206 protein-coding genes, 4 tRNA genes and 1 pseudogene are annotated in these 186,993 nt (G+C 36.7%); 61 read left to right on the top strand and 150 right to left on the bottom strand.

From position 1 onward, the window contains the following. Positions 1 to 11 precede the first annotated feature (11 nt). From H3T57_RS08190 to terL, 22 genes are all read right to left on the bottom strand, one after another. Positions 12 to 1,409: a hypothetical protein gene (locus H3T57_RS08190; protein ID WP_198193970.1), complete on the bottom strand. Its 1,398-nt coding sequence runs from the start codon at positions 1,407 to 1,409 to the stop codon at positions 12 to 14. A 28-nt stretch (positions 1,410 to 1,437) separates the two neighbouring features. Then, positions 1,438 to 2,127: a DUF2612 domain-containing protein gene (locus H3T57_RS08185; RefSeq protein ID WP_198193968.1), complete on the bottom strand. Its 690-nt coding sequence runs from the start codon at positions 2,125 to 2,127 to the stop codon at positions 1,438 to 1,440. After that, positions 2,120 to 3,493, bottom strand: a complete 1,374-nt coding sequence (locus H3T57_RS08180) for a baseplate J/gp47 family protein (protein ID WP_198193966.1) — start codon at positions 3,491 to 3,493, stop codon at positions 2,120 to 2,122. The genes H3T57_RS08185 and H3T57_RS08180 overlap by 8 nt, the downstream gene beginning before the upstream one ends. After that, a complete protein-coding gene (locus H3T57_RS08175; RefSeq protein WP_110439490.1) occupies positions 3,480 to 3,830 on the bottom strand; it encodes a hypothetical protein in 351 nt (116 codons plus the stop codon). The genes H3T57_RS08180 and H3T57_RS08175 overlap by 14 nt, the downstream gene beginning before the upstream one ends. 135 nt (positions 3,831 to 3,965) lie before the next feature. Next, positions 3,966 to 4,742 (bottom strand): Gp138 family membrane-puncturing spike protein, encoded by a 777-nt coding sequence (locus tag H3T57_RS08170; RefSeq protein WP_122123187.1) that lies wholly within the window; start codon positions 4,740 to 4,742, stop codon positions 3,966 to 3,968. Continuing rightward, positions 4,742 to 5,815, bottom strand: coding sequence for a hypothetical protein (locus H3T57_RS08165; protein WP_198185517.1), 1,074 nt, complete (start codon positions 5,813 to 5,815; stop codon positions 4,742 to 4,744). The genes H3T57_RS08170 and H3T57_RS08165 overlap by 1 nt, the downstream gene beginning before the upstream one ends. Then, entirely contained in the window at positions 5,815 to 6,132 is a 318-nt protein-coding gene (locus H3T57_RS08160; protein ID WP_110439487.1) for a phage baseplate plug protein, read from the bottom strand. The genes H3T57_RS08165 and H3T57_RS08160 overlap by 1 nt, the downstream gene beginning before the upstream one ends. A gap of 25 nt (positions 6,133 to 6,157) precedes the next feature. Continuing rightward, positions 6,158 to 6,820 carry a phage baseplate protein gene (locus tag H3T57_RS08155; protein ID WP_122123183.1) on the bottom strand — a complete coding sequence of 221 codons (663 nt, stop codon included), beginning with the start codon at positions 6,818 to 6,820 and terminating at the stop codon, positions 6,158 to 6,160. 145 nt (positions 6,821 to 6,965) lie between these two features. Then, positions 6,966 to 9,041, bottom strand: coding sequence for a hypothetical protein (locus tag H3T57_RS08150; RefSeq protein WP_198193963.1), 2,076 nt, complete (start codon positions 9,039 to 9,041; stop codon positions 6,966 to 6,968). Positions 9,042 to 9,225: 184 nt separating this feature from the next. Then, positions 9,226 to 9,825, bottom strand: a complete 600-nt coding sequence (locus H3T57_RS08145; protein ID WP_122123179.1) for a hypothetical protein — start codon at positions 9,823 to 9,825, stop codon at positions 9,226 to 9,228. Between the two features lie 4 nt (positions 9,826 to 9,829). Continuing rightward, positions 9,830 to 10,348 carry a phage tail fiber protein gene (locus H3T57_RS08140; RefSeq protein ID WP_110439483.1) on the bottom strand — a complete coding sequence of 173 codons (519 nt, stop codon included), beginning with the start codon at positions 10,346 to 10,348 and terminating at the stop codon, positions 9,830 to 9,832. 1 nt (position 10,349) lies between these two features. Beyond that, positions 10,350 to 11,831, bottom strand: coding sequence for a DUF3383 family protein (locus tag H3T57_RS08135; protein ID WP_198193961.1), 1,482 nt, complete (start codon positions 11,829 to 11,831; stop codon positions 10,350 to 10,352). Between the two features lie 230 nt (positions 11,832 to 12,061). Then, positions 12,062 to 12,415, bottom strand: a complete 354-nt coding sequence (locus tag H3T57_RS08130; RefSeq protein ID WP_198193959.1) for a hypothetical protein — start codon at positions 12,413 to 12,415, stop codon at positions 12,062 to 12,064. A 265-nt stretch (positions 12,416 to 12,680) separates the two neighbouring features. Continuing rightward, the gene (locus H3T57_RS08125; RefSeq protein ID WP_155565061.1) at positions 12,681 to 13,097 is read right to left on the bottom strand and encodes a hypothetical protein; all 417 of its coding nucleotides are present in this window, start codon (positions 13,095 to 13,097) and stop codon (positions 12,681 to 12,683) included. A 159-nt stretch (positions 13,098 to 13,256) separates the two neighbouring features. Continuing rightward, entirely contained in the window at positions 13,257 to 13,793 is a 537-nt protein-coding gene (locus H3T57_RS08120; RefSeq protein WP_198193957.1) for a hypothetical protein, read from the bottom strand. A 9-nt stretch (positions 13,794 to 13,802) separates the two neighbouring features. Beyond that, a complete protein-coding gene (locus tag H3T57_RS08115) occupies positions 13,803 to 14,249 on the bottom strand; it encodes a DUF4054 domain-containing protein (RefSeq protein ID WP_110439478.1) in 447 nt (148 codons plus the stop codon). After that, positions 14,246 to 14,602, bottom strand: coding sequence for a hypothetical protein (locus H3T57_RS08110; RefSeq protein ID WP_110439477.1), 357 nt, complete (start codon positions 14,600 to 14,602; stop codon positions 14,246 to 14,248). Before H3T57_RS08110 ends, H3T57_RS08115 begins: the two co-directional genes overlap by 4 nt. A 1-nt stretch (position 14,603) precedes the next feature. Beyond that, positions 14,604 to 15,647, bottom strand: a complete 1,044-nt coding sequence (locus H3T57_RS08105; RefSeq protein ID WP_196424473.1) for a major capsid family protein — start codon at positions 15,645 to 15,647, stop codon at positions 14,604 to 14,606. 11 nt (positions 15,648 to 15,658) lie between these two features. Beyond that, a complete protein-coding gene (locus H3T57_RS08100) occupies positions 15,659 to 16,138 on the bottom strand; it encodes a hypothetical protein (RefSeq protein ID WP_155565058.1) in 480 nt (159 codons plus the stop codon). 2 nt (positions 16,139 to 16,140) lie between these two features. Further along, positions 16,141 to 17,409: a DUF2213 domain-containing protein gene (locus H3T57_RS08095; RefSeq protein ID WP_198193955.1), complete on the bottom strand. Its 1,269-nt coding sequence runs from the start codon at positions 17,407 to 17,409 to the stop codon at positions 16,141 to 16,143. A 128-nt stretch (positions 17,410 to 17,537) separates the two neighbouring features. After that, positions 17,538 to 18,938 carry a DUF1073 domain-containing protein gene (locus tag H3T57_RS08090; protein WP_198193952.1) on the bottom strand — a complete coding sequence of 467 codons (1,401 nt, stop codon included), beginning with the start codon at positions 18,936 to 18,938 and terminating at the stop codon, positions 17,538 to 17,540. A gap of 368 nt (positions 18,939 to 19,306) precedes the next feature. Continuing rightward, entirely contained in the window at positions 19,307 to 20,740 is a 1,434-nt protein-coding gene (terL, locus tag H3T57_RS08085; RefSeq protein ID WP_198193950.1) for a phage terminase large subunit, read from the bottom strand. Between the two features lie 146 nt (positions 20,741 to 20,886). On the opposite strand from terL, the gene H3T57_RS08080 reads away from it, so the two are divergent. Then, complete coding sequence (locus H3T57_RS08080; protein WP_155568931.1) at positions 20,887 to 21,156, top strand: hypothetical protein; 270 nt, start codon at positions 20,887 to 20,889, stop codon at positions 21,154 to 21,156. A 77-nt stretch (positions 21,157 to 21,233) separates the two neighbouring features. Here the strand turns inward: H3T57_RS08080 and H3T57_RS08075 are convergent, their stop codons facing one another. Beyond that, a complete protein-coding gene (locus H3T57_RS08075; protein WP_122123154.1) occupies positions 21,234 to 21,488 on the bottom strand; it encodes a hypothetical protein in 255 nt (84 codons plus the stop codon). A 423-nt stretch (positions 21,489 to 21,911) separates the two neighbouring features. Then, complete coding sequence (locus H3T57_RS08070; RefSeq protein ID WP_198193948.1) at positions 21,912 to 22,883, bottom strand: GlxA family transcriptional regulator; 972 nt, start codon at positions 22,881 to 22,883, stop codon at positions 21,912 to 21,914. Between the two features lie 425 nt (positions 22,884 to 23,308). Between H3T57_RS08070 and H3T57_RS08065 the strand changes: the two genes are divergently transcribed. From H3T57_RS08065 to H3T57_RS08050, 4 genes are all read left to right on the top strand, one after another. Beyond that, a complete protein-coding gene (locus H3T57_RS08065; RefSeq protein ID WP_198193945.1) occupies positions 23,309 to 24,097 on the top strand; it encodes a phosphatase PAP2 family protein in 789 nt (262 codons plus the stop codon). A 152-nt stretch (positions 24,098 to 24,249) separates the two neighbouring features. Continuing rightward, entirely contained in the window at positions 24,250 to 24,609 is a 360-nt protein-coding gene (locus H3T57_RS08060) for a hypothetical protein (RefSeq protein WP_198193943.1), read from the top strand. A 210-nt stretch (positions 24,610 to 24,819) separates the two neighbouring features. Further along, positions 24,820 to 26,130 (top strand): HlyD family efflux transporter periplasmic adaptor subunit, encoded by a 1,311-nt coding sequence (locus tag H3T57_RS08055; protein WP_198193941.1) that lies wholly within the window; start codon positions 24,820 to 24,822, stop codon positions 26,128 to 26,130. After that, on the top strand, positions 26,127 to 28,322 hold the full coding sequence (locus H3T57_RS08050) for a peptidase domain-containing ABC transporter (RefSeq protein ID WP_198193939.1): 2,196 nt from the start codon (positions 26,127 to 26,129) through the stop codon (positions 28,320 to 28,322). The genes H3T57_RS08055 and H3T57_RS08050 overlap by 4 nt, the downstream gene beginning before the upstream one ends. A gap of 240 nt (positions 28,323 to 28,562) precedes the next feature. On the opposite strand, the gene H3T57_RS08045 is transcribed toward H3T57_RS08050, so the two are convergent. Together H3T57_RS08045 and H3T57_RS08040 are read right to left on the bottom strand one after the other, a co-directional pair. After that, complete coding sequence (locus tag H3T57_RS08045; protein WP_198193938.1) at positions 28,563 to 29,084, bottom strand: hypothetical protein; 522 nt, start codon at positions 29,082 to 29,084, stop codon at positions 28,563 to 28,565. 99 nt (positions 29,085 to 29,183) lie between these two features. After that, complete coding sequence (locus tag H3T57_RS08040; protein ID WP_198193983.1) at positions 29,184 to 30,506, bottom strand: ammonium transporter; 1,323 nt, start codon at positions 30,504 to 30,506, stop codon at positions 29,184 to 29,186. A 388-nt stretch (positions 30,507 to 30,894) separates the two neighbouring features. Between H3T57_RS08040 and cysE the strand changes: the two genes are divergently transcribed. Further along, entirely contained in the window at positions 30,895 to 31,731 is an 837-nt protein-coding gene (cysE, locus tag H3T57_RS08035) for a serine O-acetyltransferase (RefSeq protein ID WP_110439502.1), read from the top strand. On the opposite strand, the gene H3T57_RS08030 is transcribed toward cysE, so the two are convergent. Together H3T57_RS08030 and rlmB are read right to left on the bottom strand one after the other, a co-directional pair. Continuing rightward, positions 31,724 to 32,860: a DUF563 domain-containing protein gene (locus tag H3T57_RS08030; RefSeq protein ID WP_232349807.1), complete on the bottom strand. Its 1,137-nt coding sequence runs from the start codon at positions 32,858 to 32,860 to the stop codon at positions 31,724 to 31,726. The genes cysE and H3T57_RS08030 overlap by 8 nt on opposite strands. A gap of 71 nt (positions 32,861 to 32,931) precedes the next feature. After that, on the bottom strand, positions 32,932 to 33,684 hold the full coding sequence (gene rlmB / locus H3T57_RS08025; RefSeq protein ID WP_155580097.1) for a 23S rRNA (guanosine(2251)-2'-O)-methyltransferase RlmB: 753 nt from the start codon (positions 33,682 to 33,684) through the stop codon (positions 32,932 to 32,934). Between the two features lie 133 nt (positions 33,685 to 33,817). Between rlmB and H3T57_RS08020 the strand changes: the two genes are divergently transcribed. Both H3T57_RS08020 and H3T57_RS08015 read left to right on the top strand, forming a co-directional pair. Next, a tRNA-Tyr gene (locus tag H3T57_RS08020) sits at positions 33,818 to 33,903 on the top strand. Positions 33,904 to 34,171: 268 nt separating this feature from the next. Further along, a complete protein-coding gene (locus H3T57_RS08015; protein ID WP_198193936.1) occupies positions 34,172 to 34,507 on the top strand; it encodes a VOC family protein in 336 nt (111 codons plus the stop codon). 52 nt (positions 34,508 to 34,559) lie between these two features. On the opposite strand, the gene H3T57_RS08010 is transcribed toward H3T57_RS08015, so the two are convergent. Next, entirely contained in the window at positions 34,560 to 35,840 is a 1,281-nt protein-coding gene (locus H3T57_RS08010) for an O-acetylhomoserine aminocarboxypropyltransferase (RefSeq protein ID WP_155571679.1), read from the bottom strand. Between the two features lie 482 nt (positions 35,841 to 36,322). On the opposite strand from H3T57_RS08010, the gene H3T57_RS08005 reads away from it, so the two are divergent. Next, on the top strand, positions 36,323 to 37,867 hold the full coding sequence (locus tag H3T57_RS08005; RefSeq protein ID WP_198193935.1) for a phosphoenolpyruvate carboxykinase: 1,545 nt from the start codon (positions 36,323 to 36,325) through the stop codon (positions 37,865 to 37,867). 89 nt (positions 37,868 to 37,956) lie between these two features. Here H3T57_RS08005 and H3T57_RS08000 read toward each other — a convergent pair whose 3' ends face one another. The 3 genes from H3T57_RS08000 to ssb (H3T57_RS07990) form a co-directional block, all read right to left on the bottom strand. Continuing rightward, complete coding sequence (locus H3T57_RS08000) at positions 37,957 to 39,396, bottom strand: glycoside hydrolase family 32 protein (protein WP_198193934.1); 1,440 nt, start codon at positions 39,394 to 39,396, stop codon at positions 37,957 to 37,959. A 611-nt stretch (positions 39,397 to 40,007) separates the two neighbouring features. Beyond that, a complete protein-coding gene (locus tag H3T57_RS07995; protein ID WP_155567767.1) occupies positions 40,008 to 40,544 on the bottom strand; it encodes a hypothetical protein in 537 nt (178 codons plus the stop codon). Positions 40,545 to 40,560: 16 nt separating this feature from the next. Next, on the bottom strand, positions 40,561 to 40,956 hold the full coding sequence (ssb, locus tag H3T57_RS07990; RefSeq protein ID WP_110439458.1) for a single-stranded DNA-binding protein: 396 nt from the start codon (positions 40,954 to 40,956) through the stop codon (positions 40,561 to 40,563). A gap of 510 nt (positions 40,957 to 41,466) precedes the next feature. On the opposite strand from ssb (H3T57_RS07990), the gene H3T57_RS07985 reads away from it, so the two are divergent. From H3T57_RS07985 to H3T57_RS07975, 3 genes are all read left to right on the top strand, one after another. After that, entirely contained in the window at positions 41,467 to 41,985 is a 519-nt protein-coding gene (locus H3T57_RS07985; protein ID WP_198193932.1) for a flavin reductase, read from the top strand. A gap of 254 nt (positions 41,986 to 42,239) precedes the next feature. Continuing rightward, positions 42,240 to 42,980: a LexA family transcriptional regulator gene (locus H3T57_RS07980; RefSeq protein ID WP_198193930.1), complete on the top strand. Its 741-nt coding sequence runs from the start codon at positions 42,240 to 42,242 to the stop codon at positions 42,978 to 42,980. A 174-nt stretch (positions 42,981 to 43,154) separates the two neighbouring features. Further along, positions 43,155 to 43,466, top strand: a complete 312-nt coding sequence (locus H3T57_RS07975; RefSeq protein WP_110439455.1) for a MarR family winged helix-turn-helix transcriptional regulator — start codon at positions 43,155 to 43,157, stop codon at positions 43,464 to 43,466. A gap of 359 nt (positions 43,467 to 43,825) precedes the next feature. Here H3T57_RS07975 and H3T57_RS07970 read toward each other — a convergent pair whose 3' ends face one another. From H3T57_RS07970 to H3T57_RS07950, 5 genes are read right to left on the bottom strand one after another with little or no spacing between them, the layout of a single operon-like run. After that, positions 43,826 to 44,791, bottom strand: a complete 966-nt coding sequence (locus H3T57_RS07970) for a HesA/MoeB/ThiF family protein (protein WP_198193928.1) — start codon at positions 44,789 to 44,791, stop codon at positions 43,826 to 43,828. Then, positions 44,791 to 45,393: a thiamine phosphate synthase gene (locus H3T57_RS07965; RefSeq protein WP_232349806.1), complete on the bottom strand. Its 603-nt coding sequence runs from the start codon at positions 45,391 to 45,393 to the stop codon at positions 44,791 to 44,793. The genes H3T57_RS07970 and H3T57_RS07965 overlap by 1 nt, the downstream gene beginning before the upstream one ends. Further along, positions 45,393 to 46,157, bottom strand: coding sequence for a thiazole synthase (locus tag H3T57_RS07960; RefSeq protein WP_198193926.1), 765 nt, complete (start codon positions 46,155 to 46,157; stop codon positions 45,393 to 45,395). The genes H3T57_RS07965 and H3T57_RS07960 overlap by 1 nt, the downstream gene beginning before the upstream one ends. A gap of 2 nt (positions 46,158 to 46,159) precedes the next feature. Further along, complete coding sequence (thiS, locus tag H3T57_RS07955; RefSeq protein WP_155565035.1) at positions 46,160 to 46,357, bottom strand: sulfur carrier protein ThiS; 198 nt, start codon at positions 46,355 to 46,357, stop codon at positions 46,160 to 46,162. 5 nt (positions 46,358 to 46,362) lie between these two features. Continuing rightward, positions 46,363 to 47,280: an FAD-dependent oxidoreductase gene (locus tag H3T57_RS07950; RefSeq protein ID WP_155565034.1), complete on the bottom strand. Its 918-nt coding sequence runs from the start codon at positions 47,278 to 47,280 to the stop codon at positions 46,363 to 46,365. Between the two features lie 328 nt (positions 47,281 to 47,608). On the opposite strand from H3T57_RS07950, the gene cynS reads away from it, so the two are divergent. Beyond that, positions 47,609 to 48,052, top strand: coding sequence for a cyanase (gene cynS / locus H3T57_RS07945; RefSeq protein ID WP_110439450.1), 444 nt, complete (start codon positions 47,609 to 47,611; stop codon positions 48,050 to 48,052). Between the two features lie 77 nt (positions 48,053 to 48,129). On the opposite strand, the gene nrdG is transcribed toward cynS, so the two are convergent. The 3 genes and pseudogenes from nrdG to H3T57_RS07930 all read right to left on the bottom strand — a co-directional run. Then, positions 48,130 to 48,636, bottom strand: a complete 507-nt coding sequence (gene nrdG, locus H3T57_RS07940) for an anaerobic ribonucleoside-triphosphate reductase activating protein (protein WP_198193923.1) — start codon at positions 48,634 to 48,636, stop codon at positions 48,130 to 48,132. Further along, positions 48,623 to 48,790, bottom strand: coding sequence for an anaerobic ribonucleoside-triphosphate reductase (gene nrdD / locus H3T57_RS07935; RefSeq protein ID WP_232349805.1), 168 nt, complete (start codon positions 48,788 to 48,790; stop codon positions 48,623 to 48,625). The genes nrdG and nrdD overlap by 14 nt, the downstream gene beginning before the upstream one ends. A 27-nt stretch (positions 48,791 to 48,817) precedes the next feature. Then, positions 48,818 to 50,872, bottom strand: a pseudogene (locus H3T57_RS07930) (anaerobic ribonucleoside triphosphate reductase); the annotation flags it as partial. A gap of 448 nt (positions 50,873 to 51,320) precedes the next feature. Here H3T57_RS07930 and H3T57_RS07925 point away from each other — a divergent pair. From H3T57_RS07925 to H3T57_RS09180, 3 genes are all read left to right on the top strand, one after another. Next, positions 51,321 to 51,938 (top strand): LysE/ArgO family amino acid transporter, encoded by a 618-nt coding sequence (locus tag H3T57_RS07925; RefSeq protein ID WP_198193917.1) that lies wholly within the window; start codon positions 51,321 to 51,323, stop codon positions 51,936 to 51,938. 125 nt (positions 51,939 to 52,063) lie between these two features. Then, the gene (locus H3T57_RS07920; protein ID WP_155566442.1) at positions 52,064 to 52,213 is read left to right on the top strand and encodes a hypothetical protein; all 150 of its coding nucleotides are present in this window, start codon (positions 52,064 to 52,066) and stop codon (positions 52,211 to 52,213) included. Between the two features lie 37 nt (positions 52,214 to 52,250). Further along, a complete protein-coding gene (locus tag H3T57_RS09180; RefSeq protein WP_255487657.1) occupies positions 52,251 to 52,385 on the top strand; it encodes a hypothetical protein in 135 nt (44 codons plus the stop codon). A 115-nt stretch (positions 52,386 to 52,500) separates the two neighbouring features. On the opposite strand, the gene H3T57_RS07915 is transcribed toward H3T57_RS09180, so the two are convergent. Next, a complete protein-coding gene (locus H3T57_RS07915; protein WP_198193915.1) occupies positions 52,501 to 52,785 on the bottom strand; it encodes a hypothetical protein in 285 nt (94 codons plus the stop codon). A 209-nt stretch (positions 52,786 to 52,994) separates the two neighbouring features. On the opposite strand from H3T57_RS07915, the gene H3T57_RS07910 reads away from it, so the two are divergent. The 3 genes from H3T57_RS07910 to H3T57_RS09175 all read left to right on the top strand — a co-directional run bounded on the left by H3T57_RS07910 (position 52,995) and on the right by H3T57_RS09175 (position 54,349). Beyond that, positions 52,995 to 53,387, top strand: a complete 393-nt coding sequence (locus H3T57_RS07910; RefSeq protein WP_198193913.1) for a helix-turn-helix transcriptional regulator — start codon at positions 52,995 to 52,997, stop codon at positions 53,385 to 53,387. Between the two features lie 175 nt (positions 53,388 to 53,562). Beyond that, complete coding sequence (locus H3T57_RS07905; RefSeq protein WP_198193910.1) at positions 53,563 to 53,955, top strand: ImmA/IrrE family metallo-endopeptidase; 393 nt, start codon at positions 53,563 to 53,565, stop codon at positions 53,953 to 53,955. A 259-nt stretch (positions 53,956 to 54,214) separates the two neighbouring features. Then, positions 54,215 to 54,349, top strand: a complete 135-nt coding sequence (locus H3T57_RS09175) for a hypothetical protein (RefSeq protein ID WP_255549918.1) — start codon at positions 54,215 to 54,217, stop codon at positions 54,347 to 54,349. 489 nt (positions 54,350 to 54,838) lie between these two features. Here H3T57_RS09175 and H3T57_RS07900 read toward each other — a convergent pair whose 3' ends face one another. The 9 genes from H3T57_RS07900 to H3T57_RS07860 all read right to left on the bottom strand — a co-directional run bounded on the left by H3T57_RS07900 (position 54,839) and on the right by H3T57_RS07860 (position 60,477). After that, positions 54,839 to 55,000, bottom strand: coding sequence for a hypothetical protein (locus H3T57_RS07900; protein ID WP_196424541.1), 162 nt, complete (start codon positions 54,998 to 55,000; stop codon positions 54,839 to 54,841). Next, complete coding sequence (locus tag H3T57_RS07895) at positions 54,997 to 55,350, bottom strand: hypothetical protein (RefSeq protein WP_198193908.1); 354 nt, start codon at positions 55,348 to 55,350, stop codon at positions 54,997 to 54,999. The genes H3T57_RS07900 and H3T57_RS07895 overlap by 4 nt, the downstream gene beginning before the upstream one ends. A gap of 18 nt (positions 55,351 to 55,368) precedes the next feature. Beyond that, on the bottom strand, positions 55,369 to 55,641 hold the full coding sequence (locus H3T57_RS07890) for a hypothetical protein (RefSeq protein ID WP_198193907.1): 273 nt from the start codon (positions 55,639 to 55,641) through the stop codon (positions 55,369 to 55,371). A 279-nt stretch (positions 55,642 to 55,920) separates the two neighbouring features. Further along, positions 55,921 to 56,175, bottom strand: coding sequence for a hypothetical protein (locus H3T57_RS07885; RefSeq protein ID WP_198193906.1), 255 nt, complete (start codon positions 56,173 to 56,175; stop codon positions 55,921 to 55,923). Between the two features lie 62 nt (positions 56,176 to 56,237). Beyond that, positions 56,238 to 57,608: a CotH kinase family protein gene (locus tag H3T57_RS07880; protein ID WP_198193905.1), complete on the bottom strand. Its 1,371-nt coding sequence runs from the start codon at positions 57,606 to 57,608 to the stop codon at positions 56,238 to 56,240. After that, on the bottom strand, positions 57,601 to 57,816 hold the full coding sequence (locus H3T57_RS07875; protein ID WP_122123107.1) for a hypothetical protein: 216 nt from the start codon (positions 57,814 to 57,816) through the stop codon (positions 57,601 to 57,603). The genes H3T57_RS07880 and H3T57_RS07875 overlap by 8 nt, the downstream gene beginning before the upstream one ends. Before the next feature lie 101 nt (positions 57,817 to 57,917). Then, entirely contained in the window at positions 57,918 to 58,934 is a 1,017-nt protein-coding gene (locus tag H3T57_RS07870) for a tail fiber domain-containing protein (protein ID WP_198193904.1), read from the bottom strand. A gap of 600 nt (positions 58,935 to 59,534) precedes the next feature. Next, positions 59,535 to 59,639, bottom strand: a complete 105-nt coding sequence (locus H3T57_RS07865; protein WP_122123103.1) for an Arm DNA-binding domain-containing protein — start codon at positions 59,637 to 59,639, stop codon at positions 59,535 to 59,537. Positions 59,640 to 59,958: 319 nt separating this feature from the next. Continuing rightward, positions 59,959 to 60,477 (bottom strand): hypothetical protein, encoded by a 519-nt coding sequence (locus tag H3T57_RS07860; protein WP_198193903.1) that lies wholly within the window; start codon positions 60,475 to 60,477, stop codon positions 59,959 to 59,961. Between the two features lie 735 nt (positions 60,478 to 61,212). Here H3T57_RS07860 and H3T57_RS07855 point away from each other — a divergent pair. From H3T57_RS07855 to H3T57_RS07840, 4 genes are read left to right on the top strand one after another with little or no spacing between them, the layout of a single operon-like run. After that, the gene (locus H3T57_RS07855; protein ID WP_198193901.1) at positions 61,213 to 61,635 is read left to right on the top strand and encodes a transposase; all 423 of its coding nucleotides are present in this window, start codon (positions 61,213 to 61,215) and stop codon (positions 61,633 to 61,635) included. Between the two features lie 11 nt (positions 61,636 to 61,646). Then, entirely contained in the window at positions 61,647 to 62,924 is a 1,278-nt protein-coding gene (gene dinD, locus H3T57_RS07850) for a DNA damage-inducible protein D (protein WP_198193899.1), read from the top strand. After that, positions 62,924 to 64,015: a hypothetical protein gene (locus H3T57_RS07845; RefSeq protein ID WP_198193897.1), complete on the top strand. Its 1,092-nt coding sequence runs from the start codon at positions 62,924 to 62,926 to the stop codon at positions 64,013 to 64,015. Before dinD ends, H3T57_RS07845 begins: the two co-directional genes overlap by 1 nt. Beyond that, a complete protein-coding gene (locus tag H3T57_RS07840) occupies positions 63,993 to 64,880 on the top strand; it encodes an S-4TM family putative pore-forming effector (RefSeq protein ID WP_198193895.1) in 888 nt (295 codons plus the stop codon). Before H3T57_RS07845 ends, H3T57_RS07840 begins: the two co-directional genes overlap by 23 nt. A 2-nt stretch (positions 64,881 to 64,882) precedes the next feature. On the opposite strand, the gene H3T57_RS07835 is transcribed toward H3T57_RS07840, so the two are convergent. From H3T57_RS07835 to H3T57_RS07815, 5 genes are all read right to left on the bottom strand, one after another. After that, on the bottom strand, positions 64,883 to 65,044 hold the full coding sequence (locus tag H3T57_RS07835) for a hypothetical protein (protein ID WP_196424541.1): 162 nt from the start codon (positions 65,042 to 65,044) through the stop codon (positions 64,883 to 64,885). Beyond that, positions 65,041 to 65,394: a hypothetical protein gene (locus H3T57_RS07830; RefSeq protein WP_198193893.1), complete on the bottom strand. Its 354-nt coding sequence runs from the start codon at positions 65,392 to 65,394 to the stop codon at positions 65,041 to 65,043. The genes H3T57_RS07835 and H3T57_RS07830 overlap by 4 nt, the downstream gene beginning before the upstream one ends. Positions 65,395 to 65,412: 18 nt before the next feature. After that, a complete protein-coding gene (locus tag H3T57_RS07825; protein ID WP_198193891.1) occupies positions 65,413 to 65,685 on the bottom strand; it encodes a hypothetical protein in 273 nt (90 codons plus the stop codon). Between the two features lie 78 nt (positions 65,686 to 65,763). After that, positions 65,764 to 67,794, bottom strand: coding sequence for a hypothetical protein (locus H3T57_RS07820; protein ID WP_198193889.1), 2,031 nt, complete (start codon positions 67,792 to 67,794; stop codon positions 65,764 to 65,766). Between the two features lie 353 nt (positions 67,795 to 68,147). Further along, positions 68,148 to 68,402: a hypothetical protein gene (locus H3T57_RS07815; RefSeq protein ID WP_198193887.1), complete on the bottom strand. Its 255-nt coding sequence runs from the start codon at positions 68,400 to 68,402 to the stop codon at positions 68,148 to 68,150. A gap of 487 nt (positions 68,403 to 68,889) precedes the next feature. Between H3T57_RS07815 and H3T57_RS07810 the strand changes: the two genes are divergently transcribed. Next, the gene (locus H3T57_RS07810) at positions 68,890 to 69,051 is read left to right on the top strand and encodes a hypothetical protein (RefSeq protein WP_198193885.1); all 162 of its coding nucleotides are present in this window, start codon (positions 68,890 to 68,892) and stop codon (positions 69,049 to 69,051) included. A gap of 70 nt (positions 69,052 to 69,121) precedes the next feature. Here the strand turns inward: H3T57_RS07810 and H3T57_RS07805 are convergent, their stop codons facing one another. Both H3T57_RS07805 and H3T57_RS07800 read right to left on the bottom strand, forming a co-directional pair. After that, positions 69,122 to 70,492 (bottom strand): CotH kinase family protein, encoded by a 1,371-nt coding sequence (locus H3T57_RS07805; RefSeq protein WP_198193883.1) that lies wholly within the window; start codon positions 70,490 to 70,492, stop codon positions 69,122 to 69,124. Then, complete coding sequence (locus H3T57_RS07800; RefSeq protein WP_198193875.1) at positions 70,485 to 70,658, bottom strand: hypothetical protein; 174 nt, start codon at positions 70,656 to 70,658, stop codon at positions 70,485 to 70,487. Before H3T57_RS07800 ends, H3T57_RS07805 begins: the two co-directional genes overlap by 8 nt. Before the next feature lie 103 nt (positions 70,659 to 70,761). Here H3T57_RS07800 and H3T57_RS07795 point away from each other — a divergent pair, with 103 nt between their 5' ends. Beyond that, on the top strand, positions 70,762 to 70,938 hold the full coding sequence (locus H3T57_RS07795) for a hypothetical protein (RefSeq protein WP_198193873.1): 177 nt from the start codon (positions 70,762 to 70,764) through the stop codon (positions 70,936 to 70,938). Here the strand turns inward: H3T57_RS07795 and H3T57_RS07790 are convergent. The 8 genes from H3T57_RS07790 to H3T57_RS07755 are packed head-to-tail and all read right to left on the bottom strand — an operon-like array spanning position 70,889 to position 77,988. Next, the gene (locus tag H3T57_RS07790) at positions 70,889 to 71,929 is read right to left on the bottom strand and encodes a tail fiber domain-containing protein (protein ID WP_198193871.1); all 1,041 of its coding nucleotides are present in this window, start codon (positions 71,927 to 71,929) and stop codon (positions 70,889 to 70,891) included. The two genes, H3T57_RS07795 and H3T57_RS07790, sit on opposite strands and share 50 nt — an antisense overlap. A gap of 45 nt (positions 71,930 to 71,974) precedes the next feature. Further along, entirely contained in the window at positions 71,975 to 72,814 is an 840-nt protein-coding gene (locus tag H3T57_RS07785; protein ID WP_198193868.1) for a hypothetical protein, read from the bottom strand. 22 nt (positions 72,815 to 72,836) lie between these two features. Next, entirely contained in the window at positions 72,837 to 73,739 is a 903-nt protein-coding gene (locus H3T57_RS07780; protein WP_198193866.1) for a glycine-rich domain-containing protein, read from the bottom strand. An 11-nt stretch (positions 73,740 to 73,750) separates the two neighbouring features. Then, positions 73,751 to 75,316, bottom strand: a complete 1,566-nt coding sequence (locus H3T57_RS07775; RefSeq protein ID WP_198193864.1) for a hypothetical protein — start codon at positions 75,314 to 75,316, stop codon at positions 73,751 to 73,753. Next, positions 75,309 to 75,965: a hypothetical protein gene (locus H3T57_RS07770; RefSeq protein WP_232349804.1), complete on the bottom strand. Its 657-nt coding sequence runs from the start codon at positions 75,963 to 75,965 to the stop codon at positions 75,309 to 75,311. Before H3T57_RS07770 ends, H3T57_RS07775 begins: the two co-directional genes overlap by 8 nt. Beyond that, complete coding sequence (locus H3T57_RS07765; RefSeq protein ID WP_198193859.1) at positions 75,931 to 77,349, bottom strand: baseplate J/gp47 family protein; 1,419 nt, start codon at positions 77,347 to 77,349, stop codon at positions 75,931 to 75,933. The genes H3T57_RS07770 and H3T57_RS07765 overlap by 35 nt, the downstream gene beginning before the upstream one ends. Then, the gene (locus H3T57_RS07760) at positions 77,342 to 77,695 is read right to left on the bottom strand and encodes a hypothetical protein (RefSeq protein WP_198193857.1); all 354 of its coding nucleotides are present in this window, start codon (positions 77,693 to 77,695) and stop codon (positions 77,342 to 77,344) included. The genes H3T57_RS07765 and H3T57_RS07760 overlap by 8 nt, the downstream gene beginning before the upstream one ends. After that, the gene (locus tag H3T57_RS07755; RefSeq protein WP_198193855.1) at positions 77,692 to 77,988 is read right to left on the bottom strand and encodes a hypothetical protein; all 297 of its coding nucleotides are present in this window, start codon (positions 77,986 to 77,988) and stop codon (positions 77,692 to 77,694) included. Before H3T57_RS07755 ends, H3T57_RS07760 begins: the two co-directional genes overlap by 4 nt. On the opposite strand from H3T57_RS07755, the gene H3T57_RS07750 reads away from it, so the two are divergent. Next, entirely contained in the window at positions 77,987 to 78,151 is a 165-nt protein-coding gene (locus H3T57_RS07750) for a hypothetical protein (RefSeq protein ID WP_198193853.1), read from the top strand. The genes H3T57_RS07755 and H3T57_RS07750 overlap by 2 nt on opposite strands. Before the next feature lie 168 nt (positions 78,152 to 78,319). Here the strand turns inward: H3T57_RS07750 and H3T57_RS07745 are convergent, their stop codons facing one another. After that, a complete protein-coding gene (locus H3T57_RS07745) occupies positions 78,320 to 78,946 on the bottom strand; it encodes a hypothetical protein (RefSeq protein WP_198193851.1) in 627 nt (208 codons plus the stop codon). 252 nt (positions 78,947 to 79,198) lie between these two features. Between H3T57_RS07745 and H3T57_RS07740 the strand changes: the two genes are divergently transcribed. Beyond that, complete coding sequence (locus tag H3T57_RS07740; RefSeq protein WP_198193849.1) at positions 79,199 to 79,411, top strand: hypothetical protein; 213 nt, start codon at positions 79,199 to 79,201, stop codon at positions 79,409 to 79,411. Here H3T57_RS07740 and H3T57_RS07735 read toward each other — a convergent pair. The 7 genes from H3T57_RS07735 to H3T57_RS07705 all read right to left on the bottom strand — a co-directional run bounded on the left by H3T57_RS07735 (position 79,387) and on the right by H3T57_RS07705 (position 85,104). Continuing rightward, positions 79,387 to 79,665: a phage baseplate plug protein gene (locus H3T57_RS07735; protein WP_198193848.1), complete on the bottom strand. Its 279-nt coding sequence runs from the start codon at positions 79,663 to 79,665 to the stop codon at positions 79,387 to 79,389. The two genes, H3T57_RS07740 and H3T57_RS07735, sit on opposite strands and share 25 nt — an antisense overlap. Beyond that, positions 79,662 to 80,204, bottom strand: coding sequence for a hypothetical protein (locus tag H3T57_RS07730; RefSeq protein ID WP_198193847.1), 543 nt, complete (start codon positions 80,202 to 80,204; stop codon positions 79,662 to 79,664). The genes H3T57_RS07735 and H3T57_RS07730 overlap by 4 nt, the downstream gene beginning before the upstream one ends. A 110-nt stretch (positions 80,205 to 80,314) precedes the next feature. Beyond that, on the bottom strand, positions 80,315 to 82,459 hold the full coding sequence (locus H3T57_RS09240) for a lytic transglycosylase domain-containing protein (protein ID WP_198193846.1): 2,145 nt from the start codon (positions 82,457 to 82,459) through the stop codon (positions 80,315 to 80,317). 133 nt (positions 82,460 to 82,592) lie between these two features. Next, on the bottom strand, positions 82,593 to 82,847 hold the full coding sequence (locus H3T57_RS07720; RefSeq protein ID WP_198193845.1) for a hypothetical protein: 255 nt from the start codon (positions 82,845 to 82,847) through the stop codon (positions 82,593 to 82,595). Positions 82,848 to 83,239: 392 nt separating this feature from the next. Continuing rightward, positions 83,240 to 84,019, bottom strand: coding sequence for a phage antirepressor KilAC domain-containing protein (locus tag H3T57_RS09120; protein WP_232349803.1), 780 nt, complete (start codon positions 84,017 to 84,019; stop codon positions 83,240 to 83,242). 54 nt (positions 84,020 to 84,073) lie between these two features. Next, positions 84,074 to 84,910, bottom strand: coding sequence for an antA/AntB antirepressor family protein (locus tag H3T57_RS07710; RefSeq protein ID WP_198185643.1), 837 nt, complete (start codon positions 84,908 to 84,910; stop codon positions 84,074 to 84,076). Continuing rightward, positions 84,907 to 85,104 (bottom strand): Arc family DNA-binding protein, encoded by a 198-nt coding sequence (locus H3T57_RS07705; RefSeq protein WP_198185645.1) that lies wholly within the window; start codon positions 85,102 to 85,104, stop codon positions 84,907 to 84,909. The genes H3T57_RS07710 and H3T57_RS07705 overlap by 4 nt, the downstream gene beginning before the upstream one ends. Positions 85,105 to 85,231: 127 nt before the next feature. Here H3T57_RS07705 and H3T57_RS07700 point away from each other — a divergent pair, with 127 nt between their 5' ends. Next, positions 85,232 to 85,501 carry an Arc family DNA-binding protein gene (locus H3T57_RS07700; protein WP_198185647.1) on the top strand — a complete coding sequence of 90 codons (270 nt, stop codon included), beginning with the start codon at positions 85,232 to 85,234 and terminating at the stop codon, positions 85,499 to 85,501. Positions 85,502 to 86,301: 800 nt separating this feature from the next. Continuing rightward, positions 86,302 to 87,039: a hypothetical protein gene (locus H3T57_RS07695; protein ID WP_198193844.1), complete on the top strand. Its 738-nt coding sequence runs from the start codon at positions 86,302 to 86,304 to the stop codon at positions 87,037 to 87,039. A 46-nt stretch (positions 87,040 to 87,085) separates the two neighbouring features. Here H3T57_RS07695 and H3T57_RS09165 read toward each other — a convergent pair whose 3' ends face one another. Then, positions 87,086 to 87,220, bottom strand: a complete 135-nt coding sequence (locus H3T57_RS09165; protein ID WP_255549917.1) for a hypothetical protein — start codon at positions 87,218 to 87,220, stop codon at positions 87,086 to 87,088. 214 nt (positions 87,221 to 87,434) lie between these two features. Here H3T57_RS09165 and H3T57_RS07690 point away from each other — a divergent pair, with 214 nt between their 5' ends. Both H3T57_RS07690 and H3T57_RS07685 read left to right on the top strand, forming a co-directional pair. Further along, positions 87,435 to 87,824: a hypothetical protein gene (locus H3T57_RS07690; RefSeq protein ID WP_198193843.1), complete on the top strand. Its 390-nt coding sequence runs from the start codon at positions 87,435 to 87,437 to the stop codon at positions 87,822 to 87,824. A 38-nt stretch (positions 87,825 to 87,862) separates the two neighbouring features. Beyond that, positions 87,863 to 88,024 carry a hypothetical protein gene (locus tag H3T57_RS07685; RefSeq protein ID WP_198193842.1) on the top strand — a complete coding sequence of 54 codons (162 nt, stop codon included), beginning with the start codon at positions 87,863 to 87,865 and terminating at the stop codon, positions 88,022 to 88,024. Positions 88,025 to 88,222: 198 nt separating this feature from the next. On the opposite strand, the gene H3T57_RS07680 is transcribed toward H3T57_RS07685, so the two are convergent. The 28 genes from H3T57_RS07680 to H3T57_RS07545 form a co-directional block, all read right to left on the bottom strand. After that, complete coding sequence (locus tag H3T57_RS07680) at positions 88,223 to 88,762, bottom strand: hypothetical protein (protein WP_198193841.1); 540 nt, start codon at positions 88,760 to 88,762, stop codon at positions 88,223 to 88,225. Beyond that, on the bottom strand, positions 88,762 to 89,205 hold the full coding sequence (locus tag H3T57_RS07675) for a hypothetical protein (RefSeq protein WP_155567032.1): 444 nt from the start codon (positions 89,203 to 89,205) through the stop codon (positions 88,762 to 88,764). The genes H3T57_RS07680 and H3T57_RS07675 overlap by 1 nt, the downstream gene beginning before the upstream one ends. Positions 89,206 to 89,216: 11 nt before the next feature. Beyond that, positions 89,217 to 90,332: a hypothetical protein gene (locus H3T57_RS07670; RefSeq protein WP_198193839.1), complete on the bottom strand. Its 1,116-nt coding sequence runs from the start codon at positions 90,330 to 90,332 to the stop codon at positions 89,217 to 89,219. After that, positions 90,310 to 91,263 (bottom strand): hypothetical protein, encoded by a 954-nt coding sequence (locus H3T57_RS07665; RefSeq protein WP_198193831.1) that lies wholly within the window; start codon positions 91,261 to 91,263, stop codon positions 90,310 to 90,312. Before H3T57_RS07665 ends, H3T57_RS07670 begins: the two co-directional genes overlap by 23 nt. After that, the gene (locus tag H3T57_RS07660) at positions 91,263 to 91,715 is read right to left on the bottom strand and encodes a hypothetical protein (RefSeq protein WP_198193829.1); all 453 of its coding nucleotides are present in this window, start codon (positions 91,713 to 91,715) and stop codon (positions 91,263 to 91,265) included. Before H3T57_RS07660 ends, H3T57_RS07665 begins: the two co-directional genes overlap by 1 nt. A gap of 1 nt (position 91,716) precedes the next feature. After that, on the bottom strand, positions 91,717 to 92,178 hold the full coding sequence (locus tag H3T57_RS07655) for a hypothetical protein (RefSeq protein ID WP_198193827.1): 462 nt from the start codon (positions 92,176 to 92,178) through the stop codon (positions 91,717 to 91,719). After that, entirely contained in the window at positions 92,178 to 92,684 is a 507-nt protein-coding gene (locus H3T57_RS07650) for a hypothetical protein (protein ID WP_155567037.1), read from the bottom strand. Before H3T57_RS07650 ends, H3T57_RS07655 begins: the two co-directional genes overlap by 1 nt. 13 nt (positions 92,685 to 92,697) lie before the next feature. Next, positions 92,698 to 93,879 (bottom strand): hypothetical protein, encoded by a 1,182-nt coding sequence (locus tag H3T57_RS07645; protein WP_198193825.1) that lies wholly within the window; start codon positions 93,877 to 93,879, stop codon positions 92,698 to 92,700. 14 nt (positions 93,880 to 93,893) lie between these two features. Next, positions 93,894 to 94,484, bottom strand: coding sequence for a hypothetical protein (locus H3T57_RS07640; RefSeq protein ID WP_198193823.1), 591 nt, complete (start codon positions 94,482 to 94,484; stop codon positions 93,894 to 93,896). A gap of 12 nt (positions 94,485 to 94,496) precedes the next feature. Then, positions 94,497 to 96,470, bottom strand: coding sequence for an NUDIX hydrolase (locus tag H3T57_RS07635; protein WP_198193820.1), 1,974 nt, complete (start codon positions 96,468 to 96,470; stop codon positions 94,497 to 94,499). Further along, on the bottom strand, positions 96,463 to 97,275 hold the full coding sequence (locus tag H3T57_RS07630; protein WP_198193819.1) for a hypothetical protein: 813 nt from the start codon (positions 97,273 to 97,275) through the stop codon (positions 96,463 to 96,465). Before H3T57_RS07630 ends, H3T57_RS07635 begins: the two co-directional genes overlap by 8 nt. Next, positions 97,262 to 98,740, bottom strand: coding sequence for an anti-CBASS protein Acb1 family protein (locus H3T57_RS07625; protein ID WP_155567042.1), 1,479 nt, complete (start codon positions 98,738 to 98,740; stop codon positions 97,262 to 97,264). The genes H3T57_RS07630 and H3T57_RS07625 overlap by 14 nt, the downstream gene beginning before the upstream one ends. Then, positions 98,733 to 100,022, bottom strand: coding sequence for a PBSX family phage terminase large subunit (locus H3T57_RS07620; RefSeq protein WP_232349802.1), 1,290 nt, complete (start codon positions 100,020 to 100,022; stop codon positions 98,733 to 98,735). Before H3T57_RS07620 ends, H3T57_RS07625 begins: the two co-directional genes overlap by 8 nt. Then, the gene (locus H3T57_RS07615) at positions 100,012 to 100,431 is read right to left on the bottom strand and encodes a hypothetical protein (RefSeq protein WP_198193817.1); all 420 of its coding nucleotides are present in this window, start codon (positions 100,429 to 100,431) and stop codon (positions 100,012 to 100,014) included. The genes H3T57_RS07620 and H3T57_RS07615 overlap by 11 nt, the downstream gene beginning before the upstream one ends. Before the next feature lie 69 nt (positions 100,432 to 100,500). Next, on the bottom strand, positions 100,501 to 101,049 hold the full coding sequence (locus H3T57_RS07610) for a hypothetical protein (protein WP_198193815.1): 549 nt from the start codon (positions 101,047 to 101,049) through the stop codon (positions 100,501 to 100,503). A gap of 296 nt (positions 101,050 to 101,345) precedes the next feature. Next, on the bottom strand, positions 101,346 to 102,140 hold the full coding sequence (locus H3T57_RS07605; protein WP_198193813.1) for a hypothetical protein: 795 nt from the start codon (positions 102,138 to 102,140) through the stop codon (positions 101,346 to 101,348). Positions 102,141 to 102,150: 10 nt separating this feature from the next. Next, the gene (locus tag H3T57_RS07600) at positions 102,151 to 103,059 is read right to left on the bottom strand and encodes a DUF488 family protein (protein WP_198193811.1); all 909 of its coding nucleotides are present in this window, start codon (positions 103,057 to 103,059) and stop codon (positions 102,151 to 102,153) included. A gap of 17 nt (positions 103,060 to 103,076) precedes the next feature. Further along, entirely contained in the window at positions 103,077 to 103,631 is a 555-nt protein-coding gene (locus H3T57_RS07595) for a hypothetical protein (protein ID WP_198193809.1), read from the bottom strand. Between the two features lie 24 nt (positions 103,632 to 103,655). Then, complete coding sequence (locus H3T57_RS07590) at positions 103,656 to 104,219, bottom strand: hypothetical protein (protein WP_198193807.1); 564 nt, start codon at positions 104,217 to 104,219, stop codon at positions 103,656 to 103,658. A 9-nt stretch (positions 104,220 to 104,228) separates the two neighbouring features. Further along, positions 104,229 to 104,642 carry a single-stranded DNA-binding protein gene (ssb, locus tag H3T57_RS07585; RefSeq protein ID WP_198193804.1) on the bottom strand — a complete coding sequence of 138 codons (414 nt, stop codon included), beginning with the start codon at positions 104,640 to 104,642 and terminating at the stop codon, positions 104,229 to 104,231. 1 nt (position 104,643) lies between these two features. Beyond that, positions 104,644 to 104,961 (bottom strand): hypothetical protein, encoded by a 318-nt coding sequence (locus H3T57_RS07580; protein WP_198193802.1) that lies wholly within the window; start codon positions 104,959 to 104,961, stop codon positions 104,644 to 104,646. Continuing rightward, positions 104,958 to 105,809, bottom strand: coding sequence for a hypothetical protein (locus H3T57_RS07575; RefSeq protein ID WP_198193800.1), 852 nt, complete (start codon positions 105,807 to 105,809; stop codon positions 104,958 to 104,960). Before H3T57_RS07575 ends, H3T57_RS07580 begins: the two co-directional genes overlap by 4 nt. Beyond that, positions 105,809 to 106,657 (bottom strand): hypothetical protein, encoded by an 849-nt coding sequence (locus H3T57_RS07570; protein ID WP_198193798.1) that lies wholly within the window; start codon positions 106,655 to 106,657, stop codon positions 105,809 to 105,811. Before H3T57_RS07570 ends, H3T57_RS07575 begins: the two co-directional genes overlap by 1 nt. A gap of 234 nt (positions 106,658 to 106,891) precedes the next feature. Then, positions 106,892 to 107,152, bottom strand: a complete 261-nt coding sequence (locus tag H3T57_RS07565; protein WP_198193796.1) for a DUF2312 domain-containing protein — start codon at positions 107,150 to 107,152, stop codon at positions 106,892 to 106,894. After that, complete coding sequence (locus H3T57_RS07560) at positions 107,149 to 107,397, bottom strand: GapR family DNA-binding domain-containing protein (RefSeq protein WP_155569407.1); 249 nt, start codon at positions 107,395 to 107,397, stop codon at positions 107,149 to 107,151. Before H3T57_RS07560 ends, H3T57_RS07565 begins: the two co-directional genes overlap by 4 nt. 39 nt (positions 107,398 to 107,436) lie before the next feature. After that, positions 107,437 to 107,643, bottom strand: a complete 207-nt coding sequence (locus H3T57_RS07555; protein WP_198193795.1) for a hypothetical protein — start codon at positions 107,641 to 107,643, stop codon at positions 107,437 to 107,439. After that, on the bottom strand, positions 107,625 to 107,876 hold the full coding sequence (locus H3T57_RS07550) for a hypothetical protein (RefSeq protein WP_122124236.1): 252 nt from the start codon (positions 107,874 to 107,876) through the stop codon (positions 107,625 to 107,627). The genes H3T57_RS07555 and H3T57_RS07550 overlap by 19 nt, the downstream gene beginning before the upstream one ends. Positions 107,877 to 107,988: 112 nt before the next feature. Beyond that, positions 107,989 to 108,183, bottom strand: a complete 195-nt coding sequence (locus H3T57_RS07545; RefSeq protein ID WP_155569410.1) for a Cro/CI family transcriptional regulator — start codon at positions 108,181 to 108,183, stop codon at positions 107,989 to 107,991. Positions 108,184 to 108,274: 91 nt separating this feature from the next. Here H3T57_RS07545 and H3T57_RS07540 point away from each other — a divergent pair, with 91 nt between their 5' ends. Beyond that, complete coding sequence (locus tag H3T57_RS07540; RefSeq protein WP_198193792.1) at positions 108,275 to 108,616, top strand: helix-turn-helix domain-containing protein; 342 nt, start codon at positions 108,275 to 108,277, stop codon at positions 108,614 to 108,616. 35 nt (positions 108,617 to 108,651) lie between these two features. Continuing rightward, complete coding sequence (locus H3T57_RS07535) at positions 108,652 to 108,798, top strand: hypothetical protein (RefSeq protein WP_198193790.1); 147 nt, start codon at positions 108,652 to 108,654, stop codon at positions 108,796 to 108,798. Positions 108,799 to 108,807: 9 nt separating this feature from the next. Here H3T57_RS07535 and H3T57_RS07530 read toward each other — a convergent pair whose 3' ends face one another. Then, complete coding sequence (locus H3T57_RS07530) at positions 108,808 to 109,332, bottom strand: hypothetical protein (RefSeq protein WP_198193788.1); 525 nt, start codon at positions 109,330 to 109,332, stop codon at positions 108,808 to 108,810. A gap of 234 nt (positions 109,333 to 109,566) precedes the next feature. Between H3T57_RS07530 and H3T57_RS07525 the strand changes: the two genes are divergently transcribed. The 8 genes from H3T57_RS07525 to H3T57_RS07490 all read left to right on the top strand — a co-directional run bounded on the left by H3T57_RS07525 (position 109,567) and on the right by H3T57_RS07490 (position 113,196). After that, complete coding sequence (locus tag H3T57_RS07525; RefSeq protein ID WP_198193785.1) at positions 109,567 to 109,821, top strand: hypothetical protein; 255 nt, start codon at positions 109,567 to 109,569, stop codon at positions 109,819 to 109,821. Positions 109,822 to 109,943: 122 nt separating this feature from the next. Then, complete coding sequence (locus tag H3T57_RS07520) at positions 109,944 to 110,246, top strand: helix-turn-helix transcriptional regulator (RefSeq protein ID WP_155572405.1); 303 nt, start codon at positions 109,944 to 109,946, stop codon at positions 110,244 to 110,246. Between the two features lie 166 nt (positions 110,247 to 110,412). Beyond that, positions 110,413 to 110,760, top strand: a complete 348-nt coding sequence (locus H3T57_RS07515; protein ID WP_198193783.1) for a hypothetical protein — start codon at positions 110,413 to 110,415, stop codon at positions 110,758 to 110,760. After that, positions 110,747 to 111,241, top strand: a complete 495-nt coding sequence (locus H3T57_RS07510) for a siphovirus Gp157 family protein (RefSeq protein ID WP_198193781.1) — start codon at positions 110,747 to 110,749, stop codon at positions 111,239 to 111,241. The genes H3T57_RS07515 and H3T57_RS07510 overlap by 14 nt, the downstream gene beginning before the upstream one ends. Then, on the top strand, positions 111,231 to 112,151 hold the full coding sequence (locus H3T57_RS07505; RefSeq protein WP_198193779.1) for a hypothetical protein: 921 nt from the start codon (positions 111,231 to 111,233) through the stop codon (positions 112,149 to 112,151). The genes H3T57_RS07510 and H3T57_RS07505 overlap by 11 nt, the downstream gene beginning before the upstream one ends. A gap of 20 nt (positions 112,152 to 112,171) precedes the next feature. Next, positions 112,172 to 112,474: a hypothetical protein gene (locus tag H3T57_RS07500; RefSeq protein ID WP_198193777.1), complete on the top strand. Its 303-nt coding sequence runs from the start codon at positions 112,172 to 112,174 to the stop codon at positions 112,472 to 112,474. 132 nt (positions 112,475 to 112,606) lie between these two features. Further along, positions 112,607 to 112,876: a hypothetical protein gene (locus H3T57_RS07495; RefSeq protein WP_198193775.1), complete on the top strand. Its 270-nt coding sequence runs from the start codon at positions 112,607 to 112,609 to the stop codon at positions 112,874 to 112,876. Positions 112,877 to 112,938: 62 nt separating this feature from the next. Then, positions 112,939 to 113,196, top strand: coding sequence for a hypothetical protein (locus H3T57_RS07490; RefSeq protein WP_198193773.1), 258 nt, complete (start codon positions 112,939 to 112,941; stop codon positions 113,194 to 113,196). Between the two features lie 7 nt (positions 113,197 to 113,203). Here H3T57_RS07490 and H3T57_RS07485 read toward each other — a convergent pair whose 3' ends face one another. The 6 genes from H3T57_RS07485 to H3T57_RS07460 all read right to left on the bottom strand — a co-directional run bounded on the left by H3T57_RS07485 (position 113,204) and on the right by H3T57_RS07460 (position 119,033). Next, positions 113,204 to 114,430, bottom strand: a complete 1,227-nt coding sequence (locus H3T57_RS07485; RefSeq protein ID WP_198193771.1) for a phage integrase central domain-containing protein — start codon at positions 114,428 to 114,430, stop codon at positions 113,204 to 113,206. 157 nt (positions 114,431 to 114,587) lie between these two features. Next, a tRNA-Ser gene (locus tag H3T57_RS07480) sits at positions 114,588 to 114,679 on the bottom strand. A gap of 89 nt (positions 114,680 to 114,768) precedes the next feature. Then, positions 114,769 to 116,220 carry an Asp-tRNA(Asn)/Glu-tRNA(Gln) amidotransferase subunit GatB gene (gatB, locus tag H3T57_RS07475; protein ID WP_198193769.1) on the bottom strand — a complete coding sequence of 484 codons (1,452 nt, stop codon included), beginning with the start codon at positions 116,218 to 116,220 and terminating at the stop codon, positions 114,769 to 114,771. Next, entirely contained in the window at positions 116,217 to 117,698 is a 1,482-nt protein-coding gene (gatA, locus tag H3T57_RS07470; RefSeq protein WP_198193767.1) for an Asp-tRNA(Asn)/Glu-tRNA(Gln) amidotransferase subunit GatA, read from the bottom strand. Before gatA ends, gatB begins: the two co-directional genes overlap by 4 nt. Then, positions 117,698 to 117,973: an Asp-tRNA(Asn)/Glu-tRNA(Gln) amidotransferase subunit GatC gene (gene gatC, locus H3T57_RS07465; RefSeq protein ID WP_198193974.1), complete on the bottom strand. Its 276-nt coding sequence runs from the start codon at positions 117,971 to 117,973 to the stop codon at positions 117,698 to 117,700. The genes gatA and gatC overlap by 1 nt, the downstream gene beginning before the upstream one ends. A 748-nt stretch (positions 117,974 to 118,721) precedes the next feature. Then, positions 118,722 to 119,033, bottom strand: a complete 312-nt coding sequence (locus tag H3T57_RS07460) for a DUF3892 domain-containing protein (protein WP_196424089.1) — start codon at positions 119,031 to 119,033, stop codon at positions 118,722 to 118,724. A gap of 389 nt (positions 119,034 to 119,422) precedes the next feature. Between H3T57_RS07460 and H3T57_RS07455 the strand changes: the two genes are divergently transcribed. Further along, positions 119,423 to 119,569 (top strand): hypothetical protein, encoded by a 147-nt coding sequence (locus H3T57_RS07455; protein ID WP_155580078.1) that lies wholly within the window; start codon positions 119,423 to 119,425, stop codon positions 119,567 to 119,569. 856 nt (positions 119,570 to 120,425) lie between these two features. Here H3T57_RS07455 and H3T57_RS07450 read toward each other — a convergent pair. The 3 genes from H3T57_RS07450 to H3T57_RS07440 form a co-directional block, all read right to left on the bottom strand. Further along, positions 120,426 to 120,749, bottom strand: coding sequence for a YnfA family protein (locus H3T57_RS07450; protein WP_110439434.1), 324 nt, complete (start codon positions 120,747 to 120,749; stop codon positions 120,426 to 120,428). Positions 120,750 to 120,758: 9 nt separating this feature from the next. Further along, the gene (locus tag H3T57_RS07445) at positions 120,759 to 121,271 is read right to left on the bottom strand and encodes a GNAT family N-acetyltransferase (protein WP_155567707.1); all 513 of its coding nucleotides are present in this window, start codon (positions 121,269 to 121,271) and stop codon (positions 120,759 to 120,761) included. A 169-nt stretch (positions 121,272 to 121,440) separates the two neighbouring features. Continuing rightward, positions 121,441 to 123,066: an NAD(P)/FAD-dependent oxidoreductase gene (locus tag H3T57_RS07440; RefSeq protein WP_198193765.1), complete on the bottom strand. Its 1,626-nt coding sequence runs from the start codon at positions 123,064 to 123,066 to the stop codon at positions 121,441 to 121,443. Between the two features lie 2,418 nt (positions 123,067 to 125,484). On the opposite strand from H3T57_RS07440, the gene H3T57_RS07435 reads away from it, so the two are divergent. The 3 genes from H3T57_RS07435 (at position 125,485) to H3T57_RS07425 (ending at position 127,741) form a co-directional block, all read left to right on the top strand. Next, positions 125,485 to 125,670, top strand: coding sequence for a hypothetical protein (locus H3T57_RS07435; RefSeq protein ID WP_198193763.1), 186 nt, complete (start codon positions 125,485 to 125,487; stop codon positions 125,668 to 125,670). Between the two features lie 196 nt (positions 125,671 to 125,866). Continuing rightward, positions 125,867 to 126,847, top strand: a complete 981-nt coding sequence (locus tag H3T57_RS07430; protein WP_230873390.1) for a cation diffusion facilitator family transporter — start codon at positions 125,867 to 125,869, stop codon at positions 126,845 to 126,847. A gap of 21 nt (positions 126,848 to 126,868) precedes the next feature. Then, complete coding sequence (locus H3T57_RS07425; protein WP_155566390.1) at positions 126,869 to 127,741, top strand: cation diffusion facilitator family transporter; 873 nt, start codon at positions 126,869 to 126,871, stop codon at positions 127,739 to 127,741. A gap of 102 nt (positions 127,742 to 127,843) precedes the next feature. Here H3T57_RS07425 and H3T57_RS07420 read toward each other — a convergent pair whose 3' ends face one another. The 8 genes from H3T57_RS07420 to H3T57_RS07385 form a co-directional block, all read right to left on the bottom strand. Further along, positions 127,844 to 128,908, bottom strand: a complete 1,065-nt coding sequence (locus H3T57_RS07420; protein ID WP_198193761.1) for a WD40 repeat domain-containing protein — start codon at positions 128,906 to 128,908, stop codon at positions 127,844 to 127,846. Between the two features lie 25 nt (positions 128,909 to 128,933). Continuing rightward, positions 128,934 to 129,998 carry a GTP-binding protein gene (locus H3T57_RS07415; protein WP_198193759.1) on the bottom strand — a complete coding sequence of 355 codons (1,065 nt, stop codon included), beginning with the start codon at positions 129,996 to 129,998 and terminating at the stop codon, positions 128,934 to 128,936. Next, the gene (locus H3T57_RS07410; RefSeq protein ID WP_198193756.1) at positions 129,982 to 131,307 is read right to left on the bottom strand and encodes an O-antigen ligase; all 1,326 of its coding nucleotides are present in this window, start codon (positions 131,305 to 131,307) and stop codon (positions 129,982 to 129,984) included. Before H3T57_RS07410 ends, H3T57_RS07415 begins: the two co-directional genes overlap by 17 nt. Before the next feature lie 315 nt (positions 131,308 to 131,622). Beyond that, on the bottom strand, positions 131,623 to 132,639 hold the full coding sequence (locus H3T57_RS07405; RefSeq protein WP_155566386.1) for an ABC transporter substrate-binding protein: 1,017 nt from the start codon (positions 132,637 to 132,639) through the stop codon (positions 131,623 to 131,625). A gap of 118 nt (positions 132,640 to 132,757) precedes the next feature. Further along, positions 132,758 to 133,819 carry a tRNA 2-thiouridine(34) synthase MnmA gene (gene mnmA, locus H3T57_RS07400; RefSeq protein ID WP_155568874.1) on the bottom strand — a complete coding sequence of 354 codons (1,062 nt, stop codon included), beginning with the start codon at positions 133,817 to 133,819 and terminating at the stop codon, positions 132,758 to 132,760. Positions 133,820 to 133,823: 4 nt separating this feature from the next. After that, complete coding sequence (locus H3T57_RS07395) at positions 133,824 to 134,138, bottom strand: ferredoxin family 2Fe-2S iron-sulfur cluster binding protein (protein ID WP_110439424.1); 315 nt, start codon at positions 134,136 to 134,138, stop codon at positions 133,824 to 133,826. Positions 134,139 to 134,185: 47 nt separating this feature from the next. Further along, positions 134,186 to 135,337, bottom strand: a complete 1,152-nt coding sequence (locus H3T57_RS07390) for a cysteine desulfurase family protein (RefSeq protein ID WP_370552883.1) — start codon at positions 135,335 to 135,337, stop codon at positions 134,186 to 134,188. 46 nt (positions 135,338 to 135,383) lie between these two features. Then, positions 135,384 to 136,505, bottom strand: a complete 1,122-nt coding sequence (locus H3T57_RS07385; protein ID WP_110439422.1) for a cysteine desulfurase family protein — start codon at positions 136,503 to 136,505, stop codon at positions 135,384 to 135,386. 383 nt (positions 136,506 to 136,888) lie between these two features. Between H3T57_RS07385 and H3T57_RS07380 the strand changes: the two genes are divergently transcribed. From H3T57_RS07380 to H3T57_RS07360, 5 genes are all read left to right on the top strand, one after another. Then, positions 136,889 to 137,545, top strand: a complete 657-nt coding sequence (locus tag H3T57_RS07380) for an alpha/beta hydrolase (RefSeq protein WP_110439421.1) — start codon at positions 136,889 to 136,891, stop codon at positions 137,543 to 137,545. A gap of 138 nt (positions 137,546 to 137,683) precedes the next feature. Continuing rightward, positions 137,684 to 139,192 carry an APC family permease gene (locus H3T57_RS07375; RefSeq protein ID WP_232349801.1) on the top strand — a complete coding sequence of 503 codons (1,509 nt, stop codon included), beginning with the start codon at positions 137,684 to 137,686 and terminating at the stop codon, positions 139,190 to 139,192. A gap of 37 nt (positions 139,193 to 139,229) precedes the next feature. Then, positions 139,230 to 140,051, top strand: coding sequence for a glycosyltransferase family 2 protein (locus tag H3T57_RS07370; protein ID WP_198193754.1), 822 nt, complete (start codon positions 139,230 to 139,232; stop codon positions 140,049 to 140,051). Between the two features lie 22 nt (positions 140,052 to 140,073). Then, positions 140,074 to 140,844, top strand: a complete 771-nt coding sequence (locus H3T57_RS07365) for a TSUP family transporter (protein WP_198193752.1) — start codon at positions 140,074 to 140,076, stop codon at positions 140,842 to 140,844. 45 nt (positions 140,845 to 140,889) lie between these two features. Then, positions 140,890 to 141,276: a DUF4186 domain-containing protein gene (locus H3T57_RS07360; RefSeq protein WP_155566380.1), complete on the top strand. Its 387-nt coding sequence runs from the start codon at positions 140,890 to 140,892 to the stop codon at positions 141,274 to 141,276. Here the strand turns inward: H3T57_RS07360 and H3T57_RS07355 are convergent. The 4 genes from H3T57_RS07355 to H3T57_RS07340 form a co-directional block, all read right to left on the bottom strand. Beyond that, a complete protein-coding gene (locus H3T57_RS07355) occupies positions 141,218 to 142,387 on the bottom strand; it encodes a glycosyltransferase family 4 protein (RefSeq protein WP_198193750.1) in 1,170 nt (389 codons plus the stop codon). The two genes, H3T57_RS07360 and H3T57_RS07355, sit on opposite strands and share 59 nt — an antisense overlap. An 8-nt stretch (positions 142,388 to 142,395) precedes the next feature. Next, positions 142,396 to 144,300 (bottom strand): heparinase II/III family protein, encoded by a 1,905-nt coding sequence (locus H3T57_RS07350; protein ID WP_198193748.1) that lies wholly within the window; start codon positions 144,298 to 144,300, stop codon positions 142,396 to 142,398. A 66-nt stretch (positions 144,301 to 144,366) separates the two neighbouring features. Continuing rightward, positions 144,367 to 145,032 (bottom strand): ribulose-phosphate 3-epimerase, encoded by a 666-nt coding sequence (rpe, locus tag H3T57_RS07345; RefSeq protein WP_110439414.1) that lies wholly within the window; start codon positions 145,030 to 145,032, stop codon positions 144,367 to 144,369. Positions 145,033 to 145,179: 147 nt separating this feature from the next. After that, positions 145,180 to 146,502, bottom strand: a complete 1,323-nt coding sequence (locus H3T57_RS07340) for an RsmB/NOP family class I SAM-dependent RNA methyltransferase (RefSeq protein ID WP_230873016.1) — start codon at positions 146,500 to 146,502, stop codon at positions 145,180 to 145,182. Positions 146,503 to 146,793: 291 nt separating this feature from the next. Between H3T57_RS07340 and H3T57_RS07335 the strand changes: the two genes are divergently transcribed. From H3T57_RS07335 to H3T57_RS07315, 5 genes are all read left to right on the top strand, one after another. Further along, positions 146,794 to 147,573: a glycosyltransferase family A protein gene (locus H3T57_RS07335; RefSeq protein WP_198193746.1), complete on the top strand. Its 780-nt coding sequence runs from the start codon at positions 146,794 to 146,796 to the stop codon at positions 147,571 to 147,573. A 111-nt stretch (positions 147,574 to 147,684) separates the two neighbouring features. Further along, positions 147,685 to 148,392: a YggS family pyridoxal phosphate-dependent enzyme gene (locus H3T57_RS07330; protein WP_198193744.1), complete on the top strand. Its 708-nt coding sequence runs from the start codon at positions 147,685 to 147,687 to the stop codon at positions 148,390 to 148,392. A gap of 57 nt (positions 148,393 to 148,449) precedes the next feature. Then, the gene (locus H3T57_RS07325; protein WP_198193742.1) at positions 148,450 to 150,558 is read left to right on the top strand and encodes a potassium transporter Kup; all 2,109 of its coding nucleotides are present in this window, start codon (positions 148,450 to 148,452) and stop codon (positions 150,556 to 150,558) included. Continuing rightward, on the top strand, positions 150,558 to 151,757 hold the full coding sequence (gene hemW / locus H3T57_RS07320) for a radical SAM family heme chaperone HemW (RefSeq protein ID WP_198193740.1): 1,200 nt from the start codon (positions 150,558 to 150,560) through the stop codon (positions 151,755 to 151,757). The genes H3T57_RS07325 and hemW overlap by 1 nt, the downstream gene beginning before the upstream one ends. Positions 151,758 to 151,776: 19 nt before the next feature. Continuing rightward, entirely contained in the window at positions 151,777 to 152,202 is a 426-nt protein-coding gene (locus H3T57_RS07315; RefSeq protein WP_198193738.1) for a DUF1489 family protein, read from the top strand. Between the two features lie 54 nt (positions 152,203 to 152,256). On the opposite strand, the gene H3T57_RS07310 is transcribed toward H3T57_RS07315, so the two are convergent. After that, entirely contained in the window at positions 152,257 to 152,463 is a 207-nt protein-coding gene (locus tag H3T57_RS07310; RefSeq protein WP_110439407.1) for a hypothetical protein, read from the bottom strand. Positions 152,464 to 152,645: 182 nt separating this feature from the next. Further along, positions 152,646 to 154,943 (bottom strand): 5-methyltetrahydropteroyltriglutamate--homocysteine S-methyltransferase, encoded by a 2,298-nt coding sequence (metE, locus tag H3T57_RS07305; protein WP_198193736.1) that lies wholly within the window; start codon positions 154,941 to 154,943, stop codon positions 152,646 to 152,648. Between the two features lie 131 nt (positions 154,944 to 155,074). Between metE and H3T57_RS07300 the strand changes: the two genes are divergently transcribed. Both H3T57_RS07300 and H3T57_RS07295 read left to right on the top strand, forming a co-directional pair. Further along, positions 155,075 to 155,974 carry a LysR family transcriptional regulator gene (locus H3T57_RS07300; RefSeq protein ID WP_198193734.1) on the top strand — a complete coding sequence of 300 codons (900 nt, stop codon included), beginning with the start codon at positions 155,075 to 155,077 and terminating at the stop codon, positions 155,972 to 155,974. Between the two features lie 136 nt (positions 155,975 to 156,110). Then, a complete protein-coding gene (locus H3T57_RS07295; protein WP_198193732.1) occupies positions 156,111 to 157,319 on the top strand; it encodes a lytic transglycosylase domain-containing protein in 1,209 nt (402 codons plus the stop codon). A gap of 82 nt (positions 157,320 to 157,401) precedes the next feature. Here H3T57_RS07295 and H3T57_RS07290 read toward each other — a convergent pair whose 3' ends face one another. From H3T57_RS07290 to H3T57_RS07260, 7 genes are all read right to left on the bottom strand, one after another. Further along, entirely contained in the window at positions 157,402 to 157,968 is a 567-nt protein-coding gene (locus tag H3T57_RS07290; RefSeq protein ID WP_198193730.1) for a DapH/DapD/GlmU-related protein, read from the bottom strand. A 46-nt stretch (positions 157,969 to 158,014) separates the two neighbouring features. After that, positions 158,015 to 158,866, bottom strand: coding sequence for a carboxylating nicotinate-nucleotide diphosphorylase (nadC, locus tag H3T57_RS07285; RefSeq protein ID WP_198193728.1), 852 nt, complete (start codon positions 158,864 to 158,866; stop codon positions 158,015 to 158,017). A gap of 57 nt (positions 158,867 to 158,923) precedes the next feature. Beyond that, on the bottom strand, positions 158,924 to 160,444 hold the full coding sequence (locus tag H3T57_RS07280) for an L-aspartate oxidase (RefSeq protein WP_198193727.1): 1,521 nt from the start codon (positions 160,442 to 160,444) through the stop codon (positions 158,924 to 158,926). Continuing rightward, positions 160,441 to 161,409, bottom strand: coding sequence for a quinolinate synthase NadA (gene nadA / locus H3T57_RS07275; protein ID WP_198193726.1), 969 nt, complete (start codon positions 161,407 to 161,409; stop codon positions 160,441 to 160,443). Before nadA ends, H3T57_RS07280 begins: the two co-directional genes overlap by 4 nt. Positions 161,410 to 161,475: 66 nt before the next feature. Continuing rightward, positions 161,476 to 162,387 (bottom strand): NrtR DNA-binding winged helix domain-containing protein, encoded by a 912-nt coding sequence (locus H3T57_RS07270; RefSeq protein ID WP_122123065.1) that lies wholly within the window; start codon positions 162,385 to 162,387, stop codon positions 161,476 to 161,478. Positions 162,388 to 162,468: 81 nt separating this feature from the next. Continuing rightward, positions 162,469 to 164,199, bottom strand: coding sequence for a ShlB/FhaC/HecB family hemolysin secretion/activation protein (locus tag H3T57_RS07265; RefSeq protein WP_198193725.1), 1,731 nt, complete (start codon positions 164,197 to 164,199; stop codon positions 162,469 to 162,471). A 333-nt stretch (positions 164,200 to 164,532) separates the two neighbouring features. Next, the gene (locus H3T57_RS07260; protein ID WP_110439398.1) at positions 164,533 to 164,802 is read right to left on the bottom strand and encodes a hypothetical protein; all 270 of its coding nucleotides are present in this window, start codon (positions 164,800 to 164,802) and stop codon (positions 164,533 to 164,535) included. Between the two features lie 164 nt (positions 164,803 to 164,966). Here H3T57_RS07260 and H3T57_RS07255 point away from each other — a divergent pair, with 164 nt between their 5' ends. Beyond that, a complete protein-coding gene (locus tag H3T57_RS07255; RefSeq protein WP_198193724.1) occupies positions 164,967 to 165,716 on the top strand; it encodes a helix-turn-helix transcriptional regulator in 750 nt (249 codons plus the stop codon). Positions 165,717 to 165,789: 73 nt separating this feature from the next. Here the strand turns inward: H3T57_RS07255 and H3T57_RS07250 are convergent, their stop codons facing one another. The 11 genes from H3T57_RS07250 to H3T57_RS07205 form a co-directional block, all read right to left on the bottom strand. After that, entirely contained in the window at positions 165,790 to 166,239 is a 450-nt protein-coding gene (locus H3T57_RS07250) for a YdcF family protein (RefSeq protein ID WP_198193723.1), read from the bottom strand. Between the two features lie 461 nt (positions 166,240 to 166,700). Beyond that, positions 166,701 to 166,880 carry a hypothetical protein gene (locus H3T57_RS07245; RefSeq protein ID WP_155564986.1) on the bottom strand — a complete coding sequence of 60 codons (180 nt, stop codon included), beginning with the start codon at positions 166,878 to 166,880 and terminating at the stop codon, positions 166,701 to 166,703. Positions 166,881 to 167,041: 161 nt separating this feature from the next. Next, a complete protein-coding gene (holA, locus tag H3T57_RS07240) occupies positions 167,042 to 168,106 on the bottom strand; it encodes a DNA polymerase III subunit delta (RefSeq protein ID WP_198193721.1) in 1,065 nt (354 codons plus the stop codon). A gap of 34 nt (positions 168,107 to 168,140) precedes the next feature. Continuing rightward, entirely contained in the window at positions 168,141 to 168,857 is a 717-nt protein-coding gene (locus H3T57_RS07235) for a hypothetical protein (protein ID WP_155566358.1), read from the bottom strand. Then, positions 168,857 to 171,469 (bottom strand): leucine--tRNA ligase, encoded by a 2,613-nt coding sequence (leuS, locus tag H3T57_RS07230; RefSeq protein ID WP_198193718.1) that lies wholly within the window; start codon positions 171,467 to 171,469, stop codon positions 168,857 to 168,859. The genes H3T57_RS07235 and leuS overlap by 1 nt, the downstream gene beginning before the upstream one ends. Before the next feature lie 24 nt (positions 171,470 to 171,493). Next, the gene (locus H3T57_RS07225; protein WP_110439391.1) at positions 171,494 to 171,988 is read right to left on the bottom strand and encodes a DUF3576 domain-containing protein; all 495 of its coding nucleotides are present in this window, start codon (positions 171,986 to 171,988) and stop codon (positions 171,494 to 171,496) included. Positions 171,989 to 172,141: 153 nt separating this feature from the next. Then, positions 172,142 to 173,386 (bottom strand): LarC family nickel insertion protein, encoded by a 1,245-nt coding sequence (locus H3T57_RS07220; RefSeq protein WP_198193710.1) that lies wholly within the window; start codon positions 173,384 to 173,386, stop codon positions 172,142 to 172,144. 156 nt (positions 173,387 to 173,542) lie between these two features. After that, positions 173,543 to 174,298, bottom strand: coding sequence for an aspartyl/asparaginyl beta-hydroxylase domain-containing protein (locus H3T57_RS07215; RefSeq protein WP_198193708.1), 756 nt, complete (start codon positions 174,296 to 174,298; stop codon positions 173,543 to 173,545). A 255-nt stretch (positions 174,299 to 174,553) separates the two neighbouring features. Beyond that, a tRNA-Glu gene (locus tag H3T57_RS07210) sits at positions 174,554 to 174,629 on the bottom strand. A gap of 188 nt (positions 174,630 to 174,817) precedes the next feature. Beyond that, positions 174,818 to 174,952 (bottom strand): hypothetical protein, encoded by a 135-nt coding sequence (locus H3T57_RS09160; RefSeq protein ID WP_255412382.1) that lies wholly within the window; start codon positions 174,950 to 174,952, stop codon positions 174,818 to 174,820. Between the two features lie 223 nt (positions 174,953 to 175,175). Next, the gene (locus H3T57_RS07205) at positions 175,176 to 175,547 is read right to left on the bottom strand and encodes a hypothetical protein (RefSeq protein ID WP_155566354.1); all 372 of its coding nucleotides are present in this window, start codon (positions 175,545 to 175,547) and stop codon (positions 175,176 to 175,178) included. Between the two features lie 21 nt (positions 175,548 to 175,568). Between H3T57_RS07205 and H3T57_RS07200 the strand changes: the two genes are divergently transcribed. Together H3T57_RS07200 and rpoH are read left to right on the top strand one after the other, a co-directional pair. Further along, positions 175,569 to 176,558 carry an RluA family pseudouridine synthase gene (locus H3T57_RS07200; RefSeq protein WP_155567670.1) on the top strand — a complete coding sequence of 330 codons (990 nt, stop codon included), beginning with the start codon at positions 175,569 to 175,571 and terminating at the stop codon, positions 176,556 to 176,558. Positions 176,559 to 176,931: 373 nt separating this feature from the next. After that, on the top strand, positions 176,932 to 177,840 hold the full coding sequence (gene rpoH, locus H3T57_RS07195; RefSeq protein WP_122122994.1) for an RNA polymerase sigma factor RpoH: 909 nt from the start codon (positions 176,932 to 176,934) through the stop codon (positions 177,838 to 177,840). A 35-nt stretch (positions 177,841 to 177,875) separates the two neighbouring features. On the opposite strand, the gene H3T57_RS07190 is transcribed toward rpoH, so the two are convergent. From H3T57_RS07190 to H3T57_RS07165, 6 genes are all read right to left on the bottom strand, one after another. Continuing rightward, positions 177,876 to 178,184: an AzlD family protein gene (locus tag H3T57_RS07190; RefSeq protein WP_198193706.1), complete on the bottom strand. Its 309-nt coding sequence runs from the start codon at positions 178,182 to 178,184 to the stop codon at positions 177,876 to 177,878. After that, entirely contained in the window at positions 178,177 to 178,971 is a 795-nt protein-coding gene (locus tag H3T57_RS07185; RefSeq protein ID WP_198193703.1) for an AzlC family ABC transporter permease, read from the bottom strand. The genes H3T57_RS07190 and H3T57_RS07185 overlap by 8 nt, the downstream gene beginning before the upstream one ends. A gap of 472 nt (positions 178,972 to 179,443) precedes the next feature. Further along, positions 179,444 to 180,733 (bottom strand): adenylosuccinate synthase, encoded by a 1,290-nt coding sequence (locus tag H3T57_RS07180; protein ID WP_155567668.1) that lies wholly within the window; start codon positions 180,731 to 180,733, stop codon positions 179,444 to 179,446. Positions 180,734 to 180,806: 73 nt separating this feature from the next. Further along, positions 180,807 to 181,952 carry an ATP phosphoribosyltransferase regulatory subunit gene (locus tag H3T57_RS07175; RefSeq protein WP_155566349.1) on the bottom strand — a complete coding sequence of 382 codons (1,146 nt, stop codon included), beginning with the start codon at positions 181,950 to 181,952 and terminating at the stop codon, positions 180,807 to 180,809. 42 nt (positions 181,953 to 181,994) lie between these two features. Next, positions 181,995 to 183,167 (bottom strand): phosphoserine transaminase, encoded by a 1,173-nt coding sequence (locus H3T57_RS07170; RefSeq protein WP_198193701.1) that lies wholly within the window; start codon positions 183,165 to 183,167, stop codon positions 181,995 to 181,997. A gap of 44 nt (positions 183,168 to 183,211) precedes the next feature. Continuing rightward, positions 183,212 to 183,295 (bottom strand) — tRNA-Leu (locus H3T57_RS07165). Between the two features lie 481 nt (positions 183,296 to 183,776). Here H3T57_RS07165 and H3T57_RS07160 point away from each other — a divergent pair. Next, a partial coding sequence (locus H3T57_RS07160) for a Hint domain-containing protein (protein ID WP_198193699.1) occupies positions 183,777 to 186,993 on the top strand: 3,217 nt, incomplete at its 3' end.

Genomic DNA, 186,993 nt, shown 5'->3' with positions numbered 1-186,993 from the left:
TAAATGCATCGCTAACCATCCATGTCTATCTGAAAATTCGTCGTCAAATTCTTATAAGAGGGAGCAGGATTATTGATGATTTCAATTGTATCATTAAAAACGCTATTTCTACCTAAACAAGTCATAACATTATCTTTTATAATACGATAAGGAGAGTTTTTAAAAGGAAACGGTTGTTCATTACCAGGTTCAGAAGCGGAAATATTCCATTTTGAGGGTGTAGAAAAGAAACGTACTCCTTTTCGATTATCTAAAAAAAGATTTCTATATTTAAATAAATAAACTGCATCAACTGGTTGTCCTCCACCTGCTATCCATTTACCTTTAACATTGGGTAAATTATTGAAAATACACCCTTGAAATAATATATTTGTACCAGGTGCTATAAAACCACCCCATGTACCTGAAGGTACATTACTGTAACCATCCACATCATCTATATCGAAAACCATACCAAAAAAATTTAATTTATAAGCTGTATCTGTTCCTGCTAAACCATAAATAAATGCCCCATTTAATACTCTTTGTCCATTTTCATTAACAGTAGTCTTTACGTTCCATAATAAAATTATTTTTGGTCTATTAATATTAGTGACACAAACTGCCCATTGCCAATCTCCAGTGGTTTCATCCATATATCTTGATGCCTTATCTAACTCTGGATCATCATATGCTCTAAAATCAATAAAACGATTTGAAACGTAATAATTCGTTGGCCCATCTTTTATAACCGAATCTATTTTACCATTAGGAGATAAATAAAAAGAATCACCTGCTTTTAGATATATAGTTACACCTCCAGAAGGTGGAGTAACTGAAATAGCCTTAACAATAGAAAAAAAGGGTTTTTTATATGATCCATTTCCTGTTTCATCATTTCCTATAGAAGAAGAAACGTAAACATTGGTAATAACCGTAGGTGATGCAATCAGCATTTTACCATCATCATTATAATATAAAGTATTACCCTCTCGTTCTGAAATCACAGGATATCGTATCCAACCGTTTTGAGGGTTGATTATGTTAACTTTATTCTGGTTGGGATTAAATCTGTTATTATCCTCCAAACATTGCCATAAAACCCAAGGCCTGTTTGGATCATCCCCCTGCACGATGGTTCCTTTTGAATAACCATTGTTTTTATTACAAAAATCCTGGTTGAAACTTGGCAGACCTCCCGCCTGCATCCACTGTATAGCCTCTGTAATCTGGTATAAAATCCCGTTATGATCCTGTCCCCAGGGTGGAACACCACCTTTCAGGGCAGAAATCATAGTTTGTTTTGGAAAACCTTTTTCAATATCCGCACGTCCATTTTGATAATCAGCCCCAGTATCTTCGATATTAAAGCGATCACCATATTCTGCCCATTTAGAGGAGAAAAGCTTTCCAGGTCTTTGAATAGACATTTTTTGTCCTTTAATATTTATTTGTTAATTATTTAGGCTGAATATTAACCTTCAACGAGACCCCAGCTGGTTTGAACAATAAACCTGCATTCATGATAATAGCCACTTCATCAGTACTAGGCAGCCAATTTAAAATAAGAGTTATCGACATATCAAAATTATCTCGAACATATATTTCATGATTATTTTTTTCCCCATTTTCATTATATCCAAAAATATACATCAAAATAAAATTGAGATCTGATGTATTGTAATTACTCACGTTCGCATGAGCCTTTGCGAAAATTAACTTTTTAAAGTTTTTATCTGTAAATGTGATTTCACCCTCCAGCTCTTGGTAATCACGAAACATACCCCAAGCCGTACGACGATCTTCTATTGAAGATAAGGAGTCATTAAAACCTGTTAAATCGTGATACGGACGTGCCAATAATAAAGTTTCCTCATTAAATCCCCAAAAGAAACCCGTAAGAGTTTTTACAGTACGATTAACACCAACCACCTGCCCCCAAATATCTAGTCCTTTACCTGTGGCAGTATTCAAATCCCAAATATTTTCATAAAAATCACTAAAAAAAACACAGATTTTCATCGCCTCACTAAATGATCTTATTAATGCAAGTAAACGGGGTGAATTAGCATATTGCGCAATAACTGTTTCATGATAATCAAGACATAAAGGGGGTTTATTTTCATCAAAAAATACCGATTCATCCATTAAACACTACCTCTACATCATCTTTATTCAATGTAGGCATTTCATCAATATTCATTTGAACCAACGAAAAACTGGCAATTTCTCTTCCAATAAATAAGGTTATGATGCTGATCCAACTCCCCAATCTCTGCACAGGTGCATAAAAACTGGATGCTAGAATTTCACTTCCAATTCTAGGTTTTTTCGATCCATCATTACCAGTAAAAGCTTTTATAATTGCCGTTTTTATTTGATCAACCGCATTTTTTGGTAAGAACTGTGGTCTTGCTAAAGTAATTTTTAACCTGATCGGAATTCTTTTTGCATTAGCGTAACAAATAGTATATGTCGGAGGTGTTGAATATAACCCACTCTGGTCCTGAATGACGACTATTTGATCACCATTCATATCACAACCCGGTGGTTTTTTCTTCCATATAGTTTGTGCAATTAATTGTTTACTCCAATCATCATCTGGTGCAGAGACACAAACAAAAAGACTATGCGGTTTTAAAAAAACACCGTTTTTATTCACACCTCCTCCCGAATCATTATCAACAACGTAAACATCTTCACAAACACTGCTACCATTGCCATCTTTTAAATTCAGTAAAGCTGACATAATACTATCCACACTATTTACAGAATTTAAGGCGACAGACTGTCGCCGCCTTTGTTCAAACTGTGCTTGGCTTTCAACATTATTACCAATGATACCTTCTGTAGGATTATCAACATTATCCCACCCAGGAATAAGCTGATACATTTGTAAACTATGCGCTGGACAATTGATTGGACCTTTTTGCAAACAAACAAAATTTACAGCTACTGTGCCATCTTCACCAATTATATAATTTTGATCCGCTTCATATAAATTTCCATCACCATCCTGCACTTTAGTTCCTGCCGAAATCATAACATCTTTTTGACCTCGACAGATCCCGGTAACAGTAGTCGCTTTGGCTTTTATACGTTCAATAAAATAAATCCGACCAATACCATCTTGCATTCGACCCGTAGCATAAGATGGATCAACCTGATTTACATAATATGCCAATAAACGGTTACGATCTGAAATTATCGCGGCCATAGAGGTTGCAAGTTGGCCCTGTGGGGTTGATAATAAAAATTCATTTTGATTATTGAAAAACTTTAATTGATTATTAAAGGCATTCTGAAAATCTTCAATAACGCCTGCAAGAATATCCTGCTCTTCAGGCAATATGATACCTGTATTACCCCATTCTTTGTCATGGTCTGATGTGGATTGTCCCCCCCATTTTAATGAAGGGATGTTCGTGTCGACATCTTTAACAACCGGTAAATTTCTCAGCTGAACTGGTGAGATATTTCTTGCATTAATATTGTCATCGTCAGAAAACGACATTTAATTGTTCCCCGCTCTTTGTATCAATGATTAAATAAATGTTTCCGTGCAAGGCCCTTTGTTTATCAACATACAAATCCATGTCAGCACGGATAACACCATCAACATTTTCAGCACGATCCAATAAAATATTCTTAATTAATCCCCAATTTGGATTAACTCCCAATATTTTAGCAAAATATGGTGTTCCCTGGTTCACATCATACCATCCCTCACCCTCTTCCAATTTTATTTCGTTAGCAACCTGTTGAGCAATGGCAAACCCATCATTTACAGTTGCTATATTTCCATTTCTATCAACCAGCAAATCCCAATCCTCAGTTAATAATAATTCCATTTTCACCCTCAAAAAAACCACTCAAAAGAGTGGTTAATAAAATTATTGATATTTCAAATTAATTTTTTAATCGAATATGATTTATGATAATTAATAATAAAAAATAGTCTTTTGAATATTTTAAAAATCTTAAATCTAATTTTTAGGTTGGGTAGTATCTTGGCCCTTATTACCATTTCCATGAACATGTTCAAGAAAAGAAATTCCATCAATAACAGTATCTCCTGTCGTTTGAGCGGCACCTGTAATTAAAGTGTTCCCTATAATTGAAGTCTCACCAATAATGGATGTTTCTCCCAAAATATTGACCTGACCATTTATATTGACATTACCTTCTATATTAATATCCGAAGCTTTGATATGAAGTTTATCATCTTTTATTTTTACATCGGTACCATTAGATAAAAATATTTCTACGTCCTGATCCCTTATATTCACGAAAGTAGTGGGGGATTGTTTTGACGCAGGCGCAATGGCCATCTCCAGATTACCATCAGTGATTTTTAACCATGTTCTTGGTTCTTCATTTAAAAGGGATCCTATATAAATGGCATCTGATATAGAATGTTTACGATAACTTGCCGGGATATGTTTTTTACGACTAGAAACAACATTTGAAATATCCCTAGCAGCAAAAACAACAATGCCCTTATCACCTATTTGAGGATCAATAATGATTCCATAATCTCCAGCCTGTTGTCTTGCATAGGGAATATTACTGATTTGCGCATGATCTACTGCCTTTCCTTCATTATCCAACATTGCGAGCATCGGAATTACATCAAGAAGCCGTTTTTCGGTATCAACAGATAATACTTGTACCGGCATAGCAGTAAAAACACGACTGATTGCATTATCCATCATAGTCCATAACGTATTAAGAACGCTATTTCCTTTGTTAGGATTCATCATTAGCCAATATGTCCTTTTTTATCTTTTTTAGAAAAGTCTTTTTGCAATTCAATATTTGTAAACCATGGCCCATCAGGTGTATAACAGGATAATTCATGTTTTAATGAAACCATATATCGCCATACTCCATTAACATTTTTAATATATTCTGATTTAAGAGCTATTTCCTCTCCAAATCGAATTGAATGATTAAAAATACTTCGAACAGTGATACCTCTATCTGAATAGGCAGGATAACCGATCATTCCATTATAGACAGAAATATTCCTGGAAGAAATTTCTACAGCTTCTATCTTATCATTATTACTATCATTAGTTTCTAGTCTACGTTCATAATCATTTAATGTCATATTTTCAGGAAAGATTTTGCAAATCTGATCCTGAAATGTAAAACGGGTTTTCGTATCTCTTGTACATAATCGAATTTGTTCAATTAAATCATCATGATAATTGGGATTGTTTAAAACGGCATTAACACCATAATTTTTAAAACTCAATCTTCCTATCCCATTAGAATAGGGTAGAGATGCATTATATTTATCAATAATTGTTTGCACAACAGTTGCGACAGGTGTTTTATTTTTGAATGAAATGGATTTAGCTGGAGTCAGATTTAATCCTGCTGCAACCATTGCATTCACATGGAAAGCAAGATCAGGTGCACTGCCATAATCTGCATAAGCAACTGTTATACCGCCTTCAAATATTTTATTATATATAATTTTTTTATCGGAACTGTTTTCCAGACTTGCATATATGATCAAATAATTGCCAAACCCATTTGACTCTTTTTTATATTGACCCAATGTTGATAATTGATTGATCCAATGCTCATCCATATTATAAATCGTGCATTGACATTCTGGAAGACTCTCCCCTCCCTGATAATTAATAGAAACTTGCGCTTTAAGATGTTCGACCGAAAGAATTAATTTTCCATCTGCAAACGTTTTTTGTCGTTTATTTTCATCCACTCCCATTACAAATTCAAATTTTAAATAACGTTTATGAAAGGTAGTAAAAGTAGGACGATGACCAATAACAGTAATTTTCTCTTCATAGGATGATAGCATTATATACCTATCCCATCATCAATTCCACTTTCGAGATAATAAAGCAAATAACGATTACCAAAATCTTTATAAGATGGATGATTAAATCCTTGCTGATCAACAAACATTAAATCTCCAGGAAATTCAAGATAAGCAGAACGGATTAATCGAACCCGATCCAGACATAAAATTCCTGTTAATAATGGTACTGCACCATAATAAACATCAAGGAACACACCAACATTTCCTCTATCCAACAGGCGAAAACGATAATCCATTCCCTCAAGAGTAAGAATAAACTGCTGAGCCTCAATAGGTGAAATCTGTATAAGTTGCATTTCGTATTATTACCTATCAATCTTACTAATAAGGTTTTTGGCTTTTGTTAGCCGCTTGTTTCTGATTACCATTTAAAGCATGAGGTTGAGTTGTTCCCTGACTTACACTGTCGTTAGAATAGGCTAGCGCATTTTTAATGGTAATATTCTTTGGTGTGGATATAATTTCCTGAAAATCAATTAAGTATCGTACAAGTTGAAAACCTTTTGATGAATTTCGTTCAACAGAATGAGCAGTTATTTTAACATTGTTAATCAAACGTTCCGCTGTATGCAAAATATATACATTTGTGGAATTTTCAGCATGTTCCAAAGCATCCTCAAATAATTTCCGTTGTTTTTGAGTTCCTGTTGAAACATAAGTGACTTGTCCCGTTCTGGGTTGCTCTACCAGATTATATGCGACAACTTTTCCACCTTCGACAGGTGCAGTTGAAGTTTTATATTCTTTTTTATACTTTAAATAAATAACCCCTGCCTCGGCTACATTATTGCCCATAGAAAAACTTAATGTTTTATTTAAGATTTTTATTTCATTTTTTTTTAATCCAGTTTCATAAAATGGATTTCCATTTTTATCGAAAAAACCGAATTTGGAATCTGTATTAACCAATTGATTTAATAGCTTCCACCCAGCACTCTGGGCATAAGAGGACAAAATATTATCAGCCCCTATTTTTATAGCCATAACATCCTCCAATATCGAGGCCCTTTTAAATTAGAACCAACAAATAAATTATTTAAATTTAAAAGAATATTTATAAATATTATAAAATTATCTTAAATAAATAAAAATTAAGATTATATTTTTTCGTTTTTTAATAAGTAAATTTTCAACAATTGATAGCTTTGTAAGATTGTACCGCGTTAGAAAATGGAAAACTAAGGCTCAATTGCTGTTTTACCTGTTGTGCTATCATCATGGGATCAGCACTTGAGGGTTGTACAATAATATTAATTCGATATTGCTGATTATTATTAGTCATGCAATTCATTATCTTATTAAAAGAAGGATTAACCTTATTTATTTGTCCATCATTTGCCAGTAGTTTACTCATTTGAACATTATCATTACCTGATGATAAAGAATGTTTTTGTGAATTACCAATCGTACCTTGATAGGCTTTATATGCTTCGATTCCAACAGCTGTACCACCCACACCCACCGCGATGGTATTGCCTGACTGATTAACCTTAGAAGAAGCGAGTATTGGTTTTTTCAAAGAAGGAGATGCAGCCTTACTATTTTTACTTGTCATGTAGTTATACAAACTATACAAATCATAACCTAATGACACCGCATCAAAAGCCCACCCAGCAGGCCCAGCAAATAAACCTGCTATTTTAGGTAATATATGACGTGCACCAAAAGCTGCAACTTTTCCCATCATGCGACCAGCATTACCAAAATGAGGAATCTTAGTTACAACATGCTCTAACTCATCCCCAACAGCTTTTACTCCTCCAGTTAATCCGAATATTCCCGGAATTTTCAAAGCTGTATGACCAATACTCCCTATAACGGAACCAGTTCCCTTTTTGAAAGCACTTATACCAGAAACTTTATTCCATATTTTACCTAATCCACTAGCTTTTTTACCTATCGCACCAATTTCAGGTATTTTAGAAATAAATTTATCAGCTTTACTACCATTCTTCAGTAAGGATTTGGCAATATTTGCCAATCCTGAACCACCCTTTCCTAAAACTCCTTTAAATGTCGCAATTGTTGCTACAAAACTTATAACCGCGGTAAAAACAGTTTTTAATAGATCAATCTTATCATTAACATCATTTGTAATAGCTATCTTTGATTTTGCAGAAGCGATTGTATCTCCATGCCTTTTTAATAAATCACTTTCCAAATTCGATTTATTTATAACGTAACCGGCGGATTTTTCAGCTGCTAATAAGTTATTTTGATTTTTAATATTATCTAATTTTGCACTAGCGTTTGACGCTTCTGATAAAATTTGATTGGTTTCGTTATTTCCTTCTAAATTAGAATTTTTTTGTTCTTCTAAAAATATATTTTGATATCCATGGGTTTGAACTCTTTTTGATTTGGCATCAATAATATCATGTTCAGGCGCAGTCAATTGATCATAAATATGAACATTGTCATGAGCCAATTTTCTAGCAATAATATTTGCACGATCCGGATTAACTTTTTGTAAAGTGGCTAAAGCCTTACGAATATTTTCCAAGCGCTCAAGTGCAGTAAAATTATGCCCCTTGTCATCACCCCTTTGTAAAACTCGCTGACTGGGAGCTACCTTATCTAATTCTTGTAATTCTGGATAATTAAGTAAACTATTTGTTTTATTGGTGGAAATGGCAGAATTTATATTCGCCATTTCTTTATAAAACATCAAACTTTCAGATTTATTCGCCCCATAACGATTACCAACATTCACAGCTTGATAAACATCCGATACAGATGAATTTGTCATGCTAGCCATTTGTTGCATTGCACTATTATCATCTGTAATATTACTTATGTCCCTTATCGTTAAGAAACGATCTGCCAGTTCGGAAATTGCCCCCTTAAAACTATCAAAAGAATTTTCTAATTTGCTTACCGCAGCAAGAAATGATTCTCCCTTTCCATCATGATCGGACTTTTCATATAATGAATTTTTCAAAATATCTAAATCATCAAGTTTATCTAGCTTTCCTAATTTAGACAAATTATTCAACTGATTTAAGTTATCAAGTTTTTCATTCGCAGAATTTTGATTATCAATTATGATTTGTAAATTTGTTGAAAGGATTGATGAAGATTCCGGATTATCTGATGAATGTGTAGAAAAAGCTAAAGAAAATTTTTCTAATGCCTGATCCATCTTTGCAACTGAATCCAACAAGGATTGTTGTATCTGATTATCTGGTTGATTAGAATTATCCATACCTATTTTTCCTTAAATTATAGCAATGGCTATAGAACTTCATCAAGTTCACTCTTCCGTTTAATATATTCGGAAGCTATCATTTCATTATATTGATTAATTAAAATTATTTCTAAAAATTGGTACAAATCTCGCACGCTATAAACAGATTGTAATTCTTTTAGCGTAGCAAAACCTGAAGTAATCACCTCTCCGATTGATTGAGGGATGTTTGAGTAGTATCGATATCCTTTTTGCTCTGTAATTGCTCCATCGAAACTATGAAAAGGTCTAAGTACCGCTTGGCGTCTCTCGTAAAAAAATCCGTATGTAACTTAAATGCCTCCCGTTTTAAAGCGATAATAGTAGAAACTTCTTCAATATAATGATTAGGATTATTCAAAATTGGCTCTACCAAATCATTTTGACCAGGATTCAAATAAATACTACAGCAATCAAACAAGGGTTTAACTACAATCTTTAAATCATCATAAGGCAAACTGAAAAACAATGAAGACAAATATACAGCTAATTTTTCAGTAGCTTGTTGAATTTTTACCATTCCTTCATCATTTTTCTCCATTAACTCTTCATAACTTGATTCTATTGTTGCTTCTTGCACATAAGTGTAAACTAAAGGTATTAAAAACGATATATCCTCTTTATTAGCATTTCTTAAAATCGCATTAATCGAGCGTTCAGCCCATTCTTCTGTATCAAAAGCAGACATTTCGGTGATTTTAAATAATTTACCTTGATCTCGACCAGGTTCTTGGATTTTTAATTCAACTGAGCGACGTGCCATAAACTTAGACCTCTACAGTTTCATCAACAGATTCAAAAATAAATTTACAAGGAACGGCACTTAATGTTTTTTGATGGTTGGGTATAGCCTGCCACTGAGTCAGATAGCCATTATTCAAATTATAATTTTTACCTAAAGAAGGAATAATCATTGTTCCATTAAATTTCAAGGCTTCCCTTTGAACCTGCATTACTTTTGCCAGTGATTGCAAAATTGCCAAAGAACTGGAAGCTGCGACAAAATTAATTTCCAGCTCAACTTGATGCGCATCAGGCAAATAACCTCCATAAACAGTACCTTCAAAAGATGTTACTGTTTCAACTAAACTTTTCGAGGAAAATTTGAACGGTGAATCTGACGTCAACCCTTCCAAGCTTAATGGTACGCCTATCAAGGGTGAAACAAAACCTGATGCTGTTGATCCCAAACCAACTTTATCCGCTATATTATTATTTACCCATGGATTACTTGCAATGAGCGTTAATTTTGTATTGATTGATGTAATTGTTCTATTTATTGCCATTTTATTGTAACTCTATGCTGTTCATGTTGATTTGTTGAACGGATTGACCATCGGTATACCAAAAATTAATGGGAGGCGAACCACGACGAACGCGGGTTTGTGGTGTTACATTACCCATATCAATTTTCAGATAATAACCCACAGCCGTTATATTATTGATTTGAGATAAATTAAGACCAGCCTGTTTAAGACTTTGTGTTTGATCTTCAGATAAATAAATACCAGAACGTATTGCACCAAACTTAATAAAATCATCAATTGCGGGTTTGATTGCCGCACTTAAAATTCCCTTACCTTCATTATTATATGGAATCTGTCCTTTGGCTAATAGGGTTTTTATAAAACAATTTTGAAAATAACGACGCATCCATACCTGACAATACCAGCTATCCAACCATAAATACTGTCCTGAAATTTTACCTTCCATCATAAAGACAAAATCATTTGACGCTGATGCCCACACGCCATAGAAATTATAACCATTCGCTTTAAGTGCCAAGGCAATGTCTTCATTCGTTACATTGGCTTTTAATAAGCTGCTACGACGAAAAGCGGCATTATATCGTCCATCGGTTTTTTCAAGATCCCATGCCGCAGGATAACCTGCGATAAAAGCACAAAGTTCAAGACTGTTATAAACACATACAACACCCTCGTAATTTGCTGAGTATACCTTTTCGGCAAATGAAGTTCCGGTATTGGCCGTTATCGCTTTATTTGAACTATCAGAAAGAATGACACATACATCATCCTTCATAGAATCAGCCCATTTTGCAAAAGTTAGAGCTTCTGCCTCATCAGGTTCCCAAGTCAGAAAAACGGAACAAAAAGTTAGGTTTTCTTTTCTCAAAGTATTAATAACACTTGATGGTGTGGGAGATTCAATTGCGGGTGATAAACTGGCCCCTTGATTTTCTGAAAGTCTCAATAGATCAGCCAATTGCCCTGTTGCAAAACTTACATAAGAATTGTGTCCGGTTAATCCGGATGTGATAATAAAGGATTGATTTCCAGATGAATAAACAACAGAAACTCCCAACAAATTTTCCAAAATTGTTGCCGCTTCACTAAAGCTATTGATAAAGCTAAAATCTGGATCAGCTATATTTTTTTCATTATTATCAACCACGATCTGTAAATCACCCTTAAAAGATCTTAACTCTTCCAAAGTGACAGCCGACATTGTTGCGCCAATCAAACCAGCGCTTGTATTGTTTTCAGCGTATAAAGCCATATAAAGCTGAGTTGCAACACGATCAGAATCTGTAAATCCAGCAAAATAAACTGTTGCCAGGTTATATTCCATTGAATCATAACCAAATAATTTTCCAATTTCTTCAGCATTTTCAAATATGGATGTAATCCCCGCAGGAATAACATTCTCTTTTCTTGTAAGCATCAAACCAAATAGGTCATTTCCCTTGTTACCTACGGATAAAACCTTTGGATTAATTCTTACAATATTATTTAATGGTATAGACATTAATTTGTAATCCTTATCATAGTGGATTGGTTTATAAAATTATCGAACACCAATTTTAGTATTCCCTGTTTCAGGCAATTTAGGCTTGGTTCAAGCATGCCTGGACTTCGAATGTTTGAATGATTTATGAGAAATAATTAATTTTTAATTTGGAATGTGTTTAAGAATAAAAAACCACCCAAAAAGGTGGTTCAATTGTTTGCATGAAGATTGGAAAACTTGTTATTATTTTAAGATTTTCCTTCTTTTTTTGCCGCACTTCTTACATCAAGATAATAAACGAAAGATGCAAGCATCAAGGCAACAGAAGGAATTAAGGCAAACAAATAGGCATAAATCATCATCATTTGTTGTGTCGTTACACTATTATCTGCCGGCAGGGAGATAAATCCCAAATAAATAAATATCCAACCTCCCAATAAAATAACAGTAAACATTAAAAAAGCCGGTAATTTTCTTACATGCTTAGGCATTGTAATAGATTGTTTCGTAATCGCCGAGACCACAGATAAAACAGCACCGACAGCTATCATAAAACTAAAAAAACCGACCATAACCGCTTTAAATAATGCAATTACATCCATGTTATTGCCCCTTGCTTAAATTGTTTTATAATCAAGGTTATTAAACTTTATTTTAGAAAGCAATTATAAGTATATGATATTGAAAAAATAAATTTTATTCAGAATAAAATATTATTGATGATACAAGGGCAAATACTTCTTATAAATTTTAGTAGAACAAATATATCTTACAATTAAAGTCAATTTAATTTCCAATAAATTACCCTAGACAAACTTTTTTATTACAAATAATTTATGACATGATAACAATAAAATGTATTAAGTTTTATTCATCAGCATAGATAACCAGTTCTCCTTGATCGTTTTCAGGTTGATCAAGTTGAGCTACGACCAAAACCTTACACCAGCCAGACATTTCCCACTCTTCTAATCTTTGAACAACCAACCAGCGTCGCCCCAGAAATTCCAAAAGATCACCACCGACACCTCTTACACGATCTATGCCGTAAAGTTGTCCATTAGCATAAACCACACGTTTTTCATTTTGTTCACTGGCATAATGACCATGAATCAGCTTATCGCCTTTTAAAGATTGAACTTGCAATTCAATAGGTTCAGGATCTTCATAAACAGCCTCTTGTCGAGTTCCTTTTAGAATATAACCTTTTGAACGAAATAACGATCCTGTAATAGAAGGATTTACAATTCCAATCATACTTCGCACCATATCATGAAGCTTCATAGAATCCTATTCCTTTAAATTTATATAGACTAATGTTGATGATTTAAAAATTATATACTTATTAAATTATAGATTTTATCTATAAATAATTATATTTTTATGTAAAATTGATAATCAATCTTAATTTTATTGCAAAATACAATTAAAATTACTTAGAAACTATGCATCTGAACAATCATCCTGATAACTGGCAATAAAAACAGACCCATTTACTAATGGAGACCATTTAGAATGACATTTTAAAAATTCATTCCATAAATCCCTTGGCAAACGTGTAAAGCCAATATTTCCAAAAAAACGTCTGCTATCTTTACCTGGCATATCCCGAATACCTCGTAACAGGATGTTTTGACCATCAACCTTAATAACTAAACCGTTGGGTATTCTACAGCCAATAATAATATAATCTAGATTATGTTCTTTAGTATTATCATAAACGAATATAGATTGAGCATTAATATCTATGGCATCGTCCAAGAATTTATCCATATAATCATCAGCAGCATTGCAATCATTGAATTTAAATTTGCTTAAATCTATCGATTCATCAATTTCAGCATTGTCTTGATCTAGAGAATAAAATTGAAGATTTTCCTTTTCATATTCTGAATGATTAAAGTCTAATGATGGCAAATAATATTTTAAACTGGATTTTATTTCCTTGTTATCAAAATTGTTATTTTTAGCCCTTGTCATAATTCCCTCTTATGGAAAGATACGCAGACGAGGATCAGGAATGGGTTTAGTATAAAAAGTACTACGATATTTTTTTGTTAAAGCCCAAAATTCATATCCATAACGTGTTTGTGCCAACCAAGGATCAATTTTATTTTTTGCATGAGATTTGGTATCTACATGAAGAGAAACACTTCCTTCTGTCACCGATGAAATTGATCCTATAAGCTGATCCCCATTTTCAGTTTTTTTTTGCAAACAGACCAGATGAGAAACCAGCAAATTCATTAAAATACGCTTTTCCTTTAAACAACAAACCACGCTATATTTTCCTGGATTGAAATAAATGGCAGCTCGTTCAGCGATTTTATAAATGGTTTCAGGGCGAAAAAAACTCTCCAATTCCGGAAAACTTGCCGCCCAATCTGACCAATCAAACACACATTCCTGATGTTTCAGATCAGATTGTAAATTCATATTGCCTGTCCTGCTTTCACCTGTTCCAGCGACTTTGGCATTTTAGCAGAATCAATCGGTTCAAGACCATGCATCAATGTTTCTTTTTCTTTGGCTTCATCTAAAACTTTTTTCTTTTTATCTGCAGCAAATATGAAGCCTTTTTGGTAGGGCGCAAAATTTTCATGTTGTTTGACCCATGCCTCCCAGAAATCTCTTGAAACTTTTGTTAACCCTACAATTTGGGATGCCATATAAAAAGGAGTCTGTGGACGCCCCAAGTGCATGCTGCCTTTTAACTCAACTTTTTCTTTTCCTACTTCTAAAATAATCCCATGAGGTAATTTACAGGCTACTATGACTGTTTCCGCCATTTTAAACCCCAATCATTTGCGCAATCAGGATAGGACGTGTTATGATTGCCCCCCATGAACCCTGTGTCAATTTTTCTTCCATAGAAGAAGTTTTACGAACAATACCATGACTTCTTAATTTTTCAGAAAAAGCACAGGTTATAGTGTCAATACCTTGATAATTCTCTACAAAAAGCTGAATCAATTCACCACCTTCTAACGATAATTGAGGTGCACTGACTTGTGTAAGATTAGGGAAATTTTTCTTCAACAAATCCATAACCCCTACCCCATGTTCATTTGTTTTTAACAGATAGGGTTGAATCTCATTAGATACGACCAATTTTAATGGACTATCCATATTAACGGCATTGTCCAGATTAATCATCCCTTTTGTTTGCGCCTGTAATTGTCTGTACAGCTTCTGAATATCTTCATAAATTTCATTAGCTGAAGCCTTCTCCCAAACCGTACCGCCAGAACCTTTTATTGTGGGCGCAATCGGAGGTAGTAAAGCGGGATCATTCAAGGCACCATAATTTTGCAGGTTGGAAACTCCAAAAAAATAAGACTGATTCTGCCAATGATTTAATAATAAAGCGGCCGCCATTCTTTTACGTGATGCAATATCAATATTAGATAAAGCAGCCCGACCTTCTTCACGATCTCCCCATTCTGCAAAAGTTTGGACCAGAAATTGTTGACGCTGGGGAAATGAGGTATTAAGGACACTATATCCTGCTTGGTTAAAATCTCCATAAGCGGCAACATCACCAGCTGGTTCAACGACTGTAAACATCATTGTATCATGTAGCCAATCCCCCTTTTTCGCTTCCCCGTATATAGAAGCTGCCTTACATGGGGCCGTTAAGACATCAATAATATTTGGATCTATATAAGTCGTAAATTGACCCGGAATGGAATTATTTGCCTTTGTTACAGGTGAAGTCGAACTATCCCCTACTCTTATATTGTCTGTATAATCAACAACATTTGGTAAGTGAATTCCAAATTGGTTTTCCAAAATTGCTCGATCACGTACCCATGATTTCGTTTGAATGGTCATAATTGTTCCTCTTAAATCCATGCAGAGATTTTGACAATATCCCCGCCCTTTGCATTTTCAGCATATTTATAATTTGTTGCGACAGCATTTTTGTCATCTGATACAACAATTTTACCTGTTTCCTTTGACGCATAGACCATTTCACCTTGTTGAACCTGGGACATCATTTCAGATAATTCAATAATAAATTCCCCCTTACTGAAAACAGTTACCATTGTTCCCGGAGAAATTTCCATATTTCCTTCTCGTGCATCTGGAAGATTGATTCCTGCCCATTCGCGTCCGACAAAACCAATTGGACTTGCATTTCCTTTATTGCTAATCAATCCTTCCCGTTCATCAGTCCATACAAAGGAACCAGCCTCAATTGCTGTTGCTCCAACCTGAAAGGCCCCATCTTTACCCAATAAACTGACCCGTGGATTTACAGACGCAAAATCACCATGCCAACCTTGGGCAGGGTTCAAGTTAACTTTATTTTGAAAAGACATAATTAAATACTCCGTAATCGTGTAACACCAAAACGATGCTGTTCTTTGGAACGAATATATCCAGCATCATTGGCCCTGATTTGTTGTTTATGTGCAAGCATCATATCAACAGTATATTTTAACTGGTCGTATCCCATGTTTTCTGGAGGATTTTTTCCTGTAACTTCACTTAACACCGTTCGTAGAATTACCTCCCCGCTATCTTCTGTACCAGCCCATTCACCAACCAAGGGTTTTACCAGAATTCTGGCTTCTTGGGCCTGTTTAGTTTTTGTCATGATCCGACGTTCTATTAATCGTTCTAGGGAAACTGCATCATAAGCTTGGGTTTTAAGTCCTGTTTTTTTAATTAAGCTATCCTCAACATCAAAACCACCTGATGCATTCATATCATCATCTGAGGTCGATATAGTATCAATTGAATCATCATCATTTACCGATGAATTCTGATCATTTTCAGATAATATCTTATGAACAAGACCAACAACTTTTTCTGCCTGTTGCCCATCTTTACAATCTTTTGCCATAGAACAATCAGAAAGGACCGCTCTCAATAACTTTCCAATATATTTGCGACGTGCACCACTAACAGAGGCAACCGCATCTGTAATTTGTGTATAATTGGCTTTATCAGATTTTGACTGATTTAAAAAATCAGCAAGGACTAAAGCTAATTTCTGCCCTAAATTATTAAGTTTTGACATTTGTATGTTCAACCTTTCATCTGCAACTCTAACATCATGTCCTGCACGACCTTGTTCAACCAAAGCAATATGATCCACATTAATATCCGTCATCATTCCGTCATAAGGCTCATTTTCAAACATTCCGGTCTCCATTACAGGTGTAAAAGCGTAGGAAGCAGATAATTCAGCCTGTGTATTGTTTTTAATTGCCTGTATATAATCCCCGTCCCAAATCGTAATTGAAGCCTGAATATAAGGATAAGAAAAAGACGGGTCTGAACCCGTCGTTCCAATGACTTTTGAATTATCAAGCTGATCCGCATCTGCAGCTTTATGCACGTAAAGAATGGGACGTTCTTTAAAAGAAAAGACCGCTTTTTTTAAAGCATCTGGTGATCGAAGAAAACGATATTTACGTTCTGGTTCCAAACCATATTTCATATGATTTTTTATCTCGAATCCATAATACTCACATATATTAGCCTTGGTTAAATTTGTTTTTTTTACACGTAAATGTCCGTTCCAGTCCTCAAAACGCATTGTTTTTGCATCAAAAGCCAAGGTTCGGTTCCATAAATTACCCATAATTTTACCTATATATTTGATATCAAAAGGTTTTTTTGGTTAAAAACTTATAAAATAAAAAATGTAGATTTATACAACTTTTGATATTCATGAACATTTTACTGCACCTAATATTTTTTATATAAAACCTATTTTTTAAAATTTATAAAAGAAAATAGAGCTGATTGATCTTCATTTTCTAATAAGTCTTTTATTTGAGAAAGGCTTAAAATATTATTGGAAACATAATCACACATCGTTTTTGCTATGTTCATATTAACTTGAGATTGCTGCAATTCGTCCAATTGCCACAAGGAATTAAAATCAAAAGTGATATCTGGATCTATTTTTCCAAATAAATGCAGTTGAACAATTTCAAGAATTTTCTGCAATGGTTGACGTAAAACCGTTTCCTGAAAAGCGGCAATTCTATCGTAAAAACAACGTATTTCTCCATCGGAAGATGCATTCAAACCTGATGGTGTTATACCTAATAATTTTACCAAAGGAATACCTGAAATTGCGGCCATGTGTTCCTGAGCCTGAGCTTGTAATTGTGCCAATCCAGTCAAGGGTGTAGCAACATTTGTAAGTTCTTCTGTTTCTTTATCTACAATCTGCAAACCACGATTGTCACGGTAAGCCGCCATTAAGGCAGCTCTTTGCGTCAATTCTTCGCAACTAGGACTTAATAACTGAGATAAATCCGTTTTCAAAACCATAGTTGAAAAAGACTTGATTAAATCCGATACTGATTGTCGCGTCCTTAACCAGTTATCAACATAAGGTTTGGCCATAAAAGCAAATGGAACCCCACCAAAATTATAAGCTGGTTTCAAAATATCAGGAACTGGTTGAGAAATGATTGTAATCAACCTGCTGGCATGAATTTGTTTTCCCAATACCCACCACATCGAAGGCTTATAAAAATCTTCTGTAAAAGGATCTATTGTATCATATGAAACAGGGGTTACCCAAGTCGGGTCAATAAGCTTGAACCCACGCAGCTCACCTTTTTTAATTTTTTTTGAAGTTAGGTATAAAGGAACCTGTTTTTCCTCATCATCATGATTAGCCGTTTCTAAATCAATATAAAGATGTACCAGCCCAAAATAACCTTCCGTACATAATGATTTTTTAATTAAATCTTGAATATTTAAACGCTTAAATTCCGCTTTTATTTTATTTATAATGGATGAATTATACCCTTCCTTTTTAATATGTTTAAACCTTATCCATTCTCTTGTAGCCTCTTCTGCTCTCGTTTCAATAATTATTCTATATTCACCACGTAAGGATAATTGTGCCAGATATGGATATCCGGGAAATCCAATTCCCTCTTCAAATAATGTCGTCGTCGGACAATTTCCAACATTGAAATTATGAAATTGATTAAAAAACAAGCTGTCGCTAACAGTTACAGAATTATAAGAATCGCCAACCACTCCCTCTGGAGCTTGATATGGTATGTATATATCCTGTTTGTTTCCAAAAAATTCTGGATTTTGTCTAGGAATATTAATATTCCTTAATTTGGTTTTTTTCACCATAACCGAATTTATCTTTCATTATTAAATATCTCGATTGAAAGTTTAATACGCTGTTCAACTATCGGTTTTGTTGTTTTTAAAAATTTAAATCTAATTTATATAAAATGTAACTATGCTAAATTGGTTTTAAAAATTTAACATTATATTACCGCTTATAACAAAATTGTGATTTTTTTAAGGTCTTAAAATAATTGAAATCAGTAATGTTTAATTATATGTTATTAAAATCATTGACTATTTCAATTAAGATTATTTTATAATTTTATTAATCATAGTTATTTAAATCATTTAAATATTTTAGTTCATTAAAGCGGAATAGCTTTATAGGCTATTCCGCTGTTTTATTTAATTATCAATACGAAATTTAATTAAATATTCATAATTCCTTGCCAATTTGGCATTTTCGGTAATTTTCTTTGTAATGAAATAGCTTCAAAAGCGCCAGAAGAAGCATCAACCTGATCATCATGTGAACCATTAGGAAAGTCAGAAAGTTCATCTAAATATGATCTGTTCCAATTAGCTCTCAATAAAGATACATTTCCTATGTTAACCTGTGATGCAAATGGGTCAGCTCTGGCAATTTTATTCCCCGTTTCCCGTATTGCTTTTATTTTATACCCGGCAAGCATTTTGAGGTAATATTGCACCTGAGCCACACCCGCCTGTCCAGGATCCTGTGGAATTACAATTTTAACATCAAAACCATCCTGACTGGCGACAGCCTTGACAGTCTTAATAACTTCATCTGGCAAACCACGAAGTCGCACAACATCAAGCACTGTATATCCACTATCTACATTCCGTTGCATCTTTACCCCCACGGTCCAATCAGGATCATATTTGCCAATATCTCTGGAAGCAGCAAAATCCCAACGTCTGACAACCTGGACTGGTTTTGGTGCTGCATCAATAATATTTAGCATATTGACTTTGAAAATTGATCCAGTTGATAGCGTTGGTTCACCTTGATACAAAGCAAACCAGTCTCGTTCACCCACTGCCTTTCGAATCTGTTCAAGCTCATTTCTATCATACGCTTCAGGCCATAAAGGCTCACCTTTTTTCCGTCCTAAAACATCATTTTCATTTGCAATAGCTGGTAAATTAATAACCTCCCATTTTTCACCTGTATCATTTTTCATCTGTGATAATAACCTTCCCGCCAAATCATCAACATGCCAACGAGTCTGAACAATAATAATGGCCCCACCAGGCATAATTCGTGTTCTCAATACAGACTTATACCAATCCCAGACATTATCACGCATTATTTGACTTTCAGCTTCATGTCTATCTTTTACAGGATCATCAATGATAGCAAGATGTCCTCCATAACCTGTCATGCTTCCACCAATACCGGCTGTTAAAAACACACCCCCATGATTGGTTTCCCATAAATCCTTTGCTTTGCTATCAATTGAAAGAGCAACATCAGAAAAAATATTTCGATAATATTTTGATGTCACTAAATTACGAACATCACGACCAAATTTATCTGCTAGTTTAGCTGAATAGCTGGCTGTAATGACTTGTTTTGTAGGATTGCGCCCTAAAAACCAGGCAGGAAAACGTTTTGAAATTAATTCACTTTTTCCATGGCGCGGTGGCATAAAAACCATCAGTCTTTTAACTTCACCACGTTCAACTGCTTCAAGTTTTTTACATAATAAATTCAGATGAAGACCGGCACGATAATCCGGTTTTGTATAAATTGTAAATGCCGAAAGATAATGACGCGCATCATGACGTTTTTTTAGTTCTTCAATGGCTAATTTTTTTGCTTTTTGTAGCAAAATCATAAATTATATTTTTACACCTAACAAAAATTTTATCATATAATCGTAATTATTATATAACCGAAATTTGATTCATTCAGAAAAAAGTATTATATTAAAAATTACCTTAAGGTTTTGAAGTTATTAATTTTTTATAAAGGTATAGACAAATGAAAATTTTACAAACAAACGAATTGTCAAAAGTTGCTGGTGGTCATGGTCACAATAATAACCATCAACATCATAACAATAATCAACAGCATAATAATCATCATGATAGAGTTATTAATCCTCCTCATAATGGTAAAGCTGATGGCTTGGCAAAACTTAATATCATTAAAACCGGATTAGAAAACGGTGATAATTGGGCCACAATCGGAAAAAATATTCACAACTATTTTGCTGAGAAATATAGTTTTGTTGATCATTTTGGCAGATAAGAGCCTTTATGCAACCTTGATAGAATTGCTTCATCAAGGTTGCATCATTTATTAATTTTAATAATTTTATAATAAAACTATTTTAACGCGACCTCGCCAATAAAGTTTTTTAGTTCTTCTTCAGACATATCTTCTAATGTTTTGATTTGTGTCATTTCTACTTTTGCATCATTCAATTTTGGATGACAATACGGTGCTGTCTTATATGCAATTTCCAAAGCTGTTTCATATTTTTTTTCCTCCAAAGCTTTGTTCATTATTAAAATCATTATTTCTAATGGCAACTTATGTTTTTTTAAAAATTTAATTTTTCTAGCTCGAGGATTTTCCATAATTATTTGCTTAAAATATTATCTAATAATATCAATTAAATTTTTATAGAATAAAAAAATCATTATTTTAAAATAATGATTAGTAATATTAGACCATGTAATAAAAGTAAAATATTAGTTTAATATTATTAATTGTTTTTTATATTCCCTTAATTATGAATTTACATAATTAAGGGAAAACCAGTAATTAAAAGTATTATTAAAAATTATTGTAAAAATATATTAACTAAAAAAAGAATGTGCTTATTAATTTTCTAATAAAATATATTTATAATTTTTTTTAGGTTATTTCAATGATTATTTCATCACCTCATTAAAATGTTACCTATTGTTATACATCTACTTGACTTTTATTTATATTTAATAAAATTAATTGTTGTTGTACTTAAAACAATTTTACTTTCAACATAATATTAAAAATTTTTAAACGGTAAAATTCCGACGATAAAGACTGGGAGATAATCCTACTATTTTTGTAAATATCTTCCGAAACGCATTTAAATCTTTATAGCCACATTCGATTCCTATCTCATCAATCAATTTTTTTGAAAATTGTAATAAAAATTGAGCGCGGCAAATTCGATGATGTTGAATATATTCTGTAACAGTCATTCCCGTGGCTTTAATAAAACGCCTCTGCAATGTCCGTATTTCCAATCCTGTTACTTTCGATAACTGTTTCAATGTAATATTCATATTCTTTTGATTAGATATCCATTTTTGTCCCTTAATTATTGGAATATCTCCATGCGTTAAATTAGGTGAAAAAATATTAAAATAACTTTGTGCACGTCTTGCCGGTTGGACCAAAAAAAATCGTGCAACTTCAGCCATCACTATGGAACCGAAAAATTTTTTCACCAATTCCAACCCAAGATCTATCCAAGATAATGAACCTGCCGTCGTAATAATATTTCTTTCCTCAATGACCATAGAATCAAAATCAGTATAGATATTTGGAAACTGGTTTTTAAATCGATGTTTTAACTGCCAATGAGTCGTTACTGTATAACCATCCAATAGTCCAGTCTCTGCCAATAAAAAAATGCCATTGCCAATAGAGGCAATTGTACAAGGTTGTTTCAAGGAATGTTTTAAAAAATTAATATGCGTATTATATTTACTTCCAGATGGACATTCATCTGTACAAGGAGGGACAATAATAACAGAAAAATTCAAGTCATTTTTTTTAACAATAAATGAAGGCAGGTCAAAATTCACTGTTGGCTTATCAATTTTTACAATTTTAATTTGAGGTATGGGAAGATTAGAATTCCAATTCTCCTTGACCAACTGATTTGCTACAGAAAAAAAATCAATTAAACCGAAAATGGCTCCTTGTTGAACATTAGGGTACATTAAAAGACCAATATTAATAAGATCTATTTTTTTCATATATCATTATCCATACTGTTTTTATTACATAAGCAAGCGATAAAAACTGTTTAAAATTTTTTACGTAAAATGTATTTAAAGTCTTAAATTTATTAATTTAAATTAAACATCATAAACTAATTGATTATGGTGAGCTCTGATAATTCTTTATATTAACTATTCCTTAAAAAATATTATTTATAAAAATAAGTAACGATATTCAACTCTGTGAATATTTATTTTAAAAAAACGTTTTCCTTATAATCATTTCAAAACAAAAATATTAATAATATTTAATTTTTATAACAAAGCAATCCATAATTTTAAATACCATACATATTCATCAAAACTATCATGAATAATAAATATAATAAAAACATAAAACATGTGATAAATTTACTTAATATATTACCTTTAATTTTTTTATAACAAATAAATAGAGACCAATGAATTATAAAAAAACAATTATTCTTACATTATTAATAAATATTCTAATATTCCCCTTAACTGGACAATCCAGCAATTTACAAAAAGATGAAATTAAAAGACTATTTACTAAATCAAAAAAATTACCCTTGCATACTGATCAATTCGCAAATAGTTTGAAACTTTTACCGCCCCCACCAGATAGAAATAGTCAACTATTCGCAATTGATAAAGAAATATATCTCAATACACGCAAACTTATAAACACATCTCGATGGAACCAAGCCATTGAAGAAGCCGCTATTTTTAAAGGAACAATCGGAAAGAACTTTTCTAAAACCATCGGTATTGAAATATCCAAGAAAAATACCCCTATCACTCAAGATTTTTTAGAGGATCTGTTAATCATGAGCGGTAATTTTGGAACTGATAAAGCGAAAAAACACTATCAAAGAATTCGTCCCTTTATGTATTATCATACGCACAGCTGCACTCCAGAGGATGAGGAGCTACTTAGCAAAGATGGTTCATACCCCTCAGGTCACGCAGCTTTTGGATGGTCCGCCGCCTTATTTCTATCCGAAATTTTTCCAGATAAACAAGACCAGATATTGAAGGAAGGTTATGAATTCGGACAAAGTCGCGTTATATGTGGTGCGCACTGGCAAAGCGATGTGGACGCAGGCCGATTGATCGGAGCTGAAGTCGTCGCCCGTTTACATGCAAATCAAGAATTCAGAGAAAAACTTAAACAAGTTAAACAGGAACTCCTCAAAAAGTCACGGGAAATCCATTTTAATAAAAATTAACAAACTTCTAATAAGAATGCAATTATAGTTTAACTTTTTCAAAGATTAAGTATTATTAATAAAATACAATTGTATATTTGATTTGATATGTTAATAATTTGATGATAGGTTATTGAAATAAATTATAACCCCTTCTATTCAGGAATATTAAAATGCGAGAAATTACATCACATGAAATCAATAGCGTATCAGGTGGATCTTTTTTGGGTGATATTATCGGGGGCAATATTACACTTCCCGTTTCTTCCGCTTTAATAGGCTCTTTCATAGGCGCTTCAATTGGAGGAATTGTCGATAATCTTTATGGTAGCTTAACAGGAATTAAAACCAACAATGAAGCAAATGCCGGAAGTAAACTTGGAAGTGGTATTGGATCTATTGTTGACGCAGCCAAATCAAAAAATGCCGCCGATATAAGTAGCAATGTTAATAATGCAATTTCTGGGATAGGATTAGGTACAGTTGGAATTATTAATGGAATATCGCAGGGAATTTCTAATCTCTTCCATTAGTTTCAACATACATAATGATATTTTCCTGCAACTATTCATTATATTATTTAAAATAAGTTGTTTTTATCGTGTAAATTGATTCACCTAAATTAATATAAATATAAAAAATCTTTAGAGAATATATGATACTTCAATCATAAACATTTATGATTGAAGTAATGTTTCTCAATATTCTTACAAAATTTATTTAATCTATCAAGATTATTATCCATGAATTCTCTTTTCAGGCATGAAGTTTTAGAAGCAAAACGAGATACATGGTTAGGTCGCGTACAGGATGTACAACCTATTCCCATAAAAATCATCGCGATTATCTCATTCATTTGTGTCATTATTATCATATTATACACTATTTTCGGTGGTTATACGCGTCGTATACATGCTTCCGGCAGCATTATGCCTACAGAAGGGTTAATCACTATAGGATCAAGAACAAATGGCATTGTTATTGAAAAAAACGTTATAGAGGGCCAATTTGTTCATAAAGGCGATAAATTATTCACGATAAGTCTCGAAAACACCTCTATCAATGGACCCACACAACAATTAACTAATAACTTGTTGAAAAAACAAAAAAATATTCTTGAAAAACAGCTTGCACTCAAAGAAAAGGCCGCTCCCATTGAAAAAAACAATATTAAAGAAACACTCTCTAATCTTTACAAACAGCATGACAAAGTTACCCAGCAAATCGAAAATGACAATCAAATAATCCCCTTGGTCCAACAATCGTTACTGATGATTGAAAAAGCCAAGAAAATGTCTTTGGCAACAAATCAGGAATATCAGAATCAATTATATACATATGCCCAAATTCTAGGTACTCATGCACAGTTCTTACAAAATCAAACATCGATTGAAGGCCAAATATTAGAAAATGCATCAAAATATCAACTGTACGATACCAATTACCAACATGATCTCAATGAAATTAAAAAAAGCATAAATGATATTGATCAGAAAATCATACTGGGAGAACGTAATCAAACTATTTTCGTTACAGCCCCCATAAATGGAACCATAACAGCGCTTCGGGGATATATCGGTCAGCAAGTTTCACAAGATTCCGCCTTAACAAGTATAGTTCCAGAAGGTCAAGCAATCGAAGCTGAACTTTATGTTCCTAGTTCAGCCGTGGGACTTTTAAAGAAAAATAGCAATGTTATCTTACGTTATGCAGCATTTCCATATCAAAAATTTGGTCTATACAACGGGACTGTTACCGAAATTACTTATACACCAGTTACATCGGATATAATGGGTAAAGACAGCAATCCCAATTTAAAAAATGAAATAATTGGTCCAAACAGTAAGATTGATCGTAACTTTTATAGAATTCGGGTAAAACCTGAAAAAAACTTCATTGCAGCTTATCCCAATAAAAAATATTTTTTGCAGCCCGGAATGCAAGTTGAAGCTGATATTGCCGTTGATTATCGTCGCCTTTATCAATGGATGTTCCAACCCATTATTGAGGTTAACGATACTATTAAAACAAGATTAACGAAACCGAACTCATGATTAATACATTGAAAAGACTAAATTTTGGTTTTCGCCAAACTGTTCCCGTAATTTTACAAGTGGAAGCTTCCGAATGTGGCCTGGCATGTCTTGCCATGATTATGAGTTATTATGGAAATTATATTGATGTAACAACATTTAGACAAAGAGAATCTATTTCTATCAAGGGAATTACCCTACAGAATATTATTGATATTGCGCAACGGAATAACTTGACAACACGTCCTTTGCGTTTGGAAATGGAAGAACTAAACAAATTACGTTTACCTTGCATTCTTCATTGGAGTTTAAACCATTTTGTCGTGTTAACAGATGTAAAAACCAATGGAATTATGATTAATGATCCCGCCCGTGGAAAACGTAAGGTACTTTGGGGTGAAATCAATAATGAATTTACAGGAGTGGCACTTGAGATTGCTCCAGACCAAAATTTTACCCGAAAAGATGAGCGCAACAATCTTCATTTACGTGATCTTTTCAGAAAAACAGACGGTCTTAAAACAACCCTGTTTTATCTTTTATTAACATCCCTTGGGTTGGAAGCTATTTCAATTGTCATGCCTATGGCCTCGCAAGTCATTATTGATGAAGTCATTGTGACTTTGGATAACGGCTTGCTAACAACAATCACAGTTGGAATTGCCATTCTTATTTTGCTGCAAATGCTTATTTCCACAGCCCGAACATGGATGGTCATGCTTTTCAGCACCCGTGTATCTGTTCAATGGAACGCCAGTCTTTTTGAACATTTATCCAAATTACCGCTGGATTATTTCTTGAAAAGACATGTTGGAGATATATTATCCCGTTTCGGTTCATTAGGTATTATTCAACAAACCATTACAACTGATATGGTACAAGCAGTCATGGATGGTTTAATGGCAATTGGTATGTTTGTAATGCTAATCATCTATGGTAAATGGCTGGCACTTGTAACATTAATTGCTGTAATCCTTGACGGTATAAGCCGTCTTATGGCTTATCGCCCTTACAAGCAAGCCTCTGAAGAGGGTATTGTCTATAATGCTAAAAAGGATTCACATCTTATTGAAACCTTGAGAGGTATGGCAAGTATCAAGTTACTTGGATTGCGGGAGCGAAGACGTGCACGCTGGTTAAATTTATTGGTTGATGCAATCAATGTCGGATTAAAAACACAACGTTATGACCTTATTTTTGGACGTATAAATGATTCCATCTTCGCTATTGACAGATTAATAATGTTGGTAATCGGGGCACATTACGTCATGGATAATAAAATGACAGTTGGAATGCTGGTTGCCTTTCTATCCTACAAAGACCAATTCACCGGACGCATAGGCAATCTTATCGGTGCCGCCTTCAAACTAAAAATGCTTTCTATCCAGAGTGATCGTATTTCAGATATAGTCTTAACACCTACAGAAAGTGAAGAAAATGCTATAATATCTATATCGAATAATAACAGATTGACGGAACAACTTCATATTAATGATCAAAACCATCTTGTGTGTAAAAATTTGGGTTTTAGATACTCTCCTGCTGAACCTTGGATATTTCGTAACATAAACCTGAAAATTCCAAAGGGTAAAAGTATTGCTATTGTAGGCGCATCAGGATGTGGAAAGTCAACAATTTTAAAAACAATGATGGGTTTAACCCATCCAGAGAAAGGTGATATCTACTTTAACGGTCGAAATATATTAAAAGAATCTCTAGACAATTACCGACAAGAAATTGCTGGTGTTTTACAGGATGATGGACTGTTTTCTGGTTCAATTGCAGATAATATTTGCGGGTTTGATGATAAACCTGATCAGGAAAAAATTATTGAATGTGCCCAGAAAGCTGCAATTTTACAAGATATAATGGCAATGCCCATGAAATTTGAAACATTTGTTGGTGATATGGGAAGTTCCTTGTCAGGAGGACAAAAACAAAGGGTTATTTTAGCCAGAGCTTTATATCGCCAACCAGCAATCCTATTTTTAGATGAAGCAACCAGCAGTCTGGATGAACCAACAGAAGCCCATATTGCGACAATACTAGATGAAATGAATATAACACGCATTATTGTGGCACACCGGCCTGCAACAGTTGCGCATTGTGATTATGTTATTGTAATGGATGTTGAAAATGCACAATCTGGAAAAATTGAAATTGTTGAAAGACAAGAGCTTATTCACAGACACCAACAACATAAAACATCATAAACCTTCAATTCAAAAGATAATTCCTGATACGGTTTTTTAAAAGAACATAATTTTATATATTAATCAGTTTGGTTATAATACAATTAGAAAACTAGGAAATTAACCCTGTTACAATTTATTTCAATAATTTAATATTACCAGATAACCCAAAGTTTCAATTTATCAGTAGGAATATTTTTTATTTAAATATAAAAAGCCTGTTCTAATTAAAAAAACAGGCTTTTATAAACTGTGGAAAAATTATTGTGCTGAACCAGATTTAAAATGTTTCATACAATCACTATAATAACCGCCGCCTTTTTGAATCCATTTCAAATTGCCATTCTTATTATCGGCTTTGTTCGCTTTATATTGATCCAAACAGGTGTGCATCCGAGCAGTACCTTCTTTCTCATTTGAATATTTACTATCAACCGCGTTTGGAAAAACTGCATCACCTGCTGCTATACTTGATGCTGTAGCATCTTGTTTAGCTGGAGATTTAGAAGAAGCATTATTCTGGGATGTATCAGATTTTTTCGCATCTTGCTGATGCATTTCATCTTTGACAGATTTTTCATCTTTACAATTAGCTGCCTTGAATTCTCTAAACGTTTTTTCTTTGACGGTTCCAGCTTTTTTAGCTGCCGTAAACTGCTGATGACATTCTTTGGATGTAACAGCATGGACAGCATTATTTACCAGCAAAGAGGTTCCGACAAAAGAGGTAATAGCTAAACCGGCACCTATAACAGGAAAGCGCGCAACTATGGATTTTATCATTTATAATACCCTTACATAAATAAAAGGTTTAATATTCTTAAACCAATAGTATTAAAGCGCTTTTTGTTAAAAATTGTAAACAAAAATAATTACTAATATTCAATTTATCTGTTCATTATGTAAAACCATATCCAACCCTTGCCTTTCTGAATCTGTATCCACACGCAATCCAATCAAACAATCAATAATTTTCAATAAAACAAATGAAACAAGACTGCTCCAGATTATTGTGACAGCAACTGCCTCAATCTGGGCAATAACAAGATGCAAAGATGCACTAATACCCACTGGATCTGTCTCTGTAGCGGACAATGGACTAAAGGCAAAAACACCGGTTAAAATTGCCCCGATAATTCCCCCCATTCCATGAATACCAAAAGCATCAAGAGAATCATCATATCCCAATTTTCGTTTTAAATAAGAACAACTCCAAAAACAAATCAACCCGCCTAGAAATCCCATCAATAAGGCCGGGCCAGGCATTACAAAACCAGCTGCTGGGGTAATGACTACCAAGCCAGCCACTGCTCCAGAAACAATACCAAGTACTGTTGGTTTTTTTCGAATAGTCCATTCGATCGACATCCAGCCAATACCACCAGCAGCGGCAGCAATCTGTGTTACAAGTACCGCCATGGCTGCTCGACCATTTGCACCCAAGGCAGATCCTCCATTAAAACCAAACCACCCAACCCATAATAGGGAAGCGCCCATAACAGCATAACCTACATTATGCGGTGCCAAATCACTTCGACCATACCCTAACCGTTTTCCTGCAACCAGAGCACATATTAAACCAGCAATACCGGCATTAATATGAACAACTGTTCCACCTGCAAAATCAATTGCTCCTAGATTGGCCAACCAGCCCGTCGGATTCCAAACCCAATATGCAACAGGAACATAGGAAAATAATGCCCATAATATGCAAAATATACATAGGGCAGAAAATTTTATACGTTCTGCAACCGATCCAACCAAAATTGCCACAGAAATAATGATAAATGTCATTTGAAACATAACATAAACACTTTGTGGGATAGTCATAATGACAGGATTGTTTCCATTGGCTCCTAATATGAACCCCTTATCAACACCCATGTGATAGTTACCAAGAATTCCATTCAACATAAATTGTGATAAATTACCAATAAAAGAATTCCCTGTCGTAAATACAAGACTGTATCCCACTGTTATCCATATTAAAGTAACAAGACAACATATAGCAAAGGATTGCATCATTGTTGCAAGAACATTTTTCTTGCGAACCATCCCTGCATAAAATAAGGCCAATCCTGGAATTGTCATTAATAAAACCAATGCACTGCTGATTAACATCCATGCCGTATCACCACTATCCAAAACAGGCATCACTGGCAAAGCCCCTAATGCAGAGTCTGGAATTAATCCAACTATACACATCAGATACAGAAAAATTTTTTGAATATTCAGAAAATTTTTATTTTTACATTTCATTGGAAACTATTCCCGTACAATCCAAGTAAAACCCACTTTATTCTATCAAATCAATAGTTTATGCTTATGATACATAGAATGAAATCTTATTGTTTTAGTCCTTATTCAACTATTAAACATTGTTAGACAAAGCACAATCCTTTGCAAAAAAAATTATATGATTTTTTTTACATGTAAAAAAAATCTGGTCATTTGAATAAAAATATAGTTTCCTTATATGTCTTGTTAACCAAAGTCACATTTCTCCCTAAGGATACTGATAAATTTGCATGAGGGCATGATGAAAAAAAAATTTGGTCAATCTCTTCATCCAATTGCACCTACTCAAAACGCAATGAATGATCCGAATAACCTATTAGCGAGCGGCCCCGACAGCCACGAAATAAACCTTCAAGCCTTATGGGAAAAAATGGTTCAAGAAAGCAATGGATGTTGTGATCCTTTATTATCCAGTTTTTTTGATACATGCATTCACAGCCATCATGATTTCAAAACCGCCCTGACTTGTATGATAGGACGCAAATTAGAGGATGCCTCCATCCCCTATCAGGCATTAACTGATTTAATCAAACAGGTGTACAGAACCAATCCGCCTCTCATTTCCATAGCTGCAGCCGATTTGATCGCGGTTATGATGAGAGACGCAGCATGCTCCGATTTAATTACACCATTTCTATTTTTCAAGGGATTCCACTCCATTCAGGCCCACCGCATTTCCCATTGGCTATGGCATAATCAAAGACGCTATCTTGCACTTCATTTACAAAGCCGTATTTCGGAAGTGTTTGGGGTTGATATACATCCTGCCGCCCGTCTGGGACAGCGAATCATGATAGATCACGCCACTTCTGTTATTATTGGAGAAACCGCTGTTGTAGAAGATGACGTTTCAATATTACAAGAAGTTACCCTTGGGGGAACGGGCAAAGATGAAAAAGACCGTCATCCCAAAATCCGTCGGGGAGTCTTAATCGGTGCAGGTGCAAAAGTATTGGGAAATGTGGAAATTGGAGAGGGAGCCAAGATTGGTGCAGGGTCAATTGTTTTAGAAGCAGTCAAACCTTACACAACCGTAGTTGGCAACCCTGCCCGACAAATCGGGGTACGTCATAAAGATTTACCTGGAGTATCAATGGATTTAAGTCTTCCCCCTATTGATTACGTTATTTAACAACTGCATTATCAACAGAACGCATATAAGGTTCAAGTTCATCAAGCCTTTTCATGACAAATGCTACATCAATTGGTTTTTCCCAGGCACTAAGATGATCTGGCGCCCCATGATCAACACCACTGTCAAATTGATCGGCCCAATAACGCAATCGGCTTTGTAAAGACAAGACCAGAAAACATGGATTGATATGATGACTTGGAATCAATTCATAAATCAATGTGTCTTTTTGACAGAAAACGATATTTGATAAACCTGCACCCAACAAACCAACCACAATTTTTGCATAATGAAAAAGCATGATTTGTTCATCTAGACTGTATAATTCAGGATTTAAAATAAAATATCCTCTTTTCTCCAATGCTTCAACAAGCTTTTCCTCATTAGGTAAATGCCGATTATTCTTATTTACGCGACTAATATATATCTTGTCATATTTCGCTATTGACTGAATAGATACAACAGCATTCTGTTTCATTTTGACATATGCCTGCTCAGAAAGCTTTGAACAGGAATAGCCAAATTTTTGTGAGAGATAATCAAAATAATAAAATTCTGAAAATCTATATTGTTTTTCCTTTTCAATGGGATAACACATGGATAAGTCAAGTCCCAGCAATTCCAAACTGCGTTTACGCCATAACATCAATGGGTAAGGCAAAAGAAATTTGGCTTTTATTCCTGATTGCATTGCCGCATAATAAGCTGGAATGGCATGCATCATCCAATGAAAATAATTGTTTTCCCAATGATCAGAACAACAGAATACAGCTCCCTGATCTCGCGCATCAATCAGTTTATCCGATTGAATGTGGATGGAATTGAGCAAATTTTCCGATAAGTAATAATTACTGTTGGTGATTACCCGGTTTTGTTTGAAATATACCATATGATAAACATCGAGGGTTATATCTTTCAGATGATAACGGTAAATTGTCTCGGCTGGATGTTTCCAGCGCAAAAAAGGATATGATTGATTGTTTGTAAATTCCTGAATATTCTTCCATCGCGGGCTGCCATAACATCCAATCGTTTTTTCAATCTTAACAGTTTCAATAGAATGGTGATTTATACGATTTTGCTGATGAAAAACTAAATCTTTTATTTTTTCACGCGTTGATACAGACAATCTAAACAAGCTGATCTTTACCTTTAATATTGCATAAAAAGAACGATTTTAAATAAACTAACATAAAATTTCTAGATTAAATTAGAATGGATTATTTCGTACAAGGCAATAGCACCCGCAACTGATACGTTTAAACTGTCAATATCCCCGGCCATATATAATGAAACAATTTCATCACAATTTTGACGGACAAGCTGTCGCAGTCCCTTACCTTCGGCACCCAACACCAATGCCACTTTTCTTTGCTTATAATTTTGACCATTTAGAACCTCACCCTGCGCATCCATTCCAAGAACCCAAAAACCTTTTTCCTTTAACTGCTTCATGATACGTGAAAGATTAACCACTTTCATTACCAATACAGAATCAAGAGCACCCGATGCCGCTTTGGCCAAAACCCCGCTTTCTTCTGGGGAATGACGATCCTGCATAATAATTCCAGCTGCCCCAAATGCCATTGCCGAACGTAAAATAGCACCAACATTGCGAGGATCTGTAACTTGATCAAGGATGAGCACGGGTCCATGCCGTTTCACTATATCCTCTAAATCTGGGTCGGGAAGTGGCATAACCTGTAATGCAACGCCCTGATGTACAGCATCCCGACCACAAAACCTATCCAACATCATACGATCAACAATTTCATAAGATATATTTAAAGGCCGTTCCAATTTGGTCATTAAAGTGTCAAATATCTCTTGTGTAGCCAACAAACGATTTTTTTGACGTAATGGATTTTTCAAAGCCGCTTGCACAGAATGCAAACCATATAACCAATATCCCCCCTCTTTTTGATGAGAATTAGAAACAGGTTTTTTACTCATATATGATTCAATCTTTTCTATATATTTAAAAATCAAATGATTATAGAGAAAATCAAAAAAATCTACAAAGAAAAGTTAAAAACTCTGTTGACATCTATCAAAAGAACCTGTTATTTGTTTTCCATCTTCAAAAGGAGGGGTGCCCGAGTGGCTAAAGGGGGCGGACTGTAAATCCGCTGACGTGCGTCTACGTTGGTTCGAATCCAACCCCCTCCACCATATTAAATAATTGAATTCTCATTTTTTATTTATTTCAAAAAAAATCAATTCATCGTTAAATCTTTTTTGTAGTTTTTATAAAGTTAATCCACCAAAAAACAAAAAATAATAATAAGCGTCTGCAAAACCATAACGAAAAACAATTTTCACTTGCAAAACAATCCATATCCAAATAATCTTTGTTTCATTTTCGTTATATTTAGAAAGCAATGTAAACTATGATTAATTCCATTGATCATATTGTGCTGACAACATACAGGCTTGATGCGTGTTCCATTTTTACACTCAGGTTTTACAATTTTCCCTGCAACATTTTGGACAAGATCGAATAGCTTTTAAATTTGGCAATCAAAAGAGCAATGTTCATGAATATGGTAAGGAAATTGAACCAAAGGCACATTTACCCGTACCAGGCTCTTTAGATATCTGTTTTGTTACTCAAGAAAAACCAGCAACAATTCTTGCTCATTTACAGAAACATGGAATTAAACCGCTTGAGGGTCCTATCAACCGAACAGGAGCACAGGGGTCCATTGAATCCATTTACCTACGTGACCCTGATCTGAATTTAATCGAGATTGCACGATATATTGAAAACCCCTGAATCAAACAAGGGGTATTTTTAAAAATCAATAACTCTTATTCTATATTTTATCTTAACTTTGTGCCAAAGCCTGTTCAAGATCCTGAATAATATCATTTACATTTTCAATACCAATCGATAGACGAATCACATCGGGTCCCGCTCCTGCAGCAATTTTTTGTTCATAACTTAATTGACGATGTGTAGTCGATGCAGGATGAATGACTAAGGAACGCGTGTCTCCAATATTAGCCAATAAAGAAAACATTTTTAACGAAGAGACAAACCGGACAGCTGAATCATATCCTCCTTTTATTCCAAAGGTAAATACTGATCCAGCCCCTTTAGGCGCATATTTCTTCTGCAAATCATGATATTTATTATCAGGCAATCCAGCATACGAAACCCACGCAACCTTTTCATGATTAGCCAAGTAATGAGCTACCACATTTGCATTGTCACAATGACGCTGCATACGCAAAGGTAAGGTTTCAATTCCCGTTAAGATCAAAAATGCATTAAAAGGAGAAATTGTTGGACCAAAATCACGCATACCCAATACACGCGCAGCAATTGCAAAAGCCGATGAACCTGCCGCATCCGCAATAACCAACTCTGCATAATCATGTCGTGGCTCTGTAATTTTTTTATATTTGTTATCTTTTTTCCAATCAAATTTACCACCATCAACAATAATGCCGCCCATCGAATTTCCATGTCCCCCCATAAATTTAGTCAGGGAATGAATCACAATATCGGCACCATGTGCAAAAGGGCGAACCAGATAAGGCGTCGCCATGGTGTTATCCACAATCAAAGGGATATGATTGGCATAAGCAATTTTTGCAATGGCCTCTATATCAACAATTATACCACCAGGGTTTGCAAAGCTTTCAATAAAAATCGCCTTTGTCCGACCATCAATTGCTTTTTCAAAAGTGGATAAGTCGTCAATATCGGCAAAACGAACATGCCAGTCAAATGATTTGAAAGACTGGGCAAACTGGTTAATTGAACCACCATATAATTGACGGGCGGCGATGAAATTATCCCCTGCCTCCATCAGGGTATGAAAGGTTAAAAACTCTGCAGCATGTCCAGAAGCAGTTGCCAATGCTGCACTTCCCCCCTCCAGTGCTGTCACCCGTTCTTCCAATACAGACTGGGTTGGGTTCGTAATCCGACCATAAATATTTCCCGCATCTGTCAAGGCAAAGCGATTGGCTGCCTGATCAACATCTTTAAAAACATAAGCTGTAGTCTGATAAATCGGTGTTATTCTTGCCCCTGTTACTGGATCAGGTGTTGCCCCCGCATGAATAGCCAAGGTTTCAAAATTAGTATTTTTACTCATTATTTATGATCCGATATAAAAATGAAAAATGATGCCAAATCATCATCTATGATGATTTGTTTTTCGTTAAATTATCTGTTTATCGAAAATTATGAAATAAATGTAATACAATTCAAAAATATCAACAATCATTATTAAAAGTCGAATCGAATAATCGAAATTTTTTTTAAAAAAATCGATATAATTTCGTAAATATATTCAAATTTAAGTGATAATAAAATCAGAATAATATTTTTTTAAATAAATATTGATTTAAACAGATAAAAGGATCTATTTGTATCGTTCTTCAATAACCCTTGAATACATTCATATGCTTTTTCCAAAAATAACGATCCTGATCAAGAATTTTAACAATTATAATCATGACAAACCCTTTTTGATAATTTAAATAGATAAATAATAGCATATATGTGATTAAACAACCGACTGCATATAATTCATAATTTTATCTTTAAACCTGATAATGCCGTTGGAAATATTGAATGAATCACGTTAAACATTATATAGATATTAGCATCGCAGAACTTGTTGAGTTAGCCATTCAACGCAATGAGGGAAAATTAGCCGCTAATGGTGCGTTAACAGTAAAAACAGGCAAACGAACCGGACGGTCCCCGGCTGATCGTTTTATTGTTAAAGAAGCCATAACAGAAAATGCGATTAATTGGGGTAAAATTAACCAACCTTATTCCGAAAATAAATTTGACACCTTATGGAAACATGTCGAGGATTATATCAATCGACAAGCATGTTTCATTTCTCATGTTCATGTCGGGTCTGATCAAAATTATTATCTACCCGTCAAAATGATTACCGAAACCGCCTGGCATAACGTGTTTGGAAGATGCCTTTTCATCAATCCTGATATTTATAATCCAAAACAACTTTCTGAATGGCAAATTATCAACGCTCCCGGTTTCAAGTGCAATCCTGAACGAGACGGTACCAATTCTGAGGGAACTGTCATCATTAACATTTCTCAAAAAAAAGTTTTACTTGCAGGAATGCCTTATGCCGGGGAAATGAAAAAAGCCATGTTCTCTGTGCAAAATTTTCTTTTGCCTGAACAAGACGTTTTACCCATGCATTGTGCAGCAAATGTTGGCGAAAAAGATGATGTAACCTTGTTTTTTGGATTGTCAGGAACAGGTAAAACAACACTTTCAGCCGATGAACACCGTTACCTGATTGGAGATGATGAACATGGTTGGGGTGCAGGAACAGTTTTTAATATTGAAGGAGGATGCTATGCAAAATGTATTCATCTTAGTGAAAAAAATGAGCCCGTTATCTGGCGAGCCATCCGTTTTGGAAGTGTTCTTGAAAATGTCGTATTAGATAAAGCGACACGTGAGCCTGATTACAATGATGAACAATTCACTCAGAATACAAGAGCTTGCTACCCTCGTGATTTCATTGTGAAACGGGCAAAAAATAACAAAGGGAGCGAACCTAATGCAATTATCTTTTTGACTTGTGATTTAACCGGCGTCTTGCCACCTGTTGCCATTCTAAATCATGAACAAGCTGCATACCATTTTCTTTCTGGATACACCGCATTGGTTGGATCAACGGAAATAGGATCCGGTTCAGGAATCAAATCCACATTCTCAACATGTTTTGGTGCACCTTTTTTTCCACGTCCACCACAAGTCTATGCAGAACTTTTAATCAAACGAATTAAGAATTTTCATTCGCATGTTTATTTGGTTAATACAGGATGGACAGGAGGTGGTTATGGTGTAGGTAAAAGGTTCAAAATTCCAACAACGAGAGCAATTATCCATGCGATACAAAATGGCCTTATTAACGAAACAAAAACAGAGCATCTTGAAATTATGAATCTGGATATTCCCACTGCAATACCTAATGTTGAAAATAAAATTCTAAATCCACGCAACTGTTGGAAAGATCCACAAGCTTATGATCAAGCCGCACAAAATTTAGCGCAACAATTTATTGATAATTTCAAAAAATTTAACGTCTCTGAAACTATCTATCAAGCAGGACCCAAATTAAAATATTAGATAATAATTTTTTAACAAATTTTATTTAACATGATGATGAGAAGATAGTTTGAAAAATTATTCTCATCATCAAAATTATAACTTTCAGATTATTTAAAAATTGAATCCAATTTCCATTGTTTTATATTTTTAAAAATTGCGGTCCCTTTCTCAGCAAATAACGTTAACTTTTTTTGGTCAGAAATCGGATAAATCTTGCTAGTTAAACTATATTCACCTTCATTAACAAAAATTTCTATAGAAGAGGCATCAATAAAAATATGTAAGTCTATTCGTAACATTCCCTTTAAAAAAATACTTCGACAGGATTGTAATTCATAATCAGAACTATGTCGCTCAAATATTAATCGCTTCAAAGCTGAATCAACAATAATTCTTCCAGCACTTTCAATATTTAAACCATAACACCTACCTGAACTAGCAGTCAAATCAATCGATAGCTTCAGCTCTTGATATGTTTCATCTAATGAATAAACCTCATTATTTAAAGCAATCAATTCAAATTTTTTGTAATCTGTTCTAAGTAATTCCAATTCTACAATTGGTTTACAATATAATTTACCAATCTCATTACATGAAACTTCTCTAGGCAAGGTTAACGCGCCGCTCCAACCCTCGGATTGATTAGGAAGAGGCGCATCCCACATCTCCATCCATCCGACCATAATTCTACGCCCATCAGCAGCTTCAAATGTCTGGGGGGCATAAAAATCATGACCATGATCAATTTCTCTAAATGAAGTTTCAATAGAAAAAGTTCCATTCTTTTCCCATTGACCTATACAATAACCACTTTGATGTAAATTACGGTAATCATATTCCTGAGCAGGCATACCTTGAGGTGAAGTAATTAACACATCTTTATTATTAACACTAAAAAAATCAGGACATTCCCACATATAACCATCTACGCTATCTTTTGCCTGATGTAGGATACATCTAAATTGCCATTCTTTTAAATTATCCGATTGATATAACCTCACTTGACCCAAATCATTTACTTTTGCCCCCACAACCATCCACCATTTTTCCCGAGCTCGCCATACTTTGGGATCCCGAAAATCAACTATTCCTTCTGGAGGATATAAAACAGGTCCATGTTTGGTAAAATGAATTCCATCTATACTGGTCGCCATGCATTGAACTTGACAAATTCGTGAATCTTCACCGGTTTTCTCAAAAAATCTATGACCTGTATAAAATAAGGTTAGTATACCACTATTATTTACAGCTGAACCTGAATAACAACCATCCCGATCATATTCCTGATCAGGATATAGAGCAATTGGCATATGCTCCCAATGAACCATATCATCACTGACAACGTGCCCCCAATGCATAAGCCCCCATATAGGTTTATAAGGATAATGTTGAAAGAAAAAATGATATTTCCCGTTAATATAAATTAAACCATTTGGATCATTAATCCAACCATATTGAGCGGCAATATGAAATTTTGGGTAATAATTATCACTCCTTTTCTTCATCGCTTCTTTAACAAAATTATCAGCTGAACTTAAAGATCTCATAATGATTTCCATTCAAAATATAAATGCCAATATTATTTAGTTAAATAGACGACCTAACAAGATCCATCCATAAATCGATAATTCCGTAACAGAAATTTTAAGATTACTTGTATGATATCATAATTTCATTCAAAATTTCTTTACAAAATAAATAAAATGAAATTTTTACGAATAGTTTTTTTTAAATTTTAACTAAAGGCATCTTCCGTATTAATATCCTGACTTAAACAAGAATTTCTTCCACCCGGATACAAACTATCATTACTAACTATCAGATCCAGTTGATGTCCAGCCATCAATTTGAAAAGAACATTTTATTTCAGCCCATCCTTTCCATGAAGGTTACATTCATCCTGGACAATTTATAAACACCAGATGTTTTTCCTACATAATCAAGATGAGCTCAATATCATTTCGAAAATATATAAAAATACACTTTGACAAGAAATTGAATTAGAACTTATTCCACGTATGATAATTATATAACTTGTGACACATATCATTATACCTGGGCATAAAAAAGCAGCCTAAAGGCTGCCCAATAAAAAATTATTAAAACTTTTCCATCTGATTAAACTACTAATTATATACGTTATAATTTTATCGTAATATTATTTTTTTTCCAAAGCTTCTTCTAATAAAATAAAAGCTGATAGAACCTGACCCATAGTATAGTTCAAATTCAATTTAAGTAATTGGGATATTTCTTTACATTTCATATTTCCCAAAATAATCATATTCAAAATATCAAGATGATAACGCCCAATTTCTTGCCATATAGATAATAATTTACTGTATGCATCATGTTGTGAAGGTATTGGTTCCCAATTTCCACCACTTATTTTTCCTTCTTTCAACCAATGACTTATACGTGCGTAAATTGAACTGCTCTGTCCGAAAGCTTTTTCACACAAAATGGCATATCGTTCAGCACAATTACGTTGGGTAACACTTATACTACCACGATTCATCATCTCATCATAAACACATTTACGTCGTAATCGTGTAACTTTTTCATTTATATTTTGAGGATCAATACCAACATCAATTATTAGTTTTCCTGAATTATATTGTGCTTCCAGATGATGTTTACGTACAATAAAGGGTAATTTTTTTTTATTAATCCGTTTTTTTATACTTTTTTTCATAAAAGGCCTTCTTTAATTATGATGAAGCCTCTTGATTAATTAATAATTCCTCTTTTATATTATTATCATTCAACAATACTAATATTCCGTTGTGAGAGAAAAGAACAATTTCTGCGCTATAATGATTATTTTTCTGTTCATCGTACCATTTCCGAACTCTTAATTGTCCTTCAATGTATAGCTGATCCCCTTTTTTAATGACAGTTTCAATTTGTTTAATCAAATTTTTACTAAAAACGACAACTTTAAAATACTCAACTTTGTTAATTTGTTGAGCTGTACGTCGATTTTCCCAGCTATCATTTACCATTAGGACTAAAGTCGCTATATTATCACCAGATTGGATCATTTTTATTTCTGGGTCTTTGGCTAAAATACCAATCAAAACAACTTTATTTATAAAGCCACTCATTTCAGTTCCTATTCATATTAATTCTGCCATTAATGACATATTCTCATAAATTTTATTTAAATTGATGAATGGCTATATATTGTAATTAAACCTTTTATTAATTCTACTACTGTTCCTTTATTCTAATAATAACTAATTCAAATAAAATGTTAATTGTTATTATATATTAAAATTATTTTAGATATATAATACTAAACCATCTTTTAAGAAATAACTGCTTTTCCATATTCATAAATTTTTATTAATATTCATTATTTAAAACAGCACCTTCCTTATCTTTTCAATCAATTAACACTGTTAAAAAAAAAATCAAGCAAAAATAATATTTTGATAAATTATTAATTTTTTAATCTATTAACAATCTATTTTTTAAAATTTTTTATGCAATTATATTTATTACACTAGCTAAAATTTTAAATGTATATATAATTTAATTTGCCTTTAAATAGATATTTTATTAATTTTTTATAAATGAAATAATTAATTATTATTTTATATAAAGGATATTAAATGAACTTATCTATTTTAAATCAAGAGCAGAAAAATTTCCGTGATGCTATGTCGCAATTAGCTGCAGGTGTTTGCATTATAACTACTAATGGAAATACTGGTCCACACGGGATTACCGCAACATCAGTTTGTTCCATAACCGACACCCCTCCAACAATATTAGTCTGCATCAATAAAAAAAGTAAAGTAAATCAAATATTTAAAGATAATCAAAATATTTGTATCAATATTCTTTCTTCCAAACATCTGGATGCAGCAAAACATTTTGCCGGAATTACAAAAGTTAATATGCAAGATAGATTTTTACAAGATGAATGGCAAAAAACTGACAAAAACCCACCATATCTTAAAGATGCATTGGTTTATTTAAAAGGTCAAATAAATGAAATTAAAGAATACGGTACACATTCGCTTTTTTTCACAAATATTAATATAATTAATATCAACAATAAAAACGATAATCTCGTTTATTATGATAGAAATTTTTGCTCAACTTCAAAAATATTAGATATAAAATAAATTATATTAATATCATGAAAGATCTTAATTTAGCTTCTATTTGATTCATTCATTAAAAATATTTAACATCAATAAGTTATGTAGATCATATCCTATAATTTGAATAATTAAAATTTCTCTATAAAAAATTACTATCCTTCATCAATTTAAATTGCAATAATGAATAAACGTACGGTATTTTAACCTTTATAATTTATATTCCGGTTAAAATACCACATATAATTAATTAATTAATATGGTATTATTCTTTAAAAATGAACATAAAAAAGCTTTTATTTAACATTGAAAACATCATAAAAGAAAAAAATATTAGTGAACGCAAAGCATGTATTAATGCTGGTATAAGTCCAGATTTTATTAGAGATATGCGGAGAAATGGTAATTTTCCAAAAGTTGACAAGTTAATCAAGTTAGCAAATTCATTAAATGTCAGTATTGACTATTTTCTGAACGCCCTAAACCCACAATCTTTCCCTCCATCTTTAACTTTAAAAAACCCTTTTATTTCTCTAAAAATAATCTATATCAAAGGAAACATAGAAGCCTCTCAATGGATTCAGAAAGTAGAATGGCCACAATCCGAATGGATTATTTTTCCCATTCCTGAGAATCCGAAATTTAAAAATGCAAATAGCTTTGCATTGAATATCAGGGATGAATCAATGAATTTGTTATACCCTAAAGGGTCTATAATCATTGCTGTCAATTTTTCTGATTTAGAAAGAGCCCCTAAAGATGGTGAATGTGTTGTTATAATTCGTTATGATAAATTAACAAATTGTTATGAACAAACCCTTAAAATAGTTGAAATAAAAGAAAATGGTAAAATTTTTCTCTGGCCTTATAGTAACAATCCTAATTTTACACACCCTATAATTTTACCACGCTCAAATTCTTTTCACTCAAAAAATAATGTTACACCATCTGTAACAATTCAAAGTCTTGTCATTGGTTGTTATCATAACACTATACAAAGAATAAAATTACAGAATTAAAAGATTTATTTTTGTTAACGATTCGTTTCATTGCATTTGCGGGATTTTTACCAAAAATTGTTGACGACGGTTTTTTTCCCTATAAAATAAAAGCATAACACAAAAAATCATTGTTATATCAATACTTAATTGAAAAACCTTATTTATTTATTTTCTAAAAGGATATTAATTAAAATGAATCTTTCTTTTCAAATTATTAAAAATTCTGCCAGTAGTCATTTTGCACTTACCGTTCGTCAACTTGCAATCTTATCCTTGGTTTATAACGAAGCGATTGAAGCGAGTGTCGATTATTATTCTAAAACATTAAATCTTTCTAAACCTGCTGTAACCAAGGCAATTAATCGTTTAGAAGAATTAAAACTCGTTAAACGTAAACCAGATACACAAGATGGACGTAAAGTAATCGTTTCATCAACATTAATTGGTCAGAATTATATTCAACAAATTCAAACTATACCCTATTCTATGTATCATGCCTGTTAATCCTTAAACATTAAACTATATAATATTAAACGCATCTTCTTTATCTCTTATAAAAAAATACATTACCGTAAAATATTTCCCCCTTTATACTTAAATAAAATATTTTAAAAACGCATATTTAAATCTTAATATTTAACTGAAAATGATATATTATTATTTATTATTATTATTATTATTATTATTATTATTATTATTATTAAAAACATTCGATATATTCAAGAATATCATTACAATTATATTTACAAACAATAATCGTTAAATTTACTAAAAATTTTTGTTGATTGAATTAAAATATAACGTTTTTTGTATTATTAAATTACAATTTATTAGAATTTAATATAAATAATATTTTAAAAAAGTTAATCCGCTATGATGCCCAAATTTGTATAACCCTTAAATTGTAACTGATATGCTGCTTTAATAGCTCTTATCCCGGTCTTACAAATAAATACTATTCGTCGATCGGTCGGAAAATTATTATTTTCTATATTTTCAGGTTTCACCCGAACAACATGGGAATTAACACTGATTGGAGCTTCAATTTCATCCCGTAATTCAACCAAATAATCATCAACTTTGAGACTGTCCCTATCCAATAATGAAATAATTGTTTTTTGTTCAGGTTCTTCCGCATCATCAAAACAAATCTGACCAACTCTCCAGTTAATGCAATCTATATGGAACAAGTTTCCTAATGTCGGTTGGGAAAGCTTTAATATTATATTTATAGCCATTTCTGCCTGAATAGATCCCATAATCGCAACAACAGGTCCCATTACTCCAATGTTATTACAATTATTGTTCGAAAACGAAGGTTTTGGAAAAACCGAGCGATAGCTTGGCCCACCACCACAAAAAGCCCCTACATATCCCTGAAATTCCAGAACAGAAGCACTTATAAAGGGAATATTCATTTCATAACATTTATCAGAAAGAAGATACGTCACCATAAAATTATCAGCCGCATCTATAACCAAATCAATTTCACGCATTGCATCAGAAATATATGAAAAACTTAATTTTTGAGCATAAGCCTCAATATGACACTCTGGATTTTGACGATATAAAATATTCTGCATTACCAAAGCTTTATGTTTGCCAAGATCAGATTTAGAGTACATATATTGTCGATGTAAATTAGATTCCTCTACAATATCATGGTCATAAACCCTTATAAAACCTATCCCCGCTGCACTAAGTAATGGTAAAACCGTATTACCCAATCCACCACATCCTACAACTAATAGACGGGCCTTTCTTAATCTCTCCTGACCTTCGATACCAACCTCAGATAACATTATCTGTTTTTTAAACCGTTTTTCCATTAATTGATGACCTTTTTAATCTGTCTTTGCCAAGCATTATAACGATTGATTGGATCTGACGCAGTCTTAATATCTGTTACTACTGCCAAACTATCTGCACCCGCTTTCAGAACATAAGGAATCCGTTCAACTGTTAATCCCCCGATAGCAACCAAAGGAATATTTCTTATTCTCTGTTTCCATCTGTTCAGTTTTGATAACCCTTGCGGGTGCCATTTCATTTTCTTCAATACAGTCGGATAAATTGGTCCCAATGCAATATAGTCAGGGCAAAGCTTCAACGCAATTTCCAACTCTGATCTATCATGTGTGGAAATCCCGTATTGAATTCCTGCATTTCGTATTCTGTTAAAATCTGTTTTTAATAAATCTTCTTGTCCTAAATGAACAAAATTTATACCCAATTCTAAAGCCAATTCCCAGTAATCGTTCAAAATCAATTGCGCACCATAACGTTCACAACAGATTTTTGCTTCCATAATATTTTGCCTCAAATCCGGTTGAGACATGTTTTTAATTCGCAATTGAATCAATTTAACCCCAACAGGCAATAATTTTTTAATTAATGAGACAGATTCTGTGACTAAATAAAATTTTTCCATTATAATGATAGATCCGCCAATCCATATGCTGGTGTTGAGGCATAAGCCATATTACGCTTTTCCATTAATCCCGCTTTATATGCTATCCGTCCAGCTAAAATAGCTTTGTTAAAAGCATCCGCCATTAGAATAGGATCTTTTGATTTCGCAATTGCCGTATTTAGTAAAATTGCATCAAAACCTATTTCCATCGCTTCGATTGCTTGACTTGGCGCTCCAATCCCCGCATCAACAATAAGAGGAATATTTTTAAAATATTGACGCATGGTTTTTAATCCTTCAATATTACGCAAACCTTGTCCAGATCCAATCGGTGCCCCCCATGGCATCAAAAGTTGACAACCTGCCTCTAATAACTTTTCACCAACAATTAAATCCTCGGTCGTATAAGGAAAAACCTCAAATCCTTCTTTTGACAAAATCCTGGCAGCTTCAACTGTTGCAAAAGGATCTGGTTGTAAAGTATCCGCATGACCGATAATTTCCAGCTTAATCCAGTTTGTTTCAAAAACTTCACGTGCCATTTGCGCTGTTGTCACGGCCTCTTTCACGGTATGGCATCCTGCCGTGTTTGGCAGAAACCTTTTTTTTGTTTTTGCTATTAACTGACGAAATTCAGAACCTCCCACCCCTTCCCTGCGTAAACTGACAGTTATAATTTCTGCCTCTGAAGCATGAATGGCTTGTATCAAGATATCTGGCGAAGGGTAACCGGCAGTACCCAATAACAATCTTGAATGAAGATTTTGATTATAAAATTGCACAACTAACCTCCCTGCATTGGTGATACAACTTCGATTTTCATATTTTCCTGCAGCTGGGTCTCCTCATAACGTGCCCGAGGAATAAAATTTCCGTCGATTGCACTGGCAACACAAGATACATCCATATTTTTTTCCTTCAGCAAATCTGCCAAAGTCTTTACTTGTGTTGTAATGAATTCTCCATTTAAATATAACTTCATTTTCATTATCCCAAAATTTTCTTCACAAAATCTAATGCCAGAACCGGAGCAAGTAAAAAGCCATGTCGATACATGCCATTAATATAAAATTTACCATCCTGTTCAATAATCTGTGGAATATTATCAGGAAAGGAGGGTCTGCATCCTGTTCCTGTTTCTATAATCCTTGCCTCAGCAAAGGCTGGATGAATTGCATATACTGAACTCAGCATTTCTATCAGGGCTCTAGCACTTATGGGACTATCATCATTGCTTTCCACCATTGTTGCCCCTACCATAAATCGGCCATTTGCACGAGGTACAAGATAACAGGGAAACCGCGGATGCAATAAACGAATTGGACGTAAAAAATTAACTTCGTGGCATTCAAAAATTAGCATTTCACCACGAACAGCCCGTAAATTTTTTAATGAACTGGTTGCCGCCATACCAGTGCAATCAATGATCTTTCCTTTGGGCGAACCCGTATGAAAACTAACACCCTTATTTTTTAAATTTTCTTTTAGTTCCTGCAAGGCCAAGCGAGGATCGATAAAGGCCTCAGAAGGAAAAAACAGCCCCTCAGAAAAACGACCCTTCAAATCTTTTTCTATCTTACCTGGATCAACCCATTCATGACAAATGGTCATATTGGCAAACCGTCTTAATTCAGACATATCTCGAGGCGGCGCAATGACAATGGTTCCGGTTTTTTTTACATTGCTGACATGATTATCCCACCACTCAACAGATAATTGTCCATTTTTTACGACAATATCTGGCGCACTTTCCCCTTCACAAAATGGTGCCAACATACCGCCAGCAAAATATGATGCGGCTTGAATATTTGGATTTTCAACAACCTCTAGTTTTTCACCCTTTTCACATAAAGCTGTTGCAATACACAATCCTGTAACACCACTACCAAGAATAGACCAAGCCATTTATCCTACCTTATATAAATTGATCTCATAATCAATATTCAACTGATTATCATATGAAATGGATAAATAGAAAAGGAACAAGAAAGTGAATATGAACAATAATTAAAAAAATTTTATTATTATTAAATATTATTAAATTTTTATAAAATAATAATATTAATTATATAATTATAGATTGAAAATTATAACACATAATTATAACAAAAAACAAAATATATACTTTAAAACTATTGATAGTAAAAATAAAATATCCAAATATCACATGTCATTAGATTATCAAATTTAAGAATATTCAACTCAATGTAACATTTTTTATTTGGAAATTATCATGAACCGTCTACAAATCACAGAAAAAATAATTCAAACCAAAATTAGTAAAGACATTAAATGGTCTTTTGTCGCCGAAACCTTAGGATTAAGTAAGGAATATGTTACAGCCGCTTGTCTCGGGCAAATGCCTTTAAATAAAGAACAGGCCGTTCTGATCGCTTCTATTTTTGATCTGACAGAGGAGGAAACCAATTGGTTGACCGTTCCACCCAATAGAGGAAGTCTTCCAACTGCCATTCCTTCTGATCCAACAATATATCGTTTTTATGAATTAATTAATGTATATGGATCAGCCATCAAGGAACTTATTCACGAAGAATTTGGAGATGGTATAATGAGCGCCATTGATTTTTCAATGAATATAACCAGAGAACCTAATCCCAATGGGGATCGTGTTAATATTCAACTTAGCGGTAAATTCTTACCTTATAAAAAATACTAGATTTTTCAAAAATATCAGTATTATACTATAAATGATCCTTTACCCATCTATCGAGGATCATTTTTCATTAATTTAAATCAATATTTTAATTGATCTTTTATTCGTTGCCGATCCATTCTATATAAAATTCTTTGATTGGCACTGCCTCGAAAAGACAATTGCAAATCCCGTTGACTGATCTGAAATGGACCGTCAATCAAAATATCAGTCAATTCCAATAGATGGATAATTAAAGGATTGCATTTTCCCAGTTCCAATAATCGTTCATACGTATAACCCGTATAGGTAACCAGCGTTTTTCCTGTTTTCTTTACAATATTGGCAAGTAAAACAAGACTTTCCACCTGCAAAAACGGTTCCCCACCCGAAAACGTCATGCCTGATAAAAGTGGATTATTCAAAAAGTCATTGATAATTTCTTGAATAGAAATTTCATAACCACTGTTTAGTGCATGTGTTTCAGGATTATGGCATCCGAAACATTGATGAGGGCAACCCTGGGTGAAAACAACATACCTCAACCCAGGCCCATCCACGATAGATTCTGCTTCTATACCACTGATACGCAGTTTAGCTACAGCCATGCTTGACACGATCTTTTTCTTCGGCACGTTTGGCATTATTAAAACGGTCCAATGTACCAACCAAATATCCCGTTATACGGCGTGTCCTGGCAAAACTTATATCTTTTCCCACCATTTTGAATTTTTTTTTAACATGTTCTATAGGTTTAACCATATTGCATTTGCCCATTATTAACCCTTTCTAATTATAATCTGGAACATTCGAATAAATCTGTCTTAATTCGTTCAGTTTCGCGATACTGACCGCCTCACCATCTTTACGCCCGCAACGTGGGCATTCATTATCAATAACACCAACATACCCACAGACAGGATCTCTATCTAAAGGATGATTAATCGCCCCATAACCAATTCCAGATTGTTTCATGTAACGGATAATTATTTCAAACGCATCCAAATTTTTACATATATCACCATCAAGTTCTATATAGGTTATGTGACCACCATTGGTTAATTCATGATAGGGTGCTTCAAGTCCAATTTTTTCATGCGCTTTTACTGGATAATAAACAGGAACATGAAAAGAATTCGTATAATAATCCCGATCTGTCACTCCAGATATGACACCATATTTTTCACGATCCATAAGGACAAAACGGCCACTTAGACCCTCGGCAGGCGTGGCAATCAATGAAAAATTAAGTTTTGTTCTTTTTGCCGCCTCATCTGTTTTTTTACGCATATGACTGACAATTTTTAGCCCCAACTCCTGCGCAACCTCGCTTTCCCCGTGATGAAAACCCACCAAAGCTTTCAGGGTTTCAGCCAAACCAATAAAACCAACCGTTAAAGTGCCATGCTTTAGAACTTCAGCAACTTCATCATTTTCTGATAAATTTTCTGAATCTATCCATATCCCTTGTCCCATTAAAAAAGGGTAATTTTTCACTTTCTTACGACATTGAATTTGAAACCGATGTATAAGTTGACGAAAAGATAGATGAATCATTTCATCAAGCAACTGAAAAAATAAATCTGTATTACCTTTTGCCTTCAGGGCTAACCGTGGCAAATTGATTGACGTAAAGCTTAAATTTCCGCGGCCACATATTGTTTGTCTGTCCGGATCATAAACATTTCCCAAAACACGTGTACGACATCCCATATATGCAACTTCCGTTTTATAATCACCCTGTTTATAAAACACTTTATTAAAGGGAGCATCGATAAAACTGAAATTTGGAAAAAGACGTAAAGCGGACGTTTCCATCGCCAATTTGAATAGATCATAGTTTTTATCTATTGGATTAAAATTGATTCCTTCCTTTACTTTAAAAATCTGGACAGGGAAAATAGGTGTCTCACCATTACCAAGCCCCGCTTTCGTTGCCAGCAGAAGATTTCGAATAGCCATGCGACCTTCTTCAGAAGTATCCGTTCCATAATTAATTGAACTAAAGGGAACCTGTGCCCCAGCACGTGAATTCATTGTGTTCAGATTATGTATAAACGCTTCCATCGCCTGATAAGTGCGTCTCTCTGTTGTACCGAGCGCTTTTTTACATGAAAAGTTATAAGCTTTCTTTATTATTTCTAAATCAACACCCAAATTCTCAAGTTGATATAATTTTTCTCCATAAGATTCTAAAAATTGAAGGCCAATAACACCTATCCGATGCTCAACCTGATCTTGAAAAACATCAATTTCCACACTTCCCAATTGTGTTTCAATTTGCAAAAAAATTGAAAAAACCTTCCAAAATTCTTGTCTGAATGTCTTTTTAACTCCATCCGCCATTGCATAATCAAAGTTGGGAACACTTTGCCCTCCATGCATTTCATTTTGATTGGCCTGAATGGCAATACAGGCAAGCGCTGAATAACTCTCGATTGAATTAGGTTCTCTTAAATAACCATGCCCCGTTGAAAAGCCTTTTTTGAACAATTTAATCAAATCAATCTGACAACATGTTTCGGTCAACATGTAAAAATCCTTGTCATGAATATGAATGTCACCATTCTGATGGGCATATGCAATTTCTTCAGGCAATATGTATTGATCTATAAAGAATTTTGATCCTTCGGAACCGTATTTCAACATTGTGCCCATGGCGGTATCCCCATCAATATTCGCATTTTCCCGCTTAATATCTTCATCCTGGGCCGCTGTAAAAGTCAATTTCTTGTAAATATCCATCAATCCAGTTTCATTTGAGAACACCGGATCAGGTTTCCGAGTGCTTAGAACAGGTTTCATCGCAATTTTGACATCTTCATCACGTGTTAACATATTCCAAACAACTCCCTGGTATTTATTTTACTCTACAGTTAATCAATTCCTATTTTGTGGGATCGAAACTAAAAATTCAAACAGGCTTATTTTGCATATTCAAGTCTATCGAATTCACTTGAAAAATAACTCAAAAAACAATTGAACCCTTTTATATAAATATTTTTCGAAACCTTTCTTTAATACTATATATTGTATGTAAAAATTTTCAAAGAACTATTTATAGATATTTTTTATTAAATTATCTATTTTTACTTGACTGTTGAATTTCATTTTATCCTATCCATCTGATCTATTTGAAACCTCTGCCAGAGCGACTAAATATTGAAAATTTATTCATTCATTTGACCTAGACACATGGATAAAATTTTCCAAATATATATAATCCTGGCCAGATCCAACCTCATTTTATACATCATTATATCTATTGATTATTATCCTTAAGAGACCGTTCATGAATTTATCAGCTGTCATATCTGGTTTCCTTACAACCGCCAGTCTGATTATTGCAATTGGTGCGCAAAATGCCTTTATACTGCGACAGGGATTGCAACAGAATTTTGTTGGCTTAATCATCATTATCTGTTCCCTGTCCGATATTTTACTGATTTCATCAGGCATTGCAGGAATTGGCAAGATTGTTCAAACCTGCCCTCAACAGCTTCAATTCTTCCGTTATGGAGGGGCATTGTTTTTGGCTGCCTATGGTTTAATGGCGGCCAAAAGAGCTCTGTCAACCGTTGAAACCCTAAATCCGACAAAAGAAAAAACGGCAAGCCGAAATAAAATAATATTGACCTGTTTGGCGTTTACCTTTTTAAATCCGCATGTTTATTTAGATACAATGATTCTGATCGGCAGCATTTCAACACGTTTTGCAGGTATTGGCAAATGGTTCTTTGGCATGGGGGCCTGTATGGCAAGTGTCACCTGGTTTACATTGCTTGGATATGGTGCAAAGTTTTTACAACCCTTTTTTCAAAATCCCCTGACCTGGAAATTGCTTGAGGGATTTATTGCATTGCTTATGTTTTTCTTGAGCTATATGTTAATTTTTCATTCAACAAACTGATAAATCCAGAAATCTGATTGGTTACATTAAAAACCGTAATTCATTTGATATAAATGATAAAACACTTATTAATTTAACGAAATAGCATTATAATGTAACTGTATCATAATATAAGGAATTCAATTATGCTAAGAAAACTGGAAAAACTTATTTTGTTTACTTTATTTGTTCTATTGGTTTACCGACTGGGCAAGGCCACAATTACATTGTCACAAAAGGAGAATGGCTGGTCCTTTGATATTGATTTTAAAACACATCCATTAGTTCAGAAATAAACTCTTGATCTATTAATTCGTTGGGAAAGTTCAAATCATGACCAAAAATAAAAAACCTAAAGTAGATAAAATTGCCCCCTCAAAAAAAACCGACAACATGCCCAATAATAATAAAAATGATAAGCTGATTCCTGATAAACCTTTGGTTGACAAAATCAACGAAAAAAAATAAATAGATTTGATTAAATACAAATAAAGTTATCTTATTTTTTTCTTTATTTGTATTTAAAATTGATTAAAAATAAATTATTCTATTTTTGATGCAAATGTAAAAATAAACAATTAGCTTAATTATTTACAAACAGTTTCAATTTAATTCTTGGTTTTTCAGTTAATCTATACATTATTCTTAATTCGTCTTCATTTATATTCGTTATTTGGCACAAATCTTCCATTGAGTACCCAAGCTGTTCCAAATGCACCTTGATTAATTGACTTAAGGATAAAGGAATTTCTTTAAAATTATTCAATTCCACAGGCTCATTTTTTCTATATCCACGCCTGAACATTTCAATCTGATAATATTTTAGCCCCCTATCGGTGATTTTTCCTAAACTCCAAGCCTTAAACATTAACGCCTACATAGAAATATCCCATTTTCTTTTAAATAAAAACACAGTGTAATAGATAAATAACTAAATATTAATATTCATTAAATAAGAATTGAATTTTCTTTATAAAAATTTATTTAATCAAATGATTATTTTTTTTAAAAAAAACTATTGCGATTTGTAAAAAATGATGCATTAATAAATTAATAAGTTTGGAAAGGATTGTAATCATGAATGATCTAACCCCATTTGGTATTGCCATCAGGCAATTAAGAATACAGTTAAGGATACGTATGTATGATATGGCAAAAGCATCAGGTTACTCTTCAGCTTTTTTATCGTCTGTTGAAAATGGACATCGTCCCATTCCTGATGGCTTAGTAGAAAAGATTATTGAAAAATATAAGTTATCAAGTGAAGAGCAAATCAAACTTCATAATGCTTATACTGTAACGATGCAAAAAGTTCCTACAAACCACCTAAACTTAAGGCAAAAAGAATTTGTAGCTACTTTTGCACGCTTAATACCTGACATGTCAGATAAGCAATTAAATGAAATAAAAACCCAACTTAAACAAGCATCTGACAATAAAGGAGAAAACGCCAAATGGGATATCAAGTAGCGCCAAGATCATTTAAACAAATCATAAAAGAAATTATAAATTTTAGGGACTTTATGTGCCCTAATAATCCCGAATATCTAAAAATTGACTATTTTCTAGAGACCTTGGTAATATTGAAGCAGATTTAGGGGAAGGCTCCGTAAGATTCTCTGTAAATTATGCTGAGATTAACGAAATGCCTAATGAATATGGAAAAACTGCTCCGTATAATACCAACAAGGTTATAAAAATAACAATAAGAAATGACGTATACGAAGCCGCTTGTAATGGTGATACAAGATCACGTTTCACTATTGCCCATGAAATAGGGCATGCTTTGTTACATAGTAATGAACAAATGGCTTTTAGCCGTTCATCACAAAACCATAAAACATACTGTGACTCTGAATGGCAAGCCAATGTAGCTGCTGCTGCTCTATTACTACCACCAGATCATGCTAATAAACTTTTATTTCCACATAATTGCGTAGAAAAATGTGGGATATCGCACAAGGCTGCAGAACACACTTTAGATAACTATGCTAAACATGGCTTCATGGCTTCATGCCCTCACAAAAAGAACTGTTGAAGAAAATGTTATTGCAAATAAATATTTCAAAAGAGTTTTAACCTCAAAAGATTACCAAGTGCGCCAACACTAATCGGTAATCAATTGAGGCTAAATGAACCGTCAGGTTAAAGGTTAACGACCTGATCGGGGATAGTCTAGTAAGGATAAAACGAAAAAATTTAAGAATCCTTATTAGCACCGTATAAATGTTGACCTACAACTTTTTAACAAACTTGTAAATACGTTTGTTAAGAGCAGTGGTAAAGGAATTTGACTAATGTCAAATTATGCTCCTGCTCCAGAAGGATATCATTACATATTTGTTGCATATGTAACAGATACCAAAACTGGAGAAGTCCGTTATGCCAAAAACTATGGCAAACGAGCATTTAGAATTTTAGTTAAAAACTAAATTCCTAATCAATTGATACTTTATATAAAGGAATTCCCGTTCCTTTATATAGAGATTTTTTAATAACAAATTTATTTAATAACAGATTACATAGTAAAATAATTAGTTATCAAAACGGTATGAATCTTTGATTATGCAATATATTTATTATGTAGTCAATTTCATAAGGAATATGAGAATGGAAAAAAAATTCTTCCTTACGCTATCTTTATCATAACAGCGAATGGCGGATGTATGCAAACTTCTGAACTAATTCATCAATTAACAGAAGCATATCAGCCCAATGAACATTAGCGACGCATTCTTAAAAACAGAAATGATTCTCATTTTTCCCAAATCGTCAGAAATCTTGTCTATCATAGAGATAGAATAACCAATACAATTGATCATGGGGTATTATACTATAATCCTCAAAATGGAACTATTTGTATTTAGTTATCATTAAAATATAATCTAAGGCAAGGAACTACTGATATGTTTTCTTGCCATCTACTTCCCCCGCCATATCCTGACAATCGCACAGATGGCGTGAATGACCATGCTTAACGGTATGCAGATCGCTATGATCGGAATGACCCATGGGTCATGAATCTTGATCCACTCACAATTGTTCAGCCACCACCATTTGCAAAACTCATAGACTGTATTCATGATCCCTTATGACCCCCGCCAGTATTCTTGCCAGGGTGTAAAGGTTCACCAGCGCGAATGTTCCCCAGGCAACAATGCCAAAATGCCAGTGCCTCTCGTAGACAAGCATGTTCAGCACCCCCCATATGAAAAGGGATGCGGCAAAAAAAGAGGCCACACCCCTTCCCCTGAAACTTCCGCACATCAATGAAACAAGCTGCAGTGTCCCTGTAAGTATGAATGACCCTTCCCAAATACAGGCCGGAAGGATAGCCCTGAACCCATTGACGAACGAACAGTGAAAGATGCTGCCGGCCATGAAATATGCAAGGGCATACATTCCCGTCATGACCAGCAGTATCGAGCTCCACCACTCGCCAAGGCAATGGTTACGATGTTTTTGGTGTCGCCTGTTTTCCATTGGTGTCATCCCCGTTCTTTCCATCTTTTCCAGCCTGCCTGTCTGGCAGCCTGAAAGAGGCCAGAAGATGAATGAGAGACCACAGCTTGTGCAATCCGCTTTTTGGATCAGGCTCTTTCCAGAACCGTATGACAAGGGTGCACAGGGTCACGATGAAAGTGACAACCGCGACAACATCACCCGCCACATTACTGGGCAGGACATTGATGATATATTGTAGAAGCTCGGTAAAAAAATCCATCTGTTCTCTCCTTTTCTTTGGACATAAAAAAACCACCCTAGCGGTGGCTGGTATCTCTGGTGTTCTGGCAGGCAATGATCATGTCACGCTGTCTTTTGTAATCCAGCAGGTAACGGCCGATCTCGCTGTCAGGTTTTAACGACTTGATCTCGCTGGAAAGCTTTTCCTGTGACTGGGACGTGTAATCCCTCAACGGCGGGCATTCAATCCGGTAGACAACGCGTGGCGATGACGAGCATGCCGCAAGAAAAACCGCCGCGAGTAAAATAATGGGTTTCATCAGAATTTCCCTTTCTCCAGCACATCTTCCAATTCCTCCATGTTTCCAGGTGAATGATTTGCTGCCTGCCGCATTGCCTGAACAGTCCGAAGGGTCTGCCGGTCATTTTTGATGACTTCATCCTGTGTCCTGATCAGGTTGTTTCTATTCGCTGCCCTTCGTCCTGTCAGGTAAAGCAGTCCCGCCATGATCAACCCTTTTCCTTTCCATAAAAAAGAGCATACGGACTTGATGATGAGTATGATATTTGCCATTTGTCTTTCCTTTTCCAGACATAAAAAAACCACCTGTTGAGGTGGCTTCTCAATAAGAATAATCAATTATAATACTTGAATTGCTGATCCAGCCACTGGATACGGCGTTTGGCGAAATTCAGGATGAAATTCACCGACCATTTCTTTCCATCATCTGAAATGACCTTGCCATTTCCCAGTCCGACCTCTGCGTTCATGATCCACAAATCAAGGTCTTTCTTTATCATGTCGGGATTGATAAGGTCTGATTTGTCCTTGATGATTTTTGAAAAGGTTTCATGGGATATCTTTCCCGTGTCTCTCAGATAACGCCATCTCGCCCGTATTTCCGGTGTGAAACTGTTATGTATGGTTTCAAAGAATACCGGATCCTGCCGATCAAACATCCTGTCCCGTTTCGTCACCCAGCCCATCTTGAAAGGATCAGTATCCCTGGCACTCAGATATCGATCGACAATACCGAATGTCTGGTCCTCATCGTAGGGATATATATACGTGACACCCGATGCCGGCGTGGCATTCCAGCTGCACAGCATGAAATTGTTCACCAGACTGTCAGGGGAAAAACAGACCTCGCAGAGCAGGATATAGTCAATGAAACATTCAAGATCGATATATTCCCGATATGTCTCCCTCATGCTCACCCTGCCCGCGATACAGTCCGAAGACCATCGCAGGAATCTTTTCAGGAAACTTACACTGTCATCCGTGTTCGGATCGGGCGAGTATATTTCCCATTCTTGAGGATTGTAGTTCCCGTCTGTCCAGAACGTGCTGGCATGATCGGGCTGGGCAAGAAAATGCCTTGGGTTTGATGAATCAATCAGGTACTGGTCATTGTCATTGTCAGACCTTATTATATACATTCCAAAGAATTCCCCGTCATGATACAGCTCGCATGGAAAACCGGCCGTTGAAAACAGCACTGATGTTCTCATTCCGAGATTGTCCCTGTCATAATAGGAATAGGCGGATTCAGGGGCAAGGTAGCCTTTTTCATCCCTATGAAGATTTCTCCATATTTCCGTGGTGATTGTGTCTCTCAACAGGGTTCTGTCTGCCGCATAACCCTTCAGAACCAGACCATTCAAAGGTATCCAGTCCCCTATTTTTACCTTTAGTTTTTTACCTGTCTCCGCATTCCTGAACTTTATCTTGAAGTTTTTCTTGGTGGCGTTCAGGCTTGTCTGTCCCTGCAGTTTCCATGTTCCTGTGGAGGAAAACAGGGGTATTGTTCCCTCGAAAACGGATACACTCATGTCCACACCGTCCTTGCTTGTTGGAATATCTCCCCTGATAGAAACCCTCCATGGCCTGTTCGGTTTCGATATCACGATATAGTCCCAGTCACCCGCCGTATTGTCATTTCCATACTGGACAAGGCTGCCGTTATTGACAAATCCTGTTGTGGGTTGTTTAGATAGATCAGCCATAAATCAGTCTTCCATAAAATTGAGATGTAGCATCGAACATAATTTCCATGATGGTCATTATTGATGCCCTTGTGTCGATAAAAGGTTGCCTGTCCTGCCAGTAAATGGGTGTATCAAATTCAACAACACAATTTCCGTCACCGAATTGTAGCAACACGATAGTCATACGCTGCATCTGGCTTGTTTGCTGACTTGCAAAAGAAATCACGTATATGTTCTACACCTGGACATGATAGGCAATATCATCCTAATCGGGATAATCCAGACTGATGTCTGGTTCCCTACCGAAAATATTGTAGATGGTTGTTATTATTTACCGTTCTTTACCTGTAATGATACGACCTGTTTTTCCAGTCTGTCGATCTTCTGTTTCATGGATTGTATCAATACGCAAATTACTTCTTCATATCGCAGGGATTGACGATATGCCTGTTTCCCATTCTCATCCAAAACAGGTTGGTACTCGCTTCTGGTTACAGCTTTCCCGCTGGCATCCTTTTTTCCGGTATCGACCTCAATGTTCCTGAAAACCCTGTCTTGAATCCACATACCGTAATCGGATGGGTTCAGCCCCGCATCTGTCAGAACCCTTTCGACATCTTGGGCGATAAAACCGTTATGCAGACGCGCCTTGTCCTCACCTTTCTCATTGATGGAATCATTCAGTTTGTAGGTATGGATATTCAGATTATAGATTGCATCCAGCAATTTTTGATTGTCTGCATCCCTGTCATCGCCAAGGTTGGCAAGAACCTTCTTTTCACTCGCATCAGATGTGACACTTACCGCGGTTTTTGAATAAATGTTGTTCCAGGCATGGTCATTCATGCCAAGATCACTACTTCCATCACTATCCGCATGAAATGCATGCCCCATAAAGGCTTTATAAAATTTATCTTCAGTGGTCCATATGGCTTCTCTCCCAATAATCGTATTATTCAGAACATAATTAAAATAAATTGAATTGACTGGTGCAACAAATGTATTGCCGTTCTCGTCAATTTTATGACTAAAAAACAGATTAACGATACCATCATCCTGAATACCGAATATATTTGATTTATTTTTATCCAATATTGTAGGATTACCCGCCGTAAACGCATCTTTTTTATTAAAATAAACTTCTGTGTCAATATCTTTTATTTTTTCGGCAACCTTTTCAACTGAATGCTTGGTATCAACAGATGTTTTGGAAATTCCAACAATCTGGCTAGTTATTTCATCAAGAGATTTAGCCAAAGTTGATAACTTTTGTGATGTGTTCTTTCCATCAGTACAAACAGTACATGCGGAGAGATCCAGATCCTTTGGAGAATGATTAACCATTCAAATATCCTATTAAATTAAATTTTGATCAATAAATTACAGATTCACAACAAGCTGCTGTTTTTAAATTAATTCTTACCGTCAGCGCTTCTCAAATAACTGTCTTCTGTCGCAATCTTGACGTCATATCCACCATCATTACCCACAGGATGACTACAGTTCATATCAAGTATCTTAAAATACAACTATATAAAATGAGATCAGGTTCTTTATTTAAACTTTTTCTTTAGATAAAAACACGAGTGATTGAGCAACTTAATAAGATGTTGTTATTGTATTTGACACTATTTTTTATTTAACGATCAAGTTTTCTAAAATAATCTCATAGAAAAACCTCTAAAGAAATTTTTGCTACTTTCTTCTTAACGCCAAAACACATAAGTGTTTTTAATGATTTATTTCAAATATAGACTTTTCTCAATATCTAGCTATATTTTTAACTTTATCCATTAAAATTGATATACCCCAAGATAGAAAAAATATACCTTAATATTAAATGCATTCAAATGTTTAATTATTATGGGTAATGAATAAAAGATTTTCACATCTTCAAACAAAAGAGTTTATCTTTTTTATTAAATTATATTTTAAACACCATATTTAAGAATTGGTTTTTGTTATAACCAGGTATAAACCGCGTTCATAAAGCTTGTTTTTACCCTTTTCCTGATATTTGGCTGTTTTTATGGCTTTATCCGTTAACATCTATATACCCCAAGATGAAAAATCATATACCCCAGAATATACCCCAATATCAAATGCGTTCAAATGTTTTATAATGTGGGATAATGTTTGGAAGTTTACTAAAAAACGCCAGTTTTCTGCGGGAAATGTTGGGTAATGTGGGATAATGTTTTGTTGACTGGCGGAGGGGATGGGAATCATATTCGTTATTTATCCTATTGATTAAACATAAAATCAATATCACAAATAATGATTTGTACCCACTTTTGTACCCACTTTTTACAAACTGCCCAAATACCTTATAAAACAGAAAAATCATAACGAGTCTAACATATAAATCCTAACAATCAATGGCCTGCTGGAAACGGTCGATATTCTTTTGCCAATCCGCCTTTCCCAATGCCGTATTGTAGTACTTCTTGTGATACTGGGCCATTGCCGTTGCATTATGGGAATCTGGCAGTATCTCCCTGATCCGGATATAGAAAACGCGGCACATGGCCGCGGCAAAGAAAAGGTTTCCTGTCAATGTCTCGGTTTTCGGTATCCCCCTGTTGTCCAGGTTAAAATCACCAGCTACATGCATCAAAAGACTTCTTAGCGGTTGCCTTCTCGCATTGTTGAGATAATTGTCCCAGATATCGTGATAGGTCACGGGCTCCATCTGACATGGCCCCAACGCCGGCCCCTTGCCGAGCTGCCTGAGATATGTATAGTTGCATGCATATCCCTCAACCAGAAAAGTTCCCGTTACCTGATTGATCGCCCTTTGACCACCCAGATTTATATAGTTCAGGGCTGGTGTTATCACCTCATGTTTCAAATGGTTCAGATAAATTCCACCTGTGGTTTTTGTCATACTGGTTTTTCCTTTTTAGAATGAGAAGCGGATAATAAAAAACCCACCGCAATGGGTGGGTGACTCAATTAGAAATAGTTAAGATAGGAGTGCCGGTATATCACCTATTTCTGTATATAATCCTTTGTTTTTACTGCAATATTATGGTGCCGGATAATAGATAATATTGGGTGCTGGTAAATTAGTTATTTTAATGTGTAAATTTTTGTTTTTATTATAATATTATGATGCAGGATATAATAAATGAACCATCACGTAAAAGATTAACAATCTGAATGAGAATAGCCTAATAAAGATTATAGGTTTCACGACAGATATCTTTTTATTAGCAGAGCATAAATGTTGATCTACAATTTGTCTAAATTTGTAAATATATTTAGTTAAATAAATAAGTAAGATGTTTGACAAATATCAAAATACCAACCTATCTCTGTAGGATTTCATTACATAATTATAAAACAAAGAAAAAATTCCTGTTATATTTAGGTTTTTAAATTCCCAATATTTTTCAATTTAAAATTACGCGCTATATGACACAAAAGAGTTTTTAATCCTTATTTTTTCTTATAGTTAAGATAAATTACAATATAATTTAGATTATGCAAAATTTTCAATTTTTTATTAATTTAATTATAAGAATAAAATTTAGTTAACTAATTGTTTAAATTGACTTTATAAAATATAAATAATAAATTATTATAATATATTGACCAAATTTAAATTTATTTTTGTTTTATGAAAAAAAAAGAATATATCCACACTTTTCAAAAAATTCCTCATCACCATCCGCTGGTTGCATTCCCAGACGAACAGAGTTGTATTGATTATGTTAAAAAAATAAAATGGCCACAAAAAATTATCTGCCCCTTTTGTCAATGTAATGAAGTTTATCATTTCAAGAACAATCAAATCTTTAAATGTAAATCTTGTAGAAAAAAATTCTCAGTTAGAATTGGTACGATCTTCGAAGGATCAAAAATACCTTTACAAAAATGGTTTATAGCCATTTGGCTTACTAACCGTGAACATTATATCACCAGTGTTGCCCTAGCAAAAGAACTTAACATTTCTCAAAAAACAGCATGGTCAATATTACATATGTTACAAGATGCCCGTATGACCTCATCTTTTAAATCAGACCTTTCAAGTAATAAATAAGGATATTATAAATGAATGATTCATTATATTTAGAAATGGATTTTGAAGAAGCTTTACAACGTTATATCCAGACTGACCCGACTGAAATGGGTATAGCTGGTGTAGCTAATATGAAAAAGAATAAAATCGATAATTTAATGCTTGCTTTTGAAAGTAAAGCTCATATCGATCAAAACGGTATAGAATTTTGGTATGCCCGTGATTTGCAAAAACTATTTGGATACAACAAATGGGAAAAATTCGAAATAAGTATTGGTAGAGCACAAGAAGTTTGTCGTAACTTTGGAAAAGATCCACAACTTTACTTTCAAAAAATCTTTCCCGGCTCCGGGAAAGATAAAAAGCAAGGCCCAACACCTAGAGATTTCAAGCTTTCTCGTTATGCTGCATACCTCGTCGCAATGAATAGTGACCCAAGAAAACCCGAGATTGCATTTGCACAAACTTATTTTGCAATTCAAACTAGAAAACAAGAATTAAATGAACAATCTCATCAACAAGAACTAAATGAAGATCAAAAACGTCTAATCATTCGACAACAAATTAAACAACACAATAAAAGTTTAGCGAGTACAGCAAAAAAATCAGGCGTTCTTACCAGACAGGACTTTGCAAGATTTCATCATTCTGGATATATGGGATTATATCAAACCAATCTTATAGATATTAAACGAAAAAAAAACCTTCCGAAAAAAGCAAATTTACTCGATTATAGTGGCAGTACCGAACTTGCTGCAAATTTTTTCAGAGTCACTCAGGCAGAAGAAAAACTAAAAAAAGATAAAGTAACTGCAAAGGAAGAAGCCAACAAAACACATTATGAAGTCGGTCAAAAAGTTAGGGAGTTAATGTTCCAACTTAGTGGTATCTACCCAGAAGATTTACCACCTGAACAAAATATTAAAAAAATAGAAAATCAAGTAATTAAACCAAAAATTACTGGAGAGATTCATCAAAAACCAACTAAAAAAATCATTAATATCAGTAAAGATTTATGGAAATATGCCTTATTACTTATGGCATCCAAGCCTGCTGGCATCATAATGACATCAGATTTAATTAAAGAACTCCCCCAATATATTGAAACGCCTATAACTTCCACTCATACTTCAACAAGTCGTAAAGAAACAAAGTTTCCTCAACTTGTCAGAAATTTAAAATCCAATAAAAAAAATAAAACCAATTTTATTACTCAAGGTTATGTTTACGATATTAAAGGTGGATTCCAAATTACCCCCAAAGGTCTTGCATTTATAAAAGAATATTCTAAAGAAAGGATCAATTTTTAATGTTTAATTCACAAATTGCTAATCCCTATAATTTATTCTCAATTTCACATTTTAATAAAAATAATATCAACTCAGATTTACAGAAATTAATTAAAAAAAAAGTAAATATACAAGCTAATGTAACTATTGCTAGAAGTAAAATAAAATCTCTTCTTCAACGAATTAAAATTTTTTCACAAAACAATTTTTCAAATCTTGAATTTGCGGAAAAATATGACACAAGTTTTGGTTCTTTCGCAAGAAGAACAAAAATCAACCCCCTTGATGATATTGACTTAATGATAGGGTTAAATGGACATCGATTTAATCATTTTTTCACAAATTATAAAGATGTAACAATTCGTCCAAAAGATATTTGTAATCTAGGTACATGGAATAATTTTATAGATAAAAATAACTTTGGAATATCATATCTTAATTCTAGAAAAGTCCTTGAAGAATTAAAAAGAAATTTAGAAAAAGTTTCTCATTATGGAAAAGCAGAAATGCATCGGAATCAACAGGCTATCACCCTAAAATTAAATAGTTATCCATGGACGTTTGATATTGTTCCATGTTTTTATGGCTATTTATACAATTACTATTTTACTCCTAAGGAAGGGTGCTATTCTATTCCTATTGCAGGATTCTATTTTATTCCCAATGGAAATGGTCATTGGATGTTAACCAATCCCAAAACAGATCAGGATTTTATTACAAATATCAACCAAAATTGTTCGGGGAAATTACTAGAAATAATTCGTCTTTTTAAATATTGGAACAAACAAAATTTCAACAAATTCCCTTCATATTTACTTGAAATAATGATCGCTAATTTCTTTAAACACAACTATGTTCCTTATAACAATACCTATGATTTTTTTCTTAAAGGATTATATTATCTTAATGAAAATATTTGGCAATGTGTTAATAGTCCTAAAAATTTTGAAGGTAATATAAACTCTTTAGATTCTTCCAAGATGAAATTGATTAATAAAACTATAGAAAATCATATAAATATCCTGAATGATGTGACCTTCTCATCACCATATCAAGATTACATCAGACCTTTAACAGAGATATTTAACAATGATGCCTCAGATTTCGAATAATGATCTTAATGAAAAACAAAATAGTGATAAGTTTATTAAATATCTTACAGCTCAAAGACAAGCCTATACTTACGCAAAACGGTATTTTCTTGGCTCAATATTTTTTAATCTTATTATTCCGATAGCCCTAGGATTGCTGAATATATGGTGTTCTCAAGAGCATTCATATTGTTTACAATATTTAATAATACTATCATACTTATACAGTATTTATTTAGAAAATAAATCTCAAAATTATATAAATACAGGCGCTTCTATCCAACAAATTTTTGATACAAAACTCTTTGAAATTGAAAATAGGTACCAAAATTATATCTCTAAAGATACGATAATAAAGCTTAATGAAAAATCAAATAAAAACCCACAAAAAAAAGAACTACTAAAAAATTGGTACCTTCCTTTTACCAATGAGAACTATCAATATCCATTTTCCATATTAAAATGCCAGCAACAAAATTTATGTTGGACTTTAAACTCAAATATACAATATACAAACATATTGGTAGGCATAATAATATTTTTAGGTTCTTTCATTATCGTATTACCTTGCATATCTTCTGCTCATCACAATAATAATCTAGAATGGAGTTGCATTATAACATTGTTAAAAATTATCACGAATATTTTGACAAAACATAATAAAACTATAAAAACAATTGAAGAAATACAAAAAAAATATTATGAATATTTAGAAAAACCTGAACAATTAGAATTAACTATAAAGGAAATATTTTCAAAAATTACTGAAATACAAGATTGTATTTATAATCTTAGAAAAGATTCACCTGCCGTTCCTGATTGTATCTATAATTTTTCCAGAAAAAAAGAAGAAAAAATATCAGAAGAAAGATTAAAAAACAATTAATCTCACTTCCCCCGCCATATCCTGACAATGGCACAGATGGCGTGAATGACCATGCTTAACGGTATGCAGATCGCTATGATCGGAATGACCCATGGGTCATGGATCTTGATCCACTCACAATTGTTCAGCCACCACCATTTGCAAAACTCATAGACTGTATTCATGATCCCTTATGACCCCCGCCAGTATTCTTGCCAGGGTGTAAAGGTTCACGAGAGCGAATGTTCCCCAGGCAACAATGCCAAAATGCCAGTGCCTCTCGTAGACAAGCATGTTCAGCACCCCCCATATGAAAAGGGATGCGGCAAAAAAAGAGGCCACACCCCTCCACCTGAAACTTCCGCACATCAATGAAACAAGCTGCAGTGTCCCTGTAAGTATGAATGACCCTTCCCAAATACAGGCCGGAAGGATAGCCCTGAACCCATTGACGAACGAACAGTGAAAGATGCTGCCGGCCATGAAATATGCAAGTGCATATATTCCCGTCATGACCAGCAGTATCGAGCTCCACCACTCGCCCGGGCAATGGTTACGGTGTTTTTGGTGTCGCCTGTTTTCCATTGGTGTCATCCCCGTTCTTTCCATCTTTTCCAGCCTGCCTGTCTGGCAGCCTGAAAGAGGCCAGAAGATGAATGAGAGACCACAGCTTGTGCAATCCGCTTTTTGGATCAGGCTCTTTCCAGAACCGTATGACAAGGGTGCACAGGGTCACGATGAAAGTGACAACCGCGACAACATCACCCGCCGTATTGCTGGGCAGGACATTGATGATATATTGTAGAAGCTCGGCAAAAAAATCCATCTGTTCTCTCCTTTTCTATGGACATAAAAAAACCACCCTAGCGGTGGTGGAGATTTGTTTTTTTTATCTAAAAAATTATCAAAAAATATGTATTCCTAATTTATCAAAAAATACCTGATTACGTTCTATTGCAGCATACAATAATCTATCAAACGACATAACTTCTATATATGCCTTATAATTACTATTATATCCAAAAAAGCCCATGTTATCTGAAGTTGGTGTTAAATTAGCCCCATTACAACGTTGAATCATATTTGGAGTTAAATCAGCAATAATATAACAAAATGCAGGTATATTCTCTTGTTTAGGAATTGGTCTACCATTCCTAGTCTTAACTTTTCCCAATCGTATATTTTCAAGATAATCATAACATTGTTGTATAGGATCATTATCTTTGTTTCCATGCATATCATCACGCATTGGTTTTTTAAATTCAACAATTGTAATTGATGCAAGCGATAGAGCAGATCCATCATTAACCAATAAAGGATTATCAGATAATTGTAGACAACATAAATCTGGTCTCTTCATTGAATCACTATCTGTAATTGGCATTGATTTAATTGGTTTATCTGAAGACAAAAAATTATGAAAAGCAAGCCTTTCATCCAACAACCATAAATTACAACTATTCGAAAGAACCTCTGTAGAATCCCTACGTAATGGCATAATTAATTGATGTATGAAATTTTCATTTACATATTTACCATTTTCTTTCAACTCAGTTAAATGTTTAAAATAATCAATTACTACCCTTCTATGAATAACATATTTTGTTAAATCAGCCTGATTAACCTCTCCTATTTTTATGAAATAATCTTTCAAACGATTTTCATAATTTTCTATGGACTCTCCTTCTTTTAGAGCCATATTTTTTTTACCTTCATCTATAATCTGCTCTGATACATCATGCGTAAGATCTCTAATATACTTCTCCAAATCTTTATCGTCTGTTTGCGGTGGAACACTTAATTTGTCTTCTGGAACATAACGTAATAACGATTTATATTCTGGAGATTTCTTATCAACAAATGTTAGTAATCTTTCTCGCCCTGCATTGATGTTTTCTTTTAATGAAGCTGATAAATATTCTTTCGTCCGTTCTAAAACTTTTTTTTCAATTAAATCAAAACTAATTTTAGAATTAGAAAAAAGTCCTCCAACATTTTCTGGAATATCGAATGATGTTCTCTCACTCCGAACATGTTCATCTAAAAATGAAGATGCTATATAACACGTATAAATAAAAGGGCCTTTATCATCCTTAATCTCATTAAATAAACCTGGTATTTTTTTTTCTGTTATCGTTTCTTCTTTAACTAAACGACTGGCTGCACAAAAAGATAATAAATGCTTTTTATTAGTTAACGCTCTAAATTTAATATGTATAAGATCAAACTGATGATCTAAAATATTAATTGCTTCAGTATATGCATCCTCATGCATATATTCTTTATACAATTTATGTAAAATCAATTCCTCGTCTTCATCTTGAATAATTATATCTGGAACACCTTCAGAACGAACAAAATACCATAAACAATGTTCTAATAACTGTTTCGAAATAGAACTTAATGTTTTTGCAACTTCACTTCTATATTTCTCATCAAACCCATCTAACGTAATAATCGTTTTAATTTCACGTGATTCACAGTCACTGATTTTCTCATTATAAACATTTTTTTGAATATTGAACTCAAACGTGCGTTTCTTATATTTATTCTTATCATCAACAAAAAAGCTAATAACTTTTACATTTTTAAAAACCTTTAACCATAAAAGACGCCCAACTCCTCGACAACCTTTTGCAATTTTGTGATCTGTATCTAATGTTTGGAAAGCAGAAAAATTAACATCATTAAATCCACATCCATTATCAATAATTTCAAATCCATTAATAGGCTCTATATTTTTCTTTTTACTATTAAACTGCATTTGAGAACGACGGTTTATCTTTAAAATAATTTTCCCATCAGATTTAATATTTCCTTTTTCTTCAATAGATTGAATTGAATTTATAACTGCTTCAAAAACAGGCATTAAACCATGATTTTTAGGCAAAGATGTATTACGCAAACGTCCCGCTAAATTAGTTTGTAAATTCATAGAATGCCCTTTCAATCTATTTTATTTAATTTATTATATAATTTTTATATTCTTGCCAATATTATCTCGTTATAATATCAATTTATTTTACAATTATTAGCAAAAACCACCCTAACGGTGGCTGGTATCTCTGGTGTTCTGGCAGGCCATGATCATGTCACGCTGTCTTTTGTAATCCAGCAGGTAACGGATGATCTCGCTGTCAGGTTTTAACGACTTGATCTCTCTGGAAAGCTTTTCCTGTGACTGGGGCGTGTAATCCCTCAACGGAGGGCATTCAATCCGGTAGACAACGCGTGGCGATGACGAGCATGCCGCAAGAAAAACCGCCGCGAGTAAAATAATGGGTTTCATCAGAATTTCCCTTTCTCCAGCACATCTTCCAGCTCTTCCTTATTCCCAGGTGAATGATTGGCTGCCTGCCGCATTGCCTGAACAGTCCGAAGGGTCTGCCGGTCATTTTTGATGACTTCATCCTGTGTCCTGATCAGGTTGTTCCTATCCGCGGCCCTTCGACCTGTCAGGTAAATCAGTCCCGCCATGATCCACCCTTTCCCTTTCCATAAAAAAGAGCATACGGACTTGATAATGAGTATGATGTTTTCCATCTGTCTTTCCTTTTCCGGACATAAAAAAACCACCTGTTGAGGTGGTTAGCATTTGCTTTTAGTATTAATTTTTTAAATTATGTATTTTTATCACTATGTTGATAGGTGATTTCCTTTAAATATCTTTTTATTTTCATTTTCAGATAATTCATTGTTAACCCTGTCAAAAATATCTTCATTAAATTTTTGTATTTCCAGGAAATTGACTATAAAATAGGCAACAGACAATATTATCATCATGCAAAAGAAAGTTGATAAATTAAACATTATATCAAAACCGGAAATGGAAATGATCTTGATATCATTGATATTCATGTAATTACCCAACAGGTAAATAATTACAACCATGAAAAAATAAGATATGAACTTGTTTCTCATATTATGGATATTATCTCTTATTTTCTTGATATAATCCCTGTTTTTTACTCCTGTTAGATTGAATGTTACAATCAAACTTAAACCAACAGAGAATACTATTGCGGAAACCGTGAAACACGTATTCAAAAAGAAATTGTCTGGTTTTACACCTGTAAATGATGAGAAAACAAATGTTGATAATATCATGAACAGAATTGCCATTGACTTTCTCATGATTGATTATCCCTATTATACCTGTTTACAAGACAACATTCATTATATTGCCAAATGACAACCTGTACAACCGATATGATTTCCTGGAAACAAAATGTTACCAGACGATATCTCCAGGCAATTCCCTCCTATCCGTAATACCTGAATTGCTGATCCAGCCACTGGATACGGCGTTTGGCGAAATTAAGGATGAAATTCACCGACCATTTCTTTCCATCATCTGAAATGACCTTGCCATTTCCCAATCCGACCTCCGCGTTCATGATCCACAAATCCAGGTCTTTCCTCATCATGTCGGGATTGATAAGGTCTGATTTGTCCTTGATGATTTTTGAAAAGGTTTCATGGGATATCTTTCCCGTGTCCCTAAGGTAACGCCATCTCGCCCGTATTTCCGGTGTGAAACAGTTATGGATGGTTTCAAAGAATACCGGATCCTGCCCATCAATCATCCTGTCACGTTTGGTTATCCATCCAATCCTGAAAGGATCACTGTCATCCGCACTCAGATATTGATCGACAATACCGAATGTCTGGTCCTCATCGTAGGGATATATATACGCGACACCCGATGCCGGCGTGGCATTCCAGCTGCATAGCATGAAATTGTTCACCAGACTGTCAGGGGAAAAACAGACCTCGCAGAGCAGGATATAGTCAATGAAACATTCAAGATCGATATATTCCCGATATGTCTCTTTCATGCTCACCCTGCCCGCGATACAGTCCGAAGACCATCGCAGGAATCTTTTCAGGAAACTGACACTGTCATCCGTGTTAGGATCTGGCGAGTATATTTCCCATTCTGACGGATTGTAGTTCCCGTCTGTCCAGAACGTGCCGGCATGATCGGGCTGGGCAAGAAAATGCCTTGGGTTTGATGAATCAATCAGGTACTGGTCATTGTCATTGTCCGACCTTATTATATACATCCCCTGGAATTCCCCGTCATGATACAGCTCGCAGGGAAAACCGGCCGTTGAAAACAGCACTGATGTTCTCATTCCGAGATTGTCCCTGTCATAATAGGAATAGGCGGATTCAGGGGCAAGGTAGCCTTTTTCATCCCTATGAAGATTTCTCCATATTTCCGTGGTGATTGTGTCTCTCAACAGGGTTCTGTCTGCCGCATAACCCTTCAGAACCAGACCGTTCAAGGGTGTCCAGTCCCCTATTTTTACCTTTAGTTTTTTACCTGTCTCCGCATTCCTGAACTTTATCTTGAAGTTTTTCTTGGTGGCGTTCAGGCTTGTCTGTCCCTGCAGTTTCCATGTTCCTGTGGAGGAAAACAGGGGTATTGTTCCCTCGAAAACGGAAACACTCATGTCCACACCGTCCTTGCTTGCCGGAATATCCCCCCTTATAGAGACCCTCCATGGCCTGTTCGGTTTCGATATCACGATATAGTCCCAGTCACCCGCCGTATTGTCATTTCCATACTGGACAAGGCTGCCGTTATTGACAAATCCTGTCGTGGGTTGTTTGGATAGATCAGCCATAGATCAACCTTCCATAATAGTTTCCATTACCGTCAGACATGAATTCGACAATAGTCACCGAACCCGCCCTTGTATCGATAAAGGGCTGTCTACCATGCCATCTGACAGATGCGTCGAACTCAACCTCGCAATTACCCTCATAGGATTGCTGGAGAATGACTGTCATGCGTTGCAGCTGGCTCTCTTGCCCTTTACCGAGTGAAATCCTGCACGCTTTCCGGAACAGAAGACGATAGCTGATCTCTCCCGCTTTCGGGAACATAAGGGTAATGGCCGGATCATTCACGATCCTGTTTTCGATCGGTATACCGGCAGAAAGACGATCGACAATCTGCCCACCTGTCATTTCCTGTCCCAGCGATCCTTTCGCGAGACCCTGTGTCATGTCAAACCGGCTCATTTCGATTTGCCCTCAAGTTTCACCAGACGTGCCTCGAGATCGTTGATCTTCTGTTTATGAGCGGCCAAAAGCATGCAGAGAACCTCTGTATATCTCAGGTTCTGGCGTAAAATGACATTCCCTTTCTCATCTTTTGGAATTTCCTGGACGGACTTGAGAATCGGGTTCCCGTTTTCATCCTTCTCGCCTGTATCCACCACCCTGAATTCAGGTGATGCATCCTGCGTCCACATGGCATAATCGGACGGGTCAAGTCCGGCATCCATGATCGCCTTTTCAATATCCTGCGCGATAAAACCTGTATGGACACGTGCCTTGTCCTCACCTTTCTCTTTTATCGCGTCATTCAGCCTGTAATTGACAACATTGACATTATACAGGGCATCCATCAGTTTTTTGTCTGAATTTCCGGCTTTCTCATCAAGGATGGATGTGATGGTCTTGACGTTTTTGTCCGAGGTCACGTTTGGTGCGGTCTTTGTGAAAATATTGTTCCATGAATTTCCGCCACGTCCCAGATCACCACCGCCATCATTGAGGGGATGAAAGGAAATGGCCCCGAAAGCGAAATTCGCATTGGTTCCGTCCGACCATATCGTGTTGACAAAAGTCTTGTTGTTTCCCTCATTTCCATCGGAGTTCACGGAATACTGCATGTGAATTTCCCTGGAATTTGGATTTGGTTCATAATCCTGTGTATAATCATCATTTATTGCTCTCAGACCCGCATTGATCCAGGTGAAACCGTCATCGGTTTTTGGAGGCGGATAGGTGAACTGACCGGTTTTATCAAGAATTGTGGTTCCCAGGGGTTTGTTCGCTCCATCCTTCGCGAAATAGGTATTGGGGTTTATCTTCTGGTTGATATCGTCAACACCCTTCTTCGCCTCATTAGCCGCCGCATTGATATTGGCGATATTGCCGTTTATATCATTTACCGTTTTGGCGACTTCAGAGAGTTGCTTTGGTGTAACGCCACCATCAATTGAAACGGTACATGCGGAAAGATCAAGGTCTTTTGGAGAATTGTTGGCCATTTTAATATCCTGTTAAATTTTATTGATTGATTTTAGGTCTGTCTGTCATTCTGGCGAGCAGAGAACGCCGCCATTGTTCATGCTGTGTCTGTAATGGACACTACCGTCCGTAAGAACGATATTGCCGTCCAGGGACAATCCTTTCGGCATGGACTTGCCACCGTTGACATAGCTGTCCGGTGCAAGAAAAACGCTTCCGTTTATTGAAAAGTCATCAGGCAATGACGCGACCTGATCCATCGCCACGATCTGTCCGTTATTGTCCCTGAACAGACCCGTATCCACACTGATGACCGTACCGTCATCCATCTGGAATTCAAGATTTGCATCATTGCCCATCGCGATGGAACGGATACCGTTGCCACGTACACCTGTCGCTCCCATAACGACAACAATACCGTCATCCGGATTTTCGTAAAGTATTCCCTCCTCGCGAATGGGAAGGATACAGACAAAATCAAGAGTTTCCTCCTGTTCTGTCGTTATCTCGCATCGTAGGGGAACATTCCGGTTCAACTCCCCACCGCTCAGTCGAACCGTGAAAGTCTGGTCCTGGAATGTGTATTTGTCAGCTGTTACCTTGCTGTCACTTGCGGAACCGACTTTCACCGATGCAATCCTGTCATCAGCCAGCATGCGGTTCTTTACAGAAAAACTGTAGAATTTCTTTTCTGTAGGCCCCTTGCATGACAGTCTCAGTCTGGTACCTCCAAGACATCCTCCAGGCAATTCAAATATTTCACGATCAGTCTGTGAAACATCTGTTTCCTTGTTATTCTGTATATTGTTTGGTTTGTCTTTCTCAGTTGAAGTATCTTTTGCTTCATCTGGATAAGGTATAGTCAATTTTGTATTTTTTTGGCTTCTGGAAAAATCATACACCATTATTTATATCCTGATTTTCTAGTTAACGTGTGAACTGAAATTTTATGTAACCTGTTGTTCCATCCCCTCCCTGCCATGAATGTGGCGATTGCCTATCCCTGGTGCACCCACCCGCACCACCGGCTCCGTAACCTGAACCCGATTGTGCCTTGTCCGCCCAGTCCGGTGTTCCACCCTTTCCCAGTGGAGTGCTTCCACCCGCACCGCCAAGATGATCATCCTCTGTAGCGTTATCGACACCATGTCCCCCGTCCGTACCATTCGGACTTCCTCCCTTGCCACCAGCCGTGTCCAATATGCCGCCACCGGCATAGGGTGTATTTCCACCACCGCCACCTGTAACCCTTAGTATTTCAGTTTCATCAATCTTTACAAAACTGTCACCTCCATTGCCTCCGGCATCATAATTTCCAATTCCACCGCCCCCGATTTGTAAAAAAACCTTTTGGTTGGGCATCACGTCATGAACGATGTTCTGCTGGTAACCGCCGGAACCGCCGCCACCGCCAGACTTGCCACCGCCACTCTCTTCACCGCCACCGCCACCGCCGCCTCCGGCAATCAGCCATTCCATTTTCATCTTTCGGCATCCCTTTGGAATGACGTAATTATACTGACCGGCGGTCAGTTCAATGACAGGCTGATCCGTCCATATCGCCTCTCCCCATTCCATCTTCGGTATCAGGTCAACGCCGGCCACCAGCACACGCGGTGTATTCCCGATACTGTATCCGTTCTGGGACGCGTAGTTTCTCACCCCGTTGCTCAGGTCATTCAGGATATCCGCCGTTATCAGGTCTCCCTTCTTGATCATGTAATGGTCAAAGCCGTCCATCTCCCTGCGGTATTTTCTGACAACCTCGTTATAGTCATCAGCATAGAAAATACCGTTGATAAAAAGGGTGTTTCCCTCATAGTTATGCATTGTCTTCTTCCCTAATTCTGCCTGATAACGCATTCAACAGGACGGATTGAGGTCTCGTGACTGTTTTCCAGGGAAAATCCGATATGTCTCTCACCGCTTTTCGCTTTTCTGGCCACACCGGATATTTCCGAAATGGTTACCGGATCACCCTTGTCGATCATGCCTGTCACGAGAACGGGAACACGTCCTGCCAGCGCGACAGGTAACGCGTTCTTTCTATCCCTGATTGCCGTATTCATTATATAGGCTGGGGATGTTGAGATGACCCCATAAAAAAAGCCCCCGATGGAGGCTCTTGTTATCTCTTTCTCACCGCCTATTCTCACAAGCGTCCCTGGATCATATCTCTCATCGGCAATATAGTATTCCGCAAGGTCTGCACAAAATGCGGACATGGACTCACCATTGAAATACTTTCCCGTAATGGTTCCCTTGCTATCCATGGTATAAAATTGTTGCTCTCCACTGCTGTTCGCATAAAAAACAAGATCGGTCTTGTTATTATTGAAATCCTCCTGGAGATATATCCCGCCGGTTTGCCCAGGCCTGTTCACAAGGTTTAAGTGAATAGATGAATTTCCAACGATTAAACCGTTTTCATTCATATTATTGTTTGTACTGTTGATATTCAGTATTCCATTATTGATAGTTCCATTATTGATAGACAGGTTGTCGGAAATCATGTTGTTACTGACAACAGATTCACTTGAATTGATATTTTTACACTCTATTGTTCCATTTTCTCGAAGGACGATTGCATTGTATACCACACCATTGATTTTGCTCTGGATGGTTATTTTCTTGCCTTCATTCAGGTCATGGGTCGCGAATATGCTCATGGTATTGTTTTCATTAAACTGCCAGATTACCGATGGAAGGTTTAGAACACCATTCTCATAATCTCTATTGCCACGATTAATGATAATATTATTGTCTTTTACAATAAGAGTACCATTACATTCCATTCCACCGTTAAATTGGAAATTGGCCGCTCCATTGATTAAATTAAAAATATTTCCTGTAAATGATGAATACTGTGTTCCCAACTGAATACCATTATTTGTAATGGTAAATATATTCTTGTCATCCGCATTCCTGAATGACCATACACCATCGTTCCCGACCAGATAACTCTTTTTTCCATTATCAAATATTTTCTGTCCGGTCGTTTCCATGGCACCGGTCAGCTGGTCACCAGATTTCTTGTAAAACTGTCCCATAAAATCTTTCGAAAGCCAGTCCAGATCACTCCTGTTCAGCTTGTCCTTTATCTGGTTTAACGGTTCCGCCGTAATCCTGTTCGATATTGTCGTTCCCTGCGGCCATTTTCTTGAAACCGTATTTTCCCGACCACGCAAGACCGTGAACTTGTTATTGTTTTTCGATGTTACAAAACAAATTTCCGTATTCTGGTTGTTGTTTCCCTCTGACAGGGTAATGGCGAATACCTGATTTTCTTTTTCAATATTGGGGAAAAACCCCTCGTTACCTGATAAAATCTCGATAACCGTGGCATTTTCGTCTATATCGGATGCCAGAATTGTATCAAGATTGTTACCGAATAAAAAATCATACATTGACTATATCTTCCAACTCAAATTCAAACATAAATGGCAGATTGATTGTCTTGTTCAGCAATACCCCTTTCAGAAGCTCTCTATAGGGACTTTTTTGCAGATCATTCAACAACCTGATGGTTATTTTCCTGTTCTCCGCAACAATGGAAATACTGTTCATATCCATGTCGCCACTGTTATAACTCAAGAAACGGTAAAGACGGCGTTTCAGCCATGGGATCGTGAAATGAAAACCATCCTCTCTATAGACATTCCATTCGATTATTTTCTTGAATTCAATATCCGTTATCTCGTGACGGAACGAATTGGACAGAATTTTCGCATCATTGGGTGATATCGTGTTCGGGTCATCAATATTGATACCCATCTCGACAATGGTTTGCGCATTCAATAGGGGTTTTCTGGAAATCCCGTATAGATTTTTGGCAACATAATCAAGAAATTTACCGTTTTTTGTCTTGTAATTCGGGATATTCAGCTTTCTTATCTCGTCAAGATACCTGTCCGTGGTCTCGTTATGAACATTGACAAACGCGTTGAGATTTTCATCCTCTTTCCATTGCCAGTACAGATACATATACAACTTGTGCGTGTATGGAGGGATATTGACATAATCAGACATTTCCGTTCCCCACAATACTGATGTCACTATCAGATGTCTCGAAATAGGACTGTGGATCACCCTGGATGATCTTGTTGCTTTCAAGATTGGACTGGGCGACATTGTTGATAAAGACGACAATATCAATCTTGGTGATAAGATTCTGGTTGAAAATGGAGTTTACCTCGTTAAGAAATATATTCTCGATCCTGTATTTGCTTATCGGTTCGCCAATCCTTATATTGTTGATATATTGCGTGATCAGCGGAATGATTGTTGTCGAAATCAGGCTGTTATAAATATTGCTGTCAAAATTCGTGTACCATGTCAGCTGAATGGACACTTTCTGTTTCAGCGGAACGATAAAGGGAATTCCATAGCTGTCCGCCCCGTCCTGCAGGATAATATTTATGTTCCTGACATTCTGGTCAAGTATCAGTCCACCTCCATAGTTTTTACCCCCTGATGTATCGACAGGAATTGAAAAGCTGTTGTCATTGATATAGGTGATCGGGAATTTCGAGTTTATGAGTGACGGATATTCATCGGTTCCTGAAAATGACACCTCGTCTCCCGTATGTAACCCATGCGCAAGATTGGTATAGATGACAGTAGGGTTCCCATTGTCTATCTTGGAAATATTGATGATGGATGGTTGCAGGATACCTATTGTAGGTATTGTCTGGAATATCGCGTTGGCCACCTCGACAGGATCACCACCCCCGACAATCACGGAATATCCTTTCAGGGTTGATACAACGGACAGAAGTCTTGGAATAACCCCGTTGATGGAAAGTATCCTTGTCTTTATCATCTGGATCGTCCCTATCGAGGCAACCTGTCCCGCATCCATCAGTCTTTCCCTGTAACTTGCCTCGTCCTCGATTTCCTGTCCAGGGTTGCCATCCTGAGGATTGCTGACAGTCAGGGTAAGATCACTCCTGATAGAGGATTCAATCTTGGTTATCGTATTCGCTGGAATGTCGAAAATTGAATCATCATCACTGACCACATACACAAGTTCCGAATTTCCAAGAGAATTGACCACGGCAGCCTCCTTAACATAGAAACGGTGGACACCGTCGGAAACAATAAGTCCTTTCGGAATGACAAAACCTGAGGTTCCTCTGAAAACGACATAGGCGTTCGCATTGGTTTTCTGTTTTCTCGATATACCGTAAACCGACCCGATCTGGTCAAGAAGCGCCTCATTCGCGGTTGACGCAGAAATGGAATTGATCAGATCGATCTTTGCCTGGTCAATGAACAAAAGACACCCGATCGAGGTTGAAAGAATATCCTCGATCAATGTCCCTGGCAATTCGGCGGTGAATTCAGGTGATTTCTCCTTGATGGAGGCAATGAGGTCTTTCCTGATATCCACCGGATTTTTTGGGGAAATCCCCGCTTGATTGATAGTCAAATCAGTCATTTAGGTTAACCTTTATATTCTCGCTTACTGATTGCCCGTTTAATTTGATTATCTCGACCTTGTAGACAACCTCGCGATCAACATCGTGGTTAAGACGCTCGATTGACAGATACTGGAAATAGGGAGCGAATTTTTCCTTGACAATGGATACGTAATAATCCGGATATATATTCGTCGCGATGGTCTCGGTCGCTGGTATTCCCCAATCGGCACTGAATGGACTTTCACCCAGGATCAGACGCAAAACCTCGATCAGCCAGAAAATATATATCTCGTCTGGATCGGTGATAACAATCCATTTCGTCCTGTTCGTGTTTTCATCCCTGATTTTATGATAAATTCTCATGCCGGTATAACCGCTCCTGTCGGGGATCCCATGTTTCCGTTACTGTGCGTGTGGGACATGAAGTCAATACCGTTAATGGTGAGCCCTCCCTTTATGTCGACCTTCCCCTTGATGTTCAGGTCACCATCGATCGATATGGAGTCAGCCTTCATTGTAATCTTGCCATTTTCGCACTTGATAATTGACGATTTTCCTGACGAGCAAATAACCGCGCCATTTTTTCCTCCAATGATATGGATCGTGTCATTGTCCACCTTTTCCTGTGTGGCGTAATAGATGGGAATGAAGGCCATGTTGGAAATGTTGAAGGTTGGGACATTTTCCGGAGCAGTCTGTCCAAGACCGCATATATGCTCTATATTCACGCTTAACGGGATAAGTATCCCTCTGCATCCCTTCTGTATGGGAAGACGTATGTATTCCGGGGACAGGACGGGAGCCTGTATTTTCGGATAGGCTGTTTTTGAGGAAACTTCTATATTTACCGTTACGGAAACACCGTCAAAGCTTTCCACTATTGCTGGAAGGATGCCGCTGTTTAGGTTTTGCCGCATATTAACCATGTTTTCGGCCGTCTGCTTCAGACTCTCGAATATGGGATATTTTAGTCCATCATCAATCATGTCAACTCAATCCGTTTATTTTTGGTGCCGGTGACTTAACCAGGGCATTATCCATTGCCGATACTGTCAGGATCGTTATCCATTCATTGGGACTTGGTGATTTGTAATTGCCAACGTGCTGAAGGGAAGTGACGAGAAAATCACCGTGAAAAATCACGTTGTTTTTCTGGGATGAATTCTTTCCCCTGTTGAACAGCAGATCGGTCGCGTTGTCGATTGGTTGGATTATACCGTAGTAACTGACCTCATCAGGGAAATTGATGATATCGTTAAGGCTTATGTCCGCTCTCATCAACAGTGTTACCGTGATATCGTTATTGTCAGACCAGGTTGGTTGCCCAATCATCTCATAGGGTTTCAGCTTTATTTTCCTGCCAAACCGATTGTCCGTTGCATACAGTGTCCCGCCCGCCTCATAGATATTGATTGGTTTGCTTTTCCTGTTTGACTTGCAGAAATTGCTGAGAGCCGTGGAGAATTCCTGAAGATTGTTATACACGCCACCCTGGTCAAGAAGACACTGGAAATCCTGCGATATATCTATCTCTATCTTTTCATGGGGGAAAGTGTTTTTAAGGGTCGACCTGATGGCGTCCCTGAGGCTTTGTCCCCTTTTCCATGAAAACACAATATCTGGATCGATAACCAGTTTTGTCGGCCCTATGAAAAAGCTTATCGTCTGGTTTGTCCCTACCCAGTTTCCATAGGGGCCGCAGATAATACCTTCGAGCAGAATACCGTAATTATCCTTTTCGACAATATATCCCTTTGTCATTCCGCCCCATATGCGTATGTATTTTCCCCTGAGGTCATTGGCCTGCATGAGGGTCTGCAACGGGATACCCTGAATCTGGACAAAAGACGTCCCCAACTGGGACTGGTGATAATAGCACATGGACAGGTTCATAACGATATTCAATGCGCCCGTATTCATCTGCCTGTTGTCAAGATGGCTGGAAAATACAGTGATGGGTTTGCGTCCAATCTGGATCTGCCTGTCCTTTTCCTTCTCGTCGCCAATCTCCATCTCGAAAAGATTGGCTATCTCAATTCTGTAATATCGCATCGCTATTTGACCATGATCATGTTCTGATCATTCCTGAAAACAAGACTGTTGTTGAAAAAAATGTTGAATGTCAGGTTGATATCCCTGTTTTCCGTTGAAGAGACCAGGGGCGCGATCTTGATGACATTCTGCTGAAGGTCGGAAATCCTGAAATACCAGCGTTGCGAATAAAGGTTGTACATGACCCTGAATATGTAATCCCGGTTATCCATATTGATCGTTATCTGATAAGGGGGATCAGAGTTATTGTCTGGTGTGAACTGATATTTTTGCATTGTCATTGTCCCAATCCGGGAAATGAGAATATTTTTGCTGCCGATTCCCATGTCGGTTTTGTAAGGTTTCCAGAGGTAGCCTTGTTCATGAAATTGTTCAGGACAACCTTTGACTTGGCATTGGACACAAGCGACTGGATGAAATCAAAACGCCATACACTCTGGAACTGGCTTGACCCGTCAATTGTCGAGTTGACATCGGACACCCTCAACAGGATACAGTCCCGATAGATATAGGACGGTGTCAGTACGGTGTACAGGCCGCCATTATTGTTATGATAGTTCAGGGCATTGATGAGATTGCTGAATTTTGCCGTTTTCATGAGTGCGTGCGTGCTTTGCCCGATAGGACACATGCAGATCAGTGAAATGACGTTCGCCTCACTGATCAGGGAATTCGCTGCCGTGGTCTGGTTATAGAACGGTGTTGTCGCGATGGCATTCTGGATAACCGTCCCTCCGGCGATCGGCTTGAAATTGAGAAATCCCTGTCCATTGGTTATTCCCTCGATATTTCCCGTTATGGCGTTGGAAAGAACGCTCATTCCCTCGCTTATCGCGATGATGGGAAGAACGCCACCCATCAGCTCGGCAATGCCACCGGTAAGGAAAATCGGGGATTTTTCAAAGGCCAGTCCGTATATTGTACCTAACATCAAATACTGTATGAACCTTTCAGGATTTTTGGAAAGCCGGATGCCATTCTCGCGTTGACGCTGGTTGACCCGCCCGTGTTGTTATTGACATTCAGATGGATATTCTGGGGATCCTGATAATTTTTCAAATATCTATCAATATCATTTAGATATTTATGCTGGGGTGCAGGAAGATTATTTTCCCAGTTTCCATGCTGCCTTCTCAGATATTTGGCCATATTTCCCTCACCCCAGTTATAGGCGACAACCGCCTTTCTTGGATTTTTGAATACCTCCATCAAATGCTGGATATCCCTTCTCGCACCTGTGGCACTGTCATAAAAATCGAAAGGATTCTTGACACCGTAATCCTTTCTTGCCGCGGCGGTCATCTGAAAGGCACCCATAGCGGTACTTGAACGATTGACAGCAAAATCATTTCCACCAGATTCTTTCCAGCGGATAGCCTGCATGAACTTGTTTGGCAAATGTAATGCTTTGTTGATCGAATCAAGATATCCATTCTTGTATTTTTCTGAATAGTATCCCTTTACATTGGGAACCGTATAGGCAGCCTGATGATATTCTGGAAGAGAATCATGTTTGAATAACGGAAATATTGCATTTGATCTGTTATCAGTATTTTTCGAATTATCAGGAAACAATTTTCCGAACAGATCCTTAAAAGGATTGATAACATTATTCTGAAACAGATCCCTCAGAGGATTGATCATGCTGTTCTGGAATATATCCTTTAGTGGAATTATCACGTTATTCTGGAAAAAATCCTTCAGGGGTGGAAAGATACTATCCTGGAATACCTTTTTTATCCCATCGAATATATTGTCACTTCCAGTAATCTTTCCGAATATATCCTTTGCAAAATTACCGATTTTTTTAATTCCGGTAATGAGGTTAATAATATTTTTTTCACTCGCAATCTTTCCGACAATATCCTGGATGAATTTGCCAAGCTGCTCGATTTGCGGTGCAGCCGCCGCGATGGCCATGCCAAACTTGTTCTTGAGAAGATCGGCCGTGACGCCAAGACTGGTATTCAGATCCTGCGATCTTTTCAGTATGTCATCGGGCTGGTTGAGCTTGACGCTCAACTCCTTGAATTTCCTGTTATTCTCCTCAAAATTCTTTTTTGGTATCAGGCTGAGTGTCTGGGGAAGGTTTGGTGATATTCCCAAAAGTTTCAATATCGGGTTTTGACCGAGATACTGGGCATTATCTCCCTTATGCTCCCTGCCGATACTCGCGACTTTATTCATCAATTTCACGAAAATTTCCGCATTGGAATCCTTTCGGCTAATTCCATCGACCATGAAAAGACCGCTTCCCATCTTTGTCCGCTGCTCGTTGATATTCCTGACGATATCCTCGAAATTTACATACTGTCCCCATGTATTCCTTCCAGCCTGCAATTCCCCGTTTGTGAGACCAAGATCACGCGCCTGTGTCCTGAGATTGGACGACCGGCTTGTCGATGCCGCTATGCCGAACAATCCTCCCGTGGCTACACCCGCCGCAATTCCTCCTATGAGGGGAACGGATCGTACCGCCCCCATCACGCCGCTTATGGCCGTGGAAAATCCGTCCTTTATTGTCAGTCTCGTGATCGCCATGGTCAGTTTCCTGATCGCGGTCACGAGCGGATTGTTGTTCACCCTGGTGAATATGTTCCTTGCGCTGTCAAATGCCTCGCCTGACCGTTGCCCGAATTGCCATGCCTTCTGTCCCATGTTCCATAACCCGTATGTTTGCAGAGGGAACGCGCGCGCGGAAAGGCTGAACATGTTCTGGAACCCGCTATTGGACAGGTTTCTCACGTCACCGAACAGCTTTCCTCCCGTGGGGGAATGGATTTTTGGCGCGACCTTTGGAAATCCGGCAAAAGCTGGCTGGACATGAAGGTTCTTCATTGATTCCCTGAACTTTTTCGAGTTGCCGATAACGGTGAGCTGAACCTGTGTTATCACGCGCAAGTCCTGGGCAATCATCTTCAGCGTGTTGGATATGCTTTTGTCGACAGTCAGACCGATATTCTTTGGTGTCGCGATATCCCTCTTGAAATTGCTGAACAGATTGGAGAATTTCGAGAACTGACTGAAATTTGTATTTATCTTGACGACTGGAACTTTGACCATTTTTGATTGCACCCATTAAAAAAGCCACCCTGATGGATGGCTTGTATCGTTTTGATGGTTTATTTATAAAAACTGTTTATCTATACGGTAAGCTCAGATATGAGCTCACCATAAATGTTAAAAATCTGGTCGCTCATCGTTAAAATCATATATTCCGCAATGAATCGATATCATCATCAATATTCCCCAGTAATGAAGTGATGCATTTTAACGTATTTATCAACTCAAGTTTGTAAGTCGGGTCTTTTGGAGACAAACAGTCAATGCTCTTGATAACCTTCTTCATGATCTCATTATGGACATTCAGATTTTTCACGCAATTTTTCACCGCTTCCTCAATAGAATGTATCTTTTCCTCGTGGGAGCAACTCTCGTTAATATTCAGAGTTATATTGGTCATAACACTAGCCATTCAATCTTTCATTCAATTGTTATTCAACAATCGATATATTTTTTCTTGTAAGTCTTGATATCATTGAACACAACCCTACATAAAAGAGGCCTATTATTCATAAACCATACTGGGCACGTAGATAGTGACCCTCTCCAAACAATCGGTTCACTATCTACAATATGATTATATCGATGTTTATCGATACAAATAATAAAGCTTGTTTATATATGATTAATATTCATTAACTAAAATTAACCAGTGAAATTAAGATATCAAGATAATATTTCTTAAAGGAATTAACTTTTATTTCTTTGAATTATTAATTCTTTACTTAATAAATAAGTGTATATATTATAATCCACTTCACTAATTCCGGTTATTACTGTTACCGATCACGTCTATACATGATTCGAGAACATTTCGGACAATCTGGTCAGTCCCTTTGGCGTTATCCTCACCTGTTCACTGATCCTGCTTGTTCCATCACTCAATGAAACCTCCGTCACCTTGTGCTCAAGCAATCCCTGCTTGATCTTGTCCTGATAGGCAAGCCAGTTCTTGTTGCCAGTCCGTCGGTAAATCCATTCATGGGAATTGAGATAGAAAAACAGTTCCTTTGGCCCCATCTGAAGATTTTTCGCCGCGTCCGTGATGCATAACGAACCGTCCGCCGTTGCAATGCGATCAAATCCATCCGCCTTCGGTTTCAATGCATTATTCTCATTTTCAAGCATCATGCATTTTTCCGTATAGGTTAATAGCGTGTTTCTCAGAAAGACGGGATCATCAAGATTGACGACAGGCTGATATTTTCCCTGGACAAGATCATCATACGCACGAATGACCTTCAGATGAAAAGCCGGACTGATCCACATTGCATAGGCGTAAACAAGTTCCTTGACGACATAAGTGCCTTGTTCAATTCCACCTTTTATTACATTTGTTGGCGATACAGAAATTCCTGTATCGGTGATTTCTTTAACTAATTCAACAGTTTGTTTATTTTCTAACCAATAAGAAGGCCCATTTTTCCTTTCACCACCAGATGCCTTATGACAGTCATTTAAACAATAACGACCTTCTTTATCTTGTCTGATTTTAGTGTTAACAATTATCAGTTCTTGATGAGAAAAAGAATGAAAGGGTTCATGTGAATTTGTATTTAGATTTTGATCCATAACGGCTCTCCTTTACCCTCATTAATAATGAGAGTATTTTTTCATCGTCTCTTGCTAATGCTTGAAAGAATTGTTGGTTGTCGGTACCAGATGAAGACGACCCTGCCCCATCACCTTATCGATATGGTTCCGGATGATGTTCTCACCTTCATAACCGAGCCATTCACTGATCCCGTCGATGTGATAGATATACCGACCCGTTTCTCGACTGATCTGGATCATCGATGCCTTGTCCGTCCTGATAAGATACCGGTGTATCCTTCCCGAACATCTGCATGACAATGTCCGTCTCCCTTTCTGGGGAACGTTCTTTTCCTTCAATACGGCGATGATAGGTTTGTAGTATGTCACGAAAGCGGCGGATGGATCGAAACCTGTTTTCAGGAATTCGACATCCCGATACACTTTCTCGAAATCTTTCCGCAAAATTGCAACGGCCTTGTTGACAACCGATTTGGTTATCCCGCCGTATTGGATAGGTGATAATGTTTTTGATTGATTACGTAATTGATTTTCACACCAGATAAAATAACGACGAATTAGGCGACCCTTTTCATTATTTTCAACCATCGCCAATTCTTTGGCCATATCAAGAGTTATACGGTAAATATTTGTTGGTCGTCCTCCAAGAGGGTTTTCGCCAAAATTGGCGAAAACCTCATAATCAACTTTTTCAACAAAACCATATCTTGTTATTCTTCTTTTAATCCAATTTGTATAATCTCTCCCAACTCCCAAACCTTCATGTAAATTTCTCGCATCAGCAATTCCCAAAACATTTTGTCCACCGATTACAACATCTGTCGCAATACATAATTGAGATATTTCTGAAAACTCTTTTGGCAGTGTATTTGCATTATTAGAAATACTTGCTATATTCTGATTATTCATGTTAGAATTTCTTTCGTGATTTTTTTAGATAAAGCAGCGGGTTCGTCGCCAAACTGAGCCGCTGCTTTTTTAACTTGTTCAATACAAAATACTATTTGAGCATTTAAAGAACGTTTATTTTCCTTCGCCTCCTCGTGTATCCATTCTGCTGTTTTAATCGGGATTCTTAATCGAAAAAATTTTGTATTATTCATAATTTTCTTCAAGTAATTTAATTTATTATTATGACGCAAAATGCGTCATATACATAATGTTCATAAATTGTTATTGCTGTCAATAGTATCTTGTTAAATTTATACTCCTCATATGAGATAAAATATTATGAACGATTTTTCCCATTTTAGATTGAGGTTACCTGTTGATCTAAAAGAAATAATAGAAAAAAAAGCCAAAGAAAATAATCGTTCGATCAATGCAGAAATTTTATATATTTTATCAAATCATTATAAAACATTTGATAATGTTGAATCCCCGCTACCAATACATGGAATAGATTACCCAATAAGTTTAGATGAATTATTTAAATTAATTAAACAATTGAATATAATCACGGAAAAATTAAAAAATAATAAAAATAATACAGATGATTAAATTCATTGATAACGATATGCTTTTCTCTAAATAAGAATGTATTTGAATGTTTTTTAAATAAATCCTCCAAAGTTTGGATTGACACTTTAATTTTTATTTTAAACGAAAAGGGGGTACGTAAAACGTACACCCTATATATTAATGATAGTACTGAAGGATGATGTCGGTATTACCGACGCAATCGAAGTAAAAACCAGTAATTCAAATAATAATATCTTTTCATAATCAATAAACTGTATGTGAATTATTAAATATTTGTTTTGATACAATAACCTTATACTGTATTCAAATTAAATTACCTATCATTATTGGATTTAAAGAATTGAATAACAGTCAGACCTTAATATTTTGTTTTGTAATACTATATTTGATCACTCCAATTTTCGCTTTTTTTGCATCCAGGCGAAAAGGCAGAAACTATTATCTATGGACGCTTTTAACCTTGATCATAAATCCTGTAATCTTAATATTGGAATGCCTTCCCAATATTAATTTTAATCAAGTTTGTATTGTTCCATGCAGAGCTTGCAAACAAGATATATCGTATGCAGCTTCAGCTTGTCCGCATTGTGGACAGCCGCAAAGAAACAGGGCTTATGAATTAACCTCCTTTGATAGATTTTCAATACTTTGTGAAACTGTCATTTGTTTTTTCCAGTCAATAATATTCATATGCAGTATTTTTATATATTTCTATCTATACTTGTTTTACTCGTTATTCACGAAAATTATAGGTCATTTTTTTTAAAAAGCACGCATAAGCTATTGATATATGATCTTTATTTATTGGATTAATTGTTATGTTTAGAAAAGTTTTTGTTTTCTTTATCATTTTTGCATTACCTATCACCAGTCAAGCTGCGGATAAAAATAATGAACCATCTGTTTCTGTGGAATATGGAAATATTAAACAACTTATCAAAAATTATTATGCTTCCCAAGAGTTTTGCAAAGGTTCATCAAAAAATGATGGCGAAACCGATATCATGTGTAATTACGCAAATGCCGCAGTTAAAAAACTAGATCAGCTAGGATGGTGCTTTGGATATGATGATCAACCTGAATCTGATAAAGAATGGATAAAATGTCCAAAAAATACTACAAAAAAATTAAAACCAAACATAATAAAACCTACAAAAAAATTGGAAACAAACACAGTTTCTGATGATATCATTAAAGAGGCTTTAACAGATGTTGATAAGTCATTTTGTAAAGATGGTTTACAAAGTTTAGTAGAAATAGTTAAGCAATGCTATATGTTGTATGATGGTCAAATTTACCAATCCGCAAATAAATGTATGTTAGAAGACCTTTCATTGATATCGTATAATCAAAAAGTTGTAAATTACGTCAAAAATAAAACTGGAAATTCCATAACAATACCATTTCTAACTGATCAAGATATTTCTGATAGAGAAAAAAGATATTTTACTCCTTTCTTTGGAGATATTGCAAACGCAATGGATTATTATAACCATGGTATTAATGAAATTACAGATAAAATGAGTGAATGCTCAACTTATCTGATAGGACAGTAAATATCACCCCGATATATGCCACCCTTCACCACCATATTTTGATCCGTCAAATCTGGCGAATCAAACCCGCACGTGTTTTCCCATGGAGACATGAACGGCGGTTTTCCACCAAACCGGTGAGATAATATTCTTTAGCTTTACCGCCATTTATAACCCGCTCCACCGTGGCGCTGGGTTCCATTTTATCTAATTTTACCACTCATCAGATATGATGACTGACCCTATTCCCTGTATGATCATAGGTGAGCCCATATTTGGGATTACCTTCATATATAAACCACTCCAATATTATGCCATTACTGCATAAAAATTATGTGATTTTGGTTTTTTAAATTTGTTCCGTTCTGTTTTTTGTTATATTTATTCAATGATTTTTTATTAAAGGATTTAAAAATATGGCTGATGATGACGATAATATAAAATCTATTGATGAAGAAAGATTAAATTCAGATTATGATTCTACAAGAGAAATAGTAAAAATATTACTGGATTTTATAAAAAAACAATTTAACTCGTTGGGAATGGATGATTTTCATAAACTTGTTAATCCATCTTTGGAAGATTTACTTAAATATGTTATGAACATGCAAAAGATTGTTCTAAAATTGGAAAAAAAACTTGTTGATATAAAAACTGATGATAGCGAAATTTTCTTAAATTCCATGAGAATACAGAATATTAAACAGGGATTATTGTATGCAGAAAATCTTTTATTTAGCATAAAAAATTATAATAGAAAGGAATGTAAAGAATATCTGGATAAATTAGATAAAAATAATATATAATAATATCAAGGATAAAAGTAATAAAAAGGATCATCATAATGCAATCAAAGAAGGATTATAGACATTATAAAGAGTTTTGTGAAATTTTTCATGAACTCCATCTTGAGGCTCTCAAGATAAAAAAAATTGTAAAAGAATTAGAAGCGAAAGCAGAAATACTATATAACGAAAAAATCATCAAACTTGGAAAAGTAGCTTAAATAATAAAAGTTTCAATGCTCCATATATGGGGCATTTTTTTGTCCCATAATATTATCACATATTAAACATACCCATTAAACTCATAAGATATCTCTGCCTGAAATGCTCGGCGCTTGTATAGGGGTTTTTGTTCCGTTCTATTTTCTGTATGATATCAGCGATAATGTCAAACCGCTCACCCGTCAGTATATTGAAGACTATAGTGAAGAGATTTTCATTTTCCCGTCTGTAGTCCCTTCTGTTTTCGATGTCCCTGATGATTTCAGATAATCGATATAGTTTAATGAGGTTGAATGTATTAACGGACAGGCCAGAAAAGATTTCAATGCCTGTTCGCTCTTCTGGGGAACAATAAGCAAGACTACTGTAAAAAAAATGATCAGACTCAGGGTTTCGTTGAATTCATCCAAATCAATCATTTTCTTTTCAAACGCTATATCAAGCACTAAAGGTTTTTTACTCTTTTCACCACATGCGATGGAAATCAGGGTTGTCCTGTTTATCTCATCAATGATTTCCCCGCTTTTCTCCTCTCCCGCAACATCTTTCAGGTCAAGCAGTGCTGTCTGGTTGATAAGTAGCGCCTGATCCTCATCGGCCTGCCTGTTGAACCTGATCGCCAGACTGTTGAAAATCTTGTAATGTCTCTCAAAAAACTTTCTCGTGATAGGTTTAACACAAGCCTGTATATTTTCATTGATATCAATGATCAGATTAAAATCTTTGTCAAAATACATTATAAATCACCAAAATAATCCTGGTTAACACTTACACTTCCAATCAGCTTGAAAGGGACAAAAGCGGTCGATCCGTTTATGGAAACAGAGTCCATGCTGGAAATACATGATTCCCTGATGGTCAGCTCTTTCATGTTGTAACTGTCAAAATACAGAACCATTTCCCCAAGATAGCATGCTTTACTGATCGTATCGTGCCATTCCCCATATACATTTGATGTTTTCAGAAGATTCACTGTCGCCTCGATCATATAGTAGTTCTCAACCGATTGGATGATCCCCATCATCCCCCTCAGTATGGTTGTATTGGGACTTGTCTGTGAAAATGAAATTCCCTCAATGCTCAGATGTTTCGCCGTGGCGTTCAGGTTTGGGTGATCCGTAAAAGTTACCTTACTTAATGATTTGTTTATCAAACCATCATATAATGGTGTCAATGCCATGATATCTGTCCTTATTGTGCAATCAGGTCGGTGACCTGCAAAGAAAACCTTATTTTTCGCAATGCCTTCAGGGGACTTACCTCAATGGATATCCCTCCATAAACCTCGTTTTTATAATCGTCTGGATTTTGCGTCACATATTCGTAATATGAAATGGCATCAATCCTGTAATTTGTCTGGATTATCCCGTATGCCGCGCAATTGGATATAATCTGGTTGACCTTTGCCTTCAGCCTGTCAATTCCGTCCTGATTGTAATAGAGAGGATTTATCTTGCTATTTGCCGATTCAATAAGGAAGTTCGTTATATTAGATATCAGGGTAAAGCGTATGTAATCAATTCCGTACCAATAGGTGAAGTCATTACCGTCTGTCATAATACCAGGATAGACAAGACTTCTCGCTCCACTTCCATCATTTGGGGGTGACATGAGCATATTCGTGTGGAAATCGTCCTGCAAATGCCTGTTCGCACGATAATCATCATCGGACAGGGGTTCACTGTTATACAGTCTTCTATAGGTCATGGGATTGACCTTGTTTGTCACTGAAGGCTGGTAATTGGACAATTCGTATCCTATGGCACCAACTCCCATTTGCACCATTGTGGATGAATCATTCGTGGCGAGTGTGAACAGTGACTTGATATTTGTCAGATTTCTCTTGTTGTCATTTGTAAAATTGGCGAAAGGGATTGCCGCTACCCCATAACATGCCCTGGAATTGCTGTTATAATCATTTGCCAGCAAAACATACAGGTCATTTGCGGTTGTAAGATCAGACCATACATATCCTGATATGGCGATATAGCAATTATCGTTTAGGTCTGAAAGACTGTTCCTGTTATTCCCTATATCACGTATCGTGACACTTCTGTTTCCCTGGCTGAACCATCCCTCAACTGTGGATCGCATCTCCATTACGGAATTAGTCCAGGAATCAACAAGATATTTGTCAAGATCATCGGCAGAATAGAGAACCGCCTCGACAGCCTGCTGGTCTCCACCCAGTTTCAGGGCCTTGTTCGCGAATATGATAGCCTTTTGCTGGGGATTTCTTGACAATGCAAGCTGATTTTGTGACAGGGTGATATTTACGACTTCATTACCGCTCACATCTGAGTACATTTTTAACCTCGTTATTAAAATTGAATTTCATGAGAACTGTGGAAATAATTTTCTCTTTTAACGCTTCAGACAGTTTAGCCATCTGGATATAGGAAATATCCACCTCGATTGTCTTTTTCAAAGCTACCGTTCCCGTTTCGACTTTGCTGTGGATTTCATCGACAATTGCCGGTGAGCTCATAAAACCGACATAATTGTAGACCATGCTCCATTTTTCCAGGTTACTTAGAAAAATCATGGTCTGTTCATTGTCATAACCATATAGGGTAAATGTCACCTTTTCGGTGACCAGTTTACCAATGTATGTATTTCCATCCACGGTTTCGTATGCTGTTGCGGATGAAAGAGCTTCTGTATCACTAACATTTATTGAAATATAGGGCGGTTTTTTATTGTATGGCGTCAACCATCCTGGATACATATCATAATGATCCTGGAAAAGATCAAACAAACCCATCGAGAACATGATAAACAGGGGAACAGAGGAACTGAACTGCATATTCCTGTTCCTGAAATCGTCTTCCGTATCGAGAAACGTGTTTTGCATCTGCGGTTCGACAATATAGGCTATATTATGGTATATCCCACTCTGATCCGCGTTCTCTCCCGTTTTTCTCAATACATAAAGGCTGTCCTGATAATTGAACACCTTTATTTCATCAATTCCATCTTGAGAGAAATTGAACAATGATTCCCTGGTGGTGATCAATATCGTGGATTCATTCCTGAAACTGTCTTCCTCCTGGTACAATTCATCCGTTTTATGGATCATGCTCTCGATGGATTTTTCTCCACCATGCAACTTAATCCAGTAGACAAATCCCTCAAAAGGCAAGACCGCACGCTTGTAGGTCGTGAAACTTATTGTCTGGCCATCTTTTAGAAAATCCACTCCATTCCTTAGAATATTGGCATAAGGTGAATCAGACATTATTTGAATGTTCCCCAAACCTTCAATGAACTTTCATATAGACCCGTATCCACAAAAGATGGCCTTCTCTGTCCCTTCGCATTATTTTTCAGGCCACGACGTTTTTGTTTGAGACGATGCGTGACACCTTTCAGAGCCGCTTTTGTCGGGACACCAGGTATTCCCACTCTCTCGACCTCCCGGGAGCTGATAAACTTTTTCAAGTCATGTTCTATCTTGGAAAAAGCGGTGTAAAAAGCGCCATTATTAGGATGATTTCCCTCAATGACATCCTGTATGTTGCTGATCAGGGCGTTTTTGAGATGACCCTGCACCTCATCATTATGGATTTCGATAAATTTTCCCATTATCCCGTATTTTTTTTCAAGAAGTAGGGCAACGGAAGCCGTTGTACTGTTATCGTTATAATCATAAGGAATATTGAGAACACCGAGATAAATCTCATCCAGCATCTTAATTCAGCCCCCATATGCTGCCATATTGCTGCATTATATTGAAATACTCTCTACCGTAAGGGGTTCTTAGGGTATCGAGATCAAACGACGAGATGTTTTTATAAAAATCAGGAACCAGCATGGAAGCCGCTGTTGTGTTGTCACTGGCGTTCTGGACAATTCCATTGACTGGATTTTTATTGATATTCATATTTTCCAGGATATTTTTATTGATAAAACCATAACCGTTATCAATACATGCTATAATGAATTTATGAGTTGTATAACTGTATAGAGCCGATTTATAGATAAACGGATCAATAGACAGCAATCTTTTCAATACCACCGCATGAACGGAATAATCATAATAAAATCTTAATATATTTATCAGACTGGTATTGTTATCAATATCTTCCTCAGTAAGTCCCAGAGATTTGAAAAACATCAGATAATCGTCGAATGATGCCTTTTTATCGTTCATTATTGATAGGCAACCGAGAAAAGAGCCTCGAAATTGCTTCCATCTTCATACGGATTTTGTTGGACAATGGAAGTCCCGAGATTTTTAGGATCATTCAAAAGTTCATTGAGAAGAGAGTTTTTATTCAGATTGATCGCAACACCGGACATGATACTGGCATATTTTGACAATGATTCAATTCTTCTCTCTTCACCCGTGTGTTTGACGCAGAAATGATAATGATATTTCAGTTTCTGCAACTCTTCATTGGTGAAATCCTGATCAAACCGATAGGTAAAACCGGAATACCTGGTATTTTTCAATGAAGGTTCATATTCCTGCAAACCATATTCATAAATCTGCCGTAACAGACTTTTCAGGCTTTCTGTATCCGTATCCTTGTAAAATCTTTTATAAGAGAATCTTGGCAAATCAAAAGTGAAAGGGAATCTTTCACCAATTCCCTTCATTGAAAATGTAAACCGGAAATTCTGTGGACGAGCATTTAGAATAAATAATTCCGACATTGTTATTCCTTAATTATTTTTTTGTATTTTTAAGGTCAGGTTCTGATGATTTTGTTTTAGGATCAGGTTCTGACGATTTCGTGTTAGGATCAGGTTCTGACGATTTTGTTCCACCGCCACCATTTGAAGTGTTATTATTGTCTGATGGTTTTTCTGGAGCCTCTGCAAATGCACTGATAATCGTGAACGCTTCTGGACGCAAAACCCATCCTGGCGTGATCTTCATTTCACTCTGCATATGCATACTTGTTCCTGGGAGGGGTGTTATGAAAAGCACCGGAGCGGCTGCATCCGTGTACATCGCGGAACAATCGTTTATTGGCTGCAATCCACCATTTCCCTCACCGAAATAGTTTGTGTTGGCAGGCATGAAAAAAGGGTTTTTCATATTGAATTGCCTTAGACAGACAATGATTGCATCGGCTCCATTGGTTCCTTTGTTTTGCAATGTGTCATCATATGTCCAGAATATTTTTTCACCACTGTCCTCGAGGATTTTATTGACGGTACCCTTTACGGTATGGGTTCCACCACCCGGACGCTGATAGGATGTAAGCTCGACAATTTTCGCTGTTTCAAGTTTTTTCAGACATCTTTGCGGGCCGAGAATTGTGAATTCATTTGCCCGTCCGGATTGATTTGTACGCGCGGTGATATCGGCAATCACGTTCAGCAAAAAGGTCGCGATCTCTCCGGCATCCTGTTCACGTATCCCGATATTGCCATTCTTGTCAGCAGGCAAGGCAGTGTTGAGAATATTAGGCCCGTTCAGAATTCCCTCGCCATATTCTGGCTGAATACCATGTAGCAAACCGTCACGCATCTGGTTGAAATTAGCCTGGAAAAGGGCAATTCTCAATATTTCAGGGGTTGATAGGCCATAGGTTGCCGCAGCCGCTGTTTCATGCCGGTTATAAATTGCCCTGTTTTGCAATAGATAGGTTGGACACTCCAATTGTCCAAGGATAATATCGGGATCAGGAATCTCATTTTGTGAATCCTGTGATATTGTCGATTTTGTCTTGATCCCCATCCGGTTCATATAGACACGCTGATCGGCAAGACCCAATCGTGGCTTGAATGTCCCGTCCGGTAAAACCGCGAAAGCCCCTGATGACTGGGCCTGATCAATCAAGATGCCTGGTTCGACATAGGCAGGTGTCACTCTTTGTCTTGCTGGTGCTAAAATAGCCATTTTCTATTTCCTTATTAAAGTTCTATCAATGCGCAGGTTTCACCATCGCGCCATTTGTATTCATTGTTTTCGATTGAAACGACCCGACTGTTGCTTAGGGCGATACTGTGCAATGCAACATTCAATGGGGTCGCGCTTCCTGTGGCTTCAATCAACATATTCTTGTTAAAATCCCATGAAAGCTTCACGTCGGTAACTGATCCATCAATCTTTGTTCTCAGATTGGGATCGCATTTCACGGCGAGTTTCACCCTGCTTCCCAGTTTTACCGTATTGATCGTTCCACCGCCTGTCATGATCTGTACATCATTATTCCCGACGATCATCAGGTTGTTCGACTGGTTGAAAATAGTGAAACCGTTTATTTTATCGATAGTTGTTGCAAGCTCTATAGTTGGTGAAATGGATGAATTGATGGCCGCTACTGAAATGGTGATCGGCAATCCACCGTAATAGATATTGCTATCAGATTTTTTTATTCTTCCAGCCCTGTATCTGAAATGGGTATCAGGTTCGGCCATTGCCATTCCCTGCAATAACCCGTCACTTGATATATAAAATGAGTTTCTGGCGGTTTGAACGCCCTGCAATATTAAATTAGCCATGTTTATGATCCCTTATTTAAAACGTGCCAGCCTGTCATCGTATCCACCAAATGAATCAAGATAGGCTTTTGGTGAACCTATTGTTCTCTCGATGATTTTTCCGTTATCTCTTTCCCTGATCGTTCTCAGTTTCTGTGAATCCTCTGCCCGCACCTTGTTTTCATCGATAACAGACTGGATTATTTCCGGGATTGCCTTGTCCAGCAGTTTCTTGTTAGAGACGATATTCTTCAATCCTACGGCCTCCCAATCCTTGCTGTATGAAATCATTGGCCCAAGAATTCTCCGTGCATAGGCTTCGGATGTTTCATTCGAGTATGGAGGCGGTGTCTCCTTGCCAAGATAAATATATGCGCTGTCACATTTCGATCTCAGGATACTGTTTTTCTCCTGTTCCTCTTCACCGGAGGAATCATTGTTTGAAAGTTCCTTGGACACGGCTAATCCATCTTTTATTTCTTCTTGCAATTTTTTTTCACCAGTTTTTGCGTCTTCGCCATTTTTTTCTTCTGGTTCAGCATCTTTTTTAGCCTTACCGTCATTTTTTTCAGGTTCTTTAGCGCCTTCTCCTGATTCCGTCGCATCTTTTTTTTTATCCATAGCGACGCTGGCTTCATTCTGCTTGGTAAGATTGCCGAAAAATTCCTTTAATGTATTTACGAGATCATCCTTGGTTACATAATCTTTTGATCCGGATCCCTCATTTTCGGCATCATTACGCCTATCCTTTTTTTCCTCTTCGGAATCTTTCTTTCTATCTTCCTTTACAGGTTCCCTGTTTTCCTCGCTATCGCTACACTTGTCATTTTTTAGGGCTTTCGCGCAATCCTCGAATGCTTCCTCTATTTTCTCTAGATCCTCGTTACGCAACTTGTCATCGTCCTCGTAATCCTGGGCCTCCTGGATTGCATCCCTCAATTTTCTTTTTTTACCGGCGATAAACGTTCCGTCACGTCGTGCGTCACGACGACTGTATTCCTTGTTGAGATCAATCAGCTTATTGACTTTTTCATATATCTCATCAAGCCGTGTTGATAAATTTTCATCGGGCATAATTATGCGTGTTCCTTTTTTGTTTACATGATTTACTGGCGAGTTTATTCCTGGTATCGCCCTACCGCTTTTATCCCAAACACCCTTTCCCACAATTGCGAGATGATCCACGACAAAAGGACTTCCCTCGTATAATGCCCTGATCTTTGAATTGATAAGGACAGGAAAGTTTTTCCTGTTTATAACGGACGGTGATGTGGAATAAATCTCCTTGGTCAGCAATATGCCAAACGGGATATTGAATATCTTGGCTATTCCCCATAATTCCTTCCCGAATATATATGGATAGATTATGGTTCCGACCTGCCTGTTTCTAAGATATTCCGCGTTTACATCATCTTCAGGATGATCGAAAACAACCTTCACACCCTGGCATAGATTGATGAATTTTCTACCAAGAAAAACATTTGGATCACGATAGGTGACCTCTTTCATCCCTCTTTTTTCCGTTCCCCTGACTGATATCTCCGTACCGGTGATACGCATGTCAAAAAGGAAATTTCCGTTGAAATATTGAGGTGATGCCAGTTTTCCCATGGCAATAGCTTTCGCTATATCATTTTCATCATATTCGTACCATTCCAGCGCCTCCCTGACACTCGTCATGATATTGTCGGGAAGTTTTCCTATTTTGAAATATCCATATTCCGTCAATTCATCATTGAGGGAAATATTTTCGGGTTTCTTTGTAAGATCAAACGGTAGTATGGATACGAATTTATTCTTTCCTTCCCATATACTGACAAATGAATCGCATGAGAACTCAAGTTCGATCCCCAATTCCTCACGTGTTTCCCTTGACGCTCCAATAAATGGATTTTCATTTTCTTTCAGATAGCCACCCGGAAAGCTCCATAAACCATTATCTTTTCGTCTGACAAGCAAAACCTCGTCACGATAGATAATCATCGAGCAGGCAATTAAATCAACCATTGATATATTTTTTTCCTTTTTCTGTCAGCATATCAATAGGCAAATCCCGTAGACTGAAAAGATAGACGCCATAACACCTGCAAAAGGGAAGCTGGCCAAACCCGTCAACATCCTCGATATATTGAACGTTCGTTTTCCTGACATATCCATTCCGGACAAACGGATTGTTCTTCAACAGGAAAATATGGCCATCACGTTTCTTATGATCCAGTCGATAGTTATATCCTGTCTCTTTCCAGTGGCTTACCCATTTGACAGCTATTGCACCCTGATCCCTTGCGATTGAATTATTGACAGCCGCCGTGAATTTATGACCCTGATCAATCAACACGCGCCGATTTTCAAATGAAAGACTTTTTAGGGGCTTCAACAAATCACTTGATAATGTTTTAATTGATTGGGACGGTTTTCCCTCACCCATCGTCGGTATGGAAGACACCCATCCACTGAACCTTCTCAAGGTTGCCTGTATCTGCTCATCCCTTTTCAGTCTGATCAGATTTGCTGAAAGCAATACATGCTCTTTTAGAAAATCTCCTGATCTGGCGGATAATTGGGCCTTGTTGAAATCAAGTTTCCTTATCTTGAAATTTTTCCTGTAAGAGGATACGGTCAGGTTCCTCTTCAGAATATTGGAAAAGAACGTGTTGATCTGGTGCCGTGAAAAACTGACAACACCATTATTTAGAAGTTCAGACAACCTTTCCTGCCATTTTGACAGCATGTCATCCGTAATTTTGACATTATGGACAACCTCATTCTCAACCTCCCTGAAGAAATACAGCAATTGTCTATATAGCGACATCTTTCTCTTCTTTTGGTTCTTCTGATTCTTTGTACAGGTAATTGTCAACTATGCTTTGTCTGAGATCATCCTCATCAACATTCAGCTTTATTTTATTCAGGCTGCGAAGGTTGTTGACGCTGTCAATCAGCCAATTGGTCAATGTCGCCTGCATATCGGCTTCCACTTTCGGGAATACACGATCATATACATCAACGATCATTTCCAGTTTCTTCTGGTCACCCTCTGCAATCTGGCTTTCAGATTCAGTCAGAAATGACGGGAAACTGTAGGAAAAACTTTGCTTAAGGGAATAAAAAACCTGCCAATATTGTTCTATGGTTATTTCCTCATCATTCTTACTTTTGAAGATATCACCATTTTCCTTGTTAAGCGCCTTTAGATAATCGAAATTCCACGCCATGCGCATGACAAAATTGTCAATGAATTGATAGGCCCCACGTTCCCATTCACGAATTGATTCAATGAAACGTCCTACATGTTTCGTATCCTCGCTTCCCTCACCAAAACCCTGGGTAAATCTTTGCTGTCCAAGAATTATGGTTGGAATATCCGAGGCATTGGCAATGTCTTCAAGAATATGGTTTCTGGCCATATCAAGAGACCCGTCAATATTCTGTAGATTTAGAGATTCAATGGTTGTCGATGCCCCGACTGAAAGAACGTCATTCGTTGAACCTGCCCTTAACAGTTCACGTTTGATTCCCAGTGATCTGCTGGTGAGTTCCGTGGCGGTACCGACATCGTTTTCCTTGGCTATTATCAATCCGCATTTTTTTGCAACCATGGCGTCCGCATTATTGACGTAAAGCCATGCCTTGAGCAGATGAATACAGTTTTGGTAAACGGAACGTCCCGTAAAACCGAATGCGCTTGTACTGAACTCGTTATAGAGAGGATCACCATTACTCAGAATAAACGAACGGTCTTTCGCCAGGGCCATACCGCTTCGCAACACATCTTCAACCTTGAGAAAATTCTCGCTCATCAAATCCTGGTTGTTTGATGCCGATCCTGCAATATTCATGGCGTCATAAACAATCGGGGTTATTTTCAAATCTGCCCAGTTTGTATTTACCGGAAGAGGTTCATGGTCGTTATATCCATCCACTTTCAGAAACAGCGCTGAAATACCGCATAATCGAGACATTGTCGCCAAACGCCGTATTATATTTTTAAACCCGTACCCATTCCATACCTTGATAAATTGTTCAATCAACTCATCGCTTTTTGTCTCATGCTTGACGCTGATTATCCGTTCCTGTCCTATGGACAGATCAATAGGAAGGTCAATAATACGCTTGCCAAGGGGATGATACATGTAAATGGATTTACACAATCCATAGCTTAGATAGTTTGCATCGAAAAACTGCGCCTTGTCAGTATCCTCATCAAACCTGTCAAGCAACTTTGAATATAATCCGGAATTGTTATAACCGCTATTTCCGAAATTATCATTAGACATCTATTATTGAATCCTTCAATCCCAACGCAACGCCATATGCAAAAGCATCCAGAAGGTCATCCTGTCTTTTATCAGCCTCCTTGTCTGAAAGCTGGAAAGAGGTGATCTGTCTTATAAGATGATTTGCCGATGCGTTCCTGAATGTTTTTACCTTGTTGAAAGCCGCTTCTGTTATCTTTACCTGTCCATTTTCCACAACATCAGAAATAAGCAGACATCGACGGTCTTTCCCGAGAGCGGTTAATTTCGAATCAATCGCGCGAACCTTGTGTCTTTTACGATAACCATCCTGAAGAACAATGGTACCGGCTGCCTTGTCCTCGATATACATATTGATGAAACCGTTGATTGCCTTTGTTTTTACCGCCCATTCCTCGCCCTGCTCCAGCAATCTCGGTATCCAGTCGACAATCATGGATCCCTCATATTCAACCAGATCCCAGTCAAGCAGGTATAGATTTTTAGGTTCATCGTATAGATTTAGCCCCCAAAAACATACTGCCGTTCCATCCTTGTCAATGCCACCTTTCATGGTGGTATCCATTGTCGCAAAAACGGATGTGACATATTCCGGTATTTTTAGCGGTTTTTTGTCAACAAGCATTTTTTCTATCTCGAAGAAATACCCGTAAGATACAAAATCACCTTCCCAGATATGCTGGTATTTACTGATGCTGTCCTTTCTGCATCTCAATCTTTCATTATCAAGACTTTTTGGAAACCATGGATTGTCACGCCATGTCACCTTTTGAATTATGAATTTTTCCCTGGAATAGTTCAAAAGACTGTTTTTGAGCAACTCAATCGCATCAGTGGGTTCATCGGGATTCCAGCTGAACCAAAGTTCAGATTTTTCCTTTCTTATCGTTGGAATTAGAAACTCGATGCTTTTCTGGCTAATAGATTGAGCTTCCTCAACCCATACAATATCAACACCTTCCAGCGATTTCATGGATGAAAGATTGCGTGCCAATCCCTTGAAAAAGAAATTGCTTCCGTTAATCCCGTTTATTTCTGTATCCGTAATTTTGAAAAGATGGTTTTTCCTGAATTTGTTAATCGTGTCAACCAATAGCTGATACACTGATTCCTTGATGGATTGCTGGAATTCACGGGCGCATAAAACACGTATCGGACGCGTCAGGGAAATAAGGATCAGCATCTGGGCAAATGCCCATGATTTTCCACCCCCCCTGCCACCATAATACAGCTTGTATCTCGCCTCCTCTTTTAAACGGGAAAAAACCCTCGGTATCTCAACATGTATGATATCATTCATCATCTTCTTCATATTTTTGCGGGTCTGTAAAAGTAACTATAACATTATTGCTGTTACTCATGCTCCCGTCAGAACTCGAATGGTCAATCCGCTGTTTCTCGCTATATTTTTTTGGATTACGCAACGCCATCAATTTAAACAGCGTGCTTATCTTCACATTCGATGCGTTCGCGTTTTGCGGTGTGATCTCGTCAACGGCCTCAATAATCTTGTCCTCATACCAATCAGCACCCAATTCTCGCGCGCGCGCATATTGGTCGTGAAAATCCCTGTTTTCCTTACACCAGTTCATCACCGTTGAACGATGGGGAATTCGTTCATCCTTGCAGATTTCCCTGAGACTTTTACCTTCGCTTATCTGCTGGCAAATAGTCCTTGCTATTTGTTGGCTATATTTAGAGGGTCTGGCCATCTTGAATTGAGTTCCAATGAAAATAAAAAATGCATCCCATAATTAAGGAACGCATTTGGAAAAGTTTAACTAATCACCTGATCTTGTTTCAACATCACACATAAAAACAAAGAATTCATAATTCAGTATTTTTTCTTTTAGAAAACCTGATAATTCGATGGATTTTTCATTATCAGGAAAAAAACTCTTGTCCCAAACAAGATTGGGAAAAATCGTATTACCTTTGCAACTTGTTATAAAAGGTTTGAAATCTTTAATTAATCCCATAAATCTAAAGATATTGAATAATGTAACCGCTCCGTATCCCTTATTGTATTTATTGATTTCTCTTATAATATCAATTTTATAAGGATAGTCTTTTCCATAATTACCTATGGAAATTATCAACGGATAATTATCAAAAGGATATACAATTGACCAATCAATATGAATGATATTCGCACATTTGTAATATCCAACAAATCGATTATCAAATACCAGTTTTTTTTCACGATAGAGTTTAACCAACTCACGCACTGATATTTTTTTCAGTTCATTATAGGGAGAAATTTCATTTGAAACTCTTTTTTCCAACAAGGAAATAATATCATGGTTATCGTTTTTGACTACACATGTCATTATACATCTTCTTTTTGATAAATTATAAAATATTAATATGGAGATATATCGTTTAAAATGGACAAAACAGAAAACCCGCCAATAACAGCGGGTTAATAAATATTAAATGCAAAAAATTATTAAAAGGTCATTATAAAAATGTATAAATTAATATTAAGACTGACCGTCACGTATTAATTAATTTATACATTTATCAATTATTTATCACAAACTTTAGTCTTTTTTAAATACAATTATCCATTTTGGTAAAAATGTATCATACGAGTTGAACTCGTGCAAGTATTATTTTTATTTTTTTATCGGGGAGGATAAAAAACCCCTATTATTACAAAAGGGTTTTTAGGTTTTCTATAATGCCACTTATCAGTTGTTCCTAAATATAAATATAAATCTTTTTTTTGGAAAAAATTATCTAAATATTGTTTTTTAACTTTTTTAACAGCTTCTTCTTCACTATTTGAATTTTTCAAACAATTAAGATATAATTGCCCAACCTCCCAATCTATAATACTTAACGTGCTTTTCTTATCCTGATCATCAATAAATTCATAAAAAAATTTTTTTGATAATAATGGCATTAAATCACGCTTGTTAGTATTGGATAAATCAAAAAAATCAGGTTGTTTCACCATATCCTGATAAGATATTTCCTGTTCATCTATATTAACGTTTTCAACATGGAAATTAATAAATTCTTTTGGTTTAAATATCGCTAAGGAAATTTTATTTTCATACGCTAAATTTATAATTTCATTTTTATTTTTATAAATTTTACTTTTTTTAAATATTATATCTTTCCGCTTTTCCCATCCATCTTTTTTAGTATCAATCAATTCACCTGGTTTAATATTTTTTACATCTACAATTTTATAACTTTCTGGACGTATATCTTTTGTATTTTTTTTTATTTTAGCTTCAATCCATTGATACTTTTTATAACGATTCTGATAATCGCAAAACCGGAAAGGTATAGGATATAATCTAATCCATGATCCATCCTCTCTAAATCCAGCTGTACAAACGGTTTCAATATATTTAGAAGAACGACTTGGATATGTTTTTACTACAATAAAAATTTTAGCATTTTCCATTTTTACCTTCTTAAATATGCTGTATTTTGTAATTCCAATCCGGTCTGGATGCTAGTAACTTTGCCACTCTACTTCTATGACATTTTATATATACAGATTCGAAACAAGTTATTGCAATTCTTTTGTTATTGTCCATTATAACTTTTAATTTATCCAAAGCTTCCGACTTTTCCGTAGAAATATATTTTTCATAAGAGTCAAATAAATTATCATAATCATTTTGAGTATTTAATTCTTTTCTAGATTCCGAAACAATTCCCAATTCTGGCAAGTGACAATATTCAATATTTGACTGTTTCAATATTTGTTTTAATGAATCTTTCGAAAATCCATACTTACGGCTTATTGCATTTTTTCTTACATCACAAAGAACACTTATATTATTCTTAATTAAACTGTTTAAATAATTCTCAAGTGTGATTCCTTCGTATCCAATAGTAAAAAATGTGGGTTCTTGTTGCCTGGGTAGTATTTTACTAATTAGATATAACTCATCTTTATTCAATATTTCAGAAATGATCTGGCTTTTTATTCCATAATAAGGATAGTTTTTAAAAATATAACGGCTTAATTCTTTATTTTTAAGACATTTAAAACGATTTATAAATAATGTAAGTCTTTTTTGCTCTATACTATCCAACTCATTGATATAATCATTACTTGTTATCAATCTCCATTTATCACTGGAATCGATCAGTCCAAAATCAATCAATTTCCGACGATCTGCATAAGACTGATATGAAAAACAACCATATTTAGAAGGGATAAATTCATAACTTTTATTTTCCTGATATAAAATTGTATATAAAAAAAGATATTCCTGCAATTCCAAGCTAGACAAACACCCATCAAACACCTGCAATAGTGCAAGCAATAATTTTTGACGTTTATAAAGTTTAATATTTTTTCTATAAGACATAATAATTAATAATTTTATTAGATGGGTGGATAATATATTTTACCAATATCATTTTCCATTATCTCTTCCAGACGTATGCAGGCAGAATTAATATTCCCGTACAGTTTATTTTTTTCAATATTTAACCGTTTCCCTATTTCCTGACAATCCATATTCCCTATAGAAAGCATGACAATGATATCGCTGTTGAATACGCCCAGCATATTCCTGATCTCGAAAAGCTTTTCAAATGCACGGCTTTGCCTGAATGTTGGTCCAAAATCACGTCCGTATATCTGTTTGTTATGGAAAAGATCGCTGATTGTCGCATATATGTTCTTTGTCCTTCCAACAGACTGTTCACACAATATCGCGAACATGTCCAGGCAATCCCTTTGTTTCTGAGTTATCACGCAACGACTTAGAAGCCTGTCATACGAACATTGACGACGTATCCTTGTCTCTTTCTGCTTTGGATTTGCCGGATTTACACCTATGTCCAGGACAATTTCACGTGCCGTAAACCGTTTTTCAAGGTTATGCAACTTTATAATCGGTGGAATTGACCTTGTATTCCTGTTTTTTCTCGCCATTCTCTAAAATATTCCATTGTCTGATCAGTTTTTAATGGATATGCGATCCAGTTCTGCGGTCGGTCTTTTCCATCCATGATCGAACACGAACCATGCGTATGTCTGGGTTCCACTGTTTCTTGAAACATTCTGGTAATCGCCTGGATACATCGTGATCCTCTCGACGAATGTATGAACCCGTGCAAGCTTGCCAAGACTGAAAAGATCCTCGCGTGCCATTGATGCATAGAATGTTATGTTGAGGAACAGATAGACACGGTGTCTTGACTGTCTCAACGCTTTCCATGCCATCTTTTCAGCATGTTTGTATGGCGGATTGGATATGATGCAATCCCACCGCCTTTCATTTTCATACTCAAGAAAATCACGTTGCTGGAAACGGGTTGTTCTGTACCCCCTGTCCTCGATATCGCCACCCTCCACATTATGGTAACCATGTTCATAAAGGGTATTGAGTATGTTTCCCTGTCCACAGCATGGATCAAGAATTGTGTTTCCCAACCCACCGTATATTTCCTCCGCCCTGATCAGTGCTCTGGTACATTCCACGGGCTCGACGTACCAGTCATTTTTCTCACGTTCTGTCATGTAAAATTCCTAGAAAGGTATTTCGTCATCAGGAAAACCGTCATTGTTTCCCGATGGATTCTGGTCACGTCTCTGATTGCCGATATTTATGAGACTTCCCTTGTAATCACTGACAACGATCTCGGTAACATGCCGTCTGTTTCCCATATTGTCGTCCCATGTGCGGGTCTTGATCCTGCCCTCTATGTAGACCTGATCACCCTTTTTCAGGTATTTTTCCGCATATCCAGCCATGTTATCGCTAAAGACAACAATCCTGTGCCAATCGGTCAGCGTTTTCGTTTCACCCGTATTTTTGTCCCTGTATCTTTCACCAGTCGCAACGGACAACAAGGCGATCCTGTTTCCCTGTTGTGTTGACTTCATTTCAGGATCACGACCAAGACGACCGACAATGATTACCTTGTTTATGCTACCGGACATATTATTTCCCCAACAATTTGCCTATCTGTTCGTCGCTCATTCCTGAAACGACAAGCTGGCTTTTGTAATAGGATGGGATGATTAACGAAGGAATAATCAGTATTGATAAAATTATTATCGCTGTAGATAATAGATTAATCTTTTTAAAACCTCTTTTTCGGAATATTTCAAATTTATCTTTATTGAAATAATATTCCTTAAATATAAGGAATTGTAATACTACTATCAAAAAAAACCCAATAAAAGAAATAACATCACATAATCCATGTAAAGAAACATACATGGTTTTTGCATGGTTAATCGCGTTTATGTCCATCATGCAACTCCCACAATCAATCCGGCATTGCTGATTATCTCAAACTGACGTTTTGCACTTTCAACCAGCCTGATTTTTTCAAGAAAAATATTCCTTATTCTCTCGTCCTCAATTTCATTCATTTTCTCTGTAAGGAACTGAATGATCCGGTCATGATCCCTTCTCGAGATATCATCCGGAAAATACCTTTCAACCACTTCATCCATCTCGGTAACAAGATTGTCGACAGGTTTCAAACGCTCCCTGATTGCCCTTATCCTCAGACTGTATTCCTCTTCCTCTTTTTCCCTTATTCTTGCCTCTTTCACGCGTTTTCTTTCCATCTCTTCCAGAACGCTATCTTTCCCTGATGAAAATACGCCATTCACAATAGATTTCAGATTTTCGATTTCGTCATCCAGTTTCTTTTTCTCCTCATCAAGAACCTGCTTTATCTCGTTCGCTGACGGGAAGAATTTGCTGATGGTTGACAACCTGTAGGCAATTGTCTCGTTGAATATACAATCCGGATAATTCCGGAACGTTCCATAGGTCGCCTTCACCCTGAAACTGAAATCATTTTTTCCGTAGGGATTTGCGACTTGCACATTCACAATCGACAGCACCTTGCAGACAGTTTCCATTGTCAGCGGAATTGAGGACATGTTTATCAACCGGTCAAGATGCTCTTTCGCCTCCCGACGTGATTTATCATCAATACCGACAGGTTTTGAAGCGATCACAAGGTCAGTCATGCCTTCTCGTGAATATCTGGAATGACATGTCTGATTTTTAAACTGTCTGATCCATTGCGGAATGGAAGCGATAACCATCTGCAGGGATTGATTGCCTGACGTTCTTACCTGGTTCATCAAAAACCCCCGTATCGTTCATTGTGTTCCTCAATCATCCAGTCAAACTTTCCCGGTTTTTCCTGACTGCAATTTTGCCAGTTTTTCCTTGGGAAAGGATGAATATTCCGGTATTGGGACGATCTTCTGCACCAGTTGCGCCACGTCGCGTTCCAGTCCCGTTTTTTGGCATTCGCTCCAGCCTTTGAACGCCAATAATCACAGAACTCCCTGTGAGTGTTCTCTGGATCAATCCCCTCATCCAACGCGCATTGACGGTTTTTATCCGTCAGCTCCCAATCGTCTGGCAAAATTGTTCCAGACAATGGATTTCTGGATTTTGGCTTGACCTGTTTTTTTTCATCAGGGGGAATTAAAGGGGGTATATTATCTACGTTAGTAGATATATCTTGTTCTTTATTCTTGTTCTTGTTCTTATATATAGACGAATCTTGATTTATTGGCTGTTTACCGCCAATCTGTGTAACACTTTTGGTAACACTACCGGTAACAGGGGTGGTAACACCGTCGGTAACAGTCTTGGTAACAGAAGGCGTGACAGATCTGGTCATGCGTCGACAAAAGATAACACCGTTTTCGTCTTTTGATAAAACACCTTTCCTCTCCAGTTCCGCCAGATAACGGATGACATATTGTTTGTGACCGTTTGTGAAATTGGCTATTTGAGTGATCGTCATCGGCTGTCCGTTCAATTCCAGATATCCGTAACGATCAGACCGTGTCATGAGACCGATCAACTCAAACCACAAACCTCTTGCGCCATAAGAACAGCTTTGAAGATTTATATCGAGTTGCCAGTCTTTGAAATAAAACTTTACCCAGCTATGATTTTTAGGCATATTTGTCATGATAATTCCCCTTCCGTATGGTTCCTGGGGAAAATCGACGTTTCATCTCTATCGTTTACTGGATATACTTTTTCTGTAAAACAAGACCCTTTTATATTTACCGGGTTTACAATTCTTGAATCATTCTCTAATTTTGTCATCGCTCTTACTTTCAAAAGAGTGGGCATTGTGGGGTGTCGCTGCTGTCAAACTTTGACCCCCACAATTGATTGTTTCCTGTCTATATTTTTTCATCTACATACCCAACGCACGACGATAGACATCAAATAGATTTTCCTGTTCATCCACCTCAGATGGTGTCTTTTCCCTCGCCTTGATTATCCTTCTGATCACGGGAACATCAAATCCCGCAGATTTTGCCTCGGCGTAGATATCCCCGATATCACTTGCCAACCCTTTTCGTTCCTCTTCCAGACGCTCGATACGTTCAACAATTGTCCGGAGACGATCAACTGCGATACCTCCGGATTCCGGTTTATTTTCAGTTTCGTTCATAAATTGTATCCTTTCTTGATTGTCATGTACTTTTCAAGAACATTCTCGTTTTTCTTTTCCGCGTATGTCTTGTTTTTTCTGCACATGATAAGTCTTTTCAGGGCATAGACATTGACACCATGTCTTTCCGCATTTGAATAGATTCTCTTGATATCCTCGTTGATACATTTTTTATCAACCTCGAAATCCTCTATTTTATCGACAGCCTCGCATAAATGTTTCCTGAATTCCTGTTCACTGACCATTGTCTATCCACTCCTTTATATCGCTGGTTCAGTCCCTTCCTATTTTCCATCCTGTTTTACCTTTTCCTGCAAATCACGATTAACCTCCAGCAATTTTCTGGCCTTATTATTCATGATAACGACTTGAGACCATATTTCCCCTTTACATAATGCAAAAGACAGAAAACCCAATCGCAATTCGATAAAGCCATCACCATGGTCAAATCCAAAACCACGCCAAGCAGCTGTTATAATTCCTGTAAACACTTTCTGGTTTCCTTTACTGTTTTGATGATCTCTTTTTCCAATTCAGGACAATCAGCCATCAGGGTAATCAAGTCCTGCATTCTCGGTGCGTTTTTACCATATAGCCAGTTCTTAAAAGTGACCATTGACCAACCACGCTTAACAGCGACAAGCTTAGGAGCGTTACGCACTTTTCCATATCTTTTCTGTATGTGTCGTTGAGTCATCTCAACACAAAATTCATTGGTAACCATGGTAAAAATTTTACACTTTTTTTGACTAAAAATTTTCAACAATTTCCTCCATAACTATAACTGTTCGTCAAAATAGTTATGGAGGAAGAAGGTATGGGCTTGAGAATTTTTTCTAACTCCCCTGTATTTTTTTAAAAATATCAGGACGCAATTCTTCACGGGGGATACCTGTCATATGTTCAACCTCGACTACCCGCTTGGGTGGTACCTGTTTCCATTGACAAACAGCAGAATGTGAAATCCCTAATTTTTTCCCCCAATAAGAAGGGCCGCCTGTTTTATTAATAAGTTTTTTTAAATTCATCATGATATCACTGTAAGAGATTCTTACCTAAAAATCAATATAAAAAGTAAGTAAAACAGTCACAATAATTATTAATTTATAGTTTTATGGAAAAATGGAAACTTTAGGTCAAAAAATTAAGAGGCTAAGACAGCTTAGAAACCTTTCTCAAGTCACGGTCGCGGACGCCATAGGAATTACGCGTCCATTTTTGACCGGCATTGAAAGAGGAAGAGAGGCTCCCGGAAGGGAAACTCTAGTCGCGTTGGCAAATTTTTTTGAAGTTTCCGTAGATTGGCTTGTCAATAGCCAGAATAAAGATGAGGCCACTTACACGCTCAATAAAAAAGAGGCTAGGTTACTTTTCGCCTTTAGAAACATGAACCCAGAAAAAGCGGATATGTTTCTAAAGCTGATGACTGATGCCGCTCAACATAATGAGAAAAACTGTAATTAGCAAAACCATAAAAATATTATTAGAAAGCAATATCAATGGCTAAAAAACCAGCACCACCTAAACCCCAATTTGATACTAAAGAAAAACCCAATGATCAAAAAAAAACACCACTGCGAAAAGAACCCATAGATGATATAGATGATGATATAGATAATATATCTAATGAAAATTTTACGCGATAAAATCAAACCCTAAATAATATGATAAATACATAATAACGCAATTAAAAAGGCAATCAATGGAGCACTAACAAAGATTGCCCATGCGCACTTCATAAACAATTGAATTTTTTTATATTTTTTCATATTTTTTTTACTATCTGATTCATACACATCAGCAAGATGTTCAGTTATCTCCAGTTCTGTCGTAAATCGTTTCTGAAATAAATCTATTTTTTTAGTAGTAATATGAGTGTAAATCCATGGTGTCGAATAAAGGTTTACAACACACAAAACCCCCACCGCCATTAATAATAAAGCTAAAATAATTAAGGGAAGAAAAAATTCTCTATGGGTAAATAAAAGAGAGATCACCAATATGATCAGTGTAATAACCCATCCCAATAAATTATTTGCTCTATTTTTAAGTCTTTGAACAGCTAAATCCAAGCGATTGGCTTTATCTTTTTCATATTCCAAAACTAGCTTTGCACACCACAACCTTAATCCATCATCACTGACCTCACCCACTTCTATTTCTTTATTTTCAATATTCATTTTAAAGCTCACTTTTGATAATAGAAAAAATTTATCATATCTATCATAAGCTCATATCATAATTGGCCATAATTTTTTATGACCGATAAAACCAATAATTTCCAATTTTATAATAAAAAACAACAAAAGTAAATTTTTCTTACATTTCCTATTGACAGTAATGTAAGAATCTCTTACTGTAGATTACAGGAATGATTGATACAAACTTCAACCAAAACTATAAAGAGGCAAACCATGAAACATGACATTGATTCCAAATGGTTAAACAAGGGACAGGTATGCCAGAGATTAGGTGGCATCAATTATACAACCCTGGACTATCTGATCAGTGAAAATAATTTTCCTCAAGGGTTCAGGGCAAAAGTTGTTCGTTTTGTTAAATGGTATATTCCCGCCATTGAGGAATGGGAACGAAAACAATTTAACATTTTTCCTAAAAAAGGAATCCCCGCAAAGGGAAAGGAAATGACTCTAAAAGCCACATCCTAGTTTTATTCACAATGTCAATGAGCTGTTATCATTACTTATTTCGCATAATGCGATTTAATTGTCAATATTAAAATAACGGATAATGCTAATTAATTTTCGCAATTTTAATATCTAATGGAGATATGAAAATAGGAAATAGTTTTAAATTGTACAGAAAAAGTAAAGGTATCGGGCAAGCGATGATGGCAGAAATTGCCGGAGCGTCCATAACCTCTATTAGTGACTGGGAAAGAGGACGAAATAACCCTGAATTATCAAAGTTGATTAAGATTGCGGAGTATTTCGATGACACACTAGATGAAATTATATTTTTTAATGAGAATCGACAAAAGAAAAATACCAGAGAAGAACAGAAAATTTTGGAAAACTACAGAAAAGCTCCCATGAATATTCAACAATCTATCAGGATCATGCTTAATATATAAAATTAATTTCGCATGATGTTAAATAAATATCTTGACTGATATAACGCATTATGCGAAATTAAGGTCATAAAGGAAACAAAAACCTTTTGATTGGCTACAGTACAAACAAAAAAAAGACCGAGCAGTAACTCGATCTTTTCCCTAACCCCTAATGGAGTAAAAAACAATGTATCTTATCAATACTATCAAAAAACTGTTTTGTCCAGAAAATTCTTCCAATGAGATCGACAAACGGTATGACATTCATCATTTGAATATCATTCATTTTTATGAATCAGAAATACGGGGAATGAAAAACAGGATTTGTTTATTGAAAGACAATATCAAAAAAATGGAGCGTTGTGAAATAAGGATAGCCGGTCTCAATCAGGAAAGGGCGAAACATTACCGTGACCAGCGTGAGGAATATGAACGCCAGGTTAAAGAACTGCAAGAGAATATCTCCCTAAGAGAGGCGATGCTTGATGCAAATCATTCAATTTCTGGAATGAAAGTCATAAATGGCCATGCATGACACTGATATAGACAGTTTCCTGAAAGAGAAACACAACGACCTGATCAAACCGATTTTCAATGAGTATGTTCAGATCATGAAAAGAGAGGATATGCCTGACGATCATAGGTTGGCTGAATCCGTGTATACATTGAACAGGTTCGTGAATGCGATAAAATCGTTTACGGAACTGGCGAAATCAAAGCTAACTGAAAACATGCAAAAAGATGGTGTCTTGAGCTACAGGACAGAAGACCTGACAGTTTCCCTTGTCAGTCCGGTTCCGTCCTGCATCATATCTGATCCCGACATTATTTCCAGGCAGCACCCTGAATTAATGTCCCCTCCCAAACCTGACAAGACCGAGATAGCGAAAAGACTTCGCAGGGGTGAGGAAATCAATGGAGCGTATCTGAATAATGGTGGGCCACCAACATTGAGAATCACGCCGGCAGGTAAAAATGCAAATCCATATGCGGGAGAAAATAGCCATGAACAGTAAAGTAGTCATACTTCCAAGGGAAAACCAGCCTGTTCAATCAATCCAAAATAAGCAACCTGTCGGATTGAGTACAAAGTTTGAACCAAACAGTTTTCAGGAATTGATTTTATTTTCCGATAGACTGGCAAGAACAAACTTTGTTCCCAAAAATTACAGGGGTAAACCGAATGACATATTGTGCGCCATCCAGATGGGTGCCGAGCTTGGACTTTCCCCAATGCTTTCCTTGCAGAACATAGCCGTTATAAATGACAGGCCTTCCATCTATGGCGATGCGATGCTTGCGATATGCAAGGCATCCCCTCTTTGTGAAAGTATAGAGGAGTATCTTGACGGGGATCAGTCACAAATCGAGACATTGACCGCGATATGCAAGGTCAGGAGAAGAGGTTTCAAAAATGGGATAACAGGCTCTTTCAGCTGGGAAGATGCCAAAACCGCGGGACTTGCGACAAAAGCGGGGGCATGGACATCATACCCAAAAAGAATGCTGCAAATGAGGGCCCGTGGTTTCGCTCTCAGGGACGCTTTTCCTGATTTGCTGAATGGCCTGATAACCCGTGAAGAGGCAAATGATTACCAGCATGAGGAAAACGGTTTCAGACAGAAAGATGACAGTCATTCGTGCGATGGCGATAACAGGTTGGGCAACCAAATTGAGCATGACGGTGATGGCAACCTGTCAAGCAATGACATTGAGGATAAATATGAACGCTGTTTACAATATATCAACACAATAGAAACAACCAGGAAACTTGAGGATTTTACACGGCATTCAAAATTCATAAATCTATGTAGCGAGATAAGTCCTGAACAGAAAGAAAGGCTGTATGAACTTGTAAATCAAAAGGCTGATAGTCTCAATCAGGAAAGTCCTGATGATTTCATTGAGGAAATGCCTGACTGCTGATTGACATGGGATATATTGAAATGCTGGAAATTAATGAAAAAAACAGTATAAAACCTGATAAATGGTACGATTGCAATGGAAAGGATTTTTACAGTTTCGCGATTGACAGATTAATGCCAAGCCAGTTGGAGGTCTGGGGATACCGCTATCATGAGGATGATCCGAATTACAGGGACGAAACGGATGAACTGTTTTATCTGACCCGTCTTGGCAGTCCAATTTCATACGGTCTTGATGATAATTATGACGAGGTGGCGATACTTACATCATCAATCAGCTGCTGGAGATTGAGACCGCAAAAACTAAGGGAAATAAACCGATGACACAAGGATTTTCCAAATGGATATGATTGTGTTGCTGACAATATTGATATCCAGTTCCGCATGGTTTGGATACACATTGTCAAACGTTACGAATAACAGAAATAAACACCAGTGATTAAATGAGGTGAAATCATGGATAACAATTCATTATCTATCGTAAAAAACGCCGCAAGAAAACAATTCCGTTTAACTGTCAGACAATTCGCGATAATGACAATGGTCTATATGGATGGAATTGAGGAAAGTGTTAATTACTATGCAAACGATCTCAATATTTCAAAACCATCTGTTTGTAAGGCACTCAATCATCTGGAAGAAATTCATCTTGTAAAACGTGAAAAAATTTATGCGACGATAGAAAAATCAAAGTTACAAAAACTGATATTGGTATCCAGTACATGAAAAATATTGGTGCCATTCATTAAGATAAAAGATCAAACAATACAAAAAAGACTGCCGATACAATGAACGATAGAGAAGAAAACAAGATCACAAGATTTCAAAAAGAGTATGACAAACTTCTAAAAAAATACAATCTTGGTCATGCAATCAATCCAATCATCGGTTTCGACCTTATCGCCCTCATGGCCAACTTCAGTGAAAGAGAGGTTAGAAGACGGGCGAAGGACAGCGATTTCCCGCCAATCTATCAAATGTCATATAAAAACAAGGGTTGCAAATTGCATGACGTGCAGCAATGGATAGACAGCCATAAGATATGATGGAATTTTACCGGACAGCAACCAGCTCATTTGCATCCCTCAAATCCCTGGTGATTATATCGGCCCATTCCTGCATCAATATTTTTCTACGGTCAAAATGTGTTGTCCTGTTATACGCTCCCTCAACCTGGTTCGGATTGACATGTGCGAGTGCGAGATCAATTACAAACCTGTCCTGTGGAAACCTTTCATTCATGATCGTGGAAAACAGGGTGCGAAAACCGTGCGGTACATGCCTTTGATAATAGCCTGCCCTGTTGATTAGATATCCCAGGGCGTTTTCACTCATTGCCTTTGAAGAATGCCGATAATTTGGGAATACATATTCAAGATGGCAACTGAACTGTCTGACAAGATTGATTACCTCCACAGCCTGACGTGACAGAGGAACAAGATGTTCCCGCTTTTTAGCCTTTTCCCCTTTCATGCGTTCTTTCGGAATACGCCATACAGGATTTTCACCTTCAAGATTCTCAAATTCAGACCATCGTGTAAATCTCAATTCCGATGACCTGACCGCTGTCAGTATCAGAAAACGCATCGCCAGTTTCGTAACCGGATAGGCAGGTATCCTGTCAACCTGCTTTATCATGCCCACCGCTTCATCAAAATTGATAATGGCCGGTTGCTTACCTTTTGTTATCGGCAATAGGGCAGGCCCTATGATAGACGCTGGATTGTCCTTGCATATTCCGCTCGCAATGGCATGAACGAAAACCCCGTCCAGTCTCTGGCGAATGCGGTGGGCTGTCTCTATAGCCCCCCTTTTCTCGATATCATGCAGATTTTTCAGAATAATTTGCGGAGTCAACTCAACAATGGGTATGCCACCCAAATAGGGAAAAACATCCCTTTCAAGACTGCGGATTACATCCGTCGCGTGTTTTTTTGACCAAAGTGTTTTTTTTGTGTCCCACCATTTCCTTGCCACAACCTCAAGTGTGTTTTCATAATTTGATATGGCAAGCTCTTTTTTCAACAGTTTGTCTGTATTTGGATTGCGTCCCTCACGAATGCCGTTCCTCACATCAAGTGCGGCTGATCTTGCATCTGCCAGGGACATGGATGGATAATGCCCGATTACGATCATGGATTCTTTACTGTTGAATTTATAACGAACCCGCCATGATTTTGTTCCTGATCTTGATACATTCAGATAAAGGCCATTCCCGTCATTCAGGCGATATGGCTTGTCTTTTTTCCTGGCGGAATTAACCCTTGAATCTGTCAACACGATTTGTACCCACTTTCCTTGAATTTGTACCCACTTTTGTACCCACTTTCTATCGCATAATCTGTCATGAACTGGCAAGAATATGATAGGTAAATATGAATTTTTTTAGGAAAAACAAGGTATTTGTCAGGAATTGGCAATATTCAACATATGTAACTGGCGGAGGGGATGGGATTCGAACCCACGGTACGGCTTACACCGTACAACGGTTTAGCAAACCGTCGCCTTCAGCCACTCGGCCACCCCTCCGCAAGAAGAGCCTGCCTATAACACGACGTTTGCTTTTACCGTTTCTAATCATTTATTCGAGGACTGTCAATTTCCTTTTTCAATTTTTATCAAGATAAATGCTTTTTTAAAAGCTCATTGACTATTGTGGGATTGGCTTTCCCCTTCATTTCCTTCATAACCTGTCCGACAAAGAAACCAAAAAGCTTGTCTTTACCTGATTTATATTGTTCAACCTTATCTGCATTGACTGACAGAATATCGGCAATCACTTTGTCAATTGCCGTAGTATCCGTTACCTGTCTCAAACCTTTGCGTTCCACGATATCCGCAGGCATATCACCTGTTTCAACCATATCCTCAAAAACCTCCTTGGCAATCTTACCATTGATGGTTTTATCAGCGATCAAGTCCAGCAAAACACCAATTGCCTCAGCCTTTACAGGACTTTCTTGGATTGACAGACCCTTTTTATTCAGTACGGCAAACAGTTCGCCTGTGACCCAATTAGCGGCCAAACGCCCATCCCGACCCTTTGCAACAATTTCAAAAAAATCGGCAATGTCTTTTTCAGCTACCAGAACATTGGCATCATAACGGGGCAATCCATACTCATTCTGGAAACGGTCTCGTTTTGCATCCGGCAATTCAGTCAGGGTTGCCTTGAGATGGTCAACGTGGGATTGCTCAACGACCAGAGGCAGCAAGTCCGGATCTGGGAAATAACGGTAATCATGGGCGTCTTCCTTGCTGCGCATCGTACGGGTTTCCCCCCTGGCAACATCGAATAAACGGGTTTCCTGATCCACCTCTCCCCCATTTTCATAAATTTCCACATGTCTTTTGGCTTCAATTTCAATTGCCTGCATGACATACCGAATGGAGTTGATATTTTTCAATTCGCAACGCGTACGATATTCCTCACCGTGCTTACGGACAGACACATTCACATCCGCACGCATTGATCCCTCCTCCATATTTCCATCACAAGTACCCAAATAGCGCACAATCGCACGGATTTTGCGTAAGTAGGCACCTGCCTCTTCCGGTGAGCGCATATCCGGCTCACTGACAATCTCCATCAAAGCCACACCAGAGCGATTTAAATCAATACAGGTCTCTTTTGGGGCAAGGTCATGAATGGATTTTCCAGCATCCTGTTCAAGATGCAAACGGGTAATACCAATCTTCTTGACCGTACCGTCATCCAGTTCGATCTCGATTTCACCCTTGCCAACAATAGGATGCGTAAATTGAGAAATCTGGTATCCCTGTGGCAAATCGGCATAAAAATAATTCTTGCGGTCAAAACGACTTACCAGATTAATCTGGGCATTTAACCCAAATCCTGTACGAATGGCCTGATCAACACATTCACGATTGATGACGGGCAACATACCGGGAAAAGCGGCATCAACAAGACTGACCTGCGTATTGGGTTCACCACCAAAATGCGTGGAGGCACCTGAAAACAATTTGGCCTTACTGATAACCTGGGCATGGACTTCAAGACCAATAACAACTTCCCAGGATCCTGTTGACCCTTCAATCACATAACTCATAGGGAAACTCCAGAACGAATGGCGGGTTTATATGTGAAATTGGCAGCTTTTTCCATTGCTGACCCAACAGCAATCAGGGTCTCCTCATCAAATGGACGACCCAGCAACTGCAAACCCAGGGGAAGACCCTGGTCATTTAACCCGGCCGGCAAGGCCAGACCAGGCACTCCGGCCATACTGGCGGGAACGGTGAAAATATCATTCAGATACATTTGTACGGGATCATCCTGATGTTCACCTTTGGCAAAAGCGGCTGATGGTGCCGTTGGTGTCAAGAGAACATCCACCTTTTCATAGGCATTCATGAAATCCTGATAGATAAGTTTGCGAACCTTCTGCGCCCGGAGATAATAGGCATCGTAATAACCGGCCGACAACACATAAGTACCCATCAAAATACGGCGTTTCACCTCTGTACCAAAACCCTCTCCGCGTGTATTCGCATAGAGTTCCTCAAGACTTTTTCCACTGACACGGCGACCATAGCGCACCCCGTCATAACGGGCCAGATTGGATGAGGCTTCAGCAGGGGCAATGATATAATAGGTGGCCAATCCGTATTTAGTATGAGGCAGGGAAACATCCACGATCTCGCAACCGGCCTCTTTCAACCAGTCAATTCCCTGCTGCCAGATTGCCTCTATTTCAGATGACATGCCAGGAGCGCGATATTCTTCTGGAATACCCACACGCAACCCCTTCAATGAACGGTTACAGGCCGCACGATAATCCGGAACCGCCCTGTCCACGCTTGTGCTGTCTTTTGGATCAAAACCGGCCATTGATTGCAACAAGATTGCACAATCCTCAACGGTTTTTGCCATGGGCCCAGCCTGATCAAGCGAGCTGGCAAAGGCAATAATGCCCCAACGACTGCATCGCCCATAGGTTGGCTTGATTCCGGTGATACCGCAATATGCTGCCGGCTGACGAATGGAGCCACCCGTATCCGTTCCGGTTGCCCCCAGAGCCATCCGCGCCGCCACGGCAGCCGCGGAACCACCAGAAGAGCCGCCGGGAACCAGAAACGCATCATCATTTTTGCGTTTCCATGGATTTTCAACGGCACCGAATGCCGAATTCAGGTTGCCGGATCCCATCGCGAATTCATCAAGATTGGTCTTGCCCAAAAAAACGGCTCCATTCCTCAATAAATTCGAGGTCACCGTACTTTCATAGGGTGGAACAAAATTTTCCAAGATACGGCTGGCGGCGGTTGTTGGAATGTCCCTTGTACAAAAAAGATCCTTGATCGCCAAAGGAATACCGGTCAGTACCGGCGCATCCCCCGAAGCCAGTTTTTCATCTGCCGCCCTGGCCTGACCAAGGGCGACCTCTTCCGTTACCGTGATATAGGCATTGATCCGGCTGTTTAACTGACCAACCGCCTTCAGATGATCCCGTGTCAATTCCTCCGCGCTGAATTTCTTTTGACGCAGGCCCTCGACCGCGTCTGTAATCGTCATTTCTGTCAGCATTATTCAACCACTTTCGGAACAGCATAAAAATCGGCGATACGTTCTGGAGCATTGGATAAAACAGCCTCACGGCAATTGCCATCGGTAACCTCATCATCACGCATTCTCAATTGTGCATTTTCTGCCCCAACCATTGGTTCAACCGCGGAAACATCCAGCTCGTTTAACTGCTCAACCCAGTGTATTATACCCCCCAAATCCCGGGCATAGGTTGCCACTTCTTTTTCCTTGACGGCAAGTGCAGATAATTTAGCGACCCGTTGGACAATCTTCATGTCCAAGGAATCATCCTTTTGCTTATCAGTCAATTCTTCCCTCACAATAGTAATAAAATTTCAAAATGAAAAAATCAATTTTAATCCATCTATATCAAAAGATCAAAACAAACCTTTTTCCCAAATATTCATATTAGCTATTTAAATTGGCCGGATGGGATTACAATATTAAAGGGGGCAAAAGAATAACGGTTTGCGAAAACCAGACCGTGCAAAAAGGATAAAAAAAACTGAATGATTTTTTCACTCGATATTCCAGAATCTGATTCAGGAATACCTAATAAGCAAAATCATCCAGCCTGAAATTTATTGATAAAAATATTTCCATTAATGCTAGGTACAAATCCCTTGTATCAATGATAATATTGAATCTATAAATATAAAATTAACGTTAAATAACCTAAGAAATTAAAGTAATAAATTACAATTACATTAAAATCAAATCAAAATTCAGGTAAATTACCTAAATTATCTTTTAGTTACAAAGTTTTTATCACATTCCCAGATTTGTAATTTGACAATATGAGAATGATCAATATTGTAACTTAATGCTGTAAAAATTTAGTTTGTACATTTACTCATGATAAATACTCCTTAAATTAATGATATTAAATAATACATTATTTTACCGCAACGATCTAATCACAACTGTTTAACATTATAACTAGGTAAAATTAATGAAATTTGTTTAAATGAAAATAACCGATAAATGGATAAACTGGATGTATTGGACATATTTACGTGAACATTACAATTCGGGCAAATTTCCCAGATTGTCACTGGTTTCCGGATTGGTATCGGTTCGCAGGAATTTTTCATTTCCAACCGTTACAATACCGACATCACCGCCCTTTTCCCATTTTCCATCCTCACCTTTGTATTCGGTGATAAAAACCAGGTTCTCATTGTCAATGGCATTAATGATATCAGCCCTTGACCGTATATCCGGGCCGATCAGTTCGGCCCCGATATGTCGCCAGCACTTGAATGCAACGATATGTGAACGTTCATTATTGTATCTTACTTCGGTAATTACGTAATCCACCCATTTATTCATCATAAAATACTCCATAAATATAACGATCTTTAACAATATATTAACTACATGAAACGATCAAATCACGAAATTATCAAATTTTTGTTAAGAGAAATAACATTTGCGCCATTAAACTGAATGGACAATAATAAACGGATTTTAATATATATTTGAAATAATTCATTAAATCGAATTTCAGATATAGAATCCATTCCGATACGAATAACCTTTTTATCCGCAATAAAGGGAACGGGACAAATTTTAATTCGTTTAAAAAATTATTTGCAAAAGGGAATTTTACACGTATAGTAACAGGAGCATCCGGCGAATAATGCCTTGATGCGGTTGAATAAGATGCTACAACATCTTACCCAACCTAATCATCACAGACCAAGTTTTGAACGGAATCTGCAATGACTGATTTGAATTTATATCACACTGTTAGCCCTTTCGCTATCACCAAAAATAAATTTTATTCAGAAACCAACCCTCTCATTCTGCGGTTTACTGCACATTTGGGGAACAGGGCCGTTTGTTCGCTGGATGCCGCATTTATTTAATTTCCATTAAATTGTTAAGGAGAACCAACGAATGAATTTACTTGTATATTTACCATTTCCATCAGGATTCACGTAAATGGCCGTTCCCTTGCTTAATTGTTTTTAAAATACAAAAAATTTATTTCCCCCGGTTTCATGACCCTGAAGAAGCCATTTTCTACCGGGGGAATATATGAGATATTTCAATAATTTTCAGGTTATTTCCGTATTTTTATAAACAGTGTTATTTTCATTCATGCAAATGTTGTATTGAACAGAATTTTGTCTCCAGATTTTCCCTTTTCATTTCATAAAATCTTTTTTTCAAGGAATTTATTTTGATAAATCCGACATGATCCTGTCACTGGATAAAATTGAAAATCTGGATATCAGTTCCCATCATTTTTCAATAAAATCTTATGGTATAAAAGACCCTGTTATTTTTCGATTCCGAAATATTTATTATTGTTTCAAAAACGATCAATTTTTTTTGAAATTTTGCCACTTTATAAAAAAAACCTTTGTTTTCCAAGCATTATCTCTTTTATTTTACTATCTTTTATAGGAAAATCGTGGGTATCAATATTGACGCAACCGGTCATAAATTGTATAAAAGTCATGTGATTTCATATATTAGCTCATAGTAGTTGGTATTTCATTGTTTGAGTTCAAATTTATAGGCTGATTTTTTCATCGAGAAATTTCTTATAACTGAATTCATTAATAACCTTTTGTGAAATATCTTTTATTACGTTGATATTTATTTTAAGCACTTTTTTACCCAGGCATTTTATTATTATTTGCCTGGGATTTTTTTAAGTTTAGATATTCAACCCGCTTTGTCCCAAAACCACATTCCATTGATCTCTGCGATTGATCACCCCCTGGGCATGAACAAGATAATGGATACTCCAGCCAAACAAATCAGCATTCCCAGAATATCCCACCGATCCGGTCGTGTATTTTCAACAATCCATAACCAGAACAGGGAACATAAAATATAAATTCCACCATATACAGCATAGGCACGCCCCGCCAGATCAACCTCCACCAACGTCAGCATCAGGGCAAAAAATGCCAAACTGGCCATTCCGGGTACGAGCCACAAGGGCGACTTCCCCAACCGTGCCCATACCCAAAAAGAAAAGCAACCGGCAATCTCGGCAAAGGCCGCAATACAATAAAAAAACAGGGATTTCATAAAATTATCCTACTCCTGAGGAATGCCAATCAGAAGTTTTTCCATATAAACTGCATCCTGACCATAGGTCATCAATTTACTCTGCAACTTTTCGGGGGGAACAATTGCCTCAAATCCCTGTTTCTGCCAAAAACGGAAGGAATCCTGAATGGAAACAAGGGATGCATGACGGAATTTTTTCTTATGAGCAATATTCATGAATTGCCGCACCAAAATACATCCAACTCCCAGCCCTCTTGATTCTGGATGAACGGCCAAATCATGCAGATAAAGGCAATCCGCCCCTCCTGCCAAATCGCAAACTTCGCTATCCAGGGCGGGAGCTTCACCCGACATGACGGGAATGGCCAGCAAATACCCCCTGACCATATCTCGCTCTTTCACCACAAAACAGGTATCAGGACTGGCAATGATTTTTGAAGCCATAGAAAGCCGTGATTCAGGCTCAATCGCATAATAACATAACATTTGAATGGCCATTATCTGATCAAGATCAGCCAATTGAGCGGCATGAATTTTCATTATGCAGATTTCTTTCCTTTATTGTCTTATCATTTCCATCGTCCGACTTTAACCCAATATTCAAAAATCATCAAAGTGAACATTGAAACATTAATTATGAAGGTTGCAAAGATGAATCCGGATCACATCCCAAACCAACAGTTTGTCTGTAGGGATGTAATCCCCGAATCTACTGATGATTGTCGTGGATATTCTGGGCAACTTTTTCGGCAATCTTTATCCCGTCAATGGCCGCAGACATGATACCGCCCGCATATCCAGCCCCCTCTCCCGCAGGATAAAGTCCGGAAGTATTGACACTTTGCCCATCATCCATTCTTGGAATACGAACTGGCGAGGATGTTCGCGTTTCCACACCGGTCATTACAGCATCAGCAAAATTGAATCCGGACAATTTACGATTAAATGCAGGTAATGCCTCCCGTATTCCATTGATAACAAATGAAGGCAATATCTCCGCAAGATCATCGGGTTCCACCCCCGGTTTATAAGAGGGAACAACCGAACCCAATGTCCGGGTTGCCCTTCCAAGCAAAAAATCCTCCACCCGCTGAACCGGTGCTTTGTAATTCGCACCCCCCAGCTGAAAAGCTTTCCGCTCCAGATCTCTCTGGAAGGCAATACCCGCCAGGGGATGGCCTGCATAATCCCGTTCCGGCTGAACACCCACCACGATTGCAGCATTGGCATTTCTTTCCGCCCTGGAATACTGGCTCATTCCGTTTGTAACTATTCCACCCTCTTCCGAGGCTGCCGCGATCACCGTCCCCCCCGGACACATACAAAAGGAATAAACCCCCCGCTTGTCTGCATCATGATGCACCAATTTATAATCGGCCGCCCCCAACAGCTGATGTCCCGCCTGTGAACCAAAACGGGCCTTATCAATCAGGGTTTGCGGATGCTCAATTCTGACACCAACAGAAAAAGGTTTTGCCTGAATCTCCACGCCATCCTCATAAAGGGCATGCATCATCTCCCGCGCACTGTGTCCAGTCGCAAGAATAATGTGATTTGTCTGTATTTCCTGCCCATCCACCAATTGAACCCCGACAATCTGGCGATTTTTATTCATCAAAATCTTTTGCACATAAGTATTAAACCGGTACTGACCACCAAAAGATTCTATTTCCTGACGAATTTTCTCAACCATACTGACCAACCGAAATGTACCAATATGGGGTTTGGATACGTAAAGAATTTCCTCTGGCGCACCTGCCCTGACAAATTCTGTCAAGACCTTGTGACCATAATGATACGGATCACTGATCTGCGTATGAAGTTTGCCATCGGAAAAGGTTCCCGCACCTCCCTCTCCATATTGGACATTGCTGTCAGGATTGAATTTTGACTGACGCCAAAATGCAAAAGTGTCGACTGTCCTTTCCCTGACCGGTTTCCCACGTTCAAGAATCAAAGGACGCAAGCCCATCTGTGCCAGTAACAATCCCGCCATAACCCCGCAAGGCCCCGCACCAATAACGACGGGACGAACATAGCTGGCCTGATTAGCAATTTTTTCACCAGTCTGCCGGGACATCACGAACTGATACCGAACCTCTGGTGTTTTTGATAAATTGCGATCCAGGGAATGATTGCGTAAAAATTCCTCTTCATTATCAATGGAACAGTCAATGGTATACACCAGTTGAATGTCCCCCCGTCGGCGTGCATCATATCCCCGCCTTATTACCTGATACTCGCTGGGAAATTGTTTTAGACGATTATACAAGGCCTGTTTCAAATCTGCTTCATCATGATCCAAGGGCAGTTTCACTTCTGTAACTCTAATCATCTTTAAAACCAGATTTTCTTTTCATCCTAATTGTTCTTATCCTCTTAAATCCCTGATTGCAGAATATCGCTGTTTATATCCTGAACAATCCCTAAAAGACAATCATTAAAATAGGATTCAAATACCCATATTCAATACAATTTCCACAGATTGACCAAAACAGGTAAATGTCCAATCAAAGACACAAAGTCCTCATCCACACTTTACATCAAACATTATGTCATATTGTATCGAAATATTAATGCTGGCCATCATATTAATCAATTATACATATCAATAATCTTGTCATATAAATAATGATTAATTGACTTATATTAAATTGTAATTAAGTCAATAGCTATATAAACACAATAAAAATTATAGTAGTGCATTAATTTTACAAATAATAAATCTTATTATCACTATATTTTAATTATAATTTTTCTATAAAATAGATAAATGAAAAAATAAAATTCTCATCTATTTGTAAAACAGACATCCATTTTATTTATGGAATAAAATTCGCAATATTTCTTGACTTTAATTGAGTATACATAATATGTAGTTATTGTTTTATGAAAATTAATCATGAAGTTTTTATAAAAATTACGTTATCATTCCAGTTATTTAAAATTTCTTATACATTTTTTTAATATAACCTAGCATAAATTCACTATCATCAAGTAACATATATGTAAAGAATAAATAATTATGCATATATATTAGAAAGAGATAAGATAAAACCAAAATCTCGAATCGAATATTATTTTACCAATTCTTTATGCAAAAATTACATTTCAATAAAGGAATAATAAACTTGGGAAAAACCAACTTTAAAAAACCTTGATTTTAATGAATATTGTTCAAATATAATATTTTATATATGAAATTGTTAATAACATTGAATAAATTTAATGATCTTATTTTTACATGGACAAAAAAAATAAGTTTCATAAATCCAATTTTCTTTGTATATTTGTAATCAGCATTCGACAGATAGTGTCGAAGCGGCCGGATCAGATGCTGCAACATACTGACCCGACCTAATCATAACAGAAGAGGAATTTCTGCAATGACTGTCTGTGACATTTATCATATTTTATATGATAAGACTATGGTTTTTATTACCATGTGGAAAAAAGTCAGCTTTATTTTGGTAATGATTACTTGTACAAAGAGTGGAAACATTTATCTGTTGAATGCTATTTGGCAGTTAATTCGTAAATGTAGTGATTTAACCATGATAATAAAATATAATATAAAACATTTATCTTTTAATTGATTCAACATAAATCTTCTATATAGTAGAATATTTTATTAGCTTCATTTTAAATATTTTATTTTGACTGTCCAGTTTTACATCTTAGTTTAAAAGGAGAATAGAAAAAATATTTTATATTAATCAATTATAATTTGCTTCTACATTTTTAGAAATAAGGAAGCCTGAAAAGTAACATTCTTTAATTTATTTTCATATTGTTTCGGTTTGTTTTTTCTAAACTTGCATATTATTAACGTTGTCGAAGTCTTTAATTTAGAAAAAACAAACCAAACTGTATTTTCTAAATCAAATTAATGAATTGGTAAATCATATAAGATCAGTGATTTTGTTATTTCTATAAAACTTTTCGTGAGCTCAATATTATAACATAAAGAATTTTATTTTATTTAATTATTCTCGCTAATATAAACCATTATTGGCACTAAAAAATTGATATACATGATTTATTCAATATAAAACTATTAAAAAAAGACTGAAAATAATTTATTTTCAGTCTTTAATAAAGTTAGTCTTTCAGGAAGTTTACAACATTTAAGGAGAGGTATCAAAAACTTAAACGATAAAACATCATATAATTTCAAAAGCAACCAATTACAAGTAACATTTTCTTAAGCTGGAACCATATCTTATATCTTTCTTTCAAAAACGTTAATAACATTATTCTAGATATACCTTCCCTCAATAATTATTTATAATTTTTATACTCTTTTTTTATTTGGCGCTTATAGTCTAATTTCTTTACCTACCCCTGCTTCCACTGATTTTCAGATATTTCCTATCCATTTGAAAATCACAAAAATAAATCCATACCTAAAAAATTATCTGATAGGATCGGGTCAAACTTGATGTTGAAAGGACTACAGGTTTACGAAATACAGAATATATAGCAATTACTGTTGTTAAAAACGGCAAAAATTTCCTGATGGTAACAGTTATATAATTCTACCAAAGAGAAAGATAATTTCTATCTATGAAAATATTGCAGCTATCAATCTTTCTTTGATATGAAAAACTAGCTGTGAGAAATATGATCGCAGTTTATAAACAACAATGTCGTATAACAAATAGCTTTTCCTAATCATAATGGTCAAATTTTTTAATGACAAGATTCCCAATACAGTTCCTTATGACCAACCTCACAAATAATAGCCCAGACCTTGATAACCGCTCATGGAAAAGATTTTGCCATTCAACAAATTTCTGATAATAATCGACTACCTGTTCACATCGAGGCGGGTGATTGCATTGTTCATTATTTTATAAATAATAGTGATAAGGAATACTATCATCGTGGTTACGTTAACGAAGAAGCACAAATTTTCTTAACATTCATTCCCGATTAATATTTGGATTTTTTTATAATAAACAAAACACAGTATTTACATATAAAACCAATTTAAAACTTGATTGTCAGATTTGATATGATTTAGATAAATTTTTAAAAATAAAATTAGGCTAATCAAATTAAATTTTTTATAATAAGCGTTTAACAATATGGTTAATCTTATTTTATAACTAAAAAATTATAGGGATTTAATCTTGAGCAATTTGGATCATTCCACGCATGACATGCATCAATTCAATCATTCCCACTTGCATGATCATGCACATGAACATATCCACGGTCATCACCATCATGTTCCACAATCTTTTGGCAAGGCCTTTGCTCTAGGAATTAGCCTTAACTTAATTTATATTTGTGCCGAAACCATATGGGGCATTTTTGCCAATTCCCTAGCCTTAATTGCTGATGCCGGTCATAATCTATCAGATGTTTTTGCCTTGGCCACCGCCTGGGGGGCATCATATTTAAGCAAAAAAAAACCCTCTCCCAATTTTACCTACGGATATCGTCGAACCTCTATCTTGGCTTCTTTAAGTAATGCAATTTTATTGCTTATTGTTACGGGAGGAATTATCTGGGAATCAATTGAACGCTTTTACAAACCTGCAACTGTTACAGGTAAAACAGTAATTTTAGTCGCCTTACTCGGTGTTGTTATAAATGGAATAACCGCATTGATGTTCCATTCCGGACAAAAAGAGGATCTTAATATTAAGGGTGCCTTTTTGCACATGGCCTATGACGCCCTTTTATCGTTGAGTGTTGCCGGGGCAGGGATTATTATTTTTTTCACCCATTGGAATATGCTTGATCCCATTACCAGCTTGATTGTCGCTGCAATAATTATTTGGGGAACTTGGTCTTTATTGAAAGATTCAGTTACACTTGCCATGGACGGTGTCCCAAGCAATGTTGACGCTTTCGCCGTGGAAACCTATTTACGCTCCCTTCCCAATATCATTGATTTACATGATCTACACATCTGGGCTTTAAGTACAACAGAAACCGCCCTAACTGTTCATTTGGTCAGTAATACCAATCAACATTCTGACCAGTTTCTGAATATGGTTGCACAACGCCTCAAGGAAAAATTTAGAATTAATCATTCAACTTTCCAGATCGAACAAAAAAATGAAGCCAGTTTTTGCAATCTGGCGGACATTAATACTGTTTAACCTTAAACTTATAATTACCTTATGATCTTTAAAATAATAAAGAATAAGAAAATCCTATTCAGTCTTGGGAGTTTTCTGGTTAGTCTTGTAGTTTTTTTTCTTAAATATCTGGCATGGAAAACAACACTCAGTGTTGCTTTTTATTCTGACATGCTTGAAACAACAATCAATGTGTTAGCCGCTATTTTTGAAATATTCGCAATCACCATTTCGACCCAACCAGCCGATAAAAACCATACTTATGGACACTATAAAGCCGAATATATTTCTGCCGCCGCCGAAGGTTTATTAGTAATAGTAACATCAATTTTAATTTTTTACGAAGCCTGGCAAGGATGGAAAAATCCCCAATTTCCCATGGCGCCTTTAAAAGGAATTATTCTAAATGGAACAGCTGGGCTTGTTAATCTATTCTGGGCAATAACACTTATTCGTGTAGGTAAAAAATATTTTTCTGCAGTCCTTATAGCAGGTGGACAGCATGTTCTTTCCGATGTATGGACAACTATCGGATTAATTGTAGGTTTTACACTTATTCCAATGTTTCAATGGGCTGCACTTGATGCCCTGATGGGCTTTTTCATTGCTATTAATATTTTACGTATAGGCTTTGGCATCATAAAAAATTCTATTAATGGCTTGATGGATAAAGCTCCTGACCCTCAAACCATTTCCAGTATTTATAAAATAATTCAGGCAAATGCCCCTGAAGCAAAAGAATTCCATATGGTCCGTTTTCGTCAGGTTGGCAATTTGATTTTTATTGATTTTCATTTGGTTGTGTCTGGAGACATGAGAGTGAAAGAAGCCCATAAGATATGTGATCGTATTGAACACGCTTTACAAAAAGTAATTGGAAATGTTTCAATAAACATTCATGTGGAACCAGAATAATTTTTTTAAATTCTGATCAACTACTTGTTCTGAAACATGATATCTCATCCATATAAATAAATCCTGGACAGAAAAAAGGATATGGCTGATTATTTTTTACAACTATTTTTTTTCAGATAAATCAATTAGAATAATATAGCCATCATCAGTGCCAATATTTAATAAACTGCCTTCTTTATTAAATTGTAAAGCCGTAATTTCTCCAATGGGTTTTTTAGATCCTAAATTTACCGGAACAACTTTCTCGTCGCTGATTCCGATTAATAATATACTACCATCCAAAAATCCAGCAGCAACCATATCATAGGTAGGATGACATGCCACTACCATACAACAACTTCCAGGAATACCAGGCAATTCCACAGGAGGTTTTCCCATTGGACCGCCTCCAAAAAACTGCCATAAAACCACCGGTTCAGCTCCACTGGTTGCCAACCATTTTCCATCAGATGAAAAATTTAGAGATTTTACTTTGGTTGGGTATCCACTCATTCGCATATTGTGTCCGTCTGAAATACGCCAACCATGTAAATCATGATCTTGCATTGATGTTACCAACGCCTCTTCTTTAGGATGTAAAGTGATCCCTGTATGACTACCTTTCCATGTAAAATCCTTAATTTTTACAGGATTTTTATAATCAGCAGACCATAAAGTGGCACCATTATAATAAGAACTGGCTATTTTTGCACCATCCAAACTGAAAACCAAATCACTAACTCCAGAAGAATGTTCAAAAATTCTATATGGCTCTGTAAAATTATCTTTATATAAATGAATTTCTTTTCCTGTAATAAAAGCGATTTTATTTTGTTTCCTTTCCTTATCAGTCCAAGAAACGATTTTATCAATCCAACGTCTGGTTTTTAATAATTGTTGAGGTTCTTTCCCGGGAATGATTCTTATTAGTTTATTATCATCACCAGAAGTAACAAAACCTGAAAAGGTCAAATCTTGTGATAAAGATAAAATCCCTCCATCATGAGGTTGAACTTTATACCAATAATCTGGATCATTATTGTGAATCAAAGGAATAATCCACAAATCTCCATCTGCCGTTGCAAAAGCATTATACTGTTCATCCCAAGATGTAGCACAGGCGATAATCGTGCCTTCCACTTTTTTAAAAGAACCCCGACTTTCGATTAATTGTAACGGCTGATTCATTCCATACTTTCCAGTCACAGATTTGTTAATCTATACATTTAAAAAATCCCTCACGTAGAGATTTTTCATCTAAATTCCGGCCAATAAAAACCAATCTGGAACAGCGATCCTCATTTGTCTTCCAAGAACGGATGAAATTTCCCTCTGCCATCATATGAACAGCTTGAAATGCAAAACATCGATCGTCATGCTTAAAATTCATAATTCCTTTGATTCTCAATATATCCTTTCCAAATTTCTGAAGAACCATGGACATCCATAAATTAAAACGTTTTCCATCTAATGGTTTATCTTCCATAAGTGAAATACTCGTCACACCATCACCATGAGAATGTTGTACATGGTCATGGTCATGGTCATGGTCATGGTCATGGTCATGGTCATGGTCATGGTCATGGTCATGGTCATGGTCATGGTCATGGTCATGGGATGATAAGAATTTGGGTTCTAACGTCAAGGCTCTATTTAAATCAAACCCCCCAAGATCCAGAATTTTCATAAGGGAAATATTCCCTTTTTCCATTTCATATAAAGCAACCATCGGATTGATTGTACGAATTCTTTTTTTTATAGCAATTAATGATCCCCTATCAACCAGATCAACTTTATTCAACAAGATTACATCCGCAAAAGCAATTTGATTAACTGCCTCCTTACTTTCATCCAATGTCTTCATCACATGAAACGCATCAATTACGGCAATCACCGCGTCAAGACGAGTTTTGTTACGAATATCCTCATCAACAAAAAAAGTCTGTGCTACGGGCGCAGGATCAGCTAACCCTGTGGTTTCAATAATTATTCCATCGAAACTTCTTTGTCTTTGAATAAGCTTGTTGAGAATACGAACCAAATCGCCTCGAATTGTACAACAGACACATCCGTTGCTCATCTCAAATATTTCTTCATCCGCATCGACTATTAAATCATTATCAATACCTAATTCACCATATTCATTAACAATAACGGCATATTTTTTATCTTGCTGTTCCGTTAGAATACGGTTTAGTAAAGTTGTCTTTCCCGCTCCTAAATAACCCGTCAGAACAGTTACAGGTATTTTATTTTTTTCTTTATGATCCAATTCCATTATAAACCTTCAATGCTGCCTTATGATTACCATAATCCCAACTATAAGATAAACCTAGTCCCAATAGTAGAAAAAACCATCCTCCCAAGGGTAAATTTCCGAAACTTCCTCCAGCCGCAAATGGCCATTCGTGAACTAAAACCGCAGCAAATAATCCAACACGCCAGGAATTTTTAACCGCATCTTTCAATGATAGCAATTTGGACGTTAATCCCTTTACCAAATTAACCCACCATAAAAATACCATGTAACAAAACAAGATTAATCCGGGAATTCCTGCATTTACAAACATTTCAATATAATGATTATGAGGATGGGGCAAACAAATCTCTGCCCCTTTCCCATCCCCATGTCCAATTGCAATTCCCCAAAAGGATAATCCATGAAAATAAATCGGATTGGCACAAAAATGACGATAGGCATCATATCCCAAACCCGTCCAGGGATTTGACAATCCCATAATCATCGCCCGTGTATAGATCAATCCATAATTATCAGAGGAAAAATGTGCCATTTGATGGATAAATAAAGTCACCAAATGATGATAGCTCTTAGGCGATAAAAATGATGTTGCACCCAGTATCAATGGAATACAAATTAACATTGACAAAACGATTGTCCGTAAGGGACGTAACCAATACAAGGATACAAATATTCCGAAAACAAAAAGAATAAATGGCATTCTTTGACCGGCAAAAGCCATCATCAGTATAGCAAATAAGATAATGAATAAAGCGACCAGATCTCCCCGCCATCCTTTTAAACGACAAATGCAATAAATACTCAAACTTAAAGTAATTGGCAACAGTAACCTGGCCAATGGTCCTGCCGCTCTAGGATGATGATATGGACCTGTCAGTGTACCGTCGAAATAACGTGGCGCTCCTACAATATTATATCCTGTAATAAGCTGGCATAGCATATTCAAAATAATATAAGTCGCACAGGCAATCAAAACATAAGATAGCCATCGCCTGTATTTCTCATCAGTTAAAACCCAGACCTGAAGTGCCGCAGCAAAAAAAATAAAACGAATTAACACTAAAGCCTGGATCATCATTATGTTATATTGAAACAATCCAAAGGGAATAGTACACAATAAAATCCACCCCCACCAGAGAAATGCAATAATCACCCAGTTTTGTTTTCCCCAGTCCCATTGTTTGTTGATAAAAGAGTAAATTACAAAACATATTGCTATATAACTGATTAACCCATCCGCTATACCCCGTAAGTGCGTTAAAAAAACAGGCAAAATTAAAACAGCGAACAGTGTCGACTTATTAAGAAACTTACGGACAGATTCCATAACCCAAAGGCTCTCCGGTTTAAGAACAGGAATTAATTAGAAAACATTACGCAATGAAATAACAGTCTGGAAATCACAACGTAAATCAAATACATCAATAATAAAAGATTTCATATTATTTAAAACATTAAATCTCAACATATTCTTTTTTAAACATGAAATTCAAATTAGTAATCTATTAATTTTATTCAGATAAAAAACAAAAATAAGATAATTATTATTAAAATATTACACTTGGAACAGTTAATAAATTTTTAATCCTACATTAATTTCTTTATATTTTTCAATTTAATGTAAAAAAAAATATAAAATCAATTAATTATTTTTGTTATTTTTTATAAAACTGTCATAAACATAAATCAGGTAATCAGGTAAAATATCAGGCATAATTTTCTGAGCCTTCATAAACAAACCTATTTCATCAAACTCCTTCGACAAATAACGTGATAATATTAAAGATTGCTGAGTTTTATCAAGATAAGTCTGCTGTTTTAACAAGCTGCAAACTACTTCCGGTGATTTATCTAATAATTGGGCAAGCTGGCCAACCTCCGGAGACTGAGGAGTGAAATAGGCTATATTTCGCCTATTATCATCGATATTTTTCAATATTTTTTTTACAAAACTTTCCATCCAAAAAGGTTGATCTGAAATAATCTCATCCATCACAACCCATACCTGATATGTTGGATACCCCCATTTTGCCAACTGTGATGAATCTACCAATACATGTCCATCCTTGACGAACGGTAAAACTGTAGTTCCGTCAGCGTAGGCCCCATCAATTTCATTTTTCTGCCAAGCTTGTGTAATTTCATTATAATTCATATTTACTAGATGAATTTTTTCAACAGGAATATCATTATGCTGCAAATAACGTAACAGACTATAATAACTGCTTGTCATGAAAGGTACCGCAATATTTTTACCAACCAGATCTTGAGGAGTATCTATATGTTTCTGGCTTTTTACGATTAAGGCGCTTTCTTTACCATATTGCCGATCAATTGCGATTACACGTCCCTGCAAACCAACCGTTATAACTGACAGAAAAGTAACCATATCTACTGGAACGGCATCAACCTGACCAATAGACAAATTATGCAAGGCTTTAAAATCATCGTCATATTTTTTCCAGGCTATTGTTTCCCTGGCAACTTTTTGATGTTTTTTATCCAATTGAATAAAATTGGCGATATCGGCTTGATTTTTCCATCCAATTCGAAATTCCGCATTAGCACTTCGTAAGTTGAAAAAACATATCAAAGCAAAAATTGCTATCAGCCATACAATCAAAGAAAATCGTTTGGAACCTACATAAAAACAGTGCATCAACGGAAAATCTCGCTACGTTAAATAATTTATTAACTTACTAAAATAATATCTGATTTAATAACTGAAATTCACTTTAAAAGTAAAGTTTAACCTAAAGTAATATCAAATTAAATTTTTACAGAATAAATCCACCTCCTAAAACACGTGTCCCTTGATAAAAAACACATGCCTGACCAGGTGCTGGGTTAGCGGCCGTTTCCAATTCTACTCTTACCCTATCCTTTTTTTCAATTATAACTTTAGCAGGTCGTTCATGATCCCGCGCACGAATCTGAACATTACAATATAAAAATTCAGTAGGCACAGGAATAAGCCAGTTCAAATCGCGTAAATAAAATGTTTGACAAATATTGTTTTGTTTTGGACCAATAACGATTCTTCTTTTTTCGGATTCAATTCGTAACACCATTTGTCGCTGCCCATCCCGCATGGCAAGATTACCCAACCGTTTTGTTTGACCAATGGTATATTTAGCAATACCTTCATGATGACCAATCACAACGCCCTGCTCGTCAACTATCTCGCCTGGCATAACACCTTCTGGCGCCAATTTCTCAACAATTTTTATATAAGAATTATCTGTAACGAAACATATGTCCTGGCTATCCGACTTCTGAGCAACAGCCAAATGAAAACGTTCGGCTTCTTCCCGAACTTTATCTTTATTTGGCATGTCCCCTAAAGGAAAACGCAAATATTCAAGCTGTTCAAGTGTGGTGGCGAATAAAAACCATGATTGGTCTCGACTTAAATCAACTGGACGATGCAACTCTGGACCATTTTTTCCCACAATTCGACGCACATAATGACCTGTTGCCATCGCTTCTGCCCCAAGCTCTCGCGCCATTGTCAATAAATCCGTAAATTTGACTCCCTGATTACAGGCAATACATGGAACAGGCGTTTCTCCCTTTTGGTAAGATTGTGCGAAACGTTCAATTACCGTTGTTTGAAAACGGTCTTCCGCATCGATAACGTAATGCGGGATACCCAGCTTTTCTGATACCCTACGTGCATCCCTGATGTCCTGACCTGCACAACAGGCACCTTTTTTAACCACACCTCGCGCATCATAAAGCTGCAAGGTGGCACCAAAAACCTCATGTCCTTGTTCTTTTAGAAGAGCAGCCGTAACGGAACTGTCCACTCCGCCCGACATTGCAATCATAATACGCATTGGTTCAGGATAACTTTGGCAAGCGAACAACTAAGCCATCCAATTCTTCTGTCATAATAATCTGACAACCCAATCGAGAGGTTCTTTCCAACCCAAAAGCCATATCCAGCATCTCCTCCTCCTCTTCTGCGGCGGGCTTTAATTTATCCCACCATGATTCATCAACAATTACATGACAGGTCGCACAAGCCAATGATCCCTCACAAGCACCTTCAAGATCAATTCCATGCTTATGCGCTATTTCCAATACTGAAAGCCCTACAGGAGCATCCACCTCACGACGTGTTCCATCTTGTTCAATAAAAACTATATGTGGCATTTTATAGAATTCCTTATTTAAAAACCAATTAATATTCTGATTTTAACTCATGTCCCTTTTCTTACATCATACCATGCTGAATAAAGGTCATGAACGGTTTCAACGACTTCTTGTTTTGTTGTCATCCGACCAAAAGAAAAACGGATACTAGATAAAACTTCTTGTTCTGACAATCCCATGGATTGTAAAACATAGGATGGCATAGAAACATGATTGCATGCTGAACCTGTTGATAAACATAAATGAGGAATTCTTGCCAAAAGATCAAGGGCCTTAACCTCTGGAAATTGTAGATTAACACAATTTGACAAGGCACATTCGATTGATCCATTAATTTTAATTTGTGGAATTCTTGCTTGCAATTCATTTATCAAAAAATGTTTATAAGACGCCAAACGCCTGATCTCTTCATTTCCCTCATTCTGAAATAGCGAAAATGCCTTACCCAAACCAACAATCAAGGGAACTGGCAAAGTTCCTGATCGAATTCCTCGTTCCTGATATCCTCCATAAAATAAAGGTTCCACCCTTACCCGAGGTTTACGTTTTACATATAAAATGCCAATTCCTTTGGGCCCATAAATTTTATGCCCGGAAATTGAGGCAAGATCAATTCCCCAGGAACGCAACTGGATTTTTTCAGATATTTTTCCACAAGCCTGAGACAAATCACAATGAAAAAGAGCGCCATATTCATGAGACAATGCCGACAAATAAGGAATGTTCTGTATAACTCCTGTTTCATTATTAGCGGCCATGACACTGACTAATATTGTTGGAACCTGCAATGCCGCTTTCAAACTATCAGGATCAATCAATCCATCGGATTGAACTGGCAAAATAAAAGGATCAGCACCAATAGACTGTAAATTCTGGACTGTTTCAAGAACAGATTTATGTTCAGTCGCAATCGTGATAATCCGTTTGGTCTTGGGATAATGATCAATTAGATAACGCACACTACCCTGCAAGGCAATATTATTGGATTCAGTCGCACCAGAGGTAAAAATAATTTCTTGAGAAGCCACCCCGAGCATTTCGGCAATGTCGGCACGAATCTTATCAATGGTTTTAGCAACATATTTACCCAATATATGCTCTGAATTGGCATTTGCAAAATTATGCACAAAATAGGGTAGCATCGCTTCAACAACACGTTCGTCACACGGTGTGGTCGATTGATAATCAAGGTAAATCACCTTTTCTTTTATCTTGTTTTTTCCTGAAAAATCCATTTTCTATAGATTATGAATCCTTTAACTTTTGAATCAACTGGCCATAAACATGAATAAAAGTTTCAACATCTTTTTGCTGGATATTCCATGGTAAAGATACACGGATCGTACAATCAGCCAATTCTTCCAATCCCATTGCTGATAAAACAGGTGAACGCGATAATTTTCCTGAAAAACATGCCGATCCCGTTGAGACACAAAAACCAGCCATATCCAAAGCCATAAATAATTTTTGCGCTGAAACTCCAGCATAAGCTATAGAGGATGTATTATCTAAACGTTCAGCTTCCTCGCCACAAATGACGGCTCCATATTTTTTCACTTCTTTTTCCAAATAATTACGTAATTTTAAAATATTGGAACGATCTTCTTTACAGGCCTCTTTTGCGGCAGTCATCAACCCTATAATTGCCGGAACAGCCAGAGTTCCTCCCCTTCTTCCCTGTTCCTGTCCTCCTCCACTAAAAAGAGGATTTATCTTTTTCGCATTTCTTTCATGACCAGCCAATAGCAATGCGCCTACCCCTTTTGGACCTCCCATTTTGTGAGCTGAAAGAATCAGGCTGTCCGCTCCGATATCTTCCAAATTGAACATTATACGTCCAGCAGCCTGAGCTGCGTCTACATGAAGAATTGCACCATAATCATGACAAATTTTTGCTGCCTGTTGAATGGGATGTAATACACCTGTCTCATTATTGGCCAGCATTAAACACACTAAGGGAGGTATTGACGTTTTTTTTAGTGCATCTTCTAAAAAGTTAAGATCGACAATGCCCTGCCGTGTTACAGGTAAAATTTTTTTTGAAAGGTCAATTTGCATGATTGCAGGATGTTCCGTAGCTCCCACCCAAAGAGGACGTTGTTGATTGCCTTCACCAATCTGACCATGCACAGCCAGTACATCTGCCTCTGTCCCACCAGAGGTAAAAATACAATTTTGAACGCTCCCCCCGAATAATTCGACCAAGGTTTCTCTTGCATCTTCCATTTGATTATAAATCTTGCGTCCCATTTGATGAACAGACGTTGGATTACCAGTCTGCTGCATGATATCCACCATTGCAGATATAACTGAAGAGCGCATGGGCTCACTGGCATTCGCATCTAGATATATAGATTGTCGTATCATTTCATTTATAATCCAATTTATTATATTAAACCATGAATTCCAAAAATAACCTGCATAATTTATTGCATTACAACAATAATTTAATTAAATCTGTATTTAATTTACAATATATAAATACAAATATGAACCCTGTTACCTTATAATAGAAATATTTTCACAGATTTACTGGTAAATAAGCAAAGATAAAGGATATGTTAACCTTGTCCGATCACCATATCGCTATTGATTTTTCATTTATATTTTATAGATAAGACAAAAACACTTTCACTTTATAAGAAATATCTTTATAGAGATAAACTGTTTTTATTGTTTTCCTACACTCACTTATATTATTGTTAAATCTTACATATTGTGCCAGTTTTAATAGATAAACGGATCGTTCTATGCCAGAGGTAATGTTTGCAGGCCCAGCAGGTCGTCTTGAAGGACGCTATCACCATTCCAGTCAACCTAACGCCCCCCTTGCCTTAATCCTACATCCCCATCCTCTGCAAGGTGGGACAATGAATAACCGAATTGCCTATACAATGTATTGTGCATTCCAAAAAATGAATTTTTCCGTACTACGTTATAATTCTCGTGGTGTTGGACGGTCTCAGGGACAATATGATGGTGGTATTGGTGAAATATCCGATGCGGCAGCGGCCCTGGACTGGTTACAGATGGCGAATACAAATTCCAGGGAATTATGGATCGCGGGGTATTCGTTTGGAGCCTTTATTGGAATGCAGCTCTTGATGCGTCGTCCTGAAATACAAGGATGGATCAGCATCGCGCCATTGGCAAACCACTATGATTTTAATTTTCTTGCACCTTGTCCATGCAGCGGTTTGATGATCGCAGGAGAATCCGACAGCATTGTCCCATTGCAGGAAATTGACAAACTTGTTGAAAAACTTAACACTCAAAAAGGCATCAAAGTTGCCTATAATACAATCCCTAATGCCGATCATATTTTTGCCGATCAAACTGAGCAGATCGAAAAAACAATTACCAATTACGTTAAGAAAATTTTAAAGAACAGATCTGATCAACCTTAGATTAACATTGTTCTTTTTATATCTCTTTAATTTTCCCGAATTAGATACATTTTATGTTAGGTAAAATATCTGAATTTTATTTTATCATAAAATGTTGTCTTTCTTTTGGTTTATTACCTAACCCTTTACATAAAAAATATGGCCTTTTTCTCTAAACGCAAATCACTGGAACAACTTACACTTGATTCAAAAAAACATGGTCTAAAACAATGTTTGGGTCCATGGCGTTTAACAATGATTGGGGTCGGCTCTACCATTGGCGCAGGCATTTTTGTCATGACAGGAACAGCTGCGGCTAATTTTGCTGGACCAGCAATTCTTTTATCCTTCATTATTGCTTCAATAGCATGTTTATTTACTGCCCTTTCCTATGGTGAACTGGCATCCACTATGCCGACTGCAGGATCGGCATACAGTTATGCCTATACATCACTTGGTGAAAAATTCGCTTGGATTGTTGGATGGTTACTGTTGTTGGAATATGGAATATCGGCTGTATCAGTTGCCTCAGGATTTTCAAGTTATAGTGTTTCCCTACTAAAAGATTTCCATATTCATATCGCTTCATGGCTACATAATCCCATGATTCAACCTGCAATTGGTGGATATGGAAAAGGAATTGTATTTGTTAAGTCCCTTGACCTGATTGGAGCAGGATCTGTTCTGATCGCAGCCATCTTCCTCTTATATGGGGTTTCCGAATCAACAACAATTAATGCAATAATCGTCAGTTTAAAAATCGGAGTATTAATTCTTTTTATAATTTTGGGATTCCACTATATTAAACTGGAAAACCTGACACCTTTTATCCCCTCCTCAACAGGTCCGATGAATTTTGGAATCAGGGGCATTTTTCGGGCAGCCTCCACAATTTTTTTTGCCTATATAGGCTTTGAAGCTGTTTCCACAGCCGCATCAGAAGCCAAAAATCCTAAAAAGGACGTCCCATTTGGAATCATAGCTTCCTTGTTTGTTTCAACCATGATTTATATTGGTGTAGCGCTAATTTTAGTCGGGGTTGTTCCTTATAGAAAATTAAACATTTCTGATCCACTGGCCCTGGCAATTGATTATATGAACATGCCAAACTTGGCCTGGATTTTGAAATCTAGCGCAGTTATTGGACTTTGCTCAGTAATGCTCGTTTTGCTATATGCTCAAAGCCGCATTTTCTACATCATGGCACAGGATGGATTGCTTCCACCAATTTTTAGCAAACTTCATCCTAAACATTGTACACCTTGGATAGGAACCATTATCCTCAGCCTCAGCATCGCCATTACGACAGCTTTTTTACCTATTGATATCATAAGTGACCTAATCAGCCTTGGAACCTCTCTGGCATTTGGTATTGTCTGTTTCACGGTTATATGGCAGCGGAATGTTCATCCCAATATTCATCGACCCTTTCAGGTACCCTTTGGTGGATTCAAAATTATGAATATCTGGATTGGCTATATTCCCGTTTGCGGCATCCTATGTTGCCTGACCATGATTTTTCCCTTGGTCATTGACATGATTTATTCCCTAATTAATCACAATCCACTTCCACTGCTCTTAATGTTTATTTATAGTGTAATCGGTGTCTTTGGCTATTATTATTACGGACGCAAACATTCAATTCTATCCAGTTCAAAAGAAAAATGATATTTTAAAAAATAGTTTTTTTAAATATGATTTTATTATGAATTTTACATCACCTCTTCGCATTGCAGCCATTACAAAATGCTATCAAGAAACAACCATGCTTCCCATATGGATCAGGCATTATGCCAGACTAGTAGGAAAAGATAACTTATTCATACTTGATGATGGCAGCGATCCGCCTGTCAAAGCTGAACAATACATTTATGTTGAGCACATTCCACGTCGCAAGTATTTGGATGAACAAGATAGCGTCAATATAATGAGCGAATGGCAGCATAAACTTTTAAAACTTTATGACTGGGTTCTTTGTATTGACACAGACGAATTTATAATCCCCCGTCCATCTCATTGGACTTCCTTACATGAATATCTTGCACAATGTTCTGCCAAAACATGTCGATGTGTAGGTGTGGAAATCATTGATCCTTTGATTGGAAAACCTGTTGATTGGTCAAGACCCATTTTTAAACAACGTTCCAAGGGCACCATTAAAAGTTGGTCATGCAAACCCTCAGTTTCATCAGTTCCGACGCAATGGGAACCCGGTTTTCATCGATGTCAAAATGAAACCCTTTTTGCGCACGATTTATGGCTGTTTCATTTGAAATATGCTGATCAGAACCACCTCCTTGAACGTTCAAAACTCAGACGCAGAATTCCAAGAAACCCAGAAGATATTAAAAATGGATTGGGAACCTCACATTTAATATCCGACAATGTTCTAATCAGGTTTCTAAAATCGCAGAGATCAAAAATTGGCACAGGAACCTTGGATGACTATTTGATCACTAATCCTGATCCTGATAACGCTGATTCACTCTATCTTGATATTCCCCATGAGTTTATTGATTTTTTATAATCAATTAAACAGACATCTCTAAATGCATTTTTATTTTTATGATTGTTTTCTATTTTTCATCGGTTTAATAGCCGGGACAATTGATACCCTTGCAGGTGGTGGAGGTTTAATAACCGTACCCGCTCTACTTTTTACCGGTATTAATATAATTCCTGCATTAGGTACAAATAAATTGCAATCAGCAATTGGTGAATTATCGGCCACATTACGATTTTGGAAAAGCGGACAACTAAGTTTTCATGGGCTTGCCATCCCTCTGTTTTTCACTGTAATCGGATCTGCCATAGGTACAATTACATTACAATACAGCGCTGATCAGACCCTGAACAAAATAGTCCCATGGCTTTTATTGGCAATATTGCTTTATTATTATTTATTTCCAAACCTACATTTCAATCTTGAAAAAAGACAGTTGCCCATAAAACCGAAAATACTGCCATGGATGGGGACTGTAATTGGATTTTATAATGGCTTTTTTGGACCTGGAACAGGAGCGATCTGGACAATTTCATTAATGCAGATTTACAAATTACGTATTAACACTGCGACAATGATTGCAAAACCGTTAAATATCGCTGGAAATATTACCGCGCTCAGTATCTTCATATCAGGCGGACAAATCAACTATTTTAGTGCATTTATAATGGGTATTGGTTCTTTTATAGGCGGACAGATTGGTGCATCCTTGGTTATTTACAAGAGTTCACGTTTTTTGCGTGTATTTTTTTTGATTGTCATGACATCATGCGTATTTTACAGTTTTGTCAAATATTATAATATTCATTTTGTTTGATTTATGATAATCACAGAAATAATTATTTATTAAAAAGTCACAAGAATGGTTCCTTCTTCCACAGAATTAATCTTGGATCGGCTTAATCATTCGAAATTCCGGTCTAGATTTACATTACATGAAAAAGAACGAAAATATCTAATCGATAAAGGCCTTGATAAAATAATTGAACATGCTACGGATTTCATCAATCAACGTCTGGCTCCTGCTTTTCCAAAAAATGATGGAAAACAAACGCCATGGAAAGGACATCCTGTTTTTATTGCCCAACATGCCACAGCAACTTGTTGTCGTAGCTGCCTTGAAAAATGGTATAAGATTCAAAAGGGGCAGGCCTTAACACAGACAGAAAAAGATTTTATCCTCGATTTGATCAAGGCTTGGATAAAAAGGGATTATCAAACCCATCAATCTGTGAAAAAACATTCATAACACGATCCAGACAGATAGCTTCGGTATACATTGATAAAGCCCTGGCCCGCCCATTTTCTCCCATTTTTTTTCTTTGTTCTGGATGAAAGGCAAGCCAGGCCATTGCCCTGGATAGCAAAGATATAGAACCTGGCGGGATCAATAGCCCTGTTTCTGAATGCTGAACTTGTTCTCGGGGACCCCGTATTGAAGTGCCTATAACAGGTAAACCACTTAACATTGCCTCGATAATGGACATTGGTAACCCTTCAAAATGACTGGGTAAAACAAAAACATCAGCAGCTTTCATCAACTGATCTATGTCTTGACGATATCCCCAAAAACGTATTTGATTACCCAATTTTTTTTGTGCTTTATTAAAAAGTTTATCCAATACCAAACCATAATCAGAAGACAATCTTTCGCCTACAATCCATAATTCAGCTTCTGGAAGCTTTTCTGCAATTGCAGAAAAAGCGACGATTAACTCTGGATAACCTTTATGTTGAACAAGACGGGAAACTATCATAAAAACTATATGATTCTGTGGAATCTTGTTTGCCTGTCTAAATTTCTGTTTCAGGGCAATATCAGAAAAGAATTTTGCTGGATCCCGACCGTTACCTATAAAAATAGGATTGGAATGAATGCCCAACCTTTTAGCATCTCGAGCCTCTTCCTGAGAGACAGTCATGTAAAAATTCGTAATTTTTCCACAACACCATTCAAGAACAAAGGATAATAGACGTCTTATCCATGATTTTATACCTTTCCCGGGTTGATTAAAAAGATATCCGTGACAAGTATAAATAATTACAGGCGTTCCACATAAAAAAGCGGCTATACGTGCCAATACGCCACTTATGGGCATATGGGCATGAACGATATCTGGTTTTTCAAGTTTGATTATACGGTAAAGAACCCAAAAAGCTTTTAACTGACCTATGATCGAAAAAGAACGGACAAAAGGAACAGTTCGAATCTGAAATCCCTCTTGGCTCACTTTCTCCAATAACCTTCCTTCTGCACAAACACCAATGACTTGATGGTGACAGGAACGCAACCTACGCATTAAGGGAAGTAGAAATTGATATAAGGCAAAATCAACATGTGCAATTTCCAAAATTTTCATAAATTCATTTATGCCTTACGACGCAGAGCCCATCGAATTTTAGTTATTTTTTCTTTATCATTTTGAATATTCTTAATATTTGAATGATTTAGAGAACTATTTATTTCTGATTGCCTCTGAATTTCTGAAGTTTTTTCCGACAAATCTTCAGGCATTCCAACAGAAACATGATCCGCAGTGTTTCTTTGCCATATTTTTGCATCATCGTTTTGATTATGGAAAATAGCCACATAATCAGACCCTTCTTCTTGCTCTTCGTTTAAAACCGATTGTTTGTCTTGTTTCTCAAATTTAGTTATAGAAGTTCTATTCTCTTCAACATCACTTTTTTTTGATTGATGCAGATTATATAAAACAATCTGTTTAGTCGCAAGTCGAACTTTTTCACCAAAGTAGACGCTATTTTCAACTTTTCCCTCTGCATCGGAAAAACGGAACCACCAAATTTGTTTACCTTCTTGAGGATGTTGAAACGATAAAACAAAAATTTTTTCCTTCTCATTTTTCCGAATTTCAACCAATTTTTCTTCAACTTTAACCGAAGGATGTAGATGAAAACGAATAGTAAAAGGATAAGACTGATCAAAATCGAGCGTTTCCTCCCCTCTTAAATCCTGACCATCCGCAGAAAGATAAAATTTACGATGATAAATTGCACCATATGCTTTTTGCCAGCCATTATGACTTAATTCCACCCAATGGGCACCCTCAGTCATTTCATGAATTGATTCAACTTTAAAATTTAAATCTTTTAATTGATTATCCTCCAGTAAAACACTTTCTGTATTGGATAATTTTAGAACAGAATGAGCCGCGGTTCCCGCCAACGCAGATCGCCAGGCTGATGATCCTCCAGCGCCACAATTAACAATTAATCTCTGTTTACCAGCAGAAAATTCAAAGGATAAAGCACCAAGATATTTTATATCTACCTTTTTCGGTGGAACACCACTGTCAATTAACAGAGTTGAACGATTGGCAAAACAACGAATATATCCACCCGCTTTCATATCCGTCATGGCAACACGTTTTTGTGTGGAATTACTCAGAACACGATCAATAAAATGTGCCTCATTCTCACTGGAACCATTAAATAGTGCAAGCCTGCCATCACCATGTCTCAATGCCCTTAAAGCACGGCTGACATTATCAAGCGCTAGAATAAGTTCGGAAGGGGGACGCATATTGATCAACTGGTACATCAAACGAATTTCGGTCAGATCTCTCAATACATAAAGTTGTATTTCAGGGTTTCGTTCAATATGTATTCCATCTTCAAGAATCTGTTCAGCCAGTTCACTTTGCAGGAATTTACTGATTTTTGGTATTAAATCAAATTGTTCCGGCATACATAATGCAAGAGCCAGAGCGGCCTTTAATAACGTAAAATTTTCATGTGTATGATTGTCCAAAGGAAGCATGGCAACAACATATCTTCCTTCTTTCATAATTCGACGCATAAATTGTTGATGAAAATATTTTTCTGCTGATGCCGCAAAAAAATCATAGAACCCCAACCAATTCACTATACGATCTGCAAGGATAATCGGTCTGTAAACAACAGAATCATAAGATGAAGGTGAATTGCCAATCCAATCCGTCACCAAATTTCTTGCTGCAAGACGCGCATTTTCTGTCCCTAGCTCTCGCATATCCCGTAACCACGAAAAACCATGCAGTTTGCCAATAATTTCACAGGAGAGGTTTTTATCACCCCATTGACCGGGATATAGGGAAATAACATAATCCTGGCAAATAAATTCCCCTTTTACAAGATGCATGCCATAAACAGAATTTCCGGTCCATAAATCTCGCAAAATATATGCTGGAACTTCGGGAATCTGTCCATAACCAATGGCAGGTAATCGTACCAGAGAAAGTCGGATTTTTTTTACCATTTCTTGAAAAGCCATCCTAAGCCTCCCTATTTCTCTGAATCATTTCTCCTAATGGGTGAAAGTCATAATTTAGCAAATTTTTTACTTTTTAGTTCCCCGCAATGCATCTATTGCCTGACCATAATCAGGTTGACCATAAATTGAAGTTCCAGCTATCAAAACATTGGCTCCCGCTTCTATCACCAGGGGTGCAGTTTGAACATTAATCCCGCCATCAACACTGATATGAATGGAACGACCCGACTTTTGAACCATTTCATGTATTGCACGAATTTTCGCCAATTGACTGGATAAAAATTTCTGTCCACCAAAACCAGGATTTACAGTCATAATTAGAATATTATCTACAAGATCTATAACCTCGGAAATTGCATTGGCAGGTGTGGCCGGACATAATACTATCCCGGCTTTTATTCCAAACGATTTGATATGTTGCAAGGAACGATGCGCATGAGGCCCCGCCTCGATATGAAAAGAAATTTGATCGGCACCCGCCTGAACAAACGGTTCGATAAAAGGATCGACAGGTTCAATCATAAAATGCACATCAAAAAACAACTTGCTATAAGATCGCAAAGATTTGAGAACTACTGGGCCAAAAGTCATATTGGGAACAAAATGACCATCCATAACATCAAGATGTATCCAGTCAGCACCATGTTTGTCAACCGCCCTAATTTCCTCTCCCAAACATGCAAAATCTGCCGAAAGAACACTGGGAGCAATCAAGGGAACCCTTATATCCAATTTACAGCCTTTCTAAAATTTTCAAATATTATGTCAAACTATTAACTGCAGTTTATGATAAAATTTATGAATTGAACAGAAAAAACACGATTTGATTTTATCGTGTCCACCAATACAAAGATATATTTCACTTGAAATAATGTTTAATTAGTCTTCTTTTACAAAACGTGCGATAAAAAAACCATCCATTCCGCCTTTTTCTTGCCACATAGAAGGAAGCGTCCTAATCCATCCCTCTTCTGTTAATGCTTCAGTTAAAAATGGAATTTCTTTTTGTGTAAATGGTAGAGCCCTAACACCAGGTAAATTTCTAAAGAATTCTGCCTGCTCTTCTGCCTCGGAGCGCTGTAGGGAGCAAACGCTGTAAACTAATCGTCCTCCTTTTTTTAGATAACCGATCGCTGCACCAATCAACTTTCGTTGAATCTTAACAAGACTTTGAATTTCATTTTCTTTTTTTAAATGCAAAACATCTGGATGTCGTCTAAAAATACCCGTGGCAGAACAGGGGGCATCCAATAATATCGCATCAAATTCATTTTGATAATTTAAACTTCCAGCATCACCAAGAACCAACACTGCATCCATCTGTAACCGGTTCAGATTTTCTTTCAACCGTTTTAACCGTATAGATTTTTTTTCAACCGCAACAACATTTCCCCCTGCTTGAATTAATTGTGCTGTCTTACCACCGGGTGCCGCACATAAATCAGCAACTTTTTCATTTTCCTTCACATTCAAAAGATAGGCAGGTAGAGATGCCGCCATATCCTGAATCCAGAACTGCCCCTCCTGATAACCGTCAAGCTGTTCAACCTTTACATGACAAGAATAACGCCAATGATTATTCATTAATTGCACACCTCCTTCTGGAACAGTGGCATTCGTTTTGAAATGCATATCCAAAGGGGGTTCACTATCCAACAGGGTTGCCAACTGACGAGGATTAAATCCTGCCTGATTCCATGACTTCCATAGCCATGCAGGGATATTCAAGCGATTTTGATCAAGATCCTTCAGTATGCTTGGTCCATTTTCAGAAATCCGCCTGAGAACGGCATTGACTAGACCCGTAAACTTTGCAAATCCATTATGACGCGCAAGTTCTACAGATGTATAGATAGCGGCATGTACAGGTGTTTCCAAAAAAAGAATTTGAGCCACCCCTAGCAAAATAATCCATAATACCTGCTGTGGTGGCGATCGTTTCAGAAAAGGTTCTACAAGCGCCTCTAATGTTCCTTTTTTTCTCAAGATACAGACAATTAATCGATATGCTGCTGCCTTATCCCTTTGATCAACATCAACAGGTAAAGCATTTTTTAATGCTGTTTCTAACGGAAGATGTTTCCAGTCAAATATCTGACAAACAGTATCAAAAGCAATTTGTCGAGTAGGATCATTATTTCTGTCAGATCGGATATTTTCTTTCGATGACAGATGATTCTTAATTGATATATCTTTTTTCAAAAAATTATAACTTTTCTTACTTAAAATCATTATAGTTTTAAATGAATTAAATAGTAAATATATTCACTTTCAATAAATAAAATTACTACGTTCTCTGCTCTATTTTTCTGATAATCAATTTTTACCAGAATTGCGAGATTTCATCTTAACTAATTATTTATTTTAGACTCTAACAATAAAATATTATAAATTATCCAAAAAATAAATCCAATATAAAAGAATTTAATCCCGAATGAATTTAAATTTCATATTTAAAAAATTTATCAACATAAACCTAGAAATTATATTTAAATGAAAAATTGGACTATTCTTTTACCGTATTATAATGAAGCAACCTTTCTTCCAGGTACTCTTGAAAGCATAGCATTACAAAATTATCAAAAATTTAAACTTATTCTAATCAATAATCATTCCACAGATAATTCTGAAAAGATAGCCAGAAAATTTATGAATTTTTATCCTGCAATTGAGGTGCAGTTTATTAATGAAAAACTTCCTGGCAAAACAAATGCCTTACATACTGGATTAAATCATGTCACCACTCCTTTTGTGGCAACCATGGATGCTGATACTTACTATCCTCAACATTATTTGGAATTTTGTAATCAGTTCTTTGAAAGTCACCCAGAATATTCTGCCGTGATGGCTTGTGATATTTATCAGCCCTTTAAAAATCGCAAAAGTCAAAAACGATGTCGGAAAATATATTTAAAATCAAAATTAATGCCCAAGCAATGTCATGCTGGAGGATATGCACAGACTTTTCGTACTAAAAGTTTAAAGCAAATTGGGGGATTTGATCAAAAATTATGGCCTTATGTCTTTGAAGATCATGAGGTTATTCATAGACTTTTAAAAATTGGTAAAGTTTATTACTCTCCAAAACATTGGTGTATTCCATCGGAAAGACGCACAAAACATAAAAATATTCGCTGGAGCCGCATGGAAAAGTTTCTATATGAATACACCCCTTTTTTTCTCAAGGATTGGTACTTTTATTCTTTCTTAAAAAACAGGTATATTAAGAAAAACACTTCCATTCTTCAGCTTAGACAACGGGAATGGGAATAAAATCCAATTAGTGAAGATTAATTTGAATACTTCAGTGAAAATAATCCTATTTGAAATAACTTACCAATACTGTATGATACAATGTGTTTCTAATTTTATATAATTTATTAAATGCATGATTCAATCCAAAAAATTATAAGCCGAAATTTAAATTCTATACGGGATAAAATTCAACAGGCTGCTTGTAAAGCTGGACGTAAACCAAATGATATTCGACTTGTTGCCGTTTCAAAATTTCATCCCATGGAATCAATATATGCAGCTTTCAAGGATAAACAGTTGATATTTGGTGAAAACCGTATTCAAGAGGCAAAAAAGAAATTTGCACCCATTTTATCGGAACAGCCAGATATTAAGCTGCACATTATAGGTCCCATCCAGAGCAATAAATTATTGGATGCCGTTAAAATCGCGGATACAATTGAAACTGTTGACCGTTTGTCAATTCTCAATCCGCTTGAAAAAGCCATTCAGAAAACAGGACGGTCCCCCACCCTTTTCATCCAAATCAATACAGGAAGAGAACCGCAAAAGGCAGGAATTTTTCCCGAAGATGCGGATCATTTTATTTCATTATGCAGGAAACGGTTTGGATCATCAATTCAGGGTGTAATGGGTATTCCCCCCGTTCATGAAGACCCTATTCCTCATTTTAGAAAACTTGCCAATCTTGCCAGAAAATTTGGTCTGAATGAAATATCAATGGGAATGTCAAATGATTTTGAAACAGCCATTACATATGGAGCAACGTATGTTAGGGTGGGAACTGGAATATTTGGAACACGCCCTTTAAATCCTAAAAATAATTCATTCCAATAATGAACAGCTGCAAATTTAATATTTACCGCAATTGCAACCTAGGTGGAGTAATATATCATGCTTTCTTCTCATGAGGAAAACATCAACCCTGATAATGAAGCAAACCAAGAAGAGAATGATAGCGTAAGTACGGATGATATCAATATCATCGAGGGAAAAACCCCTTCCAAAATAAAAAATGATAATGAATCTCCATCAGATACACTTTATAAACAAGATACGATTGCGGTATTACCATCACTGGATCAGGAAAACCAAGTTACAGAATTCGGAACCGATCAACCAGAACATAAAATCAGACCATTAAGTTTGGCTATTTTGTTGACTGTTCTGGGCGTTGTCTATGGTGATATCGGGACAAGCCCTATTTACGCCCTACGTTCCACAATTTTAGTTGTATCCAATCATCACAGCAATATTAAGTCTTGGGAGGTTTTCGGTGTTGTCAGCTTAATTTTCTGGGCATTAATATTAATCGTTACAATTAAATATGTAACGCTGGTTATGCGCGCTGATCATAATGGAGAGGGTGGAATCCTTGCCTTGATGTCCTTGGCTCAACGTGTATCAAAAACAACCAGAGGAAAAATATTTCTGGGAATTGTCGGTATTGCAGGAACCTGTCTTTTTTTTGGAGATGGAATGATTACCCCGGCAATTTCAGTTTTGTCAGCAATTGAAGGTCTGGAAGTTTCTCTTCCAGAGACAAAAAATTTCATCATCCCCCTTGCCCTTATAATCCTGGTTGCATTATTCAGTTTTCAAAGCAAGGGAACTGAACATATAGGTAAAATTTTCGGTCCAATCATGCTTATATGGTTTGCGACTATAGGTTTTCTGGGTGCCTATGAGGTTCTGAAATATCCCTATATCCTTTTGGCTCTTTCTCCGCATCATGCGATTTTATTTATTATCCATCACGGTTGGATGGCGTTTATTGCCCTTGGATCTGTCGTTTTGGCAGTAACAGGTGCTGAAGCTTTATATGCTGATATGGGACATTTTGGAAGAAGTCCAATTCGTTACAGCTGGATCTGTTTTGTCCTTCCTTGTCTGACTTTAAATTACCTTGGACAAGGTGCCCTCATTCTTTCCAATGCCAAATTTCTGGAAAACCCGTTTTTCTATTTGGCTCCTCATTGGTTTAATATCCCTCTGGTTATCCTTTCCACATTTGCAACTGTTATCGCCAGTCAGGCCGGAATTTCAGGAGGATTTTCACTTGCACGCCAATTAACCCAACTTGGATATTTTCCAAGGCTGCGTATTCGACATACCAATGCACGAGAAGAGGGACAAATTTATATTCCTGAAGTCAATAATGCCTTAATGATAGGGTCCCTCTTATTGATTTTAAGTTTCCAATCCTCTGATGCATTGGCCGCTGCATACGGAATTGCAGTTACGGGAACCTTTACTTGTACCTCTATTCTTTCCTCTGTGGTTTTTAACCGTTCTTACAAATGGTCGATATACAAAGTCGCATGTACATTTGGAATTTTCTTTATCATTGATATCACTTTCTTTTCGGCAAATGCCCTGAAGATTCCACAAGGCGGGTGGGTCCCATTATTATTGGGAATTTGTTTGACCATCCTCATGACAACATGGAATAAAGGACGCACCCTGGTTTATAATAAACGGGCACAAAGTGCTTTACCAATCGCCTCATTTTTAAACCGCCTACCTCAATCCCATTTAACAAGGGTTCCTGGTATTGCCATTTTCATGACACCAGACCCTCTTTCTGTTCCAAGTTCCCTATTACATAACATTCGGCACAACAAAGTTTTACATGAACATGTATTTTTTGTAACTATTGAAAATCTGAAACAACCAGAGGCGGAACGTGGGCACCGTATTGCAATGCGACAACTCGCACCCAATATTTATCAAGTGATAATTCGATACGGATTTATGGAAATGCCTAATTTACCCCGTGCTCTTGAACTAATGAAAACTCAACCCAACCTGAAATTCTTTGATACTTTACAAGCTTCATATTTTACAACAAGGGAACAAATTGTAAGAGCCCCTATTTCTAAAATGAGTAAATGGCGAATGAATATATTCATGTTCATGTTACGCAATGCCAGCCCGATTACCGATTTCTTAAGAATTCCCGTTGATCGGGTTGTTGAACTTTCAGTCCGTATTGCTGTTTGATGAATGAAATAAAATTATTAAATTTGGAAAAAAAGACAAGAAAACATAAGCCTGATCCCTTGGCTCTTTATATCCATTGGCCTTTTTGCCTGTCCAAATGTCCCTATTGCGATTTCAATAGCCATGTTGCTCAAATCATTCCACAGGAAACCTATGCACATGCTTTGCTTCAGGAATTACGTCATGCTATTTCAAATATTGAAAATTATAAGTTAAGCTCAATTTTTTTTGGTGGTGGCACCCCCTCTTTAATGGATCCTATAACAGTGCATAAATTGATTGATTATGCCATCAAACATTTACCTGTTACTGAGGACCTTGAAATCACCCTTGAAGCCAATCCAACCAGTGTTGAAATCCAAAAGTTAAAAGATTTTCAACAGGCAGGTGTTAACCGCATTTCCCTTGGTATCCAAAGCCTTAACCAACAAGCACTACAAAAGTTAGGTCGTCAACATGATGCAAAGCAGGCAATTGACGCCTTAACACTTGCCAAACGCCTATTTCCGAGAATTTCCTTTGATCTTATCTATGCACGTGAGGAACAAACCCTTTCCGAATGGCAGAAAGAATTAAAAATGGCACTGGATTTGGCTCATGATCATTTATCACTCTACCAGTTAACAATAGAACCAGGAACAGTTTTTGCCAAATATGAAAAACAGGGGAAATTATCTCTCCCTGATGAAAAATTAAGTAGTGAATTATTAATTGCCACGGAAGAAATGACACATCAATATGGTATGTATAATTACGAAATTTCTAATTATGCTAAAATTGGTGCGGAAAGCAGGCACAATCTTGCCTATTGGCGTTATCAAGATTATATTGGTATCGGGCCAGGAGCACACGGCAGAATTACAGAAAATGCTGTTTTATATGCTACAGAACGTAAGAAAAATCCTAAAATTTGGCTTGAATTAGTGCAAAAAAATGGTAACGCCCTAATTATCAAGGAAGCCTTGAATTCAATCGACAAAGCCCGTGAAATGATATTAATGGGATTACGTTTGAAAGAAGGTGTTGATTCTATTGCCTTTCAAAAAAAATGCAATATGACTTTAACCAATGCAATCGATATGAAAATCTTAAAAACGCTTGTAGAAGAAGATTATATCTTGTGGGACCAAAAACGGTTGAAAACAACCCCGACAGGAAGCATGCGATTAAATGCTATTTTAGACATCTTGGTAAAATAGGAATATTATTTTGTTACACATGATGAAAGTTGCAGTTGGTATCCAAGATATTGCGCATTTGAAAATTATTAATGAACAAATGGCCGTGAATAACAATGGAAATTCATACACTTTAACACGTTTTATGCCGAAGCAGGCCGATGAAATCTTAAAAAATGGTTCCCTATACCGGGTTATTAACGGAACTTTATGTTGCCGACAGAAAATTGTTGATTTTCTGCCAGGTCAACGGGAAAACGGAAATCCCTGCATTCAAATTATTCTTGATTCAGAAATAATTCGCACCTTTTCCATTCCAATTCGCCCTTTCCAGGGATGGCGATATCTTAAAAACACTGATGCGCCTAAGGATTTGCCATTAAGCCATACAAATATATCAGAAGAATTATCTAAAAAGCTGAGAAAAGAGTTGGAAACTCTAGGATTAATTGATCCTATTGGATAGGAAATCGATAATTAACCAATATCTATAACCCTATATGGTTTATTCTTCCGTATATTATTTCTCTTTCAAAACCTGATCAGCTTTACGATCAACGGTTTCTTCCTGTTCTTTTGTTAAATTACCTTTATGATATTCCTCAGACGCCCTTGCTTTGGCATTCCTTGCTCTGTTTTTTGTATCCAAGGGATATTTACGCTCATCAGGCAATGCAAATTCCTGATCTGGTAAAGATTTACGTTGTTTTGATGTTAATTTAGTCATAATTACTCCCCTCCTTAAAAAAGGAAAATAACATTGAACCATTAAATATAGTTAATCATAAAACAAAATCTATTATTATTCAATTTGCCAAAAAAATTACTTTCAATCCTTCCGATATATTTTTAGAAATATATTAAATAACAATCAAGGACTGATCTTTTATTGATCAGTCCTTTTCGATACTAATTAATGTGTTTTTTTTTATATTCCTCTCTCAAGATCTGCGCTGCCTGTACCATATTTTTCAATGAAGGAATAACCTCTGACCATTGACGTGTTTTCAAGCCACAATCTGGATTAATCCATAACCTTTGAACAGGAATATATTTTTCAGCCTGATGAATTAAATGAACAATTGATTCTACTGTTGGAATATTGGGAGAATGAATATCATAAACACCTGGGCCGATGCTGTTTGGATATTCAAATTCCTCAAACGCTTTTAACAGCTCCATGTGAGAACGTGAGGTTTCAATTGTAATGACATCAGCATCCATCTGGGCAATAGCAGCAATAATATCATTGAATTCCGAGTAACACATATGGGTATGAATCTGCGTTTGATCCTTTACTCCATTCGCTGTTATTCTAAAAGACCGAATTGCCCAGTCCAGATATCTTTGCCATTCTGAACGACGCAGGGGTAATCCTTCCCGTAAAGCTGCCTCATCAATTTGAATAATGCGAATACCTGCCTTTTCCAAATCCAACACTTCTTGACGTATCGCCATAGCCAATTGATAACAGGTTTCCGAACGTGGTTGATCATCTCTTACAAATGACCAATTCAACATGGTTACAGGTCCCGTCAACATGCCCTTCATCGGTTGTGCCGTTAAAGATTGGGCGTAAGTAATCCATTCAACCGTCATTGGTTCAGGACGACTAATGTCTCCAAAGATAATCGGGGGTTTTACACATCTGGAACCGTAAGATTGAACCCAACCTTGTTGGCTAAAAACATATCCTTGTAACAATTCACCAAAATATTCCACCATATCATTCCGTTCTGGCTCGCCATGAACCAAAACATCCAATCCCAGTGATTCCTGCTGTTCGACACAATAAGCAATCGCCTCTTTCATATGATTGCCATAATCATTCAAGGAAAGTTCACCCTTACGAAATTGACTTCTAATCTGGCGTATATTCTGAGTTTGCGGGAATGAACCAATTGTGGTTGTTGGCAACAATGGCAAATTCAAGATTTTTTGCTGTAATTCCATACGATCGGCATAGGCACCTTTCCGGTTTCCCAATTCCGATGTTATCGACTGACATAGTTTTTTAATTTGATCATTATGAACTCTATTTGACTGACGCCTGTTATCCAGACAAGCCTGGTTACTAGATAACGCCTCTTTTACTGCCTCTCTTCCTTCATTTAAAGCTTTAGCCAAAACAATAATTTCATCAAGCTTTTGTATCGCAAAAGAAAGCCATGAACGAATTTCCGCATCCATTTTACTTTCACGTTCCAGATCAACAGGAACATGTAATAATGAACATGAGGGGGCCAGCCACAATCGTTTTTTTAATATAGCATAGATAGGCTCTAGCCATTCAAGCATAGCATTCAAATCCGTCTTCCAGATATTACGCCCATTAACAACTCCCAATGAAAGGACTTGTTTATCTTTTAGCTGTTTAATTATGGCAGGAATTTCATCACGCGCATTTATGGCATCAATATGGAACCCCTGCACCCCCAATTCTGGCAATAAAGCTATATTTTCTTTTAACTTTCCAAAATATGTTGCCAACAAAATATAGATTGGTGCCTGTTTCAAAACCTTGTAGGCAGAAACAAGTGCCTTTTTCCACTCTTCTGCAAGCTCTGTCACCAAAATTGGTTCATCAAGTTGAACCCAGCTTTCCCCCTGTTCTGCCAACTCTTGCAATAATGCTTGATATTGTTCCAAAAGTGCAGGCAACAAAGCTAGTTTGTCGCTTTTATCCTGTTCTTTTCCCAACCATAAATAGGTTACTGGTCCTAACAATACAACTTTTGTTTTTAAACCTTTCTTTTTCGCTTCCTTCAATTGATCTAGTAAAATCTGGCTATTTAAAACAAACCGTGTATCCTTTGTGAATTCCGGTACAATGTAATGATAATTTGTATCAAACCATTTAGTCATCTCACCTGCCGCAACGTGGCAAAGACAAGAATTTTTTCCACCCGAACGTCCACGTGCAACCTGAAAATAATGATCTAATTTTTCCCCTTGCTGTTGTTGAATACGTGATGGAATATTACCAAAAAGAAAACTTGTATCCAGAACATGGTCATAATAGGAAAAATCCCCAACAGGAACAAGATCGAGTTTACTTTGATTCTGCCAATGACACTGCCGTAAATTTTGGGCTGTTTGTTCCAATTCACCTGAGGAAATATTTCCTTGCCAGTACGCTTCAAGCGCAAATTTCAATTCACGCTTTACACCAATTCGAGGAAATCCTAGATTATGTACTGTTACCATTTTTTATTCCTTTACTTGCCTATTCAACATCAGATTTTGCTCTAAACACCCTATTCAGATAACAACATAAAATAAAATGATATTATTTCATCGATCCATTAACTTTATTCATAGGATATAATCTTGCATTCATGATTGAGATCATTCATTTAAAAATCATTCAGGAAATCGAAACGCAAAAATCAATGACTGCCGCGGCTGTCAATTTGTGTTTGACACAATCCGCCTTAAGCCACGCCATTCGGAAACTTGAACAAAATTTGCAGGTCAGCCTATGGCGACGGGAGGGAAAATACATGCAGCTAACTCAGGCGGGACAGGAATTATTGACGCTGGCCCATCGCATATTACCTCAGATCGAACATAATGAATCAAAATTGAAACAATTTGCGCAGGGGAGTATTGGCAGTCTAAAGATTGGCATGGAATGTCATCCCTGTTATCAATGGCTGCTTAAAGTTACCTCACCCTACTTGAAACAGTGGCCTCAGGTTGAACTCGATGTCAAACAAAAATTTAAATTCGGTGGTTTAGGGGCGCTACTGAATTATGAAATAGACATCTTAATAACGCCTGACCCGATTATTAAGTCTGATCTCCATTTTGAACCTGTCTTTAATTATGAACAGATCTTAATTGTTGGACCTTCACATCCCTTCAGAAATTTACCGTATATCACTCCAGAACAAATGTCCTCAGAAACTCTTTTAACTTATCCTGTAGAATCAACTCGACTGGACATATATAGTCTCTTTATGGCACCAAAGGGTATAATGCCACGTCGTCATAAAACAATTGAAACAACGGATATAATTTTACAAATGGTTGAAAATAATCGAGGCGTAACGGCTCTACCACATTGGTTGGTACAGGAAAACAAAGAACGCTTTGAAATCTTTCCTGTCAAACTGGGAAAAAAAGGAATTCCAAAACAGTTATTTATTGGAATACGCAAGGCCGACCAATTAACTAATTATCTTGATGCTTTTATTCAGCTATCCAAACAAATATCCTTTCCAATGTCGACCTGAAATACTCAAAATAAACTGTATAATCTCCAATTTCTGACTAAATATCATAGAATAGTTTTTAACAAAAATGATTATATCTGTTACCATCTGAAACTTAAATTTTATAGTCGGTATTTTTCAAAGAAATCAAAAAACCATGCAGGAAACAATTCGCAAAAATTTTTATGTTCCAATGCAATTTTTGCTTTTGTTTTCCCTGCTTTGCCTCTCTGCCTGTGGTGGAGGAAAGCATTCTTATAATGGAAAAGGAGGCATTTCTTCACGATATAGCAATTTCATGCCTGGCTATCCTAAAAAATGGAACCCTCCGGGTCCCCCTCTTGATCCCTGGGGTCCATATATCAATCAATCCTCACAACGTTTCAATGTTCCTGATCAATGGATACGGGCCATCATTTTACAGGAAACGAGAGGATATCAATATTATAACAAACGACCAGTCACTTCACCTCATGGAGCAAAGGGATTGATGCAAATCAAGTCAACAACTTATAAAGATTTAGCAAAACGCTATAATTTGGGAAATGACGTATATGATCCGCATGATAATATCATGGCTGGAACAGGATATATCCGCACCTTATATAATAAATACGGTGCCCCCGGCTTTGTTGCAGCTTACCATGGTGGACCTGGAACTTTGGATGCCTATCTAAAAAGAGGAACCGCATTGCCAAAGGCAACCAAAAACTACATGATTTCCGTCACTCCCAATCTGGGGAATTCAGTACCTATGAGTGGACCTTTTGCAATTTTTGGCGGACCTTACGCCAAAAAAAATACTCGTACCCCATTACCACTCGAGGCTTATTACTCACCGAAAACCTATAGCCCCGTTCAAATGGTTACAACAGCACAGGTTATGCCTTCTGAAAGTAAAAGCGAACTTAAAAAATTCATTGTCAAAGATAATGAACATGCAATTGCATCAGACAATGCCAATGAACCTCCAATCATGATTGTTCCATCCAATTATCATCCTGCATATGATGCAAATGTCCATAACAATTCAACCTCATCCAATGCTTATTATTCAACAAAACCCAAAGCCCCTTCTATTATTCGAACCTCTCCTAGCAGTAGACATTATTATATATCAACAAAAGGTAACTGGAATATTCAGGTTGGAGCTTTTACATCTGCAGATTTAGCTAATCACGCAATTGCAATCGCAAAACAAAAAGCCGCCAGTTTACTGGTCCTGGCGTATCCAAATATTGAAACCGTTCAGAAAAACGGAAAAACATTATACCGAGCCAAATTAGGAGGATTAAGCTATGCAACAGCCTTACAGGCTTGTAATTTGCTAAAAGTAAAAAGAATGAATTGTGTTCCTGTTCAATAATACAAAATTGTAATTTTCAGTTATTTTGAATTTGTTCAATAATTTTATGGTCAATGGCGGTAGATGCATCATATATATCTTTCTAAATATTTTTTATCCATTTTGCCGGCACACCTGCATAAACACTTTTAGAGGGTACATTTTTAGTTACAACAGCACCGGCACCGATTATTGAAAAATCATGAATAGTAACACCAGGCAAAATTGTGACATTGGAGCCTATCCAAACATATTTTCCAATCTTAACAGGAGATGGATATGTCGTACCACGATCTCTTATATCCAAACCATGATTTAATGTAGCAATCGTAACATTCATGCCTATAGCACTGTGATCACCAATAAAGATTCCTCCCCTATCCTGAAAAGAACATCCTGTATTAAAAAATACATTTTTACCAATATGAATGTTTTTACCGAAATCAGTATAAAAAGGAGGAAAACAAACAAAAGATGAATCTACAGTTTTTCCTGTCAGACTACTGAAAATATCAACGATTTCTTTTTGCGTATGAAAGCTATTGTTTAATTCCATTATTATTTTTTGCGCTTCAAAGGCACATTGGTATAACAGCTGCATCAATTCTTTTTCGTTAGTGGAAATGGAATGTCCGGCCTGACAGTATGTAATGAATTCCTCCATTTGCATAAAATGATCCTTTTCCATTACTGGAAAGCTTTTGTTAGTTCATCTATCACGAAATAAAATCAAGTCCTATATCGAGAATAGGTGCACTATGGGTTATCCAACCTACAGAAATCAAGTCAACACCGCTTTCAGCAATTATCCGAGCCGTATCGGGATTGATACGCCCCGAAGCTTCTATGATGGCACGTTGATTAACAATCGCAACCGCCTCTTTTAAAGTTTCAGGATCCATATTATCTAGCAAAACGGCATCAACACCCAATGCCATGACTTCTTTTAATTGATCCAGCGTATCCACTTCTATTTCAATTTTAACCATATGCCCTGCATTTTTTTTAGCCTGTTCAAGCGTCTTACGTATTCCACCCGCGATTGCAATATGATTGTCTTTAATCAAAACTGCATCATATAAGGCAAAACGATGGTTCATTCCACCACCACACCGCACGGCATATTTTTCCATCAGGCGTAAGCCTGGTGTTGTTTTTCTCGTACAAACAACTTGTGTTTTGGTTCCTTCAATAGATTTGACAATCTTATGAGTTACCGAGGCAATTCCAGATAGATGGCTCATGAAATTCAAGGCAGTTCTCTCACCTGTCAGAATTGCACGGGATGACCCTTCAATAATTGCTATCACATCTCCCGGCTTTAATATATCTCCATCCTTTTTCTTTAAATCTACATTAACTAATGGATCAATTAAGGTAAAAGCCATTGAAGCGATATCCACTCCTGACAATATACCAGTCTCTCTCGAAACCATCGCCACTTTGGAGTGGTGATTTTCATCAATAACTGCATTAGTGGTTATATCCCCAGCCAACCCTAGATCTTCCAATAACGCATTGCGAATAATGGGTTCAATTAGGATATGGGGCAAAGCTGGAATCGTCATAATAACCTCTATATTCTGATAAATCTATAATATACAAACAAATTTCATATAATAACATCACAATGTCTTGGCATACTGATATGCCTGATCAAAACTGATGAAAGATCGATTGGCTTTTTCAAGCGTAGCAGGATAATCCTGTCGATAATGTGCCCCTCGAGATTCTTTCCGCAAGAACGCACTCACTGCTATCATCAGGGCAATTTGTTCTGGATTAAGTACATATTTATCATCATGTTCATTAACCAGGGTAAGAAACTGCCGAATTGCCGATCTCAAAGCATCCTCATCTCGAATGATATTTAAATCTTTCTGCATTATCTTTTTTACAATAGGTAAACGGTCAGAAATCACAATCCCAGTTTCACCTATCTCATTATCATTGCTTTGAGTGGAAGGATGATTATCCAAAATTGCCTTGGCTGCCCGCATGGCCATAACTGTAGCTTCCAGCAGTGAATTACTGGCCAAACGATTTGCTCCATGTAAACCCGTAGAAGCAACCTCACCCACTGCCCACAAACCTTTTACCGTTGTTTCTCCATTCAAATTTGTCATAATGCCCCCCATATGAAAATGTTCAACGGGTTTGACAGGAATCAAATCCATTGAAGGGTCAATACCGACTTGATGACATAACCGTGCAATGGTTGGAAAACGTGTCTTGAAACCTTTTCCTAAAGCCTTTCTGGCATCAAGATAAACTTTTTTACCCTGAATAGTCTGATGATAAATTGCTCTTGCCACAACATCACGGGGTGCCAATTCCTGTCCTTCTGTATTGGCCAGAACACGTTGGTTATCACTATTAACCAAAACAGCCCCTTCCCCACGAACCGCTTCGCTGATTAAAGTCTTTGGAAAAATATTTGCATCAAGTGCGGTTGGATGAAACTGAATAAATTCCAGATCAGCTAATACAGCACCAATATCAGCCGCCAAAATCAGACCTTGACCATAATTTTGCAGAGGATTTGTACTTTCCTCAAATAACCCACCAATACCACCGGTGGCCAACACAATAGTGGATGTCACGATTGACCTGAATTGACCTTCTATTTGGGTTATTACTCCCCTTATTTTATTTTTATCCTTTAGAAGACGAACCGCAATGGTGTTTTCCATTACAGTTATTGAGGGGGTTCGCAAGACCGTCTCTGTCAACGCTTTGATAATACCCCGCCCGGAAGCGTCTCCATCAATATGAAAAATTCTCCGATGACTATGTGCACCCTCTAACCCGAGCCTAGGCCTGCCATGGCGATCATGATCAAAAACAACACCATATTTCTCCAATACTTCAATTGCCTTTCTTCCATCGTCCAATATGGTGGCGACAGCTTTTTGATCACATAATCCCGCTCCAGCCCTTAAAGTATCCTCTATATGCGCGGAGCTGTCTTTCTCTTCATGACTGGCCGCCGCAATTCCACCTTGCGCATAAATACTGGATGTCTCCTGTCCTATCTTTCCCTGCGTCAAAAGCAAAACCGGCAATGGCGCAAGTTGTAATGCCGTCATTAATCCAGCCAATCCACTGCCAATCACGACAACAGGTGACTGCATAATGTTTTTCATATTTCCAACATCCTTTTGATGGAAAGGCGTGCCTTATCAGCAATAGATGGATCAATCGTGATTTCATATTTATTTTCTTCCAACGAAGTCAAAATATTATCCAATGTGATACGCTGCATATGAGGACATAGATTACATACACGAATAAATTTGATATCTGGATGTACTACTGCCAGATTGTCACTCATTGAACATTCAGTCAGCAAAATCACTTCATCAGATCTTTTTTGCTTGATGAAATCTGACATCTCAGCCGTAGATCCAGAAAAATCAGCCGCTTCAATCACCTCAGGAGGGGATTCAGGATGCACCAGAATTGCAGCCTCTGGATATTCAGCTTTCAACTGCTTGACTTCCCGTGATGTAAATCTTTCATGAACTTCACAATGCCCCTTCCATGTCAGAATCTCGACGTTGGTTTGTTTTGCAACATTTTTTGCCAGATACTCATCAGGAATCATGATGACCCTCGGAACTCCAAGCGCTTCAACAACCTTTTTGGCATTTCCGGATGTACAACAAATATCCGAAGCCGCTTTAACCGCCGCTGAAGTGTTCACATACGTAATAATAGGAATACCTGGATATTTCTTACGTAATCCCATGACATTCTCTGCCGTAATAGATTCAGCCAAAGAACAACCAGCCTTCAAGTCGGGAATAAGAACTGTTTTGTCAGGATTGAGTAATTTTGTCGTTTCTGCCATAAAATGTACGCCTGCCACAACAATGACATCCGCGTCAATTTTTTCAGCCTCCCGTGCCAAAGCAAGACTATCCCCAACGATATCAGCAACTGTATGAAAAATTTTTGGAATTTGATAATTATGTGCCAGAATAACCGCATTACGTTCTTTTTTTAGCTGGTTAACACGTTGAATTTTTTTTGTTAAACTCATTCGTTCCGGGGCAGCAGCAATTCTGCCCAGTTTATTTTCTAAATAATCAGGTAGTCCCTGCCGCATGTCACTCTCCTTTTATACTCAACTTGAGTATATATATGCCATTCTATCCCTAAAATACAAAGAATGTCAATTCCTTACCAATGGCAATTTTGATCCGGACATTGCTCTGGCATCAACAATTGACTTTTGGTACCTAAAAAGTTTTGCTGGTCTGCCACGATACTGGTCAGTAATATGACCGGTCTCCTCAATCAAATTCTGTTGTTCAATCATTCGCCTAAAATTAGACTTGTGCAAAGAACGCCCTATGATACGTTCAATGGTTTTTTGCAATTGCAACAAAGTGAATTCTGTCGGCATTAGTTCAAATACCAGGGCCTTGTATTTGATTTGTGCCCTTAACCGCGCAATTGCTGTAGCTAAAATCCGTCGATGATCAGCAAACATACCCTGACCAGCAAAATCTTTCCTTTCTAGATATCTATTCCCTGCTTCCGGAACCATGCCTGCCTCATATAACAATTCATAGCGCTGTAAAATAAGATCTTCATTCCAGACATATCCATTGAGACCAAATAAAAATTCAATACGACGTTTTGTTTGTTCCGTATCTTCCGTTTTCCGGCTCTGCCATTCATATAAAGCCCCGATTATTGTTTCTCGTATATTTTTTACAGCTGGTTTTAATTCATTTTCCCATGGAAAATATTCATACCAACCATGCCATTCCGTTTCGTTTAGACTGAAATCTTGATGACGCACAAGTCCAAGATAGCTAATCGAAATGGTTCGAACTTGAGGTTGATTGTATATGCGGTCTTGATCGGCAAAAGTATAAAGTTGTTCCAAAAAACCGACGGGATAACGTGTTTGTTGATGAATCCAAGCGCGCAATCCAGCTTGTAAACTTTGATGTCCCGGCTCAAAAGAACCAGATGGAAGCGTTGATCCCTTATGAATTGTCATAACATAAGGCATATAATCTATAATTGATACCAACACAGCAATCAATTCGGTCTGGGTCAAGGCTGCAGACATATATTTCCTTTATCCATTTATCTTGTTAAATTCATCTTTAACAATGATATTTTAAAGAAAATTCTTAATCTATAAAAAAATTTAAAGGCTTATACCAAACGCAAAACCAGCAATCCATCCTTCTGGCGCAAGAATAGACGGGGTAAAGGCATGCGTCACCGATGCATCCCACATAAAAATTCCATCTTTTTTTCTTAGCCCTATTCCTCCACTCCCGATATTACCGACTTTTGGCTTGTCAACATGATAAGGGGTAGCATAGACGGCTCGTGTCATTCCTGCATCCAAAGAACCGTAAAGCTCTGACTTATCCAGAAAAAAATCGCAAAAAGCCTGATAATCTCCACAATGCATATCATCCGTTGGTAAAGTCCAAGAAAGATCGTTCCGAATATAAACACCGGCATTACCAGCCAAATTCTGACGTATAAATCCCCTTACTGTATATGGTCCCCCAATCTGCATCTGCTCGTTATCATATTGACTTTTGTCGCTATATTCACCATGCACAAAAGTGTGCCAAGTCAACGATTTTGTTATAGGCTGATCTCCCTGTATATCCATGATAAATTTAACAAATCGCGTATGTGGTGCATATTTTCCTGAATTATTTATCCAGGTCTTGGTCATTAATCCATTTAATCCAATTTTAGTTCCCAGGTTAATATACCATACCCGATCCCACAATTTTGTATATTCACTTAAAGTTATATTTAGCATTGACAAACGTGCGCTTTTATAATTTTCACGAATATGATTTCTATAATTCATGAAGGATTTTGTTTGATAGGAAATAATTAAAGAAGTTACACCAATTAAATCCCTGGTTAAAACCCTGGAAATTCCAACATGAAAATCCTTCTGTGTTACATCTTCACGATGCAGCGCGATTTTTGGTCCATCATGATACATATCATCTGAACGCCACCATCCACACCATAATAACCACGGACCCATTGGAACGGAACCCTCCATGGAAAAAAACGAGTTATGTCCCAACCTCTGTCGATTATTCAACGAATGATCATATTCAAATGACCACATATCTAATACACCAAAAAGATCAGTAACAATAAAATTCGATCGACCTATCGTTCTGGCTGAAATGCTTTGCCCATTGTTATCCGTACTCACCTTGCCATGAATTAAACCCGCTTTTGGAGTTTTCACCTCAACAATAGAAGTATTATCCTGATGACCTTTATTGATTTTTAATGAGGTTTTCCAATTAGGTAAACGATTCATGTTATCCAGTCCCTGTTTCAAATCATTCAGATCCAAAACATTACCAGCAATCCATGGAAAAGCCGTCATTTCATGAAATCGTTCAGGAGTTCCTGTAAAATTGAAATTTTCAATCCTGCCTTCAATAATAACAATACGCAAATGACCAGAAGATAAATCTTGTTGTGGCAGGTATGCCCTTGTCGTCAAAAAATTGGTTTTAAGATAAGCCTGATTTAAAATATTTAGGATTGTATTTATATCCGAAACAGTTAAACAACGATGATTCCATTTTTTAATGATATGGTCTATTTTTTCTTTTGAAAGACTGTACGGATTTTCAATATCAATATTATTGATTTTTACACAACCCTTGATCTGAGGCTTGAATTTCTCGCCCTGATTAACAGAAATATCGTTGGATAAAGGCAATTCCATATCCATTAACTCCTGCCTTTGACGATATCCTTGATATTGCAATGAATTATAATACTGGTTATTACCAAAACCGTAAGCCTTGTTATTTAAACATAAAAAGCTTAAGCAATAGATCAATATAGCGTTAAAAACTAACGATCGTCTATTCATTAAAATATTCACTCAATAATTTCAGGCATTAAATTATTATTTAACAAAAGTAAATAAACTAATTGAGGCAATAATTATAAGAGTGAAATACATAAATAATAAATTATATTCAATATAATTATTATCAATAATAAAAAATAAATTAAAATATAAATTATTTGTTTATTATAATTAATAATTCTTTAATAAAAAGAATAGATTACTATATTAAAATAATAGTATATATAAATTTTCAATAAACCTTTTATATATACTATTTCAACCAACGAATGGTATAAGATTTTGATATAAAACAGCTATACATACAAATAATGTTTATTTGAATATTATAATTTATTCACCAATCGTTGAGGCACAATAAACCTGTGTCTTAGGACGATTATTTGTATAAGCATCAGCCTCATAAATAGCCTGATTATTACAAAAAGATATATTTTTAAAATGAATATATAATGGTGAGGATCCTAACATTAATTCAATCCATAGCTCTTTTTGCAATTCGTTAATATCCTCATCAATATACGGAACAATTGCCAAACGGTTATTTTTTTGGAAAGGGTCAAAATCAATACATACTTTTTTTAAAAATAATTTTTCAGTCATTTTATATCCTTTTATAATTATATTTCTTTTAAATTATTAACATATTTATAATTATCATTATTACAAAACATTAAATAGTAAACATAGTAATTAATACAAATAAAATTGTTTTTTACAATAAAAAAAGTAGAGATTTTTAGAGAAAAATAAATAAATTGATCTTTATGATCAATTATAATGAAAAACGATACAAAAATATTATAGGTAAAAATGTAGAACGGTATCGTTTGAAAAACAACTATACACAAGAAAACCTAGCTGATATTGTAGGATGTAAACAGCAAACAATTAACAGTATTGAAAAAGGCAGAATTAAACGCAGCAAATATCTGCCATATATCGCCAGCGCATTGGGCGTAAATATAGCTGACCTGGATCCTGATCTTAACAAAGATCAAAATAAAAGAGCCTTTGAATTGACCCATTCCAACAATCACAAGGAAAATATCAATAGCGATATAAATACGGTAAATATTCATGATGTCATAAATGAACATAAATCGACATCAAATTATTTGAAAAAAATAAACAGTGACATTCCTATATTCGCCACCATCAAGGAACTTGACAATTATTTCTTAATTACAAATACACCTGTAGAATATATTCCACGACCCCATCTGGTTAACCTTGAAAAAGATGCATTTGGAATTATAATCGGCAATCATGCTATGTATCCCCTATTCCGTGTTGGCGATGTAATTGTTGTTCATCCACGGAAAACAGTAAAAGAACATGATGTCTGCATTTTTATTGGCTATGAAAATGGATTAATGATTTACACTATTGGAGAGTTAATTCACGAGGATGCGTTATCATGGACGGTAAGGCAATACAAGCTCTATTGTAATTTTTCTCTTCCGAAAACGGTTTGGAAAAAATGTAATGCAATTATTATAAAAATTTTCAGATGATCATTATTGCATACCCGCAATTTTCAAAAATTATTTTAATTTTAACCAGTAAAACAAATAGGCTACTATCTCTCTATTCAAAGAAAAAAATATCCCGCCATGAATTATAACGCGGAGCAGATTGACCTTTCAATGGCATGCCAGCCTGTTTAAAAGCCAGTTGTATTCTGGGTAGATGATAATACTGAGATATTGCAATAACTGATTTAAAATGTTGCTTGGTGCATAATTCAGACACATTTCTGACAGTTGCTCTTGTATTAACCCCTTTTTCATCAAGAATAACCGCTTCACGGGGTATATTCTGGGTAAGTAAGTAATCGGCCATAACCTTAGCCTCATTATATCCTTCTTTTCCCAATCCCCCGCTAACAAAAATTAAAGAGGCCACATGTTTACGATATACAAACACCGTCTCATCTAAACGTGCTTTCAATCCAGCACTTGGAGTACCATCCTCATTAATTTTGGTACCAAAAACCACAAGTAAATCAGCATTATCAATCTTTTTGCGACTACCCAAAAAAACGATAGCTATTATTATAGTTATGTAAAAAAATAAGATTATTAAAAACGTTCTGTAATTTAGCAGCATAATATAAATTTATTGATTTCAAACTATTACATTATACGTTAATTCCATTTGAATATTAAGAAAATCTTTTTTGATCCAGATAAGAACAGATTCCTTTAAAAATATAATAACCAGCTGTCATTAGGCAATCAAATAATTATTATCACTAAACTAATCTTGCCAATTTTATTTAACCAAAAAATATTCAAGGATATAAATTCCCATTCTATCCAACTGAACGTTCTGAATCGGTTAAGATAATTTGTACCCACTTTCCTTGAATTTGTACCCACTTTTGCACCCACTTTTTATCGCATAATCTGTCATGAACTGGCAAGAATATGATAGATAAATATGGATTTTTTAGGAAAAACAAGGAATTTGTCAGGAATTGGCAACATCTGGCATATTCAAATGGTGTCCGCGGCGGGATTCGAACCCACGGCCCCAGGATTCATCTCACCACGATTTTCATCGCCATTGATTGTGAAATTGACAATCAATGTTTGTAAGCTGGACTGTCTCTTTACCGTAGAAATATTTCCGTAGGTACCACCCGTACAGTCTCTACACCTTTCTGTTAAATTCAAAACAGACTTGGCTCGGGATTGGCATGATCGTTCTTGATCGAAGCGTTCCCCGAATTAGAGTGGATTCATCTTACTGTTTCCAAATAAGATGCCCAATATTTAGGAATCCTGTGCTCTATCCTGCTGAGCTACGCAGACACTATGCCTCTTTTACCCTGTCTTTATAAATTTGAAAAGAGTTCCTTTAAATTCATTACCATTTTTTTATCCTTAACCATCTGGGCAATCATCAACATAAACTGTCGACATAATGTTTCACCCGGCACAGCAGTTTGCTTGCTTAAAAGTTCCAGATACTGAACTTGTCTGGCAAGATCCAATAATCGTTCTTTATTCCAATAGGTCATTGCCCTTTGAAAATCATTGGCACGCTTGAAAAAAATTGGTGGATTTAATTTTCCCATTGCAGATTTCAGGGACAATCCATCTTCTTCCATCATGATTCTAACCTGCATCATACGATCATTTAAATATAAAAGTCCACGAATAAGCGCAATCAAGGTAATCCCTTCCTTAAGTCCCCGATTTAACGTACGATCTGCAACAATTGTTTGCCCCGTCATAACCGCATATAAAATATCCTCTACAGAATATTCATTACTATCCCCCAAGACCTGTTCAACAGCTTCAATTGTAATTTCTGCCTCATCTCCAACAAAAAGTAATAGTTTTTCTATCTCATTACGAATAAGAATTCGATCTCCACCTAACATTGCCAATAAATATCGGAATGCATCCGGGGAAATTTTCTTTTTCCCCAATAGTGAATGAACAGTTTCTTCCAGTGAGCGCCCAGTCTCTGCATAACACGCAATTGCCGCCATTAATGGATGTTTTTCAGCCAAGATCCGCAAGGGAGAACGAGTGGAAAGACTGCCCGCTTCAATAACAATCACTGAATCCAAATGGGATAAATTTTCTTTGTTCAAATAAGAAGCGCAAAAAATTTCAAGTTTTTTAGCTAAATTATCCGATGCATCTCTTACCCATATAGCACGTTGCCCACCCATCAAAGATAAGGCTGTCGCCTCTTCAACCAAACGGTCATGATTTTCCTTATCCAAAACAGCGACAAGAAAAGGATCGTTCAAACTATTGGCAATTTTTTTTACCAAGCGGCTGGCACGCTCTCGTACCAATCCTGTATTTTCTCCATAAATCAGATATACACGAAATTGATTGATATCTTGAAAAATACTTGTAATTTTTCGTGCATCGATTTTCATGAAATATTGATACCCTTATTTCATCTTTTATCCATTACTTATCTGAAGGCATTTCATCTTCTGTCATGTTATCCATTCCAACAGGAATCATGGTATTTCGACCGGTAGCCATTGCTGGCATTCCATCACTTCCCGCTGATTGAGTCTGTGCTCCGCTTGTTCCAGGCATCATGCTTGGTAACATATACTGCGCCTTGGGTGTATTTGGAACTTTACTTGTTTCTTGAAAAGAATCATTATGCCTGAACCAGACAGCAACTTGTTGTGTAACTTCATTCGCCAAATTCTGAGCAACACGAGTTTGCGCGGTTTCGTCATTCAACGTCTGAGCAAAATATTGTTCAAAAGTAATATTATAACCATCCATTGTCTGCGCATCACCCTGTGCCAAAATGACTGGATTAACAGATATGGTTTTCAATATCCAATGCGCATTCCCGGTCATTCTTGCCCGACCCGAAGAATTGTCATAATGAATATCAATCGCTTCTTCACTTAAAGACGGGGTTACATCCAACTCATATGTTTTTGGATCTTCAGGCCCATCCCCTGCCATATTCTGTTGTAAAAACTGCCGAATTTGCTGACCAAAACGATCATTCAAAACAGGAATATAAACTTTTTTCAATTCCTTATTGGTATCCAATGTAGCCGTTTTTTTATAGACAGGATGAAAACCACATCCTGCCAATAAAATTGCAAACCCCAAGGGAACACTGGATTTTTTAAGGAATATAGTTAATGATTTCATCAGTTTACCACAAAATTAACGATTTTATTAGGCACATAAATTGTCTTTAAAACCGTTTTTCCTTCCAAAAATTTAGAAACTGTTTTCTCCCGCTGTGCCAATTGGATTATCTTTTCTTTTTCCATATCCGGAGCAACCTCAATCGTTCCCCGTAACTTGCCCTTTATTTGCACAGCAATAACCACTTTTGTCGCGGTTAACAAAGCTTCATCCGCTTTAGGCCATTCACTTTCAGCCAACAATTTGTGATCTTCAAAAAGATGAGACATCATTTCTTCCGCCATATGCGGAATTAACGGACTGGAAAGTCGACTTAACATCATGGCAGCTTCACGACGGGCAAAATCCATTCCCGGTTCACCCGATTTTTTTTCTGCATCAGCCAGAGCATTGGTTAATTCGCGCAATCTTGCAATCGCAACATTCATAGCAAAATTATCCAATGATTCTGTTACCGCAACAATGGTGCGGTGGGTCAAGCGTCGCAATTGATCCGCATTTTCCGAAAATGTATCAGGTAAAACAACCAGCACTGGAACCTGTTGTGATACCGTTAAAACCAAACGGTATAAACGTTGCAGGTAACGGGAAGTGGCCATTACCCCTTCCTCTGTCCATTCCATGTCCCTTTCGGGAGGATTATCTGACAATATGAACCAACGTGCCGTATCAGCACCAAAACGTTCAATAATTGCAGATGGTGGAATCGTGTTTTTCTTGGACTTTGACATTTTTTCAACACGGCCAATCTTAACAGTTTCGCCGGTATCACGTAAAACAGCTTTATTCCCTGTTTTTTTTACTTGGTCAGGAAAAATCCACTCGCCTTGTGCATCTTGATAACTTTCATGCATCACCATACCCTGAGTAAATAAAGCTTTAAAAGGCTCATCAACACTCACATATCCCATTTGTTTCATGGCTCGTGTAAAGAAACGCGCATATAGCAAATGTAATATCGCATGCTCAATTCCGCCAATATACTGATCTACCGGCATCCAACGATGAACAGCCTCCTTTTCTGTCGGGGTTTCGGCATGAGGTGCTGTAAATCGTGCAAAATACCAGGAACTATCTACAAATGTATCGCATGTATCGGTTTCTCTCTGGGCAGCTCCATGACAATGGGGACATTCAACATGTTTCCAGCTTGGATGATTATCCAATGGATTTCCGGATAAAGAGAAATCAACATCCTCTGGTAACTGAACCGGCAACTGATCTTCTGGAACAGGGACTATTCCGCATTTTGGACAATGAATAACAGGTATTGGACAGCCCCAATAACGCTGACGGGAAATGCCCCAATCCCTTAAACGCCAGTTTACCACTTTTTCACCAATGCCCAACTTTTCTAATTCCGCTATTGCCACATCCTTGGCTTTGACTGTTGGCAATCCATCCAAGAATTCAGAATTTACAGCAATTCCCTGATCTGTATATGCAGTCTCGGTAACCTTAAAAGTTTCAGAGGTTTCTCCTTTCGGAACAACAACTGTCTTGAAATCAATTTTATATTTGCGTGCAAAATCCAAATCCCGCTGATCACCACAGGGACAGGCAAATATTGCACCCGTTCCATAGTCCATCAATACGAAATTGGCAATCCAGATTGGAAATTCCTGATCAGGCATAAAAGGGTGCCGAATTTTCAGGCCAGTATCGACCCCTCTTTTTTCAGCTTTCTCAATCGCCTCTTCTGAAGTGCCCAACTGATGACATTCGGCTATGAAATCAGCCACTCCGCGATTTGTCTTTGCCAATTTAGCCGCCATCGGGTGATCAGGTGAAATAGCAACGAATGCCATACCAAACAGGGTATCCGGACGGGTTGTAAATATTTCCAAAACGTTCAAACTAGATTCAAAATCTGCTGGCAAATTCAGAACCTCAAAACGCACTTTTGCCCCTTCGGATCTTCCTAGCCACCGCTCTTGCATCGCTTTCACACGATCAGGCCAGTCATTTAGTGTATTCAATCCATCTAATAAAGGCTGTGCAAAATCCGTAATTTTCAAAAACCACTGGAAAAGCTGTTTTTTTACAATTGGAGCTCCAGAACGCCATCCCTTGCCATCAATTACCTGTTCGTTAGCCAACACAGTTTGATCAACAGGATCCCAATTCACCCAACTTTCGCGACGCTCAACTAGGCCTTCTTCCAGCAAGCTTAAAAACAATTTTTGTTGCTGACCATAATATTCGGGCTGACACGTAGCAAATTCTCTGTCCCAGTTTAGGGAGAAACCCAATCTTTTGAGTTCTTCCCGCATGGCGGCAATATTTTCCATAGTCCATTTAACAGGAGAAACACCATGACTTTTGGCAGCATTTTCAGCTGGAAGACCAAAAGCATCCCATCCCATAGGATGTAATACGCTATAGCCTCTTGCCCGCTTGTATCGAGCGACAACATCCCCCAATGTATAATTTCTTACATGCCCCATATGCAACTGTCCGGATGGATATGGAAACATTTCCAAGACATAATATTTTGGCAATTCAGAATTAGGGACATTGGATACATCAAACAAATGACGTTTTGCCCATTGCTGTTGCCAATAAAATTCTACACGTTGAAAATCATACGATGATGGAGTGGAATTATTCATGTTAGTCTATCAAATATATTAAATTTACTTAAGTTTATCAGCACGCAACTGACGTGCGCGCACCTGAATTTTACTGGTAAGATCTGAAGCTGTATGAGAGGTTACAGGCGCATCGACCCACTGTCCGTTTTCCTTTATCTGACGATGAACAACAACACTGATCGAATCCGATCTCAACCGTCGGTCAAGTACAGTGCAAACAACTTGAAATCTTTCAGGATTGGATGGAACAGGCTGATACCAATCCGTTATAATGCTTCCCCCCACAGCATCAGCTGAAAGCATGGGCATAAAAGCCAACGTATCCAATGCCGCACGCCATAAATAAGCGTTAACACCACCTGCCAGACTATCATCCCCACCTGTGGCTGAACGATCCACACCAACAAGATGGTTTTCGGGCAAAATCAGATCCCGTTCTTTTTTATGACTGGAACAAGCTACAAGCCCCAGACTTAAAGCACTGACCATTACCAAAGAACGGGAAAAAGAGAATGAAGCAATTAAATTCTTCGTCATGTAGCCTCTCCAATGATTATTAAGGCAGCTTGTGAATTTATTCCTATTCGCATTTTGCCTTTTGTACATCAATAAAACGGAAATATTACAATAATAATAGGTTTTCTTATACAGATTTTTATACGTTTTTTAAATCTTTATTCATAATTTCAATCAACTTTTCCCGGAAAAAAACAACCGTTTAACCGTTTCCTCAATTTCAACTGTTGATAAATCATGTGCTTTGGCAATAGAGCGGCATATTGTTTTATCAGGAACAACCGAAACAATTTGATTGTTTAACAGTTGTCCTACAATAACTTTTATTTTTCCCCATGGGGTATTAACGTTTTCATCATAATGAATCAAATTTTCATATTTCTCAATACGCCAATGCACATATGCCGTTTTTAATCTTTGAAATAAGAAACGACGCATCTCATCGGCATGTTCCGGGAGACAGAAAATAACAACCTTATCGGTCATTTGATTAAAGACTGAATAAATTGGCACAGTATAGACAAATTTTGCCCCATTCGCATAAAGATGGGTTTGTAATTCAATTAATGCATCTTGCGATGATTTGGCAAATTCTGCCTCTACAATAACAATTTCCCCAATAACTGATTGTGTATTTTTTCCTTTTGTTGTGGTTCCCACACATAGTCTTAAAAAATTTGGAAGATTATCATATTCCATTCTTCCCCCTCCATACCCTATACGAGAAATCAAGATTGGAGGGCAAGGCTGATAACTGGTCTTTAACGCTTTCAACAATGCGGCACAGGTTGGGGTTAACAATTCCTTTTGTGGCCCCGAGGCATAAATAAGAACCTCATTTCCCAAAAGCTCAAGCGTTACAGGGGTTGGAATAGGTAAAAATCCCTTGGAATCTTTTTTGATTCCCGATCCTACATTCAAGGGAGAAACATACCATTGATCTATCTTCAGCCAGACACATGCAACGCAACAAACTGTTACTCCAACAATCGTGTTCAGCGCTTTAATCTCATGAAAACTGATTTCTTCGATTGGCAGACCTGAGATTTTGGCTTGTGCTTCAGCCAAATTCTGAAAAGTTTCCAAAATAAGCTTTTTCGCTTTTACAGGTAGGGACGCATTGGAAATCAAGGCCTGAATTGTTCCCAGCAACTGTTTATTATTGACTTTTTCATCTTGAAAAGAACGCAAGAAATCATGAGAAAAATTCAAGCCATTTTCTGAAGTATCAAAACTAATATAGGCTTTGATCGTTGCAATATTGCTTCGCTTGACATGCATTAATTCTAGACGTGCGCCTATATCAAGGGCGTCAACTGCATCTTGTAAAATTTGTTCAGGAACACCGGCACTTGCCAAAGCCCCTATAAATCGGCTGCTACTCATACCAGCAAAACAGTCTAAAAAACCGATTCTCACAAATCTACACTTTCTCCAGAATATTTACAGTAATAATTTATAACCTAATTAAAAATTATAACAATTCACTTATTATTCAATAATCCTTTCTGCAACCCCATTTCATTGATTAAAGCATTTGAACATTAATAAAAAATCAAATACCTCAATCAATAACTAATGTAATATTTGTTGTTTATTGATTTTCATAAAATTATCATAGGCTTCTTTAACAAAGGCAGAACGACGGATCGCCATCATAAACAGATCTTGAACAACCTTACCAAATCCTCTTTCCGGCCTTAGAACCTGAAATAATAAAACAACCCGAGTTTGATTTGTATCATTTTCAACACTATGTCTATAGGTATCATCGAAAAGAATGCATTTATCCTGGATCCAGTATAAACGTTGCGTATCAACATCAATCCAGCAATTTTTTTGATCTATCGGCACAGCGACCCCAAGATGACACGTAAGCAAACCTTTGGTCACACCATAATGCGGGGGGATAACGGCACCCGGTTCAAGAATAGAAAAAAACGCTGAATTTAAATTCGGGATCTTATCTATCAAAGCTGCTGTTTTAGGCATTAACTTACAGTTTTCCATCACCCGTAACCCGTAACCCTGCAAAAAAAAGGATTTCCAACGTTTATCCGCGGCAATTCTAGCATGGTCAGGAGATATATCTCGCAGTGAGGGGGCGTTAACAGATTCATTTTGATACTTCTGAACAAGCTGTTCCCATTCTTTACGAATTATATCTGCATTAGCTTCGATTACAGATATCCACGGTAGAACCGAAATATCATATACAGGTTGATCCGGAATTTCTGAATAACGGGAAAGCACTTTATTAAAATAAGGACGAAGTTTTTTCCCCATTTTGATTATAAAAGGTCTTTTAGGCTTTATAATTTTTTTTTGCATAATTTTACCAAAATATTATATGGATCTATTACAAAAATTATTTTCAGTAATCTAATATTTTTCCATTTCACAATATGAAAAAACTGTTTTTATATTATAATGCGAAAAAAGATTTTATTTAAACAAAACAGATAATTTCGTATTGAAAATATTTTCAATTATTTTTGAAGCAAATCTTCTATTACTTTTTTTTAATATCTATATAATCTTACAACAATAATTATTTTAACATATTGCTAGATTGATATTCTCTTTTGGTGTCCCGTACGGGATTTGAACCCGTGTTGCTGCCGTGAGAGGGCAGTGTCCTAGGCCTCTAGACGAACGGGACCAGAAACCTTCTATATTTTTCTTTTATCTACGTCATCCTGCCCTAAAAAGCAACTAAAACTCACCAAAAAATCCAAATTAATCACAAAAAAATAACGACTGTTAAATAGTCCATTTTCAAAGACCTACAATCGTTATTAGAGTTTAGCATATAAAAATCAAAATAAATTGGATTAATTATCTAGTTATCTATTTTTTACCTTGATTTTTTTTCTTTGATAATTCAGAACCTGCTTCGGATTTATCACATTTACTAGCTTTAGGATCCCTTAGAGTTTCGGCAGCTTTGTGAGCTTCTTTTTTTGATACTTCATGTTTACTCATAACAATTCTCCTTTAAATGATTGTTATAATTCAATTATATACTATTTTTCTCAATTGTCATTAAAATATCAAAATATTATATTTTTTATAAAGTAAAACAAAGTATAAAAATCCATACATATATTATTTCTTGTTTTTTTATTTGATAACTGAAATAACTATTCATATTATAAATCCGAATATATGCAAGGTGTTTCATAAAAATTCTTTTTCAATTAACAAACTATTTATCATCAATCTCCGAATCGATAATTTTAACTTCCGCCACCTTTTTTTGTTGATCAATGTCCCAGAAAATCAAACGATCAGGCCCTCCACCTCTCAATGTTATCAATACCATCCTGTCAGACTGACGTGTGACATTTTCTATCCGTGTCCCTTTAGGTTCTTGCAATACACTGATTGGACGTGTAATTTTTAGTGAATTTTCATAAATCATGACAGAATCGTTTTTTTTATGAGCTATACGACTGATAATTGCGAAAACCAGTATCGTTGTGGCTATTATTATCAGAATTCCCAAAAATACAACTAAAGCTAACAATCCTTTATTTTTTCGTGATAAAGAATCTTTGTTTTCAAGGGATATATTCATTGACATTAAGGTACTTTCTGTATGAATGGTTCAAACACGATCGACTCAACTTTGCTTGTAACTTCAGTTCAAGAAAAATACAATAATTTAAGACTTGATCGTTTTTTAAGCAAAACCTATCAAAATTATTCACGATCAAGAATTAAAGCACTCATTGAACAAGGACATTGTAAACGCAATCATGTCCCTATTAAAAATCCATCAACTCCCATTAAAACAAATGATAAAATTGAATTGCAAATCCCTGAAGTAAAAGAGTATTCATTAATACCTCAGGACATTCCCCTAGAAATTCTATTTGAAGACAATCATATTATCGTAATCAATAAACCGGCTGGATTAGTTGTGCATCCAGCCCCGGGAAATGAAAATGGTACCTTGGTCAATGCTCTTTTGGCGCATTGTGGAGACAGCTTGTCAGGAATAGGAGGAGAAAAACGTCCCGGAATCATTCATCGACTGGACAAAGACACTTCTGGAGTAATGGTTGTCGCAAAATCTGAACAAGCCTTAAGCAAACTATCCGCTGATTTTGCAGATCGAACCATAAACCGGTTATATCATGCCATCTGTTGGGGAATACCAAACCCCAGTCTAGGGTCTGTTGAGGGAAATATTGGTCGTGACCCCTATGATCGTAAAAAAATGACAATTGTCAAAAAAGGTGGGAAATATGCCAAAACAAATTATAAAATTCAAAAAATAATAAATCCAGCTGTAAGCTTTATTCAGTGTAAACTTGATACAGGACGCACTCACCAGATTCGTGTGCATTTATCGAAACAAGGTCACCCCTTAATAGGTGATCCTGTATATCTTAAGCGGATTCCCGCCATTGCAAAAATCTTACCCATAGATCAAAGAAATGAACTTCTTGATTTTCCCAGACAGGCCCTGCATGCGACACTTTTAGGATTTAATCATCCCATAAGCAATAAATATCATGAGTTTGAAACATCATTGCCCCAGGATATGGAACGTTTAATAAAGAAAATAACTACGGAAAAATAAAGATATAATAAATCCTTATTTTTCGATTCGAAATAAACACTCTTGCAAAGAAAAAAATAACTTGTTAAAAATTTATTAATAAATTATTAATTATAAAGATTAAAATTTTGTAAAATACATGTTTTAAACTCTATAAATATTAACCAGTTCAATTTTTATTACCTATAATCGAATTTATCGATGAAAATATACTTTATTTTTATGTTATTTTTTTTGACAGGACTAAATTAGTCTGATATAACAATGTTCGTAAACAAAACAAACTTCATAAAATATAAATGTGGGTCAACTGCATTAATTAAAAATACAATAAAGATCAACAAGACATGTGTTCTGTTTTACGCAGACCATAACATCATAAAGGTACAAATCAATGGTTCCTTCAATGTTAGATATCACGCCAGAAAACAACATTACACAATATATCCAGAATATCCGCAAATTTCCCCTCTTAACAGCTGAAGAGGAATTCACCTATGCGAAACAGTGGAAAGAGGAGGGAAATATACAGGCTGCACATAAATTGATCAATGCACATTTAAGATTAGTCGTTAAAATAGCCACAACATACAAACGCTATGCCTTGCCCCTGAATGAATTGATAAGTGAGGGAAATATAGGTATGCTTCAAGCCATCCAACGTTTTAATCCAGACCGTGGGTTCCGGTTTACAACCTATGCAATTTGGTGGATTAAAGCGGCCATTCAGGAATATATTCTTCACAACTGGTCTTTGGTTAAAATAGGGACAACCGCTGCTCAAAAAAAGCTTTTTTTCAATTTACGTCGCGTTAAAAGCCAGATTAAGGCCTTTAGTGACACTGATCTAACCCCGGAACAATTGGAAACAATCTCGGAGAAACTTGGGGTAACTACATCCGAGATTCAAAGTATGAATCAACGGTTAAGCGCTCAAGATCACAGCCTAAATACCCCTATGGGAAACGACAGTGATTATAACGAATGGCAGAATATGTTGGTTGATGACGCCATTAACCAGGAAGAGAGCTATGCCGAACGTGAAGAACTATCCCAACGTCATAATATTCTACAAAAAGCGATGGAAGGCTTAAAACCCAGAGAACGTGAAATATTAACAGAGCGTAGGTTAAAAGATAAACCTGCAACTTTGGAAGAACTTTCAAAAGTCTATAAAATTTCCAGAGAACGTATCCGTCAGATTGAAACCCGTGCTTTTGAAAAATTGCAAGAAATTATTCAAAAAGCACATGGTTCAGATATTGGATTTAAAAACTCAATAAACCAGGTAGCTATTGCCTAAAAATATAAAACACAACAAGCTGGATTATGGCGTATTTAACCTAGAAGATATCGTAATAATCCAGCTGATCCTATCGCGATAATCAGTGTAACCAAAAAAGAGCATCGAATAGCCGCCGTTACCGTAAAGATTAATGCAATCATATCTGCCATCCGTCCTGTAACAAAATAAGGTGCGATCAAGGAAATCATTACGCATCCAGGAACAATTTCCAATATGTTCTTTAATCGGGGATGATCATATTTACTAAAAACAAGGTATCCACCAATTCGTGTCAGATATGTTACCATCCCCATGAATATAACCGTCAGAAAAGCGTGTTCATTAATATAGGTACTAAGCATTTTTTGATGCCTGCAGCATGTGATTGGGAACCAGAAAGACAAATATTATTCCGGTCAAAGTACCCGCAATAATATACCATTCCCCAGGCACAAACATATACACTATACAGGCAGTTATAAGGCTACTTGCCCAGATAATGCCTTTTCGCCATCCCAGCCACATACCACGAAGTAAAACAATGAATATGGCTGCAAACGCCATATCAAATCCATAATGCAAAAGATTACCAAATAAAGGCCCCAATAAAATTCCTATCACGGCACTTGTAACCCAGACAAGATACAAAGAAACTCCTACAGTCATATAAAATATATAGCTAAAAGATGGACTAATGACTTTTTTTAACCTGTGATAACAGTCCTGCAATGACAATGCCCAACATTCATCACATAAAAAGAAAAAAGATGGTAAAATCCTTTTTAATGAAAAATGCTTGCAAAACTGTATCATGGTGGCGCCCATTAAAATATGACGGCAATTCACCAGTAAGGTCATCGCAACAATCAATAATAATGGCGGTGTTTTTTGCCATAAATTAATCGCGACAAATTCAGATCCGCCAGCAAAATTTAAACTGCACATTAACCAGAGCTCAAGCGTTGACAATCCATGTATCTTTGCCTGCGCCCCCAATAACAAACCAAAAGGAATGACACTTAACATTAAAGGAAAAGCTGTCTTTAAAGCTCTCAGAATTTCCCTGCGTATATTTGATCCTACGCGTTTTTCTTTATTGGAATCAGATGTTAACCCATTATTTTTTTTATTGAATATTTGGATAACCATGTGCATCACATTGAATTGGTCAAAATAATATTTGATAATTATCTATTAAGCTGTTAATAAAACAGTTTTTTTAAAAATTTTTCTTTTGGAATATATTAAATCTACAACAAATTTCAAAAGACAAAAAAATTTAAAACATACTGTTATCAATTTTACGACCAGATAAATTTGTTTCAAATGATTCTTAGTTACAATCTATCTTTTCGATCATTATATTTAAGCAATAAAATAAAATTATCTATAATATATCCTTAAATCATTTCTTGAACATATATTAAAAGGTGGTTTTTGTTTCTCTTTCATATAAATATTAATTTTCAAATCTTTTTTTGAATAAAATTCATTAAAATTTTCTTAACAAAAATCTTTTATTCACAAATAAATATTTATAGAACGAATTAAGAAACGTAAAATGAGAATTATAAAAGACCCCTTGTCAGGAGTCACAAAAAGACAATAAATTATCTTAAAATTAGTTTGGCAAAAAATTCTCGGATAATATTGTATCTTCACGTTCAGGACTGGTTGAAATGACAGCAACCTTAACCCCTGTCAATGCTTCAATACGTTCAATATAATTTCTTGCTGCTGCCGGCAATTCTTCCTTTGACCGAATACCAGAGGTCTTTTCATTCCATCCTGACATCGTTTCATAAATAGGTTTCAATCTTTTTTGCGCTTCCAAAGTATATGGAAAACGCTCTATATTCTGACCGTCCAATTGATACCCGACACAAATTTTGACTTCTTTTAAGCCGTCCAGAACATCTAGTTTCATCAAGGCCAAACCATCCAATCCACCAACTTGAACTGCACGACGTACCAGTACAGCATCGAACCATCCACAGCGTCTTGGCCGTCCTGTTACCGTACCGAACTCATAACCTTTTTCACCTAAATATTTTCCAGTTTCATCAAATAGCTCGGTTGGAAATGGCCCTGCACCAACTCTTGTCGTATAGGCCTTGGCAATTCCAAGTATGTATCCGCCTGTCCGTGGGCCTGTACCGCTACCAATCCCCGTTTGAGCAGGCACAGTATTTGAACTGGTTACAAAAGGATAGGTTCCATGATCTACATCCAACATTATGGCCTGTGCCCCTTCAAATAGCACAAATTTATTATCCTTAATATAACTTGCCATTAATTCTGAAACGGGTGCCATAAAAGGTAAAACCTTTACGGCAATAGTATTGAGATAGGATAGAATTTCATCTTTTGAAAATGTTTTTTCACCCAATGATACCAATAAGGCATTATGATGAGCCAACAACTCATCCAAACGCCAATCTAGCGTTTCCGGTTCTGTCAAATCACACAAGCGAATGGCACGACGCGCCACTTTATCTTCATAAGCGGGTCCGATACCTCGACCGGTTGTTCCAATTTTATGTTCTCCACGTGCTTTTTCACGAGCCTGATCCAAGGCCACATGAGAAGGCAAAATCAAAGGGCAATTCTCGGCTACTTTTAAAATATCTGGAGTAATTTCGATATTCTGATCTTTAAACTTGGCAATCTCATTTAACAGGGCCTGTGGATCAACAACAACCCCATTGCCAATAATACTAATTTTTTGCCTGACTACACCGGAAGGCAATAATGATAATTTATAACTTTTTCCATCAATAACCAGGGTATGTCCAGCGTTATGTCCGCCCTGAAATCTTACTACAACATCTGCCTGACTGGCCAGCCAATCAACAATCTTTCCTTTTCCCTCATCTCCCCATTGGGAACCGACAATGGTAACACTGGACATATAGACTTCCTTATCTAAACAACCTTATTTATAAAATTACACAAATATTAAATGATTAAAGCGCTTACACCAATTACAAAGGAAACAACTTTCCTTTTTTGTATATATATTGACAATTTAAATGATGAGCCTCTTCTTCAGGATCGCCTTCAACCGCACAACTCATTAATGTCACATATCCCTCTTCATGCAGTTTGCTCAACTCCTCAATTCTATGACAACCATAGGGAACAAAAACTCTTGATTTGCTCAAAGGTCTTTCCGCTCTTTGCAACAAAATATCTGGACGAAGGGTTAAACCACAAGCAGGTTCCTGATTATTGGAAAGATATCTTCCACCCCGACCAACTTCACCACTAATACCATCAGCATAAACGGAAATACATAATCCTGTATGATAATCCCAGCCTCTAAATTCAACAGGATCAATAGTTAATTCAATATCCGGATCTTGATTTCGTACCGCTTTTACAGAAGCCAGCAACCGTTCAAACAACCGTTGGGCCTCTGCTGGGAAATCTAATTTTCGCAATGCGCCAATAGCCTGATCCGCAGGTCCTGCCGCCTGCAACATAGCTGTCAAAATATCCGAATAATCCCCACCATAATATTTTACGGCGGCAACATCTTTACGATCCAATGCACGCATTAACGCAACCAATTGTGCAGAGGTAAAATTTTCCGGGCAAATAATTGCCTGTACCAGCTGCGGCATCATTAAATCAAAACTGAAGGCCTGAATCCCAAGCGCCTGCAATGCCTGTGCAGTCACAAGAATCACCTCGGCATCAGCCTGTGCATTATCGATGCCAATTAATTCAATGCCAGTCTGTAAAATTTGACGGGCTGCTGAATGTCTTGCCCCTTTAACCCAGATACAGAGACCGGCATACGACAACCGCAAAGGACGTGGTGAATTGATCAATCGTGTCGCAGCAATTCTGGCAATCTGAGGTGTAATGTCTGCGCGCAAGCCCATCATATAACGTGTTTCTGGATCCATTATCCGAAAAGTTTGCTCTGCAATTCCTTTGCCCGCATGCGCAAGAAGACTCTGCTCGAATTCCAATAAAGGTGGATTGACCCGATCATAACCGTAATTAGCAAAAATATTCATCATTTTTTGCAAGCCATGCGCTTCTGTCTCAGCATCAGAGGGCAAGACATCGCAAAAACCAACGGGGAGCAATGCGTTACTTATTTCCAGATCATCAATCATATGTATAGTTGCTTTTTACCTTTAACCATCTTCCCGTATGATTCAGCCATCCGCCTTTACCATCGCAAACGCCCAATCAAGCCAAGGTAACAGGGCCTCCATAGATGCAGCAGTCACCGTTGCCCCACCCCATAACCTCAATCCCAGAGGAGCATCACGATAACTGGCAATATCATAAGCGACCTGTTCCTCAGCCAAAAGCCCAGTCAGTTTCGATAAAACCGTTTTCTGACTTTTATTATCCAACGCGACAAACCAAGGATCCACAATTTTTAAACAAATAGAGGTATGTGAGCGATACTTCTCATCTTTTGCAAGAAATTCAATCCATGCCGTTTTAGCAACCCATTGGCTGACAATCCTCAGATTATTTTCACTAAGACGTTTCAATCTTGCCAATCCCCCGACAGATTGAGCCCATCTCAAACCATCCAGCGCGTCTTCAACGCAAAGCATTGACGGGGTATTGATCGTATCTCCCTCAAAAATTTTTTCGTTCAATTTTCCCTGTTTCAATACACGGAAGATTTTAGGCAAGGGTCTTAACTGTTCCGTTTCCTCAAGACGTTTCACTGCACGTGGTGATAGAGCAAGCATTCCATGCGCGGCTTCCCCACCCAAAACCTTTTGCCAGGACCACGTTACCACATCAAGTTTCGACCATGGTAGATCCATCGAAAAAACAGCCGAGGTCGCATCACAAATAACCAATCCATCATGATGGTCAGGAATGAAATCTCCATTGGGAATTTTAACACCCGAAGTCGTTCCATTCCACACCATTACAACATCATTATCCCACTGAATTTCATCCAGATTTGGCAATTCACCATACTCTGCATAAATAATATTGGTATTGGACAGTTTTAACTGTTCAACAACATCGGTAACCCATTCCGCAGAAAAACTGTCATAAGAAAGCACATCAACAGGACGAGACCCTAGCAAAGCCCACAAAACCATTTCAACAGCCCCGGTATCTGAAGCGGGCACAATACCCAATTTCCATCCTTCAGGAACATCAAGTATTTCAGCAGAGCGGTGAATGACATCATGTAACCTGGCCCGCCCTTCCTTGGAACGATGTGACCGTCCTATCAGGGCATTTTGCAAAACATTGATATTCCATCCGGGACGTTTTGCGCAAGGACCAGATGAGAAACATGGATTTTCAGGTTTTTTTTGGGGTTTGGGAGATATGGACAATCTTGACATAAGCGTTAATAACCATTCATTGCACGTTAATAGATAACGTGAATTGGTGCGAAAGGGGGGATTTGAACCCCCACGCCTTGCGGCGGTCGATTTTGAGTCGACTACGTCTACCGTTCCGTCACTCTCGCTTGCTTATTTCCTCTTAGCAGATAACACCACCAAAAGACAATCTTGTTTTTAAAAAAAATTAAAAAAATTGCAAGTGTTTTTCAAAGATTTTTTCATTTAAAATACATAATATTCACCTTATAATTAAATTTTATACAAAAAATTATGAAACTGGTTACTTATACATCGTTTATTTAACTTGTATTTATTTAAATTTTTTTAGAGTTTTTTAATAAAAAAAAATTAATTCCAATAAAAAGCAAACCTTGCAAAACTTTTAAAGTAACCAAAAATATTTACTACTTTACCAAAATTTAAAAAATTAAAAAATCAATAATTCATTAAATAATATTAAATAAATTTAATGGTTATTACTATAAATATCATTTTTTATATGTAAAAATTACTTATTAATAAATAACATGTTTGTATATTATGTTGTATTATACTAATAATAATATTTCAGGAACGAAAAAATAAAGTAAAAATAAGAGATTACTTATGGTTAAACATGTAAAAGACGACAAACGCAAAGATTTAACAGATGAAAATGGATTTAAAACAAATCATTTTGTAAACTATATTTATTATCCTGTTAATTTGGCGAATAAAAGTAACGTCACCGAAGACCAAATAAGCACTTTTGATTCGATAGGATATTCCATACACAATAACAATCCCATCCTGAATACCGGTGATTGGTACGCCGTTAACTATAATGGAAAAACTATATATAGTAAGGGCGGATATAATCAGGGCGGTACAAATTCATACTTTAGCCTGTATACGGCTGATCACACAACCACTGATCCAAACTATGCCTATTCTGGCCCTGTAAACATTATCAACAGCAATTTGCATATCGAGAATGGAGCCGTAGTATCAGGACTCAATTACTTTTCCACTGACGGGAATCAATATACGCTTACCGTTGATCAAAATGGTAAATTGCAAAATTCCAATATTTTCAATCAAAATGTCTACATCAACAATGGTTTTTCCAGTAATAACAATTACTATAGCTGCCCCACCACAATGGCCGGCAACACTCAGTCAGACAACGATTCATTTACCAATGCCTATATCCTATCAGTGGGTAGCTGGACTTTAACGGGTATAGCCTCCCAGCAGACCCCCTCATCAGGAAATTTTTTCTTTAGTCAGGGTGGAACAACAACAATCAATATAAAAGACTCTACCATAGTCACCAATCCCACTGTCACCGCCGATACGCAGGTTCCAGCCGACACGAAAAGTACGGTGATCAATGTTGATCAAGAAGCAAGATTCGGAAAACAGGATTTTTATTCCAGAAACAACATTGATGAATATTTGAACAACATAACAATCAAAAATGACTATAAATCCATTATCGGTGATGGAAGCTTCAGTGATTATAACGTTGTATATGTCACCAACGAGACATTTACAGACGCCAATGGAGTGACACAGAAAGCAACAACTTACCGGGATTCAAATAATAATGTACTCTATCGGGGAAACGGTCCTGTCAATATCTATAATGTCTCAAGAATAATTGTCAGAAAAGGCGCGGTACTGGATCATGCACAAATTTTTGGCGGAACAATTCCCAGTATCCTGGTTGAAAACGGAGGCATTCTTCAAAATTCCAATATTTTCGATAGCTACATCGGGATTCAGAATGGGGGTCAATCACTCAATAATACCTATTACTCACCCGAATTCTGGTACAGCAGAAATAATGTCACCAGCCGCATGGAAGGGATCTCCAAAAATGATAAATTCTATGAATCTGCACACTCTTACCAGAATCTTTTAGACATTAGTAATAATGCCAACGTTTATTTCGATCAAAATGGTTTTACCGTAAACGATCCCACTAAAAATCCATCCCAAAGCCAACGCTTTTCGGTTGTCAATGGACTTATGCAACTGCATATCGGTTATGGAGGGCAATTCATTGATCCAAGTATATCAAGCTACAATAGTTATTATCTTGATTATTTTGGCGGGGGGGAAAATAATGATCCAAACAGTTCGCCAAAGTATAATTATCCGGGTGTGGATCCTGACCTATCTGCTGATACCAGTAAAAATCCATTGAAATTCGATAACAATGTCGATTTTGCAAATTATACCGTCCGTAACAATAACCCGATCCTGGATGGAACCATTCCATGGCATGCCGTTAAACTTGACAATGGTAAAACGGTCTATCAACGGGGAACCGGCACAAATGGCCCCTATTTCAGTTTACACGACAAGGATCACCTAACCAATGATCCCAATAAAGCCTATTCAGGTCCTGTTAATATCATAAATTCCGATTTTTACATTGAAAATGGGGCTGTTGTCTCTGGATTGAATTTCCTTGCCAGTGACAATTCCAGAACATTATACAATAATGGTGGAACACTGCAAGATTCCAATATTTTCAATCAAAACGTAATTTTTACTGGCAATAGTCATTCCAATAACAACACTTTTATTTCCTGCCCCGTCAACATAAGTGGAACTACCGTATCCGATGGGGATTCTTTCGTCAATTTTTCCTCTAAAACAGGATATTATGATTTAAAGGGAATCAGTTATACAAATAGAAGCTATCTTGACACCAAACATGACAACACCTTTCTATCCAGTGATAATGGATCTGCTGATGTAAACGTAAATGACAGGAGTATTGTCAGAAATCCCCATATACCGAATGTTCCATTGAACAACTCAAGTAATACCATGACTATAAATGTGGTAAATACAGCACAATTTGAAACAAAGGGGGTGCCTACTGGTCCAGAACTTGATAAATATCTCGCCAGTACCGTTATTCAAAATGACAGCCTGAACATTATTGGCCCAAATAACGGTAGCAGTAACAATTGTGTCTATGTATACACAGAAAACGTTCTGGACCAAAATGGAAAACCTGTTTTGGACTCATCAGGTGTACCCCAAACAGTAAATGTCTATCGGGATAGTGCCGGACATGAAATCTACCGTGGTAATAAAAAAATTAATTTTTACAATGTATACAAGGTTATTGTCACCAAAGGTGCAGTTCTTGACGGCGCGCAAATTTTGGGAAACAATATCCCGAGACTCCTTGTCCAAAATGGCGGCACCATAAAAAATTCAAAATTTTATGATGGTTATGTAGGCATTGAACAAGGTGGAAAGTCAATAAACAATACTTATTATTCACCGGAATTCTGGTATTCCGAATGGGACAATCTGGGCGATCATCGAATGGAGGGCACTTCACAGGACGACAAATTCTTTGAGAGTTCTGGAACCGTAAAAGGTCTCGTAAATATCGCAAATAATGAATGTCGATATATTGATGGCAATAATAATGTTGTTTATAATGACAAAAGCTATAACCCTCCAAACAATACACAATTTACCGTAGCCAGTGGTACAACCCAAATCCATGTCGCGGGTAACGGAAAACTAATTAATCCGACGATATCAAGTAATAGCAAATATATTTTGGATTACAGGGATAATGCTCAGGAAGAACCCTGTTACCTTTGTGGCACGATGATAGAGACAAGAGACGGATTGAAGGCCATAGAAGAGATCCGTGCCGGAGACATGGTTTACGCATATGAAGACTCCGCGAGGGTTCTCAAACCCGTGACCTGGGTCGGATCGGGTCACCACAGTGTCCGCAGGAACAGGCCCGATGATGTGGCGGGTTATGCCATCCATATCGTCAAAGACGCCCTGGCTGACA

The sequence above is a fragment of the Commensalibacter sp. W6292M3 genome (assembly GCF_016101315.1).
GTDB lineage: Bacteria > Pseudomonadota > Alphaproteobacteria > Acetobacterales > Acetobacteraceae > Commensalibacter > Commensalibacter melissae.
Note: the sequence above shows the minus strand (reverse complement) of the source record. Positions and strands in the feature narration are given on the sequence as shown.

Bases quoted from the DNA above. Each gene is read 5' to 3' on its own strand.
- H3T57_RS07625 (WP_155567042.1), bottom strand. From the start codon at position 98,740: ATGTCTAATGATAATTTCGGAAATAGCGGTTATAACAATTCCGGATTA.
- H3T57_RS07515 (WP_198193783.1), top strand. From the start codon at position 110,413: ATGTATCTTATCAATACTATCAAAAAACTGTTTTGTCCAGAAAATTCT.
- nrdD (WP_232349805.1), bottom strand. From the start codon at position 48,790: ATGGTTAAACCTATAGAACATGTTAAAAAAAAATTCAAAATGGTGGGA.
- H3T57_RS08100 (WP_155565058.1), bottom strand. From the start codon at position 16,138: ATGTCTTTTCAAAATAAAGTTAACTTGAACCCTGCCCAAGGTTGGCAT.
- H3T57_RS07890 (WP_198193907.1), bottom strand. From the start codon at position 55,641: ATGGATTTTTTTACCGAGCTTCTACAATATATCATCAATGTCCTGCCC.
- H3T57_RS07980 (WP_198193930.1), top strand. From the start codon at position 42,240: ATGAACATAAAAAAGCTTTTATTTAACATTGAAAACATCATAAAAGAA.
- H3T57_RS07720 (WP_198193845.1), bottom strand. From the start codon at position 82,847: ATGACCAATATAACTCTGAATATTAACGAGAGTTGCTCCCACGAGGAA.
- H3T57_RS07695 (WP_198193844.1), top strand. From the start codon at position 86,302: ATGTTTAGAAAAGTTTTTGTTTTCTTTATCATTTTTGCATTACCTATC.
- H3T57_RS08080 (WP_155568931.1), top strand. From the start codon at position 20,887: ATGAAAATTTTACAAACAAACGAATTGTCAAAAGTTGCTGGTGGTCAT.
- H3T57_RS07560 (WP_155569407.1), bottom strand. From the start codon at position 107,397: ATGGTCAGTGAACAGGAATTCAGGAAACATTTATGCGAGGCTGTCGAT.
- H3T57_RS07575 (WP_198193800.1), bottom strand. From the start codon at position 105,809: ATGAACCAGGTAAGAACGTCAGGCAATCAATCCCTGCAGATGGTTATC.
- H3T57_RS07785 (WP_198193868.1), bottom strand. From the start codon at position 72,814: ATGGTGTATGATTTTTCCAGAAGCCAAAAAAATACAAAATTGACTATA.
- H3T57_RS07630 (WP_198193819.1), bottom strand. From the start codon at position 97,275: ATGTCGCTATATAGACAATTGCTGTATTTCTTCAGGGAGGTTGAGAAT.
- H3T57_RS08130 (WP_198193959.1), bottom strand. From the start codon at position 12,415: ATGGATGTAATTGCATTATTTAAAGCGGTTATGGTCGGTTTTTTTAGT.
- H3T57_RS08090 (WP_198193952.1), bottom strand. From the start codon at position 18,938: ATGGTGAAAAAAACCAAATTAAGGAATATTAATATTCCTAGACAAAAT.
- H3T57_RS07520 (WP_155572405.1), top strand. From the start codon at position 109,944: ATGAAAATAGGAAATAGTTTTAAATTGTACAGAAAAAGTAAAGGTATC.
- H3T57_RS07815 (WP_198193887.1), bottom strand. From the start codon at position 68,402: ATGGAAAACATCATACTCATTATCAAGTCCGTATGCTCTTTTTTATGG.
- H3T57_RS07910 (WP_198193913.1), top strand. From the start codon at position 52,995: ATGAATGATCTAACCCCATTTGGTATTGCCATCAGGCAATTAAGAATA.
- H3T57_RS07670 (WP_198193839.1), bottom strand. From the start codon at position 90,332: ATGTACTCAGATGTGAGCGGTAATGAAGTCGTAAATATCACCCTGTCA.
- H3T57_RS07540 (WP_198193792.1), top strand. From the start codon at position 108,275: ATGGAAACTTTAGGTCAAAAAATTAAGAGGCTAAGACAGCTTAGAAAC.
- H3T57_RS07495 (WP_198193775.1), top strand. From the start codon at position 112,607: ATGGATAACAATTCATTATCTATCGTAAAAAACGCCGCAAGAAAACAA.
- H3T57_RS08145 (WP_122123179.1), bottom strand. From the start codon at position 9,825: ATGGCACGTCGCTCAGTTGAATTAAAAATCCAAGAACCTGGTCGAGAT.
- H3T57_RS08180 (WP_198193966.1), bottom strand. From the start codon at position 3,493: ATGTCGTTTTCTGACGATGACAATATTAATGCAAGAAATATCTCACCA.
- gatC (WP_198193974.1), bottom strand. From the start codon at position 117,973: ATGAAGATTGTCCAACGGGTCGCTAAATTATCTGCACTTGCCGTCAAG.
- H3T57_RS07565 (WP_198193796.1), bottom strand. From the start codon at position 107,152: ATGAACGAAACTGAAAATAAACCGGAATCCGGAGGTATCGCAGTTGAT.
- cysE (WP_110439502.1), top strand. From the start codon at position 30,895: ATGAATGATCCGAATAACCTATTAGCGAGCGGCCCCGACAGCCACGAA.
- H3T57_RS07710 (WP_198185643.1), bottom strand. From the start codon at position 84,910: ATGAATAATCAGAATATAGCAAGTATTTCTAATAATGCAAATACACTG.
- H3T57_RS07780 (WP_198193866.1), bottom strand. From the start codon at position 73,739: ATGCATAACTATGAGGGAAACACCCTTTTTATCAACGGTATTTTCTAT.
- H3T57_RS07925 (WP_198193917.1), top strand. From the start codon at position 51,321: ATGAATTTATCAGCTGTCATATCTGGTTTCCTTACAACCGCCAGTCTG.
- dinD (WP_198193899.1), top strand. From the start codon at position 61,647: ATGAATGATTCATTATATTTAGAAATGGATTTTGAAGAAGCTTTACAA.
- H3T57_RS08045 (WP_198193938.1), bottom strand. From the start codon at position 29,084: ATGATAAAATCCATAGTTGCGCGCTTTCCTGTTATAGGTGCCGGTTTA.
- H3T57_RS07690 (WP_198193843.1), top strand. From the start codon at position 87,435: ATGGCTGATGATGACGATAATATAAAATCTATTGATGAAGAAAGATTA.
- metE (WP_198193736.1), bottom strand. From the start codon at position 154,943: ATGGTAACAGTACATAATCTAGGATTTCCTCGAATTGGTGTAAAGCGT.
- hemW (WP_198193740.1), top strand. From the start codon at position 150,558: ATGAATGAAATAAAATTATTAAATTTGGAAAAAAAGACAAGAAAACAT.
- H3T57_RS07295 (WP_198193732.1), top strand. From the start codon at position 156,111: ATGCAGGAAACAATTCGCAAAAATTTTTATGTTCCAATGCAATTTTTG.
- H3T57_RS07700 (WP_198185647.1), top strand. From the start codon at position 85,232: ATGAACGATTTTTCCCATTTTAGATTGAGGTTACCTGTTGATCTAAAA.
- cynS (WP_110439450.1), top strand. From the start codon at position 47,609: ATGAACCGTCTACAAATCACAGAAAAAATAATTCAAACCAAAATTAGT.
- H3T57_RS08185 (WP_198193968.1), bottom strand. From the start codon at position 2,127: ATGGATGAATCGGTATTTTTTGATGAAAATAAACCCCCTTTATGTCTT.
- H3T57_RS07760 (WP_198193857.1), bottom strand. From the start codon at position 77,695: ATGAGAATTTATCATAAAATCAGGGATGAAAACACGAACAGGACGAAA.
- H3T57_RS08170 (WP_122123187.1), bottom strand. From the start codon at position 4,742: ATGATGAATCCTAACAAAGGAAATAGCGTTCTTAATACGTTATGGACT.
- H3T57_RS07330 (WP_198193744.1), top strand. From the start codon at position 147,685: ATGCATGATTCAATCCAAAAAATTATAAGCCGAAATTTAAATTCTATA.
- H3T57_RS07795 (WP_198193873.1), top strand. From the start codon at position 70,762: ATGGCCGGATCATTCACGATCCTGTTTTCGATCGGTATACCGGCAGAA.
- H3T57_RS07535 (WP_198193790.1), top strand. From the start codon at position 108,652: ATGGCTAAAAAACCAGCACCACCTAAACCCCAATTTGATACTAAAGAA.
- H3T57_RS07595 (WP_198193809.1), bottom strand. From the start codon at position 103,631: ATGGCGAGAAAAAACAGGAATACAAGGTCAATTCCACCGATTATAAAG.
- H3T57_RS07840 (WP_198193895.1), top strand. From the start codon at position 63,993: ATGATGCCTCAGATTTCGAATAATGATCTTAATGAAAAACAAAATAGT.
- H3T57_RS07525 (WP_198193785.1), top strand. From the start codon at position 109,567: ATGAAACATGACATTGATTCCAAATGGTTAAACAAGGGACAGGTATGC.
- H3T57_RS07175 (WP_155566349.1), bottom strand. From the start codon at position 181,952: ATGATTGATGATCTGGAAATAAGTAACGCATTGCTCCCCGTTGGTTTT.
- H3T57_RS08105 (WP_196424473.1), bottom strand. From the start codon at position 15,647: ATGACCATTCAAACGAAATCATGGGTACGTGATCGAGCAATTTTGGAA.
- H3T57_RS07860 (WP_198193903.1), bottom strand. From the start codon at position 60,477: ATGACAAAAACCACAGGTGGAATTTATCTGAACCATTTGAAACATGAG.
- holA (WP_198193721.1), bottom strand. From the start codon at position 168,106: ATGAAAATCGATGCACGAAAAATTACAAGTATTTTTCAAGATATCAAT.
- H3T57_RS07190 (WP_198193706.1), bottom strand. From the start codon at position 178,184: ATGCTTAGTACCTATATTAATGAACACGCTTTTCTGACGGTTATATTC.
- H3T57_RS07800 (WP_198193875.1), bottom strand. From the start codon at position 70,658: ATGACAGTCATTCTCCAGCAATCCTATGAGGGTAATTGCGAGGTTGAG.
- H3T57_RS07360 (WP_155566380.1), top strand. From the start codon at position 140,890: ATGGTTCCTTCTTCCACAGAATTAATCTTGGATCGGCTTAATCATTCG.
- H3T57_RS07870 (WP_198193904.1), bottom strand. From the start codon at position 58,934: ATGGTTAATCATTCTCCAAAGGATCTGGATCTCTCCGCATGTACTGTT.
- H3T57_RS07510 (WP_198193781.1), top strand. From the start codon at position 110,747: ATGGCCATGCATGACACTGATATAGACAGTTTCCTGAAAGAGAAACAC.
- H3T57_RS07675 (WP_155567032.1), bottom strand. From the start codon at position 89,205: ATGGCATTGACACCATTATATGATGGTTTGATAAACAAATCATTAAGT.
- H3T57_RS07855 (WP_198193901.1), top strand. From the start codon at position 61,213: ATGAAAAAAAAAGAATATATCCACACTTTTCAAAAAATTCCTCATCAC.
- H3T57_RS07985 (WP_198193932.1), top strand. From the start codon at position 41,467: ATGAACTTATCTATTTTAAATCAAGAGCAGAAAAATTTCCGTGATGCT.
- H3T57_RS07350 (WP_198193748.1), bottom strand. From the start codon at position 144,300: ATGGCTTTTCAAGAAATGGTAAAAAAAATCCGACTTTCTCTGGTACGA.
- H3T57_RS07975 (WP_110439455.1), top strand. From the start codon at position 43,155: ATGAATCTTTCTTTTCAAATTATTAAAAATTCTGCCAGTAGTCATTTT.
- H3T57_RS08060 (WP_198193943.1), top strand. From the start codon at position 24,250: ATGCGAGAAATTACATCACATGAAATCAATAGCGTATCAGGTGGATCT.
- H3T57_RS07580 (WP_198193802.1), bottom strand. From the start codon at position 104,961: ATGATGGACATAAACGCGATTAACCATGCAAAAACCATGTATGTTTCT.
- H3T57_RS07455 (WP_155580078.1), top strand. From the start codon at position 119,423: ATGACTGATTTGAATTTATATCACACTGTTAGCCCTTTCGCTATCACC.
- H3T57_RS07185 (WP_198193703.1), bottom strand. From the start codon at position 178,971: ATGGTTATCCAAATATTCAATAAAAAAAATAATGGGTTAACATCTGAT.
- ssb (WP_110439458.1), bottom strand. From the start codon at position 40,956: ATGAGTGGCTTTATAAATAAAGTTGTTTTGATTGGTATTTTAGCCAAA.
- H3T57_RS07500 (WP_198193777.1), top strand. From the start codon at position 112,172: ATGCTGGAAATTAATGAAAAAAACAGTATAAAACCTGATAAATGGTAC.
- H3T57_RS07590 (WP_198193807.1), bottom strand. From the start codon at position 104,219: ATGACAGAACGTGAGAAAAATGACTGGTACGTCGAGCCCGTGGAATGT.
- rlmB (WP_155580097.1), bottom strand. From the start codon at position 33,684: ATGAGTAAAAAACCTGTTTCTAATTCTCATCAAAAAGAGGGGGGATAT.
- H3T57_RS07385 (WP_110439422.1), bottom strand. From the start codon at position 136,505: ATGATACGACAATCTATATATCTAGATGCGAATGCCAGTGAGCCCATG.
- H3T57_RS08115 (WP_110439478.1), bottom strand. From the start codon at position 14,249: ATGAATTTACAATCTGATCTGAAACATCAGGAATGTGTGTTTGATTGG.
- H3T57_RS07310 (WP_110439407.1), bottom strand. From the start codon at position 152,463: ATGACTAAATTAACATCAAAACAACGTAAATCTTTACCAGATCAGGAA.
- H3T57_RS07265 (WP_198193725.1), bottom strand. From the start codon at position 164,199: ATGAATAGACGATCGTTAGTTTTTAACGCTATATTGATCTATTGCTTA.
- H3T57_RS07635 (WP_198193820.1), bottom strand. From the start codon at position 96,470: ATGGTTGATTTAATTGCCTGCTCGATGATTATCTATCGTGACGAGGTT.
- H3T57_RS07610 (WP_198193815.1), bottom strand. From the start codon at position 101,049: ATGACATGTGTAGTCAAAAACGATAACCATGATATTATTTCCTTGTTG.
- H3T57_RS07835 (WP_196424541.1), bottom strand. From the start codon at position 65,044: ATGAATACAGTCTATGAGTTTTGCAAATGGTGGTGGCTGAACAATTGT.
- H3T57_RS07885 (WP_198193906.1), bottom strand. From the start codon at position 56,175: ATGGCAAATATCATACTCATCATCAAGTCCGTATGCTCTTTTTTATGG.
- H3T57_RS07735 (WP_198193848.1), bottom strand. From the start codon at position 79,665: ATGACAATGCAAAAATATCAGTTCACACCAGACAATAACTCTGATCCC.
- H3T57_RS07965 (WP_232349806.1), bottom strand. From the start codon at position 45,393: ATGGAAAAATTTTATTTAGTCACAGAATCTGTCTCATTAATTAAAAAA.
- H3T57_RS07620 (WP_232349802.1), bottom strand. From the start codon at position 100,022: ATGATGAATGATATCATACATGTTGAGATACCGAGGGTTTTTTCCCGT.
- H3T57_RS07995 (WP_155567767.1), bottom strand. From the start codon at position 40,544: ATGAAAAAAAGTATAAAAAAACGGATTAATAAAAAAAAATTACCCTTT.
- H3T57_RS07750 (WP_198193853.1), top strand. From the start codon at position 77,987: ATGTTGGAAATGTTGAAGGTTGGGACATTTTCCGGAGCAGTCTGTCCA.
- H3T57_RS07450 (WP_110439434.1), bottom strand. From the start codon at position 120,749: ATGAAATCCCTGTTTTTTTATTGTATTGCGGCCTTTGCCGAGATTGCC.
- H3T57_RS08125 (WP_155565061.1), bottom strand. From the start codon at position 13,097: ATGAAGCTTCATGATATGGTGCGAAGTATGATTGGAATTGTAAATCCT.
- H3T57_RS07335 (WP_198193746.1), top strand. From the start codon at position 146,794: ATGAAAAATTGGACTATTCTTTTACCGTATTATAATGAAGCAACCTTT.
- thiS (WP_155565035.1), bottom strand. From the start codon at position 46,357: ATGAAGTTATATTTAAATGGAGAATTCATTACAACACAAGTAAAGACT.
- H3T57_RS07655 (WP_198193827.1), bottom strand. From the start codon at position 92,178: ATGAACGATAAAAAGGCATCATTCGACGATTATCTGATGTTTTTCAAA.
- gatA (WP_198193767.1), bottom strand. From the start codon at position 117,698: ATGCTGACAGAAATGACGATTACAGACGCGGTCGAGGGCCTGCGTCAA.
- H3T57_RS09180 (WP_255487657.1), top strand. From the start codon at position 52,251: ATGACCAAAAATAAAAAACCTAAAGTAGATAAAATTGCCCCCTCAAAA.
- H3T57_RS08175 (WP_110439490.1), bottom strand. From the start codon at position 3,830: ATGGAATTATTATTAACTGAGGATTGGGATTTGCTGGTTGATAGAAAT.
- H3T57_RS07290 (WP_198193730.1), bottom strand. From the start codon at position 157,968: ATGCAAATGGAGGAATTCATTACATACTGTCAGGCCGGACATTCCATT.
- leuS (WP_198193718.1), bottom strand. From the start codon at position 171,469: ATGAATAATTCCACTCCATCATCGTATGATTTTCAACGTGTAGAATTT.
- H3T57_RS07865 (WP_122123103.1), bottom strand. From the start codon at position 59,639: ATGTTAACGGATAAAGCCATAAAAACAGCCAAATATCAGGAAAAGGGT.
- H3T57_RS07505 (WP_198193779.1), top strand. From the start codon at position 111,231: ATGAACAGTAAAGTAGTCATACTTCCAAGGGAAAACCAGCCTGTTCAA.
- H3T57_RS07550 (WP_122124236.1), bottom strand. From the start codon at position 107,876: ATGGTTACCAATGAATTTTGTGTTGAGATGACTCAACGACACATACAG.
- H3T57_RS07660 (WP_198193829.1), bottom strand. From the start codon at position 91,715: ATGCTGGATGAGATTTATCTCGGTGTTCTCAATATTCCTTATGATTAT.
- H3T57_RS08010 (WP_155571679.1), bottom strand. From the start codon at position 35,840: ATGAGTAAAAATACTAATTTTGAAACCTTGGCTATTCATGCGGGGGCA.
- H3T57_RS07765 (WP_198193859.1), bottom strand. From the start codon at position 77,349: ATGACTGATTTGACTATCAATCAAGCGGGGATTTCCCCAAAAAATCCG.
- H3T57_RS07615 (WP_198193817.1), bottom strand. From the start codon at position 100,431: ATGGCCAGACCCTCTAAATATAGCCAACAAATAGCAAGGACTATTTGC.
- H3T57_RS07650 (WP_155567037.1), bottom strand. From the start codon at position 92,684: ATGTCGGAATTATTTATTCTAAATGCTCGTCCACAGAATTTCCGGTTT.
- H3T57_RS08055 (WP_198193941.1), top strand. From the start codon at position 24,820: ATGAATTCTCTTTTCAGGCATGAAGTTTTAGAAGCAAAACGAGATACA.
- H3T57_RS07325 (WP_198193742.1), top strand. From the start codon at position 148,450: ATGCTTTCTTCTCATGAGGAAAACATCAACCCTGATAATGAAGCAAAC.
- H3T57_RS07920 (WP_155566442.1), top strand. From the start codon at position 52,064: ATGCTAAGAAAACTGGAAAAACTTATTTTGTTTACTTTATTTGTTCTA.
- H3T57_RS07180 (WP_155567668.1), bottom strand. From the start codon at position 180,733: ATGTCCAGTGTTACCATTGTCGGTTCCCAATGGGGAGATGAGGGAAAA.
- H3T57_RS07255 (WP_198193724.1), top strand. From the start codon at position 164,967: ATGATCAATTATAATGAAAAACGATACAAAAATATTATAGGTAAAAAT.
- H3T57_RS07845 (WP_198193897.1), top strand. From the start codon at position 62,924: ATGTTTAATTCACAAATTGCTAATCCCTATAATTTATTCTCAATTTCA.
- H3T57_RS07460 (WP_196424089.1), bottom strand. From the start codon at position 119,033: ATGATGAATAAATGGGTGGATTACGTAATTACCGAAGTAAGATACAAT.
- H3T57_RS07820 (WP_198193889.1), bottom strand. From the start codon at position 67,794: ATGAATTTACAAACTAATTTAGCGGGACGTTTGCGTAATACATCTTTG.
- H3T57_RS07790 (WP_198193871.1), bottom strand. From the start codon at position 71,929: ATGGCCAACAATTCTCCAAAAGACCTTGATCTTTCCGCATGTACCGTT.
- H3T57_RS08165 (WP_198185517.1), bottom strand. From the start codon at position 5,815: ATGCTATCATCCTATGAAGAGAAAATTACTGTTATTGGTCATCGTCCT.
- H3T57_RS07235 (WP_155566358.1), bottom strand. From the start codon at position 168,857: ATGAAATCATTAACTATATTCCTTAAAAAATCCAGTGTTCCCTTGGGG.
- terL (WP_198193950.1), bottom strand. From the start codon at position 20,740: ATGATTTTGCTACAAAAAGCAAAAAAATTAGCCATTGAAGAACTAAAA.
- H3T57_RS08070 (WP_198193948.1), bottom strand. From the start codon at position 22,883: ATGAAAAAAATAGATCTTATTAATATTGGTCTTTTAATGTACCCTAAT.
- gatB (WP_198193769.1), bottom strand. From the start codon at position 116,220: ATGAGTTATGTGATTGAAGGGTCAACAGGATCCTGGGAAGTTGTTATT.
- H3T57_RS07395 (WP_110439424.1), bottom strand. From the start codon at position 134,138: ATGCCACATATAGTTTTTATTGAACAAGATGGAACACGTCGTGAGGTG.
- H3T57_RS07825 (WP_198193891.1), bottom strand. From the start codon at position 65,685: ATGGATTTTTTTGCCGAGCTTCTACAATATATCATCAATGTCCTGCCC.
- H3T57_RS07755 (WP_198193855.1), bottom strand. From the start codon at position 77,988: ATGGCCTTCATTCCCATCTATTACGCCACACAGGAAAAGGTGGACAAT.
- H3T57_RS07365 (WP_198193752.1), top strand. From the start codon at position 140,074: ATGCATTTTTATTTTTATGATTGTTTTCTATTTTTCATCGGTTTAATA.
- H3T57_RS07685 (WP_198193842.1), top strand. From the start codon at position 87,863: ATGCAATCAAAGAAGGATTATAGACATTATAAAGAGTTTTGTGAAATT.
- H3T57_RS07205 (WP_155566354.1), bottom strand. From the start codon at position 175,547: ATGAATATATCCCTTGAAAACAAAGATTCTTTATCACGAAAAAATAAA.
- H3T57_RS07605 (WP_198193813.1), bottom strand. From the start codon at position 102,140: ATGGAAAATGCTAAAATTTTTATTGTAGTAAAAACATATCCAAGTCGT.
- nrdG (WP_198193923.1), bottom strand. From the start codon at position 48,636: ATGGCTGTAGCTAAACTGCGTATCAGTGGTATAGAAGCAGAATCTATC.
- H3T57_RS07225 (WP_110439391.1), bottom strand. From the start codon at position 171,988: ATGACGAAGAATTTAATTGCTTCATTCTCTTTTTCCCGTTCTTTGGTA.
- H3T57_RS07665 (WP_198193831.1), bottom strand. From the start codon at position 91,263: ATGTCTGATTCACCTTATGCCAATATTCTAAGGAATGGAGTGGATTTT.
- rpoH (WP_122122994.1), top strand. From the start codon at position 176,932: ATGGTTCCTTCAATGTTAGATATCACGCCAGAAAACAACATTACACAA.
- H3T57_RS07200 (WP_155567670.1), top strand. From the start codon at position 175,569: ATGAATGGTTCAAACACGATCGACTCAACTTTGCTTGTAACTTCAGTT.
- H3T57_RS07440 (WP_198193765.1), bottom strand. From the start codon at position 123,066: ATGATTAGAGTTACAGAAGTGAAACTGCCCTTGGATCATGATGAAGCA.
- H3T57_RS07545 (WP_155569410.1), bottom strand. From the start codon at position 108,183: ATGATGAATTTAAAAAAACTTATTAATAAAACAGGCGGCCCTTCTTAT.
- H3T57_RS07260 (WP_110439398.1), bottom strand. From the start codon at position 164,802: ATGACTGAAAAATTATTTTTAAAAAAAGTATGTATTGATTTTGACCCT.
- nadC (WP_198193728.1), bottom strand. From the start codon at position 158,866: ATGACGATTCCAGCTTTGCCCCATATCCTAATTGAACCCATTATTCGC.
- H3T57_RS07645 (WP_198193825.1), bottom strand. From the start codon at position 93,879: ATGGCTATTTTAGCACCAGCAAGACAAAGAGTGACACCTGCCTATGTC.
- H3T57_RS08075 (WP_122123154.1), bottom strand. From the start codon at position 21,488: ATGGAAAATCCTCGAGCTAGAAAAATTAAATTTTTAAAAAAACATAAG.
- H3T57_RS07600 (WP_198193811.1), bottom strand. From the start codon at position 103,059: ATGTCTTATAGAAAAAATATTAAACTTTATAAACGTCAAAAATTATTG.
- H3T57_RS07405 (WP_155566386.1), bottom strand. From the start codon at position 132,639: ATGCACTGTTTTTATGTAGGTTCCAAACGATTTTCTTTGATTGTATGG.
- H3T57_RS09165 (WP_255549917.1), bottom strand. From the start codon at position 87,220: ATGGAACCCAGCGCCACGGTGGAGCGGGTTATAAATGGCGGTAAAGCT.
- H3T57_RS07215 (WP_198193708.1), bottom strand. From the start codon at position 174,298: ATGCAAAAAAAAATTATAAAGCCTAAAAGACCTTTTATAATCAAAATG.
- H3T57_RS09160 (WP_255412382.1), bottom strand. From the start codon at position 174,952: ATGAGTAAACATGAAGTATCAAAAAAAGAAGCTCACAAAGCTGCCGAA.
- H3T57_RS07375 (WP_232349801.1), top strand. From the start codon at position 137,684: ATGGCCTTTTTCTCTAAACGCAAATCACTGGAACAACTTACACTTGAT.
- H3T57_RS08000 (WP_198193934.1), bottom strand. From the start codon at position 39,396: ATGAGATCTTTAAGTTCAGCTGATAATTTTGTTAAAGAAGCGATGAAG.
- H3T57_RS07530 (WP_198193788.1), bottom strand. From the start codon at position 109,332: ATGAATATTGAAAATAAAGAAATAGAAGTGGGTGAGGTCAGTGATGAT.
- H3T57_RS08150 (WP_198193963.1), bottom strand. From the start codon at position 9,041: ATGGATAATTCTAATCAACCAGATAATCAGATACAACAATCCTTGTTG.
- H3T57_RS07445 (WP_155567707.1), bottom strand. From the start codon at position 121,271: ATGAAAATTCATGCCGCTCAATTGGCTGATCTTGATCAGATAATGGCC.
- H3T57_RS07730 (WP_198193847.1), bottom strand. From the start codon at position 80,204: ATGAGCGTTCTTTCCAACGCCATAACGGGAAATATCGAGGGAATAACC.
- H3T57_RS08050 (WP_198193939.1), top strand. From the start codon at position 26,127: ATGATTAATACATTGAAAAGACTAAATTTTGGTTTTCGCCAAACTGTT.
- H3T57_RS07170 (WP_198193701.1), bottom strand. From the start codon at position 183,167: ATGTCAAGATTGTCCATATCTCCCAAACCCCAAAAAAAACCTGAAAAT.
- H3T57_RS07420 (WP_198193761.1), bottom strand. From the start codon at position 128,908: ATGAATCAGCCGTTACAATTAATCGAAAGTCGGGGTTCTTTTAAAAAA.
- H3T57_RS08120 (WP_198193957.1), bottom strand. From the start codon at position 13,793: ATGACAAGGGCTAAAAATAACAATTTTGATAACAAGGAAATAAAATCC.
- H3T57_RS07315 (WP_198193738.1), top strand. From the start codon at position 151,777: ATGATGAAAGTTGCAGTTGGTATCCAAGATATTGCGCATTTGAAAATT.
- H3T57_RS08005 (WP_198193935.1), top strand. From the start codon at position 36,323: ATGAATCACGTTAAACATTATATAGATATTAGCATCGCAGAACTTGTT.
- H3T57_RS07805 (WP_198193883.1), bottom strand. From the start codon at position 70,492: ATGGCTGATCTATCCAAACAACCCACGACAGGATTTGTCAATAACGGC.
- ssb (WP_198193804.1), bottom strand. From the start codon at position 104,642: ATGTCCGGTAGCATAAACAAGGTAATCATTGTCGGTCGTCTTGGTCGT.
- nadA (WP_198193726.1), bottom strand. From the start codon at position 161,409: ATGCGGCAGGGACTACCTGATTATTTAGAAAATAAACTGGGCAGAATT.
- H3T57_RS07900 (WP_196424541.1), bottom strand. From the start codon at position 55,000: ATGAATACAGTCTATGAGTTTTGCAAATGGTGGTGGCTGAACAATTGT.
- H3T57_RS08140 (WP_110439483.1), bottom strand. From the start codon at position 10,348: ATGGCAATAAATAGAACAATTACATCAATCAATACAAAATTAACGCTC.
- H3T57_RS08160 (WP_110439487.1), bottom strand. From the start codon at position 6,132: ATGCAACTTATACAGATTTCACCTATTGAGGCTCAGCAGTTTATTCTT.
- H3T57_RS09175 (WP_255549918.1), top strand. From the start codon at position 54,215: ATGTCAAATTATGCTCCTGCTCCAGAAGGATATCATTACATATTTGTT.
- H3T57_RS08095 (WP_198193955.1), bottom strand. From the start codon at position 17,409: ATGGGTAATTTATGGAACCGAACCTTGGCTTTTGATGCAAAAACAATG.
- H3T57_RS07880 (WP_198193905.1), bottom strand. From the start codon at position 57,608: ATGGCTGATCTATCTAAACAACCCACAACAGGATTTGTCAATAACGGC.
- H3T57_RS07415 (WP_198193759.1), bottom strand. From the start codon at position 129,998: ATGGAATTGGATCATAAAGAAAAAAATAAAATACCTGTAACTGTTCTG.
- H3T57_RS07380 (WP_110439421.1), top strand. From the start codon at position 136,889: ATGCCAGAGGTAATGTTTGCAGGCCCAGCAGGTCGTCTTGAAGGACGC.
- H3T57_RS07915 (WP_198193915.1), bottom strand. From the start codon at position 52,785: ATGTTTAAGGCTTGGAGTTTAGGAAAAATCACCGATAGGGGGCTAAAA.
- H3T57_RS07970 (WP_198193928.1), bottom strand. From the start codon at position 44,791: ATGGAAAAACGGTTTAAAAAACAGATAATGTTATCTGAGGTTGGTATC.
- H3T57_RS07680 (WP_198193841.1), bottom strand. From the start codon at position 88,762: ATGTATTTTGACAAAGATTTTAATCTGATCATTGATATCAATGAAAAT.
- H3T57_RS08065 (WP_198193945.1), top strand. From the start codon at position 23,309: ATGAATTATAAAAAAACAATTATTCTTACATTATTAATAAATATTCTA.
- H3T57_RS08110 (WP_110439477.1), bottom strand. From the start codon at position 14,602: ATGGCGGAAACAGTCATAGTAGCCTGTAAATTACCTCATGGGATTATT.
- H3T57_RS07950 (WP_155565034.1), bottom strand. From the start codon at position 47,280: ATGGCTTGGTCTATTCTTGGTAGTGGTGTTACAGGATTGTGTATTGCA.
- H3T57_RS07905 (WP_198193910.1), top strand. From the start codon at position 53,563: ATGCCTAATGAATATGGAAAAACTGCTCCGTATAATACCAACAAGGTT.
- H3T57_RS08135 (WP_198193961.1), bottom strand. From the start codon at position 11,831: ATGTCTATACCATTAAATAATATTGTAAGAATTAATCCAAAGGTTTTA.
- H3T57_RS08040 (WP_198193983.1), bottom strand. From the start codon at position 30,506: ATGTGTATAGTTGGATTAATTCCAGACTCTGCATTAGGGGCTTTGCCA.
- H3T57_RS07570 (WP_198193798.1), bottom strand. From the start codon at position 106,657: ATGACAAATATGCCTAAAAATCATAGCTGGGTAAAGTTTTATTTCAAA.
- mnmA (WP_155568874.1), bottom strand. From the start codon at position 133,819: ATGCGTATTATGATTGCAATGTCGGGCGGAGTGGACAGTTCCGTTACG.
- H3T57_RS09120 (WP_232349803.1), bottom strand. From the start codon at position 84,019: ATGGATCAAAATCTAAATACAAATTCACATGAACCCTTTCATTCTTTT.
- H3T57_RS07370 (WP_198193754.1), top strand. From the start codon at position 139,230: ATGAATTTTACATCACCTCTTCGCATTGCAGCCATTACAAAATGCTAT.
- H3T57_RS07705 (WP_198185645.1), bottom strand. From the start codon at position 85,104: ATGAATAATACAAAATTTTTTCGATTAAGAATCCCGATTAAAACAGCA.
- H3T57_RS07270 (WP_122123065.1), bottom strand. From the start codon at position 162,387: ATGTCTGCAGCCTTGACCCAGACCGAATTGATTGCTGTGTTGGTATCA.
- H3T57_RS08190 (WP_198193970.1), bottom strand. From the start codon at position 1,409: ATGTCTATTCAAAGACCTGGAAAGCTTTTCTCCTCTAAATGGGCAGAA.
- H3T57_RS07355 (WP_198193750.1), bottom strand. From the start codon at position 142,387: ATGAAAATTTTGGAAATTGCACATGTTGATTTTGCCTTATATCAATTT.
- H3T57_RS07410 (WP_198193756.1), bottom strand. From the start codon at position 131,307: ATGGAATCTGTCCGTAAGTTTCTTAATAAGTCGACACTGTTCGCTGTT.
- H3T57_RS07490 (WP_198193773.1), top strand. From the start codon at position 112,939: ATGAACGATAGAGAAGAAAACAAGATCACAAGATTTCAAAAAGAGTAT.
- H3T57_RS07640 (WP_198193823.1), bottom strand. From the start codon at position 94,484: ATGGCTAATTTAATATTGCAGGGCGTTCAAACCGCCAGAAACTCATTT.
- H3T57_RS07280 (WP_198193727.1), bottom strand. From the start codon at position 160,444: ATGAAAAACATTATGCAGTCACCTGTTGTCGTGATTGGCAGTGGATTG.
- H3T57_RS07425 (WP_155566390.1), top strand. From the start codon at position 126,869: ATGATCTTTAAAATAATAAAGAATAAGAAAATCCTATTCAGTCTTGGG.
- H3T57_RS08155 (WP_122123183.1), bottom strand. From the start codon at position 6,820: ATGGCTATAAAAATAGGGGCTGATAATATTTTGTCCTCTTATGCCCAG.
- H3T57_RS07300 (WP_198193734.1), top strand. From the start codon at position 155,075: ATGATTGAGATCATTCATTTAAAAATCATTCAGGAAATCGAAACGCAA.
- H3T57_RS07775 (WP_198193864.1), bottom strand. From the start codon at position 75,316: ATGTATGATTTTTTATTCGGTAACAATCTTGATACAATTCTGGCATCC.